Below are 173,331 nucleotides of genomic sequence, written 5' to 3' on the forward strand. Positions count from 1 at the left end.
ATACCGCGAAGAGTTACTTAATCACCTAGCAAACTCTATTGAGCACAGAGCAAAAACAAAAGTTGTCTCTGAGAAAAACCTTGAGCTTTTGCGCCCTGAGTTAGAAGAAATCAAATCAAGCCTTGGTGACGTGGTTAAGGATTTTGAAACTAACATGACTGCTGGCGAGCCAAGTATCGGTGTTCGCATTAACCTAAACAACAATGAGAGCATTTACACCACTTTCGACGGCGTGAACTTCTCATTAACTCTACTTTCTCGCGAACGAAGCCTAACTACACAAAAGCTTATCGCAATCATTGACGCTATCAGCCTCTAATCATTTGCTACCAAAGCAAACAAGCCACCAAACATACAATTTCAATGATGCCAGCACCCGTGTTGGCGTCATAGAGTCTATACCTTAAATACCCAACAACCACACGGGATGCACCTCATGAAAGAAATGAACGATAGCACTTTCACTATTGACGTAAGCAAAACTCAAGAAGAAGCTCAGGATCTGGCAAAGCAAATCTCAGGTGAGTTTGAATCGTGCCACATCTTGGCATTTGCAGGATACGGCGATGATACCTTTGAGTCATCTTTCTCATCCATCGTCGATGTAGTCGCTGGTGGCAATAAGGAAGCAATCGACAAGCTGTCGTCTGAAATTAAAGAGTTCTGGGCATCTAATTGGAGCGAGGAAACTCGAAAGACTCTACTGACTGGACTCATGGATGCAGTTAACAAGCGCGAACCCGAGGGTGACCAAATTAACTTTGCACAAATCGTTCACTACATTGGCTCTGACACCACCAACGAGACTATCGAGCATTGGATTTACGAGACCGTTTCAGAGGTTGACCCAGTGACTAAGAGCGACATCTTATCTCTGTGTGAAGGATTCGTCTTTACTAACGAAGAATAATCCCCTAACTAGATGAGTCTGAGCGGGAACGTCAATTAAAACTAAGAGCCTGTCTGCCAATAAGGTAAGCAGGCTTTTTATGTTAGTGAAAATACTAATATGAACAAATATTAGCCATTCAGTTCGAAATAACCAATTTATATCCATTTGGTGTTGCAATGCCAAGTGGTTGTGGTATTATATCTCTCGTGGTCAGGGAGGTGGTCTCCCAGACTAAATCGGGTTGGTAACCCATCATACACAGGTTAAGAGAAAAGATTATGAGCTACACTGTTGAACAATTCCCAAATAAAGCTGCTTTCATCCTTGGCACAGCAATCGCTTCAGTAAACAAATCATTCCGAGATGCACGCGAGAAGTATAACTTTATCGAAGCCTTCCCAGATGTAGCAAACTCTGTAGGCTACTGGATGAAGCCAGAAAATGCTGAGCAAGCTGAACTGATCATCGACAACACAAAAGAGTTCGAGCACAAACTTGTTTACATGAGATTTGACTCTACTTGCCTAAAGTACCTAAAAGATGTTGTTATGGCCGAGTTCAACACCCTTGCTGAAGGTATTTCAATGAACATCAAGCTACCAGAGACTTCAAACGACCTTATCGTTGTCACCATCAAGTTTGATTAATTTATCACGCCTAGCGTTCGAGGAAATAGACATGAAAATCTTATCTAGGACAGAAACTTCATTGCTAGGTTATCACTGGCAATTGGAAGAAATTGAACAAGGTCAATTTTGGGTAGCTCGTTATCTCAATGGTGAGTTTGACGATTCAACTGATAAAACCAGCGACAAAGCCAAGGCAGAAAGACAATTTAACGCTCGACGTGGTGAGTTACCACTTGTTGTTTAAACAAATACCGAGAAGCTAAAAATGACTACAGAATTCATTACACGCGAAGAGAAAGGCGAATTCATCGTTTTCACTGCAAAGCCTGAGAAAGGTTACACCACTAAGTACCCTACAGCCCCTTTGCAAGAATACATCGATTCTTACTACAGTGACTTCTTAGGTATCGCTAAGGAATCAGGGTTGCTAGAGCCCAAAGATTCCCTGAACTGGCTTCAGTATGCAAGTTCTGTATTACTCACTAGCCTGAAGAATCTAGGTGAATCTAATGCGTACGTCGGCGAGCAAGTGGCATGTTTGGCGCAGCTCAAAAACCTTGAGTTCAAATCGTACCCTGCAATCATGGTGATTTACGATAACGTCCAGAATGCCAAGAGCGCGAAACAACTCATTAAAAGCGTTAATAAGGCTCTCACCTTCCTAAACGCCCTAGCACTAACGATCCACCAGTATCAAACTGAGCTAGAAAGCACCGAGGGTTGATATACAGTGCCAACTATCATAGTGGATGGGGTTGAGTACGTGCCGAAAGCAGAAGTTCCGGACGTAACAAATGAGCAGGTATCTGAGTGTCTCAAGGTTTTAACCGAGATGAGATACTTCAACGAAAGCCATAAAATGAGAGCATTGGCGTACAATGCAATCATGGCGCTTTCACCTGAGCTCGCTGAGGTTGATGAGAGAACAGCCTTTGACATGATGCACAAGGAATAACGACGGTATTGAGAGATATATCGCCCCTAACTTGAATACTTGAGTTTGAAACCAACAGACCACCAGCATTTGCTGGTGGTTTTGTTTTAAGAGATATAACACAAAGTACTTGTTTGGTGTTGCAATGCCAAGTGAGTGTGGTATTATATCTCTCGTGATCAGGGAGTGGTTCTCCCAGACTAAATTAGATGCCTTTGAATCATCTAACAATAAAGCACCATAATCAGGTTAGGAAGGAGATTTGAATAATGACTGTATCTACTGAGCTTTATCCATCTGAGAAAGAAGCCTCAGACTTTGTGGCACGCATTGGATTAGAACGAGCTTACCGCCTGCTTGATAAGCTTAGCCGCAGGTTTGACCGTCGTTATAAGCGTGCGTGTGAACAGTGTTTCGCTCCTATCAATCGTGAGTGGGTTCGCTCAACTCCATTCGAACTTGATTTAAATCATCGCCTGAAACTAGGTATCCAAATCAACGATGATTACTTTACCCCTGAAGCTGCACGTAAACGAATTATTGCTCGACGTTTAGCCCAGAAAGAAGCACGTAAACTAAAACAGCAAGAACAACAAGGTAACCAAAAAGGTTAAGAAAAATGTTTGCACTAGAAGCCAGAATTAACACATTTATGGAAAGTGACATCACTGAATACCTAATAGCCTCCCCTAATAAACAGGCTATTGTGTCCCTTGCAAAGCAATGTGAGATTTTAGATCCAGAAGCAAGTTTTGAAGTCATTGAGCTTTCTGATCCGAAACAACTTCAGTTCGGTATAGTAGATCTTCCTGATATGAATTATTCAATCAGAGAAGAGTTTGGGCTTGGTGAGCCTCTGGAGTCCATTGAGGCTAGCCTAAAGCAAAGTGAAAAGGAACACAGGGGTGAGGATGGTAACTTCTACCTAAGCAGCATTGAGCCCAAACACTCAATTACAAAAGAATTACGCCTCAGCATTCTTTCGGAGTTTCATAACAAACCAGAGCGTTATCTTCAGGGGCATAAGTACATGACTCGCGCAAAAGCAAACGGCACGTATTTCAATAACCCAGACAAGTTCCAGTTCTACCAAGGCGTATACATCCGACAGAATTAAACCTTTAGTATCACATCCGACACTGCCTCGCTACTTTAGCGGGGCGTCTTTACATGCGCACACCCCTAAAAAGAAAAAAGACACCGTAGCGCCCTTACCGTTCGTATTTACAACTTCAGCCTTTACCAAGGTGCTTCCTCAGCTCTTTCATAAAAGGGCTTGGCTCGCCCCCTTCAGTAGTCGCATTTTGCTCTTCACGTAGCTTCACTGGATCGCAACCCTGAGCAATTAAAGTGTCAGTCACAAGCTTCAGTTCTGCTTTGATTTTGTCAGCGGCTTCACCGTATGCAATTTCTGTAATTTCGTGTTCTTCTGGCATGTAGCTGAAAGCCACTTTAAGCGCATCTAATACCGACATATACCTAACCCATCAATTTGATTCTTAGCGTGAATTATAGAGTGGCAGGGCGAAGCAATCTAGACATACTCTCTATTTGAAAACAATAAATTAGACTAGAAAATAGAGTATGTGAGTAACCACGAGTAACATGACAACAAATGCTTATTGGTGTTGCAATGCCAAGCAGCTATGGTAGAATGTTCGCAATGGTCTGGAGGTGGTTCTCCTTGTGACCAAACAGGTTAGGAAACACAATCAATGAAATCAGAAACACTATTAAAGCGCAATGATGGCAGTGAAGTAAAAATCGTCTGTGAACTTTTCACCAACATCAGCCAACTCTTCTCTATCGGTACGTTTGTTCTCGCCCGTAAGTCACCAACAGATGACTGGCATTATTGCTCTGAGTCTGACGGCAAGAGTATCAAGGAGTGTGGCTCTGTAGCAAATTACATCAAGCATGGACGTTCAACACTTATGAGTACTGTTCGCCCTCACGAACTACTTAAAGCCACCCAAGAGTTTAAGAGTAAGGTCATTGATGAATTTGGTGTAATGGCTAAGTTTGTCTAATAGCTCTTTAAAATCGAACCCAGTTAACGTACTGGGTTCACATGAAGCCGTAACATACCTAAAGCCTGCGGAATGCGTGTCAGACTGGCATAGACACCAGAGCGTAGTTTCTAACACGTGAGCGCCCGAATTGGTTCATAGCTCCATCACCTAAGCCATCCCATGATGCTTCAACATGTCCATGCGCCACCAGCTCTCGTAGCGCCTTCAAACGGCGATCTGTTACGGGCGTTTTCCAACCAATTTCCCACGCATGGACAATCAACCCTCCTGCATTCACAGGCTTCAATGCATCTTCAATTAAATGAACTAAATCAGCAGAACAAAACCTCTTTGCAAAAGCCAAGTCAGCAGAAAAGTCCCATGATGAACAATCTCTATTTTCCTGAAGGTACTCTGCCATAAAAAGAGCCTGCTTAGAGAGCTCCTTGAGCTTTTTGGTCTTTTGCCTAGTTGGCTGTGAAGCCCCCTTACGATCGAAGATGCGTGTTCTATTTGCAAGAAACCTGTTCGCTGCATCTAAGTCGTCTTGGTTAAATTTCGCCATGATCGTCAATCCTTGTTTATGGAGGCAAAGCCACCACCTTTAGCGGTGATTCTACATGAAACAATAAGTTAGAAAAAACACCTCAAGAGTTTTAATTAAAAATAATGCAATATTAATTGAATTTGCTGTTGCAATGCCAAGTGGTTGTGGTATTATATCTCTCGTGGTCAGGGAGGTGGTCTCCCGACTGACTCGGGTTGGTAACCCATTTACTATCATACAGGTTAAGGAATCAAATTCATGTTTCAACAAAGCAAACTAGCACAAGCAATCGACAACACTCGTACAGAACTAAACGCTAAAGTAATGCCATGGGCGTCTGAGGTTCCAAGTGAAAAGCAAATCAGTGCTCTAGCTAATATCCTTGATAAGCTACAAAACCTATCAACAAACGTACGCCTTTCTAAGGAAGAGCAAGACCTAGCAGATGGATATAATCTAATTGGCCTGACTGAAGCTAGCCTGAAGCTTGGCCGCAAACTTATTGAGCAAAAAGACGCTCACAATGATGCTAAATTCACTCTGAAATCTGTTAATGAAACTGATGATGAATATGCTGATGCAGAAGCGGATGAGCAGCGCCTAGGAAGCGAACTTGATGAGATGCAAGAGCAGTTCGAAGATCAACTTAAAGAACTGTTCGACGCCCTGTACTACACGCTTGAAGACCTAGAAACTAAATTTGGTACAGATGTAGACGGTACTATTATGGCTCCTGTTCTCGCTGAGAAAGCAGAAGACAAAGAAGTGAACCAAGAGGAAGGTCTTATCCAAGTTCTAGTTCTTACTATGGATAAAAACGGTCAAGCGACTACTAAAATTGAAGAAGTAATTGCATCTAATGTTGACCGTGTAGCGGCAGGTGAAGCTGTTATCACTAAAGCAAATTGGGTTAAAGTAATGGACATGGACGGCAGTGTTCTAGCTCATTACAAGAACAACTAAGAACGGTTCACAACAGGGTGAATTTAACCAAAGGTTCACCCTGTTCGTCTGGTAAAGACATAAGTGGGTATAACTGAAGCAAACAGCATCCTAACTACCTTTATAAGGGCGTAAAGCGCCCTTAACACTTTTCTTCAAACTAAGAGGATTGTATGGAGCTCACTCTAAAAGGTTTATTATTCGTCGGCGTTGGCATTATATTCCTAGTTCTACTTCGTCATCTAACAATTGCCATTACCCTTATACTTGTTACCTTCAAGTCAGAAATGGCATTGGTGCAGAGAGGTTGGGCAGGCGAAATGCGTTCGCCTAGTCATTACACGGCGTACACCTTCGCAACACTATTCAATCTCGAACAAACATTCCGGTTCGACCGTCAAATTATCGAATCTGAGGTTTTTGAAATTGACTTTAGAGGCGTTAAGCCACGATATAAAATCATGTACGACAAAATGTAGTGCTGTGAAGAGTAACTCTCATGCTAAAGCTCCCAATAGGGGGCTTTTTTTGATTATTGCTTAAGCAAGATAGAAATAAATCACAAGAAAAGAGTGGTTGGTGTTGCAATACCAAGTGGTTGTGGTATTATATCTCTCGTGGTCAGGGAGGTGGTTCTCTCAGACTGAAATAGGGTTGGTAACCCATCACATACAGGTTAAGGAATCAGAATTATGTCTATTGTTTCAATCACTACAACTATCGACAACCTAAAACTAATCAAGCTAAATCGTGAGCTTACACTAGATGATCTAGAGTTAAAATTCCGTCTCCCACCAGCATCAGTAGAAAACCTGTATGGTTACGCAAACTACGGGCTTGACGCAAAACTAAACCCAGAAGCAGCTGACTGCATCATCGGCACTTTAACCGATAACGGTGACAAGTCTCTAATGAAACACTTCGTGGAGATTACAACAGTCCACAGAGACTCTTTCCAGTTCGAAGTAAACTTCCGTGGTGTTCAACAGAACAACCGCCAGAAGCACTATGACAAGCTTCTAAAGACGTTCAACGAAGAAGCTGAACAACGCAAAGAAAGTGATATTGCAAAAGCACTGGCTCACATGAACGATGTTCTAAAGAGTGCAATTGAGAAAAACAACACCGAGTTCAAAAACTCGATGTCAAAACTGGTTGTTGAGCAATCTGTTAACGAGGAGTGGTTGTCAGGTGTGCTTACAGAAGGTGAATCTAAGGTTGTCACCGAGAGCGAAGAAGAGATTGATCTGATTGATATTCAAATCAAACAACTTCAAGCTAAAAAAGCAGCAGCTAAACTAACTCATTATGATGTCCGTCGCCAACGCATCGTTAAAGAGCTTAAAAAAGTCCTGTGCGAAGATGGCAATGAAATGCTTAAAGAGCTTGAGAAGGTTGAATGCCCTAGCTCTAAGACCATTAACTACTTCTCTTAATGCCTACAGTGGAGCAAGAAAGGGGCAGCTCATAAGGCTGCTCTTTTTATTATTGATTGCTTTCTAAGCGAACATAAATTTGATGATAAATGGCTGTTTGGTGTTGCAATGCCAAGTGGCTGTGGTAATATATCTCTCGTGGTCAGGGAGGTGGTTCTCCCCGACTATGATTTACGAATTAAACCACAACGGAAAGACAGGAAACAACTTATGGCAACTACTGAATTAAATGTAACGAGAACAAACCATGAGCAAGGTATCCATGTTGCTTGCATTCAACACATTCACTGCGCTCGTAGTTGGTCGAGAACAGAGCGTGTGGCAGCTAGAAAATACAAACCAGTTTTGATGGTCATTCATGATAGTAAATCGGCAGATTCTCACCCGATTCAGTTTATAGCATTTGGTGGAGTAGGGATGGCTAACCAAACGGTTGAATCACTGTTCGGAAAAGGGCGTTTACTCACTCTAAAACAACACTCTTAAAAAGCAACGGAAAGACAGGAGAGCAAACGATGAGCAACGCATCACTACCAGTTACACCTAAGCATGAGTGGAAGTTCCGTACTAAATGTTGGGTTGAAATAGATAGCATTGAAACCCAAAACTGGGCTATGTGGATCATCAGCAACTTAACCAAAAAGAACATAGCGCTGCTTAAAGGCATTATGCCTATAACAGTTTCGCAATTTGGCTGGCTAAACGAACAGACAGCAGGAATTTTATGTATGGTGATTGAAGACCGACAAAGAGCGCTCATTAAAGCAGTGGACAAAGGTGAGTGCGAATCGCACAAGTACCCTTCATTTGTTAAAAAGATTGAGAGGGAGCATGTCGGGGCAGCGATTTGTGAGCTTGTGGCTCAAGGGTATGCAGAAGATTTCAAGAAGCTTGTAGAGACTAATTAGACACTCTCTCATTTTTTATGGGTATCCGATAAGCCAACCTATTAACGGAAAGAACGGTACAAGCTAAAGATGTTCAGGTGGGTATGAAATTTGACCTTAAAAAGAACCAAGTTTGCCGACCCTAAAGGCAAACGCACTCACCTAGCAAATTTCTTTGTTACCGCCTACAAGGTTGAGCGTGAAACCAACCAGTGAACATGTGTCTAATTTGAAGAGCTTGATGCGGTTGGATTCCCAATTGGTCACGAACCTAGGACGGAAACACTTGAGGTAGCTATGAATCAAGAACAAATCACTCAATGTCCACTCTGTAAGGGCTCTAAAGTTTCACCTATTTCAGGATGCGTATGTAAGACGTGCAACGGTGAAGGTAGCATTAAAATCGAAAAGAAAAATGCAATTATGGCTATCAGAGAGAGACTATCAACAAGACTTGCCGAAAAAGGCATAGAGGTATAATTCAACAATATGTAACGGAAAGAACTCTGATTCAGGTAATAGCGAATCTAATGCCTGACTCTACTGAGCTACACATTAATCCGAATATCCCTCATTATTAAGTCCTTCGTGAACGCATCATTAAGGAGTAATAAGGGTGGTTAATAAGGCTACCCCTTTTGTAGTTGACAGCTTTCTAAGCGAACATAAATTTGATGACAAATGGCTATTTGGCGTTGCAATGCCAAGTGGCTGTGGTACTATACTTCTCGTAGTCAGGGAGGTGGTCTCCCCGACAATTCGGGTTGGTAACCCATTACCTAACAGGTTAAGGAGTCAAAGAATATGCGCAACTTCAACTCTACTTCTACTCGCGCCCTAACAAGTCTTCCAGAGGACGTCTTCCATCAACTTGCACACCTAACAGGTTTTCACGGATCTGCAACGCAATGTGAGGACGGCACTTTAAAACCTACTTTCTCAGAAGTTAGTATTGAAGAGTTCTTCGGTGAGTTAATCCATTTCAAGTTAGCTCGTAATGAATCTTACTATGTCCTAACGAATCGCAAAGGCAAGGATGAAGTGAAGCATTCATTTGCTAAGTACAGCAATGAGCATGGCTCTTCATTAACCGCTATGTGCTTCTTTCCTGAAATGGACGAAGTCAGTATCGTTTTACCGCGAGAGGCGTTTGAATCACTTCCAGAAAAGCTATGGGAACCATCAAGCAACCTACCTCGTAACCGATACGACAATGACTCCAAGGTCAAAGAAGGTGCACTGGTTATTTACAATGAGTCTGGCGTTCTTAATACTGGTACTGTCGAGACTTCCCCTCTGTTTGGTAAACCAATCCGCCAGAAAACAGATAAGTTTATTCAAGTGACCCGTTTAAGAGAATGGCTATCAACCAAAGAAGGTCGTAAGTTCATTGAAGAGAAGCTGAACGAAACGCTTGAGCGCTCTTGCCCTGCACTATTAAGAACAATTCAACGCGGCGTATCAATTGATGAGCTCATCACAGAGCTTCTAGCAGCGCACAAACAAGCGTAACTGTAACTAGCCCAACCAACCAAGCCCAGACACCTAACCTCTGGGTTTTAAGTCTTTTAAACAATATGTAGAACAGGTAGGAACCATGAAGATCCTTAATGGCACATCGTTAGTTAATGAAATTAATGCCGAAATCTCCCACAACATAAAAGAGCGAGATCTCGCCGTAAAAAGTCAATGGTATGAGAAAGCAGCAAAGCTTGAAATCACCAATCAAGGTCTTGCTTCCATCAAAACAAAAATTGATACAGGCGTGTTTAATGTCGACACTGACACATCCACTATCAATCATGAAGAGCTGATGAACGAAATCGAACTGACCATTTATACCAATAGCAAGAAGCGCGACAGTGCAATTGAGTCTAATGAGTTTGAATCTGCTGCAAAGTTTGAGTTGTTGAATCTCGGTGTGAACCAAGTGAAGCAAATCATTAATCTTGGTGATCACACAATATAAACTTGGGATGCTCGCAATAAGTAGAGGCAAAATAAATCACGATTAAGTGCCACTTGGTGTTGCAATGCCAAGTGGTTGTGGTATTATATCTCTCGTGGTCAGGGAGGTGGTCTCCCCGACAATTCGGGTTGGTAACCCATCATACACAGGTTAAGGAATCAGAATTATGTCTCTAAATATCAACGCTATCCAAGAAACAGTCAAAGCAGCTCTTGAGCAACTCACATTCAATGAGCACCAAAGCCAAAAGCTTCAAGTGGCGGATGGTATTATCGCTAATGTCGAAGTATACAACCGCAGTGTTAACATTCAGATGCTAGTCGATGGCTGGTGGTCAAAAAATTTAGCTACTGCAAAAATCTCTTTCAACATTGACTACACCACGGGTGATGCGACTATCGCCAAGACTGAGTTTAGCACCTCTGGTGGTGGACTTGATGACGATGCAAACAAAACCCTAGAAACCTACTGTGAAGCTATGGAGCGCCGTGGCGTTGCTCACATTGCTGTAGCGATGATTGCTAAAATGCTAAACACTGAAGAATACGCACAGAAAGCAGCGGCTCAAATTAAAGCGGATTTCCATGCAGACCAAGAGCTTCAAGAAAAGAAAAATAAAGCTCTCCAAAATAAACTAAAAGAAGACGACGCTGCACATGATGCATGGAAACTTGAAAACTCTGCAATCCTCACAGAAGCTGATGCAAAAGCGAAGATTAAGGAAATCACTAAGGCAAACGCCGATAAGAAAGATGCGGAGCGATACGTTACAAACCAAACAATCGAAGTAACGAAATTCAACAAGCATAATCGTGAAGAGGTCAAAACCAAGTTCCGTGTTTCTCATAACTCTGGGCACAACACTTGGGAAATGATTGAGTCAAATGAATACCGAGAGCGCGTATCTGCGAAGTATGTGACAAGACAACTTAAAGATGGTTTTGTGACACTTGTAGACTAAAACCCATCATCACCTTAATAAGCCCAGTACATACTGGGCTTATTGGTCTTTAAGCCTTCCGCATTCACGCAATATTCTTCATAAATCAGTCATTAACCTCATTTTGGTGTTGCAATGCCAAGTGGTTCTGGTATTATATCACTCGTGGTCAAGGAGGTGGTACTCCTCGACAGTTCGGGTTGGTAACCCATCATACACAGGTTAAGGAATCAAGATTATGTCATTAGACGACAGCACAACTGAAGAAAAAATCTTTCACATAGACTCACGATTAGAAAAGGTATTCGATAACCTCACTTCTAAAGACCTCAAAGTAGGCGAAATTATTAAAGGACTGAACTTTGTCCTCTCTGATTCAGAAGAGCCTTACGAAACCATCGAGACTAAAGATGATTTCATCAACTTCTTAGAACAAATGGAAGATTACAAAAATAGCTAACCCTACTCCAAAGCCCCACCGTCGTCCGTGATTGGGGCTTGTGAACAGCTAACCTATTACTAAGGAGCTTCATGTGAGCACTACAACGAAGAAAGTAAACTTAACTCTCTCTGAGCCAAGCAGCGATATCCCTTCAGCACTAAAGAGCATCTTTGCAGAAGACAGCAAAGAACTCCATACAATTGTCCTCAAGCATGTACCGATGGACTTCGAAAAAGCATCAACGTTCAGCAAGGCGGCAATCAAAGAGCTCAAGAGCGTTAAGTCGGCCAAAGAATACAGCCGCACATGTGACGTAATTCATATACTCTCTGGCCTTATCTCCGTAGGCTTGGTAGAGTCACGAAGTTATGAGCTACGAGACACACACAATGACCGACTTGTTGGGTCTGAAGTGACTTACCGCCTAACTGAGAGTGGCAAGTCATCTCTAAGCCTATAAGCAACACACAGCGCCCCTAACACACTCTGGCGGCACTGATTAACCCGAATCAACCCAATCCCCTCAGGAACTCCACTGGATACCTTAATGGAGGATTGGGGCTCAAACTGTAATTGGCATTACCTTTAAACAACTAAGGACTGACCGTGACTAACTTCCAAATCATCGACCATGAAAACAACAAAACTATTGATGTTCAAGCGCAAGGCTTTCTAGAGGCAATTGCAGAGCATCTTCCTCTACCAACAGTCGAAGTTGAGATCTCTTGGAATCCTGCAAGCGGCAGTGCGTCAATCACTGACAAAACCACTAACTTCAAATACACTGTTAATCACATCTAATTGGCTAGGGTAAGGATTGAACGAATCAACCCTTACCCTTGCAAGCAAGGAATATTGCAAAATGAACCACTATGCAAAACCCCATAATAAGAGCATCGCAGAAACTTCAAACAAAAACCTAAACGCTCGACTTTATGAGGTACGCATCCCTACATCTGCATCAGGCAAAGCACTCAAGAACTTCCTTCATAACCACCCAGAATGCACCTACAAAGGTAAATCGCGCTCTGGTAAACCTTCATTTATGATCCCGAAAACAATGGACATTCGCATCACAAGCAATGGCAACGTCTTTGTTGGTGATAAAGTAGTGTACGAAAAGTATCGCTAAGCACTAAACAACATGTATTTGGCGTTGCAATGCCAAGTGATTATGGTAGTATATCGCTCGTGGTCAGGGAGGTAACTCCCCCTGACTGATTCGGGTTGGTAACCCATCATACACAGGTAAGGTACTGCAACATGTCAGAATTGAAACAAATCATCGAACAACTAGATCAAGCCAAAAAACAACTCTCTGAGAAGGAAATTAGCCCAGTGCAATACAGCAATACGCACACTCAGTTAGTTAAAAATGGACTTGAGTTGCTTGCTGAAGAGCAAGGGGTTCAGCTAAAAAAGGTAATCGAGCAACGTGTAGGCGAACTAACTGTAATCTGTGAAACCGGATCTTACGGTGAGCAGTTCACTGAAACGCTGAACAACTACCACATTCGTATGGGACTCGCACCTAAGAAAGGTTTTGTTATCCCGTCAAACACATGGGGATATATGGGCGTATTTGAAGTTGAAAAGATGATCCGTGACCACGCTGCGTAAATAACAAAGGCTGGTGGACACCCATCAGCCAAATCAAATCCAAAATAGACCGTTCTAGTATAAGGATACTTGTCATGGATAAGAAATCATTCAAAAACGCACGCTCACTATACCGCTATTACATTTCTAAAGGTCAGACAAACCGATTCACAAGAGCTTTTCAGCGACGCTTTGAAACCCTGCATGGACAGCGCCCCCTTACACACTAAGGAACAAACAGGCGTGCCCTTACGCATCTTTGCAGGAAGTGGGGAATAAGAACCTCGCCACTACAACGAGATCTAAACTAATTCCAATTAATTAACCACTTGGTGTTGCAATGCCAAGTGGTTGTGTTATTATATCTCTCGTGGTCAGGGAGGTGACTCTCCCCCACTGGTTCGGGTTGGTAACCCATAATACAGGTTAAGGAATTAAACATGCTAAATCTTCGTAAGTTAACTCACGATCACATCAAGCTAATCGCTAAAACATCAGAGCAGGAAATGCTTGAATGGGATCAAGACCTTTTGGATTACGTTGTTCGTAGCCAAGTAGACATCATCACTGATCCAACTCCTAAAGCAATGGACGAAAGTGAAGTAAAGGCTCTCACCAAAAAGTCGGATGCGATCACTAAAGACCTAAAAGACCAAGGTCGCCAAGCTCAGGTTAAATATTTAAAGGATACTTGGGCAGAAGCATGGGCTTCGCGTGGTCACGACGAGTTTGTCATTTGGAACAATACGGATGAGAACTACAACCACAGAGCTCAACAACTAACAGAGCCAAAAGTAGACGGCTTTTACAGTGTGCTGGTGGGTGAACGAGTTCATACCGTAGAGTTCATTAACGGCGCTTGGAACACCGAGCTAAATGTAAGCAAATGGGTCGCTTCACCTCCAGCCCTAAGTATCGCGTAAGCATTTCAAGGAGGGCGTTGCTAAATCGCCCTCTTCCACCAAACAAGTTTGAATACCTATATAATCCAAATTAGCTTTGACGAGAGCATTTATGAAGTTCCATTTAGAAAACGGCACAGTTGTAACCTTGAGCCACGAAGAGACTCACGGGAAGGATATTGACGAGCTTATTGAGCAAGTATCTAGCAACCACGGTTACTGTGTACTGTCGGTAGAAGACTAACCACCAAATAAAGAAGTTAAGTAACTTTCTTCAATTTAATTAACCACTTGGTGTTGCAATGCCAAGTGGTTGTGTTATTATATCTCTCGTGGTCAGGGAGGTAACTCTCCCCCACTGGTTCGGGTTGGTAACCCATAATACACACAGGTTAAGGTAGAAGAACATGAGCAAGTTTCACGAAGGACAAATCGTCGAGGTTTCAATTCTTAAAGGTGGGTACTGGCAAGATACGCGCACAGGTACATTCGTTAAACAAACAAGTGAGTTCCGAGCAACGGTAATGCTTGGAGGAAAGAAAAAGAGCTACTCCATCTACAACATTCAGGCTAAACGTTAGGGGTCAAACCCTTTAGCTATTGCACTTTGTTTAACATCACCAATAAGAGAGTCTCACTATGAACACTCAGGCTTCTAATGTTCAATCTGGCACAATTAATACACCAAATGGCGAAATGCATTTCGTTAAAGATGGAATTGTTAATGGTGACAATACACTAAAACACGGCGTCCATAGTAACCACTGTATGCTCTTTACAACAAAGGGATCAGCTGATGCTTACCGCAAGATTTGCGAAGAGATTGAATCGCGCCTTATCTTAGACCCAGTCCAAGCAACGTGGCTGACGCATAAGAAGCCAGTAACCCCATCGAACAACCCCCAAGCTCTAGAATACTATCCGGCAGTAAATGCGTTGTCAGACCTACTAGAGGCTCTAGGTATGGATATTTCCGAAGGTTTCTATAATGAGGACTTTGAATCTTTATGCCTAAACATGAAGAGAGAGGCGTCTACAGCTTCATTTAAATGGTACATCGACACTCTAGACAACAACTCGCAAGAATGTCGCCAAGAGAAACGAGAGATCTCTAAATTCATCAAAAAGCTTGGCATGTATTACTAAAAAACCACAACAAATGAATCGCATGGTGTTGCAATGCCAAGTGATTGTGGTATTATATCTCTCGTGGTCAGGGGGGTAACCCTCCCCCACTAGCTCGGGTTGGTAACCCATCATACACAGGTTAAGAGGTCAAAATAATGGAACATTCTACGGTACTAAAGCGAGAAGACGGCTCTCAGGTTAAAATTACGGTCTTTCTTCGAGCTCTCAGACTAGAAGAGCCTTCATTAAGATTCGAGGTTGAAACCAAAGCAAAGGGTAAACGCAAATTCATGCCGCTGGTGGACACTAAAAAGCCAAGCTACCGCCAATTAACAAAAGAAGAGCGCGAACAGCTAAAGAAATCCGCTCTAGACTCTGTTGTGACTGAGAGTGAAATCATCCAAGCGCAACAAAATCTATACGAGAACATGCACTCGTTATTCACAGTTAAGTCAGACATGGTACTGTAGGTAGAAAATGTATGGATAAAAGAGAAGAGGAATTCCTAGAGCAAATGGCATCCGCTCTACTTGAGCTAGGCACCAAAAAAACTCTGTCCTCAATGGCTCGAATGTTATGTGCAGTAGCAACCAAAGAGCAAAAGGAAATGACTTTTACACACAATCTTGGTGTAGTTTCGGTAAAACCTAATATCAAACAACCAGAAGAGTGATTAAAGGGGGCGGGGGTTGACTATGACGCTCGCCCTGACCCACACGGCAACAGAACCCGAAGGAAACCAACTTGGTTACTAAAGAACTAGACGACTTGAATGGCGTCCTGAACGCTGCAAAACAAATACTTGTTTCTGTCAAAACCGATGGAGATAAACTCAAATGCTTAAACGATGCAATCCAAAGCATTGAGTGCGCAAAGGAAGAAATTGAAAAGCATGGCATAGATAAAGGCAACCCAGAACCAAAAGCCCTAATCCAAAATGCCTGTAGAAGCCTAAACGCAATGGGTGAGCAAGCAGAGAAAGACATACCTAAATCTGTAGGCGAGAACACGATGATTCTCGGTTTTTGCAAAACAGTCATCCCCTTGCTGAATATGATCATCGAAAACGAGATGACCAACCCTTGATTGAAGGTTAAATAGCAAGTATCTCAATGCACAACTCAGTGCAAACTCTGCAAATCAATTACTCAATCGCTGATGGCTCTTCATCGGCGATCTCCTTCCAAAATTAATTTACTTTAACCTGCATTTGGCATTGCAATGCCAAGTCGTTGTGGTATTATATCTGTCGTGGTCAGGGAGGTGGTTCTCTCAGACCTTATAGGGTTAGAAGCCCTGCACAACACAGGTTAAGGAAATAAACATGGCTTACTACAAACAAGCAAATCTAATAACTGAATCCCTTCTTATCACAGCCGATCTAATTGATTCAATGATGCTGGTGGACGAAACGGAATTGACGAAACGAGCACTTAAGAAAGGCGTTGCTGAAATCAAGTCTCTGACTCGTAATAGGCAATACGAAGGGTGGGAAGCGGCAGTGCATCATGAGTTCAAAGTAATTCGCAATCACTTGAACTTTATGCTTCTGGATTTAAGCAAGCGCCCAGAGCTTGGTGATAAGTACTACTATCACCAAGAAGCAGTGAAAAAGCAAATTGCACTAATCGAGAAATACGCCTTCAACTAGACCGTCTCAATGGCTCCCTAAACAACGGAGCCTAACCCCCCAATTACACAGTGATTATTATAAAATATCCCTGACACGGGCAAAATCCTAATGCTAGCAGAGCATGGACATTCAATCTTCGTAGCGATTATCTAGAGTAGCCAGATGGACACCAAGATTGGTGTTGCATTGCCAACTGATTGTGGTATTATATCTCTCGTGGTCAGGGAGGTGGTTCTCTCAGACCTTATAGGGTTAGAAACCCTGCACAACACAGGTTAAATTAAAATGTACGATTACTTCAAAGAACTATCTACCTTTTGGCAAACTGCCACTGCATTCGCATACTTTATTCACTTCCAGTACGTCTTCTGGCTTCTTCTAAACAAAGTTAAGTTCTCAGAAACAAAGATGCTACACAAGATCGGCATTGTACTATGCTCGCCATCACTACTCGCTATCAAGTTAGTCACCAATGTCATCCTAAAGGTCTTTAACAAGCAAAAGACACAAGCTAAGCATTAAACCAAAAAGGGGAGAGCACCTCCCCTAGTCGAAAAGCAGGGACACTTAACATGAAGCCTAAATTGGAATTTATAACCCGAAACCTCAGCGAACACACGGTGATTGTCGGTCACGTGGTGACGAAAGACCTTCACTCGCCCGTCATGTCTATGGGTGAAGTCTCTATCAAGAAAGAAATGTCGGAAGGGACTGATACATACATCAACGTAACTATCTCAAAAAGCACAAAAGCCGATATAAGAGATAGCTACGGCTACTCATTATCTAAGTCTGAAGATATGACAATGATTCCTAAGCTCCCAATTTGGAGGGGCTCTACGTTGAAATTTGATGACACGCTTCTTGGTAACTACGTCGTTTTAGACACATTCCACACAAAAGAAGAGTCTGAGTCAGAAGTGTTTTCTATGTACAATCGTTGTCTGTTCACTTCAGTATTAGAAAACACAATTGACACAAGCTGTGGACGCGAGCACCTGCACTGGGAAACCATTAGCTCTTACGAGTCGGAACACTGTTACCAGTTCCGCATGAAAGCTGTAGAAACATCTGACCCTTTACACATCCTTTACAGAGAAGGAGAACTTCTTGATGAACACCTTAAAGGTGAAGGGCTATGCGGAATCTTAAGATTGCCATTATGGCGAGATATGAAGGGAGAACACTTCGCCTTTCGCTGGTTTGTTAACAAAGATGTTGTAACTACCCTAAACAAGATGCGTAAACACACAGTGAACAATACAACTCCTTCTAAGGGCTTGCTGGATAAAGTAGAAGAGTTGAACATAAGACACCTCTGTTGCTCATCGCACCCGAACCCAGAGTACATTGAATACTTAAAGTTTGTTCACGGAGAAAGCCCAAAAATCGACGCAGACGAAGTTGATTTCTTTCTGCCAAACATCACGATGTTACGGATGATTGATAGTCGAACAAAAATGTTTTTTAAATCTCGAAAATAGTATCTTCTCGAACCAATTTTAATTTGTTTATCATCGCCCGTTGGGAGGGCGATAAGGAATAAAATGAAACCGTCATTTACATCTTATGAGATCACAAACTTCTCTAACCAGAAAGGCACAAATATCGGATTCAGTCACGACCATCACTCACATGTGCTTAATGTGTTCGTGGATAACACTGAGTGCCCTACTACTTTGCGTGTATGCCACAACGATGATTCAAGCGCTATCATCCTGACTAATGTAAGCAACGATGAATACAAAGAGCCTGTAGTGGCGTTCAGCGAAGATAAGGCTTATTGCTATGTCACATTCCGCAACGTGGAGCTACATGTCAAGATTGATGACGAATCACTAGTCTTTGATGTGTGGGACAAAACCAATGACGAGTGCATTGATACAAACACCCTAGGGTACGAAGACATCGAGGAGCATACAAGAATAGTAGAGAAGGATTACTTTGCCTATGGGTTTACTCACGATGACGTAGAGGAGTTAATGGATAGTTTTGATGATGCCATGGCTGCACTAGATAAACCAAAACAACAATAACTAAGCAGCAAACGACCAATCTAAGAAATGTTTGTCATTTGTTTTTAAAAACATTTGATTTGTGTGGCTGGTGGCGTATAATAAACATCATTAACTAGGGAGTGGTTTCCCTAGCCACAACGCACAGGTTAAGGCAATAAATCATGACAAACGTTTCTAACGAATTACTCCAAAAACGATACCCCCACCTTGAGTTGCTAGGTGCGCAACACGACTCGAAGGCAGTTGCGAAGAACGTCCGTAAGCACTTAAAAACACTTTTCCCGAAATCAAAGATTAGTGTTAAATCAAAAATCGGCCAGATTGACATCAGTTGGACTGATGGTCAAACGAACCAGTCTATTGAAAACGCCATTAACCCATTCAAGAAAGCAACCTTTGAAGGAAGCGTTGATGATTCCTTTGCATTCCATAGCACCGCTTTCAATGATGCATTTGGTGGTGTTAAGCTAATCACCCTAACACGTGACCATAGTAAAACCGCAAAACAAGAAGCGATCGAAGAACTCAGCTCAAGACTTAAAAACGAATACCCTGAGCTCACACTTGAGAACTACGAAGAAGGAAAACTCATTGACATCTACCCAGAAGGTGAAGATGAGTCACTCTCGACTCTAATTAGAAAATCTATCTTCGAAAAGTCATATACATAATTCAAATTACTAAAGCGCCCTTACTAGGGCGCTCCCTAGCTCAGATGTAGAGGTAAAAAGCCTTATGACAACACCATCTTTTACAGAACCAACCATCGAATCCGAAGGGAAGGTTATATTTAACAAAAACATGATTATCCTCGGGTGTCCGCATTGTAACTCCCAACCTGTAATCGACACACTTGGCACAGAGTGTGAGATCACTTGCTCCGGATGTGGGTTCCCGTCATCTAGTTTTTCATTTCTTGATTTTTTAGACCGTGAAGTCATCCATGAGCATGAGTTCAAAGACTACTATTACGAAGATAAAATCCGAGCAATGGCAGAGCGATTCCTGATCGACAAATGGAATACCCGATTCATCAATGGCAAAGTTAATCGACTACCAACAAACCGCGCATTTCAAATCAATGGCATCGGCGGTGAAGACTATGGTATCTGGGTACAGAGGGACGTGGTTAACGACGATGAGTGTGGTAACTCATACACAATTACAGTCTACGGCAAAGTGGATGATGATTATGAACTATCAGGAGTAATCGCCTTCGACTCAAACACTTTCAAATCAAAGGGAGGATGGGTCAACTTCCCTACTGAAAACTTAATCATTACAGAAATTACCAAAGAATACTATCACGGCAGCTAGGAGTGAAGGCTATGAAAAACAAGCAGATTAAATCAATCAAGCCCATCCTTCGCGCACAGGTAGCGCCGCTGTATATAAACCTCTACCAAATTGAAGTGGCATACAAAACAAAGCATGGGCAAACCTACCATGACTTCTTTGTTAAAGAGAATGACGCAATCTTCCTAAACAATGCATGTCTGGAAATCATGAAAGAACCAGTAAAAGAACATCATGAAATGCTGGTGGACGCGCTAAAGATGATTCCCGAAGTAAACACTAATCCAGTGTCAAATGACATCGCCCAAATCTTCGAAGCTGAAGGGTGTGAGGTTATCAGCGTCTCTGTTAAGCGTTACTACGACATGTTCGGTCGCTCTTGCCCCGTCCTAGTCAACAAGGAGTTTGACATTAACTCACCATGCGTGCTTTTTAGCACCAACGGCAGAACCTTAATTGACGATGACAACGTGGACGTTATCGACTTTGAGCATCTTCGATTGAGCAATTACCGCGATAAAGAAGATAAAGGTTTCCCCGAAGTCCCTGTAGAGACAGAGAATGAGACGTTTGTAGCCATTGCAACATGCACTCTTAAGGAAACTAACATCCTCGTTAGCAATAACCAAAATGAAAAAGGATACACCGTTATCCGAGTTAACAAGATTACCAGAGAGATCGAATGCCCTGAAAACCCCGATATGTTCAAGGACATTAAAATAAAGAATCAGGTGTTCTGAAAATTATGAAAGCGAGGGCTTATGTCTCTCGCTTTTTTTATACAATCACACCTAACGTTAGTACAACATTAAGCAGGAATAGCAATGGGGTTATTATTTTCTCGACTATGGTGTGTGACATCAACCCATGCCAGTGACATGAAAATTGTTAAGTTAGTTTGTTTCATGGGGAACCCCATTTTTCCGCCAAGTAAAGATACGTACGTATGTGCCTCTCAGGAGGACGCAGAGGCGTTTATTATGGATTTCATGAACGTACGCACTAATAAACCAGAATAATCCAGCCAGAAGCTTTACAGAGACGCTCTTCCCTTTGTTTTACCTGATTCCCTTGATAGAAGAATATATTCATCCCTAGATAACGACGTGACGTCAGAACTAACGTATTCACAATCACCAAACCCATTCAACTCACGGATGTACGATGCATTATCAAGCTTAGTTATTAGAACACTCTTTAGGGACGGCAAGTAATAGACCTTATCAAGCAGTTTATAGTCACCACAAAGATAGACAGAGCACAGAGGTGTACGTTTGATTAGGTCATTAATCTCAATAAACGTGTCTGACTTAAGCAGGGAGCTGTGATTTATCACAAGTATAAAACCATTACTCAAGTCTAAATGACTAACCCCTGAAAGGTATCTTACAAACGCTCTGATGTAAGTATCATAAAAGTCGGCATCCCCTTCTATTGAAATAACTTGATTACCATCATCAACAGGGTCTGACAGTAACAGCTCTATATCATCAATAGCATCTGACTCCGAGTGCAAATAGTCAGAAATCCTCGAATCCGACTGCTCACCAAGACCTAAGACGTAATGCGGTCTTTTTCTTGCCCATAAATTTGAACTTAGACACTCAAAAGCGTAGGAACGGGGCAGATCCCAGTAAGAACCAACAAAAGCACAAGACCTTACATGCTTAAAAAACTCTTCTGTATGACAAATACTATATCCATCATCTACACGAGATAATGACTTCAAACCAAGAGCTGATGCAATAGAGTCAGCAACGAATACATTTAACTTCTTGAATAGATTTAACACTCATCCCCCAAAGAATCGACATCACTAAATTGTTTAATACCTATACAAATTGAAATTAGGAATAGTCAAATAATCGACGTAAAATTTTCATTTGGTGTTGCATTGCCAAGTGGTTGTGGTATTATGACTCTCGTGGTCAGGGAGGTGGTTCTCTCTGAATAAATACAGGTTAAGGAATAAAATGATTACTACAGCAACTCCATGTCATGCAGAAAACGAACGCATTCAACTCATCCGTCAAGAAGAAGGCGCTATTGTAATCCTTAAAGAGGAATTGTCTAATGCTGACCCTAAACACTGGCGCACAAAAGAATCACAGAAGATGCTGGAGAGCGCTCTCGCGAAGAAAGATTCACTAATCGCACACTACGAAGAAGTGTTTGGAAAGACATACAACAAAGAGCTTAACCAATTACTGAGTGAGTTTAATCATAATTCTGAGATGGCAAAGAACATTCTGAACGATGAATGGCGCGTCGCCTCTATGATGACCGTAGATGAGGCTGAAGAGTTAGCGAAGCAATATGAAGCTCGAATGTGTGCTAACCGCAAGGAACTCAAAGAAAAGCACAATTACGAAGTTTAAACACAGTTGTTCATGGTAGGGAGTGGTAGCCCTACCCTTATTCAAAATAACATCCGCCAGCATCAGAATTGTTGTTGCAATGCCAAGTGTTCGTGGTATTATACAAGAACCGAATGACAATGAACTCAAACATGGTTGTGTCGTTTGGTGCTGGTGGCTGTTAACTTTCGCTCTTTAAAAAATCAGGTTTAGATTATGCAAAACGGTATTGTAGTTATTGATACCTTCTCTAAAGAAGTAAACATCATCGGCGGCGACAAACAGGTCGTAGAACTATCATTAGTTTTGGAATCAGAATCCAACCTATTCTTTGCGGTTGACTCTGACTATCTTGGGCAAGCTGTTGATGCTGTGCGTTCACCATATGGTAATGGGACTGTTATTATTGATGGTTGTCATGATGACGGCTCCAATCTGCAATCAGACGCAATCCAAGAAAGCTATCATGCCAAGGGGATGGATGAGCACCCTCACCATACTAAAAATACGTGGGTAAATGACGTGAAAGCAGGGGTAACAATCTTAGGTTATTGGGATTGGGTTTCTTCAGCACTATCTTAAAAAATCATCGGTGGTATTATTATTTTAGTAATAGTGCCACTTATTGGTTGAATTGGTGATCTGCCTCTGTTGAAATGAATTTAATCTTGTTCAATTAATTAATTTCAGGAAAAGTAAGATGGCTCAGAGATTACTTCAGTTTGCAGTAGATGATGGTTCAACAAATGTAAAAGTAAGCTGGCTACAACACGGTAAGCTACAAAACCTAATCTCCCCTAACTCATTCCGTAAAAACTGGAAGAGTGCAGCTCTACGCAACGACAAGAAAATCTTCAACTACGAAATTGGTGCAACCAAGTATACGTATGATGCTACATCCGACAAGGTGTTGGAAACTACTCACGTAGACTACCAATACTCAGACCTTAACCTACTTTCAGTGCATCATGCCCTACTACAAACTGGCATTACACCTCAAAAAGTTAAGCTGGTGGTTACTCTGCCTATCACTGAATACTATAACCCAGACGACTGCCAAAAGAACCTTACTAACATCCAACGTAAGAAGGACAACCTAATGAGAGAGATCTCATTGAATAAAGGTGAGCTTTTTGAAATCGTTGATGTAGAGGTTATGCCTGAAAGCTTACCAGCAGTTCTATCCACTCTAGTCAGTTCAAATTGTCACGAGTTCACACGATCTCTAGTGATTGATCTAGGCGGAACAACTCTTGATATGGGTGTGATTGTTGGCGAATTCGATGATGTTTCTGCTATATACGGCAACAATGAAATAGGTGTATCAATGGTAACAGATGTTGCTCGTAAAGCTCTTGCAAACGCTGATAGTGATGCAAGCTATCTTGTTGTTAATGAATTCATTAAACAACGAAATAACCCTGATTTCGTTCGTGAAGTGGTTAACGATGAGCAACAAACACCAGATATCCTGCGTCGAATTGAAGATAAGATTGAAGAGCTTGGGCAGCAGGTTTCAACCGAGGCTAAGAAATTCGCGAAGAATGTGAACCGTGTTTACATTGTTGGTGGCGGTGCAGATCTTATCGCTTCCCCAATCAGAGAAGCATACTCTAAACTTGGTGATCGTGTAGTCGTTGTTAACGAATCTCAATCAGCACTTTCTCAAGAACTTTGCTTGTACTTTGCAGAGGACGAGCCAGCTATCATTGATGGTGAAGCTGCGTAGTTTAAGGAAGTATGAAAATGATCAACCGCCTACAAAAGATGACTTTCACCTTGCACTTTGACACAAAGGGCAATAAGGCTGACCGTTGTGCGAGCAGTATTTTACGCAAGTGGGCGGAAGATATATCCGCTCTTAGCAACTCAAAGGAAGGTTCGAACGTTGAGTTGATGTATGCAGCGGACATACACAAACAGGTTTACATGGCGGGGTTATTCCTGCACCTGCTATCTCCAACATCTACTCGACAGCTATCTAATTTGTTAATCGAAGGTCAAATAAACAAAAAGAACCTGATTAACTCCTTAACAATTGGTGATGTCGCAACTGAAGACGAATTGACGGAGTTAACGATTCGTGAATCCGCACCTGTAGATCATAATGGTGAGCTTGGTGATGTCTTGGCAGAGGTTGTGAAATTGAAGGAGATGTTGAGTGGTGCGCCAATCAGCATATCTGACTCAACACCTGAGGTTGCTATAGACACTCAACGTGATGTTAAGGAAACCCTTGATATACTTAAATCTATGAGTACAAATCAAGTGTCACCTGTTACCGACACATCAAGTATTGAGAAACAAATTACTAAGCAGAACGAGATGCTGTCAGAGATTTTGTCTTCAATCAAAGCTGGTGGTCAGACTCAAACTAACAAATCTGGTCACCATTCAGAACCTTCTATCACTCGTGCTGAAGACAGCGGAGAGCCTGTAGTTGTAACCCAAGGGAATCTAGATCAAGAGACACAGGACAGAATTAACAAAGCAAAAAGGGTAAAAGGGAAAGGTTGTTTTTAAAAAACTCTTGACTTAGAAGAAAATGAGGTTATTATTCTCGACAGATTTAACACATTCGGGAGCAAAAAATGATTATCAAATTCTTCAAAGACGATTGGAAAAATCTTTTCTTTGTAACGTTAGCTACTTTGGTTTACGCACTTTTATTCTTTTCAAGAATTCAAGATGCATCTATCAAAATCTGGTTCCAAGCATTAGTTGAGGCAGCCCCTCTTATCTTTGGTGTAGTGTCTATTGATCACACGTTGCAACATTTAGCAAAAAACTACTACAGGGAACAAACCTCAATTAACTAAGGGAGCTGATGGCTCCCTTTTGTTTACTCAATATTTGTACTGTAGCTTTCACCAACGCTAGGGTGTTCAATTACAAATTTAGCTACACCTAAATTAATACTTCTAGTTACCTTCACCTCGCCATCCTTTGATTCGTATATCCAATATTTGGGTTCCGGATTAAACCTCATCAAATCAACGGCTTGATTTTTTTTACAAGACCACTCTACACCTAATGCAGTCTCATCAAGGATGCATGATATCGCCAGCTCCTGATCAAAGTGTGTAAAACTTACACCATTCAAATTAGCGTCAATTTTCATTATTGTTGGAATCCAAGTGGCTGTTATGCCTGTTAAGATCAACCCCCATACCAGTTTTCTGTATTTTGGATTGATTACATTAGTTCTGAGCATTCGTTTTTTCTTAAAAGTAATAGATTTGTTTTTGCCCATCAATTACATTGGAAGAAAACGAAAACATGAATATTTCATCCATTCAGAGATTTCTTGAGGAAGACTCAAGAGTGAAGATTAACAATGTTAATCAAGGGGTTAACGAAGGGAGCATTAATGCTACTGTTACTGGCCCAGCTATTGATATTAATGAGCAGTATGAACTTACAATCGAAGCTTCAAGAGATGGCTTAAGATTTTACGTTCAAGGTGTTGAGGGGTTTCAAGAAACCAAGAATTCGAAAAACCAAATAAATGAATTTTTAAACGGATTGATTGAGAACGGGCTTAAGCACGAAGATAATACAGGAATGTTCAGAGACGACAGTCACAAAATGTTTATAAATGGAATTGAACAAAAGATTGATAGTTTTAATAGAAAAAACACAAAGACTCCTCTACCAGCCCCATCACCAACTCTTATGGATGCTTGCGCTAATACTAGCTCATTAAGCCCTAAGAAGTAAAAATGAACCTCTTAATCACCGTTCCAAAAGAGTTTTCTAACGGCGTCGCCCTCAAGCAAGTACTAGAGGGCGCTTGTTTGTACAAAAAGCCTTCATTAGTAAGAATTACAAATAGCAATGTTTTTTTAGAAGAAGGAATCAAAGTTGCTATCTTAAATGAAGATGAAAATATCTCATTCACTCATTACATAACCATCTTAAACTCTTGCAAACAAATCCCAAAAAATACTGTCAATACAGAAACATCTAAGTTTTACAAATCAAGCCTAACTTACACTACAAACATCAAGGACAACCATGAGTATGATCTGTACATTGGTCGAGGTTCAATTTATGGAAATCCTTATTCAAGAAGGGATGGTTTTACCAAAGAAGAATGCATACACAACCACTCTTACGATTTCTGTCGAGAAATACTACCCAATATCCAACAAATTAAAACCGATCTAGATAATAAAAAAGGCATCCGCTTAGGTTGTTTTTGCAGCCCTAAATCCTGTCATGGTGATATTTACACTTGGTATTGCAATAAGACATCTCCGATAATGCCACTAAACTAGTTTCACTTTGGTAAAATGAAGTTAAATTATTTTTGTTCAGGAAATGAAAATATCCTATCTTCCCATTAAATGATTTTTTGGCATGAGAAAATACATAAACATTGCTGTGGCATCATTACTAACGTTCGGTCTTTCTTCCTGCGCCAATATTGAAAGCACAGGAACGAACACCCCTTACAACGCGTGCCAAATCTTAATGAAAAATAAAGATTGGTTTCAGGCATCAAGATTAGTAGCTGAAAAATGGGGAATACCTATCTCCGTTCAACTCTCTGTAATCAAGCATGAGAGTACTTTTAACGGTGACGCATCTGCCACTACAAGCAGTGCTTACGGTTACGCTCAGGCTCTAACAGGAACGTTTAATGAATACAAAAAGGAGACCAACAATAATAATGCATCTAGAGGTTCATATTCGGACTCAGTTGACTTTATAGGTTGGTATTTTAGCAAAACAACAAAATCCTTAAGACACTCAGCCTACGATGCTGAAACTTTCTACCTTGCGTACCATGATGGAATTGGTGGTTTTCGAAACGGAACTCACAAGAAAAAGCCGTGGCTTGTAGAGAAGGCAAAAAAAGTCCAAGCAGTGGCAAACCAGTACAGATTACAAATTAATAAATGCAGATTACCTAGGTGACAATAATGAATTACGATTTCCAAAATGCAGTAATCAAAGTTGTTGGTGTTGGTGGCGGTGGCTGTAACGCAGTTAACCATATGATCGCCCACAATATTGATGACGTTGAATTCTACTGTTTAAACACAGACATTCAAGCTCTAAGAAAAAGCCAATGTCCACAAGAAAACATTCTTCAGATTGGGGCGAAAAACACCCATGGACTTGGTGCGGGTGCAAACCCAAATAAAGGTCGAGAAGCAGCAGAGGAAAATATAGAAGAAATCAGAGAGCTTTTGTCAGATGCTGATATGGTCTTTATTGCTGCTGGAATGGGTGGAGGAACCGGAACAGGTGCAGCACCTGTGGTTGCTCAGTTAGCTCGTGAAATGGACAAGCTCGTCATTGGTGTTGTAACAAAGCCATTCTCTTTCGAAAGTAATAAAAGAATGTACTTTGCAGAACAAGGTATTGGTGAATTACGTAAGTACGTTGATTCGCTTATTGTAATACCCAATCAGAAGCTGATGGAACGCCTGCCTAAAAACATACCACTAACGGCTGCATTTGCCGCTGTAAATGATGTTCTTCATGTGGCTGTCAAGGGTGTATCAGATTTAATTCTTAAAGAAGGTTACGTTAATATTGACTTTGCCGACATCAACACTGTTATGACCAATAGCGGCCTAGCGATGATGGGACGTGGTGAAGGCACTGGCGAAGATCGTGCTCTTCATGCAGTTAAGTCAGCAATCTCTAGTCCACTTCTTGATGACATTAAGATTGAGAACGCAAGTGGTATTATTGTTTCAATTTCTAGTGGGCTTGATATCACTCTTGAGGAACTTGAGATCATTGGCGAAGAGATTAGCAAGCTAGCTCGTGAAGATGCTGTTGTTGTCTTGGGTAATACATTTGAAGATGGATTAACTGATGAACTTCATGTAAGTGTTATTGCTACTGGTTTAACAAGCGTCAATGAAGAAGTTGCTGAAGAAAAACCAGTTAGTGCAATTAAAGTAACTAGCCGTAATCTTCAACAACCAACTCAAACAAAACCTGTACAAGAGAAACCTTCAGAGTCGCTTCGTGTCCCTGACTTTCTAAGGCAGAGATCGGAATAGATTGCTTTATGTGAGGTGTGCCATAAATCTGGCATGCCTTCTTCAAAAATCGAGTTTCAATCTGAAAAGAAGCACACTCAAATTGAGTGGCATGCACTTATCCATTCTCCCTATGTTACTGAGACGCTAATTGCCTAGTGTCTATTTTCGTCCCAGTAACACTTTTGGAAATTACTGATTCCTAAAGATTTCCCATGGATTTTTCTGAGTTACCCCTCCCTCAATTAATGCTGGTACGGCTTCAATTTTGAACGAACTCATAAGGTTCAAAAGCCCATATAAATCCTGCTTATTATTACAAGAGGGAATGCTTTTATTTCTTATACTCTCACCTTGCACAACAAACGAATTCACTAGAGTATTTGCTGCCCTCTGCTTTGGTAAACATTGTAACCCTAATGACTTTGAGATAACTTCCCTTTCCATATTTCTACTTACAGGTATAAATGTGATTTCTTCAAACTCATTTCTTGGAAGTTTGGCCTCAAGTTTTTTTACGTAGCTTGTAGAAAATGGACATGTATAATCAACGATCACAACTCTGCTTGTGTTAACCTTACCTTTAAGGTTGAATCCAAATTTTTCACCATAACTCTTAATTAATCCCTGCCTATAGTTCCATAGATTTTCGGTCTTTAACTTAAGCTTACCTTCTACAATGTGAGCAGGAAAACCATCTAAAAAATATTCACCATTTTGAGTGTTTTTCATCGCCACCCCTCCCATGTAGTTAGGGTAGATCTCAAACTCCCCATCATTAAAATGACTCCCTAGATTTTGAAGCGTATCTTCACTTAAATCGTTTGCAAAAGAGGGTGATTGAAATGCAATACTTAGGATTAAAATCTTTAATGTTCTGAACTTATATTTACTCATAAAATTGATTACCTTTACTACAAAAGTAATACAAAAATTCAGGCATGATAACCCAAGTAATACCATTAGAAATCCTTACTTTAAGTAGTGCTTTATTCAAAGTGTCTACAAAGCAAGATGATGCATTCACGTGTGATGTTAAAAAGATAAATTTAGAAAAATCCGAACTTATTATCTCGTTAAACAAGAAGATTGAAAGCTCAAACTTAACTCTTAACCTCTGGTGCACAAAAGGCCATTATTCAATTGATTTAAGGGTTAAGGAAGAACTTCGAAATGAGAAGGACTATCTTGTTAAAATCGGCAGCATAAAACATCTTAACGGGGCTCCGTATACCTTATCTGAAAAAGGGTGTTTTATCGTGTTCGAAGACCCTCAATTGAGAACAGATTTCTCACCTAAATCAACTCAAGTAATGCATGAAATATTTGGGTATTCTGAAGGATTTGTAGTGATAGACACAGGTTCTACAGACTTAAGTTATTCAGTAGCAAAATCATTAGAAGAGAAAGAAAAAGTTGAAATAAGAAGCACTGATTCTACTTACCCATACACCTTACTAAAAGGTAACAAAACTGAAGTTTGGGGAAAGTATCTGAAGGTTAATCTATCTGAAGATAAGTCAGCTCAATTTTCTTCAAAACTAACCCCGCTATGCCGAAAGAATGCCACAAAACTAATACAAAAAGGCTAGAACAAAACCATGAAGACACTGATAAGAAATCTGTTCATAACCCTTGCGATCAGCACTACGACCTTAACGTCTTATGCTTCATCAACTGACGAAAAGATTTACTACAAAGAAGTTGAAAAAGGAGACTTTGTTGTTAGTAATAAGGAAAAAACAAAAGTAGAAGTTATCTATTTCTACAGTCACAACTGCACAGCATGTCGAGTATTTACCCCTGCTTTTGAACAATGGACTCAATCTGTAAATGGGGACTCAATCAGAGTGATAAAAATCCCTGTAACACCGAGCCCTCGCTGGATATGGGCTACAGTATTACAGTTAGCAATAGAAGACTTAAAGATCGACGTAAAGTCATCAGATATAACCAAAAAACTAACCGATATAGGTGCCACAATTTCGGATAGAGACTCAGCAATCGCCTTCTTAATGAACGAACTAGGTGTTGATTATCTAACAGCTGAAAATTCAATAAATCTTGAAAGATATAAGACAAAAATCGAAAGGTACGAGGCTCTATTTAAGGAGTTTGAAGCTGCTGGTACACCAAACGTAGGTATAACTACATCCACCAGCATCAGGTACATTATCGGGCCACAATTGAATCTTAATTTTTATGAGATGCTAAGCGCCATAAATGGAATAACAACATTCTATACTAGCAAAGAATTGATATAAAAATTGCAATAAAAAAAGGCACTACCATTAGTGCCTTTTTTTTCATGGTTCTAGACCACTAAACAACCTCATCTAGCAACTCTTTATGTATTGGTCTATAGCCATAAAAAGACTCAAGCAAATACTTATCAATCCCAAATATTGTGTTATCCATAACAGGGTAAGGATAAGGTATGTTTGTAGTCTTCTCTGTTAAATAGTGCCCCCAGAACCCACATACTTCTACCCAAGCAACTGAGCGGCCAAGATTGTTAAACATATAGAACAATTGTCTGTCTTCCTTCTTGAGCCAAATGAAAGAACAAGATGGCAAAACTCCGCCTTCCCATGCCTTTTCTATAACTCTTGCCATAACAGTCATATCGTAGGCATGAGAGCTAATGCATTGCCTTATAACCTCATTGTTTCTTAACTCACTAATAATGGCATTAGTCTCTATATTTGCTGCTTTACGAGCTCTGTGTTTTTTCATTGACTCTTCTATTGCACCCTTAGGAATAGTTGTCGCAACAAAGGCATCTAAATAGTCTAAAGGCTTGAAGATATTGAATGGGTTCAACACGAACTTTAAAGACTTCATCCAAACTGGGAAGAACCCCGGTTTGCTTGAGTATGCCTCCGCTAATAGTTCTACTAATTTCTCACTTCTATCTTTGCCCCTAGCAGGAGAAACAGCCATCGGCATTGCAGCGGCAATTACGTATTTTTTTTCCCGTGATAAGTTATCAAAACCAGTCCACTTATTACCTAATTGCTTAACAAGAAGTGTTCGCAAAGTGTCTGTGTTTAACCAAAATTCTTCTCCATGATCCGTCTCTTCAGTTTCTATACAACCATTGTCCGTTAGGTATTTCTTAATCTTTGGTGACATGCGCCAATGGCCTTCATCAAGAGAAGCCCATTTTTGAGGGTTGTCATACACAACTGGCAGTAATTCTTTAAACCCTCCAGACATAGTTTCAGCAAAGGAATCCAACGTAAATTCTGTGTTGTACTCATTGATATTCCTAATTTTTCTGTATACACGATAAAAAAGCAGCAAGAATACCGGAGCAAAGAATGCAGATTGCAATCTAGCAATGATCTTAAAGTCATCTAAGATACTGCCTGTACTATCTGTGATTGACTTGGCTATCTGTAAGTTAGTTGTTGTATCTACATGATTGAGAAAGTTTAGCGCCTTGACAACGTAGAAGGTGATATTTGATGTATCCACCTTCCCTCCTACATAGAAGAAATCTACCCAGAAAAACATGTATTTTGAGTTATTTGCAACAACGTCTATTTGTAGTAGTGCGTCCATACCTGTAAAGAACCAATAACGTGTGTAATACAGGAAAGCGGCGTATTGAGGGAAAAAGTATTTGTTAAAAATTATCGGCAAAACAACCATTAGTATGATCACTGTCAGCATAAGCGCCATACTTGTTTCTTTACCATTGTTAGAGGATTGATCCATTTTCCTCTTATTATATAAATAAAAATCGAGCACCTTGAAGTGCTCGATTTGATGATTTACCTAAGTACCTCGATTCTTTCTAGTCTATCTGGCGAATTCTCTTTAACAGCTATGAGGGCAGAGGTTAAATTTGAAATCCTCTCTTGGTATTGGGCTTTTTCATGCTCGAAGAAATTACGTAGAGCAATTTGGTTCATCATTTCAGTTAAGTGGCCTTTCTTCGTCTGTGTTGAACCTATCTCTTCAAGCTCTTGTGATTTCTTTGTCATCATGTAGGCAAGCGTATCAAACCTAGACATAGGAACCTTAACACCCTTGTCAGTAGCTACCCTGTTATTGATTGAAGTGCTAAAGCTATAGTTTGCTAAAGACAGTGCTGATTCTAATTGCTTGTATCTTGATGCAAGTACAGAGTTATTCTCTTGTGCAGATGGTGATGGGCGTCTTAACGCCCCAACACGAAGAATATTAGAGTAGTAGTCCTTTGCAGCCTTTAATTCGAAGTCACTATAAGTATATTCCGTTTGATACCCAGTCTCAGGATCAATTCCTTCACTATCTATATTGATTGGCTTAAGAGCTACAAATGACATTACATCCGCATATGGTATTGGCGCAGCCTCATCACACACACCTTCTTCAACGTCCTTTTTGGAGCAGTAATTCTTCAAGTGATTAAGTTGAGCATCTCTTGCGACAGTTCTTGTATCTTTAATTTCTGATGTTTTGATTTCATTCTCAGAAAGCATCGATTTCATAACATCTTTGCGAGCAAGATAACCTGTACGACCAAATGAACTCTTCTTGATTTTGCTCTCGGCACACATTGTTCTAAAGTACTGCTCTGACGTACCGCCTTTAATACCATCATTGTGAATTAACTCGTTCTCGAACATCTTTCTTTCAGTTTCCATCTCAGCAATGAATGAAGCCTTTAACTCAGAGTTAACCTGATCAATTTGCGCTTTGCTTATTGAAGCCAGCGCAGACGACTCTTTAATTGCCTCTAATATCTGCATATCTCTTGATGTGATGGCATTTTGGATATTAGCAAACGAAACCTCAATCTGTAACGTAACTGGCTTCACAACTGTAGATTTAAAAGCCTTACGCAAGTTATCCATATCCCTCATTGCAGAGCCCGTTAGAGCAATTACAGAACCTGCCGTTGAACATACAGCGTATGAAGTACTTGGCGTAAGCAGTAGGACACTAGTAAGAGCAATAGCTTTGAGTGAGTTTTTCATTACTTGCCTCCTTTGTCTTGCATGTACTTAATGTTGTCTGGCGAGTTTACTTCTTGAGCAAGCAAAGTAGCCATAAGCAACTCTTGCTTTTCCAATCTAACCATTTCATCGAACAACATTTTATTTGCAAGTACCATCTGTTTAACGGATTCACTAATCATTGCTTTCTCATTCATCGAACCTAACTTCTCAATGTTTTCAGGTGAGAACATATCTAGGTTTTCATCGATTTCGTAACGCAACTTATCTAGCTTTGCCGCCCCATCCTCTCTTTCTTTAAATGGCTTCTCGCCTTGAGGCGAAGTTAGGTCAACTTTTTCAGACAACACTTGCCCACGTCGATCGCTTACCGATGTATCAAAAGAGCTTCTAGCCATACTTAAGGAAGCGTTTCTAGACAAAAATGCCTGCTGAAATGCAGCAGAGGAACCTTGAGATTTATCAGATTTATTCTGATTGTGCACGATGTCCGCGCTTATGATGTTATCCGTAAACCCAACGGCAGCACGTAACTGAGCTTCGGAACGATAAGTCTCAGTAATTGGTGGCAAGCCCTCAAGACCTTCTACTCCAGTTCTGTCTAAGTTTTCATGTTTAGAGAGAGAAATTAGGTCTTCAATCTTAGGATCTGTTTTGTCTATGTATCCATCTCCACCTACATCAGCAGGTGAATAAAAGTTTGAAGCAGATGTATCACCGTTTGGGACAATCTTATTGTTCAGCATATCTTGTATAAACTGAGCTTCATCGATTTCGGCTCCGCATAATCCGATTGCTTTGTCTTCTGGCGTACACGTAACCTCTCTAACCTCCTTAATCCTACTAGCGACAGCATCACCACCAGCAGTGCTATTAATTACTGCATTTACTTTAGCTGCTGACTCTAGCTTGGTTTGAGTATTGGAAATTGCAGATTCCTCCCTTTCAATTTGTGCTCGTTTATTTGCATCACACATTTCTGCATAATGAGCCAGAATTGCGCTCGGGAAGAAAGGTACTTGCTGACCACACTGATTAGCGTCACAAACTGGTTTTCCATCTTTCATTTTCATTGGAACGTCACTCATAACAGAGATGCTCTGACCATCTACATTGCTTTTAGCGTACTGGATGATATCTGTCATATTTGCGTTCCTTAGATCTGGTCTCTGCAAAAGCTTTCTGGATTCTGTAACCATTTCCTTGCGCATACCCGGAATTGGTGACATACCATCTCTTATTCTCCTCGCGTTCTGTTCAGCCTGAAACTCCATCATTGACTTAGATTGAATATTTTGAATCTGCATGTATTCTTGTGTAGCTTGGTTACTTGAAGAATAAATACCCTTAGAGATCTCCATTGCCCCTGAACTGGTTGAGCTAACTATTTGTTGAGTTCCTGTGTTGAGTCCAGCAGTGATCTCGGCAGCCGCTAATGCATAATCTGCCTGAAGTTGTATCAATGGAATTTGAGCTGCACCATCAAGGGATGTTGCTGTCCAATAGGCGTTAGCTGAAGTAGCAGTAAACACAGACAAACAAATTGCTGAAAGCTTGAGTTTTTGTCCTCTTTTAAAACTAATCATTTTAGTTATATTTTAAGTTTAAATGAGCTTTTGAGCCAAATTTAAAGCCAAATCAATTTCTTTTCTCACCTGCAACCTTAGTGGTTCAAGCATGGCTAATGGGTTTGAAAGAAACTGCTCAACTAAACCTTGTTCGAAAACAGTTTTAAAATACTGCGATAAGTTTTGAGTAAGGGATCTTTCAAGCATATGCATGACAACAATTTTTGTAGCCTTATCTGACTTTTCCGGAATACACTCATCAACGATATCGAAGAAGATTCGCTTAAGCGTTACTGAGTACTCCCCAGAAAGCTCTGTAAGCTCTGATTCAGATATTGCGCCAGAAGCATACAATGCCATTAAAAATCTATTTACAAGCGTCAGTGAGCCAGCCAGAGAGCATATGGACAGCTCTTGGTAAGGTGTTGCTTGAGCTCTTTGTAGTTGCGACGAGAAATGGTCAAGTTCATCTTTGTTGATATTGTTATTGTTAGCGATTAACCATTTTGTCAGAAAGTGTTTAGCTAGACTTTCATTTGTTTTGCTCGAAAACTTTACTTTAGAAGTGATTGTGCCACATTCATCATTTACCTTTTCGATCAGTTCTGCCGATTCTTTTAGAGTTAACTTTTGATCTGAAATAAGCATCATGATTGACGCGACATTGGCTTGGGAGAATTGCATTTTTATTTAAGGATAGTTCCATATAGACCGCAATTTAAGTAATCTTCATTAAAAAAAGATGGACATCACGAATCTTCCAGCGAAGGTAATGTTCCTTATTTGGCTCAACAACGCCCTCTCTAAAGGCTTAGCAACACAATCAAAGTCAAATAAGAAGATTATAAATCTCAGTAGAAAACTGAGCAGGACAATACTTATTGCTCGGCGAAAAAACAATACACCTTTAATCGGGCTCCCTAAGGACATGACACCTTGGTTCTTCTCAATGCCCGTTATGGCTGTCGGGTATACGTCTGACGGTAAATTACATCTTCTTCTAGGCGATAAGGCAGTAGATTTGTGCATTACAATCCCAACATCTGGTGAGCGAGGCGCAATAATCGGCAAACAAGATGCCAAAACCATTGACCTTTACAGCTACCACCTAGAGAAGGACAAAAGGACTTATTTAAGCAGACCAATTGGCCGATTTGAGATCATGTACATGGATGAAATTCAGCATGTGTTACCTGATGAGTCCAATGAGCAATGGAACTATGAAAACTTCCTTGAAGAAGACTTTGAAATTGAAGAACCTAGTAACTTCTATGAATTTGGCAAAGAAAAAAAAGATAGGTAGAAATAATGATTTTAGAAGACATAACAAAAACCTTTGTTCTAGTACCTGCCGCAGGGATCGATTGCAACACTGAAAGTTCACTTGATTCAATTGTAATGAACAGCTCGCACAGCAGTATCATAGAATCCCTAATTCAAACCCCATTCTTTAGCGACTGTGCATACTTTACCTCTGTAATCTTCGATTCAGAGCAAGCTGAACTGTTCAAAACAGACTACTTCAGGGCATATAAAAAGTGCAATGACCTAAATGCAATCTACCAACGAAAAGGGCATATCACAGCTCCTGTTAATAAGATAACCAAAGAGATATTGCAAAAAAACGTTAAGTGATGACTCAAGTAGCAACAAGAACAAAAGACACTGAACGAAAATACTTAGAGAGAGCAATCTCACTCTGTAAAAGAGCTCTTATTGAAGCAGAAGAATCAGGCGTAGACACCTCAAATCACCGAATAAGATTAAAGTTCAAAGGCAAAAACATTGAATGTTTGACTGTATTTGCTACTGCAAAATGGGGGAAGAAAGTTTGGTTTCCAAAGTATGATAAATCAACTTGGAGGCAATACAGGTCTGCACTCTCATATCTTGCCGAGTACCAGTTTCAAAGAGGTGTAATACACTCCAGTAATGTTCTTGACGAGATCTCTGAAGTTTTAAAAGGAAGTAACGAAAACACCAAAGAGCTCGAAAAACAGACATCTGGAAAAAAAATGAAATCATTGTCAGATGATGACCTTTCCAGACTTTTAGATGAGCTTTCAAAAAGCAAATCTAGTCTCTCTGGCTTTTTGTCTGTATGGCTGTATGTAAACTGCTTAGTTGGACTTAGACCTTCAGAATGGAAAACGTCAAGCATAATCAAAGGAAGCGATGACAAATACCGCCTAAAGGTCAAGAATGCCAAACAAACCAATGGTCGATCGCACGGAGAGTACAGAATCATTTCGCTATCTAACTTTAGTGATAATCAAACTGAAAAGATAATTGACTTCACATCAATGTGTGAAGAGCTAAACAATCAGAATCTGTTCGACCGTTACTATCAAAATTGTAGAAAACTACTCCAGAGAACCTGCAAAAAAGTGTGGCCTAGGCGAAAAAGGAGCATAAGCCTTTATTCATCAAGACACCAATTCTGTGCGGACTTAAAGAAAAGCGGGAAGAAACTTGAAGAAATTGCTTATCTCATGGGGCATTACAGCACTGATACTGCATCATCCCACTATGGCAAAAGGAGGTATGGGAAATCTAAATTAATGCCTGATGTACCTGACGCTGAGTTAAGCAAGGTAGCGACGAAGTATAAGAAATTCACGTTTAAACGAACAAAAGGTCAGGTTATATAAATAAAAGCTCGATACATCGAGCTTTTTTTACATTTAGGCTGCTTTAGAATATGTCCTAACGATATGACCAATAGGATCTTTCCTTATTGAAGCTTCGGGGCTTTCTGTTGATAACGTATACACATAGTCTTTTATACCCATAGGGTGCTTTTCAAGCATGATTTTAAGTACATCTCTATTAGGCATTTTCTGTGTTAACGCGTTATACACCTCATTGTCGACAGCGTCAGATGTGGTCAACCAGTACTGGAACGGTGACAACACAAACCTCAAAGATTGAGTGATAGTTGTTGTCTTCAAATTGAATTTCGCAATAAAAGGCGTACCCTTTTCTTTATTTGGCCCCGTGAGCTGAGATGAATAATATTCGGACAAGTAGTTATTAAATGTAAACTTCTCTTTTACATCTTCTACAGTACCTGCGTTGTTGGACATTACAAATAATGAACCCATGAGATTTGTAAATGTTGAGTCAAAGTCCCTCAGCAACTGACTTGCCATTAAAACCGAAAGAGACCATTTACGGGCTTCTCTCATTTCAGTCAAAATCATGTCTTTAAATGAACTTAAGTACCCAACTCGGTGGAATTCATCATACACTGTTAGTTTCGGTGTACTTCTGAGAATCGGAACTCTTTCCTGATGGTACTTGAGATAGCGCGGTGGCGTATACTTGTAGATTGACTCGGTAACAAAGAAGTTCCTTGTAACAATAAACCTACCCAGTGTATAAAAAACTGCGGTTTCTTTCTTTGCCGCTGCCGTGTCTCCGCCTTTCGCAACATTGTTCAAGTCAAGAACAATAAAACGCCCTTCATCAACGTCGATGTTTGTGGGATGCGCAATAACAGGGTAAGACTCTACAGCCAAAGTTATCTGCCTTATCGCGTAATCAGTCAGAAGCTCTCGACTTCCCTCACCAACAGTAACATCCTTGTAGTTCTTCGTTATATTTGGCGACATGTTAAGCTGCGCCACAATGTCGTCAATGGTTGGAACTGCGTACCTCTGTGCTAGCTTGGCACCTTTTATATCTCCGTTATCAAAGAGTAAATCCACAATATCCCAATAACTTACAGTAGAAGTAATACCATATGGCTCTAGAATTTCGTCTAATCGTTTATTCTTGCCCCTTGAGTACTCCTTTGGTTTTTCATCATCAGAACGGTATTTATAAGCGTCGATGAGTGCCTGCTTGATAATTCCATCTAAATCCGGATGTGGCTTTTCTTGTGTTGCAGGGGTTAGCAACGTCAGATAGAACCCAGCCATAAAGTTGCGTTGGTCAATATCTGGATGTCTACAGCCAAGAGGAGTGTCGTGGATGTTGTAAGCAAAGTCCTTATGATTCTGCATCGTTAGATGAATGAAGTTGTCTTTCATCTCGGATGGCAACATGCTACGTAATAGTTCCATCATTCGCTGGACAGAAAAACCAATGTCTAAATAACCAACAAAAGGTATGACTCCATTTTTTATGTGGTTCAATATGTGGGATAAAGCTATACATTGTAAAAGTACAGACTTACCACTACCCATCGTTGCCATAACACCGATATTCCAGAAGTTCTGCTCTTTGTTCGACGTTGGTAGGTAAGGAAATAAATTACCGTCTTCTGTTACAAATGAAAGCGATGACTTATCCCATATCCTTCCTCTTCTTGATAAAGGTAGCTGCGGCAATACTCCTAAAACAGGTGCGTAACTTGTGCAACCAAACACACTTTTAGAAATGCCCGGAATTGATTGAACTAATGCCTTTAATGGACTCCCCTTAAAATTTCGTACTTGTGAATTCCCCCAAGAAGTAACCTTAGTCTTTAAGTGATTTTTCTGTGACAACAATTGCTTTGTATCTTCAGACCAAGTGCAAACAGAGATCTTATAGTCCACATTTTTATGGCCTATCATCGCGAGTGAGTTTACAGCTGAAATGCTATTCTTTAAACGCCCGTTAGACGCCGGAAAAGGGATGTGCGACAACGCCTTTTTCCAGAATAAGTTAAAGCCCATGTCTGACTTAATCTTAAATGAGATCAGATAAGGTACTTCCAAGTTGTTTATGCTGTCTGCTAAATCGTTAAACACAACTAAATCACGAGGCGGAATCTTAACTTCAAAAGTTGAAAACTTCATATCATCAACTTCTAAGATATTTCTCGATATATCCTCTTCTAATTCGTCTTGTTTAACGATTTGCTCAGATATTGAAGGCCATAAGTAGTAGGAATCTTTACCCTTTTGTATTCCCTCAACATTTGCACCTTTGGCTGTATACTCGGTGTCTGGAAAGATGAACTTTGAATCTTCTGGTACAAATTCCTGAAACATCCTTGCCATAAAACTTAACGCAGTATGCCTGTCGAGGACTTTTAAATTACAACCGAAATTATTAAGTGCTGAACATACGTCTTTGGCAAATTCGTTGTGCTTGATAAATAAGTCGTTGTACTTAACACCAAGGGGTTGAGAACTTTCATCTAAGATGCTGTACTCTTTGATGTCATCAGACTCTTCTGGTGCCTCCTCAAGGGCTTTCGGAGATGTCCAAACTGCTAGTACAACCCTTTCCTTGGTTATCTGTTTGGATATAGCTTTGGTTTGACTGTCAAAAAGTTCTTCTAAGTTAAAACCGACAGCTTTAGAAACCTCCCTTGCTCTTGACTGAGATTCTTCGACCAGTTCTGACCCAGTTCCAACTTCATTCTTAAAAGCAAAATGGAGCTCATGAGACCCATTTGAGAGGTATGACTCCACTTTCTTGCTAATGGCATTAGTTCTTGCCTTGATAGACCTAAAATCATTATCTTCAACAGTGTTCCCAAGAATCTCTACTAGTGAAACTAAGGAGCCATCTTTCGTTACAAAAGTTTTCGTATTCAACGCAGTATCTATCTCAACCACGTTGTCAATGTTGTTCCCAACAGAATCCAAAAAGAAGCGTAGCGCCCCTTCAATTGAATCAATAGCTTTACTACCTATCACTGCTCTTCGTTATTATTTTTATTTAATTCAGCGTTTACGTGCTGTAACAAACCAACCCACCGTTCAGGCGCGTATTTTTTTAATTCATTTGATTTCAAGTAGTGAATTGTCTCGGCTAGATATTCTTCAGAGGGAAACAATCTGATGTTCGCTAGCACCTTACCTCTTGCCTCGTATTCTTCATCTGAAAGTGAATACAAAAACTGACACAACACAGAAGGGTCTGAAGTACCTTCACCAAGCGTCCTTTCTAACAGATCTCTCTTGTCATCAAAGTATGTTTCAATTTCCTCTAACACTTCTTCTGTATCTTCGAATTCAGATGAAAAGACCAGTGCAATTGCAAAAGCGGTGACCTCACTTTGAGTCAGTTCAGGAGCCCAAATCAAATACCCCGGAGTCTTAACATTCAAAAGATCCAAGTTATATGACAAATAACAAGATCCACATATCAAAGAGTCTTCCGATTGATAATGCCTTCCTTCCTGTATAGGTAAATTACAGTCCATGCAGAATAATTGTGATAACTCCTCACCAGATGCAGAGACTACCTTTTGGGACTGTGATTTAAGCAGCTCTTTGAGCTGCTTTTTTTTGAAGGGCTTGGGCACACACCCACGACTAATACCTAGCATTATTTAGAATTAGATTTTGGTTTTACGACGCTAACCCTACCATTCTCAGACATGACAATCTCATTAACACTGTCGATACTAGTAATCTTACCGTATCCATCCAAAGGATCGCCGACTTTGAAATGAACTAGCTTCATTGAACTGCCGTTATCAATAGGGACATTCAAAAACACAATATTCGGCATGATCGCTGGCATAACGTAAGTAGGTTTACCGCCCTTGACGATATTGATTTCGTTATTCAGACCCAATGCACTTTCAACCATGTTTTGCGAATCCCTTTTGGGCATAGCCTTTTGAGATTTAGAATGTGAGGACTGCAACTTCTTATAGCGCTCTTGGTTGTCTTTAACCACCTTGAGAACATCAGTAATCTCTGTCTGCAAGGTTTCCTTTACTTTAGCCAACTCATGACTGCTGTTGACATCTTGAAGACGAACCAATTCGAGTAAATCATCAAATTTCTTATCAGAAACATCTTGGTTACTATCAACCATGGATTTCAAGCTGATAATTGCCTTTATTAATTTTCTGTACTCAGCACTATCAGAACTGTCTTTAGATGCAACCGACTCAAGTTTTTCTGCTTGTACTTGTAACTGCTTAATTTGCACTACAAGTTCATTTTGAGATTGAGTGACTTCTTTGTAATCAGACGAAACCTCACTCTTGAACTTATCAAGAGACGATGCTGATATTGCCGTTTTAGATACTAAATCAATCCTTTCACCGAGCTCGGTTTTCATGGACTCAACTTGACTAGTCAGTTGGGCTAAATCCCCCTTATTCTTTGACTCGTAATTAGCGATACGATCCATGATTCGGTCAATCTCACCAGAATCTGAAGGGGTGGTTAAGAAATACGTCCCGCTTGCGCCTATTAAACCAGCAATCAACGACGAAATTATCATAGGAACAATCGTTGTCCCTTTTTTAGCCACTTGAGGGGTAATTAGTTCTTTTTCTTCAAACTCTACTACTTCAGGCTCTTTTTTTGATAAATCACTATTACCTTTTGCGCCATTAGCAAACTTTTTCAAAAGACCTGACTTCTCAACTTCTTGTCCAGAATCTGCCGGATTAACCTCTTGCTTTTCAGCTTTAAGTCCTTCAACTGGTTTTTTCGGTTTCTGCTCAGAACCCTCGTTCTCTAGCGCATCATCTTCAAATAAGAATTCTTCAGTCTCTTCACCAAAGTTTTCAAACGAAACAGAATCAGTAACCTCTTCTTCAAAAGCAAAATCGGAACCACCTGAATCGCCCGTAACAGGGTCGTCATCAAAATTAAATGATTCTTCTGTTTCATCTATGAGTGAGTCACCAAAATCGACAGTTTCTTCGTCAAAACTAACATCCTCACCAACAGTACCCTCAGGTTCCTGAGCTACGTTCCCAAAATCAACATCGGAATCGAGATCAAACTCAGGTTCACTATCACCAAAATCAACATCCATGTCTATAGATGATGTTTCAGCCTCACCTGCATTAACGACTTTAGCTGCATCTGTATCACCTACATCACCAGTATCATCGTCCAAAAAATCCAGATTATAGTCGCTCTCAATTGTATTTTTTAAATCGATCCCCTCATATTCTTTGTCAAAATCGATATCAACTTCAACATCATTGGGAGCCGCACTTATATTTCGATCAACCATTATTTTTTCTGAAATAATAGATTTTTTTAGACAAAAACAAAAGCGACGTTAAAAACGTCGCTTTATATTTAATGCCACATATTAGTTAAATATGAATGGCACCCTAGTATCTGTAACTTCTTCCTTAAAGACGATACCAATAGGCTCTTTCATGAACAAAGTTATTGTAGGGTCTCTTTCCCACCTATCAGCAAAGTCTTGAGTAAGATCATCTAACGGGGATGAAACAGCATTTTCCATAACCATTGCTGTTGTCGCTGCTCCACTTCCAGTGGAGTCATCAGCAGAAGCGGACACCTTAGCAAGCAGGAATAACTTTGAGAAATCAAATGCCGCTGCGGTCACAACTCCTCCCCATCTATAAGCATGGTGATAATCTATATCGCTGGCGAGATAAGTAGCCATCGTCTCTGTATCTACAGCTGAAGCAACTATATCGATAGTTCTTCTGTTGAAAATCATGTGGTCATAATTAACAATCACCCTATCCCTTGGTCTAGTGGTGTCATCAATAAATGGCACTTCATAACTACCTACCAACATTGCACCAGCAAGTGGGCCTTCGGTAATTGTCGCACAAGCATCACCGTTGTAATCTGTGTTAATTTCACATGAGTTTTCAGCCTTAATAACAGTCCTTGCAGGGATTCGAACAGGCAAATCAACTTCTTCGGAACTTTGGTCTATTGATGCAATAGAGTCATTTGAAGAAACAAATTGCGAATCTAAATCGTTGTTGACATCATTAATAGCTTCTTCTTCTGCAAAAACACTGCTAGCCATTTTAGCCGTACCAATTTCAGTGCTTTGTTCAAACATGTCCATTGCTGCAAGCTGCCACTGGTTCATTTGCTTAAACAACGCCATCTCCTTAGAGTTGAGATTAATAGCTTTATCAAAAGAGCAAACCTCACCGTTACGGTCATATCCTTCACGATTACAGTTGTCTTTATCAAAACCATCTAATCCATAACCATCCTTGTCAAAACCATTCGCATTTAGCCCATTTATATCCCTACCAGATGAGTCGAGACCATTTTCATTAAAACCATTACGATCATAACCATCTGCGCCGAGACCTGTCGTGCAGTCATAGCCTTCTAGATCTTTATTGTCTCGTGTACAACCGAATCTATCCAAACCAAGACGTGAGTAACCATCTTTTCCAAAGCCAGCTTTGTTTAGTAAAAATCTATCAAAGCCTAATCTGTCATATCCGGTAGGATCAAACCCATCGACACCCCATACTGGTACAAATCGTTTACGCTGACACTTCTCACCGTTACGGTCTACACCAGCATTTGAGCATCCATCTCTATCAAATCCGTCAGAATCAAGACCTGTTGTACAGCTATAACCGAATTTATCTAGACCATCACGATTACAACCATTTCGATCGTATCCGTCAGCATTATATCCATCAATGCCAAATCCATTAATGTCCAGACCTTTATCATTAAAACCTAGTCTGTTATATCCATCTAATCCATAGCCTTCAGCGTTAACTTTTGCATTCGGGTTACATCTCTCTCCTTTAGAATCAATACCCAAACGATTACAGCCGAACTTATTGTAGCCTGTGTAACCAAAACCATCGCCATCTAGACCGTTAACGTCATAACCGTATTGATCAACGCCATTAACATAAACTGATCTACCGCAAGGCTTACCACTTCGATCATAGCCTTTACGTGAACATCCATCTCGGTTGAAACCATCACGCCCATAACCCTCAGAGTCAAAACCGTATTGGTCAAACCCGTCAGAGCCGATTACAGATTCTCCACAAGGGTTACCCTCGCGGTCAAATCCAGCTTTAGAGCAACCTAGTCTATCAAAGCCTTCTGAATCGAACCCATATTGATCAAAACCATCCGCCCCAAATACTGGATGACCACATGGTCTTCCTTCACGATCATAGCCTTCTCTTGAGCAATCATCTCGGTTAAATCCATCACGTCCGTATCCGTACTGGTCGAATCCCTCGGAGTCATAAACTGATACTTCACATGGATTACCTTCTCTGTCGTAACCTGAGCGATTACACCCTGCCTTGTTAAATCCATCACGTCCAAAACCTTCTGAGTCAAAGCCGTACTGATCGAAACCATCAGCTCCGAAAACAGAATGCCCACATGGCTCGCCATTTCGATCAACACCTTCACGGGAGCAACCATCTCGGTTAAACCCATCACGCCCGTATCCGAACTGGTCAAAACCATCAGAACCGTAAATTAACTCCTCGCATGGCTCACCATCGCGATTTAGCCCTGATCGATTACACCCAGCTTTGTTAAATCCATCGCGTCCAAAACCTTCGGAATCAAAACCGTACTGGTCGAAACCATCAGCTCCGAAAACAGAATGCCCACAAGGATTTCCCTCGCGATCAATTCCTTCACGCGAACATCCCTCGCGGTTAAATCCATCGAGTCCGTAACCAAACTGATCAAAGCCTTCAGAGTCATAAATTAACTTTTCGCATGGCTCACCATCACGATTTAGCCCCGAGCGATTACATCCAGCCTTGTTAAAGCCATCACGCCCAAAACCTTCGGAATCAAAACCGTACTGATCAAAACCATCGATGTCGAAAACAGAATGTCCACATGGCTTGCCTTTGCGGTCAAATCCGTCTCGACCACAACCTGCTTTATTAAAGCCATCACGCCCATATCCGAATTGGTCAAATCCTTCAGAGTCATAAATTAACTCTTCGCATGGCTCACCATCGCGATTTAGCCCTGAGCGATTACATCCAGCTTTGTTAAAACCATCACGTCCATAGCCTTCAGAGTCGAAGCCATATTGGTCAAAACCATCTACTCCATATGTTGAATTGCCACATGGTTTGCCTTGTCGGTCTATACCTTCACGTGAACAACCTTCACGGTTAAAACCATCTACTCCGTATCCATACTGGTCAAAACCATCAGCACCAAAAACTGAATGTCCACATGGTTTACCTTCACGGTCAAATCCGTCTCGACCACAACCAGCTTTGTTAAAGCCATCACGCCCATACCCGAACTGGTCAAAACCATCAGAACCGTAAATTAACTCCTCGCATGGCTCACCATCGCGATTTAGCCCTGACCGATTACACCCAGCTTTGTTAAATCCATCGCGTCCATAACCCTCAGAGTCAAAGCCGTATTGGTCAAAACCATCAACTCCATATATTGAATGTCCACATGGTTTACCTTGTCTGTCTACACCTTCACGTGAACAACCTTCGCGGTTATAACCATCAACTCCGTATCCATACTGATCAAAACCATCAGCACCAAAAACTGAATGTCCACATGGTTTACCCTCACGGTCAAATCCGTCACGTCCACAACCTTCTTTGTTAAAGCCATCGCGTCCGTATCCGAACTGATCAAAGCCTTCAGAGTCATAAATTAACTCTTCGCATGGCTCACCATCACGATTTAGCCCTGAGCGATTACATCCAGCTTTGTTAAAACCATCACGTCCATAGCCTTCAGAGTCGAAGCCGTATTGATCAAAACCATCTGCTCCGTAGATAGGAGAAGCATTAAAACATGGTTTTCCTAAACGATTTAGACCTTCTCTGTTACACCCTGATCTATTGAACCCATCGCGACCATAACCCTCAGAGTCAAAACCATATTGGTCAAAACCATCAGAGCCAAATTTACGTTTACAGAGTTCACCTTGACGATTAATACCGAATTTATTGCAGCCCGAGCGATCAAAACCGTCACGATCAAAACCAAGTTCATTAAAACCGTATTGGTCAAAACCATGCTCATCAAAAACTGAATAACCACAAGGATTTCCGTCACGATCAAAACCTAGCTTCGAACAACCCCTACGATCAAAACCGTCCTTGTCGTAACCATCGACACCAAATCCGTATTGGTCAAAACCATCAGCGCCATAAATTGAATCACCACAAGGGTTTCCATCACGGTCAAAGCCTTCACGAGAACAACCCTGAGCATCAAAACCAGCACTATCATAACCATATTGGTCAAAGCCATCAGCGCCATAAATTGAATCACCACAAGGCTTCCCCTGTTTATCTAGACCTTGGGCGTTGCAACCAGAAGGATTAAACCCCTGCCTATCATAATTTTTGGCGTTATAGCCTTGCTCGTTAAAGCCCCAAGCATCAAAACCATTCTCATCATACTTATGTGGTGAGCATAGCTCTGTTTCTTCTTGGCACGGATTACCGACCTTATCTAGACCCTCTTTGTTGCATCCGTCTTTATTAAATCCAGTAACACAATGAAACCCATTTTCGTCATACTCTTCGCCGTTGAGACAGGCAGTAGACATATTAAGGATATTTTCATTTGTTAACTCAATCCCGCTGGATATTGTAGGAGTAGATGGGTCAAAATCTTGAATGTAGGAAGAGTAGTTGCCAACAGCATCTTTATACTCTTGCTCCTGCATTTTTTCATTTTCATCGCGTACCTCTTTTGTAAGAGATACTTGATCGCCTGTATAGTTTCTTGTTGAGCCATTAATTTCATCAATGTCTAAACTTTCAGAGATTATTGGTTTTTCAGCAATGAACATTGCGTAAAATAACCAACCACCAAAACTCAGACCAAGCGCTCCGAGAGATATACTTACAAGTTTCTTTTTGTCCTTTAACAGGGCACCAATATTCATTCCTTCTATTTTTTGATTTTAATATCTGTAACTATCGTGCCATCACTTTCAAGCATCAAAAGGCCAACTATGGGCATTTTGAATAACTTAAATCCATCGACACCAGTGATAAGTAATTCACCTCTTGGGACTATTGGTTCCCCTTTAGTGCGCAAGTAATAGGAATCTTCGTATTGCCAAGCTGAAACGTCCAAAAGGTCATTTCCTTCTTTATCAAGACCAAGACGTGAAGCACCTTCAGGCGTTACACCATCCCTCATATCAACTACATACGACTCTGTATTTGATATCCTAGGAGACTCGACGGTTCTGTTAGGGGAACGCTCAAAACTAGAAGTTTTTGTTGATGGACTTAAATCTGAAACCTTTACTTGTGTTAGGTAATCAACTTTGTCCTTATCCTCTTTGATAGTAAAAACAAGAGGGACGACCTCTCCTTTTAACAAAATGGTAAGGTTAGTTCTTGAATATTTTCTTTGTGGAGATATTTGAACCGCATGTGGCAGGTATTGATCTACAGTAAAGAACTCTTGAGCACCAATCCCAACTTTCTCTATCGGCCATGGTTCACCCTGTTTATCAACGAAGATCAAGTTTGTTTGAAAATTAACACTTGAAAACAAATCGAGATTGTTAGAACCAACTGATAGATTAACCCTTATCGTCCTTCTTTGAACGCTTGGGTCTCTAACAGACTCCAACATAAACCTCTCTTTTTGCTCCTGTTGTAATTTCAACTCTCTAGCTTGAGATTCATTGAAAGGATGAAAACGCCTTTTTAGCTGATGAACAGATAGATCGGAAATTTGAGTTTCCCTTGCCTCATGTAGCTTCAACGGAATATCAACACCCTCTTCATTTGAATACGCACTCTGAGAAAGTACGAGAGTGGCAAGAGCCATAAGGTGTAAGGCTGATTTTCTCATTTTTATATTGACTATAGAAAATGAGAGGCAAGTTTAAAAGTTTGGTAGACCAACAATGTTGTAAATACCCACACCTAACGGATTTTTAGAAGTTGGTTCATCTTTCTTTATCTTGATAAACAAAGAAACATGCTCAGATATACTCTTTTTCTTACTGAAAATGCCTTGATATGAAAAGTAGCCTTCTACAAAGTATGTCCAGTTGCTATCTAGACCAACCTCACTACCTATAAAAACAGGGTCTTTAGTGACAATAAAGTCTACGACACGAACATTTTGAAGTTTTAGATTTCCAATTGCAGTTGTCATATATGAATAAATATAACTCTGATAATCAGGAGAAAAATAAGTTAATGAGTTGTTTATATGAGTTCTAGGTGACGAAATTGAATATGAAAGAAACATATTTAAATTATCCTTTAGGTTTCTACCCAAGGCATTTGGATCTAGATAAGGTTCGTAAGTCACAGGAGCCTTTTTAAGGTCATTATTGAAGCTCTGCACAAAAACGTCTGGATTAACACTATCGCGTGAAAGCAAAGTTCCTGACACACAAAAAGTAATGACAATAGATAATATAACTAGACCTGAATGTAACTTAATCATTTTCTCTAAATATGGAATCTTTTTGAGCAAAAATAAAGTTTGTATTAAGCTAACTAAAAAATGTCAGAAAAAAAGGTATTAGGTCTTACCGAAAATACTAGAACAGATAGAGATATTAGGAGCGGGTTCGAAAAGTTCTATTCCAAGTTTAACAAGGATAAGGCTGTATTAATTCCGGTAGCATCTGCCATCGCATGTATGACGCCATTGCTACAAGCTCATGCAGACACTATTCTATTGACAGCTCTTCCTGTGTCATATTTATTTGCAGGAAGAAAGATTACTGTACCATTTGAAAAACCGTATTACGATGAGAAAAAAGGGAAAGGATTCTTCTTTTTCGGTAATGAATTAAACACAAACAAAGAAATTTGGTTTAGTGACTCTGAAGCAAGACGCCATATTCTAATATTCGGAACAACAGGTTCTGGTAAATCAGAATCACTAATAGGAATTGTGGCAAATAGCCTAGCTCAAAACTCAGCATTTTGCTATGTGGATGGAAAAGCTGACACCGGATTGTTCTCTAAATTATTTTCTCTATGCAGAAGGTTTGGACGTGAAGATGACCTGTTAGTTATCAACTATATGGTTGGAACAACGAGAACTGACGTTAGAAGAGAGAAAAAACTATCGAACACATTAAATCCATTTGCTAATGCAACTGCTGACGCATTATCGGAATTAATAACGTCATTATTACCTAGTGGCGGTAGCTCAGATGGAATTTGGAAAGATAGAGCGTCTGTATTTATGGGGGCGTTAATTAAAGCATTATGCGCCCTTAGAGATAATGGACACCTGTTATTAGATGTAAATGCAATCAGACAATACTTCACTTTAGAGCAAATTGTTGCGTTATCAAAAGATACTAGAATAAAAGAATCATACAGAGAAGGCTTAATTAATTACGTTTCAAACCTTCCGGGATATCAAGAAGGAAAAAGCGAACAAGAATCTACTGTATATGAACAGAACGGATACGTAGTTATGCAATTCCAACCGTGTTTTGGGATGCTTGCTGATACCTACGGTCATGTTATGAAAACACAGTTAGCATCGGTCGAATTTAATGATGTTGTTCTTAGGAGAAGAAACTTAATATGCCTCCTTCCTGCATTAGAAAAATCCCCCTCAAATTTAAGTAACTTAGGCAAAATCATTATTTCGTCAGTGAAAAGTATGATGGCAGGTGCATTAGGCGCGGAGCTTGAAGGTCTTACCGAATATACTCTAGATGCTAAACCAACTAATGGTCGAACTTATCAATGCGTATTTGATGAATATGGTTATTACTCTGTTGAAGGTGCCGCAGTAATGCCAGCTCAAGCACGTGGTATTGGATTTTCATTAACATTTGCAGGACAGGACTATCAAGCCTTTAAAAAAGGAAGTGAGGAAGAAGCTGCGAGTATTAAAGCTAACTGTGCAATTAAAATTTGTATGACTCTTGAAGACCCCGGAGAAACTGCGGACATATTCATCAAAGGTGCAGGTGAAGGTATTAGAGTGGCTGAAACTGGTTACGAGAGAGAAAAGGGATTATTCGGAACTAATTATATTGCAAAGAAGGACTTAACTTTTGAAAAAGCCAATAGGATTGAGCCGCGTGACTTGAAAGATCAGTACCCCGGACAATACCACATAATCAACATGGACAATTTAGCGCGTGGAAAAAGTTTTTATGCTAATCCAAAACAACTTAAAGAGTTAAGAGTTAATAGTTTTGTCGAGATTAAGCCACCTAATGCAGATCAAGTTAGAAAAGTAAAAACAGCTATATTTAACTATAAATCAGCATTTAAGAACACTGGCAATGAAACAGCAACAAGCTGGAAAAAGAAAAAGGCCGAGCAGGATTCTACAATATCAAGCATGATTTCTCATATTGAAGAAGAAGACACTCTTAAAAAGGCATTTTTCACATTAGCAGCCACTAAGAACAAGATTGATATAATCAATAATATGCTCGTTGTAAGAATCAGAGAACTAGAGGAGCATTTAAATCGAAGTCTTGATGAAAATGAAGAATATAGCAACAAAACAACTTTTGAAGAAACTTCGGCTATTACTGAAAAACCAAGAGCAACAATTACCAAGCCAAAAGTTGGATTAGATGCAATAAAAGAAAAAGTTCTCTCAAATAGTAAGAAAATCGTAAACTACACAGACTGGGACAAGAACCCTCTTATGAACATTGGTTTGGAAGTTGATGAGATTACTGAAAATATAAAAAGCAACTCAGAAAGCATATTGAATAATTGGGAGCAAAATGGACACCTTGATATTAAAGGATTGTATTTTGATATTGGCAATCAAGACATTATCTCAGACGTTGCTAGTCAACAGGTAATAATCGATTCTAATGAGAAGCATGAAGAGTATCAAAAACTTAAAGAAACAAATGAGGTTAATATCTCCAATGCAGCTTCATCAATTGAGGAGAAATTGAAAAAACTAACTATGACATCTGGTGAACTAGAATGACCAATAGCAACAAGCTCGTAAACTTAGTGGTGACGGCACATACAGATCTAGGTATGGAAAGTGAATTAAAAATAGAAGGTTGTGATATATACCCTGAAATCTTCTATTCAGAGGCATTGTTCCTGCCTGCGTTTATTGCAATTACAAACGCCTTATATTTTCGCGCAACAGGTGAAGTTCTAATTACTGTCGATGGAGCAATAAAAAAGTGTCTTGAAGCTCCATTCGGATTAGAGTTAGAGGGGGATATAAATTTGAGCTCTTTTGAGATGCCAATAGGACTTCTAGAGCAATGTATTAAAACAACGCTTAGAGTAATACAACCTATTTATAAAAATGAAATGTTTAAAGAGTTCTCTGCTCATTTATTCAACGAAGTACTTCATGAATATGAGTCTAAAGAACCCATTCCAATGGAAATATTTATCAATAATGATTTATTAATTGGGACTGTATAGTCCCATTTTTATATTCTAAATTTGATATAAAGGAACGAGTATAAAAATGAATAGCCAGTTTATATTAAATACTGTCAAGGTTGCTCTTGCAAATGAAGTCTCGCACTTCAACATAAGGCTAATTATCAAGATGCTTAGCTTTCCTGATGAAGTTCTAGACATTCGAAAAAAAATTGATGGGGCTGATAGAAAGATCTCTGATTTAGATGCTTTTGAACTAACAAACTTGAACATCAACAACTCTCTTAAAGTTATTAAAACTAAGCGATGCACATATTCCCTCATTGCAAACAGATGTAGTGTAACTTTTAAAGGGAAAGATGCTTATCAACCTCCCAACGAAGACCAAAACCTAAAACTAGCAAAACAGGGATTTGAGATATGGCTTGAGCAAATAGGTAATGATAAAAACCTATTTAAACGAACTCCCTCTCTAACATCCTCAAAAGCAAATAAATTCTCGAAAGGAGGCAGACTTGAAGCCATGTTTCGTGCTTTTAAGAATGGTGATTTGAAATCTCTTGAAGAGGTTAAGTTAGTTTGTACAGGTGCCCGAACCTCCCTTTACCATGTTGGTTATGATAAATACGGCAGGAAGTTGAGCAAGAATTATTGTGATATTCCAACATTATTTTTAACAAGACAGCGTATTGAGGAGTTAATACAACGATCAGTTGATGGTAAAGACTATCTCTTACAACTAGAAGATCTGAGTGGTATTACCAAACTTAAAAATCGTTTAGATGGGGACGAGTTTGTATCCGATACCCCTATCACACTAGAGGATTTGACAGTTAATGACATGCATATTCAAACCGAAGAATTGAGTCTTGAGGATTTATTGTAATGAGTAGTTTCAAGAATTGCTTAATTGATGAATTTTGCAAACCGCATAAAACACCAAAAAATGAACTAATTAACATAGCAAATAAGTTCTACTCTGAAGAACTTGAACCGTATTTTTGTTCGCTTTATGGAGATAGATGGATGTCAATTCGATCTAATAAAAATCACAAAAAGGAATGGATTGCACATTTGGTTGGTATTAGCCCAAGACAAGCAGCAATGGCCGTCAACAAGATGTGCCATGAAGGTAAAACTCAATTCATCCCATCCCCATTAGAATTTCGCTCGATGTGCTTAAGTGTTACTCAAAGCAACGGCAGAATAAATAAACTAAAAATAGTACGAAATGAGTAAAGCTTATTCGATAAAAGCAGATAGAAAATATACTGAACTTGCTATTGCAAATCACATAATCAACGAACCGACGTTTGTACAAGATTTTGATTTATCACATCTAAAGCTAGAGTTAGTAAGACGAATATATAATTTCATAACAGCATCGGCCAAAAGAGGGGACGCGTTGTCTCTAAGCGTTATAAAAAATCACCTAAAAGCCTCGGTGGGTGACAATGTTTCTCCAGAAACACTGGAGACAATCGAAGAGATCTGCTTAGAAAAAGACTGTACCTTAGACGACTTTCGTTCTGTTCGAGAGCACTTATATCTAATTAGCGCAAGAGAGAACGTAATAAGACTTGGTGAAAATATTTCAGAAAGAGCACGAAGGGGTGAGAATCTCGAAGAGGTATGCTGTGTAGCAGAAAGCATTACCGAGACAAAAAATATTCTTCGGAAAAAGACCCCTATCATTTCTATTGGGCAGTCTATGGATGAAACCATTAACGGAATGTCTGAAGCTAGAAAGAATGGGCATAAACGAAAATCTTTCCCATTTCATATTAATGGTTTAAACAAGCTCATCGGTGGCATGTACCCCACAGATCTTATAGTTGTAGCTGCTCGACCTTCAGTTGGTAAAACGGCCTTCGGGGTCAACACGATCTTTCATCAAGAAGAAGCTTCGTATGGTTTTATTTCATCAGAAATGTCTAACGACCAATTAAACAAGAGGTTGATAGCTACAGATACTGGAATTGACTCAAAGAAGCTAAGGTCACCAGAACTGATGAGTGAACATGAGTTTTCGGAAGCTTGCATATCAGCTTCTAAATTCAAAGGAAGACGGATTTATCCTGAAGATAAAGGTGGTATTGATATCGGAGAGATCTATGAACGTATAACAGAATGGGTTCATATACATGGCGTGAATGTTGTTTTCATAGATTATATACAACGCCTCAACTCTGACCGCAGGCATAACAATAAGGCTGAAGAGTATGGTTATATAACGAAGCGACTAAAAGAGGCTGCTAAAGAATTTGGGATATGTGTTGTTGCTTTAGCTCAGATTAACCGTGAATCACAAAAGGATAATAGACCTCCGACTATGGCTGATATCAAAGCTTCTGGCGATATTGAACAAGAAGCAGATATTATCATCTTGCTTCATAAAGATTCTATGGGAACAGATGACGCAAACTTTGATTGTATTATTGAAGCCATTGTAGCAAAACACAGGCATGGATCTATCGGTACAGCTTTAATGGTGTTCCAACCTAGTATTGTCAATTTTAGAGATGCTTCAAATGATGAGATTGATGATTACCTAGTTAATCAGGCTGCTTAGCATATGCCCAACTAATAAAGTTTGGTTGGGCTTTTATATTTAGTAGGATTTTTCTATCTTTTTAATAAAATGCGCACTTTACTTTTAAATCGAAAAGTTAGAAACGTCGACACTACAAATAATGCAAAAAAAGTTGTTGATAAGATATATGGTTTAACATCATGCATAAATCTCGTAAGCATCTTTTTGCTCGGCATATCTAGCTTCTTTATCGTTAACGAGGTACGCAAAGATAAAGATGTATTTCTTTTTACAAATGATGGAAGAGTAATTGAACATAAAATAAGTGAAAAATGAAAAAGGAAGCTGTATTAGATACCATCGAGTCAAATAAAAAGCACTTTAAAGAAAAAACACGCAATGCGACTTTAAATTTTATTCTTTCTGTAATATCTCTCGTGGGGGCGTTATGTTTGCTTCTTTTTGCTGTTACATATTCTGTACCTCCACAAATTATACAACTCCAAGAAGATGGTTCCCTTTTTCAAAAATCTGAATTAACCGTTCCAAATAAAACAGATAAGGAATTAAAACAGTGGTATGTGGATGTCATTTCAAAAACATTCAATTACAACCACAGAAATATGGAACGACACCCCAATAGTCTGACAAGGATTTTCTCACCAGATGCTCTTGCAAGTGTAGATTCGTTTATAAACTCAAGTAATTTTGCTGTTCTTGTAAGAAATAGATTTGGAATTGTTGAGTCGGTAATAGGCAATGAAATAGAACTGGAACAAGGCCAAATGGGCGATCGCCTTGGTTGGATGATGAAAACCAAAGCCGCATTGATGGTCTATTATCAAGGCAACGCCTTACGTGCAGGAATATATGAAGTTTCTGCGATTGTTGTAAGAGAATCAGAAGAAGTGAACCCTGAAGGATTAATCATTCACTCAGTTACACTTAAAGAAATAAAGTAAGAACAATATGAAGGATTTAGAAAACTCTATCAATAGAGCTATTGCTAATTTTGAATACATGTCTGATGAGGAAAAGAATCTTCTCATTAATGAATTAGCTTTGATTAATGAAGAATGTCAGATTATATCCATTGCAAAAAAGGTGATTGAAACATCACCGAAACTCAATGCAAGTATTTCTGAAAAAAATGAGAACAAATCGGAACATAAAATTAGTGGTATCAAGTTATGAGCAACAAACATTTAATTGATGACCTTAAAAGAAATAGAGAGGAAATGCAGAGAATCAGGAACGATTTGGTAAGTTGCGCCTCCCAGTCCCAAGAGTCTCTAATTAATATCGACCTTCATCGCTTAAATGATATTAAACATGCAATTAACTCATTTTTCACTCCGGACGCTATAGAAGAAATTGTTCATCTAGATGGGCTAAAATCTCATGAAATAATCTCTCTAGGGGTTAGGCATTTAGAAATGATAAAAAATAACCCCAAAAGTATATCTAAACAAGGCTCACAGGCTCTAAAAGCCTTTTCCTATGAATATGAAAAGGGAAATAGGGATGGTGGTTATTATGTAGGTTTAGTCTATAGAGACTATCTCAACTCTCCTACAAGAGCTTGTTCTGTTTTTAGAGACCTTCACAACTCTGAGCATATTAAATCTAGCTTAGAGCTTGTTCTTACGCTTCAAGAACTGGGCAGAGAAAATATAGATAGTGTTGAATATTACATAGAGGCACAAAAGCTAAAACAACAATTACAGTAATGAGTAAAATTTTATATATAGCTGAAAAGCCGTCTGTGGGTAAAGCTATAGCAGCAGCGATAGGAGCTAAAACCCCGAAAGGAAACTGCCTTCAAACATCAGATGGCGAGGTCGTTGTAACTTGGCTTTTTGGACACATTTTAGAACTTGTTGATGCAGAAAGTTATGACGAAAAGTTCTTAAAATGGACTCTTAAGGATCTACCTATTATCCCAGATAAATTCCTTATGAGACCCCCTATTGACCGTCCAAGACAGAAAATAGACAACAAATATAGACGAGACCAACTAGACCTAATCAAAAGACTTGTAAGCCAAACAGATGAAGTCTGTATTGCTACTGACCCTGATGCTGAAGGAGAGTTATTAGGAGTTGAGGTTCTTGAGTTCATAAACTACAAAGGGAAGCGTACTAGAGTATTACCAACCGCGCTTGACGCTGCAACTATAAATGCAGCTATCAGTAACAAAAAGCCTGCTAGTGAAAGCTGGCCTCTGTACATGGGCGGGATGGCAAGACGTGATATTGACTGGACTGTAGGAATTAATATCACTCGTGCGCTTACTACCTTCAATAGGAGCATGATCGACTCGCCGCTAAATGCTGGGCGTGTGCAAACATTTATTGTTGGGCTTCTTTATAATCGACACATTGCGATTAAAAACTTCAAGCCTCAAAATACATATATGCTTGAGTTTGAAGCCAATGAAACTCCAAGTTACACACTCAAGTGGCAGAAAGGTTCTAACTCTGAACTTTTTGATACATCTTTACCCACATATACACCCGAGAAAGCTAAAGAGGTTATTGATCAAGTAATTCTTAATTGCAACGGCCATGATATGGTAGTTCAATCTTGTAAAAAAGAGCGCAAGAAGTCAGCACCTAAACTAGGGTTTAGCCTTACTGATTTACAAATTGAATGTTCACGTCGACTTGGAATTTCTGGTGCAGAAACGCTAGCAATGGTTCAAAAATTGTACGATGCAAAGTATGTGACCTACCCTCGTTCTGATTGTAAGTATATGCCAAAGAGTCAGCATGGAGAGGCTAAAAAGATTTTACAAGTTTGTCGAGAAAGGCTTTCAATCCCCGAAAACATAAAGACAGATTGCACCAAAATAAGCCGAGCTTGGAATGATTCCAAGATAGAAAATCACCATGCAATTATTCCTACTGCCATAAAACCTAAAGACGACTTACCTCCTAAGTACCTTCAGGTTTATGAAATAATAGCCAATCGATACATTATTCAGTTTATGGATGATTATGAATATGACTCTACAATTATTGAGTCTGATTGTAACGGGAATAAATTCAAGGCATCTGGTAACGTCCCTGTATCTTTGGGCTGGAAAGAACTTGAGAGCAATTCTGGTAGTGAGGATGATAACTCAGATTCGACAACTCTACCTGTTTTGAACAGTGGAGATATCATCGCTGGTTCGTTTAAAACGCAAACTAGCAAGACCTCTGCACCAAAACCTTTTACTGAGGTCATGCTACTAACAACACTTGTGTCTGCTTACAAACTTGTGACTGACGAGGTATTAGCTAAAAACTTAAAAGATAGAGATAAGGGAATTGGCACTGTAGCTACAACTGCAAACATCATAGATCAGTTAATCACTAACAGGTTTATTACCGTCAAAAAGAAAAAGTACGAACTTACAAAAAAAGGTATGTTGATGGCTCAAATTGCCCCTTCATTCCTCTTAGATGCCGATACAACCGCTAAACTTGACTATAAGCTAGTTTCCATAGAGTCTGGCGAAGATACTTACGATAATGTTGTTGGTGATTACAAGCAACTTGTAAGGCAAATGGTAAAAGACATTCAAGACGGCAAATCAGCTTTACCAGAACCCCTACTACCATCAGAACCTTGTCCATATTGTAAGGAAGGTCTAACCGTAAGAAGAAAATCAAATAAAAATGGTTTCTTTTGGACTTGCATTCACTGTGGAGAGATTGCTACTGACAATTTTGGTCAACCTGAAAAGAGAGTTACTTTTGAAAAAATTGACTGCTCAGATTGCAATACAAAAACACTAACAAGATACCCTATTAAAGACTCAAAAGCTGGGCTGTTTACTTGGTACTGCACTGGATGTAAAAAACGTGCTAATGATTTTGATGGCAAACCAGATTTCACAGTTCATAAGTGCCCTAAATGTCAGAAAGCATTAACAAAAATCTTCTCAAAGAAACACCAGAAGTTCTTTTGGATATGTGAAGATAAGGAGTCTTGTGGCAATTTGTTAAACGACAACGACAATAAACCAGAAGCTTTTAAGCCAAATTATGAAACTTTGAACGAAAAATGCCCAGCTTGTAAGTCAGGCAATATTCAGAAAAGAGAAGGCAAACACGGAGAATTTTACACGTGTAGTAACTGGACAAAAGATGGTAGTGGGTGTTCCGCCAAGATCATTAAGAATGATAGCGGATTCTCTGTTCAAGAAAAACTAAAAGGGCTTCCTTGCCCTTCGTGTAAATCAGGAACGATATATAAAAGAGAAGGTCAATATGGTGACTTCTGGAGTTGTTCAAACTGGAACAAGAAAGGGAAGTTAAAGTGTGAGTTTAGAGCTCAAGACGACAACGGAAAGCCTGCTGAAACCAAGTAAAGTCAAAGGCGATGGGCACTTCACTAGTGTACCATCGCCATCTTATTTGCTAATATGTACGAAATAACATCAAGTACTTATATAGCATGTCAAAAATACGAGTATCGATACGTAAAGGACTGTTAAATGTCCAATACCGATTCAATCTTTATAAAAACGAATGTTTAAAACCACTCTCTATGCAGTTTGATCAAGAGAGTCGAATTTGGTTTGCCCCTACCTATAAGCTTACCGAGTTACTAAACATTGTTAAAAAGGAAGGTCTGCTTGTCGATCTGAGTGAAGATTGCCAAAAGATTCTTGGCGTAACACGCGATGGTTACAGTGAAGATGAAATTAAAGCCGAACATTTAAAGTGGCAAGACCACCCATCGTATGCGTCATCAGCGCCAGAAGATTTTAGCCTTGAACACTTGGGGTTATTAAGAGAACCGTTCCCGTTTCAAGTGGCTGGTATCTACTATGGCTACAGCATTGCAGGCGGAAGGCTGATACTCGGTGATCAACCCGGACTGGGCAAAACTATCCAAGCTATTATTATCTCAGCATTATTTCGTCAAGATTGGCCTGTGTTCGTTGCTGCTCCTGCTAGCTTAACTTTCAACTGGAAAAAAGAGTTTTTATTAACTTTAGACTGGCTTTCAGAAGAAGATATACACATCATTGATAACGCCAAGAACTCTAAGCCACGCGGATTGATTACAATTGGTAGTTACCATCAACTTCATGCAAATTTTGACAATGTTGTTGAGTATCTTAATACACGTGGCGTTCTCATCATTGACGAGGCACATGCGATTAAGAACCCAGAGAGTCAAAGAGGTGTTGCAGCAATAGAGCTTGGCAACCTTGCTAAAAGATATATGCCAATCACTGGCACCCCAATTTTAAACAGAACACGTGAAATATTCCCAGCTCTAAATGGTATATGCCCGATATCGTGGCCTGATTATAAAAGATTTACAGATAGGTATTCTGAAGGTCACATGCAGAAGTTTGATACTAAATCTGTATACTATAATGATGGGGCATCAAACTTAGGCGAACTTCAAGAAAAACTTAGAAGCGGCTTTATGGTAAGGCGTCTAAAGAGTGTTGTGCTTGATCAATTACCGAAGAAAAATAGACATAGCATATACCTCAATGCGACAAAAGATGACAAAGAGCTCGATACCTTCATTCTAGAGGTCAGTGAGCAAGTATACTCACTCTTGGATCGTGGTATAAATGATATTAATAAGCTTACAGCTACCGTTAAATCTTACCTAGCGGACTCACCTACAGGCTCGATCCTAACAGGGTATGAAAAGGCAGGTTTAGCTAAACTTCCTGAAATAGTCAGTTTCTTAGAGGATAAGTGGGAAGCAGAACCTGATAACAAGTTTATTGTTTTTGTGCACAACCAATCACTTTTGAAAGAGATATCAAAGCAATTTGCTATCAAACAACCAAATAAGAAAGCTATCGTGATCGACGGCTCTGTGCCACCAGCCAAGCGCTTTGAGTTCCAAGAGCAGTTTCAGAACGATGAGGAAACTACACTAGCATTACTAACATTAGGTGCTGCAAGTACAGGTCTAACACTGACTAAGGCGAGCACTGTATTAATGGCTCAGCTCCCTTGGACACCCGGCATCGCAACACAAGCTGAAGACCGCGCACACCGAATTAGTCAATCAGATGAAGTTAATGTTGTTTACTTGCTTGGAAACAACGCTTTTGATGCATATTTGTGGCGTATGCTTGAAACCAAGAGTGCAGTTGAGCAGTTTGCTTTGGATGGTGCGCTAGGCAGTAGCTTTGAACAGACATCAGATGAACTTAGTGACGACGACATTATTAAAACTATTGTCACTGAGATTATTGAGAGTCGCGAAGATATAGCTGCTTAGCTTGGTATGAAAAATAGGCGTGTTGAGCGCCTATTTTTTTTTGGAAGTAGATTTATTTAGCTAAAATCTTTTTGCCATCAATCTCTAGAGTAACTGAACCATCATCTACAGACAGAACCTTTACAGGTATTGTTTTGATACCAAAGAAATGAAGGTCAAAATCTTTAGTTTTAGGAGTGATTGTTTCCATTAAGTATGCTGGTTTAGAACCCGCAACACCAATTGCAAAAGCAATTTCTATAGTCCTCTTCGTTCTACTAGCAATTTTTGCACTGAAGTTATCAAAAGTTGCGCTTGTATCATACTCAAATGCTTTAGGTGCCACCTCCTTTCCAGATGTTGCCTGTATGCTTTCTGAGTTAATGTTTTGCGTTTCCACAGTCATTGCCTCATCTACATACTCTGAAGCCTCTGTGTTAGCTTCATGCTGTGATTCTGAATAGTCAGAAAGATACTCCTGAACTTGCTTAAAGAAAGATTCCTGCTGCTTTTTTAATTCATCATATGCTTTAGAGCTTTCATTCTCGACTTTGGTATCTTCAACTGGGACGCCATTGATATCCAGAATACCTTCTTGCTCTGACTCGTTGTCATCCTGCTTGCTGTAAAACTCGGCTTTCATCGCATAGTTATAGAAGTCATGCTGACTGATTGGGTTACTACCGTCATTTTTTGAACCTGATGTTCTTGAGCTCTCTCGCTCCCTTACCATCTCTTCAAGGTTCATATTTTCAATGGTGTCAGTTAAAGCTGTTTTCTTTGTACTTTCAAGATTAGCTTTAGAAGCCCAAATGTCAGTTTCACCCCTTATTTTATCTAATTCAGACGAGTAGGACTTGTTATCTAACACTTCAGCAAAAGCCATCGGAGTAGAAAGAGCAATCAGAGGGATTAGGAAATTTCTTACTTTCATTTTTATTCTAACTTTAATTTATTTATTCAGAAATGCGTAATCTCTGTTTAGTTCATGCGTAAAGATATTGAAGGTGATTTCTTCCTTTCCTTCTAAAGGAAGAGCCACAATAACATCGCTTAGAAAGACATAGTCTTTCGACAAGAGTGTTTTAGCCCTATTGATCTCTGTCAGAGGTAGATTGAACTTAACTTTCACTATGTTCTTGGATATGTAAGTTTTATCTCCAAAAAACCTGTCTTCAATACCCTGCGGAAAACCATCATCTTCTTGGGGCTGCCCTCTCTCTAAGAAAGGCATCCTTTGCATCATTGGGTAAATCAGATCTTCAATACCATTTTCTTTCAGCAATGTTTCATTATGGGTAGGAACTGGTACTTCACCAATTTCTTCATATTGAGAAACCATGTCCTTTATAGCTTTAATCGGTTCCTTTGATTTTTTTACTTCTTGTGTAATGGAACTAATGATGTTCTGGGCAATCAATGGATCTTTTTTGTCAAGCAAGTTGAGGTTATATACTGAATTTTGTGTTTCTAATATTGAGTTTTTAATCGCGTCTAATTGGCGCTTTTCTTCTGAAATTTTTGCAACTATTTCTGATTTTTGGTCTAAAACCCGTCTTTCTTCCTGCGTAAACTGAAGGTAGGCATCAGAATACTCTTTGGGAAGGTAGTATTCGTAAAGCCTCATATTCCCATCATTAAGTATCCTTAAGGGGCGAACCTCGACACCTCCTTCGATAGAAATACTTGTTAGGGATTTATCTAACGTTAGAAAGTCAGCGCTCGAAGGCCAAACACCTAGTCGCTCGTAACTTACGTAGAATTTACCATCAGTATAGGCAATCTTTGACTTAAACCAGCCATCAGAATATCTAGGAAGATTCTCCTTAATGCTTTGTAAAACTCTAAATGGCTTTAGACTATCTTCAGGGTAAGACAGGATAAATTCGTTATACTGCTTTTGTGCTTCCCTTACAAAAAGTTCTTTATTCATCGCCCCTGTTCTATTTGCATTCATAATTGCATTGTAGTCTCGGTTGACTGATGAGTACTTAGAGTTAAATGAACCGCTGTAATACCCGTTTTGAATCTGCTCGATTTCAGGTAGTTCAGTTGTAATGTAGTAGTAGCCAGCGCCTACGATACCAGCGAATAGCAGTCCAACACCTGCTATTAGTTTTTGGTTAAAGTTTGTATTTAACGAACCAATTAGAGACTTTTTCAGAAGCTCCTTATCTTCAAAGTCAATTAGGTCAGGTTTGTATTCAATCTTATCCATCAGACTTAAGTCATCTGACTGATAGTCAATACCTATATTAATGATGCGTAGCTCATTTTCACTCACAGACAACCTAAGACGTTCTCGGATATATTGCTCTAAGTCGGCGCTATCCATGATTTTATCAGAGGTAGTCTCAATCGAACCATCTTCATTGCGCATCAGAACCCAGAATGTATCAGCTTCAATACGTGTAAAAACTAGGGTGTCTGGTGAGAGCACATGAGCAACATATGAAGCTAAAGAATACTTGTTCTTTTGCTCATCCTGAGCAACTCCGGCGGCTTGAATTACTTTATTTGTAGTAGTGAATTCAACACCAGCATCAATCTTGGCTTCTGTCAGTTTCTGGCTTAGCCTAACTTTACTGGCAAACTGATTACCAGCAAGTACAGGCTCCAACCACTTAAGACCAATGGCAAATTGCTTACCACTCTCAATCTCAATGGTGTTATTGCCTATTAACTTGTAGATCATGTTTTCTTTTTAGTATAGAAATAAAAACGGAGGGTTTGATACCCTCCGTTTAGTAAATTTTATATTCTGACTACTTGAGAATATAAGGCGTAACCATCACCATAGCGATTTCTTGAGTGCTTTTAGCGCTTTCATCGCCCCCAAAGAGAAGTGAGTGCTCGCCGAATAAACCACCTGCACTACTCTTAGCTTTCTCAATCTTTTGGATCGATACTATCTTAGTGCTTCCATTAGGAATAATGGTGTTAATTCTATGAGTTTCACTCGCGTTCGTAGGTAAAGTAATTCCAGTTTCTGTATGATCTAGCATCTCAATATTTTCAGAGATCGAGATTCTACCTTGAATGAGCACTTTATCCTTGAATACTCTTGGTGTGAATAGCGATGTCAGACCAGTCTTATTGTATTCCGTTTCAGTACTCCAACTATCGTCGCCGCTATCATCGCTAGTTTTCTCGATCTTTGAAATGTACTTCTGCTCAACTACAGTCTGAAATGGTATCTCGGTGTTATTTAAGGTTGCAACTGGCATTTCATACTTAGTGGAAATCGTGCCGTATCTGCCCATTGCACCGATAACTGCATCAATGCCTGCTTTTGAAAAACTTGCACTCAATACATGATCCATAGCACCAAGTGACTTATTAGTCACATAGCCACCATTTATATTACTGAAGACTTTGCTTAAGAATTTATCAGCAGATAACGTTGTACTTATCTCATGATTTTTGTCCAACTTAACTTTTACGTAAGTAACATCCATGAAAACTACAGTTTCATTAGCAGCGTTCATAGTGTCAATCAACGATGTTACTTTGGTCAGAACGGATTTGCGATCAGTAACGGTAATATAACCATTCTTTTGATCAAAGGTTGCTTTGCCGTCTTTTGTCAACACTGACGAGACAGTTTGTTTAAGGTCTTCCCAATGATTTCCAGAAGCGCCGTACTCAGAAGACTGTTTAGTTTTTGCCTCCATTGAACCCGAATCATCACCTGATTCTGAGCTAGCCTCACTTTCTGTTGAAATTGAAATACTGCTGTTATAGGTCGCAGTATTATCCACAACGTGGAAGAGTTTTGTGTCTAAGTCATAGAACATAAACACATTATCGATCTCGTTATATTTCCAAGATAGACCTGTTTGAGTGGCTATCTTCTCCATAAAATCGACTACGCGACCATTAAAAATTAATGGTGGCAAAAGATCTTTGTCATCTTCTTCGTATTTGCCAAACAGTTTTGCGGCTTTAGGATTTGAGTTCTCTTCCCAGATCTCTTTAGGCTTTGGCTCCTCAGACTCTTCCCCGTATGGCAAAGGAACCGGAGGAAGCATACTTGCATTATCTTCAGATGCGATATCATTTGCGTCTTGGTTTTTGTCAACAAGACGAACAAAATCAATCTTAATCCCGTAATCGTCGAGCACTCTTTCCTTTAGATACTGCTCTGAAAATGGAATTTTACTATCAAACCTAATTTCTGAAGGCAGATAGCTTGGTATTTCAGTTGAACGGTCATTTGGTACGGTAAACGGCGTAGTGTCAACAAAGAAATCATCAACAATAACACCAGTACTAATCTCTTTAACCATTTCTTTAGAGGCAGATTCTATATCCTTAAAAGCTTCTACATTAGATGCTCTGTTCTCCTTGTAATCGTCAGTATGTATAGAAGAACACCCCGACAAGAAAGCAAATGACAACGGCGGCAAAACGCCTAGTATTTTATGATTCATTATTGTTGTTATTAATTATATTTACCTACAAAAATATGTAGCACTTTCCCCTGCGTGTAGAACTTATGGTTAACAGGTGTTTCGTCTGCATCCTTGTATCGATCAAGTAGAGCCTTGGTCACAGAGTAGAAGTTACCTTTCAGGTACACATCACTGATGTTCGTGAAGTCTTTACCATACTCGGCTAAGATTTCATTTCGAGTTTTAAACCCATTTGCATCAGCCCATTTCTCAATGCTAGTGAACAAGCTTCCTTTCTTAAATACGTATGTGTATGTCTTGTTAGGATCTAGTTGCCCCTTAAGGGATTCTGCGCCACCACCATTTACAAACTCTTCAAAAGTACCGTTACCATGACGAACGTATGATTCTTCATACTGTTTGCGCATCAATTGCAGCTTTTCTCTCTTTTCAGCAATCCTTGACTCTTCTTCAGCCCTTTCTTTCGCTTCAATTTGCTCTGCCGTTAATGACTGACCATTTGCACTAGGTTCAGCAAGCACAAGTTTCTCTTCTTCAGGCTCAACCAATGCCCAACTCGTATCAAGTACAAGTTTTTCGATATCAACTACTCCAGATTTACAATCAGCTGTATCGCAAATCACTACTTCAGATACATCTGTTGTAACTGGTTGAATAACTGGTGTTATTTCGGCATTGGATTCTGTACTAACAACAGAAACCTTGTTTGGACTCTTTGTGATGTGAACTAAAAGGTTGTTTTCAGCAGATAAGTCTCTTAGAACTCCGTCCCAGCGCTTAGAGCCATTCCAAGATATATTTTTCCCCTCAATGTTAGTATCAACATCAAGTTCAAAGTTATTAGGGACTATATGTGACAACACAACGATTAATGGCATATCCGTGAAACTAGCTGTAATGATTGATCCAGCTAGATCTCTAGGTGCTAGGAAATTATGCGTAACCTGATCTTTTACACTTGTGTTGGCTACGACTTGTCTGTCTGCATCCGTGATTATTGTCAAAGCTGCATTAGCACCATATGTACTCAGTGATAATGCTACTCCTATAACAATAGGACTAAGACGGAATTTGCGTATCTCCATTTTCAATATTTTATTTAAAGTTACTTTTTTGCGATCGCTTAGTCTAATATCTGCGATACTTTTTTTTACATAATACAGCCCAGACTATATGTCCAAACTCACTAACGGATAAATCGAACTTAGCCAGAATTGCAAAAAACGCAAAGCTAACCCCTAGAATTATCCATGTTGTTGTCGAGAATAAGTTAAGTGTTGCAACCATTAGGATAAGACCGAATAAACCATCTACGAACAAAAACTTTGCGGTAAGACCTGTTTCAGCCCAATAGTTATTAACATTTAAGTTTTCTTTTGCCTGTTCTGGGGTCATGCGTTGTCACCTCTTGAGAAATCAAGTTTAATTTCTTTAAATACTTTCTCGGATATAACGCCATCAGCAAAGAGTTGTTTAGCTTGAGTGACCATACTTTTGCCATACATCTCTGTTGCCTCTCTTAACAACCTTCTGTAGTTTGAAAGGTTTGCATCCTCGATATGTCTCTTCACATCCTGAGAAAAATGCAACTCTTCTCTCAATGCAATAACACCTCCGCCCACTTTCTGAAAAAGTCTTTGTGAAACGAATAATTCTGCTGCCTCAAGTATATTATGGAGTCTAGACTCATGCTCATTTACTGGGAAGTCGTTCAAGAGTCTTGTAACTGTTTCAGGTGCCCCGTTCGTATGTGTTGTTGTATACACCAAGTGCCCTGTCTGAGCCGCGTATATAGAGGCTCTTATTGTTTCAGCATCTCGTGCCTCACCAACGACACAAATTGTCGGTCTCCTACGCAGGAACGGCCTCATACCTGTAATAAAGTCTTTTACGTTAATACCGACAGAACTCTGCTCAATAATCACCTTATCGTTAATAAAGGAGTCATACACAAACTCTATAGGGTCTTCGAACATAACGATTTTTTCGTTCTCAAATTCCTCTGCTATTCTACGAATACCTGATGCAAGCAAAGTGGACTTACCCGAACCAGTCGGGCCAGACACAATCACGATGCCTTTGGGCGGCCTGAATTTGGAAAATAAATCTTCGCCATACTTCATATCCACCCATTTCGGTGGGTCTGGTGGTAATTGCCTAATTGTTATAGCTGGAACATTATTTCCCCTAACAGTTGTAGGAAAAACGTTGAGACGAAACCTATATTCACGAGGAAACGTATCAAAATCCTTTCTTTTGTGCTTTATAGTGAAATTACTGTCTATATAGTCTCCTCGTTCAATGATCGTTCTAGCTGTGTCACTACCGAACAAGCAGTTTGATATGGAGAAGACTTCTTCGTAGTCAAGCTCTCGACTAGCGACTGGGTAGTACACTTGCCCTATCTCCATGAGAGGTTTTCTCTTAGAGCCTATATGAAGGTCTGAAGCGTTAGCGTCAATCGCAGACTTAATAATTTTTCTAATGTCCTCACTTTCATGAAAATGAAGATCACCTAAATTAAAATCACTGTAATCCATCAACTAAATGTTTAGTTTCTAATTTATCTATCTTGGGCAAAGCCTTCCAGAGCTTGGACTGAGGGTTAAATGTACTTAATTTTTTGAGCTGTATTTTCGTAACACCTACATCCATGCCTTTTTCATCTGCCGTAACTCCTTCACTAATTGTCGTTGTTACGGGGTTAAAAGCGGCTCCGTATTTGAGCATAATATGAAACCTAACCATGCCGAAAAAATCACGGTGTAATTGGTTTACTTTCGACGAAACCTCTTGGTCTGCCATCTTTCTACCTCTAATCCAGCCTTGATAAACACCATTTTTCCAGTGAGTTAGTTCATTCGGCGTCAACGGAATCATATAAATATTCGGCTGATCAACCTTAGCTTCAGGTAAGCTTAAATAGTCAAGATATATAGGTGCTCTACGTATGAATTTAGCTTGAGCATAAGGAACATATCGCTCATCTATATGCTCATAAGTGTCATCTGTGACTTTGACGTAGTCTTCGGTCATTGATATTACTGGAGGAAGCACTTTGCCATCAGCAAGCATGAGGGCATTAAAGTTATAAATTGATCGAAGTTCAGCATCTGCACGCTGAGTGAAGTTTTTGAATCTGTTTAGTGTATGGGCATAGCCATACTGAGCTCCATATCTTACACCTTCATTAAATACCAACCCAGCCCTCAAACCTCGTTCTATTCTTTCATCTCTTCGTTCAGCTACTTTTTCACTAGTTAGGGCTTTGTTTTTTAATTCTAATAAATCAGGCATCGTGAAGTTTGAGACCTTATTAAAACCAATGTTCTCATCGAAATAAGAACTGGTTTCACTATCATCAAACACGAAAGTGCCAGATTCATAATAGAAATTATCACTAACCTCTCTAGCAGCGTCAGTGCTAATTGTATCTACATCTTTAAGGTCTATTGCGCTCATTATAAGTAGTCAATTTGAATGATTTTAAGTCCTTCAAGGACACGAATATCAATTCTATCTTTGTGAACATTATTGATGCGATGTATCACATCCATAACATTTAAAGGACGAGACTCTTTTGACGTGTCGATGCTAATATCGATCCTTCCTAGTGGCCTTGATGCAGAAGGTGCAGGTGTATAACCACTTAGGGTTGCTAGCATTTCAATTACTGGGTAGAAGTCCCCAGTCCATTTCAAATCAACTATTCTCTCCATGCCTGCCGGAACATAACTGTTCTGAAAGATATACTCGTCGTACTCTTCTCGTGACATCTCTAAACTTGCTTTACCATTTGCAAGAGCGGATAGCTCACGTAACGCCTCACTACTTGCGGCTGCACTATCAACAAGATCATGGTAAGCCTGAGACATTTGGCTTTCATTGAGATCGGTTTGATTAAATGTAAGCTCTGCTGGTTCAACATCTGTAGGTGAGGAAGAACATCCAGATAGGATGAGAGCTGGCAACAATATTATTAACCGTTTCATTTTTACTTTTAATAATAGGAAGATTTTTTTTGATAGGCAAACAAAAAACAGCGACATCATGTCGCTGTTTTTATTAGAAAGGATTATTTGTTAAGCCTGATGTAGGAACTCAATATCTACAGCAGCAGAGCTACTTGTAGAACCAGCATTACAAACCGCTACAATTCGAGCTGGAGCTTCATCAGCAGCCGTATCACCACCTACAGCACCAAGATCTGAACCGTTAACTGTAATAACTTGCCAACCTTGAGTTTGCGTTCCACGAATAAACTCTTGGCATACACGACCTGCTGGAACGGCTTTGTACTCGATCTTGTATTGACCGGAAGTTGTTGCGCTTGTTACAAGAACTTGCTTTTTCCAGATTGAAAGCAAAGCCGTGTTACCAGCAGCACGCTCGTAGCTAGACGGTGCTACTTGAGTAAATGTTGCTGGGTCGTCAATACCAGTGTAATCAATTGTACGTTGGTACATACTTTCAATAGCTGTTTTGAATTCGTTTACCTTATTGGATTCCTCACGAGCATCATTCATGTTTTTTGTATCCATTGCACGAGGAACAATTAATGCACCAAGACCAACACCGATAGCAATTACAAGAATAAGCTCAATCATTGTAAAACCGCGTTTTGAACGTAGAGACTTGTTACTAAAAAGATTCATAATAGTTTTTTTTATACTATATAAATTGCCTCCAACGATTTTCAAGAAAATTTAATTAAATTTTTCCAATGAATTTATCGACAGTATCTAACCCTATTCTTTTTTCTTTAACTAAGGGCATTGCTTTATCTAGCATAGATTCCCATTTCGTTAACCTTAATGCGGAATATACATCTAACACTGTAAATGTCACATCCATAAACGAAGATGGATTGTGTGGCGTTTTAATAAAATCTGTTATTACCATCCTTGATAAAGAATCTTCGTTATTTCCAACTATACAAACAATATCTTCAGGCATTGGGGATGAATCTATTTTACTGTAGAAGTCATATGCGTAAGAATCTTTAAATTGAACCTTCATTTTTGAATTTGTGTCGTATGTAGGCAATTCAACCGTACCATAAACGCCAATAAGGAACTGAGATAACTGGGAGCAAGTAAACATGGATAGAGTTTGAACGAAGACATTTATACTACTCTGAGCAACACATGAAATAAAAACAAGAACCCCATTTTTGACAAGTTCATATGCAGCATCAGTCGCCAGTACAAAATCAACACCTAAAAAGGACACAACCCTTACTGAAAGGGATGTGATGTCATTCACCAAATCTTCTAGAGTTGCTGATTGTTCAACCTCTCCGTTCACTGTGTATACCCATGCCCCGTCAATGCGCTCTACAACTACCTGAGAGCCTCCAATATATTCATTAACTGCTGAGTACATACTCATAGCTGTAACCTCAGACCTCGAAGTTATATACACAGCACCAGATGCTGTATTAAGCATTTTATTAACCTCCCTATCACGGAGGAATGTACGCTCCATTAAATGCTTATTTTTTTTAGTTTGAATTAGAAAATAATTTTCGCTGAGGTTTACAGCCTCTATATCAAAACCGTCTATACATAGTCCGTCAAGAAAATTAAGTTCGGTATCTTCGTTAATTCTTATACGTACAGTGTTATCAATAAGAACTCCATTCCTTATCGCTTTAATAATAATGTTATTGCCTTTTACTTGAACAGTAATAGCATCTGCACGCTGACTTAGATATTTCTGTATAACAGGGAAAACCATTCCTAAATTAAAGTCTGGGATAAATCTATCCTCGAAGTTTTCACCAGTAGTCAAATGATCGATTAATTGAGCTTTATTCATTTTCATTTAAGTACCCTAGTAGCTTATAATACGCAATCTTTACTTTGTCATTAGGAAACATAAATTCACATCCAATCATGCAACCTCTAACCCAAGCAACGCTCATATCAATAACCAAACCGTCAACGCTTATTTCCTCAGCATTGATAACGAGTTGAACTTTACTTCTTTCGGTCAGTTGAACATTACTATCTAACGCAAGTGAACAGCCTGAGGCGCTCAAGTCTGCCGTAGAACCATTAATAAGAAATCCGTTTGAAATCACATAGCAAGATCGACTTAAAGATAACCTTTTAAATTTTCTTTGACCTTTCATTTTCTATTAACGTTACAAATTACATGGACTGTTGTAAATGTGGCATCATGACTAAAGGTATATTTGAAAATAAAAGTCAGGAATTAGGATGTCAGATTACGAGTTAGACATTCTTGATGCTGTAGAAAGCGACGAGAATGACAAACATAGCGATCACCAACAAGAGCCTGATACGTTTAGTGTTGAGGCTAAAAACCCCGATAGAGACGCTGCGTCTATATACATGTCGGAGGTAAAAAAGTCAGTCTTACTTGATGACGTTGGTGAGATCAACCACAGTCGAGGAATAGAGTTTAGAAAAAACTCAATTCTTCTATTTTTATTAATGATCCCAAGTGTTAGAGAAAAATTCTACAAGAACTACATTAGCGACATTGAGAAAAATTGTGGGCACCCAAAAATCATCCGCTTCGGCGATAGTGATGCCCCAAAAGAGGATAAGTACCCAGCTGAATTAACCGAAATCATTGAGGGGGTAAAGGAAATTGGTGACACTTTCCAAGCTGAGTTTGACGCTACCCAAATAACAATGCTCTCACTTGCTGTTAAGGGGCTTGGATCAATTGTAAAGGTATCAGCGCCAACAAAAGAGACCTCTAAGAAGGAGGGTGACAAAAAATTCTCTTTACCTACATCCTCCTTTAGCTTTTACAATTACGATAATCTTTCTAAGGGAATCTCCAATTGCTCTAATGGCGTAAAGTCCTTTGTTCAGATTGTATGTAAGCTATTTGAGTTCAACGTAGATTACGATTACATACGAAAACTCTACAACGCAACAAAAGAGTTACGAGATGAAATTGGCGAGTGCGAACAAAAGATCATTAAGGTTAATGAGCAAACCAAGACTTTTAAAAAAGCAGAACTCATTAATTCAATGAGAAATACGATATCATCTGGAAATGAACTAAAACTAACTGACGACCGCATTCTGTCAGCTAGAGTGTTGCTTGCCCAGAGTGATATCGAGGCTGTTTTAAGAAAGCTTGGCATTGATTACCCAACTTTTAAATCACTTTGGGCAGAGCCATCTCTGCACTTCACGCATAGCAACAATATAATTGGGCAAATGTGTAAGTCGAACCTTAGACTCGTTCTATATGTCGCAAAATCATACAACCACCCGCAAGTTGAATACCTCGACTTTGTTCAAGAGGGAAACATTGGATTAATGAGGGCGGTTGAGAAATTTGACTACAGAAGGCGTTATAAGTTTTCAACTTACGCTACATGGTGGATTCGACAAGCCATAACTCGTGCTATTGCGGAGCAAGGTAAGCAAATTCGTATACCTGTTCATATGCTTGAGATTATGAAGCAAGTAGACAAAGCCAAAAAAGCTTATGTTGCAGCGCATGACCGTCAACCAACCGCTGATCAGATCGCCCTTGCCACTGGTATCAAACTAGACAAAGTAAAAGATGCACTTCAGGTAGAGAGCGACCCTATATCGCTAGAGAAGCCTGTCTCTTCAGAGGACGAAAATAGTTCTCTGGGTGACTTCTTTATGTACGAAGATGAAAACACAATTCAGACTCCATCACGTTCCAGAGATTGCGAGGATACACGCGATGTCGTTCTGAGGTTTTTAGATAAGCTACATCCTCGTGATGCACGTATTATTCTCATGAGATGGGGGATTATGTCTAATCGAGAGCACACGCTTGAGGAAACTGGGACACAGTTTGGTGTGACGCGTGAACGAATTCGCCAGCTTGAGTCAAAGTCAATCAATAAGCTACGTGATTGGCTTGAAGAGTACTACATGCTAGATAAGTAGTAAGCTAAAAATGAATAAAAAAGCGAGCATGTGCTCGCTTTTATTGTTTCTAAGTTAGTTATTTTAATACCCATTCGATTTCAGTGAGAGCTCCACAAATAATCTCTGTGTCTTCTGACAAGCTAGTTACTTTTGAGCCAAAAGACAAAGCTAAGCCTGCATAATACTTACAGAGCACTTCTCTTGCTCTCTCAGAGCCCTTCTCGTTAGCTTTGTTTAGAACAGTAATTGCTTTTTGCGGGTTTGGTTTAACAGCGTCACCAAAGGCTCCTGTGCCCCCACCTAAAAGCAGCTCACCATACATCACCATCGCTTCGACATTCCCCTTTTCAGCAGCTTTCTCAATCCATCTAAGTGATTCATGAATATCTTTGCGAACACCGTCGCCATTTAGATACATTTTGCCTAATTCATAACATGAACTTGGATCATTGTTTTGTGCGGCTATCCTTAAGTAGTCATCTGCTTTGTGTGCGCTCTCACGTTGTTCATACAACCCTTTCTTGTATATCAAGCCCAATGCATTTGCTGCCAAAGGACTTCTCTTTTCTTTAACTAGGTTATCTAGGTTTTTCAGAGAATCAGTTATGCTTTTCTCAACCATGTATCCTTCCAACTTGAGCAAGCACCTAGCGACTATTGCGTTTTCATTTTCCTTATCAGCATCATTGTTCAGCTTCTTAAGAAAACGCTGCTTCTCATTGTCAGTTTTTAGAGATAGTAGGTGTGATACGTAACTATTGTTTATTTTTAAGTCCATAAACGATTGTGTTAATTAAAGCACCACAGTAACGAGGTGCGTTTTTATTTATAGTATTTATTGTGTCGGAACCATACAAATTTTGCTCAAACGGACTTACACCTTCTGAGACTAGGTAGGTCAAAGATTTGATATAGTCCTTTCTGCATAGCATTTGCATAGGGGTTACACCTATTTCGTTACTGTATAAATTAAAATCCAAATCTTTAAACTTTGCTATTAAATTATGGTCATCAAATTTGAGACTCTCAACTAGCGACTGAGGAACAGAAAAGCCTTCCTTGTCTATCTTTACACTAGTAGATGGAGTTGCATCTAAGATAAATCGAGCCGTTTCATAGTATCTTGAAAACATAAAGTCTTGAACAAACAAAGTCTTCAAGAAATCAACGTCCTTAAGTCTTAACTTACTCAGTATCACTAAATCATCTAAATGAGTTAATTCATTATCATCCAAATAAGAGCGGTACTGACTTACCAAAGACAACTTCTCTTGAGTCAGCAACTTTTCAACAACTGTAACTCCATCTTTATCGTGAAAGTATGGGTTTACAGACTGAGAATTTTCTTTTAAAAAATCATAGATACATGTTTCTTTTTTATCTAAAAGGTCATGCACCAAAGGTTGTCCATTCAGAGTTTCTTTATACGGATTGATAGTGACACCAAAACACATGTCTGTCGCTTTCGCTCCACCAGATAACACCGTTAGTAAAGCTAGAATTGATACTCTTTTCATTTTAGGAATCTCTTGTTTTGATGGGTCTGTCTTCTTTGAGCAATCTTTGTTGCAAGTCTATTTCAGTTCCCAACATATCGAACTTACCATTTTTAATTAGTGGAACCACCGAAGGTGTATCAACTAGTATTGTGCTATTAATCCTTGAACCAGTTCGCTCCTGATGGAGGCACAATCTAAAGCCGCTGTAAAGTAACTGAATTGCTTCCTTTTCATCCATTACTGATGATGCATAGGTAATCACCCTTTTGAGTGCTGAAATTGGGTTGTCAGCATGTACTGTTGCTATTACCAGCCTTCCATCTAACGATGACCTTAATGCGAGGGCAGCAGCCTCTGAATCCCTTATTTCCGATATAAACATTAACCCCGGCTTATCTGTTGGATAACACCTCATTGCCATGCGGCCTGCATCGATGTAGTCCTTTGCTTGATGTATTTCCATTTGAACTAATCGTCCCTTACCGTGGACTCCATCGAGCGGTAGTTCGGCAGGGTCTTCGATAGCTAAACAAAAACCTCCAAATTTTTTGAGCCTTTCAAGAATTATTGCTGCGCAAGTTGTTGTTTTACCTTGCCCCGGACTTCCTGCAACAATAATTAACCCGCCCCTATTCAGTCGCCTTGCAGTACAAACCTGTTTAACCTTTAGAGGTATACTTATCTGGCTGAGCGGAATTGTCTCCATAGGTTGCGCCCTGAGGTCTGCTATCAACCCATGTATCCCCCTAATCAACTGGCACCTGTAAAATTTTCTATTGTACTGAACCGTAAACGACCCTCGCCTCTTCTGTGCTATCTCTGAAATCTGTTGAGCTAACTTTTGGACATGAGGCTTTAACGCGTCACATACAGGCATACATTCTTCTATATCACGGTAGTAAACATTGCTTTTGTTGACATCAGAAAAATTTATATAGATATCAGTAAAATCAAGTGGATCAAAAACCTTTTTAGTTTCTTCCATTTTTTAGTTAGCTTATAAAATGGATGGCACAAAAAAAAGCGGGTTAACCCGCTCCTTTTTTTTATAACTTAATTTAGAAGTCGCCTGATTGTAGTATTCCTACTACGTCATAGAAGGCCACGACACCAAAAATAATCACACAAACTATTGTGATCATAAACAATGTGCCGATGAAGGACATTTTTGCTGGAAGGTCTTTGGTAACCTTCTTCATGCATTCATTTGAAACATCAATCAAAGCGCCCTCTAAATTATCCCCCTTCGCAAGTGCTGAGAGATCTTCGCCATATTCGCCTAAAAACTTAGTTTCAAACACTGATGAACTATCTTCTGCCGAGGTTACACGAGCAAACATTTCGCCCACGTGTCTTTTCATATACTTGTTGGAAGTCTTGTGAATGAGATCAAGAGCATCCCTAAACCTAATTCCGGCAGTTAACAATGAAGACAAAGACTTTAGAAAAATGCTTATCTGCATTGATTTATAGATGCTGTAAGGCATAAAGAATCTATCAAGAGTATCTCTGACTGATGGAGTAAACTTCATGATAAGGTTTGGTGTCGACCATTTGATAAAAAATGCTATACCAATCAAAATAGAAAACGTTTGTTCAGGGTTGCCGCCCACAGCAGTTGCTAAATCGTAGAAGGATTTCGACATCTCTGTCCACTTATGCATTGGGACTAGATCGAGAAGTATAGGCATTAAAGAAGTCTTCGCACCAACAAGCATTCCGACTAGAATAATACATGCCATTACAGGCATAAATAGACTTTTCCTTACCGTCCATACGATGTTCTTAACTTCGAGTTCTAATGAAATACATCTATCAAATGCTTCATCATAAGCCCCTGTCTCCTCGCCCGTTTTAATTATCACTAGTTCAGTTGGCGTTACCCAACCTTCAAATGCATCAGGCAGAGATCCAGCACCACTTATAACTTCATATGCATGTTTCAAAAAATGATACTCTGGATTGATGTGCATCATCACATCTTTCTTATCTTCATGTTTCTTTTTTAAATATTCAAAAACATCAAGTACCTGCCAGTTGTTTTTTAATAACGCTCCTATTTTTTTGTATAACTTTTCTTTCCCAGAATAACTTTTAAACCGAGATTTCATTGAGTTAGTAAGAATTGACATTAGTGTTTTTTATATAATTGAGCTGCCTATTAAATCTAGTTCAGCTTCTATTTCGTAAGGGTCAAATAAGCCCAATCTCATCTTTTCGACAGCATCTTCAAGTGCTGTTTTACCATCCATGTTTTTCTTCCAGTAGACCATTAATTCTCTATCTGCACCCTTCTGAATCATCTCTAGTGCATTCATATCAGGAACTAACCCTTCAGAGGCAACCGAACGACCGGATATTCCAGAGAATTTACACTCTGGACAACCATCACCCTTAAACAAAATTGAATCGTTCTTTATGTCTGACACTGACGCAATGCGGTCATAGAGTCCACTAAGTTCATCTGGGTTATTGAATCTATGATAAGACTCAGCAACAATATCAGCTTGTTCTGAATTAATTAGCCTTATGTCCTGTAAGTACCTGATGAAACTACCTCTTGTGTTCATCTCCTTGTACCTACCGTAGTTTGATTTAACAGACTCCATTCCCATTAAATTCAATGTAACTAAGAGGTCTCTTTCACTAAGTCGATTTGGAACCCTTCCATTAACAATGGTTCTAGCGCAACTAGGACATACTTTGGGAAGAAGTTTTTGATAAAAGAGACCTGCTATAAACTTAGGAGTCGATAAGGTATGTCTATCTACACCCAAACTTTCAAGTCTTGATACTGACTCAACTGCACCCGCTGAGTGAAGTGTCGATAAAACTGGATGACCCGATTCGACAGCTTGTTGAGCTAATTTCCCACTTTGTCTATCCCTAATCTCGCCAATCATAATAAGGTCGGGGTCCATTCTAAGGCTTGTTCTAATTGAACTCTCAAAACTCTTAGAAGCATCACCATCATCATCACGAACGACAGGTATCTGCGTTGCCGCTGGAATGAAGTATTCTGGTGGGTCTTCGACCGTAATTACCGCTATTTCACCATTTCTTTCCAGAATCTTGCCCATAAGGATATTCTGTAGAGTTGTTGATTTACCTGAACCTGTAGTGCCGGAAACCAAAAATAATCCTGATGGTTTTGATATCGCTATACCGAGTCGTGACCGCTCCCTTTTTGCATATCCCATCTCCTCTGTAGTCAACGGCCTAGTGGCGTTTTGAATTCTTAGAAGACGAATAACCATTGTAAAACCGGAAGGAGACGCTGGAGCAGTAGCTACACGCCCTCGCAATCTTACAAATCCAAAATCCTTGTCGATTAAAGCATCTTGTGGGATCTCTGGTTTAAAATAAGGTGCTGAGACAGTTGTCAGAACGTTGTATATAGTCCTGCCCCAACTCACCCCCTTTTTAGCGCCGAGTTCACGAGAGACCTTTAGTTGCCCGTTTATCCGCCTACGTATCCGTGCTGTTGATTCTCTTACTTCTAGATGGATATCAGAAACTCCATCACGAAGAGATTGAACTATTTCATCTTCTACTTCAGTAACGTTCTCAAAGACTTCCACTTCTTCTTTTTGAACAGCTACATTACCTTCCTTAACTCTAGAATCGAATTCTTTCTTAATCTCGATCATTAATGACCTGTCTTTGACAGGCTGAGTATGACGGTCTAATTTTGCTTTTTGAATCTTATCTATTGCCGTCGAACCGTTGGCGCTAGACAACCAACGTTTATGACCAAGAACGTAAACAACTTCTTCATCTACACCGTTATTTTTCACACGTGCATGAATAAACATCGCGAACTTCTGATCCTTTGGAGAGAGCTTTAACACTTTGCAATCCCCATTTTCGACGCCCATCAGTATCCAATCTTCACCTAGATCAGCGACTGAGTTTATGTCTTTTCTTTTCCTCATTCTTGGAAGTTCTTTTAGTAGAATTTATGTTTTTTCCACCTAAATAAAAACTTTTGTATTAAAAAAAGCAGGTCATAAACCTGCTTTAACAACATCCACCAGCATCAAGAGAGCGAGAACTCTTCTGGGTCAGTAACCTTTTTAGGTTTTTTTTGTATATTTCTAGGCGTTGCAGACCTTGCCTTGATGAAGTCAACGTAGTCCTGCTCCACCCCTTGCCAAAGTACAGGCTCCTCTTTTGTGACTAAGGCTGTTTCTATGAAGATTTCATTAGGTCTCATCCTCGCAAGCTTCACGCCTTGTGATTTAGGGTATGAAATGATTTCATCAACAGGGAACCGCATATGCCTCGCTAGAGAAGTGAAGAGTGAAACTTCAGAATTTCTATCAAGTAACTCTTCCACTAATACGATTTTCGCATCTGGATATTTTTTCAGAATAAAGATGTCTTTCCCCGCTATTTGCTTCGAATACAAGCTTTCAGCAGAGCAAATAAACCCGTAACCATGATCGTGAATCAAGACATACTCAGCGCCTTCCTTATACTCGAAGATAGAAATCGGTTTATCTCCATTTGAGCTAATCAATGTGTTTATGTGTATGTCCTTTCTTCCCGAAGGCACACTATCTACAGAAATTGTGTACGAACGTCCCGCACTTGAAAAGACAATCAAGTCTTTATCTTGCATAGTCTCAATGCTTGAAACGAACTTATCATTAGGCTTAAGCATATTTGATGGAGATTCATCTAAGCCATGCCCCTTACGAGACATTAACCACCCATCTTTGGTCACAAATACAGTGACTGGGTCTTTTGGTTTCTCGACGGTTAGTTCAGCTTGGGTAACATTAACCTCTTCAATTAGAGTTCTCCTGTCGTTATCTAACTTCAGAGTGGCAGCTTTAAGCTCTCTACCAATAAGGTTTCGTTGTTTAACCTTTGACTCAAGAAGCGCCTTTAGGTCATCAATCTCCGTTTCAAGCTTGATTCTTTCAGAGTTAAATTTATCGAACTCTAGCTTCTGTAACTCCTTGAGTCTAATCTCCAATACGTCAAGAGCTTGCCTTTCAGAGAGAGAGAATTCATCCATTAGAACCTCTTTAGGGTCATCCTCCTCACGGATAATCTCTATCACTCTATCGATGTGAGACATTACAGCAATTCTTCCCAAAACAATTTCATGTCTTCGTATTAGCTTGTCGAGGCGATTCTCTGACCTTTTAACGATTGTTAAACGCCTGTACTCAACCCAATCTTTTATTATGTTTGGTAAGGAACGAACTTCTGGTCTTCCATCAAGAGAAAGGATAGTCATGTTGAACTTCATTGTACTTTCAAGTTCGAACAATTTTATGAAAGACTCCATGAACGCCTCAGGCTCGACCTTGCCAGTACGAGGAGATATGACAATTCTAACCTTGCCCTGTTTAGCCTCATCTGCTGATGTATGGTCAACCACCCCATCTTCATTACTTAGGAAGTTTCTTATAAATGCCTTTCTATCCAACTGCTTTTGATCAACGACCACCTTTTTATCTTTTTGCTTTTTAGGCACCTCGTATGTGTCAGCCGAACTTACTATTTCTATTAGCTTTTTAGGGCTCTTGTCGAAAGGTAATTCGTAGACCTCAATATCATACTGACCTCTTGCCTTCTCTAATACGCGCCATCTCGCACGTACACGCAGCCTCCCATACCCTGTCTCGTAACACTGCAATAACTCCTTTTCTGAGTTTATTATATGACCGCCAGTAGCAAGGTCTGGCCCCTTTATGTGTGCCATTAACTCAGATGTGGTAGCATCGTTGTTCTTAAGGTATGCAAGAACTGCATCACACACTTCTTGTGCATTGTGAGAAGGGACATTGCTTGACATACCAACAGCGATACCCTCAGAACCATTAATCAAGATCACTGGAATTGGGGCAGGTAAGAAAATTGGCTCTTCAGTAGTTTGGTCAAAGTTTCCTCTAAAATCCACAGCACCAAGATTAACTTCCTCAAGAAGAATGTCAGCAAATGCAGTAGTTCTAGATTCCGTATAGCGCATTGCAGCAGCGGAATCACCATCTCTCGAACCAAAGTTACCTTGCCCATCGACTAGTGGGTATCTTGATTTCCATGGCTGTGATTGTCCAACCATTGCTTCGTAAACAGCTGCGTCACCGTGTGGGTGATATTTACCAATCACATCACCTACAACGCGTGCAGATTTTTTGTAGTCAGAGGTGCTGCTGATACTTAACTTTTTCATTGCGTAAAGAATACGCCTGTGTACAGGCTTAAGCCCGTCTTGTATACATGGTAAAGCACGCCCTGTAAGGGTTTGCATTGAGTATGCCATGTAAAGTTCTTTCGTTAGTTCTTCAAATTCTTCGTAAGTCATGACAAACCCTTAATCTAAATAGTTTTCAAAATTACCGTTTTGAGAAATCCAAGACTTTCGCGCCGAGGTTTCTTTTTTTGCGAATAGGAAATCGAGCTCTTTGATCAGATAGAGAATTCCATCGTTATCAACTTGTGGAATAATCAATGTTCTTGAGTCTGGATCAAGAGCCGTCTCAGCCAACTGATCAGGGTTCATCTCACCCAATCCTTTGAATCGGTTAATCTGGATTTTTTCTTCTGAGTAACCCTCTTTTTTGAGCTGAATTACCTTCCTATCTCGTTCAACCTCATCCTGAACATAGTGCTTTTGCGGCTTTAACTTGCCTTGTTTTTTGGCCTCAACGCTGAATAGAGGGGGTTGAGCAATACAGTAATGTCCTTGTGTAATTAGGTGCGGAAAATGCCTTAGTACATTCGCTGTTACTAATGTTGAAATGTGATGACCATCGACATCGGCATCCGCAAGAACAATACAGCGCTCATAGCGAAGCTTTGATAGAACTTCTTTCGGGTCGTCCGTTAGTGTGTGTGGTTTTACACCTAGAACTACAGAAAGGTCTGCTATCTCTTGGTTTGTTAGGGCATTGTCGGAAGTAATATCCCATGCATTGATTGGCTTACCTTTAAGTGGCATTATCGCTTGGGTTTTTCTACATCTTCCCATTTTCGCTGAGCCACCAGCCGAATCCCCTTCTACAATAAAGACTTCAATGTCAGATCTTACTTTAGAAGTGCAGTCCGATAACTTGTCGGGAAGTGGGGAAGTTGCCGAGCCACTTTTGCGGACAACATCCTTCTTCTCTTCTTTCATGCGAGCTTGTGCATTCTCAATGGACATATTGGCAATATCAAGACCAACACTATGATTCTTCGAAAGCCAACTTTCCATCTTGGCTTTTACACAGAACTCCGAGAGTGCAACCATATGTCTAGACAAAAGTTCTTCTTTGGTTTGCCCTCTGAACTTTGTCTCTACACACTTTGCAGAAACCAAAAACGACATATTTGATGCTACATCTTGGCGGCGAAGCTCAACACCTTTTGGCATTAAAGCATTTGAGTTACAGAAGTTTTTTACCGCCTCAAATACACCCCGCTCGAAACCAGCAACATGAGTACCACCATCAGGAGTTACTACAAGGTTAACGTGAGAACTTCGGAAGTTTTTCCCAGCTTTTACAAAGGATAAACCCCACTCTATACCCTCACCCTTTTTATTTACTTCATGGTCATCTGTTTCCCAGTAATGTTTATCCACATATACGGGTGTATGAACAGAGCCAACTAACTGGTTTAGGATGTACTCGGTAATTCCGTCCTCGTAATGCCATTCAGTTACTTTATCTTCGGTTTCGTCGTCTTTTCCCTTAACTGTAAGTCTAAACGTACTTCCAGCAAGTAGGATAGCTTTCGCTTTTACAGCTGTTACTAGCTTGTCTATAGGGAAGTCTTCTGAATCAAAATAAACTGGGTCAGGCCAAAAGCGAACGGTTGTGCCCGTTTCATTTTCTGGGCACTCGCCAATAACATTGAGCTCCTCACACAGGAGACCATTTTCGAAAGATATGTAGTGAACTTTACCGTCTCTTTTAACGCGAACTTCAAGCCTTCTACTAAGGGCGTTAGTAGCTTTGACACCCACACCATGAAGACCGCCACTAACGCCGTAAGCTGATTCACCACCATTATCAAATTTGCCACCTGAGTTCATTTCAAGGAACAATATCTGTATAGCTGGTAATTTATAATCTGGGTGCAAATCCACTGGCACGCCGCGACCATCATCTGTTACTTCTAACGAACCGTCTCTGTGTAACGTGATAAAACAGTTGTTGGCAAACCCTCCTAAGATTTCATCTGACGCGTTGTCAATAACTTCACAACTAATGTGGTGTGGATCAATTGGGTCAGTATACATCCCCGGACGTTTTTGAATATGTTCCAGACCTTTCAATACCTTAACGGCACTAGCGTCATACTTTTGTTTTTTGGACATAAAACTCTTATTTACTGAAAAAATATGAGAAATAATACCACGCTGTAAAGGGGAGAATTGAAAGCGGTTGTTTTTAAAAACACTAGAGCTAAAATTGACAACAGTGAAATTAAAAGAGTAATTCAAATTACAGAAGACATTTCAATAACATTAGCAGGAACAGCACAATGACTTTAAGTACACTTAAGCGCAGTCTGAAGGATATCAAGAAAAATGCTTCAGCATTTTCTGAAGAAACAGCTAAATCGATCATACAAACATCAAAAGATGCTACACAAACTGTAAATTTAGGCATATCAAACACAAAAGAATTAGTATCTGAAAGCCTTGATACAACGACAACAGCAATCACCGACGCCTCAAACAACGTTAAGCTTAGTATTAGTAAAACTGTAGCTAGTGCGGATAACAAAGTTCAGAAAACACTTGATGAAACCGACATATTGCTTACTAGATTAGTTTCTCATGCGTCAGATGCTGCTGTAGTCGCAGGAGCAAGCGCCGTGGGTGTCGGAATTAGCTCATTGCTAGTAACGCCAATCATACCCGGTGCCTTTCCTTTATTTGTTGCTATTGCTGCCATAGAGTCAATGATGATGTTTTCTGACATGTCTATGCGAACGACCTCTAAAATCAAAAAAGAAGAAAAATCATTGCAACTCAAGAGGGTTGCAAAAGGACTTAAACGTTATGGGGTTGTCACGGAAGATGCCGTTTTCAAATCAGACAAAGTTGAAGTTGAGATAGATTCTTTAAACGGGGAGATTGACGGTGTGATTCTAAAAGGCGAATACAAAGGAATAAGACTTTCAGATATGGACAAAGATGAAATAGTCAATTTGATAGATCATAAGGGCACGGACAAAGAAACTAAAGAATTCCTGAAGCTCTACACTAAATTCAGAGAATGCTAACTCTTATCTTCAGTAACTATGAAAACGAACTGCCAGATAACCCTATCTGGCAGTACTAAGGGGGGTTCAGGGTTTCTATTGACATGAGCCCCCTCTTTTAACCCTAAATAGTCATCTTATTGGTAGATTGACACTTGATCTCTTGTACCTTAAGAACTTCTTTAATATCAGCTAATCTGCTATCCGTAACCGCTACAACAACAGCGCCTAAGTCATTATGAAGGCTTCCATAAATCCCGTATTCAGATTTTAATTCATTCAATCTGGACGCATATCTTACTCTAGCTAGTTCGTCGTTAGCATATTGTGGACTATAGAGATCTGCTTCTATTTGTTTAAGAGCTTCAGCTAGATCGTCGTCCATGTATCTTTCATTTATATAGTCATCAATTGGATTTGTCGCAGAACCATAACTTCTTGGTTTGAAGAACCTATTTGTGAAAATTTCTCTTAAACCACCAAATTCTTCTATAAATTCTTCAAGGCTACACTCGACCAACTCGTCTGTGTCATATGAGTAGTAGCCCTCATCATCGAAGTTATATTCAGGACAATTCGTCTCAAAAGAAGAAAGCATAAAATGATATGTTTGTGGTGACTCCAAGATTGCTCTTTCAATCAGACTCGGATGGCTTTCAGCGCTCATGATGTTGGAAATGTTATCCTCTGTTAATACAACCTCTCCAATTACTAAATTACCGTTATCACCAGCAAATGAGTCTGCTTGTATTTTACTTGTAGACATATAGAAAGCCGTACCCTGCGCATCGTTACGATGACCTTCCCTACTGCCAACCTTACTAAGATCGATCGTATCTCCTTGGAAGTCTTTAGAGCCATGAAATACAGGTAAAGTTACTTCACCCTCCTCTCTTATTTGCTCAAGTATCTCCTCAACAGTGAGGTATTTCTCGCCACGCTCTAATTCAGACGTTGACCTTAATAACTTTTCTTTGAAATCCATCCTTTTAATTTAAGTTTAATAGATAACCATTAAAGAGGTAAGCCTTACATCCACCAGTACCACAAATCACAGTAATTTTGTTATTGTGCTACAAAGTCTTATCGAAATTATGTGCAGATAATGGAAACAGAAAACGTATTAAGACCAACAGCCTTTGATAGCTTTATTGGTCAACAAAAAATTGTTCGTCAATTAAAAACTCATGTTCTAGCAGAAAAGCTTAGAAAAGAACGTGGTGATGCCTCTTACTTAGACCACATGGTTTTCGAAGGTAATGCAGGCTTAGGTAAAACCTCTCTTGCTTTCGTAATCGGCAAAGAGCTCGAAGCAAAAGTAAAGGTTATGCAAGGGGTATCGATTGAACACCAAGGTCAGCTAGTGGCGAACATACTATCCTTAGAGGAAGGCGACATTTTCTTTATCGATGAGATTCACGCTTTGAGCAAAAGCTTGCAAGATGCTCTTCTAACAATCATGGAAGACTTTAGACTTGATATCACTCCCCCAGACGCTGATCCGATAAGCATAACTCTTCCTAGGTTTACACTAATAGGAGCCACAACAGAAATCGGCACTTTACAAACACCATTGAAGGATCGCTTCATCCATAAGTTTAAGTTGCTACGTTATACTGTAGATGAGTTAACCGAAATCTTGGTTAGGAGTTGTAACTTGTTGTTGACGACCTACGATGATGAAGCGCTTAAGTTTATTGCAGGGGCATCAAGAGGTACACCTCGTATAGCCAATAACATTTTAAAGAAAGTTCGCAATTATGCCGACGTCTATAATAACAACCATATATCTTTAAGTATCGCCAAAGATGCTTTAAATGACGCATCTATTGAGGAGTCTGGACTAGAGGAGAGTGACAGGCAGTACATTAACGCGTTGTTAGAAGCAAAGAAACCCTTGGGCATAAAAACTATTTCAGGGATGCTAGCTATCGACATTAAGACAATAGAGAACGATATAGAATCTTTCTTGCTGTTCCATGGTTTGATTGAGAAGAATCCAAAAGGAAGAATACTATCAGAAAAAGGGATGAGAGTTGCTAAAGGAGAACTAAATCTCTAGTACTTCCCTCCCCTTCTTTATGAGCTAACAATACAACCATGTTTCACAGTAATGTCAAGGAATGTGGTTGATATATAGTCACAGTGTAACGTTAAACATAAGGAATAGACATGAGACTAGAAAGGTACAATCTAATCGTTAGGTTGCTTTCGAACTTCATAAATGAGTTAAAGATGACTCACACGCACACCCAAGAGTCATTAATGAATGTAATCGCCATAGGTCTCTGTAAAGTCCATACAGACCATAATCTCACGATTGATGAGGTTAGATACGTATTAAATACGCCTTTATCTAATTTCTATTCAGAACGTCTTTTAAAGGATTTATCTTAGTTAGGTATTTTGATGCTGGTGGATGTTAAAAGGGGTCGTTTCTTCCGACCCCACTACAAGCATTAATCTTCAGGAGAAATTATCTTCCTGATAGCTTCTTCAACCTCTTTGATTTTACTGTCTGGTATTCGTTTAAACTCAAATTGAATAGTTGATTTGGTTTGAATTTTACGAACAAACTTATGTGCCTGAGTAAAAGTAACTAATGGAGTTACAATGTTCTCAAATTTCGGTGGAGCTTTTATAAATGAGCCCACAGAGCGATCAAGCAAAGAAATGATTTTAGACTGCTTTTTCTTTGTGTCTAACTTGGTCTCGTCATTGATTTCAGATACTTCTTTAGAAATTGTACCAAGGAAGTTTTTTATCACCACATCAACGTTAGTTTCTTCCTTAGCTGCTAGCTCAAGTAGGCTGTTTGATACTTTGTAAACTGACTTATACTTGTTTACAGCAAGGCCGTTATAGTCTGGGATTATTGAGATCAGAGATAGAGGTATTTCTGCAAACTTCAATTGGGACAATAGCGTTTGATACTCTGAATCTGTGTATGTCTCCCCGAATAAATAGCGAGCGTAATCCTTCTTCTCTTCAAACTTCCTATTGCCTTTTTCATCTAGGCTCTCAAATTCTTCTAAACGAACTAAACCCAGTTCATAGTAAGAATGCGTCTTAACCCTGCGACTTATTTGACTAATGTACCTTGCTTCGGCATGAGTAATCTGAGTTCTGGCAACGTAAATGCGCAGTGGCTTGCCAGAGATAATGCATGATTTACGGCGGCGACTACCATCCATTAACTGAATCTTATCAGTTTCAGGGCTCTTATTTGCAATTGCGGGGAACAAGTTACCTTTATCAGACAGGCTTGGGATAATATCTTGGAGTGACTCTTCGGTTAAAGCATTCGGGTCACGCTCGTTACTTGGATGAACTTCAGTTAAAGCTTCAATTTGGTCTGAAGGTATTGTTAGTAAGTCAAAGATAACCTCTTGATCGTTTGCCAATGGAAAAGGTGTACCTGACTCATCTATTGATATACCAGACTCACTAAGGAATTTTGTTAGTGCTCCAGTTGTGTCAACACCATTTTTAGCACCGCTCTCAAGGGTTCTCAGCAATTGCTTGAAAAGAGGCTTTTGTTTCGTCTCAAAATCATGTTGTGCAATCAGTTTTTTTTCTGCACTGCTATCTTCTTCAATAGCATCACCACCAAACAAATCGACCATAATTATTACCTACTAAATTCTTTGATTGACAGGATGGAGTCAAGTTCGCTGTACACAGATCTTAGTGCGGCTAAGCTATCTGTGTAACCTTTTGTACTTTTAGTATCGAACATCTGAAGAACAGTGTTGTTCGCAGACGCTTCCTCATACTTCTTATTTTCAAGTATTCGGGTAACAAAGCAGTCGCCTTGTGCAACTATCTTATCTGCTGTTGCGGCTAGTTCAGGTTTATTCTGATGCTTAGTTATCATCGTTCTAATTGCGTGTAATCCATCCCAATCATCAGGAACAAGATGTTGGATTATCAACGCTAAAAGGTTCAGGTATTGAACATATGCCTTGTAATCTTGTTTTCGGGTAGTTGTTGGAATTACCAAAAAATTAGAGGCATAAAGCGTTGAAGTCATGAAGGTGTCTGGTGATGGCCCTGTATCAATAAATACGATATCAAATAAGTCTCTAAGAGGCTCTATGACGGTATCTTTATATACCGAGAACGCTTCGTCTTTGCGACCCTTGCCAAGCTCATTAGCAATACTGATAGGAATTTCGCTATCGGTTATTACTGAAGGAATAAAAGACAGGTTATCTATGTAAGACTGTAGTACTACGTTATCAAGAAGGTGTCTTCGGAACTCCTCTTGCTTTTCTGGGGTAAGTCTTTCTTCTCGCGTTAATTGAAGAGACTCTTTAATTAATGTGCGCACACTTCTAAGAGAAGAATTTGCGCCAGCTGAATGTGAAAGATAATGACGAAGAGAACCTTGAACGTCTGCATCACAAAGCAGAACTCTTCTGTTCTTTCTTACATCGTTTGCAGCCTCAGCAGCTAAGTGCAAAGCTGTATTTGTCTTGCCTACACCGCCCTTTGCTATGTTAACCAATATTACAGGTAGGTCGAATTTATCAGGATTCTCTGAACGACGTTGCTCAATTGACTTGATGCCAAATCTAGAGACTATCTGTAATGCCTGTTCGCGAGACAAACTGACACGATTACCGCCATCTCTGATAATAAATTGACCCTCTTCTTTTTCTAGAAAGTCTATATGGGCTTGAACATGGTCAGGCGTCACACCGACTATGTCGGCGATGCGTTGTTTATTAAAAGTAAGAGGCTTTACCCTATCAATCAAATTCAGAGTTAGCTTCTCTTCTTCATCCAAAGCTACCAATGAGTCATGGTGACGTTTTAAGTTCTCCACATTCTCAATTGCACGTTTCTTCATAAGTTACACCTTAATGGTCTATTAAAGAGCTAAATCTAAGATAGCATAGGTAAGTGATGGTTAGGAGATAATTTACCTCGGAAGGCTTTAAGTTAGCTCAATTATGTGGTGGAGTTTGAGTTTTTGCTACTGTAAATAGAACTGTAGAAAAAACAGAACTCTTACTAGCTAACCCTTTATGGGATAAGGCTTAGGTAAGACTCAAACAGTGTAAGAAAACAGTTTTCTTGGTCAAAATGGCAAAAAACGAACAATGTCAGAAAAACAAATGGCATTCAAGGTAAGTCGTTGATATTGAAGCATAAAATCAAAAGAGTGGAGTGTAAGAAAACAGTTTTTTTGCGCTTAACTTGATACAAAACATTCTGACCCAATATAATTTAGGAACAAAAGAAAAACAGGATGTGAAATGTTACATAGAGAATACTTAGGTTTCCGTTAGTTAAATTAACGGAGATTACATATGAACTTAAACGAATCTTTTTTTCTGGTATGGAAGGATGGTGCTACACGTGTAGTTTGTAACTTAGCTGACGAAATGCAAAAAAGCCAAACATGGGTTGGCTCTAAAACGGCATTTAATGTGTTTAGTAGATTCACTGATGAGCACCTTTGGGAGACAGCTCTTGTATTCAATTCTAAATTCAAACTTGTATCGATCACGCAAATTGAAGCAGAATGGAATGAACTAACCGAACTTAAAAAAGCTAAAGACTACAGAAAAAAAAGCGCACTGCACCGACGCAGATACATTCTTGATGGCCGACGCCATTGCAGAAAAGTCAGAACGACTAATGAACGCAAAAAGGCATTTCAATACAAGGATGATGAATCCTATTTCGAAAATGAACCATCTATAAGAGGAAAGCGCCGCAAACTCCCTTCCAGCCGAGATGATATCCACTCTGGCACTAAAACGAAGAACTGGAAGTACAACCGAAAGACTCAGTATAAGTAAAATAAGGAGCCAAATTGGCTCCTTATTTAATTTGAGTGTGAAAATCATTTTTAACTCAAGCTAATAACGACAAAGACTTAGGCTGGCAACTTTCATTAATTTTAACAATCCCGTTACTCCAACTCCCATCTAGCTTTATCTTTATAGCGTGTGAACCAGCAGATACAGATTTATGAAAGTCTTGACCTATAACTGAAAACCCCGAAGTATCAGAGCTCAGTCTTGCATATAAGCTACCTTCATCTTTTGAATTTAGACTGACATAAACAAACGCATTATCATTACGAAAGTTCAAACACCCCAAAACAAAGTAAGTACCTTGAGTTTTAGTGTGGAAGATTTGATCACCTACTGTCATCATTTCTTATATCCTCCATAAGAGTCTTCGTAAACTACTTTACCACTAGAACAATCGTAGACTTCAGAAATGTGCATATCAGGAATATCTTCTCCTTTTGTGTTGGGAAGAGCTGTACCTTTTAAACAAACCACCTCGTTAATGTAAATAACGCCTTTAATTTTGGAGTATATGTCTGGGAAAACTGCTACATTCACGTGTCCTGACCCGTCAGCCAAGGTCATTATTGCCATCTCCCTGCCAAAGTTTTTCCCTTGTTTTTTAACTTTTAGAATACGAAGAGCCTCAACCATACCAGCTACAGAGTAAATGTTTCTTTCCTCTATATCACCTTGTGAATTAACTCTCGATGGTACTATTCGAGATAACGGTGTAGTTCTGTGTCGCTTCCTTAAAATGTCCCGAAGACCACCTACATCTAGAGGGTGACCAGTGATAAACAGGGACATTCTATCGTACTCAGATATTAGTCTGTCTTTTTCAGCAATCTGCACAACTGAGTCATATTTAAAACATAAATCCAAATCATCTACCGATTTAAACCCTGCAAAATCTTTTACTTTAAAACCTCTCATAGTCTCTGCTTCGTGCAAAAGGTACGGTCGCTTATAGTAAGCTTCCAATTGACTACCAACGTGTTCATCTGTGTTAATGGAGTCAAAGTTATTCACGACATCTAACGAGTGATTCTGTTTAGGTTCGTTAATTTTAGAGTTAAGCAAATCGATTTTACGATTCAAACTATCAACATCACCATGTAGGTTTACTAATTCTTGATAATCAGCATTCTCCTGAATGTACAGACGAGATAAATCAGAACGTTTATTTACTTGAAGTATTAAAGACTCAAAATCCATACGAACCGTATCTAGTGTCATGTTATCGTATAAATGGTCTGACGAATTCAAATTGTCTTGGATTACTTGTCCGAAAAAGCTCCAAAGCAAATTAATTCTTTCTTTAATGCTCATGTTGTCAGAAATATTAAGATTGTAACGTTGACCATAATGATAAGTTAACGACTCAATCATCTTATGCAACTCCATGCCCTCGTCTTTTATAGACGCAACACTTCGCTCTGATTCAAATACCTCATCTCTGGCTTTTATCAAAGCATTGACATCATTTTGAAGAGATTCCTCATATGGGGTTCTCGCTAGTTCAATTTCAACAGAACTTGTTAGATTTAAAGAATCTAATGCACCAGATAAAATAAGTGCCTTTGAAATGTTTGCATCAAAAGCAGATCTACACCTAAAAGCTATCTCAGGCAGTGTTGTAAACGAACCATTTTCATTTCTTTCATTCAGAATCTTAACTAGGTTTACGTTGCCAACCCCCTTGATTGCTGATAAACCATAACGAATGCTCATCTCACCTTCAGGTTCGAACATGGCTCCTGATTTATTTATATCAGGCGGTAATATCTCTATGCCATTTTTCTTACAGTCTATTAGTGTTTGTTTTAATTTATCGTGGTTGTCAGCTTGGCTAGATAGGACGGCGGCCATATACTCACAAGGGTAGTAGCGCTTTAACCAAGCTGTTTGGTAAGCTATGTATGCATAGGCCATACTATGACTTTTGTTAAACCCGTACCCAGCAAACTTTTCAACTAGGTCAAATATCTTAAGCGCCAAAGTTGGATCTACACCTTTAGACTTAGCACCACTTTCGAACACATCTCTTTGTTTCGCCATTTCCTCGGGGTTCTTTTTACCCATCGCTCTTCGTAATATGTCAGCTCCACCAAGACTGTATCCTGCTAACACTTGAGCTATCTGCATTACTTGTTCCTGATATAAAATAATACCGTACGTAGGCTTTAGAATATCTTTCAACCATTCGTGTTGATATTTTGAATCAGGGTATGAAATTTCCTCTCTTCCATGTTTTCTATCAATAAAGTTATCAACCATCCCTGACTGTAATGGCCCCGGTCGAAACAATGCACACAAGGCGCTAAGTTCCTCGATATTTTCAACCTTGATTCTTCTTAATAGCTCGCGCATACCGGATGATTCAATTTGAAAAAGAGCATGAGAGTTGGCTTCCTGAAGCATTTCAAAAACGACAGGATCATCCATCTCTAGATTATCTAAATCAATCTTAACCCCATGTCTATTTTCTATATGCCTTAGGGCAAATGACATCGTTGTTAAATTTAACAATCCAAGGAAATCAAATTTGACAAGTCCCGCTCGTTCAACATCAGATTTGTCGGCTTGTGTGACTAATTTAAATACATCTCGCACATCAGATTGAACGGATGTGAAATTTGTAATTGACCCATTCGCTATCACAACTCCACCAGCGTGCATACCTGAGGATTTTTTTAAGCCCTCACATGCAGCTGTAAGCTCCATCAGTACCTTTGTTACAGGTTCGTTTTCAACTCTCTGTTTTACAGATTCGACTTTTAAGCAATCATCAACTTTGACTTCTGGGTCATCAGGAAACAATCCCTTAAAGTCATCGCCATACCTTACTGACGTTCCATGAACCTTTGAAACATCTTTGAATCCTGATCTCGCCGCAATCAACCCATGCGTTGCAATTTGAGCAACAGAGGGGAATAGGGCGTTAGGGTCATTATACTTATCAGCTGTATATTGTATTACACTGTCACGTGTCATTAACTCTTTTGTTTCTGGGTGAAAGCCGCTGCCGAAATCCACATCAAAATCTGGCATTGAAACACGTTCTGGGTTAAGGAATCGTTCGAATAGAAGTTCGCGCTTTATTGGGTCAATATTAGTTATACTTAGTCCGTATGCTACTAGGGAACCTGCGCCAGAACCACGTCCGGGGCCTACTGGAATCCCATTGCTTTTAGCCCAAACAATAAAGTCAGAAACAATCAAGAAATAGCCCGGAAAGCCCATTGAATCAATAACACCAACTTCATACCTAAGTCTTTCTTCATAGGTATCTTTTAGTTTTTGTGCTTTTTCACGAATTTCACACGGCATCAAATCTAAGTCTTCAAACCCAAACTCTCTTTTGAAACGTCGTGATAGGGCGCGTAACATGCCTTGACGCGCCAAGTTCTCCATGTACGATGTGGGAGTAAAACCATCAGGGATAGGGAAGTTGGGTAGCACTGGTATATCAAGATCAATTTTTAACTTCTCTCTATCAACGCCGAAGATTGAGTCAAAAAATTTGTCAATATTCTCAGAATTGTGGACTAATTGAGGTAAGTCAGAAAATCTTTGTTTTATATGTTCCCAGTCCGCTAAAAAGTTACCGTGCTTATGATCTTTGACACGCGTTACATCGTCACGGTACTTATCTAAAATAATACAGGTTTTAACATCATGTATTTCATAATCTTCTTCATTTACGAACAGTGCATTGTTATAAGCTATTGCAGGGATGGAGAACTCTTCTGAAACATCTAATAAGCGCTCATTAAACTCATGCTCCGTCATCATACTTAATGAACCATCTTCTTCAGTAGAACTTCTCTCTATAGCAATGACAAGCTTATCTCCAAAGATCTCCCTGTAGTACCCAATCGCATCCTGAACACTAGAGTTGTACTTTATAGCCTTGCCTAGTTCATCGTTTTTAAGCCCGATCACCGCGACTACACCTTCGGTGCTTTGAGTTAGGTATTCTGGGAGGAGTTTAGGGAATGAATTTACTTTCCTTTTGCCAGTTTGCAACTCAACCAGACCTTTCGACTGTCCATACATATAAGACCATGAAATAAGGTTCTTTATTGACTGAAACCCTTGCTGAGTGCCATTAATTAACATTAAGTCGCTAAAACACTCTTCATTCGTTTTTTTGTAGTCCGCTGCCAACCTGAACAAAGTAATAAATAGTTCAGTCAATCGGTCATAGATTTCGGGTGAATCGTTTGATAATTCAAAATTCGCATAAAAGACATCAGTCACTTTCTCTTTTGTTTTTAATGACTTTATGAGTTTAGCCTTTGTTACAGCGTAACGATTTTGTTCGGCATCAGATGTACCTAAAGAAATGAATGATTCAAGCAGAGCAAGTAGGGTAGTTCTTTTTGCTCTCTCGACAGATGCAACTGTCGAACTTTTTGCATGTATTTTAGCTTGCGGAACAATTACGCTAGTTTCAAATGTCGCAAAAATATTCCTGACAATATCCTCTGTCTTTTCTGCTGGCAAACCGATTTCTTCCACTAGGTTTCTGAGGACGCTGAAGTATGCACTATTCCTTACTAGTTGAATGTTAAAGAGTCTTTTGGGGTCTGCTAGCTTAAAGGTAGCTCCCATTATTGGGGTGATATTATTTTTTGTGCAGTGATCATAAAACTTAACCATATCTGCAAGCGAGACGCGATCAGTTATAGCTAGTTTATCTATTCCTCGATTGGACGCAGCTTCAATATATTTAGCTGTTTTACCAGTACCTTCATGGTAACTGTGGTGCGTTTTTAAAAATCCTAATCCACCCATGTATTTATATTTTTAGTTATTGTACTACATAGGAGGTTCGATATAGAACCTAAAGACAGTGACCTTGAAGTTGCTGCTTTTTGATTACTACAATCAAAAAACATAAATACTAAAGATGAAAGTTTATAAGAATGAAACGGGCTATATTGAGCTCATCAAGGATATCCTTGAAGAGGGGGTGATGCACCCTGATCGAACAAGCGTTGGAGGATGCATCAAGCTCTTCAGTAGGACTCTATCATTTGACCTTACAGAAGGACATCCAACATCAACTGTTCGTTTGTGTTCGGGAAGGTTAGGGTTTGAAGAGTTCTGGGCGTTTCTAAACGGAGTTATTGATATTCACCCTTATTTAGAGGAAAGAGGCATTAACTTTTGGAAGGGGAATACAACAAGAGAAGAGTTAGATAAAAAAGGCTTAACCCATCTTCCTGAAGGAAGCATTGGCAAAGGTTACTCTTTCCAGTACCGAAACTTTGGTGGTGACTTTATAACTAAAACCACAAAAATTGAAGAAGGTCTTACTAGAACAAGTGTAACTTATGAGCCTGATATGAAAGGCTTCGACCAGATAAAAAATCTTTTTCAAGAATTAAAAAACAATCCTTTTTCTAGAAGACACTTGGTTTCAATTTGGAACCCTGCACCCGATCAGATGGATCAAATGGCTTTACCTCCTTGTTTTTGGGCGCATGAGTTTGTTTGTATGAAAAACGAAGAGGGTGGAATTGATTTAAACTTACAAGTTTTTGCCAGAAGCAGTGATGTTGTCTTTGGTTTACCATCGAACTATCAGCAATTTAGCATATACCTACAGTGTTTAGCTAAAGCACTTGGATATAGAGCAAAGCAAATTGACATCGTGATTGGTGATGCACACATTTACCTTAATCAAGTGGATTATGCCAAGGAAATCTTACAAAGAGACTTGATAGAAGGTAGTGTAGATTTTGTTCTCAACAAACCAGTCTCCTCTTTCGAAGAGTTTCTCTCAATTACATGGGATGATATAGAACTTCGAGACTATGACTATAACCGAAGTAAAATGAAGACTCCTCGGCCACAAATGGCTGTTTAGATTAAAGACCTCCATCGTGAGGTCTTTTTATATGTTGTGATATTAATTGTACACTTGAGAAAAGAATAAATATCGTGGCACTTTTAACAAGAACAATTTTAACCTTTCTATCCGTCATTGCTCTATCGTGTACATCAATGGCGCACGCAAGCGAGGCTTTTTGGCAGGACAAACAAGACTCCTACAACAAGTGCATAGCTAACAAGATTAAAACAGGCGATGAAATATCTCTAAACATAAGAGAAATTTTAACGGATTGTGTACAACCCGAATCAGCGCCTGACTTATTTGTAGAGGCAGTATCAATGATGTTCCCAGAAACATCATCAAGAATACTTTTGCCAAATGACGAAAAAAGTGACCCAAGTGTAGTCTCGTTCATTTTTAGAAACGCTTTGTATAAAACTTCTGGTTGGATTCAAAATGAAACGGGCTTTAGTCCGTTAGATGTTTATGCAGACCCAAAAAATATGTTTTATGACGATACTGTTATAAGTAAATATCATAACAACGGTTCTTCGGGTCTAGCAGCATTTGGCATATCAATAGAGACAGGTCTCATGTCCATAATGAGATTCCTTGGTTACATTGCTGCGTTACTATGTCTACTTATTTTCATCAGGCGAATCGCAATTGCTGCATATGATGGACTCGGTGCTAAAGAGATCATGGTTACCTCTATCAAAGAATCTCCACCTATAGCGATAGCTCTCTATCTGACAGCGCCGCCCATTCATGGTGGTATGCCTGTAGTAGGAGAAGCTTTAGTCGCCTTTCTACTATTTGGCGCTCTAATGTCAAACGTCTTTAGTGTTTACATGGCAGAAGTTCTCTTTTTGTTTTACGGAAACGGTGTTGTAACCGTTACTGCAAATAACATGAACCTTGATGTTAGAAATGACATTCACTATAGGTTCGAAGAGTACGTCGAGCGCACGAGCGATAATATCGTCGCTATGAACATCATTGCGTCAAACTATCTAACTAAAGAAATTGGTGAAAACAAGTCAAGCAATAGTTTGTTCAGAGAGTCTTTAAAAGAACACCCGTTCCCATCAGAATGCATTCTGAGACCATACTGGGAAATGAAGTTATTTTCAGACCCTCGTTGCGTTGACCTAAAGTCATACGCAAACGACAAGCTTTCATACGATCAACTTACTTGGAATAGGTTACATACCGAACCAGCTAGTAGCATGTTAGGAGTCTACAGTAAGTATAAAGCAGAACAATTAGACTCAAGACAGCTCTATTCGGAAACTAACACCAAAACAATCCTCAATATGGCTTATGAGAGAGCTAAGTCTAAAATGGCTGCTTTATGTTCCTCGAACCCCAAATTAGGTTCTTTAAGTGCATATAAAGGTGAGTGGATTTGTAATGACTTTGACTATCAAAAAGGAGCGTTCAAAGAAGGCAAGTATCTTGCCCCAGACTACTTTGCGTATCTATCAAACATGTCAGGTACGTATACCGCTGAACAGTCACAGTTAGCATCAAATCAATACTATAACTCCAATATAAACAATCAGGCACTTGAACAGATCACTAAAGATGTCACACAAACAGCAAGGATTAAGGCTGAGTGGGTAATCGAAGATCTACAAAACAATGTCGATGTCAAAATGTTCACCGTTAGGGGCATTATCACCTCTCTTTGGAACTCGATTAGTATTTCAAACATAGTTACAAAGATTGCAATAAAGTTGCAGGCGGAATATTACACGCATCACGAGAACTACTTTGACTATATGCAAAAGTTATCGCCTCAAATTAAAGCCGATCCAAGAGATTGGGCAATAGATGAGGAGTTTAAAGATGAGAACAACTTAAGTAAGACATTTGGACAATTTAGTAACTTCAAGCCCAATGCGAATAATAAAAGTGAAGCGAAGTGGGGGTCTTTCAATCCTGACACTATATTTAAAGTTCTGACAGGAATGTCTCCTATAGGATGCAGGACAAACGCTCATATGTGTGCAGACTTTACAACCAACCCTATATCTAGTGTTGGAGCTAAAGTAAACATCATGATAACCGTGGGTCTTACATCTACCGTGTTAGCGCATTTTATTGGGGATTTGTTCCCGAGTTTTTCATGGGGAAGTGGTCTATTTACATTTTTAGCTGCGATAACTAGTACTGGTGCAGCAGCTTTAATTGCATTCACAATTCTACCGTTTTTTACATACTTCTTTTATGCATCTTTGAAGGTGCTGATAAGAGCTATCGTATATTGTATAGCAGCGCCAATTGTTCTTATTCAGTTTATTTTGAGAAAAACAAATGATGAACAGTACGATGAAAACAACATTATAATTCCAAAGGACATACTCGGGATGGGGGTTAGACTGATTGTTGATTTTATGGCTGTTAGTATTGCGCTTATCGGAGGGTTGATCATGGTCTATGTCAATATCTCAATACTATCATTCATGCTTAGCTATTTAAGTTCTGCAATAAACATAGATGATAGCATTAGCTTGCTTAACCTCAAGTCGATTATGTCGTATACAGTTGTGCTGTTTCTAAGCTTGTTAGCCTATGTGTATGCAATCTATAAAGCTGCGACGCTTCAGCCATATATACAAGAAAAGGTCTCAGAGTTTGCATATACAGGATTTAACCTTTCAACTGACAAGGATAACGAAGCGGAGGTGATACTTGGGGTGTTGCTTCCTGCATTTGGTGTTCTACAAAGAAGGTAAAGCCTCGGTTTAAAAAAAAGGGTGTGACATTGTCACACCCTTTTATATTTAACTAAGCCTAATTAGAGCGTTGTGCCCTTCGACCCTTGGAGTGTTTCTCCTGCGACATCAGACTTTTCATTAGCAACCTCTTGATTGTTATCTGCATATCTATTCGCAAGAGACTCAGCATTGGATTGTTGCATTAATTCCTGATTCTCTGCGTTTTTCCTATTCATTACAGCAGAATTCAGGTTACCCTCCGGCAGAGCTGATTTAACTGCACCACTGATAGCAGACGCCGCAATTAGCTGCTCTACACCTGTTGCCGCAACCCCATTGAAGGATTTAACACCTATGTAATTACATACATGTTCTGGAATCTGAGCCATTTCGTTGTTAACTTTAACCAAAATCTTGAAGTAGATAAAAACTACTAAAGCCAAGGACAACTGGTTTGCAGCAAAGGTGAGAATAAAGTTTCCACCCTCAACTGCAATCTGATTGTACATATGGTACATAACTGAGTTAACTAGGTAGAACATTACGTAACTTAAGGAAAATAACCCCATAAATGAGACCACAAATAAAAGTGGCTTAATAACAATTGACGCCATCATCGAAACCAATGTTCCAAACGTGATGATTGGCTTCCCTTCAACTCTTAGCAACCCAAGAAAAGCAATTATTGGGAAAATTAAAAACAGAATCAATACTTCGAACAACCAACCAGCCCACAAGAATAGACCCGTTAGAAGAGGTAGAACCGGAAGCACGAAACCTAGTAACATACCTGCGACAATAAGCACTTTAGCAAAAGTCGCGAAGATACCACTAATGGCCGCGATGACTTTTAAAATCACAACCAACAATTCGATCCCCAAAACTTTAAGACCCACAGATGTTAACCATCCACCTTTGGAGCCCAGAGTCGCTGTCATGAAGTTTTCAAGTTTTTCGACTTTACCGAGCACGGCGTTAATTAAGAGGTCTTGTATGATGTAATCCAGAATAAGAATGAACATGCTGTTGTAAAACATGTCCTTACCAAACTCAGACATTACAACTAGTGGATGACCATTAATCTCGATACAGTTTGTGATAGTACTACAGTCTTTGTAGTTTTCGCGCATAGTTTTGTCTTCGTCAAAGCCAAAACCATCCTTAAGAATAGTTAACGGAACGAGGGCGGAATCAACGAACCCTTCCATGACTCTATTGGCAATGTCACTGAACTTACTATCTTCCATATTGCCATCAAAGGTAACTAGCGACGAATCATCCCCAATTAAAGACTTGCTGGTGGTTGAACCAACTGGAACAAACGACATAGACCCCTTTTCTTGTAATTCAAGAAGGCTAGATCCTAAGAACCTATCCAATGCGCTTTGCTCCTCTTCTGATTTAAGCCTGTTTGTTAGAAGTGCATTATCAAGCGCAACAGAGTGGTCTATAACGATAGAAGAAGCACTGAGATACTGCTCTCTGTAAATCTTCATTATGCTAGCAATCTGGAAAAAGTAGGCGTGCAAAGCCCCAACACCTTGTTTACGCAAATTTGTTAAGACTTCAGCAGTTTCATCTCCTTCAGTTGCATTTACTTGCTCCAGTGCAACATAGCCAGAAATTGCTTTTACAGATGCATAGTAATTTGCGATCTGATCAACGTAACCCCTACCAACTTTTGCTTCTTTACTGGCAAATTCGTTTATTTTGTCAACGGAGTCTTTAATCATCTTTATTCTTTCTGACTCAGGGATCTCAATATTCAAAACATCAGCTGGCATTGACGCAAACAACGGAGCCAACAAAAATTTTGGTCTTCCGTTTTCAAACACAAAACATTGTAGGTTTGATTGGTTTGCAAAGTCATCTAGAGAAGAGATAGGCTCCGAAGCACCTGAGTCGAGGGCTTTTGCAAAAAGTGCATCTGACAGAACTCTACCCGCAGTGCTGGCATCCTTAAGCCCAGTAGCACAAGCTGCCGATGTGAACTTATGTGTTGCATTGATCCCTGCGTTAAGAATAGCTGTTTCAACTTTGTTGAATGAGGATGGAATCGCGTCTACTTCACGTGGGTTATATGAACTTTCAGCTGAATCTTCATTGCCACTTGCCACTTTTGATTCGTCATACACACCTAGCATTAGATAAGGTATTGTTTGAGCGATAAGGTTTGCGTCTTCATCAAACGATTTTGATTTTACGTAAGTTATGATCGGATCGCTTGCTGCTTGAACGTCTTTTGAAGAAATAGAACTCAAATTGAATAATCTACCAATTGTGTCTGAGCCAAATTTGTTTGCAGCAAGTGACATTGCACTTGAAGAGCTAACAGGAGGCACACCAAATGAAGAGGTGTATACAACTTTGTCCTCGAACACATCGGATGCATGGATATCGTTTTCAATAAACTCCTTATAGAGTTTTCCGTTCACAGCTCTTCCAGAAGACAAAGTGTATTGAACAGTACCAGAAGGTTTGATGATTTTTTCCCCCGCGATACTAAGCCCTTGGTTGAAAATTGGAGTTTTCTTAACAGTAATGGCCTTAGATGTGAGCATATGCCTTGCGTAATCTGCGACAGAAATATCTCTTGAGTCATAATGCTTGTTGAACCAACCCTCTTCGGTATATTTGACGTTAAACGACGAACCTTTAAGGTATTCAATTTCATCATCAATAGGCGGAGTAGCTGCTGAAGCAAGGAACACAGCACTATCTCTTGCTCCCTGCAATCCAGTGACCAACCTTTCGGCATACGTTCTTCCTTCTTGAATAAATGGCTCTATACCTGAAGAAGATTCAGTCACAGCGGTTGAGAAAGTAAATGACGGAAGTAGGGCAGTCATCAACTGATTGGCAAAGCCCAGTGCTACTCCTGCTGAAATCACGACTATAGTTTGTCCAATCATATACCCGTCAACAACAGTTGCCAGCATCACCATAGACATAAAATAGATGCCTGATCCCCAAACTTCAGGTTTTTTCATTGCGCTTGACCATTCTTCTTGCTTCATCGCATCTACAGCTTTAACAGTAAGTGCAACGCCAAAGAAAGGTATAGCTACAAAAAGGAAGATTTGAATCATGGCCGCGCTCATAGATGAAACCATGCCGCTCAAATTATCAAATTGACCGCCTGTAATGTCGGGAGAAGGGAGACCCGCTTGGTTGTAAGCAGCCTGTATTGAAGTTGATTTATAATAACTGTCTGAAAACAACATATTTAAAGATGTTGCCATCAGGTCTTGATTACAAATGACACGAGGAGAAAATGTGTCGCTAACACCACCATCTACGAAAATGTTGTCGCAAGGATTATCAACAGAGCCACTACTAAACCCTGAAGCCCAGCTTGAATTAGACATCACTAGAAGCAGTACTAATAACGCTTTTTTAATGAATGTAGGCATTTACTTAAATAATATGATTAATGGTGTGCTATAGCAATTTGATAAAACATCGGTAGCAATAATTATAAAAACCAAACTTTTAGTTAAAAAAAATGGAGCCGAAGCTCCATTTAATGCGTTAAATTTGACTATCTTAGAGATACCTTCGTTATTAGACCATCTTTATTTACTTCAAAATTAAATCGGTCTACATTTGGAATTTGATTAAAATCAAAGATTTCGCCATTCATGATTGCACCTTGATATTGACTTCTTAATATCTCAGTGATTTCTAAAATGTCTTGATTACCTAAGTTTGATAACGCAAATTTATGGTCATTCTCAAGCTCAAACATTATTCTTACAATGTCATTAACATGAGGTTCTGCTGCAAGACGTAAACTATCATTAACTCCATCAATCTTAGAACGAATCTCTGTTATATTTTCGGACAAAGACAAACCTTTAGCATTTATACTCTCAATTCTACTCAGAATTTCTGATTGAATAGCTTGGTTTTTAGCTAAAGCTTCCCTTGTTCTATTTAATTGTTCTACCTTTGATTGTGTTGGGGATTCAACAGAAGATATAGAATCTTCGATTCTTTCAATCATTGACTGAATTTTACTATTTTTATCTGTATAAGAATTCAACATCTCATTAAGCTCAGATGCCTTAGCTTCATTCTTCAAATGCTCTTGATTCAATTCATTTACTTTTTCCTCAAGTTTATTTTTAACAGAATATAACTTCGACAGACCTTGCTCTGACCTTACATTGATATCTTTGTCGGACAAATCCAACTCTTGCAAAACACTAGATTTCAAGCTAGGAGTTAACTTACTAGATGTAAAGTCTCCAACCGCCTTAATGCCATTATGAATTTGTTTTGACGTAACCTGAGCAGTCTGTTGAACTTGGCTCATCATTGCGCCATAACCCATCGCACCGATAACACCATTAATCATATTTTCTTTTGAGATTACATTTTCACCTCCTAACCTCTCCATGATCATGTTCAGTACTTGAGGTGGCTTTGTGAATGACCAGTACATAATCTTATAGAATGCAAAAATTAGGGCTAGATATGTAAACATCTGTATAAAAACATCATAAACAAATCCGCCCACTGTTGTTGCTGACATCGTGTCTATATAAGTTCCAAATAGAATAATTGTTAGCCTATAAACAACCGTCATCATGCCCCATGAGATCATGAAAGATAAAATTATTAAGACAGGTTTTAATGTGAAATTAATAGCTACATTAACTAAGTTTTTTTCAGAAAATGCGCTACTCTCGTCACGACCTTTTAAAATGACAAATGACATGAATAAAAGTGGACTTAGTATAAGTGTGATTACAGCGTAAACAAACCACCCTAAGTACATAGTTACAAAAATCACATTAGGAGCTAAAGGCAATAAGAAAGCAAAAAACACACCGAAAATAAACAATATAACGGCTATATTGTTTACTACAGCGGAACTAGTAACAAGGTTTGTAGCTGTTTTTAAAAATTCGAAATCTGTATCTGTTTTATTACTGCTTATTCCTGCATTAGCTTTTTTCTTATTTGCAACTTTATTTATCCCTTTGCCTGTAAACTCAAGAAGAAGCTGAACCCCAAAAATTGTTGCAGAATAAGCTAATAAATGTTTACCCAATTCTTGTGAAGCATACATAGGATGTCTTTGCAAAGACTCACACCTTAGAACCATTTCGCCATGTGAAGCAAAGCCAGCGTCTCGACCTGATAAACATTCCGTTACAAACCTCTGTTTTGCCGCAAACTCTGATTCTCCATCTCTAATATACCCGTCAGCAACACTACCGAAATCTGCATTTACAAATGCCTTAAGATAAAATGTCGCATTTGTCACAGCTGAAACAATTGCATCAGTCATGTTCTGCACATCAATATCGAAGAAAGCACTTGAATCAAATCCGTTAGCATCAGTAACTGATGAATATGAACTTATGCTTGAAACAACCACGCTAAATGCGTCAGAAATTGCAAGATCTTTATTGCTTAGGTTATCTACTGAGTTTTTATCTACAGACAGATCAATTACACCGTTTTTCGTATCCAGTGATGGCATACGAACAGAAAAGAACTCACTAATAGTTTCTTTGTTCTCATCTGCGTATGTGTAGCTATAGGGAAGCATGTAATTTTCATCAACAGTCATGTTAACTTTTGGAGAAAACGCAGCTACAGATAGCCTGTCAGAATGCACGTCCTCTAACTCAGAACCAATTTTAGTAATGAAGAACGAGAATCCAAAAAGGCCATATCGTCTTAGTTTATGTAAAGCGTCACTTGAGGCTAAAGCCTTATGATCAGTTGCTCCTAAACTTTCTTTTTTCAAATCAAGAACACTATCTGCATTTAGTTTTGCTAAATCTTTGAACAATGCATCTTGCTTAGAACGAAGTTCCTGATACTTGTTATATAGTTCAACTCTTAGTTTGTCATCTTCTTCTACATACCCTTCAGACTCAGGGTTCATGTACATACTGTTTGTTGTGTAAAGCAAATCTAACTTTCCACCAGCAATTTTAGCACAACGCAAATCAAACCCTTTTGTTGGGTCATTCGAGTTATTAATAGCATTAATAGCATCCCTTGACTGAGCGTAAAGCAACGGATCATCGACGCAGTACATGGCTCGCGAGACTTCAGCCAGTTCTTTTGCTTTTATACTTGCTCTATCGAAAGAAGTGAAAAGCGAATCCATCATCTTGTATTCAAAAAAAGTATCTAACTGATTATTTGCTAACTGTTCGGCATCTCTATCCGATATACCAGAGTCAACACTATCTTTGATGTGATTAGCCTTGTATGTTTCCCAGTCTCTACCTCCAGATTTAAGAAACTTTGAAATAGATTCTTCTTGTTTTTCAGGAGTGAAACTAAACTGTGCACAAGTTTGAGAACCACCAAATTCAGGACTCTCGAATTGCAAAAATCCGATAGTTGCTAGATGTTTATCTGAATTTTTTACAATTGAAGTGTTTTTCATCTCCTTAGCATTACTTATTAAAGCGTAGTCGTAGTTCGCATTATCTAGGATTGCAGCAACTGATTTGTTTCCTTCTACAAATTTATCTCGGACGTAGGCCAGCTCAGTATTCTGAGTACAAACTAATGCTTTTGTTAATGACTGACTGTACTCAGCAACAAACCGAGGAGCGGTCACAACAGATTCTCCGCTTGGTGAAGTAACACTTTCAGAGATAACTGGATTCCAATTTTGGTAAAAGTATCCAATGGTGGACATGAGAATATTCGACATTGCCAAAGACATAAAGGCTCCACCAGCCAGCAATAACGTGCCAAGTGTTCCTGACTCTCCATATGGAACGAATAACATAAATCCGACAGCGAGCCTTAGTACTACACCGGATGCGCCATATGAATTACCTCCTAACTTCTGATCCTTTATAGTGGCAGCAACAATCATTACTAACTGGATCAACCAAATTAACTTGATAATGTTAAAAATAATGATTGCTGAGTACTTAATGTACCTCTCGATCGCAAATGAAGATTTAAGCTGCGTTTCTCCATCTTCCATTTCTGCAATAAACTCAGCCCCATTTTTAAGGTCATAGAAATTGACAGCATCATGAATAATGGTAGGAAACATCCTGTATAAGTGGCTCATTGTAACGTCTTCGGGACATATTTCTGCCGAGGCGGCAATGATTCTGCCATCAACTGTAAACCCGCAACTTGTCTCCGCTGCATGTGCTGGGACGCCTGCTAATAACGTCAAAAGCAACATGAATGATAGGAAAAGTTTTTTCATTTTTATTCAAGTATATAAATGTAGCGCCACTTCTAAAAGTGGCGCTAACTACTACCTTCCAGCAAGAGTTGTTTTGGCTTTATCTTGAATAGCTTTTGTTGTCTCTACAGTAGTACCAGAATCACTCTCTGTGTCTTGCCCCATGAGTAATGATCTACTTACTGAATAGAGTTGTTTAACAACGTCAATGCATGAGTAAACAACAAGCATCACAAATAACAATGTAATGATGAAGCTGAAAATATTGACTACATATTTTAGCCCAGAACCAGCTAAGCCTGCATTGGTTGAATAAGAAATAGCCAAGGTCTCATCGATCATCAATGCCACACTCGGCACAATGACGTCAATCATATGGATTGCGACATAAAACCCCATTACCACTAACGGAAAGCGGATAAACGCTACAATAAATCTCGAAACAGCCTTTTTAACCCTAGTGGTTGGATCTATTTCATCTGCGTTAGCAAGGATTGATATAAGGATAAATTGCCCTGCTATGAATAAAGATATCATTGCTGCGATTGCAGTAACTATACCAACGTACAAGAAATACAAAGGCAATAATGGAATAACTACAAATGACACTAAAATTGTATAGAACAAGATCCCTTTCAGAGTGCCTAAGATAAGACCCGCCAAAGAATGCTCTTCTGGAATCTGTGTCTTGTTTGCCATATACATCGCGATCCCTGCAACTGAGAATAGATACCCCACGGCGTCACTCTCAATATACCCGTAGTGATCTTCAGAGTTTGTATGGATTCCAAAAAGTCCTGCGCCCATCAAAGATGAGGCTCCTACAAATTTTGCTGAAGAGGTAAACCACTCAACTGCCTTAAGTGCTTTTGCAGGTGTCGCCCTTGGAGATGTTGCATCACGACTAACTGCTGCATCACCACCACCTCTTCTAAGAGCTGCTTCTCCGGCCTTGGAGGATGCAGTATCTAGCAGTTTACCAGCTGTATTCCCAAGATAAATGGATATAAGTAGACCTGTAGAGAATACTCCTAGTCTTGTTATCTCAGAAACAACGGAACCACACAAACCATATTGTGTTAACTGATTTGCCTTTTTCATACAGTTCATCGCACGACTAAAAGGATTAACTGATTCAGTTGCCCTAGACAGGGGTTCGTTAATTAATATTAGTTTTAAACCATTGTTGACTGGTACAGCATCAGACGACGAATAGATTCGTGTTGAAGACCAAGCATTTTTGAATCTCTCCAAACCAAGATTACTCATTGATGCCCCTACGTGCTGTACTGATATTTTAATGCCGTTTGAACCAGAACTCGGATTCGGTAGTGATGAAACCGTGCCTAGATTTTCTGATTTAGAATTATCGATTTCCGTCGAGAGCTCGAAATATGAAGACAATGAGTTTAACGGTGTTTTGGAAGAGTTCGATATCTGCTCTTGGTTAATGTCTGTAAAGTGTCTGACAGAGTTAACGAGAAATCCTCGCTTATTAAAATCCTCAGCCTCTTCCATTTTTTTGTATGCCGTCACGGCTACAGAACACTCAAAAAGACCTGACTTTGGTGAGTTAAGATTTACACCTTTACATGCCTTTACAACACAGCTTCTAAGGTACTCTTTTCCTGTATTATTAATAACATCCTTAAAACTACCATTTATAGGAGCACAAGTTTCTTTCAACCTTCCGTTTAACCTAGATTCACCACTTTCAACAACGGTATCAAAATCCAAATCTGTATTAGGATACGATAAGTACATGACATGTTTACGAGAGAGGCATCTTGAGAATTTTTCTCTATCTACAGAGAACTGATACCAACTATTAAGCCCTGAGCCTCTAGTGGACGGTTTTAGTTGACAAGTCGATTGCCAGTTAGCCAGATCCACCTGTACAGATGTGCCGTTCTTTAGACCCTTTTGGGACTTCAAGTTGTTTGCCACTGCGTGAGAGTAAGTTAACGCGTCATTAACCAGTGAGGCCAAATGTCTTTTAAAACTCTCTATTTGCGATAAACTCATCTCTACGCCATTAAGTTCCGATATGTGCAGACTTTTTATGTTGCTGTCCAACTGACTATCAATTTCAAAATTCATATTCAATGAACAGTTTTGAACTAACCCGCGAATATATACTTTCTTATTTTTATAAGAAACTTCAAAATTGTGTGATTTAACTTGACGATTAGAAACCTCAGAGGTTTGTATACACATGCCGAAATCAATTAAATTCCTAAACTCAGGAGCGTATATGTCACTTTCTGGTACGGTATAAATAGGTGAGTACACACTCTTTGTGTCATTAAAATGCATTGAAATATCATCAGCCGCTCTAAAAGCAAGACCAAAAGAGCTAAACATGAACATATGCATAGCAGAATAAATAGCCTGATCTTCTTTACCTGCAAATTTTGCAGTTAAGGCTCCTGCAATTGGTACAGCTACAAAGAAACCCACAAAAGCCCTAACCATTACCATATAGAAAGGGGCACCAACAGCAGAGTTAGTTGCTTTATCATCCTGTGACATAAATATGCGCTCTAATACGTACCTAAACATCAAGGAGCCGAAATAAAGAGAAACAAGGACATACAAGCTATAGGTGATGGTCTTAATTACATCTCCAACACCTGACGGGAATGGTTCTGAGTAAGACTCGATTTCTTTCGCTGTGAGTGAGCTTATGTCTCTAATCGCACTGTCTGACGCTGAATCACCAAGGAAGCCTTTAAGCCCAGACGTTCCAAAAAGAGATAAGATCATTTTGTTGTTGAAGTTGTCCATAACATCATCAACAGTTGAATATCGAACTGAAGACAATTCTTCGGACTCTTCGTATGATACTGCTTCTGACTCCGCATAAGCTGAAAGAGGAGCTGAAATTGCAAACACAAAAAACATAAGTGCCAACAATCGTCTAAATGAAGTATTAATAGATGCGGACATTTTTGATGAAGTATAATAATTGCGCCAACTTAAGGAAAGAACGTTTATATAAATGCTCCATTTTTATACAGAAATAATATTTGCTTGAGGGAGTAATAAAAACATAAATTAAAAAGAAAATGTCGAACATTAAGAGACTTTTTATTGCTGTTGCACTTTTCAGCCCTGCTGCTTTTGCAAGTTTGGGTGAGCCAGTTGACTTCAAGAAGATTGTTGAAGAAGACAAGAACTGGACAGGGGTTCAGATCTATAAAGCTGAAAGTGCTGTTGCAACAGGGCATTATGATGTTGCATCATCTCATTACCTCAATGTGATAAACAATGGATTATCACAAGCTGCAAATAACGTTGCAGTACTAATCAAAGAAGGCAAGCTGAGTGATGACGCTATCAAGAAAGCCATTAAAACCATTGAAAGACTGGCTATTAATGACGTCGAGTTAAGTGCATTCTTGGGTGACTTTTACCACACTCACAAAACCCTAGGTGACGACCGTTACGCCTTTAAGTGGCTGAATAACGCATCAAGACTAGGTGACGTAAGTTCAAAATTACTAGTTGGACAATACATCATCGAAAAGAAAGGCGGTGCGCACGAAGTCTATAGCACTATTGATGCTCTAACACTATATAAGCAGTACATTGAGAAGACTGACGACCCAATTGTAACCCTAGAACTAGGGAAGCACCTTTTTGAAGGCAAAATTGTAAAGAGAGACTACCGTATTGCAGCTGAACTTTTTGCAAAGGCGTCTGGTGCTGGGGTTCTTGAAGCAAATTATTGGCTTGGCTATCAACATGAAAAGGGAATTGGCGTTAAGCGCAATATCGAAGCCGCAGAACAATATTATTTAGAAAGCTTAGGTTCTCCAATGGATGCAGAAGCTTATTACCAATTAGCAAGACTTTACATGTACGGTGACAACGGAACCAATGGAGATTACCTACTTGGAGTTGATTACCTTAAAAAGTCTTACGAACTGAACAATACAATGGCTGCATACAGGTTTGGAATTATGTATCTGTATGGTACGGATGGATTCAAACTAGATGTAAATGCAGGTGTTAGATATCTTGAAGAAGCCTCTAATGCTGGTTACAAACTAGCTACACAGAAGTTAATTGACGTTTTCAGAAATGGCGTCAATGGGGTCGTTCCATCGCATTCGAAAGTTCGAGAGTACGAAAAACGATTAAAAGATAACAAATGAACCTAATAAGAAGGTTGTTTGAGAGGCCAGAGATAACTGGCCTTTTTCATAAATACATGAATATCGATGATAAGTCTAAGGCTGCGATCATCGAGAAACTAAATACGAAGAACAATAAAATGGATGATTTCTACGCTGTCTTTCAGCCTAAATATGACGCAAGAACACTTTCTATAACAGGCTTTGAGGCATTATGCCGATGGGAAGATCCTGAGTTAGGCACAATACCTCCATCTCTATTTATCCCTATAGCAGAGGAGACTGGCTCAATCCACGAGATTGGTGCATTTATGCTTGAGAAAACAATTGCGTTTATCTCAAAATATTCCAAAGAAAATAACTCAAATATAGTGACATCGGTCAACTTATCACCAGCACAGTTACACGCAAATCGATCTGAGAAACTAGTTAAGTTATTTGTTGATTTAATAGAAAAATATAAGATTTCTCCTTCTTTGCTTCAGATCGAACTGACTGAAACAGAAACCGCCGATGATATAACTGGTATAGCTGGAACAATAGAAACCATTCAAGCCATGGGGATAGGGCTTGCAATCGATGATTTTGGTACTGGGCATTCGAGTGTAAGTAGGGTTTTGGAATTAAATGTTGACACCATCAAGCTAGATAGAAGCATTGTAAATCAAATTTTAAGTGAAAAAGGAGAGCTACTATGCCTTGGGCTGATCACCACGTTCCATTCACTAGAGATGGAAATTGTGGCAGAGGGTGTTGAAAACAAACAGCAACTAGAGAAGTTACGAGAACTTTCTTGCGACACAATTCAAGGGTACTACTTAGGACGACCGATTAGTGAATCAGCCGCCCTAAGCCTCGTTTAAGCCTTTACTAAAGGAGTTGAAAGTTCTTTATTGTATTTTTCAACAACATTAAGAAACTTGGCTTTATCCTTTACCTTTGAAGAAACAGGTAGTGGGTACTTAAGTGGGTCAACGTGCTTTCCATTGACATGAAGTTCAAAATGCAAATGTGGCCCAGTTACAAGACCAGTTGATCCGATATACCCTATAACCTGACCCTTCTTAACTCTGACACCTGTTTTAATACCCTTTTCAAAACGTTTTTGATGGGCGCTCAGAGTTCTTATCCCGTTTCCGTGGTCTATGATTATCGCATTGCCAAAAGCACCACGTTTTCCAGCAAATTTTATAACACCATCACCAAGAGCTTTAATCGGTTTTCCTGCACCACCATAGTCTGTACCTCTATGCGGTCTAACAATATCCAACACAGGGTGTTTTCTAAATGGATTGAAGTGTGACGTAATCCTCACATTATCAACAGGATGTTTCCTAAAGGATGGTAACAAACTGTCACCATTCGAGTCGTAGTAGTTTAGTTCACCGTCTTCTTTAAACTGATATGCCGTATAAATTGTATCGGCGTAAGTGATCTTTGCTGCTAGGATTTTAAATTCACCACTCGATTTCTCATTTTTAAATGCTTGTTCTACTAATACTGAAAAATCTGTTCCAGCTTGCATTCTAGAAAAGTTTAATGTGTCTTTAAAAATAGCTTGAAGATTGGCAATTTCAGTATCTTTCATGCCCACAGATTTTGCATCTACATACAAGGAGCTAGTTAACTCAAAGCCATAAGTTCTTTGTCTGTAAGTGGTTTTATACTCTATGAATTCAGATACCCATTTATCACCTTTTGGAGAAATTTTGTAATACCCTAATGGCGTATTCCTAACTTCAATAACGCTGACTGAATTGTGTTTGTTTTTAGTGATGTTTATTACGTCACCAATCGAGATTTTGAAAACAGAAGCTTTGATGCCGGATCTGTATATCAGTGAGGTTGTTTCTGATCCCGATAGACCATTTGATCTCAAAAGCTTGATTATTGAATCACCACTCTTTACCTCAATCGTAGTCACGACATCAAGAAGGGGCTCCGCCTTTAAAGTGGCGTCAAAATCCTCTTCGTCTTTAATGTTTGGTGAGGTAGGGGAGGCTATATGTAAACGTTCGGTATCCTCCGATGCCTCATCAATTACATCTTCTAGTGCATTTGAGCTCAACTCATTGCTTTGGCCGCCATTCAAAGAATGGTATATGTAAGGCTCATCTGTTGCATCTATACGATAGGATGGATATGAATTAGGTACGCTAATTCCGTCCACTTGAACGTATATTGCAACACCAATGCTTGCCAAGCCAACAGCCGACAGCGTTTTAATAAGATGCATGTACTGCTTGCTCCAGAGGTTTAAAGTAAATCCTGAAATGAATTTCCATTTTGTGATAATGCCACAAAAGTGGGTCTGCAATCGAGCAAGCAGCTGTAGGTTAGATATTATCGTCTAAATAAGAAGCTAGTTGGGCTTTTAGGCTATCTATAATGCCCTTCCTTTCATTTACATGTTTGTATGGATCAATTGAACACGCCTTTTCAAACAAAGTCAGCATGTTATCACTTACACTGACCTGTTTTTGAATAAAGAAGTCCATAAGACCGATGATTGCAAGAGATGCTGATTTTGTAGTCTCTTCATCCTGAATCTTCTTATGTAAGGCATTTAATGTGCCATTGATGATATTTGGTGAATAAATTGGCACATCGAGTAATGAAGAGTCCAATTTCATAGATTCAAGAACTAATTCAAAATGTTCATTTTCTCTGGGTAAGTAGCTGTACACAGATAACTCCGTCGATAAAAAATATGTTAGCTGAAAAGAAGCTAAGAAATATTTTTTCGAAATACAAACTATCTAGTCAATGAGATCAACTCTTTATCCAAAGATGTACAGATTTTGGCATTGTGATCGTTTAAAACTTGAACTATTTTTAACCAAATATCTTGTTTGATGTTATAGAAATCAACAACATCAACGCTAGTCGTAAAGGCGCTAATATAAATATTTATAACCGCCCCATTTAGATCGCTAACGTTCACAACGACAGGTTGACTAACGTCTATGTCATCATGATTAATCAAAATAGACTCTCGAATGCAATTACAAATTTCGTTGACATTCCCAATGCTATCTAAGTCAATTGTAAGGTACTCTTTAAATCGCATCGACTCCCTTCTTGACACATTCTGTATGACAGCAGCGCCAAGGAACTTGTTAGGTACATATAAGGGACGATTATCGAGAGTTTTAATTTTACTAACACGCCATCCTATTGATTCAACCGTGCCTTCAAGTTTTGGTTGTTCAATCTTTATCCAGTCTCCTATCGAAAACTGACGATCCCAGTAAAGAAGCAAACCACTTGAGATGTCGCTAAGGATATCCTTCATAGCGAATCCAAGAATCAACGACCCCATACCACCTACAGCTAAGATTGAACTAGCAGGAACCCCAAAATGGTCGAGAATCATCAAACCACTAATAACTATCCAGATCCCTTTGACAATCTTTGCTATTGCATCGACTTTAGTTTTTTCAATGCTCCTGCTTAGATCCGAATATCTCAACTCCTCCTGAGTGTACATGGTTATTAGATCTCGCCTTAACGTCTCGGAGAACTTTAAAACTAGATGACTCAACAGATACAGGGTAATCACAAAGTACAAATGCGGCTCTACTACGCTGACAAACCATTCATTAGTAAACTCAGCTTTACTTACGCAGTGTCTAAGGTATTGCACAAAAGTAAGAAGAACTAAAGGCCACCTAATTGAATCCAAAGCATCAATAAGAATTAACTGACGTTTGCCAAAACGCCTTTTATTAACGCTTTTAATTAGCGCTCCGGACTTTATAAGAAACAGCCAAAGTGGCACCAGAATTAGTAGTGGAGCGGTAACCGCTGAAATGAAGGATGACATTGAAAGTTAATTTTAATTTTAATATACATTATAGAAACAGGTTTGGGACTAATGACCGATAAATATCTAAGTTTTTCTGAAATGGCTGAAGTTGAAGCACTAAAAGTGAATGAACTCTGCCACGGGGCAGTAGACCCAGAGCGCAACAACTCTCAAGAACTTGATGCCAACGCTCGACAAACTATCTTTCAACTAGCTAAAGATGGCAGGTTCAATGCTTTGAATAAGGCGTACAGAAGCTTGGAGAACTATAAAGATGCTTCGTTCTATTACGAGATTTGTGAAGGAGAAGCCATAAGCACAAGCATTCAAGAAGCAGATGGGAAGAAGTACTTGTGCACGACTATGTTTATCCCTTTGAGTTTTAGTTTATCACCTTTTGAACAAGGTCAGGAATATAGAAGCGTGGCAGCAATCAAGCCCATACTGCCGAACATTGCAACTAAGAGCATCCTTGAACTATTGACGAAACACTTTGGGGGCGATTTCGATGTTCTCCCTTTCTTGCTAGATGCATTCGATGTTTACGATCCAAGGTCTAAACGAAAAGTCCAAGTACTATCGCAACTATACTCAACTCTTAGCCTATCTAAAAAACTTGGTAACACAGCTGGACATGATGAGCGTTTCGTAGAGTACCTTTCAAACAACTTCGACACCGAAACTCCTTTCGATTTCTCAAGGGGAGAATTCGATGTATGTAAATTAGTAATGATCAACATTACTGAAGAAATCCATGAAAACAATGAATCTCCTAAGCAGACTCTTGGCATGGGATTACCAGTTAAGTTAATTAGCCAACAAAAAGGGGCAGATTTAGCTAATGAACGAGGCTTTATCAATGATGTAACTAACGCTATTCAAGAAGAGTACTTTAAGATTGAAGAGTTCGACATTTACGTGTCCGCAGGAAGCCCACAGCTATACACAATGTTAGATTTAGGAGGAGTTATCGCAGAGGCAGGCACTGTAGTGAAGCACATGAGCTCAATTCTATCTGAGGTGGCGCATTGTGATTTGACTGTAGAGGTTGACAGAGAAAGCTCTGAAATAACTCTTTCTTACAAGTTTAAGAGAAGTTTGGATGAGTATGACGATGAAAATTTGATTCTAAAAATTCCTTACGTACCGTTTAGAATGACTTCTCCTTTAACTGAAATCGAGCTAAAGCAATCATTTATTCAGCATATACTTGGTATCAGTTGCACGCTTAAAGTCGAGCCTTAAGAAACCGAGAAACTTGTAATGGTGTTTAGATTATAAAGAGGATCTGAGAATCCTCTTTTTCAATTTCAACGACTAACCTTAATCCAATAAACTCTCTTGTCACTGGAGATCGTACAACTTAAGTAACAAAGAGTTATTTAGCATATGACCACATTTATAGGCATTCAATTCAAACCCTCCTAGCATTGGTAAAATTGGACTAAGATCCCCAATTAAATCTAGTAATTTATGCGCAACCAACTCATTATTGAACCTTAAACCATCTGGGTTTAGAACCCCATCATCAGTTATCACGACTGCATTGTTTGTTGAGCCGCCAATACAAAGCTTCATTGCAAGTAAGCTCTCAATCTCATTTTGGAAACCAAATGTACGAGCTTGCGCAACACAGCGCATGAAGTTATCTCTAGTATGTATGTAAGAGATCGTTTGAGGCATTTCATCGACTACAGGGTTTTGGAAATCAATTGTTAGGTTAAACAGCTGGAGATTGTCATCCCTCGGAACTAACTCAATCCATTTATCATCAAAGACTACTTTCATTGATGAGTTTATGTGGATTTTGGGAATTGGCCGCTCTAATGTTTTAAATCCATTCAACTCAAGACTCGTTGCAAATTCTTGTGACGATCCGTCCATGATAGGGATTTCATCCCCTAAGACCTCAATAACAACATTAGTTAGACCTACCGAAACAATAGCTGCCAATAGATGCTCAACCGTCCTAACTACTTGACCGTTTTCTAATGTAACGTTAGTGCCCAACATGCCACCAGATATAGTGTTTTTCTCTATTTTCGTGATGCAATCAGAAGACTTAATGAAATATCCAAACTCTTCTATAGGTGACAAGCGAATCGTGCACAACTGACCCGTATGAAGCCCAATGCCAGTAAATTCAACTGGAGCTAGTATAGTTTTCTGCATATGAAGTACTGCCTAAAGTTTTGAATAGCGTAGTAAATTAAATTTCAAAATCCAACATACATATGGTGTTTTCATTGTTTTTAAAAACAAACCATGAAAATATGAATCCGCTCCGTGTGGTACTATAACTATAGATTATTTTGCAGATTTTAAATCAGTTTCCGCATACGAGGATGTATGAGTAAAGCAACAGCAAGTGCTAATTATAATAGCGAGAACGTAAAAGTCCTTAAGGGGCTAGACGGAATCAGAAAACGTCCAACCATGTATGTGGGCGATACTGATTCAAAGGGCATCTTTCATCTTTTCAAAGAAATAGCAGACAACAGTATTGATGAAGCAATGGAAGGTCACTGTGACGAAATTTTTATCATCATTAAAGAAGATGGTGAGGTAACAGTCACAGACAACGGTCGCGGAATGCCAATTGACATGCATGAAGGCGAAGGCAAATGTGCAGCAATTGTGCTTCTAACAAACATCCATGCTGGTGGTAAGTTTGATGAAGATAGCTACCAGTATTCAGGTGGTATGCATGGGGTTGGAGCTAAAGCAGTTAACGCGCTATCCGACTTTATGGAACTAGTTGTCAAAAAAGGTGGCAAAGTTAACAAGCTGTTCTTTGACTATGGTACAGAAACCACTGAAATGCCTGAAATTTTGGGTGACTGTGACATGAACGACACAGGCACGAGCGTTCGTTATCGACCAATCGAGTCGATATTCTCAGACGCAATGCGTGAAGGCGGGTTAGTTCCCAACCTTGAACTACTAACCAAGTTCTGTAAAGACAAAGCTTCATTAACTAGCGGTTTAAGAATAAACCTCGATTTTAAAGGTGAGTTTAAAGAGACTTATTTCTCTGAAAATGGTATCGCAGATCTATTAGATCTTCCTCCTTTAGACGAAAAATCTGGACACCTACAAGAACAGCCGATTTTCTTTAAGGACTTGTATGTCCACAAAGATAAAAGACCAGATCCTGATTTTAAGAATAAAGGGTCTTTCATTACTGTAGATGAAAAAATTGAAACTGAAATAGTTTTATTTTTCTTTAATAAATTCAGTAACCCAGAAGTAAGATCGTTCGTAAACAATCTTGAAACAACAAGTCATGGCAAGCACTTTGACGGGATGAGAACGACTTTGTTTGAAGTTGTATCTAACTATTCAAAAAAGAAACTCAAAAACAAAGCAAATTTCACTTCTGAAGATGTGATGGTTGGTGGGCACTTTATTGTTTCACAGAAGATGGAAGAGCCACAGTTTACCTCCCAGACAAAGGAGAAGTTAAGTTCCCATAAGGGTGCTACAGCTTCAAAACACGCTCTAAAAGAAGCGTTAGAACGTCACTTAGATACAAATCCAGCTTTCGCAGAAAAGTTGGTTCAAAAATGTATCGACGCGGCAATTTCCCGCGAAAAAGCAGAACAGGCAAGACACAATGCCGAAAAAGAAGCAATTAAGTTAACAGGCAATTTATCTGGCAAATTAGCTGCTTGTGAAAGCACTGACTTAAGAGTGAACGAGCTAATTCTTGTTGAGGGTGACTCAGCTGGTGGCTCAGCAAAACAAGGACGCTGTAGAAAAACACAAGCTGTTTTGCCACTAAGAGGTAAGGTTTTAAATACTCAGAAAGCTGATATTGCCGACATTGTGGTATCCGAACAAATCCAAAACCTTTACACGGCAGTGGGTACATCGATTGACCACGAGTACGACTACAACAAGCTTCGATACGGAAAAATTATCATTATGTGTGACGCCGACGTTGATGGTGGACACATTGAAGTACTACTGCTGACGTTGTTCTACAAATACATGCCAGACCTAATCAGAAGGGGACATATCTACATTGCTGTTCCTCCATTGTACAAGGTCGACTCAAAGGGCGGTTCAGGAAAAACAATGTACTTCAAAAATGACGAAGAATTGGAAGAGCGCTTCCCTAATGGTGTACCTGCACGTTACACAAAGAGTCGTTTTAAAGGTCTGGGAGAAATGACCCCTGCTCAGTTACAAGAAACAACGATGAGTAAGGAAAATCGTAAATTGATGCGCGTTCAGTACGATGAATCAATGAAACAGGAAGCTGATGAACTCTTCGACGTCTTAATGGGAAATGATGTCCCACCACGTCGTGAATTTATTGAAATCAATGCGAACTTTTCAGAGGCAGATTAATTAATGAGTACGGAACAAATGAGCTCTGTCGACACAGTAATGCACCAGACTGACGACAAATTTGAAATGCGACCTATTACAGATGCGGTACGTGAACCTTTCCTAATTTATGCTACGTCTGTAATTAAGGAACGTGCATTACCTGATGAACGTGATGGATTAAAGCCTGTTCACCGAAGAATCCTTTTTGGACAGAGCGAAATGGGCAACCATTACAACAAAGCATATAAAAAATCAGCTCGTGTAGTTGGTGAAGTAATGGGCAAATACCACCCTCATGGTGACAGTGCAATATACGAATCACTAGTACGTATGGCGCAAGGTTGGTCTATGTCCGCACCTCTTGCAGACGGTCAAGGAAACTTCGGATCTCGTGATGGTGACAGCGCAGCGGCAATGCGTTACACGGAAGTTAGGATGACTAAAATCAGTGACTCTATGATCGAAGATCTAGCTTACGACACTGTTGGTTTTGTACCTAACTACGATGGCAGTGAACATATGCCGGAGGTCTTCCCAACCAGATTTCCCAACCTAATTATCAACGGAGGAGAAGGTATTGCTGTTGGCATGGCGAGTAAAATACCTACTCACAACCCTATAGAGGCACTACGTTGTGTAATCGAGCTTACTAAAGCACGATTAGAGGGAACAGAGGTTGCACTTGATGACCTAATGAATATTATGCCAGCTCCAGATTTTCCAACGGGCGGATTAATTCATGGTCTGACTAACTACGAAGATGCTTGGCGCAAGGGACGTTGCAAATTTAAAGCTCGCGGGGAATGGGAAGATGAGATGGTTGATGGCCGAAGAGCTGTCGTTATTACTTCATTACCGTTTGCTGTCAATAAAGCCGATCTGGTTGCAAAGCTTGACGAGCTAAGAAAAGAAAAAGATGGCATTCCTGCCAAAATCAATGGAATCTTGTCAGTTTCAGATGTGTCGAACATCGATAATCCAGTAAGAATTATCGTAAAGCTGAAATCTGGTTACGATCCTGAGATCGTCTTCAATGACATGTGTAAGCAAACTGTCCTAGAGAAAGACTTTAGCTATAACATTACAGTAATCAGAAAGGGCAAGCCTGTTACAGTAGGTATTCTCGACACACTAAACTCGTTCATTGATTTCCGCGAAGAGGTGATTGTAAAACGAAGCAATTACTTATTGCAAAAAGCTCTAAGTAAAAAGCATTCTCTTGCTGGATTAATGAAAGCAATTGATCGACTAGATGAAACAATCAGCACAATCAGAAATTCAAAAACAGGCAAAGAAGCGAACGATGCCCTAAGAGAGCTTCTTAGCATCGATGAAGGACAGGCCGCTTCAATTCTTAACATGAGGCTGCAAAACTTAGCATCGACTCAGATTAATGACATCAAGGAAGACTACAACGGTATTATCGCAAGCATTGAAGAGTACGAAGGAATTTTGGCATCAAGAGCAAAGCAGCTTGAAGTTTTAATTGAAGAGTCTGAAGAGCAAATTGACAAATTTGCAAACTACAAAGATCCTCAAAACAACAAAGTAGTCTTTAACAGCAGGCGCTCTAAGTTCCAACGTGAACTAATCAGCATTAACCGCGAAGATCTCATAACTAGAGAAGATTGCTCAATCGTCATGTCTTCAAAGGGATTTATTAGAAGAATCCCATCGAGCGAAATTGACACTCAAAAACGTGGCACTAAAGGTAAGATGCTAATGACTTTGGGTAGGGGCGATTACATTCAACAAACAACGGTATGTCATTCCCACGATACGCTAGCTTTCATTTCCGATAAAGGTCTCGTTTCATTCGTAAGAGCGTTTGACATAGATACAGGTGCTCGTGGCTCACACATCAATAACACGCTCAAGCTATCTGATGAAGAGAACATCATTCTATTCAAAACCATCAGCGAAGATCAGCTGCAAAACGCTGAAAATCTGTATGCTGTTATTGGCACCAATAAAGGTTATGTTAAGAAAACAAGATTGAGCAAGTACTCACCTAAGAGACGTGTAGCAGTTCGTACCATCAACGAAAGGCACCTTGATAACGAGAAGGTTATTTTCTTTGGTATTGCTTCTGAAAATTCAGACATTTGTCTTGTATCAAGTGGCAACCGCAGTATCAGACATAGCATTAACGACCTGCTTGAAAGAAGCCGTACAGCTGGTGGGGTTCGCTCAATGAGCCTTCTGGAAAGGGAGACCATCCAAAGTGGGGCTATTGTTGAGCACGATGATGTTGACAAGTCTCTAATAGGATGTGTGACAAAGTCTGGAATTCTGAAAATCTCAAAACTTTCGGACTACAAGATCCAAAGGAGAGGCGGGAAGGGCATTATTGCCATGAATGTTACAGATGATGACTATGTATTATCATCATTTATTTTCACAGAAGGTGATGAAATTGATGTAGTAACAACGACAAAACGAGGCGTTGTAAACAGAATTCCACTGAGTGGGATAAGAGTGACATCTAGAAGAACTAAAGGTGTTAAGCTAATCAACATCGACAAGAAGAAAGATGAATTAGTTACCGCGCTATTAGCTACTTCTGAAATGGATACAAGTGAACAACCAATTGAATTCACAGAAGAAGTAAACAGCAATGTTCAGCAAATCGACCCTATGGAAATTGAGGAATAGGGCGGCAATACAACAGAAAAGGGGCGAATCTCGCCCCTTTTTCATATTTTGGTCAATATTGGTTATTCGAGGCTAGCAAGTGATACAGGCGCACCAAAATGTTCACCTAGAACATAGTCGACGTTGTGGTTAATAAATAACTCGAACATATCCTCTGACTGTATACCTTCAACAACAACCGATGATTGCATAGCGCTAACAAGCCCAAAAATAGAGTTAAGCATATGAAGCTTGCTCTTGTTCTCATAGATTTCATTAACAATCTCTCTAGGTAACTTGACCATTGTTGTCCTTAGTTTGATTCTTTCAAGAACAGAAAACCTACCTAAACAAAAATCATCGAGGCAAACACGAATGCCTGCATCGTCAAGCGAGTTCAAGTTAGAAAGTGCGGAGTCAAAACACTGTTCTATATTTTTTTCATCAATACGCACCATTACTCTTTCAAGAGGCAGTGCATAAGAGTTGACTAAATCCATAAACTTTTGGGCAAAATCTAATTGTGATAAAGAAGATTTCTCAAGTTTAATCGAAAACTTTACTCCCAAACCCATCAAACTCTTCACTTTAGCATTGGCTGAAAGTGACTCCAGTATTAAGTTGTACACATCAAACATTTGCTTATTCGAATCAAAACACTTGATAACATCAGCAATACTTGCCCCCTCTGAACGCAAGTATACTTCGTAGTATTCAACTTCTTTGTTCTCGTTATGCACTGGCATAACAACTGGTGTTAATGTGTAATCATCAATACGTAATGGACTGCTCACAGATATGCTTGTGTTTAAATCCCCATGTTCTAATGCGCCAGAGCGTGACTCCTTAGAAACATACATTGCTTTGTCTGCAAGCTTAAGCATCTCATCTCTACTAAAGTCTCCGTCTGAAGTAGTGATACAACCGTACGAGGCACTAATTGGTATTTTCACATTCCCATATTCATACCCAAACGAAAATAAGTCGTTGATACGATCTATAGCAACCTGAACGTCTTGTTTAGTTTTAGCTCCATAAACGAGACATACAAATTCATCACCACCAAACCTACCAACAAGTCCCTTATCACCAACCCCCTTGTCGATCTTATTTGCAATATCAATTAGGTAACAGTCACCTACATCATGTCCGTAGGTATCATTAACAGGCTTAAACTTGTTAAGGTCTATAAAGACGAGCCCAAACTCGCGTTCCTCCGCTAGGGCAGAATCGATAAACCCCTCAAGACCTTTTCTGTTATATAACCCTGTTAGTTTATCAGTGACAACTTGTTTCTTAAGCTGAGCTTCCTTTTCAAGTTGTTCAGTACAATCTCTCATTGATGCAACAATGTTCTCTAACTCACCATTGACAAAAATGGGAGAAAAGGAAACTTCGACTGGAAAAATACTACCAAGAGAATTTCTTCCATTCAGTCGAATAGACTTATTATCGCCGTCGATGAGCTCGATTACAGGTCTAGAGTCTGGAAATATTTCATCAAAACTTAAACCAACAATATACCTTTCCTCTCTGCCATATAGAGTTTGAAAAGAGTTATTAGCTTGATAAACAACACCTTCACGACCGAGAACTAATATCGCTTCACTATTTTCTTCGAATAAGAGGGTGTTTAGTTCGAGTTTACGTATCAAATCCTCATTATTATTATAAACGTCAACAAAACTGGTTACAGAGGTTCCCAATTTGGCATTGCTGACATTTAACTTATTAATGGATTTAAGAACTTGAACAATCGAAAAAAGAAGCCCTATCGTAGTTAAGGCGATAAAAAGGCATAATGCGATTAATGTAATATTTGGATTCATTAAAATATCTGTATTTTAATTATTGTACAACAATCTAAGAGTCAAACAAGTTCTAGCTTGGAGACTCTAATAATTAAGTGTAATATTCAAGTAAAAATGACAGACAACATCAATCTCAGTGAAGACGGAAACACTCAAAAAAAAGGCGGGACATACAGAAAATCAGTAGTTCCAGTAATGAATGATATTCTTAAAGAATTTGTTGACACCCCAAAGAGCACTTCATTTCCAAAAAATCTAGACGAAGTTGAATCCGCAATTAGCATTCTGAACAAGCAACTTGACCTATTAAAAAGAGCTCAAAATATCCAGATGGAGAGGGGAAAGATCTCTCAAATGACTAAGGCTTCAAAGTCTATGGATAAATTAATCAACATAACACTTAAGCATAGTTCAGAAAACATGGATGCCGAAACTGTTATATCTACATTAAAAAAAGAAATCAATACATTAAAAGGTGAAGTGACAAAGGCGAGAAAATCTAGTGATCCCGAACTAAAACAATTCCACTTCTAACTATGAGCTACCCTTTAACTCAAATAGATAAAGAACTTCTAATTTCTTGGGCTCAAGTGGTACGTAAAGCACTTGAGTCTGGGATAGAAATTTTTATAGTCGGTGATACAGAGACAACAGGAAAGCATGAATTAGGTGATAAAAATAATTTTGGGAAAAAGGATCGAATATTAGAAATTGGGTTTCTGTTCTACACTAGTGATGAAAGTGGACTACTTAAACCATTAAGTGACCATCTAGGAAATCATATAAGATTCCACGAATACATTAACCCATTTATTGAAGATGCAAATACACTAGATAGATACAACAGCATAAAAGAAATACCAAATGAGGTGATTAGAATTCATGGTATTGACATCGATTTCTTAAAAGGAAACTGTGGTTTATTGGATAGCTGGGGGAAAAGGACGAATTTTAAACTAAATAAATCAGCACCAACCTTCACCCAAATTAAACCATATTTGGAAATGCTTATGAATTGTAATGATTTAGTAACACTTAAAGGTAGGATTAATTTCATTGCACACAATGCCTTATTCGATGCAAGATTTATGAGCGCCGAGTGGATTAAAACAGAGCAATTTGATGAAAAATCATCTTTTCCATCAAGCTTCGAATCTTATGTATGGGTAATCGATTCGCTTGCTCTCATGAGATCTCTCTATTCGCGTGCTGATATAATTTCAGCTGGGGAGAAAAAAGGATGTAAAATGAAAGCTGGTTTTTCTCTTGATTACTTAAAGGAATTTTATTCAATTAATCAAGATAGAGACATGCACGGAGCTCTTGTTGACTCAAAAATATTAGCCGACGTTTACAATAGCATTGTAATGGACGAAAGATACTCTAATTCACCAGCAGTTTGTGCTAACAGAACATTCAAATCAGATTACAAATCTAACCAAAACAGAAATCTTGTATCTTTCTAAAAGCTACTTTATATATTTACATTTTATATATACATTTAAACAAAGGAATGAGTTATTTACAAAGTATAGTTGTCCAAAAAATGAAGAATCTGAAGCTTTGCTTAGCACCAAAAGTGGATGCAAAGTCATGGCACTCGGCGAAAGAGAGGATTCAAAAAAAAAGTTGTAACATCATTCTTCAATCTAAGCCCATATGAGACATCTACACCCGAAACTGAAAAATATTAATTATGTCTAAAAGAATTTGTTTTAACGTTACTCAAGAGCTTGCAAAAGAAGTGGCAGCCTTTAGGGTAATACACGAAGATTCTGCCATACTAGATAAATACGTAGCCCGACAGGTAGCTCAGTTCATAAAAAAGACTAATGAAAATAGAGGTGTTAAGGTAAAGCTATCAACCCCCGATTGCCCAGACTGTGGTTCAAAAATGGTTGAAAGAAAGAAGGGTGAACGTAAGTTTTTGGGTTGCTCAAGTTACCCAAAATGTAAAAAGACACTTAACATACAAAAATGAGCAGAATTTTTTCCTACGAGTCACTTTTTGAAAAATGGCTAAATGATAAACAAGTAAAAAGTCTAGTAGCAATCGGCAGAAACTTGAGGAATGATAGGGAGGGATTTCTCTATGAAAACCCCAAATATCTCATTGAATTAGCATCACAACAAGAAGATTTATTAATGTTTTATACAATGTTGTATTGCTATGAACCATCAGAGTTAGAATCTGTGTCTGATATAGAACTCTCCTTAACTCAAAGAGAAATTTTTAATAACTACAAAGATTCAATGTTAGACGCTGTAGATAGAAATCTCTCTAGTAACATATTCTCCCTTCCTTTAGACGAATTGTGGATAAAATAACGCCCATCCATGGGCGTTAAAGTTATTTTCTGGTGAGAGTTTTATTTATTTTGGAAATTAACATTGTCCTTAATTGCACAGAATCTCTTTCATCTAGATTTGACAACTCCATACCCATAGAACTCATAAACCAAGTCACGCAATCAATGTCAGCTAGCAATCTTTGATATCCCTCATACAAATCCTCAAAAGGTTTTCCAGATCTTAAGACCGAACTATCTATTTCAACAGATGAAGACATACCAGATAGCACATAGAGGCATTCTCTATAGGTGTCTTCGCAATCTTCAATCTCTATTGGGATGTGAGCACATCTCCACTTCGTATACAGCGGTAGTTCACTAGCAACTCTATCTATAAATCTCAGATTCTGGACTAGCTTTTCATGATCCGACAATTCAAAAATCGTCTTATCATATCCAATTGAAGCATAAACATCGTTTGTGGCCTCTGGTAAAGCCTTAGCAGTTAACTCAACATAGGAAGACACATTATCAAATGGAATGCTTATTAAAAATTTATCCCTCATCTCAGTCAGGTCTTCCGATCCTACTGTTGATTTTAGAAATGCATGGTCTTTCTCGTTAGTTCCAGAAACAAAGCCTTCATCGTAAATACCATATCTACCTGCTCTACCACCAGTTTGGATTGCCTCTTGCTGGAGCAGTTGTCTTTTTTCTTTTCCATCGAACTTCTCTACAGTATCAAAAACAACTGTTTCGATAGGAAGATTTAGACCTAAGCTTATTACATCAGTTGACAACAAAACTTGTGTTTTACCTTCCCTAAATAGTTTTGCTTGCATCCTTTTTACTTCTGGGGGTAATGCGCCATAGATCACCGACACTTTAAACTCTTTTGGAATTTCATTTTTTAACTCAAGAACCCTTCGCTTGCTAAAAGATACGACAGCTGTACCAGATTTAATATCTTTCAAACTTCTAACAGGTTCTGGCGTTACCGACAATTTGGTTTTCCTATCCAGTTTGTGAAGAGTGTAAGGTAATTGTAGGAGGTCAGCTAATTTACGGATTTTGTCAGCCGCAAATAGTGGACAAGTCACGATTATCTTTCTTGCCCTTGCCCCTGCTATTGCAGCCAAAAAGTTATAACCTCTTTCCTGATCGTCAATGAATTGCCCTTCGTCCACTAAAACAACGTCCACGATTTTCTTGAAATCCATAAGCTCAACTGTCGAAGCAGTGTGGTTAGATCCCTCTACATACTGTTTTTCTTCACCAGTCATCAAGTTACATGCAATCCCTTCAGCGTTCATGTCTTCATAAACTTCAATAGCGTTTAACCTTAAAGGTCCTACATAAAGGCCAGACGATGCTTCTTTAAAATGCTTCAAAGCATTAAAAGTCTTTCCACTATTTGTAGACCCCGCATAGACAATAATCTCGCGCTTCATTCCATTTACTAGTGGATAGGTTAATGGCTCAATCTTAACTGATTTAAGCCAACTCTCTGAAGCGAGTTTCTGTCTTAAAGCAGATAACTTCTCAGGCATGTTTTCTGCGTTTAAAAACATTTTATTTTTAGAAAAGTAGACTTCAAATTCAGATTCGTACCCACTGATGGCTTCAGCAATTCTTGATTTGAATGCATCCTCAAGCTCACGATACAATTTGTCATTAAGATGAAATTGTTCGTTTGGCTCATACGTCATCCAAAGTTCAAGTCCCTTATGTACGTTTAGAGTAAATTTGATTTTCTTGGAAGGGTTGAATGATTTACAGTTCTGCTTATTTGGAACTGAATATTGATCAAGAAATGTTTTTGTAAGAATTGTGTTAACTGTAGAGATGTTTAGGTTTTCAATTGAGGAGTTCTTTTCCTCAAGATAGTCGCAAAGACTAAGTCGCTCTTGATGACTTAAGCTCGACACATAGTTGGGTAGGTTATTTGTCGCCATTTTTCTTAAGTATCTAAAATCTTGGGGTCATTTTCAATTGCCCTAACATGAGAAGAGTCATAAAATGAACTAAAGATTTTTTTGGATATGAATATGACCTTTGTTGCAATTGAGAAGAGAATACAAAACGAAGCACGCTTCAATGAAGCACGGCATTCTGGTGCTAGCCCTGTACAAGCAGACATAATCTCGAAAAGAGTCCCTATCTCTGAAGTCAAGTCACGCAATATTCTTAATGCTCCACTGGAAAACATAGACTTAACGAAGATTAAAGATCTTGATAAAACATCAAACAGACTTATAAAAGCCCTTCGACGTGGAGAGCAAATTGCTATCGTCACTGATTTCAATACAGGTAGCTTAGCTGCTGCTGCTATCCTAGATAAATCACTGGTAGATCTCTTTGGCTTTGATGGATCTTGCGTAAAAACTTACGTAGGTAGTAACGTCAAATCCAAACAAGGTCTGAATAAAGAAATTTTGAACAGAGTATTTGATAGCATACCCAAGCCAACTCTGGTTGTTTGTATAGGAATGTCATCAGTTGATATGACATGTGTTAAGGATAAAATCTCATCAGCTAAAAAAGAGGGCGTTGTACTTGACTTCATTTGGTGTGGAAATAGCAAAACCGCAACAGAAAAAAGTAAATGCTTCTACTCAATGGTAAACCCTCAGCAAGATGATTGCTTGTTAGAAGATAAACAGATATCAGATACTTCGCTATCTGTTTTGCTAATGACAAGAACAAGAAAACGACTAATAGATTCTAAAATATTATCAAACGCACCAAAGATGGGTGAACTAATACCCATTGCTGCTTGTTGTCATATTCAACACACAAGTAGCTTACTCTCACCGACAAATCGAAGTTTAACTAAGCAAGCATATTCGCTTATGCTGAACCCCAAGCTAAAGGTATGGAAGGCTTTCAGAAGAACGTTTTTAACTCCTTTTCAACCTATTACAAGTCAGGATGTTTCAAAGTTTATAGTTGACTCTATAGAAGAGTACGCTAGAAGAGATGGCTGCCCTTACAGTGTCTTAAAATTTTTCCGTTCTGATAATGAACTTGAAGCGCTGAGATACTTAAAGATGATTTCGAAAAAAGAAAGCTCGAAGTCGGCGCTCCAAGAGTCCTTGATGAAAACAGCTATGTTTAATGCGTCAAGACAAATCAGAGAAGGTAGAAAATCACTATTCATTTACCTTCAAAAGGCCACGCCTGAACTTCAATTAAAAATAACTCAATTGATACAATCTAAGTACAGTCTGCCAACTTGTATCGTGGCACCTGAAGGGTACAAAGAAATTCCTGTTTCTTTTGATGAGTTGTCAGAATTGAACGTTGACCCATTTAAAGGAATGAAAGCGAAGGAAAATATTCAAATTAAGCCAAGCTCTAAACAGCTTAAAGCCTTCATGGAAAAGCACGACCCTACACATGAAGTTGTCGGCGACTACATGCTTGTAGCTGAGAGAAGTAAAAAGGCCAAGAAGCCTATATTTAAGCTTTATAGCTTGGAGCCTTACGAAGAAATAGCGGAATTAGATTACAAGGTGGCCGCAAAGATATCACCTAAAAATATTTTCCAAGGCATCAAGAAAGGGATTTATTCTTTTCAGACTACTAAAGGTGACTTGATTCTTGACTTACAGAAAGCCAAAGAACCAAGTTTGCATATTAAAAAAGCTGTCGTAGGAAGAGCTACCACCCTTAACTATAAAGGGATAATGGCATCCGAACTAACATCTTCACTCCAAAAGATAAGTGCTTTAGCAGTTTCAGATGATTGGGTAAACTTTAATCTTAACCTCGACGAAGTAAGCATTGTTTCTGAACTATTCTTTGAAGCTTGGGATAAGCTATTTGCAGAGACAGCAGTTACAATAGGGTTGGATGTAAAATCTGACGGCAGGATTAACCCAAAACGAGCCTTGGATTTCCTTATAATAGATGAAATTAAGCAACTTGAGCCATTTGGAAAAGGGTTCGAATACCCTGTCTACGAGATTAAAGCTCTCTGTCACTCGTTTGCTAAGTCGGGAAACGATTTGAGACTTAAATTAGAAGTAGACCATATGATTTACAATGCTATTTGGGTCGATTTTTATACATCTGCTTGGACTGATGAATTTAAACCAAACATAGAGCATACATTGCTTATTGAACCACGAGATTCCTATAAAGACGACAAACGCCTGTTGCTCCCTCATATTGTTGCAATTAGGAATGACGTGAATCTATTGGGCTAGATTGGATACATTCCCCAGCCTAGAGCTATTTAGCTTCGTATAGGCTAGGGGATGTACTTAACTAGGCAATGAACATTTTTCAGAGTTTCTCACCCACACCTCAATAGTGAACTCTTCCCCTGACTCCTCGCAGTGACATTCTTTGATTGAAACAAGATGAAAATCAGTTTCAAAGTCAGTGAAAAATGCATCACATTCGTAAACTCCCTTTAATCTAGTCAAAACAACTCGATCAACGTAAGGTAATAGAAGTTCGTAAATTATTGCGCCACCGCAAACTACGAAATCTCTACCCTCACTAGTTATTAGTTCAGAAACTGAACTATAAACTGTGCATCCGCTCAATGAGAAAGCTTTTCTGCTTAGTACTATATTTTTTCTTTTAGGAAGTGGCTGGACAGGAAGGCTACAGTAAGTCGGATAACCCATCACTATCTTTCGCCCAAGAGTAAACTCCTTGAAATGATTTAGGTCTAGTGGAACGTACCAAGCTAATTTCCCCGCTTTTCCAATGCCCCTATTAGCATCAATCGCTACAATTAAATCAATCATTATCTTTATACATTATCTCAATTTGTTGCATTTCTTCTTCACTAAGAAGGGAATTTTTAGACAAAATAAAATCTCTTTCAGAAGACATCCCTACTATTAACGATTGTCTTAATTCAGGTTTAAGAACTTCAACCAAATCTTCAAAAGCAGACTTACATGACTCTTTGTATTTGAAAAAGCCACCTTGTGGTGAACCCAACTGCTCTTCACGGAGGGCAATTAGATTCATGTTGTGTACCTCCCATTTTGAATTCAAGTAATGAAGAGCGGTATCTTTCAAGAATGTAAGGAGCTCCTTTTCCCCGATAGACTCTTTTAGAGATGCGACTAGACTTGAAAAGTCATAGTCATGCTCAAAGCCTAAGTTCGTGATTAAATCATCAACAGAGGAAGATCTTTTTATTCCAAGCCTAAGCTTTGTAAGTACACTAAGTTGATTGGTCACAGGTTGATTGTACATCATTAATCTTGACCTTTGTTCTTTAGCCAATGCTTGTTTGTGTGTTTGAGACTGTTTTATGGCTTTATAAACATTCTTCTTTTTATCTTCTGCGATATCCATTGAGCTTTTAAGTTCATCTGATGTCTCATAAACACACATAGGTAGAACAGCTTGGTACATAACGTTTTGAGCAAAGATTTCATCATCGATTGAAGTAAGAAAAACAACTTCCCCTTTATCTGACTGCCTTGCACAGCGCCCTTTAACCTGAAGATCTTCTACCATCGTAGTACCAGCTGACATTGCCAGTACATAAAGACCACCAAGATCGCTTATCTTAGAACGCTCGGTGCTGTTGCTGCCAAGAACAATATCCGTACCACGACCGCACAATCTTGTCGTAATCAGGATGCTACCTTTGTACCCCGCCTTTTGCACAATCTCATCTTCCTCATCAAGGTTTTTTGAAGTTAGTATGCTGGCTGTAAGGTTTGCTTTTTGAAACTCATCAAATAACAATTCTGCTTGCTTTTCATTCGTACAAACGAGCAAACAGGGTCTCCCAAGAGAGTTGGCCTTTTTTACAGAATCAAGAGCGTATGCAAATTTTGCTTTTTCACTTTCAAACAATAAATACCCACGATCATTCAGTTTTTTTGGGGAATTCAAAGGAACCTTTTGAACTGACAATCCATAAACATGAGATAGTTCATTTGAGTTGCCCATCGCTGTGCCGGACATTCCAGTAATCAGGTTATATTGCTTTACATAATTTGGTAATGCAGAAGTGACGTAAGGAAATTCCTTTGAAGAAAGTTGTAGTCCTTCTTTTAGCTCAAGCGTAGCAAGTATGTTCGAAGGGAAGCCACCTTTAACAATTCGACCTGATGCTGGGTCTATGGCGAAAATTTCCCCATCTTTGATTGTGTAATGCTCTCCAAACTCAAGTCGGTTTCTTGATACGTATGCAGCCTGCACAAGGTAAATCTCTTTTGTAAACTTTTTGTAGAAACTTCCTTCAGAAACGCCATATTTTCTTGAAAAGATTTTTTGTAGAACGGTATAGAAGTTCTCTTTAAATTCTTTGGAACACTCGTCGAAAACATCGTTGTGTTTTTCAACTTCCATGCAAACTTCTACAGCCTCTCTAATGCTCTGTTCGTGTATTGGCATTCTTTTAGTAACTGCGTATGGGACAACAGAGTTTTCAATCAAACTTAAGTCAATTTCATCAATAATGATTGCATTTCTTTGTAAAAAGTCATGTGTTGTTGGTACTTCAGATAATGACAAGTAATCTTCTATCCATGAAAGACATAGATTTTTCATATCTGAGTAACCAATCCCACCATCTGTGAGTACTCTAGAGTCAACTGAATGGGGTATATCTAAAAACTCAAAGAGAGGGCTCATAGATCTAAAGTCTCTCTCGGAAAGGTATTCATTTGAGGTTGCAACTCTTACATAATCATGTGTTTTATAGAGCAAGCAAGCAGCAAGAGCAGCAACCAAAGTTTTACCTTCTCCTGTTTTCATGTCTAGCACATAACCTTGGGAGGCTCTCAAGGCAGCAAATAACTGACATTCGAATGGTTTTAAGCCAACGGTTCTCTCAGAGGCTACTGATAAAACCGAGAGAAGTAACGCTGGATCGCTTGAACTTGCAAAAGTCGACTTCAACTCCAGATTACTTTTGTATTTGTAAAGTTTTTCCATATCTAACGCACGCTTGATAACACGCATGGGATAAACTTTTGTCATAAAGCGACTAATCAGACTAATGCCCACAAAAAAACTCCTTAAGTTTAAAAATCAAAAGTTATTGTAAAAAATGTTCCCACACATACTTTTCATGTTATTATTGTTAATGTTTGATTTGCATCCGGAGGTCACATGAGCTCACCAAAACGTAAAACCGATATAGATGAAATATTTTCGAATGTCTTAAGTGAAACAGATCTCTTAAGACCTGACGTAACCACCCAAGATAACAGTGGGAAACAGTTTTCTTACTTATCTACAATCGCAATAGTAAAAATTTTAAGAAAACACTTCAAAACTAATCTTAAGATCGAAAACTCATACACTTTAGATAGCGACGTTTTCTCATATACTAGTTTAATTTCTATATACAACCCTCAAGCTAGAGCCTTTGTTGATTTGGCAAACGGTATCTATCAAATTTCTAAAGATAAAATTCTTGATTCTACTGAAGCTATATACGAACTATCTCCACCCGCTTACGCAAGTGAAGCAGCATTGAGCATTGCGCTTAACAGCCTTGGGGTTGTTCCTTCTAATTTCAAAACAATACCGCTATCAGCAAGTGCACCTATAACAATATCAGCTGATTCAGGAACCGACGGTGTTGTGACTGAAGAAGTTACAGAAGAAGACAAACAGGGTAAAACTCTCAATACATCAGATTCAACTTTAATTGAACAAGAGCCAGATTTAGGTTCAGTCAACACAGATATTGATTTAAAAGATTCTAATGCGACTCCAGAGCCACCAACTTCTGCTGTAGAAGTTGATTCTAGCAACATTCAAAAAAATGAAGAATCCAGCACTCAACCAACGATCGCAGACGAACCTACGCCAGAAGTTGAGGGATTTCCTGCATATCAGAAAGATAAAGGCGGCTTAACAAGACTAGTGTACATTCGCCGTTGCCAAGAGCTTTCAGAAATTGGTGTCAGTGAAGAGACAGCTTTAATGTCGATTCGTGAACGTGACCGCCCTAAGACTCTTCAGGACATGACTCCTGAGCAATCTACTGGTCTTAAAAACAAGATCAATAGTAAAGAGCAGTCTTACTGGGAAGGGTTGGCAAAAAAAGCTGCTGATTCTAAAAAGCCTAAAAATACAAGAAAAGCACCAAAAAAACGTGCGAGTACAAAAAGTGTCCAAAAAAATGAACCTGCTAAAACCAAGTTCAATTTAAACACACTTAAACCACTTGATCGTAATCTAGTTGATCAAGAGGTCATGAAGGCAAGAAGAAACTTAAAAAGCAAGTTCAGGCTAGCTGAAGACAAGGTTAAGAACAGAGTTCTTACCGAGTTGGGTCTCCCTACTAATCTAGATCCAGAACAGATATACACATACATATCTAGCTTAGAGAAAGCAGCACTCAAAGATGTGCTTTCAATGTTTTAATGTTAAAAAAGGGAGTTGAATACTCCCTTTTCTTTATCTCGATTTGCAATACTCCAGAAAAATCATTACTACTATGAAAAACATTTAGTAATGCAATCTGAATACATTAGTAGAGAGGGATACGACTTTCTAAACGCTCAAATCAAAAACCTGAAGGTTCAACACAAAGATTTACTTGATCAAATCACTCTTAATCGTGAGCAAGAATCAGGGGATGAATCTGAAAACTCAGAATTGATTAGATTAAATGCCGAGATAAACTCTGTAATCAAAAAGGAACAAGAACTAACCGAATACTGCTCATCGTGCGTGATTGTAGATTTATCTAAGCAAGCAAAAGACGGTAGAGTGAGATTTGGAAATACTGTAACTGTTCTTGATCTTGATAACGACAAAACAAACACCTATCAAATCTTAGGCGAAAAAGAAGCCGATCCAAGCAAACACAAACTTTCATATAAGAGCCCATTAGGGCGTTACCTTATTGGTCTTGAGGTGGGAGATGAATGTGAAGTTCCTACACCATCTGGCTACAAAAAATACGAAATTTTAGAGCTTAAAGAATCATAAAAATAGCCTGCTAGTGAGCAGGCTATTTTTTTATGGTTATTTAAACACAGAATCAGCTAACCCATCAGCTTTTGACCTTGCGGTGTCCTCAGCAAGAGAGCTCCAACCATCTCCATCCATGTTAGCCCATCTGTCATCGACACCTTTTTTCTGCATTTCTTCCATTAGCATATCTTCCCCCATATCCTTGAGTAAAGCGTCTCGATTCTCCTTTTCAGAAAGCCCTTTTAGCTGTGAAACATCAATATCATGTTTACTTTCGATATACTCTTCAATTTTCTTCTGAGCAAACTCTTTAGTCATTGCATTACATATGCCCTCGTAAAGGTTGTCCATTTGCTGCTTGAGAGCCTTCATTAGCGAGTCTAAGATGTTTGGGGGGACTGGAACTTCTAGTTCCTTAATTGTTTTGATCAAGTCACTTATCTTATCGAACAAGCTATTATCCATTGCTAAATTAAAACATGCAGTATCAGCTTCACCCTCTACTTGTTTTTTTGCCATTTGGTTCTGGATATGTTCATCAACAGAAGTAACTGGAATTGGCACGTACATTGGCTTTGTAACTTGTGCTATGTAAGCATCAAGTTCGCCTGCGTCACAAGTGTATTTAGCATTAGAATTGACCACCTTGGAGATAGCGTCTGTTGAAGCGTAAGCTGTCATTGATGGTGTTGCCACCAAAACACTTGCTAACAAAGTAGCTCGTATGTAATTGCTTGGTAAATTCATTTTCTTTTCAGTTTACAATTTTGAGTCTGTAAATACATCAGAAAAGTACACTGAGTGAATAAGGTAGCGGAGTCTAGCCTTTAAAGTTATAGAATCATTAGAGATTGATGACTCTAAGTAGACAAAATAAGCATTCAATCCTTCAACAGAAATTTTTTCGGATGAAATAAAAAATTGAACTAGTTGTGCATAAGTCATCACGTTGCAGGCGGTTGTGACTACTTCATACGAAGGTTCATTAGAACTAAACAATGCCTGTTTCAATTTTTCAACCTGTCTAACTGGTAGTGATACCAAAACGGCTCTATCTTTGTTATCTAATGCCTCAATAGCGGCTTTAGATGCATTCTTGAGAATTGCTAGAGAAGTGAAGTCGAACATTTTTACTATGAGTATAGATTTGATGTGTAATTATCTCAAAGTTTCAAAACATCCAAATATATATCACAATAAAATAAAAGAGCATAATGTTTACTATCATAAGCTGTATAAATTTTGATAGTTCTATCTTGTCTAAAGAAGAACTACTCGACCTTATAGAAAAGACTCATTTTAAAAAAGGTAAGTTTGGAAACTCTGAGAGTTTAAGAATGGGCTTTACAAAGCTAGTTTCTTCTGTTGATAACACAAGTATCGAATCCACAGATGGTAATTACGTATTAACAAAATTCCTAATTGGTCAGAAAAAGGTTAAGCCATCTACTATAGAAGTTGTAGCAGAAGAGCGTTTGGAAGAAATTAAAAGACGAGATCCTGAAGCCAAATTAAAAACAGTGAAAGAGCAAGTTAAGGTGGAACTTATTGGGCAAGCAATGCCTGAATATGTTGATTTTTGGGTACTTTTCGATTTCAAAAATAATTTGGTTTACACGAACAAAGGTGGAAAGAATTATGAGAATTTCATTAGTCACGTAAAAAATCACTCAGCTAATAATCCTTTTGGATCGTACTTAAAACCATCACTTATAACTGAGTCAGAAAAGCTAAACACTTGGCTGTCAAGCCCTGATGCCCTTCCGGAAGGCTTAACCCTTGGCAGCGCAGTTGATCTGGAGAATACGGACGGCTCGAAAGGTAAGTTTAAAGATATTGAAATTGAGACTTCAGAAGCTGTAGAAAATTTCATGAACAATGGTGGCTTTGTTAAATCATTAAACTTGCACTTAGGTCAGAAAGTATCTTTCAATGTGAGTGATAAAGGGGAAGTGAAGGGAATCTCACCACTTGCTTATACTCAAGAACGAATCGATGATTATCTAGGCGAAGACGGAAGTGAAGAGCCTTTAGCTGAATTGCAAGTAAGGACTCAAATATCAGCAATGGATTTATTTGAGATTATAAAGCGATTTTATAGCTACGAATAATAACAAGAAAGGCTCCAAAAGGAGCCTCTCTTGTAAGAAGTTAGTCACTTATTCAGTTTCTTTAGCTTCTTGATCTTTTACTTCTTTTTTAGACTCTTCAGATTCATCCTTTTTACTTTCAGATTTATCAGAAGATTTTTTTGCCATTTTCTTGCTCAGTACAGTTTTTAACTCTTTGTAAAAAACAACACACCCGTCTGTAGCCGCTTCTGGGAAATCTTTTTCTGGTGCATTAGCCATTTCTTTTACAGCAAGTACTGCCATAACAATTAGTAAGGTAAATAATATAGTGATCATCGACGTCTTTTTTATTGATGTTAATATACAAACTTCGTTAAACCAAGCTATTTACAATTTAATTTAGTATCAATGTTTGACAATCTTATTTTTGATTCTCGACAATCTTCAAGCACGCTTGTTAAAAATGCTAATGCATCATCATTTTCATTGGACTTCCTAGTGTTAGAAAGTTCATTAAAAGCCATTTCAAGCTCATACTCAATTGTATTTATAGCATTTAAAGCAACAGTTACTTCGTCAGGAGAAGAACTAAGCATTTTTTTGATTCTCAGTAACTTCTGTCTAGATAGTGTTTTTTCGACACAACTTGTATTCAAGTCGCATGTATCAATGCCATATTTTTTTGCCAGAGATTGTATTTTTTTGGACATTCTAGTTCAATTTTTGTTTAGTTTGAATCTTATTTGATTCTATGTTTCCTCCTACAAGGAGTTGTCTGTATCCGTCGCCATAAGTTTCCTTCAGTAATTCAATGTATTCCGCCTTGTCGAAGCTAAGTTCCCCTACAAACGATATAGAAGGTGTTGGCTCACTGGGGAACGGGTCGAGCATAAAATCTATCAGCTGATCGGACGCTTGAAGTAAAAGACTCCTTCTTTCATATACATTCAGTCCTTCGAGACTTAATGACTCAGATACACCGACAAAATCAAAAAAACCGTGTTTAATCAAAACAGACATTTCATCTCTAAATGATTTAACATCGAAATTTGATACAGTAAGTAGACTGTGTGAAGTTACATTCAAGTAACTTGAAAATGTTTTTTGAATAAAATCGTCTAAACCAGTTAATTCACCAAAGCGTTTTGTTTCAGTTAACGAATTTAACATTTTATCGCTAAAACCATAGAACCTTAAACTCGGATAGATTTTTCCAGAGCCATCTGTTGCGAATCCACTTTTATATGAATGAACTTGGTTAATGTTAGGTTTAGCGAAAGTAATTCCACGTGAAACAAGCTCCTTGATGTATTTTGGTTGAATACGATCCTTAGCACCTTTATCTTGATCGTGACTATAAACAATTGTATCTAGGTACACGTGCGGGTAGTCTCTTTTTATCAATGCTTGCTCGACAGTTGTTATTGCATATTCCGTCGCATGACCCTTGTTAAACAAATACTCATTTTTGTATTTGCAGAGTCTAGCCCAAACCTTTAGAGCGCATGATTCTTTTCGCCCTTTTGATATAAGACCATTAACAAACGCGTCTTTTTGTGAATCGATTAGCCTTTGATCGCCTTTTTTAAGGCCAGTTCTTAAAGCATCTGCATCTGAGGGATTCATGCCTGCTATATCTATACTCATTTGCAGGATTTGGTCTTCATATATCACGAAACCACGGGTCTCTGATAGAAACTCAGCAATCTCCTGATCATCAAAGGCTTTGTTTGGAGAGTTACGTAGATAGTCTTTTCGGTCAGACACACCCGGACGAATTAAGGCAGAGAACGCTGCTAGTTCACTAAAGTTTGTAGGGTTAATGTCTTTTAAGCACCTTAAAGAGCTATCCTTATCAGACATTTGATTTAATCCTGTTGGGTTAGACTTAATGAACTGGTATATCCCATCACCATCAGCAACAAAACATTTTTCTACATTTTCACTAAATGTAGATCTCAATCTGTTTTTTGCTAAATCTAGCCCTTGAATTACCTTAGAGCTCAGTATGTCGTACTTTAGCAAACCAACACTTTTCGCAAACTCATGCGGAACCATTGCCAGTGAACCATCTTTAGTTTTAACAAACGGGGTAGGTCTGATTGAGTGGTTATTTACGACAATTGCAGAAGGGTGGGGAGTAGCATTTCCACGCAGACCGTCAAGCTCCATACCAATTGCAACTAACTCTTTTATATAGCCACTTTTGTCCATGTACTCTTTAAGAACAGGGGATTCTTTGACAAGGTCAGAAAGCACATTTGAGCTATAATCGCCTAGATCACGTTTTAGGTCTTTTATTATACCAGAGTCATTAATTCCAACTTTTGGTATCTGGAAGCTATATTCAACACCTTCACCGTATCTATATAGCAAAACCTCGCGAGCCTGAAGAAACAGAGTATGAAGTTTATTTTGCTTACCTTGCACTATAAGTGCGCCGACACTGTTTTCAGATACATGTTGATTAAGAAAGTCGTATATTGACCCTCTTTTTTCAGAGGCAACATCTATATCGATATCAGGAGTTTCAATTCTCGCTCCCATAAAGCGTCTAAAATCCAGCTTATGCGCTAATGGATCACATTCTTTTGATGATAAGCCACCCAAATAACATATGATTGAATTTGCCGACGACCCCCTTACTTTTGTTGGAACGCCATTGGTTTTACAGTACATTGAGTATTGAATAAGTGCTAGAAAATAGTTTTCAAAGCCTTCTCTCTCAACTACTTTTAACTCTTCTTCCAAGCGGTTTATGTATTCTTGTTTATTATTAACAACCTTTCTTGAGAATAACCCTTCCAGCTCTTTGTACATCAAATCTCGAAGATTAATGTTAGATCCAAGATCAACTACCTCCTCTTCACGTAAGATAGTCTGCAAGTAACCCGACGAGCATTTATCTAGGAATGCTTGTGTACTACTAGTCAGAAATTGATGTGTCAGATTTGTAGGTTGTCTTGATTGACTGAAGTCCATCCACTTTGGTAGTTCTGAAACAGCTCGACCAATCGAAGGCTTTGAAACTGAGTTTAGTGCAAGATAACGACCAACAAGAGCTTGGTGTCCAGCGACTCCATTTTCAAAAGAACTGTAACAGATTGGCAAGCAATGTGTTTTTAATGAATCCTTTTTCCCATTCTCTAACCATCCATTTATCAGGTCATTGTGGGACTTCAATGAAGGGTATTCATTCATGTGTGACTCATTGTATTGGTACACAGAGAAGTGAATATCATTAGTTTGGAATAGCTTTTTTAGATTAACAAAGACATCTTTGTATGTTCCATCATCATTAGGCTCTACTAATGGAGAGTCATGGTCAATTAGGCAAGCAAGATCAACTGTCTTTCCCTTCAGGTCAGATGTCTTCAGGGAACCATTTTGTGAGGCTGTTTCAACAATGGAAGCTAAGTTAGATAACCCAATCTCTGATTTAGCAATCAATGTCAGATGTCTTACCCCAAGATTCGTTTCAAAAGGAACCCTTAATCCTGCAAAGCCCTCAATATTATGCCGCTTACATTCAATTGCAAACTCTGCTAGTCCATTCAAAGAAAGTTTATCTGCAAGAACAGGAACTAAACCCATTTCCTTTGAGTTTTTAATAGCGTCGCTAATTTTTGTCATACCCAAAGAGGTATAGTCTGATTGGATTAAACGGAACATTACTTTTCTTTAAATGTAACAAATATGGGTCAAACAAGCGAAAAAAAAGAGAGCATATTCACTCCCTTTATATACAAAAACTAGCGCTTAAGTTCGTGTCTAGGTTTATGATAAGGCTCAATAATCTCATCAATCAAACCAAACTCTAGAGCTTTTTCAGGACTCATAAAGTTGTCACGATTGGTTGCTCGATAAATCTGTTTAACAGTTTTACCTGTATGCATTGCCATTTCTTCATTCAGCTGTCTTTTTAAACGCTTAATTTCATTAGCGTGAATTTCAATATCCGAAGCCTGACCTCTTGCGCCACCCAGAGGTTGGTGAATCATGATAGTGGCGTTTGGCATTGCCTTTCTTGTTCCTGTACCACCAGACAGCAGAAATGCCCCCATAGAAGCAGCCTGACCAAGACAAATAGTATTTACTTTTGGCTTTATTCTATGAATGGTGTCGTAAATTGCCAAGCCGTGAACAACAGAACCGCCCGGAGAACAAATGTACAAATCGATATCTTTATCAGGGTTTTCTTCTGCAAGACAAAGTAGTTGGGTTACAACTAAGTTAGCCAATTGCTCTGTTACGGCGTCACAGATGTATATAATCCTGCTTTCGTGAAGTTTAGTACCAAGGTCAATGGCACGTTCGCCATTAGGGGTACGCTTGATAACCATTGGAGGTAACATGGCATTTCCTTAAAATTGATATTTGTAGCATTATAACTAAGGAGAGCTTGTTGGTGTTAACTGTTTTGTTTTTAAAAACAAAAAAAGCTGCTTCGAAGGCAGCTTTTTTATAAGTCCACTTTGAATCAGTAACCGCCGTTTGAAAGCATTAATCTTGCGACCTTTTCAGCGTCCTTTCTGTTCTTAGCAATCGTCAAAAAGCCAGACTTATGCGTAAAGTCTAAACTTTTTAAACCCGACATCTCCTGCAACTCAATGCTAGAGAGCCCTCGCCACTCTTTCGGAGCCAAAACCCCTTCTTTTTCTGACGGCAGTGATCTGATAGCCCATGTAATGTTACTAATGTCTCCATCTTTGGTTTTAGGCATGATTACCACTTTTGCATCAGTGTTGTTTGCCAAAGGATTGATCATGTTATGAATTTCTTCGCCTACGACAGCTACAAGGCCATTTTCAATAAATTCAACATCCTTTATTCTTTGTATGTTTAGTTCTGTTTGTTTCGCGTAATAGATAGTATCTTCTAAGTGAATTTCCGCTATTGTCAGAGCTCTATGAAAATCCTCTATGGTATTCTTATTTCTATTTGCAAGCTTAAACATAACTGACTGCGGCCAAGTAGCCACTCTGTTATCATGTTTATCTATCGGAATGATAAGTTTATCTTCGATAATCTTAACTTCTCCGTCACTAAGTTTCTTACTCAAAAAACCTTTCTTTTTAAGGTATGACCACACTAAACCACAGGAGCTAAACGGAATCTCAGTCTTTGACCATTTCTTTGAAAAGGAGGCTTGATGATGATCGAAGTTTCTGCGTCTTTCATTGTAGGAACGACCTACATCTACGACCCAAATGTTTGGATCTTGAACTGCTTCACTTAAAATAGAGTCTTCACGAGTTCTGATAACCTCGACATTTGAGTTATAAAAACGCTTGATTAAAGCGGTAGCAAAGATCTCATCAGCATGAAAGCTACCACTATGCGTTATAATTTTTACTGTCATTTTCTTAATATTTACTAACACCTTAGCAAATGCAATTAATGAAATGAAGTAATCGTGATATTAATGAGAGAGTGAAGGGGAGTCCTTTGGTGCTTGTTCTTTGGAAACTAGCGTCTTAAGTAGATCTCTAACGTCTACAACTTTCTCTTCAGGCACATTAAGCAGGATTAAAGACGTAATTGGATTACCAAAATCATATTGTGATGGGTTCGATAGTGATACATGTACCGATTGACATGCGCCTCCATTAGACACAACCCTATCCTTGATGAAAGCTGCTTTGTCATCATCAATTAAAAAGTCACCGACACCTTTAAGTCTTAAGGTCATGCCTTTCTTTGGGGTGTATAAAAAACCCACAGGGTTGGTCATGGCCGATTTCGTATTTTTTAGTAGTAAACCTCTCACGGAGTTTCTTAGTTTGTTAACAAATTCTGACATTATAATAAGTTCGAACTGTTCTAAAGGAGAACTAGGTGTTTTATATAATTCTCCTTTATTTTGTGGTGTTAGTCCAATATCGCAAAAAATTGCGATCTTGAGCTTTTCTTCGAGAAGTATTTTTTTACAAACTCATTCATCACCAAATCAACTCTACCCTTGTCTAGCTGTTCTGCAAACTCATTAATATCCAAGTAGTGCATTTTTAAATCAGGACTCTTTGAGTCATAGATGTCTGTAAGGAATTTTTGAGAAGAACCTTCACCAGCGACTTGGTCAATCTTATCTATCGTATTCTCCGAAAGTAAGTATATAAATACACCTTTCTGAATTCTGGCGGTTAAGGGGAGGCAGATTCCGGAGCCTAAGTACATATCGGTCGCCGATCGAGAACTGAAAAACAATAATTGCTGAGTCTCGTATTTCTCCCACCCGAAAAATGTTTCATAAACATTTATGTAATCACCCATTTTACATATGATCTTCTCTCCACTCTCAGAGACCCATATTAAAATCATACAACGAATTCTACAGTCTTCGTCGAGCAAGCGATTATCCAACTGAAACATCTTTTCCTGAATGAAACCTTCATTATAGTTTTCTTCGTTAAGATCATCGGATTTTAGCCATGTATTCATCATGGTTCTAAAGCTCACATGGTTGTATTCCGAGTCGCAAAACAAACAGGTAATCTCCCCGTATTTAACGCGCCTTTTTATTTGGGTTACTGACTCTGGCTCTTTTTCAGACATAAAGCCTCTGCTGGCATAAATCTCCATCATAGATTATCAACCCCCATCTCTATTGCTTGATGGGTAAGCGACGCAACTTCACTTTCAAGTGACTCTATTTCTTGACGTAAAGTGCTACTGATAGGGTTAGTTTCAATAGTCTCATTGATAAGGACAACCTTAACTTCGTAATCATGCTTAGCAATCAATCGAGACTTTTCTACCGCGAATTTTCGTTCTACTTCTTGTTGCTGAACTTTGAGGTCAATTGATTGTTGCATCTCAACCTCTACAGTTCTTTCTTCAATGCGCTTTGTATAGAGCCTAATTTCAGCATCTAGCTTCTTCAGCATTAAGTTCACGCCATCTCGAAGATTTTCGTCATCTTTTGGTATTTTAAACTTAATGTAGTGACCCTTTAGCTTCGAAAGATTCTCCATTTCTTTTGTGTACTCATTTATCAACTTATCAGTCGAAGATGAGTTTAACGGGCTATTTCTTACAACAGATGCTAATTCAAGCTCTTTTTCTGCACCGAGCTTTAATAAGCTTTTCTGCAAATCAACATCCAATTGCAGAATCAGGATGTCCGTGTCAGACGGCTCCTCTTCAGGGTAACCATACAATGGCTCTTCCTTAGATTCCTTTTCTGTAACAAGGTTTGTTTCGGTTTGGTAAGTTTGTGGCTGATGGTTGGTCGAACTACAGCCGACTAAAGACCCAAAAATTATCGCTGCAAGAAGAGAACGTGCACATCTCATTTTGTTGAAATCCTGCTATTTGTTATTGTTTCAGTAAAAGTGATTTTATCTCAATTTGTAGCATTATTCATTGGAGCTTCTTTACCAGTCGGCTCCGAATACCGTCAGGAACTTAATAAATACAAGACAGAATACTTGTATAGTGATAACTACGAGCAATGCACGCGTGGCACGCAGACGTATATTTTTGAAGAACCAGTAAAGTGTGTTAGCGCAGATTACATAGCCTTTTTCACTAAGTTGCTTTACGGGGAAGGCGTAAAGGTCAAATCGTACATTGCGGATGGTATGCATCCGGAACAAGAAATTCAAAACGATGATTTTTCCCTAACAACTCTCTCAAATCGAAGAGGAGATGTGTTCTTTATACGGTTAAACATCCCTTTGCATAGTACTAATCTTAAAAAAATGGAGGAGTATTCAATAGCACTGTCAAATGCCTTTGGAGCTCCTGCTCAGTATGATGAGTCGGAGTTACTTAACTACAAATGGATTACAACGGACGGATTTGATGTGAATCTATTTAGTACAGTTGAAGGTTATGCAATAGAGTTTATTGATAGAGAGGGGTATCCTGCACTCAATACATATATCAAAGCTAAGTTAAGTAGCCACTGATACAAAACAGCCACCAGCATCAAATGTTGGTGGCTTTTATCTACTTTAGGGATAGATTAGAAATTGATTGTTTGAGGGGCGAGTTCATATGCAGCACAGTCAACGACCGATATGCTCCTTTTTACTTTTCCAACATCAACCGTTTCAGGTAATGCTGAAGCACCAACATACTTTCCAAATGGCTCTTTTTTAGTATCAACCTTTATGTCTTGCTTAACTTCATAGCAGGTATCTCCCTTTTTCAATATACGAACACCAACCCAATCGCGTTGCGCATCAATTGTGATTGATTTTAGGTAATTAACATCAACACTGTCGTTGTATATTGTTTGTGAAGAAGCGATAGTTTCATCCGAGACTGAATTAGCCCAAGAGAGCGCTAAAGCAACGTTTGGTGTCATTGAGAGGACAGCAAAAGAGGCTAAAAGAGTCTTTACGTATTTGCTCATTTTTAATGTAACTATAAAAGTTCCAGTTCAAAAAGCAAAGATCGCGCTTGCTCCTGATTAAGCCTAACAAGATACGCATTGTATAATTTTTCACACCCAGTCATCTTTCTTCCTAACCATGGCTCCAAGGGTAGGGGTGTATCCTTACTTTTTACTTCTAACTCAGTGATAACAAGTCCCTTCAAATAACCTGCAAAGTAATCAACCTCAAAATCCATATGATTCTTATAAGGAATCACGAATCGAGTCTTAGTAATGCATAGTCTTTTAAACAGCTTAGAGATTACCTTTGACCAAAATTGGAAGAGCGACCATTCGTATTCAGGTCTCGATAAACCACCATCTTTTGAAGCAAACTTTACTGTTAGTAGCGATACAGAGTCAGCACCTAAAACTAGATCCCCTTCTCCTCTAACAGAATCAATTGCCTTTTGTAGATCTACTTTCTCCTTGAGCCTGACACGCACTGTAAGCCACTTAGAGTTTACTATGTAGAACTGCTTGATGAAGTAAGAGTCTGACGCCAGATCTAACGGAACTTCTTCCTTTGTTAGCCATTTGTGTTCAATTTCAATTGCCATAATTATACTTTTACTAATGCACCATGTTTGTCATTGTTGTTAACTCTGAAAAACTTGTGATGCTGGTGGATGTTAATGAATAAGACCAAGGTAATCTTTCTTCAGCACCATGAAGTACGTAAACATCTCTTGCAAGAGTGAGGGCATTATTAGATAGAGCCCCAAGATACCAAGGAAGATAGCCATAGGAAAACCAATGCTGAAAAGGTTCATTGATGGAGCACCCTTAGAGATTACACCAAGAGCAATATTCAGTAAGAGCCCAATCATTAAAAATGGTGCGCCTAACAAAACTGCATAAGTAAACGTCTCTCCAAATGTAAAAGCTATCTCGTACCAAATGGTTGGCTTAATGATAAAATCCGTTAATGGAACAATGTCGAAAGTGGACAACATAATATCCAACAAGATAAAGATTCCACCAGCTTCTACGAAAACAAGAGAGAAAAGAAAGTACATTGATGCTGTTACTGCATCTGAGTTAGTGCCACTGTTAGGGTCAACCATTTGAGAGAAACTCAACTGCATCGCACAAGCTATCATTTTACCTGTAAGTCGAACGACCTCTAACGCTAGGAGAACTGTAGTGCCAACTAATGCACCAACTGCAAGGTTCATCACTCCCCATTTGATATGTTCATCTAGAGAGCTACTTGCAGAGGCCATAGTTTGGAGCGTCTCGTTGAGCGATAAGAGGTAAGCCATAATTAAAGCCATTATTAGAACAGCTTTCTTTGGAACCCTTCTTTCTTTGAAGTATGGGCATACTGCAAAGAACCCGAGCATACGGTAGAAGATGAGGTCAAACGCCGACATATTTGCGGCGTTCAAAAGACCGTAAACTTCGCTCATCATAATCTGCTATACCAGAGTTGGGATTGCTGAATAAAGCTCAATGAGGAAGTCACAGATCTTATTCATCAACACAGACCCGAAAGTCATAATGATAAGAAAAAGAGCTGCGAATTTAGGAACTAAACTAAGGCTTTGTTCGTTAATCTGAGTTGCTGCTTGAAATACTGCAACAGCCAAACCAATGATAATTATCGGTGCCATGAAATAAATAGAAATTTCAGCGAGAAGAGTCATCATCTTCTCAACCGACATGTGAAGAATGTCATGATCCATTGTGTTTACCCCATAAAGAATGATTTTGCCAAGGAGTCGACGGTTAGCATCCATCCATCAACTAAAACAAACAGCATTATCTTGATTGGGATTGCGATAATCATAGGACTCATCATCATAAGACCTAGGCTCATAAGGACAGTCGCAACTAGAAGATCAATTAGTACAAAAGGTAGGTAAATCAAGAACCCTATCTTTAGTGCTGTCTGAATTTCAGAAGTTACAAACGAAACTACAACAACTGTAAATGGGATTTCATCTTTTGTTGTATATTCACGTCCACTCATTTCTAGAAACCTTTCTACATGCTCAGTCTTTGCATGATTCAGCATAAAGGTTCTTAAAGGTACTTGAGCTCGTGATACAGCTTCTTCTAGCTGAATTTCACCTGAAAAGTATGGTTGTGCTGCTTCTTGGTGTATCTTTTCTATCACAGGGGTCATGATGAACATTGATACTACAAGAGCCAAGCTAGCCATCACCTTGTTAGTAGGGACATTTTGAAGACCCATAGCTTGCCTAAGCGTGCTGAGTACAATTGCAATCCTAAGGAAAGGGGTCATAACTATGACCATAGTCGGAAGCATTGCAAGTAATGCCATCAATCCTACAGCGGACATAGATGTCGTGTACGACTGTCCTCCAGACGCGTTATCAACAGATGTTAGCAATTCAACACCTTGTGAAAATACGGGGCTAGAGAACAGAGATAGAAAGGAAAGCCCTATTGCTTTTTTCAAACCTTACACCTAAAAAATAAGAATGAACTTTAGCAATAGTACCACAATTTGATGAGTTGTGAGTTAGTGTCGCCTATGCCTCTTCAACTTGGCGTTTTATCGAATCTAGAATTTGAAGCTCAGACTCTTGGATGATCGATAAATCAGAACCACGTGATACAACTCTAATATCTCCCTTGCTAAGTGAACTTATCGCCTTGAAATCAACACCTTGATATTTCTCAGAGCACGAAGAGGCTACTACTTCAAAATCTTCTGCCGACAGTTGAATCTCAACTTTCGTATCTCCCATGCCAATCATGGAAAGAGTTTTACTTATGTGTAGATCTAGCACTTCAGTAGCAAGTTGATCATACAATCCATCTAATAGAGCATTTGCAGCGTTCTTCAAAAAGGCGCTCGCCATTAATTCAAATTCTGAATCAAGATCTAACTTTTGAACAATGAGGTTGCCCTCAAGGCTCTTAATCAATGAATTGAGGTTTTCTTTTTCAATCACAAGTTGCTCTCGCTCCTTGTTATTACCCTCCATAAGCCCCTGAAGATAGGCTTCGTTTTTTGCTGACTCAAGATCATCTTCAGTATACAAGCCTGCTGATATACCAAGAGCTCGCATCTCCATTTCAGAGCTAGATTCATACTCAGTAGTATCCGAGTCGTTTTCAACTTTATTGATAATTTGTTCAAATACATCATCAGCAGATGGTTTGCATTTTTCAGGATTTCCCTGACCCAAGCCGAACTGCTCCAAAGAAAAGCCTGCGATGTTTAATGAGGTCTCCTCTTGAGATGTTGCTGACGAATTATTAATTTTTTTGGTAGCACTAAGGCTTGAGACTTCCGTCTCTTTACGCCACTGGATAGGGCGTGGATTTGTTTCGCACATTTTCTAAATCGTATCCTGAGAAAAATAACTCAAAACTGTTTAGATGAAGAATACAAAATAATGAGCGCATTCGACAGCATCAATTTTATGAACGCGGCACTTCAAGTAAGGGAAGCGCAACTGGCTACAACAGCTGGTAACTTAGCAAACCAAGATACGCCAAATTTTAAAGCAAAAGGCATTGATTTCCAAAATGCCCTTTCAAAGAAATTAGACACTAAAACTGTCGGCTTGATAACTACCGACCCTAGGCACATCCAAGCATCGAGTGTGAACAACGGTATTCAAACACAATTCGTAAACTCTGGAACAATTAGAGCAGATGGTAACACCGTCAATAGCGACCTAGAAAAATTAAAGTTTGCAGAATACGAAGTGCAATACGAAACAGCTCTTACGTTCTCACAGAAGAAAGTAGACAGCTTAAAACGAATGCTGAAGGAGAATAAATAATGTCATTAATTGACTCTATGAACGCTACTGGTATCGCGATGATGGCTCAAGGTCAACGCCTTAACGCAATCAGTTCGAACATTGCAAACTTAGACACAGTTGCAAGCACTCCAGAAGATGCTTTTAAAGCAAAGCTAGTTAAATTTGAAAGCGTAAATATTGGTGGAAGCCAAGGTGTTGTCGTCACAAACATTGTTGAGAGCAAAGCTGCCGCACAACCAATTTTTGCACCAAACAATCCTTATGCCGATGAAAATGGCTACCTATACGGAAGTAACGTAAATCGAGAAGAACAAGTAGCAGATATGATCTCAGCAGAGAAGTCTTATCAGCTGAATGCCCAAATGACATCAAGCTTGAAGTCTTTGGCTCTAAAAACAATTCAAACTATCAGTAAGTAAGAATGAATATGAACGTCGAAAAGACAACACAGAGTGCACCTGCACCAACGGCTACAGCCCAGAACAGTAGTTCGGGTGGAAGCACTGGAAACGGCAATGGTAACGGGGCTTCCACAAGCGAATTAGGCGACCGCTTTATGACGCTTCTGACAGCCCAGCTAACCAACCAAGATCCAACTGAACCTATGGATTCTAGTGAGTTAACAGCTCAAATGGCGCAACTAGCCCAACTTGAACAGGCTGAAAAAACCAATTCTCAATTAGCCAATCTTGGTTCTATTGTTGCGAATGTTGGCAATATAACTTCAATGGGAATAGTTGGTTCTGATGCGCGTATTGCAGTTGATAAGTTCGATTGGAATGCGGCACAAGGTTCTGAGATCAACGGCACAATCATGACCGACGAACAGAACCTTGACCGCGATTACCAAGTGGTAGTCAAAGATGAAGACGGCAACAAAATCAAAACGATTGACGCTAAATTAGAAAATGGAAAGCTAATTTACGGATGGGACGGTACTGATGAAAACGGTAACAAAGTTGATTCAGGCGAGTATCAATTCGAAGTTGGCTACACAAACGAAGATGGTGCGTACGTCAAAGATGATGAAGCTGTTGCTACTGTCGCGAGCAAGATTTCATCCATGCAGTTTTGGCCTATCTCTGAAACTGGTTTGAGCAATGGAATGAGTGTCAAAGATGCCATGATTCTGGAAATCATGGATTCTGGCAGCAACTCTAGTTCAGACACAGTAAAGCCAGAAACCTTGCCAGCTGAATAGTCTGTTTTTAAAAACAGATAACAAAAACTAATATCTTAATAATAAACAAAGAGTACATAGAACATGGATTACACAAAAATTGCACTAAGTGGCATTAATGGTGCCAACCGCGCTATCGGCAATACTTCAAACAACATCGCCAACTCCGAAACTATTGGTTTTAAGCAGACATCAATGCAATTCAGCCAAATGGTTGTTAAAAATGGCGCAAATGGGACAGGCGTTGGCGTTGGTAGTGGCGCAGTAAGCACTAACCACAATGGTGGTAGCATGGTTCCTACAGGTAACGCATTGCATCAAGCTATTTCTGGTGAAGGTTACTTTGTTGTCGAAAATGAAAACGGTGAACAAAGTCTTACCCGTAATGGCGCATTTGAATTTGATAAAGATGGCTACCTTGTTGATGGTTACGGTAACCATGTACAAGGCTTTGGTAGCGGTAGTACAGCACTTCAAGATATCAAGATTGATGAAACTTCATTGCCACCTGTTATCACCGATAGCGGTTCACTAGAAATTAACTTTGGCAATGACATGACTGACCCTACTGACGAGATCGTTACATCCGTTAAGGTCTTCGATTCTCTAGGTGATTCACAAAACCTTAATATCAAGTTCAAAAACTATTCTATTGACCCAGTAACTAGCGAAGCAACGTGGGAAATAGAAGCGTCAGTTGATGGAAAAGCAGTAGCTCTAACGCCAAACACAGTGCACTTCAATGACAAAGGCGAGCTCATCAAAGGAAAAGGTGCTATTGATGGTGATGGTAAGTTCGAATTAAACCTTGGGACTTTGACTCCGGCACTTCCGGGGGTAGGCAAGGTTGAAATGGACATTAGTAAATCTACTGGATACGCAGGAAATACAACCATCAAATCACAGAACAGCAATGGTCGTACATATGCAGAGTACGATGGCTACCAAGTAGAAGCAGATGGCTCTATCGTTTTCTCATACGCTGGTGGGGAAACAAAGGAAGTTGCAACTATTGCAATGGCTAACGTTAAAAACCCTGACGGATTAGTTATGGGTAACAACGGCTACTACTCAGTAGGTATCGCGGCAGGTGATGTTTTCTATGGTAAGTCTGGAGATACAGGCTTCGGGAATATGTATTCTGGTTACCTTGAAGGTTCTAATGTAGATATGACAGCTGAACTAGTGAACCTAATCAGTCTACAAAAGATGTTCCAAAGTAACTCTAAGGTTCTTGGAGTTGCGAAAGAGACTAACAACGCCCTAATGCAGGCTGTGTAAAAATAAAAGGAACCGAATAAGATGAACTCTTCACTCTACACGGTAATGTCGGCTGCTAAGCAGTTTGATCAAATGCAAGCTGTTGCGTCTAACAACATTGCAAACGCAAATACTTCAAACTTTAAAGCAGATCAGGTCTCATTCAAAACTCTTTACCTGAATGGTGGAGAGCAGGCAGGGATGAACGCCTATACCGAGTTGAGTAACGTTGGTATCGATATGCGAACAGGAAATATCGAACACACTAATCGCAGTAACGACATATTGGCGGGTGAAGGGTTGTTTTTTGCTCTTAAAAACGTTGATGGTGACAACGTCATCTCTCGTTCGGTTACAATAAACAAAAATAATGCAGGAATGTTAATTGATGCTTTAGGCAGAAACATACAAGGCATTACCGGAGAAAACATTAATGTAGGCTCATCCCCATTCTGGGTCGATTCTGATGGCTCTGTTAGAGGTGGCTCAACAGGAAAGGAACTATTGGGTCAACTAAAGATGTTTTCGGTCGCAAACGATGGTGCAACTAAAAACGCAAATGGCGAACTTGTACTTTCTGGCGATGAAGTCCCACAACCTACAAAAACCCCGTCTGTATTGGTTGGGTATGTAGAGAGCAGCAATGTGGATTCAATATCGGAAATGACGAAGTTAATGTCAGCACAACGCAATTACGAGATATCTGCAAAAATGATGAAGACGGTCTCTTCGCTAGAGTCATCATCAAATCAACTAATAGGAGGTCGTTAATAAAGTATGAACGCTACATTATACGCAGCAAAAACTGGCCTATCGGCTCAGGACTTAAAGCTAACTTACATTGCAAACAATATTGCCAATGCAGAGTCTACAGCTTACAAAGCCCAACGACCTGAATTCGCAGCTCTAATGAGCAAAAAAGTCCGCGAACCTTCTGCTACAGAAGGAGCCGCAGCTGGTGGCCTACAAATTGGATCAGGTGTTCAAGCTGTTGGTACTGTGACCGATTTCAGTCAAGGCATTGTTCAAGAAACAAAGCGTAAATATGACCTAATGATTCAAGGTGATGGGTTCTTCAAAGTAATCAAAGAAGACGGAAGTGAACTGTACACCCGCAATGGCGCATTCATGGTCAATGAAGATGGCGACCTTGCGACTCACGACAATTACTTATTAGAACCGTCGATAAACATCCCCGATAACGCAACAAGCGTAGAGATTGATCGTAAAGGAAAGGTTCTAGTTCGTTACAGTGATAACCCCGAAGGGGAGGAACTTGGAGAGATCGAATTGTACAAGTTCATTAACCCCAATGGACTTTTACAGCTAGATGGTGGCATGTACGCTGCGACCGAAAGTTCAGGTGATGAAATTGCTGGTATCGGCGATGAAGATGGGTTTGGTTACCTGATGCAAGGTTATCTAGAAGGTTCTAATGTGAATACCATCAATGAGATGGTTGCAATGATCACAGCACAGAGAGCTTATGATAGCTCCTCTAAAGCTCTACAAGCAGCCAATCAGACTCAGCAACAACTTACACAGGTTATCTAATGAAATACGCCCCTAAGCTATTAGGGGTGGCTTTGCTAGCCGCCCTAACTGGATGCTCATCGACGCCAGAAGTCCCAACAGAAAAAGAAGACCTTAAACCATTTGAAGTTGGTGAAATTGAATACAACAGCACCTCACCAGTAAATGGAAGTATCTTCGGCACTGGTCAACAAAACATGCTCATCGGTGTAGGGCATAGATACCAAATTGGAGATCTTGTGATTGTGAATATGGAGGAGGCGATCGACGCTAAAGACTCCATTAACACAAAAACGAAATCTAAAACCCAGAACAAAGCTGGTGCAAACGCAGGGATATCACTATTCGGTGAGCCCAAAATGGATGGTTCAATAAACTACACATCTGACAAGAAAGCCGATGGGTCAGGCAGCACAGCTCAAAGTCATAGTCTATCAGGAAGCATTGCTTGTACTGTAACCAAGGTTTACCCAAATGGAGTCCTTGAGATTAAAGGCACTAAGCAACTAACCCTTGAAAAGGGAACAGAGACGATTGCATTGGTCGGACATATCAAGGAACAAGATATTTCAACAACAAACAACACAATCAACTCATCTCGCATTGCAAACGCAAGGATCTATTACCGTGGTGATGGCTACATCTACGATAAAGCTACGGAAGGTTGGTTTAGTAATTTTGTAACAGGTAAATATTGGCCGTTCTAAGATGAAAATGAAAGTTTTTAAAAACATCAAAAGTGTAGTCCTACTGGTAGCGCTACTTGGATCTACTGCTGCTCACGCAGAACGAGTAGGTGATATGACAAGCATTGCTGGGGCGAGAGATAACCAACTTCAAGGTGTTGGCTTAGTGGTGGGTCTTCCAAACACGGGGGACAGAACCAAATTTACTGCTGAGAACGCAACCACATTGATTCAAAAATACGGAATTAAGGTTCCTAATGATGTCTCATTACGGTCACGAAATGTTGCATTCGTTATGGTTAATGCCACATTGCCACCGTTTGCAAAAAATGGACAAAGGATTGATGTGACCGTTTCTTCAATGGGAGACGCGAAGAGCTTACGTGGTGGAACATTGGTTACATCTTCACTACTTGGCCTAAATGGCAAAACCTATGCTATTACTCAAGGACAAGTATTAGTAGATGGATTTTCAGCCACTGGTCTGGACGGTTCGACACTTGATGTGAACCCATCAGCTGTTGGGCGTATTCCTGAGGGGGCTACTGTTGAGGTTGAACTAGACAACTCATCAATCTTTAACGGTGACCATGTAACACTTAACCTAAATCGTTCGGATTTTGCCGCAGTTAATGCAATTGAAAAGGCGATAAATGAACAATTTGGTAAAGGAACAGCAAAAGCATTTGATGCTGGTTCACTCAAGGTTTTAGCGCCACGCGACCAAAGTTCTCGCATTGAATTTATCACATTGATTCAAAATGTGGACTTCCAAATGCCAGAGCCAGAAGCGAATGTGACTATCAACTCAAGAAGTCAAACTGTGACCTTTACCCAAAATGTAAAATTAAGTCCGATTGCGATTTCTTTAGGCAATATTGTTGTCAACATTAGCGAAAGCCAAGATGTATCGCAGCCTGCGCCTTTGGGTGGAGAAACTGTTGTTGTTCAGAACAGTCAAATTAAAATCGAAAATATGCAGACAAAACTTGCAGTTATCGAACGTAGCGGAACCCTACAAGATCTTGTTACTGCACTTAACGCTGTTGGGGCATCAAACAAAGATATTGCTTCAGTTATTCAACAACTGAAACAAGCAGGGGCGTTGAAAGCCAAGGTCTTTGTGCTGTGATTGAAAACACCACATGCATAGATCACAATGTTTATTGTGGTATTAAGAGTCAGGAAATCAAAACTGACGCTAGAAAAGCTGCTGAGAATTTCTCAGCACTTTTCGTGCAAAAGATGCTTGAACAAAATGGTGTAGATAAAACGAGTCAAAGTTTTATTCAAGACCACACTGACAATATTACTAACCGTATTTTGGCAGAAAAGATGGTTTCTTCGCACAACAACAATATTGTAACCTCAATAGAAAAGGAAATACTGAAGAGATATGAGTGACTTTATATTTACAGTCAAAACAAACCTAAGAGAGACTATTGACCATCTTAGGTATGTAATTAAAAAGACCGAAGAAACTCACGCTGCCGTAATTCAATTTGATCTAGCAAATCAGATTGCCAGAAGTGAAGAGTTGGCTCATATGTCGCACCTTCTTAAGCAGGCAGTCGATAAGCATGTTTCTTTTTTCTGTACTCGTTACGAAAAACACGACAAAGCCACGATTGAACAATGCCTAGCAGAGCACCATGATGACAGGGAGTTGCACGGACTTGTATCAACCTTCCGCGCTTTAAATAGTGACTTTGAGGTAAAACTTGAACGACTTATTGCCAACAACACAGCAGCAAAAGAGCATGTTGACAGCGCCATGGAAGGTTTTGGTGTTGAGAAACAAGACCCAAATAAAAATAAGCGTAAAAACACTTTCTACGGAAGGTAATAATTATAATTAATGCCTATGAACCCATATCAGCGTAATAATACGTGTGATATTGAAAGAAATTTTAGTGAACACAAGAAATATGCAACCGACATCCTAAATGGAGTAATTAGGACGCATGGGTTTCAAGTAGATTTTCACGAAAAAGAAGACCTAATTCAAATTGGACTTATGCATCTACTAGAATGCTACAAGCAATTTGATGAGTCACAAGGAGTGACATTTAAATCATATTCATACAAGCGAATCGCTGGTGGATATATTGATTGGTTTAGGAAGAATTCAAGTATCCCACGTAGACAACAAAAACTTTTTGCAGAATATCGCGAACTACAGGCAAAGTTTTCAAGTGAAAATAAAGAATTATCTTTACAAGAAGCATCCGAAATACTGGGTGTGGACACTGAGAAACTGTCTGCATACCTATTGAGATGGGAGTCTCGAAATGCTGTATCGATAGATGATGAGTCTTCTACAATAACTATCGGTAATCGCTTTACGGATGATCCCGCTGAAATTACAATGGAGGACGATAAAACTGAGGCTGTTAAAGCTGCGATCATGGAACTTAGCGAAAGAGAGCAAATTATTTTGGATTTGTACTTCAATCAAGAACTAAGTTTGAAGTCTATCGGTGATAAATTAGATCTTAGTGAAGGACGAGTTTCTCAGTTGAAAAATCAATTAGTACAAAAGATACGTAACAAAGTTGCGTGTATGGGAGCCGGAAGTTGAAACAACGTATCGATAGCTTACTAGCTAACTGGAGCGAATTTAGCTTAAATAAGAAATTCGCCGTTGCGTTAGCTACAGGGGTGATAGGTGTTGGTGCAACTGCATTAACTGTCAGCCTAACTAGTCCAGACTACACCATCTACATGTCGAACATTGACAACCGCGACATACAAGAAGTTGTAGCAACATTAGACGCAAACAAAATTAACTACAAGATTGGAAGAAACAACACTCTTCTAGTCGACTCCGCGCAACATGATGTAACAAGAGCGGCTTTAGCGCGTGATGGCCTTCCTAGCAAGGGGCATGACGGCTACGCTCTTTTATCTACAGCTACAAACGTCTACACGTCTCAGGTAAAAGAAAACCTCTTCAAGAATCAGATTCTTGAGGAAGAGATGTCGAAACTTATCAATACAATTGATGGGGTTGAATCTAGTAAGATAAAACTTGCTCTTTCTAAGGAGTCTCAGTTTTTAAGAGATACTGATCCTGCGAGTGCAAGTGTGGTACTAACACTAAAGAGAGGCGCTGCGCTATCTAAAGGTCAAATTCACGGGATTATTAATATTGTATCTTCTGGTATCCCTAATTTACCTCCTGAAAATGTCACAATTCTTGACCAAACTGGACGTTTGCTATCTCAAATAGGCGAAGACTATTTCGGAGGAAATCATTTAGACTACCGCCAGTCATACGAGCGCGAACTTAGAAGCAAAATAACAGAAATTGTTGCTCCTATTGTTGGACTTGATTCTTTTCGTGTAAACGTATCAACATCGTTTAATTTTGATCGTGTAGAAAATACAACTGAGACGCCAGTTGATTCAACTGTGATTATCAGTCAACAGAAAGAGACAACCTACGACCAAACTTTAAGTGGAGGAGCGGGTGTACCCGGCGCTCTTTCTAACCAACCCCCTGAACATGCAAAATTCTCGGATAAGCCTGTATCAGCGAACACAGGCTCTGACGAAAACGCAATTGGTCACCAGAAAACCGTAACGAACTATTCAACTGGGCGTTCAATTACCCATACTAAGAATGCATCAGGTAAACTTGAAACGACTTCAGTAGCGATTGTCTTTGATCAGACTGATAAGACTCCTGAGGAAGTAGCGTCAATTTCTCAAAGTATTCAAACCTTAGTATCAGCCTCTCTGACGTTTGTTGAAGGTCGCGATAAGATAACTGTACAAGCAATGAACTTCTACAAAGCTCCAGAAGTTGTGGAGCCAGAACCAGAGTTTTGGGAACATCCGTTATTCAAGCAAGGTATGACAGGTGCGAAATACTTACTGTTTGCCCTTGTACTATTCTTGGCTTGGCGATCGCTTCTAAACCGCATCGCTCCCGTATCTAAGAAGTCAGATGAACTTGAGGAAATTACACCTCCTTCATTTACAGTTACAGCTGAATCTCTTGAAAACAATGATTTGTTCGATTTCCCAAGTGAAGATGAAAGCAACAGAATAGATGAAGACTACAGCACGCAAATGAACAAAGCGTACAAGCTTGTAGATACTGATCCTAACCTTACTCTTGAAGTTATCAAAGGCATGGTTGCTGGACGTGAATATTTACGTACCCACGCCCAAGATGAAGACGAAGAAGAAGATGTTCAAAACGTTAGTGACGAAGATGCCGTGGCAGCAATGATGGCAGAGGCTGGAATTACTCTAGATGAAGATGATGGTGATAAGAAATGAGTAAGATTAACCCCGAAGGCGTCAGAAAAGTAGCGATGCTTGTAAAGATGTTAACACCTCAAATGATGACACCTATCACTAAGCACTTGCCACGTGAAGTAATTGAAGCAATCGACAAGATCGTCGAAGAAGACAAGACTGTTATTAAAACAGAAGGGCTTGAAGTACTTAGGGAGTTCAATGCAATTGGTTCGCTAATTGTAGCCCCTGCACATGAAATGACTCTTCTTGATGAATATGATGAAGCTAAGATGGCGGAGTCACCAAATGCAATCAATAAGAAAGTCCATGTTGGGTTCTACAAGTTGGCTGAACAAAAACCGGATGTTATTTACAGAATCATCAAAGATGAACAGCCAATTTCTCAGGTGGTTGTCTTGAGGCAGTTACCACAGAAAGTCTCTCAAGATGTGTTCACTAACATGTCAACAGATGAACAAGTTGCAATCACGCTAGCTGGTAAAACATCTGGGGACATCAGTGAAGAAATCCTTGAGTCAATCAGCCGTACATTTGAAGCTAAAATCGAGGAAATGCTTTCTGAGAAGAAAACAAACTTCGACATCATCCTTAATCTTGCTTCAACTCTGGACGACATCGGTCTTGAAACTCTTCTTGCAAAATTGCCAGATGATCTTGCGGAAGAAATTAGATCAGCAACGCTTACATTCAAGGATATTCTGGCTCAAACAGACTCTGTACTTCAGCAAGTATTCGGAAACTTTGGTGGTGCTGTTATTGCCGCCGCCATCGTACCTTTCGACGAAGAGTTACGAGAAAGAGTTTTTGCTAACGTAACCGACTCAAAGCGTGAAAACATCGAGTACAGCCTTGGTGAAATTGACCCTAGTAAGAAGAAGCAGATTAATGATGCTCAGAGAGAAATCGTTCTCGAAGCAAAAGCTCTTCAACAAAAAGGGACGATCGAAATCGTTAAATAGGAATCCCTATGAAAAAACTGCTCCTTAGCCTAAAGGCTTTGACAGTAACTACAGGATTTCTTTTATCAACAGGGTGCCTTGCGCACCCTGTTCTCGATGCAGAGATTGAAATCCAAGAAAATCTCAAAGACCTAAACCCCAACGTAGAAATTCATCATTCACAGACTTTTATTGAGTATGCAAAGAAATGTAATGGAAGAAACTATTCACTAGAAGTTAAGCCTTTTCGTTACAGACTCAATAAGTACAGAATTAACATTCAATGCCAAGGTCTAGACCGACATTCTTCTGTGACAGAAGTAAGTGGGTCGATCAAAACTTTCGTCTCTAAAGTAGAAATCGAAAGAAAGACACCTATACACCGTGATCTTGTTTCTAAAAAATCAACAAATCTATCATCTATACGTGGTATTATTGCTAAAGATGTTCCAGATTTGTACTACAGCGCCAAAGGAAACATTAAAGCTAACTCTGTTATTTATCAAAAGAATTTAGTAGTCCGACCAATGATAAGTAGAGGTGACGCTGTAACTATGGTTGCGTCAGTTAATGGCATAACACTAAAAGCAAAAGGCATTGCTTTAGAAGATGGAATGTTTAATCAAAGAATTGAGGTGGAAAACAAAACCTCAAAAAAAACGTTAATGGCAATAGTTATTAACAACAAAACTGTAAGAGTAAAATAAATGAACAGCTTTCTGGATAGGGCAAAGAATAGTGCCGCTGCCCCTATATTCCTGTTAGTAGTTATAGCAATGTTCGTGATTCCTTTACCTCCACTTGTATTGGACACACTTTTCATCGTGAACATTGTTATAGCAGTAACAATACTGATGACATGTATTAATGCAAAGAAGCCATTAGACTTCTCTGTGTTCCCTACAGTGTTGTTGTTAGCAACAATCCTTCGATTAAGCCTCAACGTTGCCTCTACACGTGTAATCCTGATGCATGGTGCCGAAGGAAGCGGCGGTGCAGGTCAAGTTATTGAAGCCTTTGGTGAGTTTGTTATCGGCGGTAACTTTGTTGTAGGTATTGTGGTTTTCACAATCATTACAATAATCAACTTTATCGTTATTACAAAAGGTGCAGAGCGTATATCAGAGGTCGGAGCAAGATTCTCTCTTGATTCAATGCCCGGAAAACAAATGGCAGTCGATGCCGATCTGGGTAGTGGAACAATCTCACACGAAGAGGCTGCTGAGCGACGTAGAGATATAGGTCTCGAATCACAGTTTTACGGTAACCTTGATGGTACTTCAAAAGCAGTAAAGGGTGATGCAATCGCAGGCATCTTAATTCTGCTTGTAAACATCATTGGTGGTCTGATTGTCGGTATGTCAGACCATGAAATGAGCTTTCCTGAAGCACTTTCAGCATTCACAATCATGTCAATTGGTGATGGCCTCGTAGCTATCATCCCATCGATCATCATGGCGCTAGCTACAGCGATTATTGTTTCGCGTGTAAACGGCGAAGTAGAACTATCTGACATGATCGGTAGCCAAGTGTGTACGAATCCAATTGTGCCAGCGTTTGCTGGGGCGATTGTTGTTGCTATGGCTCTAATCCCTGCAATGCCTACCGTACTGCTTCTAGCTATCGCTGGGGCTTTATTCTTCTTCTCTTACACTCTATACAAGAAAGAGGGGGTTCGAGCGGCAGAAGAAGCAAAGGCAGCTGAGGAAATCGAAAAAGGAAATACTCCTGAGAAAGAAGAAGACACCTCAGAAGTAAACATCAAAGATATTTCTGAACGTGAGATAGTCAGAATTGAAATTGGTTGTTCTCTAGCTGAGCTAGCTAAATCTGAGACTAGCCCATTAACAACTGCCATCAAGGGACTTAGAAAGCAAATCTCGAAAGAATTCGGAATTCTTGTTAAAGGTTTTCTAATTACCGACTCCATTGACCTTGAACCAAACGAGTACAGGATTGTCGTTGAGGGACTAGAGAGAGGTAGAGCAGTTGTATTCTCACAGCTCCTTATGGCATTAGACCACAGCAATGAAAAAGAACGTCTTAAGCCACTTCCTCGCGGTTCATTCGCAATTGAACCTGTTTATGGCTATGGTGGCTATTGGATCATGAATGATGATCGTACTATGGCTGAAGAGCAAGGGTACACAATCATTGAGCCGTCAGTGATGATCACGGCGCATATTCAAGAGGTAATCCTAAAGAATCTTCACCTGATGATTGATATTGACGATCTCCAAACCATCGTTGATAAGGTAGCCGTATTTAAACCTAAACTAGTTGAGGTTGCTGTTCCTGACAGCATGAGACTGACTCAATTACTGAACATCACTAAAGGGCTTCTTCAAGAAAGAATCTCAATCTCTCAAATATCAGTAATCATGGAAACTATGAATGAGCTAGCAGGCGTGGCAATTCCATTTCCTGTTTTGCTTAAACATGTCCGTAACAGACTAGCTCCATGGATACTCTCTGGAATTCAAGGTCTAAAACCATCTGAACCAGTTAAAGTAATAATCTTCTCTGATGGACTTAACGAACTCCTAAGGGCTGGGTTACAAGAAGATGGAACAATTCTTCTTAATCAGAACACCTTACGTGACATAACTGAGAGACTTAGAAACGCAGAAAAACAACTAAACGACTTCAGTTATCCAGCAATTCTTTTGACCGATGACAACCTTCGTCGTGGTGTGTATGACCTATTTGGTACTCAAATTCCACGATTACACATCCTAGACTCGGATGGCATCACAAAAGATTGTAATGTTGAACTAGGGTTAACAATCGGAGATTAATAATGGGAATATTCAAAGAAATATCCAAAGATGAATTCTTTTTGAAAAAGAACTCATCACAATTTCAATCTCTGTCCAACACAATCGCTGCTCGTGTAGGTGGCGTTTTACGTGACATCATCGATCACAATGTGACAGAGAGCAATGAACAAAGCATAAACAAGATAGGCACAAACACATATCTAAATGAGTTTAGTGACAAGTACAACTATAAACTTGGAATCTTAATTGGCGAGGCCGATTTCATAACGGTCGCATTCGATAACGCTTTTTTAAAAACGTGCTCGTATTTCTGGGTCGGTGGAACTGGTAAGTCCGAACATGAAAACAAAGTTGGCAAGCTAACCTTAATAGAAGAGACGTTCCTCGATCAGTTCTATGCAAAAATCAAAAGCAAGGTTGATGAGACTTTGCAAGAGTTCGGGTTAACGCAGGCAAGTGTAAACTTCATAGTCGATAAGGCTATCGCTTTAAAGAAAGACTCTGAAATACTGCTTAATCACATCAGTTACAACATAGACCGTGATCAAGCGAGAATGGTTTTGATGGGTACAACCAACGTTATTGCGAACATGCAGAATAACTTGGTTCAACAATCAGCAGAAGAGCTCACTTCATTTGTAAGAAACGAGATAAAGCACGATGTCATCGTTGAAATGTGTGAACTTGAAATACCTGCCAACACATTCTTAAACATGAAGGCGGGTGACCGTTTTAAGATAGACTACAAAGGATCTGCGAAACTACGTATTAGTGAGCAGGAAAACCATTTCTGCGAAGGCTCTATCTTACAAGGCGAAGGCAATACTAAACTAATAAAAATTGGAGAGTAAAAATGGAACAAGACGATATCCTCAAAGAACTTGGGATGACTGAAGCAGACTTGCAAATGACTGAACAGTCAGAGCCAGCAGCAGATGTCATTAACTTTGATGAACTTGCGATGGGTGCAAGCTCAAGTTCGGTATCTGACAACAAAAATGCGATTTCAGAAACTGTTCATGTTGAACAACTAAAAGAAGTAAAAGTTCCTGTAACTGTGGAACTAGGGCGCATTAAAAAATCTCTAGCAGAACTAGAGCAAATGACAAAAGGTAGCATTATCCCTCTAGGCACAAAGGTCGACGACCCTATAACAATTTCGTGCCAAGGCAAACCTTTTGCAGAAGCCGAAGTTGTTGACATGGAAGGCGAGCTTCAACTTGTTGTAACGCGAGTACTTTCTCAGGGTTAAAAATGATTAATTCTGTAAACAACAACCAAGCTGCAATGCTTCAATCCATGGAAAGGATGAAGATGCAAGCAGCAAACCAGAAGAAGCCTGAAGCCCCTACATTTGAAAGTTCGATGGTTAACGCTATTCGTAAATCAAATGAATTACAGGTGACTTCTTCTTCGCTAACTGAAAGGTACGTTGCTGGCGACCCTAATGTCACAATGGCACAAGTTGTTGCAGCCAGCCAACAATCTGGTATCGCTCTTGAAATGACCAACCAGATTAAAAACAAGATGATCTCTAGCTATAACGAGATTTTAAATATAACATTCTAAAAAATAAAGCAAATGCAACTACTACTAGGATTACTGTTCACCATAGTCAGTTTCTTATCTGGCTTCCTTCTAGCTGGTGGTGCGGCTGGTTCTCTTTGGCAACCATTTGAATTACTAATGCTGGGTGGCGCGGGACTTAGTTTCTTCGTAGCTGGCAACTCAATGGGAACCATTAAGAAAGTTGGAACATACTTCAAGTATGTTTTTAAGTCGCCATACAACGAGCAAAAATTCTCTGCTGTTATCAGCGTGATGTTTTTATTAGCCAAGTCTTATAACAACAACTCGCTAGAAGCAACTGAACACGTTGAGAAGCCGGATGCGAGTAACATCTTTCAAAAGTACCCAGAGGTTTTGGAAGATGATTCTTTAAGAAACTTTATCTGCGATAACTTCTTGTTATTCTCAGACAATCAGCGAGATCTAACTCCTTTCTCTTTTGAGGAATACTTAGAGAATGAGATCGAAAAGTACGGTCAAGAAGCACAAACTCCGTACAAAGCGATGTCTGCAATGGTTGAGACGTACCCTGCATTGGGTATTTGTGCTGCTGTGCTCGGTATTATACTAAGCATGGGGTATCTTGATGCTGACGCTATGGAGTTGGGACATCACATTGGTGCCGCTCTTTTCGGTACTTTCTTTGGGATCTTCTTAGCTTACGGCGTGTTTAAGCCTATATCTCTGAAATTTGCAAAAATTGTTGAAGAGTCTGTTCTTGTAATGACTCTTCCTAAAACTTTTTTGGTTTCTCTAATGAAAGGTTACGAGCCACTTCTGGCGGCGGCGATTGCAAACAAGAACGTCCCACCTAGGTACAGAATTCCTGACCACTCTTTGAAGAAAAATCTAATGTCTGAAAAAGTGTAGGATGTCCAGCAATGAGCTAATCGTAAAGAAAGTTAAAAAGTACGCCGATGACGGTGACGCAGGAGCAGCTTCAGCATGGAAGATTGCTCTTGCGGACTTTATGTGTGCTTTAATGATAGTTTTCTTCGCTCTATGGGCAGTTGGTAACCAACCCGAAGAGAATCGACAAGTAATCGCAGATTATTTTCGAGGAAATGAAATTTCTCCAGACAGCAGCTTGCTATTACTAGAAGCCACTTATGAAGAAGTTAAAGAAATATTAGAAGAACAGGGCGTCGTAGTATCGTTCGACAAGAATAATCGTAGCATTACCCTAAAGTTTGATTCAGAGATGCTTTTCCAATCAGGCTCTGCCGATTTAAAACCAGAGGCTGAAGAAACCATTGAAAGATTTATGGGAGTAGTCCAAGGAACAAGGTTCTATTGGCATGTTTACGGATACACTGATGACATTCCTGTACGTTCAAGCTCTAAGAAGTTTAAGAACAACTTAGATCTATCTCTTAAACGAGCAGCATCTGCCGCTTACGTCATTATGGATAACGGTGTTAAAAGTAGCCACATTACCATTCATGGTGAAGGTATTCTCAACCCGCTAAATGACAACAGTTCAGCTGAAAATAGACAAAATAACAGACGAGTTGAAATCTACATGACAGAGACATCCATACCAAGCAAGGTATACAACAGCCATGCTACGTACACCAAGTATGAAGAAGGTGAAGCCGAAAAACTGGTAGATGAGATTAAGTCAAATAGTGAAGCCAACTCAATGAGTTAGTCAATTTAAAGGCAATAAAAAAAACCGGAAAATCCGGTTTTTTTTATTAGTTAGAATAGGGCTGCGATGCGTTGTGCAAGAAGGTCAACGTCGACTTCGTAAGTACCATTTTCTAGTTGTTCATCAATAAGACTTTCATCTTTTGACGCTAAAAGTGAATGGTTTGGCTTTTGTCGACCAAGAGCATTTTTAGTGTATTGCTCCACACCGTCTTCTCGAAGATCTACGACGTCTCTTCTAGAAGAACTAGCCTTCGCATAACCTCGGTCACCATTTGATTTAGTCACCTCTGTCATCTCGGCTTTCTTGACACTACTCACTCCGCCGATAGAAGATACATCCATAACGAGTTCATTTAGTGGTTTATATGTATCTCTTCGACACAAACCATCATGATCTTTATAACTAATTTTTGAAATTGTCATTTTAACCTAGTAAGCGTCTTCGTCGATATTCAAAGATTGAACAAATCTTTCATTGATATCAAATGCTAACCTATCATCTAATCCATAAATGTAGGCTATCACAACTGCTACAGGGTCGTACAGATCTTCAGGTATAACCTGACCAACCTCAGACAGTCTATACAAGACACGAGCAAGTGGAGGGATTTCTAAAACAGGAATCTCTAATTCCGCCGCTTTTGCGCGAAGCCTCAAAGCCATGTGGTCTTCACCTAGGGCTACTACAATTGGGGCTGGCGTAGTCTCCTTATCGTATTTCAAACCCACCGCATAATGGGTTGGGTTAACTATCAAAATGTCCGCCTGCTCAACCTTGTTCATTTGAGCATTTCGACTCAACTCCATTTGCTTTTGCTTTCGTTTGGACTTTATCTCAGGGTTACCTTCAGAATCCTTGTATTCTCGCTTTATGTCTTCTTTAGACATCCGTTGTTGCTTTGTAAAGTTGAATATCTGGAACGGTATATCTAGGGCGGCCACAAATACGTAAAGTGACGAAAAAATCATGCCCCACAATATAATGTCTTTAGCAAGCACCCCTAATAACGCTTTAGGAGCGTACAGAAGCTTCGCAGAGGCATAAGCGAAGAACTTATCGTCTATTATCATATACAGCGGCACAAGGATAAGGAGAGCCTTTACAATGCTCTTAAGGAGCTCAACAAGCTGTTTGACAGAAAAGATATTCTTAATGCCACTAATAGGGTTCAGTTTTTTGAAGTCTGGTATAAGTTTTTCACCGACGAAAATGAAACCACCTAACATGGTATTAGATGCCACATTGATGACCAAAATAGCGATAAAGAACCCTATTAAAGATTTAGCAATGCTCGTGGCAGCCGTATAAACCTTAGAAGCCAACAAAGAAGGATCGGCCAAGTCTCTAAAGTTAAAAGTGAAGCTAGAGATAAAGGTAGCCTTTAACTCATCAAATAAACCATCACCTAGAAACATTATGTAAGTAAACGCAAAAAGTAACGTACAGACAACAGATAACTCTTTGGTTCGCGGGACTTCACCCTTCTTCTTTGCATCCCGCAGTTTCTTGGGGGTGGGTTTTTCAGTTTTTTCATCAGACATAAAACAAAAAACGGAGAGTCTCCTCTCCGTTCCTTAGCTATGATGCGACAAAATCCGTTAGTCTTTGTCGCTGTTAAACATTGAATCCAGATATTGTGCAGTGTTATCTAGATCAGCTAATTGAGCCGATAGGTTAGAGTAGAGTGTAGTATAATACGTATACCACTTCTCTTTTTCTTTTTCCAAATCGCTCAATTCATCGACCAAACTTTCTTTGCTACCTTCTTTCAGCATATCCTCAATGGTTTTAACTTCTTCAGTAATAACACCACTAATTGGGTCGGTAAGTCCGTCCATTGTTGTTGCCATTCTGTCTAGAACACCAGTTTGAGTAGTAACTGCAACTTTTTGACCTAGAACCATTGTATCAGGGTCAACGACAACGACTAGTCCCTCAGTAGAAGGGTCAAATTTACTTTCTAAGGTAGTACCCTTACCAATAACTCTTTGACCATTAATGTAACCCTTAACATCTCCTCCAGAAGCTTTTTCTGCCGTGAGACCTAATTCAGGAACATCATTTTTGATTTCTACAAACTGTGATGTACCGTATTCAGAAGACTCGAACACGAGCTCACCTTTTGCATTAGCAGTCACGGAGTATCCATCAACCCCAGAACTTGCCACACTAGCGCTAATTTTGCTCGCTATTTGATTTGGAGTGTAATCCCCAGCTGGAAGGTTTACAGTTACATCCTGTCCGTTTACATTAAGCTCGATGTCTGTATCAGCTGTGAGAGTTGTTGGATTCGCAATAGGAGCAGTAGTCAGATTTGCTTTTGTTGGTGCTTCATCAATTACAATCTCATGCTCACCGTCGATTGCAGATCCATTTGAAGTAATTGACATCCATTCAGAGGATGTTTTAGAAGTAGAAGCAAGTAACTCCTTAGCTATATTTGGGTTTTTATCAAGACTTTTACGAAGGGATAGTTCATCGAGCTTCATGGTGCCATCTGGCTGCATTGAAATTCCCAACTCGGACATATTGATACCTGATGACTTGACCATAGACCACATCTTATCGATCTCTTTTTGGATCTTATCACTAATATCTGTGTCATGTAGTGAGCCCACAAAGTCATAGTAAGGCGTTGATTCATTGAACATGTTGTACATGTCAACTAACGCGTTGTAGTTAGTAACGAACGCCTTGACGTTTTCGACAACGCCATCTGGGTTAGCTTCTGAAGAAATTTTGATAACTTCACCAGTTGCCTTAGACAACGTCATATCCACGCCATCATACTTGATGTTATTTGTTGGATTAGACATTGGTACACCATTAATCGTGTACTTAGCATCTTGAGCTTTTTGTAGTTCGGATGATTTTGCTGTGTCCTTACCATCGTACGCAAAATCGTTTAGAGCACCAGTACCAGAAATCTGCATCGCTTGGTCTTCACCAGTCTTTGACGAAACAACAGCTATACCATAACCGCCTTTACCATCTTCAACGACTTCAGCTTTGATGTCAGGTGAAGAGTCGCTAATTTTTTCCGCGACTTCAGCGAGTGACATTCCATCTGTTACAGAAATTGAAACTTGACCCGAGTCAGCGTTTGGTTGAAAACCAGTTCCGGTATATTCTCCAAAGTTGATAACGATATCGCCAGCTGGCAGCTTTTCACTTGCGCTCGCATAACCACCAATCATCACCGAATGTGATTGCGCCAACTGATCAACTTTAAGGTTAAAATCTACATCACTACTCAAGCCTTCAGAACCAACTTTTGCGCTTACTGACGACGAATCAGAGTTGTTTATTACGTATGATGTCAACGCGTTAGCGTTATTCAAAGACTTCACCGTGTTGTTATTGAATGTATTAATCGTTGACGTAAAAGCATTAAGTGCACCCATCTGAACATTTTTATTGGTTATTTCAGACTGCTTTTCTTCAATTCTAACGCCCATCTTTGACGTAACCATCATATTGACCATATCGCCAATTTGTACACCAAGATCTTGCGTCATGTTATTAATCATTCCCATGCCGATATCTCGCTTGTCTTTCGAATTATCTTGCATGTAAAACTCTGGGCCAACGAGCATTCCCTTGTTGGAGCCGCTGACAGTAAACATATCACTCATTTTTTCTAATACCTTTCATTTTCAGGGATTGAGTCCCAAATATTAACCAGTTCACGAGCCATCTTTAGAGCCTCTTGTAACGCCTCAACATCCATTGATTTGTTAGCTAGTTGAGCATTATTAAGAATGTAGTAATACATCTTATCGAACACTTCGCAGACTTCAGGATCAGTCTGTCTGTTCATAGTCTCAATCAAATACATTACGTACTTTTGAACTTTAGCAAGAGTAGTTCCCTTGCGGTCAATAAACTGGTTGAACTCTAACAACTTTCTGTTCTTAAACAGGAATTCACAGAGCTCTAGTTGTTTTACAATTTCTTTATATATCTTCATGGTCAAAGCATGTTTGCTTAAACCAGTCGTTGAGGCTTTATTAGCCATTTCGTATGCGCCAATACCTTTTTTCATAGCATTGAAAGTCCTTACTGTAATTTATGCGCCAAGGCGCTCAATTGTTGTAAACCATCTTGTATTGAGTAGTTTTCATCAATTCGTTGTCTCACTTGTCCCCAAAGTAGATCTTCACAAGCTAGTGCTTTATCGAGGACTGGGTTTTTGCCCGATTCAACAACACCCATAGCAATTAATTCTTGGTTGTCGTCAATGGCTTGAAAAGAAGCCTTAACTTTTGAAACCACATCTAAAACGTTTTTTGACTGAAGTACGTGGGCTAGACGACTGATAGAACTGGTTACTTCTATAGCAGGGTATATCCCCCTAGAAGCTATATTTCTTGAAAGAACAATATGACCATCAAGAACTCCACGAGCAGCATCAGCGACAGGATCATTCATATCATCACCTTCTGTAAGAACAGTGTAGATAGCAGTAATAGCGCCTCTGTCTTTTGTAATGCCAGCTCTTTCAATCAAACGTGGTAACTTCGCAAACACGCTTGGCGGATAGCCTTTTGTTGCTGGTGGCTCACCACTTGATAACGCAACTTCACGCTGAGCCTGAGCGTATCTAGTAACAGAATCGACAAGGAGCAATACTCTTTGCCCTTTATCCCTAAAATGCTCTGCAATTGCTGTCGCAGACTCTGCACATTGCATTCTTAAAATAGGCGAGTTATCCGCAGGCGCAGCAACTATAATCGTCTTTTGCCTTGCTTCTTCAGAAAGCGTTTCCTCATAAAACTCAGAAACTTCTCGACCTCGCTCTCCAACCAAAGCAATAACAACTACATCAGCATTGGTGTTCTTGGTGATCATTGACATCAATACTGATTTACCAACACCTGTACCAGCAAATAAACCAATTCGCTGACCAACACCCAAAGGAAGCATCGAATCAATAGCTTTTACTCCAGTACTTAACTGCTCTGAAATAATACCTCGTTCTGAAACTCCTATTGGCGGTGCTGTAATTGAAACACTTTCCACAAATGCCGAATTTGAGATCTTGCCACCTAACAAAACTTCACCGAGTGGATTAATAACCTTCCCCTTAAGGTGGTCACCCACTTCCATTCGAGGCTGTTTGCTTACCATTGAAACCTTTGAGGAAGGCTCAATACCATCAACATTATTGATTGCCAGCAGTTTCGTTACACCATCTTTAAAGCCAATTACATCGGCATAAACCGGATTTTCATCTTCAGATGTGATTTTGCATCGAGCACCCAACGGAGCTTTAAAACCTTTAACATCAATAGTCATACCTGTTGTGTTTACCACTCTACCCACAGAGGCAGGGGTTGGTAGGCTAAACGTCTTATGTGAAAGAGATTTAATTCGCTCCATTAGGGCTCCTTAGTTAACCGAGAAACGATTGTTTTTGCATATCAACCAAAACTTTGGTTGTGTTATTTATCACCGTTAAAATCTGGCTGTGCTTTTGAATGTTTGTTGTAACTTCAACAATGTTTGAGTCTTGAGCATTTGACAGCATCTTAGTGTACTCAAGCTTCATAGATTCAAACATTCTGTAGTTAGAAGAAGCCTGATTGATATTGCCACCAAGTTCTGTACGTGCAGCTATAAAGTTGTCTGTCGTTTGATCGACGCTATCCATCATATCTACACGTAAATCATCAGGAACTTCTTTACCTTGCTCTAGGTAGTAATTAGCTTTTGCTATTTGCTCAAAGACCGAAACACCTTTGTCATCTGAAACCAATTTTGAACCATCAATAGTCGTTTCAATAGATGAAGTTTTTCCTGCTTTTTGAGACTTCGCCTCATTGTTTCCTTGGTAGACATACATCTCCAATTCAACTTCAGTGCCGTCAATATCAACTTTTACTTTTTCTTTAGCAAAAGGTGGCTTATCTACTTCCGACCCACCAAAAATGTATTGTCCGTCAGAGTTCTTGTAGTTAAGAATGTTTGCCATGTCTTGCTCAATGCCAGCAATGGTATTCTTAAATACTTTGAGATCTTCTGGTGAGTGTGTGCCACCACCAATTTCTGCAAGCATTTTATCGAACTCAATTAGCTTATCAGAGTAAGCCTGCATTTGAACATCCACGCCCTGTAGTTGTGCCTCAATGTTCTTAGCTTGCGTTACGTAAAGATCAAGCTCTTTAATGTTGTACTGAAGGTTAACAATCGACTTTTGAGCAACAGGATCATCAGCTGCCGAAAGCACTCTGTACTGAGAGCGTTCCATTTGTGCAGACAAAGCTGCAAACTGCTTAGAACTCGAATATGAGATCGAGTCATACATATTGTTTACTGTTACGCGCATAAATCCTCCTAAATACTATTAAACAGCGTGTCAAACATTTGTTTGCTTGTTTGAATAACTTTCGACACAGAATTGTAAATCTGTTGGTATTTCAGGATATTTAGCTCTTCTTCCTGAGTACTAACAGCGGAGAAGTTTGACCATTCAGCTTTAGCCGTTGTGTTTATAGAAGTTGCAGTTTTATGTGCATTTTCTGCGGATTTAGCAGCGTTACCAATATCTACAAAAACATTACCCAAGTGATCCACAACAGTAGCATCACCAAAAACCTTATCACTCATTACATCAGACAGGTTCAGTAGATTTTGGTTATCACCAGCAGTAATTGGAAGGTTTCCAGCAGCTGCTATGTCATCAGCTGAAGATGTAACACTCATCCCTTTTGCCATTTCAGGAACTGGGTTAAATTCGAATTTATCACCCATATCAAAAGAGCCAGCTCCATCAATTGTCATACCAAAAACTTCGGCAGGGAAGCTTGTAACAACCATGCTGTCGCCTGTTGACTCATCATAAAATTCGTAACCAGCACTTGTTACTTCCATGGTGAATCCACCAGTACTCAAGTTATCTAAGTTTTTGTAGTCTATTGAAATATCCAATCGACCATTACCAGAGTTACCCGATTTACCATTTGCTGAAACAGTTGGAATATCAATCAATGCTCCACCCGCAGTGCCATCAGGTTTGTAACCTTGCATGTTGGCTTCGTTAATTGCAGCAGCAAACCCTACCATTAAGTGGCTGATTTGAGATTCTGTTTTAGAAACGATGTCGTTGTATGCTTGTACAGTTCCACCCAAAGCACCACCAACGCGCTCAGGTGTTTTGGTCAGGTCGACACCGTGAATAAACACAGATGTAGAACCATCATCATTTACAGATTTAGTTAAAGGTGTGTATTCATTCCCATTCACTAATTCTTGGCCGCCAGCGATTCTAACGACTACCGTCCCATTTTCTTGTTCATCAACTTGAATTTTGGTGTATTGACTAAGTTCCCCAAGAAGTTGGTCACGTTGGGTTAAGAGCGCCTCATTGTTTTTAGGATTCTTACGTATTTGGTCATTTATCCTTGCCAACTCTTGAGCTGACTGATTCACATTATCTACAAGGGCACTTAGATCATCATTCAGCTTTGACTTGTAATCATCTAATTGCCCTAGCATTGTTTGGCTTGTGGCAAAGAAAGAGTCTAATCGTGACAAGAAGGTTGTTCTAGCCGCACCTGAATCTTCGGCAGCCAAGCTAACCAATGACTCGTTAATAGCTGACAGCGCTTGCTGTAAAGCGTTAGAACTACCGCCATCAGCATCAGCTGAGATCCCAGTAATCACCTTATCAACACTCTTTGCCATTGAGTAAACTGTACCAGTGCTAGCCATTTCAGCGTTTGATGTGTGCATTTGCTGATTAAGAAACGCGTTACTCATTCTGATTGGGTTCGCGGTTAGTACACCTGCGCTATTAGTTGTGAACACAATCGTCTGGCGAGCGTAATAAGGGTTAGCTGCATTATTAATGTTATTACTAGCAACAGATGTTGCATACTTCATTTGCCCTAGAGCTTGAGCACTTCCAGTGTTTAAATCTATTCTCATGTTTGTTCTCTTTGGATTCATTACCACCATTAAAAAGTTAACAATGGCAGTAAGTTTTAGCGTTTATAAAAGGATGTAATTTTCAGCATCCGAATACAATTTAACAAAAGGTTTGAAACAGTAAGCGAGGGCATAGAATCTGAAAAATAATCCTTATCTATAATGCCACTTTTGTGATGGGAATTGTTTGGGCTGAACTTGAAATGCCTTTTAAAAAAAAAGGTAGCTACATGAGCTACCTTCCGGTATTAGACTTTCAATCTAAATTAGCGTAGTAGTTTTTGAACTACTTCTTCCATTGATTGGTTAGCTTGAGAAAGCATTGATTGCGACGCTGACTTAAGAACCTTCGCCTTAGCTAGGTTAGTCGTTTCAGCTGCGTAGTCCGCATCTTTCGTCAGAGAAAGAGAAGAATCGATGTTTTGTTTGTAGCTTTGTAGGTTTTGAGTTGTGAACTCAAGACGGTTTTGAGCCGCACCTAGGTCAGCGCGTTGACCAGTCAGTTCATCTTGGAAACCTTGTAGAACATCGTGAACGTCTGTCTTCCAAGCATCAGCGTCAGCGCGTGCGTCAGTAAGCTTAAGAACCATGTCACCGTTAGCGTCAACAATCTTCACTTTTTCAGTTGATGCACCAACTTTCACGCCAACTTGGTTAGCAGTGCCTTCACCTACAGCGATGCTAGCATCTAAGCTACCATCTAGCAGTTTAGTTCCGTTGTACTCAACAGACTTAGTGTTACGGTGTAACTCTTTCCCAAGTTGCTCGAACTCTTTGTTAATAAGTTCGATGTCTTTGGCTGAGTTAGTTCCGTTTTCGGCTTGATAAGCTAACTCTTGCATACGTGCAACAAGCTCTTGTTGTTGCTTAATCGCAGCGTCAGCAGTTTGGATAAGGCTAACGCCGTTAGCAGCATTTTCCATGTATTGAGCAGTCTGAGTTGAAGACTTTTCTAGGCGAGTCGCAAGACCCATACCTGCAACGTCATCACCAGCTTTGTTAATTCTTAGGCCAGTAGTTAGACGTTCTGATGCTGTGTTTACAGCTTTTTGAGAGTTAGCAATCTGAGTAGATGCGTTGCTAGCATTCAAGTTAGTATTAATCGAAAGCATTTTTATTCTTTTTTTGTTTTTAATTTTCTATTACTAGTGGTACTTTCGACACAAATAATGCCACCTTAAATGGTTTTGATAAAAAAAAAGCGACTCTATGAGCAAGCTATTACTCTTCGTGTTGATGCATTTGGGGTTTAAAAATATCCCCTTTTTATCCATAGAGTATTAGCTAGGAAGATGAGAATTTTTAATGGCAACTTTCTATATGAGATTAAGATGTATGACAACTAAAACCGACAACAAGCCGTTCCCAATTTACGGTTACCTCTCACCTAAACGCCTTGCAAAGAATCACGATGCTTGGCTAAGAGTAACCAAAGTTCAACTAATTGGAGGGGTTATATTCATTGTCGCGCCGATTCTTTCCTTTATATGGTTGGAACTAGGATTTCATAATACTCTGGAGCACGGTAGGGAGTTCGGGCTTGCCTTGGTGTTTACGGGAATAGCAGGTTTACTCATCGGATTTATAGCAACTTTGTTAATGTTTTCAGCCGTATATATTGTGGAAGCAGAATGCACGTAATTATTTACTTGCAGTAGCGTTATTGTACGAGAGATTAAGGGGGTAACTTTTTGATTGTTGTTTGGTTGGTGAGTATACAGCTAAGAGTAAAGAGTATGTAGTTGCTTCAAATACTCTGCCTTGGCTATCATCTATTTAACAAAAAGACTCAGACAAAAATAAGCCTGAGCCTTTTAACTTGCAAAGCCTAGTACGTAATGGTTTCCACTGGCATCGTCAACACAAAAGCGTAATATCTTGCTCTATGAGCAGCTTTTCAAAAACGGGTGCCAATAGAAATTAGC

At 39.3% G+C, this 173,331-nt stretch carries 174 protein-coding genes (1 of these 174 running past the window's edge); 102 read left to right on the plus strand and 72 right to left on the minus strand.

Annotated elements, in window-relative coordinates:
* From KJB35_RS20520 to KJB35_RS20555, 8 genes are all read left to right on the plus strand, one after another.
* Window positions 1-319: the end of a hypothetical protein gene (locus KJB35_RS20520; RefSeq protein WP_285469668.1), read on the plus strand. The gene continues 353 nt to the left of window position 1, outside the view; 319 of the gene's 672 nt are visible here — the last part of the coding sequence; its start codon lies off the left edge, out of view; the stop codon is at window positions 317-319.
* Window positions 320-436: 117 nt separating this feature from the next.
* A complete protein-coding gene (locus tag KJB35_RS20525; protein ID WP_285469669.1) occupies window positions 437-910 on the plus strand; it encodes a hypothetical protein in 474 nt (157 codons plus the stop codon).
* Between the two features lie 260 nt (window positions 911-1,170).
* Entirely contained in the window at window positions 1,171-1,539 is a 369-nt protein-coding gene (locus tag KJB35_RS20530; protein ID WP_285469670.1) for a hypothetical protein, read from the plus strand.
* 31 nt (window positions 1,540-1,570) lie between these two features.
* Entirely contained in the window at window positions 1,571-1,765 is a 195-nt protein-coding gene (locus KJB35_RS20535) for a hypothetical protein (protein WP_285469671.1), read from the plus strand.
* Window positions 1,766-1,786: 21 nt separating this feature from the next.
* Window positions 1,787-2,245, plus strand: coding sequence for a hypothetical protein (locus KJB35_RS20540; protein WP_285469672.1), 459 nt, complete (start codon window positions 1,787-1,789; stop codon window positions 2,243-2,245).
* Window positions 2,246-2,251: 6 nt separating this feature from the next.
* Window positions 2,252-2,476: a hypothetical protein gene (locus KJB35_RS20545; RefSeq protein ID WP_285469673.1), complete on the plus strand. Its 225-nt coding sequence runs from the start codon at window positions 2,252-2,254 to the stop codon at window positions 2,474-2,476.
* Window positions 2,477-2,724: 248 nt separating this feature from the next.
* Window positions 2,725-3,069 carry a hypothetical protein gene (locus KJB35_RS20550; protein ID WP_285469674.1) on the plus strand — a complete coding sequence of 115 codons (345 nt, stop codon included), beginning with the start codon at window positions 2,725-2,727 and terminating at the stop codon, window positions 3,067-3,069.
* A gap of 5 nt (window positions 3,070-3,074) precedes the next feature.
* Complete coding sequence (locus KJB35_RS20555; protein WP_285469675.1) at window positions 3,075-3,572, plus strand: hypothetical protein; 498 nt, start codon at window positions 3,075-3,077, stop codon at window positions 3,570-3,572.
* Between the two features lie 115 nt (window positions 3,573-3,687).
* Here the strand turns inward: KJB35_RS20555 and KJB35_RS20560 are convergent, their stop codons facing one another.
* Window positions 3,688-3,930: a hypothetical protein gene (locus KJB35_RS20560; RefSeq protein ID WP_285469676.1), complete on the minus strand. Its 243-nt coding sequence runs from the start codon at window positions 3,928-3,930 to the stop codon at window positions 3,688-3,690.
* 240 nt (window positions 3,931-4,170) lie between these two features.
* Here KJB35_RS20560 and KJB35_RS20565 point away from each other — a divergent pair, with 240 nt between their 5' ends.
* Complete coding sequence (locus KJB35_RS20565; RefSeq protein ID WP_285469677.1) at window positions 4,171-4,485, plus strand: hypothetical protein; 315 nt, start codon at window positions 4,171-4,173, stop codon at window positions 4,483-4,485.
* A gap of 79 nt (window positions 4,486-4,564) precedes the next feature.
* Here the strand turns inward: KJB35_RS20565 and KJB35_RS20570 are convergent, their stop codons facing one another.
* Window positions 4,565-5,032 carry a hypothetical protein gene (locus KJB35_RS20570; RefSeq protein WP_285469678.1) on the minus strand — a complete coding sequence of 156 codons (468 nt, stop codon included), beginning with the start codon at window positions 5,030-5,032 and terminating at the stop codon, window positions 4,565-4,567.
* A gap of 240 nt (window positions 5,033-5,272) precedes the next feature.
* Here KJB35_RS20570 and KJB35_RS20575 point away from each other — a divergent pair, with 240 nt between their 5' ends.
* From KJB35_RS20575 to KJB35_RS20705, 27 genes are all read left to right on the plus strand, one after another.
* Entirely contained in the window at window positions 5,273-5,977 is a 705-nt protein-coding gene (locus KJB35_RS20575) for a hypothetical protein (RefSeq protein WP_285469679.1), read from the plus strand.
* A 152-nt stretch (window positions 5,978-6,129) separates the two neighbouring features.
* Window positions 6,130-6,435 carry a hypothetical protein gene (locus KJB35_RS20580; RefSeq protein WP_285469680.1) on the plus strand — a complete coding sequence of 102 codons (306 nt, stop codon included), beginning with the start codon at window positions 6,130-6,132 and terminating at the stop codon, window positions 6,433-6,435.
* 213 nt (window positions 6,436-6,648) lie between these two features.
* Window positions 6,649-7,392, plus strand: a complete 744-nt coding sequence (locus KJB35_RS20585) for a hypothetical protein (RefSeq protein WP_285469682.1) — start codon at window positions 6,649-6,651, stop codon at window positions 7,390-7,392.
* Window positions 7,393-7,602: 210 nt separating this feature from the next.
* A complete protein-coding gene (locus KJB35_RS20590; RefSeq protein WP_285469683.1) occupies window positions 7,603-7,878 on the plus strand; it encodes a hypothetical protein in 276 nt (91 codons plus the stop codon).
* 29 nt (window positions 7,879-7,907) lie between these two features.
* Window positions 7,908-8,300 (plus strand): hypothetical protein, encoded by a 393-nt coding sequence (locus KJB35_RS20595; protein ID WP_285469684.1) that lies wholly within the window; start codon window positions 7,908-7,910, stop codon window positions 8,298-8,300.
* Between the two features lie 783 nt (window positions 8,301-9,083).
* The gene (locus KJB35_RS20600; protein ID WP_285469685.1) at window positions 9,084-9,791 is read left to right on the plus strand and encodes a hypothetical protein; all 708 of its coding nucleotides are present in this window, start codon (window positions 9,084-9,086) and stop codon (window positions 9,789-9,791) included.
* An 85-nt stretch (window positions 9,792-9,876) separates the two neighbouring features.
* On the plus strand, window positions 9,877-10,248 hold the full coding sequence (locus KJB35_RS20605) for a hypothetical protein (RefSeq protein ID WP_285469686.1): 372 nt from the start codon (window positions 9,877-9,879) through the stop codon (window positions 10,246-10,248).
* Window positions 10,249-10,414: 166 nt separating this feature from the next.
* Window positions 10,415-11,209 carry a hypothetical protein gene (locus KJB35_RS20610; protein ID WP_285469687.1) on the plus strand — a complete coding sequence of 265 codons (795 nt, stop codon included), beginning with the start codon at window positions 10,415-10,417 and terminating at the stop codon, window positions 11,207-11,209.
* Between the two features lie 217 nt (window positions 11,210-11,426).
* A complete protein-coding gene (locus tag KJB35_RS20615; protein WP_285469688.1) occupies window positions 11,427-11,648 on the plus strand; it encodes a hypothetical protein in 222 nt (73 codons plus the stop codon).
* Between the two features lie 73 nt (window positions 11,649-11,721).
* Entirely contained in the window at window positions 11,722-12,090 is a 369-nt protein-coding gene (locus KJB35_RS20620) for a hypothetical protein (RefSeq protein WP_285469689.1), read from the plus strand.
* Between the two features lie 146 nt (window positions 12,091-12,236).
* Window positions 12,237-12,431: a hypothetical protein gene (locus KJB35_RS20625; protein WP_285469690.1), complete on the plus strand. Its 195-nt coding sequence runs from the start codon at window positions 12,237-12,239 to the stop codon at window positions 12,429-12,431.
* Window positions 12,432-12,492: 61 nt separating this feature from the next.
* Window positions 12,493-12,762, plus strand: coding sequence for a hypothetical protein (locus KJB35_RS20630; protein WP_285469691.1), 270 nt, complete (start codon window positions 12,493-12,495; stop codon window positions 12,760-12,762).
* Between the two features lie 131 nt (window positions 12,763-12,893).
* Window positions 12,894-13,250 carry a hypothetical protein gene (locus tag KJB35_RS20635; RefSeq protein ID WP_285469692.1) on the plus strand — a complete coding sequence of 119 codons (357 nt, stop codon included), beginning with the start codon at window positions 12,894-12,896 and terminating at the stop codon, window positions 13,248-13,250.
* Window positions 13,251-13,669: 419 nt separating this feature from the next.
* Complete coding sequence (locus tag KJB35_RS20640) at window positions 13,670-14,152, plus strand: hypothetical protein (protein ID WP_285469693.1); 483 nt, start codon at window positions 13,670-13,672, stop codon at window positions 14,150-14,152.
* Window positions 14,153-14,243: 91 nt separating this feature from the next.
* The gene (locus tag KJB35_RS20645) at window positions 14,244-14,375 is read left to right on the plus strand and encodes a hypothetical protein (RefSeq protein ID WP_285469694.1); all 132 of its coding nucleotides are present in this window, start codon (window positions 14,244-14,246) and stop codon (window positions 14,373-14,375) included.
* A gap of 163 nt (window positions 14,376-14,538) precedes the next feature.
* On the plus strand, window positions 14,539-14,712 hold the full coding sequence (locus KJB35_RS20650; protein WP_285469695.1) for a hypothetical protein: 174 nt from the start codon (window positions 14,539-14,541) through the stop codon (window positions 14,710-14,712).
* Between the two features lie 58 nt (window positions 14,713-14,770).
* Window positions 14,771-15,277, plus strand: coding sequence for a hypothetical protein (locus KJB35_RS20655; protein ID WP_285469696.1), 507 nt, complete (start codon window positions 14,771-14,773; stop codon window positions 15,275-15,277).
* A gap of 137 nt (window positions 15,278-15,414) precedes the next feature.
* Window positions 15,415-15,729, plus strand: a complete 315-nt coding sequence (locus KJB35_RS20660) for a hypothetical protein (RefSeq protein WP_285469697.1) — start codon at window positions 15,415-15,417, stop codon at window positions 15,727-15,729.
* 11 nt (window positions 15,730-15,740) lie between these two features.
* Entirely contained in the window at window positions 15,741-15,932 is a 192-nt protein-coding gene (locus tag KJB35_RS20665) for a hypothetical protein (protein WP_285469698.1), read from the plus strand.
* A 71-nt stretch (window positions 15,933-16,003) separates the two neighbouring features.
* Window positions 16,004-16,345 (plus strand): hypothetical protein, encoded by a 342-nt coding sequence (locus KJB35_RS20670; RefSeq protein ID WP_285469699.1) that lies wholly within the window; start codon window positions 16,004-16,006, stop codon window positions 16,343-16,345.
* Between the two features lie 238 nt (window positions 16,346-16,583).
* A complete protein-coding gene (locus KJB35_RS20675) occupies window positions 16,584-16,910 on the plus strand; it encodes a hypothetical protein (RefSeq protein WP_285469700.1) in 327 nt (108 codons plus the stop codon).
* 267 nt (window positions 16,911-17,177) lie between these two features.
* Window positions 17,178-17,414 carry a hypothetical protein gene (locus KJB35_RS20680; RefSeq protein ID WP_285469701.1) on the plus strand — a complete coding sequence of 79 codons (237 nt, stop codon included), beginning with the start codon at window positions 17,178-17,180 and terminating at the stop codon, window positions 17,412-17,414.
* A gap of 50 nt (window positions 17,415-17,464) precedes the next feature.
* Window positions 17,465-18,376 (plus strand): hypothetical protein, encoded by a 912-nt coding sequence (locus KJB35_RS20685; RefSeq protein ID WP_285469702.1) that lies wholly within the window; start codon window positions 17,465-17,467, stop codon window positions 18,374-18,376.
* Window positions 18,377-18,439: 63 nt separating this feature from the next.
* A complete protein-coding gene (locus tag KJB35_RS20690; RefSeq protein ID WP_285469703.1) occupies window positions 18,440-18,928 on the plus strand; it encodes a hypothetical protein in 489 nt (162 codons plus the stop codon).
* Between the two features lie 143 nt (window positions 18,929-19,071).
* On the plus strand, window positions 19,072-19,581 hold the full coding sequence (locus tag KJB35_RS20695) for an LPD29 domain-containing protein (protein WP_285469704.1): 510 nt from the start codon (window positions 19,072-19,074) through the stop codon (window positions 19,579-19,581).
* A gap of 64 nt (window positions 19,582-19,645) precedes the next feature.
* Entirely contained in the window at window positions 19,646-20,227 is a 582-nt protein-coding gene (locus KJB35_RS20700; protein ID WP_285469705.1) for a hypothetical protein, read from the plus strand.
* 11 nt (window positions 20,228-20,238) lie between these two features.
* Entirely contained in the window at window positions 20,239-20,946 is a 708-nt protein-coding gene (locus KJB35_RS20705; protein ID WP_285469706.1) for a hypothetical protein, read from the plus strand.
* Between the two features lie 293 nt (window positions 20,947-21,239).
* On the opposite strand, the gene KJB35_RS20710 is transcribed toward KJB35_RS20705, so the two are convergent.
* Window positions 21,240-21,998 carry a hypothetical protein gene (locus KJB35_RS20710; RefSeq protein WP_285469707.1) on the minus strand — a complete coding sequence of 253 codons (759 nt, stop codon included), beginning with the start codon at window positions 21,996-21,998 and terminating at the stop codon, window positions 21,240-21,242.
* Between the two features lie 181 nt (window positions 21,999-22,179).
* Between KJB35_RS20710 and KJB35_RS20715 the strand changes: the two genes are divergently transcribed.
* The 5 genes from KJB35_RS20715 to KJB35_RS20735 all read left to right on the plus strand — a co-directional run bounded on the left by KJB35_RS20715 (window position 22,180) and on the right by KJB35_RS20735 (window position 25,382).
* Window positions 22,180-22,584: a hypothetical protein gene (locus KJB35_RS20715; protein WP_285469708.1), complete on the plus strand. Its 405-nt coding sequence runs from the start codon at window positions 22,180-22,182 to the stop codon at window positions 22,582-22,584.
* Between the two features lie 195 nt (window positions 22,585-22,779).
* A complete protein-coding gene (locus KJB35_RS20720; protein WP_285469709.1) occupies window positions 22,780-23,145 on the plus strand; it encodes a hypothetical protein in 366 nt (121 codons plus the stop codon).
* Window positions 23,146-23,263: 118 nt separating this feature from the next.
* Window positions 23,264-24,292 (plus strand): plasmid segregation protein ParM domain-containing protein, encoded by a 1,029-nt coding sequence (gene parM / locus KJB35_RS20725; RefSeq protein ID WP_285469711.1) that lies wholly within the window; start codon window positions 23,264-23,266, stop codon window positions 24,290-24,292.
* A 17-nt stretch (window positions 24,293-24,309) separates the two neighbouring features.
* Entirely contained in the window at window positions 24,310-25,086 is a 777-nt protein-coding gene (locus KJB35_RS20730; RefSeq protein WP_285469712.1) for a hypothetical protein, read from the plus strand.
* Between the two features lie 68 nt (window positions 25,087-25,154).
* Window positions 25,155-25,382: a hypothetical protein gene (locus tag KJB35_RS20735; RefSeq protein WP_285469714.1), complete on the plus strand. Its 228-nt coding sequence runs from the start codon at window positions 25,155-25,157 to the stop codon at window positions 25,380-25,382.
* A 23-nt stretch (window positions 25,383-25,405) separates the two neighbouring features.
* Here the strand turns inward: KJB35_RS20735 and KJB35_RS20740 are convergent, their stop codons facing one another.
* Window positions 25,406-25,816, minus strand: coding sequence for a hypothetical protein (locus KJB35_RS20740; RefSeq protein WP_285469715.1), 411 nt, complete (start codon window positions 25,814-25,816; stop codon window positions 25,406-25,408).
* A 26-nt stretch (window positions 25,817-25,842) separates the two neighbouring features.
* Here KJB35_RS20740 and KJB35_RS20745 point away from each other — a divergent pair, with 26 nt between their 5' ends.
* The 4 genes from KJB35_RS20745 to ftsZ all read left to right on the plus strand — a co-directional run bounded on the left by KJB35_RS20745 (window position 25,843) and on the right by ftsZ (window position 28,589).
* Window positions 25,843-26,283: a hypothetical protein gene (locus KJB35_RS20745; RefSeq protein WP_285469716.1), complete on the plus strand. Its 441-nt coding sequence runs from the start codon at window positions 25,843-25,845 to the stop codon at window positions 26,281-26,283.
* Between the two features lie 2 nt (window positions 26,284-26,285).
* Entirely contained in the window at window positions 26,286-26,843 is a 558-nt protein-coding gene (locus KJB35_RS20750) for a DUF4326 domain-containing protein (protein WP_285469717.1), read from the plus strand.
* 82 nt (window positions 26,844-26,925) lie between these two features.
* On the plus strand, window positions 26,926-27,486 hold the full coding sequence (locus KJB35_RS20755; protein ID WP_285469718.1) for a transglycosylase SLT domain-containing protein: 561 nt from the start codon (window positions 26,926-26,928) through the stop codon (window positions 27,484-27,486).
* Window positions 27,487-27,491: 5 nt separating this feature from the next.
* Entirely contained in the window at window positions 27,492-28,589 is a 1,098-nt protein-coding gene (gene ftsZ, locus KJB35_RS20760; protein WP_285469719.1) for a cell division protein FtsZ, read from the plus strand.
* A gap of 171 nt (window positions 28,590-28,760) precedes the next feature.
* On the opposite strand, the gene KJB35_RS20765 is transcribed toward ftsZ, so the two are convergent.
* On the minus strand, window positions 28,761-29,465 hold the full coding sequence (locus KJB35_RS20765; protein ID WP_285469720.1) for a hypothetical protein: 705 nt from the start codon (window positions 29,463-29,465) through the stop codon (window positions 28,761-28,763).
* Between the two features lie 44 nt (window positions 29,466-29,509).
* Between KJB35_RS20765 and KJB35_RS20770 the strand changes: the two genes are divergently transcribed.
* Together KJB35_RS20770 and KJB35_RS20775 are read left to right on the plus strand one after the other, a co-directional pair.
* Window positions 29,510-30,160, plus strand: a complete 651-nt coding sequence (locus tag KJB35_RS20770) for a hypothetical protein (RefSeq protein ID WP_285469721.1) — start codon at window positions 29,510-29,512, stop codon at window positions 30,158-30,160.
* A gap of 9 nt (window positions 30,161-30,169) precedes the next feature.
* Window positions 30,170-30,832 (plus strand): thioredoxin domain-containing protein, encoded by a 663-nt coding sequence (locus KJB35_RS20775; protein WP_285469722.1) that lies wholly within the window; start codon window positions 30,170-30,172, stop codon window positions 30,830-30,832.
* Between the two features lie 58 nt (window positions 30,833-30,890).
* Here the strand turns inward: KJB35_RS20775 and KJB35_RS20780 are convergent, their stop codons facing one another.
* From KJB35_RS20780 to KJB35_RS20795, 4 genes are read right to left on the minus strand one after another with little or no spacing between them, the layout of a single operon-like run.
* On the minus strand, window positions 30,891-32,291 hold the full coding sequence (locus KJB35_RS20780; RefSeq protein ID WP_285469723.1) for a hypothetical protein: 1,401 nt from the start codon (window positions 32,289-32,291) through the stop codon (window positions 30,891-30,893).
* 56 nt (window positions 32,292-32,347) lie between these two features.
* Window positions 32,348-33,538 (minus strand): hypothetical protein, encoded by a 1,191-nt coding sequence (locus KJB35_RS20785; protein ID WP_285469724.1) that lies wholly within the window; start codon window positions 33,536-33,538, stop codon window positions 32,348-32,350.
* Window positions 33,538-35,103, minus strand: a complete 1,566-nt coding sequence (locus KJB35_RS20790) for a hypothetical protein (RefSeq protein WP_285469725.1) — start codon at window positions 35,101-35,103, stop codon at window positions 33,538-33,540. The genes KJB35_RS20785 and KJB35_RS20790 overlap by 1 nt, the downstream gene beginning before the upstream one ends.
* Before the next feature lie 18 nt (window positions 35,104-35,121).
* Window positions 35,122-35,769, minus strand: coding sequence for a hypothetical protein (locus KJB35_RS20795; RefSeq protein ID WP_285469726.1), 648 nt, complete (start codon window positions 35,767-35,769; stop codon window positions 35,122-35,124).
* A gap of 244 nt (window positions 35,770-36,013) precedes the next feature.
* Between KJB35_RS20795 and KJB35_RS20800 the strand changes: the two genes are divergently transcribed.
* Genes KJB35_RS20800 through KJB35_RS20810 form a run of 3 tightly spaced genes read left to right on the plus strand, consistent with a single transcriptional unit; the run spans window position 36,014 to window position 37,736 of the window.
* A complete protein-coding gene (locus KJB35_RS20800; RefSeq protein ID WP_285469727.1) occupies window positions 36,014-36,388 on the plus strand; it encodes a hypothetical protein in 375 nt (124 codons plus the stop codon).
* A gap of 5 nt (window positions 36,389-36,393) precedes the next feature.
* Window positions 36,394-36,720: a hypothetical protein gene (locus KJB35_RS20805; protein WP_285469728.1), complete on the plus strand. Its 327-nt coding sequence runs from the start codon at window positions 36,394-36,396 to the stop codon at window positions 36,718-36,720.
* Window positions 36,720-37,736, plus strand: coding sequence for a hypothetical protein (locus KJB35_RS20810; protein ID WP_285469729.1), 1,017 nt, complete (start codon window positions 36,720-36,722; stop codon window positions 37,734-37,736). Before KJB35_RS20805 ends, KJB35_RS20810 begins: the two co-directional genes overlap by 1 nt.
* Window positions 37,737-37,769: 33 nt before the next feature.
* Here the strand turns inward: KJB35_RS20810 and KJB35_RS20815 are convergent, their stop codons facing one another.
* From KJB35_RS20815 to KJB35_RS20840, 6 genes are all read right to left on the minus strand, one after another.
* The gene (locus KJB35_RS20815) at window positions 37,770-40,721 is read right to left on the minus strand and encodes a hypothetical protein (RefSeq protein WP_285469730.1); all 2,952 of its coding nucleotides are present in this window, start codon (window positions 40,719-40,721) and stop codon (window positions 37,770-37,772) included.
* Window positions 40,718-41,356: a hypothetical protein gene (locus tag KJB35_RS20820; RefSeq protein ID WP_285469731.1), complete on the minus strand. Its 639-nt coding sequence runs from the start codon at window positions 41,354-41,356 to the stop codon at window positions 40,718-40,720. Before KJB35_RS20820 ends, KJB35_RS20815 begins: the two co-directional genes overlap by 4 nt.
* Complete coding sequence (locus KJB35_RS20825) at window positions 41,356-43,014, minus strand: hypothetical protein (RefSeq protein ID WP_285469732.1); 1,659 nt, start codon at window positions 43,012-43,014, stop codon at window positions 41,356-41,358. The genes KJB35_RS20820 and KJB35_RS20825 overlap by 1 nt, the downstream gene beginning before the upstream one ends.
* Window positions 43,015-43,095: 81 nt before the next feature.
* Window positions 43,096-47,667: a DotG/IcmE/VirB10 family protein gene (locus tag KJB35_RS20830; RefSeq protein ID WP_285469733.1), complete on the minus strand. Its 4,572-nt coding sequence runs from the start codon at window positions 47,665-47,667 to the stop codon at window positions 43,096-43,098.
* 5 nt (window positions 47,668-47,672) lie between these two features.
* Window positions 47,673-48,593 (minus strand): DotH/IcmK family type IV secretion protein, encoded by a 921-nt coding sequence (locus KJB35_RS20835; protein WP_285469734.1) that lies wholly within the window; start codon window positions 48,591-48,593, stop codon window positions 47,673-47,675.
* 33 nt (window positions 48,594-48,626) lie between these two features.
* The gene (locus tag KJB35_RS20840) at window positions 48,627-49,199 is read right to left on the minus strand and encodes a hypothetical protein (protein ID WP_285469736.1); all 573 of its coding nucleotides are present in this window, start codon (window positions 49,197-49,199) and stop codon (window positions 48,627-48,629) included.
* Window positions 49,200-49,259: 60 nt separating this feature from the next.
* Between KJB35_RS20840 and KJB35_RS20845 the strand changes: the two genes are divergently transcribed.
* The 10 genes from KJB35_RS20845 (at window position 49,260) to KJB35_RS20890 (ending at window position 60,890) form a co-directional block, all read left to right on the plus strand.
* Window positions 49,260-51,686, plus strand: a complete 2,427-nt coding sequence (locus tag KJB35_RS20845; protein WP_285469737.1) for a type IV secretory system conjugative DNA transfer family protein — start codon at window positions 49,260-49,262, stop codon at window positions 51,684-51,686.
* On the plus strand, window positions 51,683-52,144 hold the full coding sequence (locus KJB35_RS20850) for a hypothetical protein (protein WP_285469738.1): 462 nt from the start codon (window positions 51,683-51,685) through the stop codon (window positions 52,142-52,144). The genes KJB35_RS20845 and KJB35_RS20850 overlap by 4 nt, the downstream gene beginning before the upstream one ends.
* Before the next feature lie 46 nt (window positions 52,145-52,190).
* Entirely contained in the window at window positions 52,191-52,991 is an 801-nt protein-coding gene (locus KJB35_RS20855; RefSeq protein WP_285469739.1) for a hypothetical protein, read from the plus strand.
* Window positions 52,991-53,344, plus strand: a complete 354-nt coding sequence (locus KJB35_RS20860; RefSeq protein WP_285469740.1) for a hypothetical protein — start codon at window positions 52,991-52,993, stop codon at window positions 53,342-53,344. Before KJB35_RS20855 ends, KJB35_RS20860 begins: the two co-directional genes overlap by 1 nt.
* On the plus strand, window positions 53,337-54,677 hold the full coding sequence (locus KJB35_RS20865) for a DnaB-like helicase C-terminal domain-containing protein (protein ID WP_285469741.1): 1,341 nt from the start codon (window positions 53,337-53,339) through the stop codon (window positions 54,675-54,677). The genes KJB35_RS20860 and KJB35_RS20865 overlap by 8 nt, the downstream gene beginning before the upstream one ends.
* Window positions 54,678-54,970: 293 nt before the next feature.
* Window positions 54,971-55,600, plus strand: coding sequence for a DotI/IcmL/TraM family protein (locus KJB35_RS20870; RefSeq protein WP_285469742.1), 630 nt, complete (start codon window positions 54,971-54,973; stop codon window positions 55,598-55,600).
* 7 nt (window positions 55,601-55,607) lie between these two features.
* On the plus strand, window positions 55,608-55,832 hold the full coding sequence (locus KJB35_RS20875; RefSeq protein ID WP_285469743.1) for a hypothetical protein: 225 nt from the start codon (window positions 55,608-55,610) through the stop codon (window positions 55,830-55,832).
* Window positions 55,829-56,368, plus strand: coding sequence for a hypothetical protein (locus KJB35_RS20880; RefSeq protein WP_285469744.1), 540 nt, complete (start codon window positions 55,829-55,831; stop codon window positions 56,366-56,368). The genes KJB35_RS20875 and KJB35_RS20880 overlap by 4 nt, the downstream gene beginning before the upstream one ends.
* Window positions 56,368-58,998 carry a DNA topoisomerase gene (locus KJB35_RS20885; protein ID WP_285469745.1) on the plus strand — a complete coding sequence of 877 codons (2,631 nt, stop codon included), beginning with the start codon at window positions 56,368-56,370 and terminating at the stop codon, window positions 58,996-58,998. Before KJB35_RS20880 ends, KJB35_RS20885 begins: the two co-directional genes overlap by 1 nt.
* A gap of 179 nt (window positions 58,999-59,177) precedes the next feature.
* Window positions 59,178-60,890 carry a DEAD/DEAH box helicase gene (locus tag KJB35_RS20890; RefSeq protein ID WP_285469746.1) on the plus strand — a complete coding sequence of 571 codons (1,713 nt, stop codon included), beginning with the start codon at window positions 59,178-59,180 and terminating at the stop codon, window positions 60,888-60,890.
* A gap of 52 nt (window positions 60,891-60,942) precedes the next feature.
* On the opposite strand, the gene KJB35_RS20895 is transcribed toward KJB35_RS20890, so the two are convergent.
* The 11 genes from KJB35_RS20895 to KJB35_RS20945 all read right to left on the minus strand — a co-directional run bounded on the left by KJB35_RS20895 (window position 60,943) and on the right by KJB35_RS20945 (window position 71,420).
* Window positions 60,943-61,803 (minus strand): hypothetical protein, encoded by an 861-nt coding sequence (locus tag KJB35_RS20895; RefSeq protein ID WP_285469747.1) that lies wholly within the window; start codon window positions 61,801-61,803, stop codon window positions 60,943-60,945.
* A gap of 18 nt (window positions 61,804-61,821) precedes the next feature.
* A complete protein-coding gene (locus tag KJB35_RS20900; RefSeq protein ID WP_285469748.1) occupies window positions 61,822-63,564 on the minus strand; it encodes a hypothetical protein in 1,743 nt (580 codons plus the stop codon).
* A gap of 70 nt (window positions 63,565-63,634) precedes the next feature.
* The gene (locus KJB35_RS20905; protein WP_285469749.1) at window positions 63,635-65,302 is read right to left on the minus strand and encodes a hypothetical protein; all 1,668 of its coding nucleotides are present in this window, start codon (window positions 65,300-65,302) and stop codon (window positions 63,635-63,637) included.
* Between the two features lie 11 nt (window positions 65,303-65,313).
* Window positions 65,314-66,288 carry a hypothetical protein gene (locus tag KJB35_RS20910; protein ID WP_285469750.1) on the minus strand — a complete coding sequence of 325 codons (975 nt, stop codon included), beginning with the start codon at window positions 66,286-66,288 and terminating at the stop codon, window positions 65,314-65,316.
* A gap of 124 nt (window positions 66,289-66,412) precedes the next feature.
* Window positions 66,413-66,679, minus strand: coding sequence for a hypothetical protein (locus KJB35_RS20915; RefSeq protein ID WP_285469751.1), 267 nt, complete (start codon window positions 66,677-66,679; stop codon window positions 66,413-66,415).
* On the minus strand, window positions 66,676-67,824 hold the full coding sequence (locus KJB35_RS20920) for a type IV pilus twitching motility protein PilT (protein WP_285469752.1): 1,149 nt from the start codon (window positions 67,822-67,824) through the stop codon (window positions 66,676-66,678). Before KJB35_RS20920 ends, KJB35_RS20915 begins: the two co-directional genes overlap by 4 nt.
* Window positions 67,811-68,746, minus strand: a complete 936-nt coding sequence (locus KJB35_RS20925; protein ID WP_285469753.1) for a type IV secretory system conjugative DNA transfer family protein — start codon at window positions 68,744-68,746, stop codon at window positions 67,811-67,813. Before KJB35_RS20925 ends, KJB35_RS20920 begins: the two co-directional genes overlap by 14 nt.
* Complete coding sequence (locus KJB35_RS20930; protein ID WP_285469754.1) at window positions 68,746-69,276, minus strand: DotD/TraH family lipoprotein; 531 nt, start codon at window positions 69,274-69,276, stop codon at window positions 68,746-68,748. Before KJB35_RS20930 ends, KJB35_RS20925 begins: the two co-directional genes overlap by 1 nt.
* Window positions 69,277-69,366: 90 nt before the next feature.
* Entirely contained in the window at window positions 69,367-69,939 is a 573-nt protein-coding gene (locus KJB35_RS20935) for a type 4 pilus major pilin (RefSeq protein WP_285469755.1), read from the minus strand.
* Between the two features lie 55 nt (window positions 69,940-69,994).
* Entirely contained in the window at window positions 69,995-71,110 is a 1,116-nt protein-coding gene (locus KJB35_RS20940; protein WP_285469756.1) for a hypothetical protein, read from the minus strand.
* The gene (locus KJB35_RS20945) at window positions 71,097-71,420 is read right to left on the minus strand and encodes a PilZ domain-containing protein (protein ID WP_285469757.1); all 324 of its coding nucleotides are present in this window, start codon (window positions 71,418-71,420) and stop codon (window positions 71,097-71,099) included. Before KJB35_RS20945 ends, KJB35_RS20940 begins: the two co-directional genes overlap by 14 nt.
* An 88-nt stretch (window positions 71,421-71,508) precedes the next feature.
* On the opposite strand from KJB35_RS20945, the gene KJB35_RS20950 reads away from it, so the two are divergent.
* A complete protein-coding gene (locus KJB35_RS20950) occupies window positions 71,509-73,200 on the plus strand; it encodes an RNA polymerase sigma factor RpoD/SigA (RefSeq protein WP_285469758.1) in 1,692 nt (563 codons plus the stop codon).
* 58 nt (window positions 73,201-73,258) lie between these two features.
* On the opposite strand, the gene KJB35_RS20955 is transcribed toward KJB35_RS20950, so the two are convergent.
* The 7 genes from KJB35_RS20955 to KJB35_RS20985 form a co-directional block, all read right to left on the minus strand.
* The gene (locus tag KJB35_RS20955) at window positions 73,259-73,960 is read right to left on the minus strand and encodes a tetratricopeptide repeat protein (RefSeq protein WP_285469759.1); all 702 of its coding nucleotides are present in this window, start codon (window positions 73,958-73,960) and stop codon (window positions 73,259-73,261) included.
* Window positions 73,938-74,699: a hypothetical protein gene (locus tag KJB35_RS20960; RefSeq protein WP_285469760.1), complete on the minus strand. Its 762-nt coding sequence runs from the start codon at window positions 74,697-74,699 to the stop codon at window positions 73,938-73,940. Before KJB35_RS20960 ends, KJB35_RS20955 begins: the two co-directional genes overlap by 23 nt.
* Window position 74,700: 1 nt before the next feature.
* The gene (locus KJB35_RS20965; RefSeq protein ID WP_285469761.1) at window positions 74,701-75,666 is read right to left on the minus strand and encodes an ATPase, T2SS/T4P/T4SS family; all 966 of its coding nucleotides are present in this window, start codon (window positions 75,664-75,666) and stop codon (window positions 74,701-74,703) included.
* Window positions 75,667-75,739: 73 nt separating this feature from the next.
* Window positions 75,740-76,813: a type II secretion system F family protein gene (locus tag KJB35_RS20970; protein ID WP_285469762.1), complete on the minus strand. Its 1,074-nt coding sequence runs from the start codon at window positions 76,811-76,813 to the stop codon at window positions 75,740-75,742.
* Between the two features lie 9 nt (window positions 76,814-76,822).
* Window positions 76,823-78,616 (minus strand): GspE/PulE family protein, encoded by a 1,794-nt coding sequence (locus KJB35_RS20975; RefSeq protein WP_285469763.1) that lies wholly within the window; start codon window positions 78,614-78,616, stop codon window positions 76,823-76,825.
* A 104-nt stretch (window positions 78,617-78,720) separates the two neighbouring features.
* A complete protein-coding gene (locus KJB35_RS20980) occupies window positions 78,721-81,003 on the minus strand; it encodes a DNA topoisomerase (ATP-hydrolyzing) (RefSeq protein WP_285469764.1) in 2,283 nt (760 codons plus the stop codon).
* 9 nt (window positions 81,004-81,012) lie between these two features.
* Window positions 81,013-83,001: a DNA topoisomerase IV subunit B gene (locus KJB35_RS20985; RefSeq protein ID WP_285469765.1), complete on the minus strand. Its 1,989-nt coding sequence runs from the start codon at window positions 82,999-83,001 to the stop codon at window positions 81,013-81,015.
* Between the two features lie 167 nt (window positions 83,002-83,168).
* On the opposite strand from KJB35_RS20985, the gene KJB35_RS20990 reads away from it, so the two are divergent.
* The gene (locus tag KJB35_RS20990; protein WP_285469766.1) at window positions 83,169-83,915 is read left to right on the plus strand and encodes a hypothetical protein; all 747 of its coding nucleotides are present in this window, start codon (window positions 83,169-83,171) and stop codon (window positions 83,913-83,915) included.
* 103 nt (window positions 83,916-84,018) lie between these two features.
* Here the strand turns inward: KJB35_RS20990 and KJB35_RS20995 are convergent, their stop codons facing one another.
* Window positions 84,019-84,879, minus strand: coding sequence for a hypothetical protein (locus tag KJB35_RS20995; RefSeq protein ID WP_285469768.1), 861 nt, complete (start codon window positions 84,877-84,879; stop codon window positions 84,019-84,021).
* 120 nt (window positions 84,880-84,999) lie between these two features.
* Between KJB35_RS20995 and ruvB the strand changes: the two genes are divergently transcribed.
* Window positions 85,000-85,956 carry a Holliday junction branch migration DNA helicase RuvB gene (ruvB, locus tag KJB35_RS21000; protein ID WP_285469769.1) on the plus strand — a complete coding sequence of 319 codons (957 nt, stop codon included), beginning with the start codon at window positions 85,000-85,002 and terminating at the stop codon, window positions 85,954-85,956.
* Between the two features lie 397 nt (window positions 85,957-86,353).
* Here the strand turns inward: ruvB and KJB35_RS21005 are convergent, their stop codons facing one another.
* Together KJB35_RS21005 and KJB35_RS21010 are read right to left on the minus strand one after the other, a co-directional pair.
* Window positions 86,354-87,511, minus strand: a complete 1,158-nt coding sequence (locus KJB35_RS21005; protein WP_285469770.1) for a ParB family protein — start codon at window positions 87,509-87,511, stop codon at window positions 86,354-86,356.
* 14 nt (window positions 87,512-87,525) lie between these two features.
* Complete coding sequence (locus KJB35_RS21010) at window positions 87,526-88,749, minus strand: ParA family protein (protein ID WP_285469771.1); 1,224 nt, start codon at window positions 88,747-88,749, stop codon at window positions 87,526-87,528.
* 463 nt (window positions 88,750-89,212) lie between these two features.
* Between KJB35_RS21010 and KJB35_RS21015 the strand changes: the two genes are divergently transcribed.
* On the plus strand, window positions 89,213-89,707 hold the full coding sequence (locus KJB35_RS21015) for a hypothetical protein (protein ID WP_285469772.1): 495 nt from the start codon (window positions 89,213-89,215) through the stop codon (window positions 89,705-89,707).
* Window positions 89,708-89,762: 55 nt separating this feature from the next.
* Here KJB35_RS21015 and KJB35_RS21020 read toward each other — a convergent pair whose 3' ends face one another.
* Both KJB35_RS21020 and dnaE read right to left on the minus strand, forming a co-directional pair.
* Window positions 89,763-90,068: a hypothetical protein gene (locus KJB35_RS21020; RefSeq protein WP_285469773.1), complete on the minus strand. Its 306-nt coding sequence runs from the start codon at window positions 90,066-90,068 to the stop codon at window positions 89,763-89,765.
* The gene (gene dnaE, locus KJB35_RS21025) at window positions 90,065-94,507 is read right to left on the minus strand and encodes a DNA polymerase III subunit alpha (protein WP_285469774.1); all 4,443 of its coding nucleotides are present in this window, start codon (window positions 94,505-94,507) and stop codon (window positions 90,065-90,067) included. Before dnaE ends, KJB35_RS21020 begins: the two co-directional genes overlap by 4 nt.
* 115 nt (window positions 94,508-94,622) lie before the next feature.
* On the opposite strand from dnaE, the gene thyA reads away from it, so the two are divergent.
* Complete coding sequence (gene thyA, locus KJB35_RS21030; RefSeq protein WP_285469775.1) at window positions 94,623-95,585, plus strand: thymidylate synthase; 963 nt, start codon at window positions 94,623-94,625, stop codon at window positions 95,583-95,585.
* 74 nt (window positions 95,586-95,659) lie between these two features.
* On the plus strand, window positions 95,660-98,293 hold the full coding sequence (locus tag KJB35_RS21035) for a hypothetical protein (RefSeq protein ID WP_285469776.1): 2,634 nt from the start codon (window positions 95,660-95,662) through the stop codon (window positions 98,291-98,293).
* A gap of 62 nt (window positions 98,294-98,355) precedes the next feature.
* On the opposite strand, the gene KJB35_RS21040 is transcribed toward KJB35_RS21035, so the two are convergent.
* The 3 genes from KJB35_RS21040 to KJB35_RS21050 form a co-directional block, all read right to left on the minus strand.
* Window positions 98,356-101,688 (minus strand): hypothetical protein, encoded by a 3,333-nt coding sequence (locus KJB35_RS21040; protein WP_285469777.1) that lies wholly within the window; start codon window positions 101,686-101,688, stop codon window positions 98,356-98,358.
* A gap of 128 nt (window positions 101,689-101,816) precedes the next feature.
* Window positions 101,817-105,482: a hypothetical protein gene (locus KJB35_RS21045; RefSeq protein ID WP_285469778.1), complete on the minus strand. Its 3,666-nt coding sequence runs from the start codon at window positions 105,480-105,482 to the stop codon at window positions 101,817-101,819.
* Window positions 105,483-105,533: 51 nt separating this feature from the next.
* On the minus strand, window positions 105,534-108,410 hold the full coding sequence (locus KJB35_RS21050; RefSeq protein WP_285469779.1) for a hypothetical protein: 2,877 nt from the start codon (window positions 108,408-108,410) through the stop codon (window positions 105,534-105,536).
* A gap of 119 nt (window positions 108,411-108,529) precedes the next feature.
* Between KJB35_RS21050 and KJB35_RS21055 the strand changes: the two genes are divergently transcribed.
* On the plus strand, window positions 108,530-109,621 hold the full coding sequence (locus KJB35_RS21055) for a tetratricopeptide repeat protein (RefSeq protein WP_285469780.1): 1,092 nt from the start codon (window positions 108,530-108,532) through the stop codon (window positions 109,619-109,621).
* The gene (locus KJB35_RS21060; protein WP_285469781.1) at window positions 109,618-110,463 is read left to right on the plus strand and encodes an EAL domain-containing protein; all 846 of its coding nucleotides are present in this window, start codon (window positions 109,618-109,620) and stop codon (window positions 110,461-110,463) included. The genes KJB35_RS21055 and KJB35_RS21060 overlap by 4 nt, the downstream gene beginning before the upstream one ends.
* Here the strand turns inward: KJB35_RS21060 and KJB35_RS21065 are convergent.
* The 3 genes from KJB35_RS21065 to KJB35_RS21075 all read right to left on the minus strand — a co-directional run bounded on the left by KJB35_RS21065 (window position 110,460) and on the right by KJB35_RS21075 (window position 113,090).
* On the minus strand, window positions 110,460-111,836 hold the full coding sequence (locus tag KJB35_RS21065) for a peptidoglycan DD-metalloendopeptidase family protein (protein ID WP_285469782.1): 1,377 nt from the start codon (window positions 111,834-111,836) through the stop codon (window positions 110,460-110,462). The two genes, KJB35_RS21060 and KJB35_RS21065, sit on opposite strands and share 4 nt — an antisense overlap.
* A 100-nt stretch (window positions 111,837-111,936) precedes the next feature.
* Window positions 111,937-112,287 (minus strand): hypothetical protein, encoded by a 351-nt coding sequence (locus KJB35_RS21070; RefSeq protein WP_285469783.1) that lies wholly within the window; start codon window positions 112,285-112,287, stop codon window positions 111,937-111,939.
* Window positions 112,288-112,355: 68 nt separating this feature from the next.
* On the minus strand, window positions 112,356-113,090 hold the full coding sequence (locus tag KJB35_RS21075) for a mechanosensitive ion channel family protein (RefSeq protein ID WP_285469784.1): 735 nt from the start codon (window positions 113,088-113,090) through the stop codon (window positions 112,356-112,358).
* A 387-nt stretch (window positions 113,091-113,477) separates the two neighbouring features.
* Here KJB35_RS21075 and KJB35_RS21080 point away from each other — a divergent pair, with 387 nt between their 5' ends.
* Window positions 113,478-114,653, plus strand: coding sequence for a hypothetical protein (locus KJB35_RS21080; RefSeq protein WP_285469785.1), 1,176 nt, complete (start codon window positions 113,478-113,480; stop codon window positions 114,651-114,653).
* A 99-nt stretch (window positions 114,654-114,752) separates the two neighbouring features.
* Here KJB35_RS21080 and lpxC read toward each other — a convergent pair whose 3' ends face one another.
* Window positions 114,753-115,580 carry a UDP-3-O-acyl-N-acetylglucosamine deacetylase gene (lpxC, locus tag KJB35_RS21085; protein ID WP_285469786.1) on the minus strand — a complete coding sequence of 276 codons (828 nt, stop codon included), beginning with the start codon at window positions 115,578-115,580 and terminating at the stop codon, window positions 114,753-114,755.
* Between the two features lie 177 nt (window positions 115,581-115,757).
* Between lpxC and KJB35_RS21090 the strand changes: the two genes are divergently transcribed.
* Window positions 115,758-117,764 carry a type IIA DNA topoisomerase subunit B gene (locus KJB35_RS21090; RefSeq protein ID WP_285469787.1) on the plus strand — a complete coding sequence of 669 codons (2,007 nt, stop codon included), beginning with the start codon at window positions 115,758-115,760 and terminating at the stop codon, window positions 117,762-117,764.
* Window positions 117,765-117,767: 3 nt separating this feature from the next.
* A complete protein-coding gene (locus KJB35_RS21095; protein WP_285469788.1) occupies window positions 117,768-120,401 on the plus strand; it encodes a DNA topoisomerase (ATP-hydrolyzing) subunit A in 2,634 nt (877 codons plus the stop codon).
* A gap of 62 nt (window positions 120,402-120,463) precedes the next feature.
* On the opposite strand, the gene KJB35_RS21100 is transcribed toward KJB35_RS21095, so the two are convergent.
* A complete protein-coding gene (locus tag KJB35_RS21100; protein WP_285469789.1) occupies window positions 120,464-122,209 on the minus strand; it encodes a diguanylate cyclase in 1,746 nt (581 codons plus the stop codon).
* A 96-nt stretch (window positions 122,210-122,305) separates the two neighbouring features.
* On the opposite strand from KJB35_RS21100, the gene KJB35_RS21105 reads away from it, so the two are divergent.
* The 4 genes from KJB35_RS21105 to KJB35_RS21120 all read left to right on the plus strand — a co-directional run bounded on the left by KJB35_RS21105 (window position 122,306) and on the right by KJB35_RS21120 (window position 124,519).
* Window positions 122,306-122,725 carry a hypothetical protein gene (locus KJB35_RS21105; RefSeq protein ID WP_285469790.1) on the plus strand — a complete coding sequence of 140 codons (420 nt, stop codon included), beginning with the start codon at window positions 122,306-122,308 and terminating at the stop codon, window positions 122,723-122,725.
* Window positions 122,726-122,727: 2 nt separating this feature from the next.
* Entirely contained in the window at window positions 122,728-123,657 is a 930-nt protein-coding gene (locus KJB35_RS21110) for a hypothetical protein (protein WP_285469791.1), read from the plus strand.
* Window positions 123,658-123,887: 230 nt separating this feature from the next.
* The gene (locus tag KJB35_RS21115; protein ID WP_285469793.1) at window positions 123,888-124,172 is read left to right on the plus strand and encodes a topoisomerase DNA-binding C4 zinc finger domain-containing protein; all 285 of its coding nucleotides are present in this window, start codon (window positions 123,888-123,890) and stop codon (window positions 124,170-124,172) included.
* Window positions 124,169-124,519 carry a hypothetical protein gene (locus KJB35_RS21120; RefSeq protein ID WP_285469794.1) on the plus strand — a complete coding sequence of 117 codons (351 nt, stop codon included), beginning with the start codon at window positions 124,169-124,171 and terminating at the stop codon, window positions 124,517-124,519. Before KJB35_RS21115 ends, KJB35_RS21120 begins: the two co-directional genes overlap by 4 nt.
* Before the next feature lie 22 nt (window positions 124,520-124,541).
* Here the strand turns inward: KJB35_RS21120 and KJB35_RS21125 are convergent, their stop codons facing one another.
* The gene (locus KJB35_RS21125) at window positions 124,542-126,437 is read right to left on the minus strand and encodes a helicase-related protein (RefSeq protein ID WP_285469795.1); all 1,896 of its coding nucleotides are present in this window, start codon (window positions 126,435-126,437) and stop codon (window positions 124,542-124,544) included.
* 93 nt (window positions 126,438-126,530) lie between these two features.
* Between KJB35_RS21125 and KJB35_RS21130 the strand changes: the two genes are divergently transcribed.
* Entirely contained in the window at window positions 126,531-128,693 is a 2,163-nt protein-coding gene (locus KJB35_RS21130; protein ID WP_285469796.1) for a hypothetical protein, read from the plus strand.
* 57 nt (window positions 128,694-128,750) lie between these two features.
* On the opposite strand, the gene KJB35_RS21135 is transcribed toward KJB35_RS21130, so the two are convergent.
* On the minus strand, window positions 128,751-129,245 hold the full coding sequence (locus tag KJB35_RS21135) for a dihydrofolate reductase (RefSeq protein WP_285469797.1): 495 nt from the start codon (window positions 129,243-129,245) through the stop codon (window positions 128,751-128,753).
* Window positions 129,238-131,475 carry a hypothetical protein gene (locus tag KJB35_RS21140; protein ID WP_285469798.1) on the minus strand — a complete coding sequence of 746 codons (2,238 nt, stop codon included), beginning with the start codon at window positions 131,473-131,475 and terminating at the stop codon, window positions 129,238-129,240. The genes KJB35_RS21135 and KJB35_RS21140 overlap by 8 nt, the downstream gene beginning before the upstream one ends.
* Before the next feature lie 105 nt (window positions 131,476-131,580).
* Here KJB35_RS21140 and KJB35_RS21145 point away from each other — a divergent pair, with 105 nt between their 5' ends.
* Both KJB35_RS21145 and KJB35_RS21150 read left to right on the plus strand, forming a co-directional pair.
* Complete coding sequence (locus KJB35_RS21145) at window positions 131,581-132,846, plus strand: hypothetical protein (RefSeq protein WP_285469799.1); 1,266 nt, start codon at window positions 131,581-131,583, stop codon at window positions 132,844-132,846.
* A gap of 90 nt (window positions 132,847-132,936) precedes the next feature.
* On the plus strand, window positions 132,937-133,416 hold the full coding sequence (locus KJB35_RS21150) for a GreA/GreB family elongation factor (RefSeq protein WP_285469800.1): 480 nt from the start codon (window positions 132,937-132,939) through the stop codon (window positions 133,414-133,416).
* Window positions 133,417-133,452: 36 nt separating this feature from the next.
* Here the strand turns inward: KJB35_RS21150 and KJB35_RS21155 are convergent, their stop codons facing one another.
* Window positions 133,453-134,148, minus strand: coding sequence for a hypothetical protein (locus KJB35_RS21155; protein ID WP_285469801.1), 696 nt, complete (start codon window positions 134,146-134,148; stop codon window positions 133,453-133,455).
* 467 nt (window positions 134,149-134,615) lie between these two features.
* On the opposite strand from KJB35_RS21155, the gene rdgC reads away from it, so the two are divergent.
* On the plus strand, window positions 134,616-135,512 hold the full coding sequence (gene rdgC / locus KJB35_RS21160) for a recombination-associated protein RdgC (RefSeq protein WP_285469803.1): 897 nt from the start codon (window positions 134,616-134,618) through the stop codon (window positions 135,510-135,512).
* Between the two features lie 48 nt (window positions 135,513-135,560).
* Here the strand turns inward: rdgC and KJB35_RS21165 are convergent, their stop codons facing one another.
* The 8 genes from KJB35_RS21165 to KJB35_RS21200 form a co-directional block, all read right to left on the minus strand.
* Window positions 135,561-135,809: a hypothetical protein gene (locus tag KJB35_RS21165; RefSeq protein WP_285469804.1), complete on the minus strand. Its 249-nt coding sequence runs from the start codon at window positions 135,807-135,809 to the stop codon at window positions 135,561-135,563.
* A gap of 47 nt (window positions 135,810-135,856) precedes the next feature.
* Window positions 135,857-136,183, minus strand: a complete 327-nt coding sequence (locus tag KJB35_RS21170; RefSeq protein ID WP_285469805.1) for a hypothetical protein — start codon at window positions 136,181-136,183, stop codon at window positions 135,857-135,859.
* Window position 136,184: 1 nt separating this feature from the next.
* Window positions 136,185-139,145, minus strand: a complete 2,961-nt coding sequence (locus KJB35_RS21175) for a hypothetical protein (protein ID WP_285469806.1) — start codon at window positions 139,143-139,145, stop codon at window positions 136,185-136,187.
* A gap of 80 nt (window positions 139,146-139,225) precedes the next feature.
* On the minus strand, window positions 139,226-139,828 hold the full coding sequence (locus tag KJB35_RS21180; RefSeq protein WP_285469807.1) for an ATP-dependent Clp protease proteolytic subunit: 603 nt from the start codon (window positions 139,826-139,828) through the stop codon (window positions 139,226-139,228).
* Between the two features lie 125 nt (window positions 139,829-139,953).
* On the minus strand, window positions 139,954-140,835 hold the full coding sequence (locus KJB35_RS21185; protein ID WP_285469808.1) for an MYG1 family protein: 882 nt from the start codon (window positions 140,833-140,835) through the stop codon (window positions 139,954-139,956).
* A 60-nt stretch (window positions 140,836-140,895) separates the two neighbouring features.
* On the minus strand, window positions 140,896-141,207 hold the full coding sequence (locus tag KJB35_RS21190) for a hypothetical protein (protein ID WP_285469810.1): 312 nt from the start codon (window positions 141,205-141,207) through the stop codon (window positions 140,896-140,898).
* 137 nt (window positions 141,208-141,344) lie between these two features.
* Window positions 141,345-142,028, minus strand: a complete 684-nt coding sequence (locus tag KJB35_RS21195; protein WP_285469811.1) for a hypothetical protein — start codon at window positions 142,026-142,028, stop codon at window positions 141,345-141,347.
* Between the two features lie 26 nt (window positions 142,029-142,054).
* Entirely contained in the window at window positions 142,055-142,768 is a 714-nt protein-coding gene (locus tag KJB35_RS21200) for a hypothetical protein (RefSeq protein WP_285469812.1), read from the minus strand.
* A 39-nt stretch (window positions 142,769-142,807) separates the two neighbouring features.
* Between KJB35_RS21200 and KJB35_RS21205 the strand changes: the two genes are divergently transcribed.
* Window positions 142,808-143,386 (plus strand): hypothetical protein, encoded by a 579-nt coding sequence (locus KJB35_RS21205; RefSeq protein WP_285469813.1) that lies wholly within the window; start codon window positions 142,808-142,810, stop codon window positions 143,384-143,386.
* Between the two features lie 56 nt (window positions 143,387-143,442).
* On the opposite strand, the gene KJB35_RS21210 is transcribed toward KJB35_RS21205, so the two are convergent.
* From KJB35_RS21210 to fliP, 5 genes are all read right to left on the minus strand, one after another.
* Window positions 143,443-143,835: a hypothetical protein gene (locus KJB35_RS21210; protein WP_285469814.1), complete on the minus strand. Its 393-nt coding sequence runs from the start codon at window positions 143,833-143,835 to the stop codon at window positions 143,443-143,445.
* A gap of 11 nt (window positions 143,836-143,846) precedes the next feature.
* The gene (locus KJB35_RS21215) at window positions 143,847-144,416 is read right to left on the minus strand and encodes a hypothetical protein (RefSeq protein ID WP_285469815.1); all 570 of its coding nucleotides are present in this window, start codon (window positions 144,414-144,416) and stop codon (window positions 143,847-143,849) included.
* A gap of 72 nt (window positions 144,417-144,488) precedes the next feature.
* Window positions 144,489-145,271, minus strand: a complete 783-nt coding sequence (locus KJB35_RS21220) for a flagellar biosynthetic protein FliR (RefSeq protein ID WP_285469816.1) — start codon at window positions 145,269-145,271, stop codon at window positions 144,489-144,491.
* Between the two features lie 6 nt (window positions 145,272-145,277).
* Complete coding sequence (locus KJB35_RS21225; RefSeq protein WP_285469817.1) at window positions 145,278-145,544, minus strand: flagellar biosynthetic protein FliQ; 267 nt, start codon at window positions 145,542-145,544, stop codon at window positions 145,278-145,280.
* A 5-nt stretch (window positions 145,545-145,549) separates the two neighbouring features.
* Entirely contained in the window at window positions 145,550-146,164 is a 615-nt protein-coding gene (fliP, locus tag KJB35_RS21230; protein ID WP_306309425.1) for a flagellar type III secretion system pore protein FliP, read from the minus strand.
* Between fliP and KJB35_RS21235 the strand changes: the two genes are divergently transcribed.
* Window positions 146,112-146,297: a hypothetical protein gene (locus KJB35_RS21235; protein ID WP_285469849.1), complete on the plus strand. Its 186-nt coding sequence runs from the start codon at window positions 146,112-146,114 to the stop codon at window positions 146,295-146,297. The two genes, fliP and KJB35_RS21235, sit on opposite strands and share 53 nt — an antisense overlap.
* Window positions 146,298-146,357: 60 nt before the next feature.
* Here the strand turns inward: KJB35_RS21235 and KJB35_RS21240 are convergent, their stop codons facing one another.
* Window positions 146,358-147,170 (minus strand): hypothetical protein, encoded by an 813-nt coding sequence (locus tag KJB35_RS21240; RefSeq protein WP_285469818.1) that lies wholly within the window; start codon window positions 147,168-147,170, stop codon window positions 146,358-146,360.
* A gap of 60 nt (window positions 147,171-147,230) precedes the next feature.
* Here KJB35_RS21240 and flgB point away from each other — a divergent pair, with 60 nt between their 5' ends.
* The 20 genes from flgB to KJB35_RS21340 all read left to right on the plus strand — a co-directional run bounded on the left by flgB (window position 147,231) and on the right by KJB35_RS21340 (window position 163,474).
* Window positions 147,231-147,623 carry a flagellar basal body rod protein FlgB gene (flgB, locus tag KJB35_RS21245; RefSeq protein WP_285469819.1) on the plus strand — a complete coding sequence of 131 codons (393 nt, stop codon included), beginning with the start codon at window positions 147,231-147,233 and terminating at the stop codon, window positions 147,621-147,623.
* Window positions 147,623-148,024: a flagellar basal body rod protein FlgC gene (flgC, locus tag KJB35_RS21250; protein WP_285469820.1), complete on the plus strand. Its 402-nt coding sequence runs from the start codon at window positions 147,623-147,625 to the stop codon at window positions 148,022-148,024. The genes flgB and flgC overlap by 1 nt, the downstream gene beginning before the upstream one ends.
* An 8-nt stretch (window positions 148,025-148,032) precedes the next feature.
* Window positions 148,033-148,806, plus strand: coding sequence for a flagellar hook assembly protein FlgD (locus KJB35_RS21255; RefSeq protein ID WP_285469821.1), 774 nt, complete (start codon window positions 148,033-148,035; stop codon window positions 148,804-148,806).
* A gap of 63 nt (window positions 148,807-148,869) precedes the next feature.
* On the plus strand, window positions 148,870-150,066 hold the full coding sequence (locus KJB35_RS21260; RefSeq protein ID WP_285469822.1) for a flagellar hook protein FlgE: 1,197 nt from the start codon (window positions 148,870-148,872) through the stop codon (window positions 150,064-150,066).
* Between the two features lie 21 nt (window positions 150,067-150,087).
* On the plus strand, window positions 150,088-150,816 hold the full coding sequence (locus KJB35_RS21265) for a flagellar basal body rod C-terminal domain-containing protein (RefSeq protein ID WP_285469823.1): 729 nt from the start codon (window positions 150,088-150,090) through the stop codon (window positions 150,814-150,816).
* 6 nt (window positions 150,817-150,822) lie between these two features.
* Window positions 150,823-151,599: a flagellar basal-body rod protein FlgG gene (gene flgG / locus KJB35_RS21270; protein ID WP_285469824.1), complete on the plus strand. Its 777-nt coding sequence runs from the start codon at window positions 150,823-150,825 to the stop codon at window positions 151,597-151,599.
* Window positions 151,599-152,285: a flagellar basal body L-ring protein FlgH gene (locus KJB35_RS21275; RefSeq protein ID WP_285469825.1), complete on the plus strand. Its 687-nt coding sequence runs from the start codon at window positions 151,599-151,601 to the stop codon at window positions 152,283-152,285. The genes flgG and KJB35_RS21275 overlap by 1 nt, the downstream gene beginning before the upstream one ends.
* A 7-nt stretch (window positions 152,286-152,292) precedes the next feature.
* Complete coding sequence (locus tag KJB35_RS21280; RefSeq protein WP_285469826.1) at window positions 152,293-153,396, plus strand: flagellar basal body P-ring protein FlgI; 1,104 nt, start codon at window positions 152,293-152,295, stop codon at window positions 153,394-153,396.
* Window positions 153,393-153,668, plus strand: a complete 276-nt coding sequence (locus KJB35_RS21285; RefSeq protein ID WP_285469827.1) for a hypothetical protein — start codon at window positions 153,393-153,395, stop codon at window positions 153,666-153,668. The genes KJB35_RS21280 and KJB35_RS21285 overlap by 4 nt, the downstream gene beginning before the upstream one ends.
* Window positions 153,661-154,110 carry a hypothetical protein gene (locus KJB35_RS21290; RefSeq protein ID WP_285469828.1) on the plus strand — a complete coding sequence of 150 codons (450 nt, stop codon included), beginning with the start codon at window positions 153,661-153,663 and terminating at the stop codon, window positions 154,108-154,110. The genes KJB35_RS21285 and KJB35_RS21290 overlap by 8 nt, the downstream gene beginning before the upstream one ends.
* 12 nt (window positions 154,111-154,122) lie before the next feature.
* Window positions 154,123-154,845, plus strand: a complete 723-nt coding sequence (locus tag KJB35_RS21295) for a sigma-70 family RNA polymerase sigma factor (RefSeq protein ID WP_285469829.1) — start codon at window positions 154,123-154,125, stop codon at window positions 154,843-154,845.
* Complete coding sequence (gene fliF / locus KJB35_RS21300; protein ID WP_285469830.1) at window positions 154,842-156,554, plus strand: flagellar basal-body MS-ring/collar protein FliF; 1,713 nt, start codon at window positions 154,842-154,844, stop codon at window positions 156,552-156,554. Before KJB35_RS21295 ends, fliF begins: the two co-directional genes overlap by 4 nt.
* Window positions 156,551-157,495, plus strand: a complete 945-nt coding sequence (locus tag KJB35_RS21305) for a FliG C-terminal domain-containing protein (RefSeq protein ID WP_285469831.1) — start codon at window positions 156,551-156,553, stop codon at window positions 157,493-157,495. Before fliF ends, KJB35_RS21305 begins: the two co-directional genes overlap by 4 nt.
* Window positions 157,496-157,503: 8 nt before the next feature.
* Complete coding sequence (flgA, locus tag KJB35_RS21310) at window positions 157,504-158,181, plus strand: flagellar basal body P-ring formation chaperone FlgA (protein WP_285469832.1); 678 nt, start codon at window positions 157,504-157,506, stop codon at window positions 158,179-158,181.
* Window positions 158,182-160,272 carry a flagellar biosynthesis protein FlhA gene (locus tag KJB35_RS21315; protein WP_285469833.1) on the plus strand — a complete coding sequence of 697 codons (2,091 nt, stop codon included), beginning with the start codon at window positions 158,182-158,184 and terminating at the stop codon, window positions 160,270-160,272.
* 2 nt (window positions 160,273-160,274) lie between these two features.
* Window positions 160,275-161,105 (plus strand): hypothetical protein, encoded by an 831-nt coding sequence (locus KJB35_RS21320; RefSeq protein WP_285469834.1) that lies wholly within the window; start codon window positions 160,275-160,277, stop codon window positions 161,103-161,105.
* Between the two features lie 2 nt (window positions 161,106-161,107).
* Entirely contained in the window at window positions 161,108-161,506 is a 399-nt protein-coding gene (locus tag KJB35_RS21325; RefSeq protein WP_285469835.1) for a FliM/FliN family flagellar motor C-terminal domain-containing protein, read from the plus strand.
* 2 nt (window positions 161,507-161,508) lie between these two features.
* Window positions 161,509-161,823: a flagellar hook-basal body complex protein FliE gene (locus KJB35_RS21330; RefSeq protein ID WP_285469836.1), complete on the plus strand. Its 315-nt coding sequence runs from the start codon at window positions 161,509-161,511 to the stop codon at window positions 161,821-161,823.
* A gap of 12 nt (window positions 161,824-161,835) precedes the next feature.
* Window positions 161,836-162,693 (plus strand): motility-associated protein, encoded by an 858-nt coding sequence (locus tag KJB35_RS21335; RefSeq protein ID WP_285469837.1) that lies wholly within the window; start codon window positions 161,836-161,838, stop codon window positions 162,691-162,693.
* A 1-nt stretch (window position 162,694) separates the two neighbouring features.
* Window positions 162,695-163,474 carry an OmpA family protein gene (locus KJB35_RS21340; RefSeq protein WP_285469838.1) on the plus strand — a complete coding sequence of 260 codons (780 nt, stop codon included), beginning with the start codon at window positions 162,695-162,697 and terminating at the stop codon, window positions 163,472-163,474.
* A 50-nt stretch (window positions 163,475-163,524) separates the two neighbouring features.
* On the opposite strand, the gene KJB35_RS21345 is transcribed toward KJB35_RS21340, so the two are convergent.
* From KJB35_RS21345 to KJB35_RS21380, 8 genes are all read right to left on the minus strand, one after another.
* The gene (locus KJB35_RS21345) at window positions 163,525-163,899 is read right to left on the minus strand and encodes a hypothetical protein (protein ID WP_285469839.1); all 375 of its coding nucleotides are present in this window, start codon (window positions 163,897-163,899) and stop codon (window positions 163,525-163,527) included.
* A gap of 6 nt (window positions 163,900-163,905) precedes the next feature.
* The gene (gene flhB / locus KJB35_RS21350; RefSeq protein WP_285469840.1) at window positions 163,906-165,018 is read right to left on the minus strand and encodes a flagellar biosynthesis protein FlhB; all 1,113 of its coding nucleotides are present in this window, start codon (window positions 165,016-165,018) and stop codon (window positions 163,906-163,908) included.
* Window positions 165,019-165,075: 57 nt separating this feature from the next.
* On the minus strand, window positions 165,076-167,112 hold the full coding sequence (gene fliD / locus KJB35_RS21355) for a flagellar filament capping protein FliD (protein ID WP_285469841.1): 2,037 nt from the start codon (window positions 167,110-167,112) through the stop codon (window positions 165,076-165,078).
* Between the two features lie 5 nt (window positions 167,113-167,117).
* On the minus strand, window positions 167,118-167,522 hold the full coding sequence (locus KJB35_RS21360) for a flagellar protein FliS (RefSeq protein ID WP_285469842.1): 405 nt from the start codon (window positions 167,520-167,522) through the stop codon (window positions 167,118-167,120).
* A 14-nt stretch (window positions 167,523-167,536) separates the two neighbouring features.
* Window positions 167,537-168,859, minus strand: coding sequence for a FliI/YscN family ATPase (locus KJB35_RS21365; protein WP_285469843.1), 1,323 nt, complete (start codon window positions 168,857-168,859; stop codon window positions 167,537-167,539).
* A gap of 13 nt (window positions 168,860-168,872) precedes the next feature.
* Window positions 168,873-169,805 (minus strand): hypothetical protein, encoded by a 933-nt coding sequence (locus KJB35_RS21370; protein ID WP_285469844.1) that lies wholly within the window; start codon window positions 169,803-169,805, stop codon window positions 168,873-168,875.
* Between the two features lie 8 nt (window positions 169,806-169,813).
* A complete protein-coding gene (locus KJB35_RS21375; RefSeq protein ID WP_285469845.1) occupies window positions 169,814-171,406 on the minus strand; it encodes a flagellar hook-associated protein FlgK in 1,593 nt (530 codons plus the stop codon).
* Between the two features lie 266 nt (window positions 171,407-171,672).
* Window positions 171,673-172,518, minus strand: a complete 846-nt coding sequence (locus tag KJB35_RS21380; protein WP_285469846.1) for a flagellin — start codon at window positions 172,516-172,518, stop codon at window positions 171,673-171,675.
* 223 nt (window positions 172,519-172,741) lie between these two features.
* On the opposite strand from KJB35_RS21380, the gene KJB35_RS21385 reads away from it, so the two are divergent.
* A complete protein-coding gene (locus tag KJB35_RS21385; RefSeq protein WP_285469847.1) occupies window positions 172,742-173,047 on the plus strand; it encodes a hypothetical protein in 306 nt (101 codons plus the stop codon).
* The last annotated feature ends 284 nt before the right edge of the window (window positions 173,048-173,331 follow it).

This window comes from Vibrio sp. D431a, assembly GCF_030248655.1.
Lineage (GTDB): Bacteria > Pseudomonadota > Gammaproteobacteria > Enterobacterales > Vibrionaceae > Vibrio > Vibrio alginolyticus.

What these genes read in the sequence shown, in the direction of transcription:
- parM (WP_285469711.1), top strand. Translation starts at nt 23,264, where the DNA reads ATGGCTCAGAGATTACTTCAGTTTGCAGTAGATGATGGTTCAACAAAT.
- KJB35_RS20655 (WP_285469696.1), top strand. Translation starts at nt 14,771, where the DNA reads ATGAACACTCAGGCTTCTAATGTTCAATCTGGCACAATTAATACACCA.
- KJB35_RS20980 (WP_285469764.1), bottom strand. Translation starts at nt 81,003, where the DNA reads ATGACTTACGAAGAATTTGAAGAACTAACGAAAGAACTTTACATGGCA.
- KJB35_RS21120 (WP_285469794.1), top strand. Translation starts at nt 124,169, where the DNA reads ATGAGCAGAATTTTTTCCTACGAGTCACTTTTTGAAAAATGGCTAAAT.
- KJB35_RS20925 (WP_285469753.1), bottom strand. Translation starts at nt 68,746, where the DNA reads ATGAGCGCAATAGACCTTAAAGATGTAGATACAATTAGCACTGACGCT.
- KJB35_RS21095 (WP_285469788.1), top strand. Translation starts at nt 117,768, where the DNA reads ATGAGTACGGAACAAATGAGCTCTGTCGACACAGTAATGCACCAGACT.
- KJB35_RS21335 (WP_285469837.1), top strand. Translation starts at nt 161,836, where the DNA reads ATGCAACTACTACTAGGATTACTGTTCACCATAGTCAGTTTCTTATCT.
- KJB35_RS20825 (WP_285469732.1), bottom strand. Translation starts at nt 43,014, where the DNA reads ATGGTTGATCGAAATATAAGTGCGGCTCCCAATGATGTTGAAGTTGAT.
- KJB35_RS20660 (WP_285469697.1), top strand. Translation starts at nt 15,415, where the DNA reads ATGGAACATTCTACGGTACTAAAGCGAGAAGACGGCTCTCAGGTTAAA.
- KJB35_RS20970 (WP_285469762.1), bottom strand. Translation starts at nt 76,813, where the DNA reads ATGTCAATTCTTACTAACTCAATGAAATCTCGGTTTAAAAGTTATTCT.
- KJB35_RS21115 (WP_285469793.1), top strand. Translation starts at nt 123,888, where the DNA reads ATGTCTAAAAGAATTTGTTTTAACGTTACTCAAGAGCTTGCAAAAGAA.
- KJB35_RS20720 (WP_285469709.1), top strand. Translation starts at nt 22,780, where the DNA reads ATGCAAAACGGTATTGTAGTTATTGATACCTTCTCTAAAGAAGTAAAC.
- KJB35_RS20695 (WP_285469704.1), top strand. Translation starts at nt 19,072, where the DNA reads ATGACAAACGTTTCTAACGAATTACTCCAAAAACGATACCCCCACCTT.
- KJB35_RS20590 (WP_285469683.1), top strand. Translation starts at nt 7,603, where the DNA reads ATGGCAACTACTGAATTAAATGTAACGAGAACAAACCATGAGCAAGGT.
- KJB35_RS20730 (WP_285469712.1), top strand. Translation starts at nt 24,310, where the DNA reads ATGATCAACCGCCTACAAAAGATGACTTTCACCTTGCACTTTGACACA.
- KJB35_RS20615 (WP_285469688.1), top strand. Translation starts at nt 11,427, where the DNA reads ATGTCATTAGACGACAGCACAACTGAAGAAAAAATCTTTCACATAGAC.
- KJB35_RS20820 (WP_285469731.1), bottom strand. Translation starts at nt 41,356, where the DNA reads ATGCTAGGTATTAGTCGTGGGTGTGTGCCCAAGCCCTTCAAAAAAAAG.
- KJB35_RS20750 (WP_285469717.1), top strand. Translation starts at nt 26,286, where the DNA reads ATGAACCTCTTAATCACCGTTCCAAAAGAGTTTTCTAACGGCGTCGCC.
- KJB35_RS20840 (WP_285469736.1), bottom strand. Translation starts at nt 49,199, where the DNA reads ATGATTAAGTTACATTCAGGTCTAGTTATATTATCTATTGTCATTACT.
- KJB35_RS20585 (WP_285469682.1), top strand. Translation starts at nt 6,649, where the DNA reads ATGTCTATTGTTTCAATCACTACAACTATCGACAACCTAAAACTAATC.
- KJB35_RS20765 (WP_285469720.1), bottom strand. Translation starts at nt 29,465, where the DNA reads ATGAGTAAATATAAGTTCAGAACATTAAAGATTTTAATCCTAAGTATT.
- KJB35_RS20940 (WP_285469756.1), bottom strand. Translation starts at nt 71,110, where the DNA reads ATGAAAATGAATAAAGCTCAATTAATCGATCATTTGACTACTGGTGAA.
- flgG (WP_285469824.1), top strand. Translation starts at nt 150,823, where the DNA reads ATGAACGCTACATTATACGCAGCAAAAACTGGCCTATCGGCTCAGGAC.
- thyA (WP_285469775.1), top strand. Translation starts at nt 94,623, where the DNA reads ATGAAAGTTTATAAGAATGAAACGGGCTATATTGAGCTCATCAAGGAT.
- KJB35_RS20950 (WP_285469758.1), top strand. Translation starts at nt 71,509, where the DNA reads ATGTCAGATTACGAGTTAGACATTCTTGATGCTGTAGAAAGCGACGAG.
- rdgC (WP_285469803.1), top strand. Translation starts at nt 134,616, where the DNA reads ATGTTTACTATCATAAGCTGTATAAATTTTGATAGTTCTATCTTGTCT.
- flgC (WP_285469820.1), top strand. Translation starts at nt 147,623, where the DNA reads ATGTCATTAATTGACTCTATGAACGCTACTGGTATCGCGATGATGGCT.
- KJB35_RS21295 (WP_285469829.1), top strand. Translation starts at nt 154,123, where the DNA reads ATGCCTATGAACCCATATCAGCGTAATAATACGTGTGATATTGAAAGA.
- KJB35_RS20890 (WP_285469746.1), top strand. Translation starts at nt 59,178, where the DNA reads ATGCAGTTTGATCAAGAGAGTCGAATTTGGTTTGCCCCTACCTATAAG.
- KJB35_RS20705 (WP_285469706.1), top strand. Translation starts at nt 20,239, where the DNA reads ATGAAAAACAAGCAGATTAAATCAATCAAGCCCATCCTTCGCGCACAG.
- dnaE (WP_285469774.1), bottom strand. Translation starts at nt 94,507, where the DNA reads ATGGGTGGATTAGGATTTTTAAAAACGCACCACAGTTACCATGAAGGT.
- KJB35_RS21195 (WP_285469811.1), bottom strand. Translation starts at nt 142,028, where the DNA reads ATGTCTGAAAAAGAGCCAGAGTCAGTAACCCAAATAAAAAGGCGCGTT.
- KJB35_RS20565 (WP_285469677.1), top strand. Translation starts at nt 4,171, where the DNA reads ATGAAATCAGAAACACTATTAAAGCGCAATGATGGCAGTGAAGTAAAA.
- KJB35_RS21050 (WP_285469779.1), bottom strand. Translation starts at nt 108,410, where the DNA reads ATGTCCGCATCTATTAATACTTCATTTAGACGATTGTTGGCACTTATG.
- KJB35_RS20775 (WP_285469722.1), top strand. Translation starts at nt 30,170, where the DNA reads ATGAAGACACTGATAAGAAATCTGTTCATAACCCTTGCGATCAGCACT.
- KJB35_RS21105 (WP_285469790.1), top strand. Translation starts at nt 122,306, where the DNA reads ATGACAGACAACATCAATCTCAGTGAAGACGGAAACACTCAAAAAAAA.
- KJB35_RS20830 (WP_285469733.1), bottom strand. Translation starts at nt 47,667, where the DNA reads ATGAATATTGGTGCCCTGTTAAAGGACAAAAAGAAACTTGTAAGTATA.
- KJB35_RS21135 (WP_285469797.1), bottom strand. Translation starts at nt 129,245, where the DNA reads ATGATTGATTTAATTGTAGCGATTGATGCTAATAGGGGCATTGGAAAA.
- KJB35_RS21225 (WP_285469817.1), bottom strand. Translation starts at nt 145,544, where the DNA reads ATGGATCATGACATTCTTCACATGTCGGTTGAGAAGATGATGACTCTT.
- KJB35_RS21080 (WP_285469785.1), top strand. Translation starts at nt 113,478, where the DNA reads ATGACCGATAAATATCTAAGTTTTTCTGAAATGGCTGAAGTTGAAGCA.
- KJB35_RS21260 (WP_285469822.1), top strand. Translation starts at nt 148,870, where the DNA reads ATGGATTACACAAAAATTGCACTAAGTGGCATTAATGGTGCCAACCGC.
- KJB35_RS20690 (WP_285469703.1), top strand. Translation starts at nt 18,440, where the DNA reads ATGAAACCGTCATTTACATCTTATGAGATCACAAACTTCTCTAACCAG.
- ftsZ (WP_285469719.1), top strand. Translation starts at nt 27,492, where the DNA reads ATGAATTACGATTTCCAAAATGCAGTAATCAAAGTTGTTGGTGTTGGT.
- KJB35_RS21290 (WP_285469828.1), top strand. Translation starts at nt 153,661, where the DNA reads ATGAGTGACTTTATATTTACAGTCAAAACAAACCTAAGAGAGACTATT.
- KJB35_RS20570 (WP_285469678.1), bottom strand. Translation starts at nt 5,032, where the DNA reads ATGGCGAAATTTAACCAAGACGACTTAGATGCAGCGAACAGGTTTCTT.
- KJB35_RS21275 (WP_285469825.1), top strand. Translation starts at nt 151,599, where the DNA reads ATGAAATACGCCCCTAAGCTATTAGGGGTGGCTTTGCTAGCCGCCCTA.
- KJB35_RS20945 (WP_285469757.1), bottom strand. Translation starts at nt 71,420, where the DNA reads ATGAAAGGTCAAAGAAAATTTAAAAGGTTATCTTTAAGTCGATCTTGC.
- KJB35_RS21020 (WP_285469773.1), bottom strand. Translation starts at nt 90,068, where the DNA reads ATGATGACAGTAGGTGATCAAATCTTCCACACTAAAACTCAAGGTACT.
- KJB35_RS20920 (WP_285469752.1), bottom strand. Translation starts at nt 67,824, where the DNA reads ATGGATTACAGTGATTTTAATTTAGGTGATCTTCATTTTCATGAAAGT.
- KJB35_RS21180 (WP_285469807.1), bottom strand. Translation starts at nt 139,828, where the DNA reads ATGTTACCTCCAATGGTTATCAAGCGTACCCCTAATGGCGAACGTGCC.
- KJB35_RS20805 (WP_285469728.1), top strand. Translation starts at nt 36,394, where the DNA reads ATGATTTTAGAAGACATAACAAAAACCTTTGTTCTAGTACCTGCCGCA.
- KJB35_RS21060 (WP_285469781.1), top strand. Translation starts at nt 109,618, where the DNA reads ATGAACCTAATAAGAAGGTTGTTTGAGAGGCCAGAGATAACTGGCCTT.
- KJB35_RS20525 (WP_285469669.1), top strand. Translation starts at nt 437, where the DNA reads ATGAAAGAAATGAACGATAGCACTTTCACTATTGACGTAAGCAAAACT.
- KJB35_RS20845 (WP_285469737.1), top strand. Translation starts at nt 49,260, where the DNA reads ATGTCAGAAAAAAAGGTATTAGGTCTTACCGAAAATACTAGAACAGAT.
- KJB35_RS21130 (WP_285469796.1), top strand. Translation starts at nt 126,531, where the DNA reads ATGACCTTTGTTGCAATTGAGAAGAGAATACAAAACGAAGCACGCTTC.
- KJB35_RS21125 (WP_285469795.1), bottom strand. Translation starts at nt 126,437, where the DNA reads ATGGCGACAAATAACCTACCCAACTATGTGTCGAGCTTAAGTCATCAA.
- KJB35_RS21090 (WP_285469787.1), top strand. Translation starts at nt 115,758, where the DNA reads ATGAGTAAAGCAACAGCAAGTGCTAATTATAATAGCGAGAACGTAAAA.
- KJB35_RS21165 (WP_285469804.1), bottom strand. Translation starts at nt 135,809, where the DNA reads ATGATCACTATATTATTTACCTTACTAATTGTTATGGCAGTACTTGCT.
- KJB35_RS21045 (WP_285469778.1), bottom strand. Translation starts at nt 105,482, where the DNA reads ATGAAAAAACTTTTCCTATCATTCATGTTGCTTTTGACGTTATTAGCA.
- KJB35_RS20640 (WP_285469693.1), top strand. Translation starts at nt 13,670, where the DNA reads ATGCTAAATCTTCGTAAGTTAACTCACGATCACATCAAGCTAATCGCT.
- KJB35_RS20650 (WP_285469695.1), top strand. Translation starts at nt 14,539, where the DNA reads ATGAGCAAGTTTCACGAAGGACAAATCGTCGAGGTTTCAATTCTTAAA.
- KJB35_RS21015 (WP_285469772.1), top strand. Translation starts at nt 89,213, where the DNA reads ATGAACTTAAACGAATCTTTTTTTCTGGTATGGAAGGATGGTGCTACA.
- KJB35_RS21325 (WP_285469835.1), top strand. Translation starts at nt 161,108, where the DNA reads ATGGAACAAGACGATATCCTCAAAGAACTTGGGATGACTGAAGCAGAC.
- KJB35_RS21200 (WP_285469812.1), bottom strand. Translation starts at nt 142,768, where the DNA reads ATGAGATGTGCACGTTCTCTTCTTGCAGCGATAATTTTTGGGTCTTTA.
- KJB35_RS20960 (WP_285469760.1), bottom strand. Translation starts at nt 74,699, where the DNA reads ATGAAAAGAGTATCAATTCTAGCTTTACTAACGGTGTTATCTGGTGGA.
- ruvB (WP_285469769.1), top strand. Translation starts at nt 85,000, where the DNA reads ATGGAAACAGAAAACGTATTAAGACCAACAGCCTTTGATAGCTTTATT.
- KJB35_RS20790 (WP_285469725.1), bottom strand. Translation starts at nt 35,103, where the DNA reads ATGATTAGTTTTAAAAGAGGACAAAAACTCAAGCTTTCAGCAATTTGT.
- KJB35_RS21155 (WP_285469801.1), bottom strand. Translation starts at nt 134,148, where the DNA reads ATGAATTTACCAAGCAATTACATACGAGCTACTTTGTTAGCAAGTGTT.
- KJB35_RS20645 (WP_285469694.1), top strand. Translation starts at nt 14,244, where the DNA reads ATGAAGTTCCATTTAGAAAACGGCACAGTTGTAACCTTGAGCCACGAA.
- KJB35_RS20685 (WP_285469702.1), top strand. Translation starts at nt 17,465, where the DNA reads ATGAAGCCTAAATTGGAATTTATAACCCGAAACCTCAGCGAACACACG.
- KJB35_RS20530 (WP_285469670.1), top strand. Translation starts at nt 1,171, where the DNA reads ATGAGCTACACTGTTGAACAATTCCCAAATAAAGCTGCTTTCATCCTT.
- KJB35_RS20700 (WP_285469705.1), top strand. Translation starts at nt 19,646, where the DNA reads ATGACAACACCATCTTTTACAGAACCAACCATCGAATCCGAAGGGAAG.
- KJB35_RS20735 (WP_285469714.1), top strand. Translation starts at nt 25,155, where the DNA reads ATGATTATCAAATTCTTCAAAGACGATTGGAAAAATCTTTTCTTTGTA.
- KJB35_RS21145 (WP_285469799.1), top strand. Translation starts at nt 131,581, where the DNA reads ATGAGCTCACCAAAACGTAAAACCGATATAGATGAAATATTTTCGAAT.
- KJB35_RS20755 (WP_285469718.1), top strand. Translation starts at nt 26,926, where the DNA reads ATGAGAAAATACATAAACATTGCTGTGGCATCATTACTAACGTTCGGT.
- KJB35_RS21360 (WP_285469842.1), bottom strand. Translation starts at nt 167,522, where the DNA reads ATGAAAAAAGGTATTGGCGCATACGAAATGGCTAATAAAGCCTCAACG.
- KJB35_RS20930 (WP_285469754.1), bottom strand. Translation starts at nt 69,276, where the DNA reads ATGAAACGGTTAATAATATTGTTGCCAGCTCTCATCCTATCTGGATGT.
- KJB35_RS21110 (WP_285469791.1), top strand. Translation starts at nt 122,728, where the DNA reads ATGAGCTACCCTTTAACTCAAATAGATAAAGAACTTCTAATTTCTTGG.
- KJB35_RS20985 (WP_285469765.1), bottom strand. Translation starts at nt 83,001, where the DNA reads ATGTCCAAAAAACAAAAGTATGACGCTAGTGCCGTTAAGGTATTGAAA.
- KJB35_RS20745 (WP_285469716.1), top strand. Translation starts at nt 25,843, where the DNA reads ATGAATATTTCATCCATTCAGAGATTTCTTGAGGAAGACTCAAGAGTG.
- KJB35_RS20860 (WP_285469740.1), top strand. Translation starts at nt 52,991, where the DNA reads ATGAGTAGTTTCAAGAATTGCTTAATTGATGAATTTTGCAAACCGCAT.
- KJB35_RS21185 (WP_285469808.1), bottom strand. Translation starts at nt 140,835, where the DNA reads ATGACAGTAAAAATTATAACGCATAGTGGTAGCTTTCATGCTGATGAG.
- KJB35_RS21055 (WP_285469780.1), top strand. Translation starts at nt 108,530, where the DNA reads ATGTCGAACATTAAGAGACTTTTTATTGCTGTTGCACTTTTCAGCCCT.
- KJB35_RS21065 (WP_285469782.1), bottom strand. Translation starts at nt 111,836, where the DNA reads ATGCATCTTATTAAAACGCTGTCGGCTGTTGGCTTGGCAAGCATTGGT.
- KJB35_RS21305 (WP_285469831.1), top strand. Translation starts at nt 156,551, where the DNA reads ATGAGTAAGATTAACCCCGAAGGCGTCAGAAAAGTAGCGATGCTTGTA.
- KJB35_RS21210 (WP_285469814.1), bottom strand. Translation starts at nt 143,835, where the DNA reads ATGAGCAAATACGTAAAGACTCTTTTAGCCTCTTTTGCTGTCCTCTCA.
- KJB35_RS21215 (WP_285469815.1), bottom strand. Translation starts at nt 144,416, where the DNA reads ATGGCAATTGAAATTGAACACAAATGGCTAACAAAGGAAGAAGTTCCG.
- KJB35_RS20800 (WP_285469727.1), top strand. Translation starts at nt 36,014, where the DNA reads ATGACACCTTGGTTCTTCTCAATGCCCGTTATGGCTGTCGGGTATACG.
- KJB35_RS20665 (WP_285469698.1), top strand. Translation starts at nt 15,741, where the DNA reads ATGGATAAAAGAGAAGAGGAATTCCTAGAGCAAATGGCATCCGCTCTA.
- KJB35_RS21280 (WP_285469826.1), top strand. Translation starts at nt 152,293, where the DNA reads ATGAAAGTTTTTAAAAACATCAAAAGTGTAGTCCTACTGGTAGCGCTA.
- KJB35_RS20915 (WP_285469751.1), bottom strand. Translation starts at nt 66,679, where the DNA reads ATGACCCCAGAACAGGCAAAAGAAAACTTAAATGTTAATAACTATTGG.
- KJB35_RS20785 (WP_285469724.1), bottom strand. Translation starts at nt 33,538, where the DNA reads ATGAAAAACTCACTCAAAGCTATTGCTCTTACTAGTGTCCTACTGCTT.
- lpxC (WP_285469786.1), bottom strand. Translation starts at nt 115,580, where the DNA reads ATGCAGAAAACTATACTAGCTCCAGTTGAATTTACTGGCATTGGGCTT.
- KJB35_RS21370 (WP_285469844.1), bottom strand. Translation starts at nt 169,805, where the DNA reads ATGCGCGTAACAGTAAACAATATGTATGACTCGATCTCATATTCGAGT.
- KJB35_RS20635 (WP_285469692.1), top strand. Translation starts at nt 12,894, where the DNA reads ATGTCAGAATTGAAACAAATCATCGAACAACTAGATCAAGCCAAAAAA.
- KJB35_RS20535 (WP_285469671.1), top strand. Translation starts at nt 1,571, where the DNA reads ATGAAAATCTTATCTAGGACAGAAACTTCATTGCTAGGTTATCACTGG.
- KJB35_RS21170 (WP_285469805.1), bottom strand. Translation starts at nt 136,183, where the DNA reads ATGTCCAAAAAAATACAATCTCTGGCAAAAAAATATGGCATTGATACA.
- KJB35_RS21365 (WP_285469843.1), bottom strand. Translation starts at nt 168,859, where the DNA reads ATGGAGCGAATTAAATCTCTTTCACATAAGACGTTTAGCCTACCAACC.
- KJB35_RS21235 (WP_285469849.1), top strand. Translation starts at nt 146,112, where the DNA reads ATGACCATAGTCGGAAGCATTGCAAGTAATGCCATCAATCCTACAGCG.
- fliD (WP_285469841.1), bottom strand. Translation starts at nt 167,112, where the DNA reads ATGAGTGATATGTTTACTGTCAGCGGCTCCAACAAGGGAATGCTCGTT.
- KJB35_RS21340 (WP_285469838.1), top strand. Translation starts at nt 162,695, where the DNA reads ATGTCCAGCAATGAGCTAATCGTAAAGAAAGTTAAAAAGTACGCCGAT.
- flgA (WP_285469832.1), top strand. Translation starts at nt 157,504, where the DNA reads ATGAAAAAACTGCTCCTTAGCCTAAAGGCTTTGACAGTAACTACAGGA.
- KJB35_RS21010 (WP_285469771.1), bottom strand. Translation starts at nt 88,749, where the DNA reads ATGAAGAAACGTGCAATTGAGAATGTGGAGAACTTAAAACGTCACCAT.
- KJB35_RS20770 (WP_285469721.1), top strand. Translation starts at nt 29,510, where the DNA reads ATGATAACCCAAGTAATACCATTAGAAATCCTTACTTTAAGTAGTGCT.
- KJB35_RS21100 (WP_285469789.1), bottom strand. Translation starts at nt 122,209, where the DNA reads ATGAATCCAAATATTACATTAATCGCATTATGCCTTTTTATCGCCTTA.
- KJB35_RS21265 (WP_285469823.1), top strand. Translation starts at nt 150,088, where the DNA reads ATGAACTCTTCACTCTACACGGTAATGTCGGCTGCTAAGCAGTTTGAT.
- KJB35_RS20990 (WP_285469766.1), top strand. Translation starts at nt 83,169, where the DNA reads ATGACTTTAAGTACACTTAAGCGCAGTCTGAAGGATATCAAGAAAAAT.
- KJB35_RS20780 (WP_285469723.1), bottom strand. Translation starts at nt 32,291, where the DNA reads ATGGATCAATCCTCTAACAATGGTAAAGAAACAAGTATGGCGCTTATG.
- KJB35_RS20595 (WP_285469684.1), top strand. Translation starts at nt 7,908, where the DNA reads ATGAGCAACGCATCACTACCAGTTACACCTAAGCATGAGTGGAAGTTC.
- KJB35_RS20675 (WP_285469700.1), top strand. Translation starts at nt 16,584, where the DNA reads ATGGCTTACTACAAACAAGCAAATCTAATAACTGAATCCCTTCTTATC.
- KJB35_RS21190 (WP_285469810.1), bottom strand. Translation starts at nt 141,207, where the DNA reads ATGACCAACCCTGTGGGTTTTTTATACACCCCAAAGAAAGGCATGACC.
- KJB35_RS20955 (WP_285469759.1), bottom strand. Translation starts at nt 73,960, where the DNA reads ATGGACTTAAAAATAAACAATAGTTACGTATCACACCTACTATCTCTA.
- KJB35_RS21345 (WP_285469839.1), bottom strand. Translation starts at nt 163,899, where the DNA reads ATGACAATTTCAAAAATTAGTTATAAAGATCATGATGGTTTGTGTCGA.
- KJB35_RS20680 (WP_285469701.1), top strand. Translation starts at nt 17,178, where the DNA reads ATGTACGATTACTTCAAAGAACTATCTACCTTTTGGCAAACTGCCACT.
- KJB35_RS21040 (WP_285469777.1), bottom strand. Translation starts at nt 101,688, where the DNA reads ATGCCTACATTCATTAAAAAAGCGTTATTAGTACTGCTTCTAGTGATG.
- KJB35_RS21330 (WP_285469836.1), top strand. Translation starts at nt 161,509, where the DNA reads ATGATTAATTCTGTAAACAACAACCAAGCTGCAATGCTTCAATCCATG.
- KJB35_RS21150 (WP_285469800.1), top strand. Translation starts at nt 132,937, where the DNA reads ATGCAATCTGAATACATTAGTAGAGAGGGATACGACTTTCTAAACGCT.
- KJB35_RS20885 (WP_285469745.1), top strand. Translation starts at nt 56,368, where the DNA reads ATGAGTAAAATTTTATATATAGCTGAAAAGCCGTCTGTGGGTAAAGCT.
- KJB35_RS21385 (WP_285469847.1), top strand. Translation starts at nt 172,742, where the DNA reads ATGACAACTAAAACCGACAACAAGCCGTTCCCAATTTACGGTTACCTC.
- KJB35_RS20740 (WP_285469715.1), bottom strand. Translation starts at nt 25,816, where the DNA reads ATGGGCAAAAACAAATCTATTACTTTTAAGAAAAAACGAATGCTCAGA.
- KJB35_RS21075 (WP_285469784.1), bottom strand. Translation starts at nt 113,090, where the DNA reads ATGTACACTCAGGAGGAGTTGAGATATTCGGATCTAAGCAGGAGCATT.
- KJB35_RS20905 (WP_285469749.1), bottom strand. Translation starts at nt 65,302, where the DNA reads ATGAATCATAAAATACTAGGCGTTTTGCCGCCGTTGTCATTTGCTTTC.
- KJB35_RS21240 (WP_285469818.1), bottom strand. Translation starts at nt 147,170, where the DNA reads ATGTGCGAAACAAATCCACGCCCTATCCAGTGGCGTAAAGAGACGGAA.
- KJB35_RS20935 (WP_285469755.1), bottom strand. Translation starts at nt 69,939, where the DNA reads ATGAATCTTTTTAGTAACAAGTCTCTACGTTCAAAACGCGGTTTTACA.
- KJB35_RS21255 (WP_285469821.1), top strand. Translation starts at nt 148,033, where the DNA reads ATGAACGTCGAAAAGACAACACAGAGTGCACCTGCACCAACGGCTACA.
- KJB35_RS20870 (WP_285469742.1), top strand. Translation starts at nt 54,971, where the DNA reads ATGAAAAAGGAAGCTGTATTAGATACCATCGAGTCAAATAAAAAGCAC.
- KJB35_RS20810 (WP_285469729.1), top strand. Translation starts at nt 36,720, where the DNA reads ATGACTCAAGTAGCAACAAGAACAAAAGACACTGAACGAAAATACTTA.
- KJB35_RS20835 (WP_285469734.1), bottom strand. Translation starts at nt 48,593, where the DNA reads ATGAGAAAATCAGCCTTACACCTTATGGCTCTTGCCACTCTCGTACTT.
- KJB35_RS20975 (WP_285469763.1), bottom strand. Translation starts at nt 78,616, where the DNA reads ATGAGGAAAAGAAAAGACATAAACTCAGTCGCTGATCTAGGTGAAGAT.
- KJB35_RS20795 (WP_285469726.1), bottom strand. Translation starts at nt 35,769, where the DNA reads ATGCAATTCTCCCAAGCCAATGTCGCGTCAATCATGATGCTTATTTCA.
- KJB35_RS20575 (WP_285469679.1), top strand. Translation starts at nt 5,273, where the DNA reads ATGTTTCAACAAAGCAAACTAGCACAAGCAATCGACAACACTCGTACA.
- fliP (WP_306309425.1), bottom strand. Translation starts at nt 146,164, where the DNA reads ATGTCCGCTGTAGGATTGATGGCATTACTTGCAATGCTTCCGACTATG.
- KJB35_RS20555 (WP_285469675.1), top strand. Translation starts at nt 3,075, where the DNA reads ATGTTTGCACTAGAAGCCAGAATTAACACATTTATGGAAAGTGACATC.
- KJB35_RS20610 (WP_285469687.1), top strand. Translation starts at nt 10,415, where the DNA reads ATGTCTCTAAATATCAACGCTATCCAAGAAACAGTCAAAGCAGCTCTT.
- KJB35_RS20715 (WP_285469708.1), top strand. Translation starts at nt 22,180, where the DNA reads ATGATTACTACAGCAACTCCATGTCATGCAGAAAACGAACGCATTCAA.
- KJB35_RS21320 (WP_285469834.1), top strand. Translation starts at nt 160,275, where the DNA reads ATGGGAATATTCAAAGAAATATCCAAAGATGAATTCTTTTTGAAAAAG.
- KJB35_RS20865 (WP_285469741.1), top strand. Translation starts at nt 53,337, where the DNA reads ATGAGTAAAGCTTATTCGATAAAAGCAGATAGAAAATATACTGAACTT.
- KJB35_RS20580 (WP_285469680.1), top strand. Translation starts at nt 6,130, where the DNA reads ATGGAGCTCACTCTAAAAGGTTTATTATTCGTCGGCGTTGGCATTATA.
- KJB35_RS21380 (WP_285469846.1), bottom strand. Translation starts at nt 172,518, where the DNA reads ATGCTTTCGATTAATACTAACTTGAATGCTAGCAACGCATCTACTCAG.
- KJB35_RS20880 (WP_285469744.1), top strand. Translation starts at nt 55,829, where the DNA reads ATGAGCAACAAACATTTAATTGATGACCTTAAAAGAAATAGAGAGGAA.
- flgB (WP_285469819.1), top strand. Translation starts at nt 147,231, where the DNA reads ATGAGCGCATTCGACAGCATCAATTTTATGAACGCGGCACTTCAAGTA.
- KJB35_RS20550 (WP_285469674.1), top strand. Translation starts at nt 2,725, where the DNA reads ATGACTGTATCTACTGAGCTTTATCCATCTGAGAAAGAAGCCTCAGAC.
- KJB35_RS20850 (WP_285469738.1), top strand. Translation starts at nt 51,683, where the DNA reads ATGACCAATAGCAACAAGCTCGTAAACTTAGTGGTGACGGCACATACA.
- KJB35_RS20965 (WP_285469761.1), bottom strand. Translation starts at nt 75,666, where the DNA reads ATGGAAGAAACTAAAAAGGTTTTTGATCCACTTGATTTTACTGATATC.
- flhB (WP_285469840.1), bottom strand. Translation starts at nt 165,018, where the DNA reads ATGTCTGATGAAAAAACTGAAAAACCCACCCCCAAGAAACTGCGGGAT.
- KJB35_RS21175 (WP_285469806.1), bottom strand. Translation starts at nt 139,145, where the DNA reads ATGTTCCGTTTAATCCAATCAGACTATACCTCTTTGGGTATGACAAAA.
- KJB35_RS21315 (WP_285469833.1), top strand. Translation starts at nt 158,182, where the DNA reads ATGAACAGCTTTCTGGATAGGGCAAAGAATAGTGCCGCTGCCCCTATA.
- KJB35_RS20855 (WP_285469739.1), top strand. Translation starts at nt 52,191, where the DNA reads ATGAATAGCCAGTTTATATTAAATACTGTCAAGGTTGCTCTTGCAAAT.
- KJB35_RS20995 (WP_285469768.1), bottom strand. Translation starts at nt 84,879, where the DNA reads ATGGATTTCAAAGAAAAGTTATTAAGGTCAACGTCTGAATTAGAGCGT.
- KJB35_RS20560 (WP_285469676.1), bottom strand. Translation starts at nt 3,930, where the DNA reads ATGTCGGTATTAGATGCGCTTAAAGTGGCTTTCAGCTACATGCCAGAA.
- KJB35_RS20895 (WP_285469747.1), bottom strand. Translation starts at nt 61,803, where the DNA reads ATGAAAGTAAGAAATTTCCTAATCCCTCTGATTGCTCTTTCTACTCCG.
- KJB35_RS21375 (WP_285469845.1), bottom strand. Translation starts at nt 171,406, where the DNA reads ATGAGAATAGATTTAAACACTGGAAGTGCTCAAGCTCTAGGGCAAATG.
- KJB35_RS20630 (WP_285469691.1), top strand. Translation starts at nt 12,493, where the DNA reads ATGAACCACTATGCAAAACCCCATAATAAGAGCATCGCAGAAACTTCA.
- KJB35_RS20900 (WP_285469748.1), bottom strand. Translation starts at nt 63,564, where the DNA reads ATGATCTACAAGTTAATAGGCAATAACACCATTGAGATTGAGAGTGGT.
- KJB35_RS20600 (WP_285469685.1), top strand. Translation starts at nt 9,084, where the DNA reads ATGCGCAACTTCAACTCTACTTCTACTCGCGCCCTAACAAGTCTTCCA.
- KJB35_RS21220 (WP_285469816.1), bottom strand. Translation starts at nt 145,271, where the DNA reads ATGATGAGCGAAGTTTACGGTCTTTTGAACGCCGCAAATATGTCGGCG.
- KJB35_RS20875 (WP_285469743.1), top strand. Translation starts at nt 55,608, where the DNA reads ATGAAGGATTTAGAAAACTCTATCAATAGAGCTATTGCTAATTTTGAA.
- KJB35_RS20605 (WP_285469686.1), top strand. Translation starts at nt 9,877, where the DNA reads ATGAAGATCCTTAATGGCACATCGTTAGTTAATGAAATTAATGCCGAA.
- KJB35_RS20540 (WP_285469672.1), top strand. Translation starts at nt 1,787, where the DNA reads ATGACTACAGAATTCATTACACGCGAAGAGAAAGGCGAATTCATCGTT.